At 67.5% G+C, this 226,814-nt stretch carries 213 protein-coding genes, 4 tRNA genes and 1 pseudogene (1 of these 218 running past the window's edge); 107 read left to right on the top strand and 111 right to left on the bottom strand.

The annotated features are described in order from the left end of the window. Both CV103_RS19130 and greB read left to right on the top strand, forming a co-directional pair. Positions 1–1,790: the 3' portion of a lytic transglycosylase domain-containing protein gene (locus CV103_RS19130; protein ID WP_107395819.1), read on the top strand. Its footprint begins 220 nt before the window's first position; only the last 1,790 of its 2,010 coding nucleotides appear in the window; its start codon lies off the left edge, out of view; it ends in the stop codon at positions 1,788–1,790. A 13-nt stretch (positions 1,791–1,803) separates the two neighbouring features. Then, the gene (gene greB / locus CV103_RS19125) at positions 1,804–2,292 is read left to right on the top strand and encodes a transcription elongation factor GreB (RefSeq protein WP_107395818.1); all 489 of its coding nucleotides are present in this window, start codon (positions 1,804–1,806) and stop codon (positions 2,290–2,292) included. Between the two features lie 19 nt (positions 2,293–2,311). Here greB and CV103_RS19120 read toward each other — a convergent pair whose 3' ends face one another. Both CV103_RS19120 and aspS read right to left on the bottom strand, forming a co-directional pair. After that, positions 2,312–3,100, bottom strand: coding sequence for a polyphosphate kinase 2 family protein (locus CV103_RS19120; protein ID WP_107395817.1), 789 nt, complete (start codon positions 3,098–3,100; stop codon positions 2,312–2,314). Positions 3,101–3,200: 100 nt separating this feature from the next. After that, positions 3,201–4,991, bottom strand: coding sequence for an aspartate--tRNA ligase (gene aspS / locus CV103_RS19115; RefSeq protein WP_107395816.1), 1,791 nt, complete (start codon positions 4,989–4,991; stop codon positions 3,201–3,203). 96 nt (positions 4,992–5,087) lie between these two features. On the opposite strand from aspS, the gene rnd reads away from it, so the two are divergent. The 3 genes from rnd to CV103_RS19100 all read left to right on the top strand — a co-directional run bounded on the left by rnd (position 5,088) and on the right by CV103_RS19100 (position 7,578). Next, positions 5,088–6,263: a ribonuclease D gene (rnd, locus tag CV103_RS19110; RefSeq protein WP_107395815.1), complete on the top strand. Its 1,176-nt coding sequence runs from the start codon at positions 5,088–5,090 to the stop codon at positions 6,261–6,263. A 126-nt stretch (positions 6,264–6,389) separates the two neighbouring features. Continuing rightward, entirely contained in the window at positions 6,390–7,250 is an 861-nt protein-coding gene (locus tag CV103_RS19105; protein WP_107395814.1) for a Coq4 family protein, read from the top strand. A gap of 16 nt (positions 7,251–7,266) precedes the next feature. Beyond that, positions 7,267–7,578, top strand: coding sequence for an I78 family peptidase inhibitor (locus tag CV103_RS19100; RefSeq protein ID WP_015460282.1), 312 nt, complete (start codon positions 7,267–7,269; stop codon positions 7,576–7,578). A gap of 30 nt (positions 7,579–7,608) precedes the next feature. On the opposite strand, the gene CV103_RS19095 is transcribed toward CV103_RS19100, so the two are convergent. The 4 genes from CV103_RS19095 to CV103_RS19080 all read right to left on the bottom strand — a co-directional run bounded on the left by CV103_RS19095 (position 7,609) and on the right by CV103_RS19080 (position 13,242). After that, positions 7,609–9,075, bottom strand: a complete 1,467-nt coding sequence (locus CV103_RS19095; RefSeq protein ID WP_107395909.1) for a Ppx/GppA family phosphatase — start codon at positions 9,073–9,075, stop codon at positions 7,609–7,611. A 108-nt stretch (positions 9,076–9,183) separates the two neighbouring features. Then, positions 9,184–11,349 (bottom strand): RNA degradosome polyphosphate kinase, encoded by a 2,166-nt coding sequence (locus CV103_RS19090; RefSeq protein WP_015460280.1) that lies wholly within the window; start codon positions 11,347–11,349, stop codon positions 9,184–9,186. A 22-nt stretch (positions 11,350–11,371) separates the two neighbouring features. Next, positions 11,372–11,980 carry an HdaA/DnaA family protein gene (locus CV103_RS19085; protein ID WP_107395812.1) on the bottom strand — a complete coding sequence of 203 codons (609 nt, stop codon included), beginning with the start codon at positions 11,978–11,980 and terminating at the stop codon, positions 11,372–11,374. Then, positions 11,977–13,242 carry a hypothetical protein gene (locus CV103_RS19080; protein WP_107395811.1) on the bottom strand — a complete coding sequence of 422 codons (1,266 nt, stop codon included), beginning with the start codon at positions 13,240–13,242 and terminating at the stop codon, positions 11,977–11,979. The genes CV103_RS19085 and CV103_RS19080 overlap by 4 nt, the downstream gene beginning before the upstream one ends. A 59-nt stretch (positions 13,243–13,301) precedes the next feature. On the opposite strand from CV103_RS19080, the gene purM reads away from it, so the two are divergent. From purM to CV103_RS19065, 3 genes are read left to right on the top strand one after another with little or no spacing between them, the layout of a single operon-like run. Beyond that, a complete protein-coding gene (purM, locus tag CV103_RS19075; protein ID WP_107395810.1) occupies positions 13,302–14,396 on the top strand; it encodes a phosphoribosylformylglycinamidine cyclo-ligase in 1,095 nt (364 codons plus the stop codon). After that, positions 14,386–14,967, top strand: coding sequence for a phosphoribosylglycinamide formyltransferase (gene purN, locus CV103_RS19070; RefSeq protein WP_107395809.1), 582 nt, complete (start codon positions 14,386–14,388; stop codon positions 14,965–14,967). Before purM ends, purN begins: the two co-directional genes overlap by 11 nt. After that, the gene (locus CV103_RS19065) at positions 14,964–15,332 is read left to right on the top strand and encodes an MmcQ/YjbR family DNA-binding protein (protein WP_107395808.1); all 369 of its coding nucleotides are present in this window, start codon (positions 14,964–14,966) and stop codon (positions 15,330–15,332) included. The genes purN and CV103_RS19065 overlap by 4 nt, the downstream gene beginning before the upstream one ends. Here the strand turns inward: CV103_RS19065 and thiS are convergent. Beyond that, a complete protein-coding gene (gene thiS, locus CV103_RS19060) occupies positions 15,329–16,333 on the bottom strand; it encodes a sulfur carrier protein ThiS (RefSeq protein WP_015460274.1) in 1,005 nt (334 codons plus the stop codon). The genes CV103_RS19065 and thiS overlap by 4 nt on opposite strands. A gap of 115 nt (positions 16,334–16,448) precedes the next feature. On the opposite strand from thiS, the gene aroQ reads away from it, so the two are divergent. From aroQ to aat, 6 genes are all read left to right on the top strand, one after another. After that, a complete protein-coding gene (gene aroQ, locus CV103_RS19055; protein WP_015460273.1) occupies positions 16,449–16,883 on the top strand; it encodes a type II 3-dehydroquinate dehydratase in 435 nt (144 codons plus the stop codon). A gap of 52 nt (positions 16,884–16,935) precedes the next feature. Further along, positions 16,936–17,415, top strand: coding sequence for an acetyl-CoA carboxylase biotin carboxyl carrier protein (gene accB, locus CV103_RS19050; RefSeq protein WP_070933651.1), 480 nt, complete (start codon positions 16,936–16,938; stop codon positions 17,413–17,415). 6 nt (positions 17,416–17,421) lie between these two features. After that, a complete protein-coding gene (gene accC, locus CV103_RS19045) occupies positions 17,422–18,777 on the top strand; it encodes an acetyl-CoA carboxylase biotin carboxylase subunit (RefSeq protein WP_015460271.1) in 1,356 nt (451 codons plus the stop codon). Further along, the gene (gene arsC / locus CV103_RS19040) at positions 18,774–19,115 is read left to right on the top strand and encodes an arsenate reductase (glutaredoxin) (protein WP_107395807.1); all 342 of its coding nucleotides are present in this window, start codon (positions 18,774–18,776) and stop codon (positions 19,113–19,115) included. Before accC ends, arsC begins: the two co-directional genes overlap by 4 nt. A gap of 42 nt (positions 19,116–19,157) precedes the next feature. Further along, a complete protein-coding gene (locus CV103_RS19035) occupies positions 19,158–19,937 on the top strand; it encodes a ParA family protein (protein ID WP_015460269.1) in 780 nt (259 codons plus the stop codon). Positions 19,938–20,009: 72 nt separating this feature from the next. Further along, positions 20,010–20,759, top strand: a complete 750-nt coding sequence (aat, locus tag CV103_RS19030; protein WP_015460268.1) for a leucyl/phenylalanyl-tRNA--protein transferase — start codon at positions 20,010–20,012, stop codon at positions 20,757–20,759. 35 nt (positions 20,760–20,794) lie between these two features. Here the strand turns inward: aat and CV103_RS22970 are convergent. The 6 genes and pseudogenes from CV103_RS22970 to CV103_RS19000 form a co-directional block, all read right to left on the bottom strand. Further along, a pseudogene (locus CV103_RS22970) lies at positions 20,795–20,962 on the bottom strand (DUF2155 domain-containing protein); the annotation flags it as partial. 287 nt (positions 20,963–21,249) lie between these two features. Next, complete coding sequence (mlaD, locus tag CV103_RS19020; protein WP_015460266.1) at positions 21,250–21,762, bottom strand: outer membrane lipid asymmetry maintenance protein MlaD; 513 nt, start codon at positions 21,760–21,762, stop codon at positions 21,250–21,252. A 2-nt stretch (positions 21,763–21,764) separates the two neighbouring features. Further along, a complete protein-coding gene (locus CV103_RS19015; protein WP_070933649.1) occupies positions 21,765–22,154 on the bottom strand; it encodes an NADH:ubiquinone oxidoreductase subunit NDUFA12 in 390 nt (129 codons plus the stop codon). A gap of 58 nt (positions 22,155–22,212) precedes the next feature. Continuing rightward, positions 22,213–22,716: a DUF192 domain-containing protein gene (locus CV103_RS19010; RefSeq protein WP_107395806.1), complete on the bottom strand. Its 504-nt coding sequence runs from the start codon at positions 22,714–22,716 to the stop codon at positions 22,213–22,215. Between the two features lie 29 nt (positions 22,717–22,745). Next, positions 22,746–23,348, bottom strand: coding sequence for a cold-shock protein (locus CV103_RS19005; RefSeq protein WP_245896947.1), 603 nt, complete (start codon positions 23,346–23,348; stop codon positions 22,746–22,748). 80 nt (positions 23,349–23,428) lie between these two features. After that, positions 23,429–23,962 (bottom strand): regulatory protein RecX, encoded by a 534-nt coding sequence (locus CV103_RS19000; RefSeq protein ID WP_107395805.1) that lies wholly within the window; start codon positions 23,960–23,962, stop codon positions 23,429–23,431. Between the two features lie 183 nt (positions 23,963–24,145). On the opposite strand from CV103_RS19000, the gene CV103_RS18995 reads away from it, so the two are divergent. From CV103_RS18995 to mepK, 10 genes are all read left to right on the top strand, one after another. Continuing rightward, positions 24,146–25,906 (top strand): fatty acyl-AMP ligase, encoded by a 1,761-nt coding sequence (locus tag CV103_RS18995; protein ID WP_107395906.1) that lies wholly within the window; start codon positions 24,146–24,148, stop codon positions 25,904–25,906. A gap of 168 nt (positions 25,907–26,074) precedes the next feature. Then, positions 26,075–28,369: a putative bifunctional diguanylate cyclase/phosphodiesterase gene (locus CV103_RS18990; protein WP_245896946.1), complete on the top strand. Its 2,295-nt coding sequence runs from the start codon at positions 26,075–26,077 to the stop codon at positions 28,367–28,369. A 101-nt stretch (positions 28,370–28,470) separates the two neighbouring features. After that, positions 28,471–28,546: transfer RNA gene (locus tag CV103_RS18985), tRNA-Trp, on the top strand. Between the two features lie 167 nt (positions 28,547–28,713). Next, a complete protein-coding gene (secE, locus tag CV103_RS18980) occupies positions 28,714–28,917 on the top strand; it encodes a preprotein translocase subunit SecE (protein WP_015460259.1) in 204 nt (67 codons plus the stop codon). A gap of 20 nt (positions 28,918–28,937) precedes the next feature. Continuing rightward, positions 28,938–29,477 carry a transcription termination/antitermination protein NusG gene (gene nusG, locus CV103_RS18975; RefSeq protein WP_015460258.1) on the top strand — a complete coding sequence of 180 codons (540 nt, stop codon included), beginning with the start codon at positions 28,938–28,940 and terminating at the stop codon, positions 29,475–29,477. An 86-nt stretch (positions 29,478–29,563) separates the two neighbouring features. Next, on the top strand, positions 29,564–29,995 hold the full coding sequence (gene rplK / locus CV103_RS18970; protein ID WP_015460257.1) for a 50S ribosomal protein L11: 432 nt from the start codon (positions 29,564–29,566) through the stop codon (positions 29,993–29,995). Between the two features lie 3 nt (positions 29,996–29,998). Then, positions 29,999–30,706: a 50S ribosomal protein L1 gene (gene rplA / locus CV103_RS18965; RefSeq protein WP_107395804.1), complete on the top strand. Its 708-nt coding sequence runs from the start codon at positions 29,999–30,001 to the stop codon at positions 30,704–30,706. Between the two features lie 386 nt (positions 30,707–31,092). Beyond that, entirely contained in the window at positions 31,093–31,608 is a 516-nt protein-coding gene (gene rplJ, locus CV103_RS18960; RefSeq protein WP_015460255.1) for a 50S ribosomal protein L10, read from the top strand. Between the two features lie 59 nt (positions 31,609–31,667). Then, positions 31,668–32,048 carry a 50S ribosomal protein L7/L12 gene (gene rplL / locus CV103_RS18955; protein WP_015460254.1) on the top strand — a complete coding sequence of 127 codons (381 nt, stop codon included), beginning with the start codon at positions 31,668–31,670 and terminating at the stop codon, positions 32,046–32,048. A 204-nt stretch (positions 32,049–32,252) separates the two neighbouring features. Continuing rightward, on the top strand, positions 32,253–32,807 hold the full coding sequence (gene mepK, locus CV103_RS18950; protein WP_107395904.1) for a peptidoglycan L,D-endopeptidase MepK: 555 nt from the start codon (positions 32,253–32,255) through the stop codon (positions 32,805–32,807). A 20-nt stretch (positions 32,808–32,827) separates the two neighbouring features. On the opposite strand, the gene thiE is transcribed toward mepK, so the two are convergent. The 8 genes from thiE to tkt form a co-directional block, all read right to left on the bottom strand. Continuing rightward, positions 32,828–33,529 carry a thiamine phosphate synthase gene (thiE, locus tag CV103_RS18945; RefSeq protein ID WP_107395803.1) on the bottom strand — a complete coding sequence of 234 codons (702 nt, stop codon included), beginning with the start codon at positions 33,527–33,529 and terminating at the stop codon, positions 32,828–32,830. Next, positions 33,526–33,912 carry an antibiotic biosynthesis monooxygenase family protein gene (locus tag CV103_RS18940; RefSeq protein WP_107395802.1) on the bottom strand — a complete coding sequence of 129 codons (387 nt, stop codon included), beginning with the start codon at positions 33,910–33,912 and terminating at the stop codon, positions 33,526–33,528. The genes thiE and CV103_RS18940 overlap by 4 nt, the downstream gene beginning before the upstream one ends. Positions 33,913–33,931: 19 nt before the next feature. Continuing rightward, the gene (locus tag CV103_RS18935; RefSeq protein WP_015460250.1) at positions 33,932–34,846 is read right to left on the bottom strand and encodes a class I fructose-bisphosphate aldolase; all 915 of its coding nucleotides are present in this window, start codon (positions 34,844–34,846) and stop codon (positions 33,932–33,934) included. Positions 34,847–34,914: 68 nt separating this feature from the next. Further along, on the bottom strand, positions 34,915–35,343 hold the full coding sequence (locus CV103_RS18930; protein WP_107395801.1) for a VOC family protein: 429 nt from the start codon (positions 35,341–35,343) through the stop codon (positions 34,915–34,917). Between the two features lie 623 nt (positions 35,344–35,966). Continuing rightward, positions 35,967–37,145, bottom strand: coding sequence for a phosphoglycerate kinase (locus CV103_RS18925; RefSeq protein WP_015460248.1), 1,179 nt, complete (start codon positions 37,143–37,145; stop codon positions 35,967–35,969). After that, positions 37,142–37,609, bottom strand: a complete 468-nt coding sequence (locus tag CV103_RS18920) for an MOSC domain-containing protein (protein ID WP_107395800.1) — start codon at positions 37,607–37,609, stop codon at positions 37,142–37,144. Before CV103_RS18920 ends, CV103_RS18925 begins: the two co-directional genes overlap by 4 nt. Positions 37,610–37,621: 12 nt before the next feature. After that, positions 37,622–38,632, bottom strand: a complete 1,011-nt coding sequence (gene gap, locus CV103_RS18915) for a type I glyceraldehyde-3-phosphate dehydrogenase (protein WP_015460246.1) — start codon at positions 38,630–38,632, stop codon at positions 37,622–37,624. Positions 38,633–38,644: 12 nt separating this feature from the next. Further along, positions 38,645–40,612: a transketolase gene (tkt, locus tag CV103_RS18910; protein ID WP_015460245.1), complete on the bottom strand. Its 1,968-nt coding sequence runs from the start codon at positions 40,610–40,612 to the stop codon at positions 38,645–38,647. A gap of 170 nt (positions 40,613–40,782) precedes the next feature. Here tkt and CV103_RS18905 point away from each other — a divergent pair, with 170 nt between their 5' ends. The 4 genes from CV103_RS18905 (at position 40,783) to CV103_RS18890 (ending at position 42,389) form a co-directional block, all read left to right on the top strand. After that, positions 40,783–41,010: a hypothetical protein gene (locus CV103_RS18905; RefSeq protein ID WP_107395903.1), complete on the top strand. Its 228-nt coding sequence runs from the start codon at positions 40,783–40,785 to the stop codon at positions 41,008–41,010. After that, a complete protein-coding gene (locus CV103_RS18900; protein ID WP_107395799.1) occupies positions 41,010–41,354 on the top strand; it encodes a cell division protein ZapA in 345 nt (114 codons plus the stop codon). The genes CV103_RS18905 and CV103_RS18900 overlap by 1 nt, the downstream gene beginning before the upstream one ends. A 175-nt stretch (positions 41,355–41,529) precedes the next feature. After that, the gene (locus tag CV103_RS18895) at positions 41,530–42,180 is read left to right on the top strand and encodes a 5-formyltetrahydrofolate cyclo-ligase (RefSeq protein ID WP_084653032.1); all 651 of its coding nucleotides are present in this window, start codon (positions 41,530–41,532) and stop codon (positions 42,178–42,180) included. Continuing rightward, complete coding sequence (locus tag CV103_RS18890) at positions 42,177–42,389, top strand: DUF2842 domain-containing protein (protein ID WP_015460241.1); 213 nt, start codon at positions 42,177–42,179, stop codon at positions 42,387–42,389. Before CV103_RS18895 ends, CV103_RS18890 begins: the two co-directional genes overlap by 4 nt. A 69-nt stretch (positions 42,390–42,458) precedes the next feature. Here CV103_RS18890 and CV103_RS18885 read toward each other — a convergent pair. The 3 genes from CV103_RS18885 to CV103_RS18875 form a co-directional block, all read right to left on the bottom strand. Then, positions 42,459–42,535: transfer RNA gene (locus tag CV103_RS18885), tRNA-Asp, on the bottom strand. A 49-nt stretch (positions 42,536–42,584) separates the two neighbouring features. After that, positions 42,585–42,661, bottom strand: a tRNA-Asp gene (locus CV103_RS18880). A 63-nt stretch (positions 42,662–42,724) separates the two neighbouring features. Continuing rightward, positions 42,725–43,987 (bottom strand): AI-2E family transporter, encoded by a 1,263-nt coding sequence (locus tag CV103_RS18875; protein WP_211314424.1) that lies wholly within the window; start codon positions 43,985–43,987, stop codon positions 42,725–42,727. Positions 43,988–44,332: 345 nt separating this feature from the next. Here CV103_RS18875 and CV103_RS18870 point away from each other — a divergent pair, with 345 nt between their 5' ends. The 6 genes from CV103_RS18870 (at position 44,333) to CV103_RS18845 (ending at position 48,300) form a co-directional block, all read left to right on the top strand. Then, positions 44,333–44,968: a cell wall hydrolase gene (locus CV103_RS18870; protein WP_015460239.1), complete on the top strand. Its 636-nt coding sequence runs from the start codon at positions 44,333–44,335 to the stop codon at positions 44,966–44,968. Between the two features lie 155 nt (positions 44,969–45,123). Further along, a complete protein-coding gene (gene purC, locus CV103_RS18865) occupies positions 45,124–45,903 on the top strand; it encodes a phosphoribosylaminoimidazolesuccinocarboxamide synthase (RefSeq protein WP_015460238.1) in 780 nt (259 codons plus the stop codon). 103 nt (positions 45,904–46,006) lie between these two features. Further along, positions 46,007–46,243 (top strand): phosphoribosylformylglycinamidine synthase subunit PurS, encoded by a 237-nt coding sequence (gene purS, locus CV103_RS18860; RefSeq protein WP_015460237.1) that lies wholly within the window; start codon positions 46,007–46,009, stop codon positions 46,241–46,243. Beyond that, on the top strand, positions 46,240–46,905 hold the full coding sequence (gene purQ, locus CV103_RS18855; protein WP_015460236.1) for a phosphoribosylformylglycinamidine synthase subunit PurQ: 666 nt from the start codon (positions 46,240–46,242) through the stop codon (positions 46,903–46,905). Before purS ends, purQ begins: the two co-directional genes overlap by 4 nt. Positions 46,906–46,933: 28 nt before the next feature. Further along, positions 46,934–47,347, top strand: coding sequence for a GFA family protein (locus CV103_RS18850; protein WP_041865551.1), 414 nt, complete (start codon positions 46,934–46,936; stop codon positions 47,345–47,347). Positions 47,348–47,400: 53 nt separating this feature from the next. Then, a complete protein-coding gene (locus tag CV103_RS18845) occupies positions 47,401–48,300 on the top strand; it encodes a sugar phosphate isomerase/epimerase family protein (RefSeq protein ID WP_107395798.1) in 900 nt (299 codons plus the stop codon). Here the strand turns inward: CV103_RS18845 and CV103_RS18840 are convergent. Continuing rightward, complete coding sequence (locus tag CV103_RS18840; RefSeq protein WP_107395797.1) at positions 48,244–49,215, bottom strand: SPOR domain-containing protein; 972 nt, start codon at positions 49,213–49,215, stop codon at positions 48,244–48,246. The two genes, CV103_RS18845 and CV103_RS18840, sit on opposite strands and share 57 nt — an antisense overlap. Positions 49,216–49,331: 116 nt before the next feature. Then, on the bottom strand, positions 49,332–50,201 hold the full coding sequence (locus CV103_RS18835; protein ID WP_107395796.1) for a TIGR03619 family F420-dependent LLM class oxidoreductase: 870 nt from the start codon (positions 50,199–50,201) through the stop codon (positions 49,332–49,334). A 303-nt stretch (positions 50,202–50,504) separates the two neighbouring features. On the opposite strand from CV103_RS18835, the gene CV103_RS18830 reads away from it, so the two are divergent. Then, the gene (locus CV103_RS18830) at positions 50,505–52,415 is read left to right on the top strand and encodes a hypothetical protein (RefSeq protein ID WP_146163453.1); all 1,911 of its coding nucleotides are present in this window, start codon (positions 50,505–50,507) and stop codon (positions 52,413–52,415) included. A 45-nt stretch (positions 52,416–52,460) separates the two neighbouring features. Here CV103_RS18830 and CV103_RS18825 read toward each other — a convergent pair whose 3' ends face one another. From CV103_RS18825 to cysD, 3 genes are all read right to left on the bottom strand, one after another. Further along, positions 52,461–53,225, bottom strand: a complete 765-nt coding sequence (locus tag CV103_RS18825) for a 3'(2'),5'-bisphosphate nucleotidase CysQ (protein ID WP_015460230.1) — start codon at positions 53,223–53,225, stop codon at positions 52,461–52,463. Then, positions 53,222–55,129 (bottom strand): sulfate adenylyltransferase subunit CysN, encoded by a 1,908-nt coding sequence (gene cysN / locus CV103_RS18820; RefSeq protein ID WP_070933636.1) that lies wholly within the window; start codon positions 55,127–55,129, stop codon positions 53,222–53,224. The genes CV103_RS18825 and cysN overlap by 4 nt, the downstream gene beginning before the upstream one ends. Positions 55,130–55,240: 111 nt before the next feature. Further along, on the bottom strand, positions 55,241–56,167 hold the full coding sequence (gene cysD / locus CV103_RS18815) for a sulfate adenylyltransferase subunit CysD (protein ID WP_015460228.1): 927 nt from the start codon (positions 56,165–56,167) through the stop codon (positions 55,241–55,243). 218 nt (positions 56,168–56,385) lie between these two features. Here cysD and CV103_RS18810 point away from each other — a divergent pair, with 218 nt between their 5' ends. Beyond that, positions 56,386–56,832 (top strand): nuclear transport factor 2 family protein, encoded by a 447-nt coding sequence (locus tag CV103_RS18810; RefSeq protein ID WP_015460227.1) that lies wholly within the window; start codon positions 56,386–56,388, stop codon positions 56,830–56,832. Between the two features lie 76 nt (positions 56,833–56,908). Here the strand turns inward: CV103_RS18810 and CV103_RS18805 are convergent, their stop codons facing one another. Beyond that, positions 56,909–57,805, bottom strand: coding sequence for an LOG family protein (locus tag CV103_RS18805; RefSeq protein WP_015460226.1), 897 nt, complete (start codon positions 57,803–57,805; stop codon positions 56,909–56,911). A 73-nt stretch (positions 57,806–57,878) separates the two neighbouring features. Next, positions 57,879–58,541, bottom strand: a complete 663-nt coding sequence (locus CV103_RS18800; RefSeq protein ID WP_070935669.1) for an extensin family protein — start codon at positions 58,539–58,541, stop codon at positions 57,879–57,881. A gap of 164 nt (positions 58,542–58,705) precedes the next feature. On the opposite strand from CV103_RS18800, the gene CV103_RS18795 reads away from it, so the two are divergent. Both CV103_RS18795 and CV103_RS18790 read left to right on the top strand, forming a co-directional pair. Further along, entirely contained in the window at positions 58,706–59,020 is a 315-nt protein-coding gene (locus CV103_RS18795; protein WP_107395794.1) for a hypothetical protein, read from the top strand. A gap of 109 nt (positions 59,021–59,129) precedes the next feature. After that, the gene (locus CV103_RS18790; RefSeq protein ID WP_245896945.1) at positions 59,130–60,071 is read left to right on the top strand and encodes a DUF2167 domain-containing protein; all 942 of its coding nucleotides are present in this window, start codon (positions 59,130–59,132) and stop codon (positions 60,069–60,071) included. Between the two features lie 105 nt (positions 60,072–60,176). On the opposite strand, the gene CV103_RS22965 is transcribed toward CV103_RS18790, so the two are convergent. Then, complete coding sequence (locus CV103_RS22965; RefSeq protein ID WP_070933633.1) at positions 60,177–60,839, bottom strand: PEPxxWA-CTERM sorting domain-containing protein; 663 nt, start codon at positions 60,837–60,839, stop codon at positions 60,177–60,179. A 216-nt stretch (positions 60,840–61,055) separates the two neighbouring features. Between CV103_RS22965 and CV103_RS18780 the strand changes: the two genes are divergently transcribed. From CV103_RS18780 to CV103_RS18760, 5 genes are all read left to right on the top strand, one after another. Then, positions 61,056–62,210, top strand: coding sequence for a phosphoserine transaminase (locus CV103_RS18780; RefSeq protein WP_107395793.1), 1,155 nt, complete (start codon positions 61,056–61,058; stop codon positions 62,208–62,210). A 114-nt stretch (positions 62,211–62,324) separates the two neighbouring features. Next, positions 62,325–63,902: a phosphoglycerate dehydrogenase gene (gene serA, locus CV103_RS18775; RefSeq protein ID WP_015460220.1), complete on the top strand. Its 1,578-nt coding sequence runs from the start codon at positions 62,325–62,327 to the stop codon at positions 63,900–63,902. 48 nt (positions 63,903–63,950) lie between these two features. Beyond that, on the top strand, positions 63,951–64,349 hold the full coding sequence (locus CV103_RS18770) for an endonuclease domain-containing protein (RefSeq protein WP_084653475.1): 399 nt from the start codon (positions 63,951–63,953) through the stop codon (positions 64,347–64,349). Beyond that, positions 64,346–65,473 (top strand): ATP phosphoribosyltransferase regulatory subunit, encoded by a 1,128-nt coding sequence (locus CV103_RS18765; protein ID WP_107395792.1) that lies wholly within the window; start codon positions 64,346–64,348, stop codon positions 65,471–65,473. The genes CV103_RS18770 and CV103_RS18765 overlap by 4 nt, the downstream gene beginning before the upstream one ends. A 92-nt stretch (positions 65,474–65,565) precedes the next feature. Continuing rightward, the gene (locus CV103_RS18760; protein ID WP_015460217.1) at positions 65,566–66,855 is read left to right on the top strand and encodes an adenylosuccinate synthase; all 1,290 of its coding nucleotides are present in this window, start codon (positions 65,566–65,568) and stop codon (positions 66,853–66,855) included. A 275-nt stretch (positions 66,856–67,130) separates the two neighbouring features. Here the strand turns inward: CV103_RS18760 and CV103_RS18755 are convergent, their stop codons facing one another. The 7 genes from CV103_RS18755 to CV103_RS23115 all read right to left on the bottom strand — a co-directional run bounded on the left by CV103_RS18755 (position 67,131) and on the right by CV103_RS23115 (position 72,995). After that, positions 67,131–67,442, bottom strand: a complete 312-nt coding sequence (locus CV103_RS18755) for a hypothetical protein (protein WP_015460216.1) — start codon at positions 67,440–67,442, stop codon at positions 67,131–67,133. 18 nt (positions 67,443–67,460) lie between these two features. Then, complete coding sequence (locus tag CV103_RS18750) at positions 67,461–68,876, bottom strand: MBOAT family O-acyltransferase (RefSeq protein ID WP_107395791.1); 1,416 nt, start codon at positions 68,874–68,876, stop codon at positions 67,461–67,463. Beyond that, positions 68,877–70,298, bottom strand: coding sequence for a GDSL-type esterase/lipase family protein (locus CV103_RS18745; protein WP_211314423.1), 1,422 nt, complete (start codon positions 70,296–70,298; stop codon positions 68,877–68,879). It abuts the gene before it with no gap. Beyond that, a complete protein-coding gene (locus tag CV103_RS18740; protein WP_107395900.1) occupies positions 70,295–71,275 on the bottom strand; it encodes an SGNH/GDSL hydrolase family protein in 981 nt (326 codons plus the stop codon). Before CV103_RS18740 ends, CV103_RS18745 begins: the two co-directional genes overlap by 4 nt. A 320-nt stretch (positions 71,276–71,595) precedes the next feature. Further along, positions 71,596–71,976, bottom strand: a complete 381-nt coding sequence (locus tag CV103_RS18735) for a response regulator transcription factor (protein WP_015460212.1) — start codon at positions 71,974–71,976, stop codon at positions 71,596–71,598. Positions 71,977–72,143: 167 nt separating this feature from the next. After that, entirely contained in the window at positions 72,144–72,782 is a 639-nt protein-coding gene (locus CV103_RS18730) for a response regulator transcription factor (RefSeq protein ID WP_015460211.1), read from the bottom strand. 84 nt (positions 72,783–72,866) lie between these two features. After that, positions 72,867–72,995, bottom strand: a complete 129-nt coding sequence (locus CV103_RS23115) for a hypothetical protein (protein WP_269078675.1) — start codon at positions 72,993–72,995, stop codon at positions 72,867–72,869. Between the two features lie 74 nt (positions 72,996–73,069). Here CV103_RS23115 and CV103_RS18725 point away from each other — a divergent pair, with 74 nt between their 5' ends. The 4 genes from CV103_RS18725 (at position 73,070) to CV103_RS18710 (ending at position 79,502) form a co-directional block, all read left to right on the top strand. Continuing rightward, on the top strand, positions 73,070–73,453 hold the full coding sequence (locus CV103_RS18725; RefSeq protein ID WP_015460210.1) for a hypothetical protein: 384 nt from the start codon (positions 73,070–73,072) through the stop codon (positions 73,451–73,453). Next, on the top strand, positions 73,450–74,757 hold the full coding sequence (locus CV103_RS18720; protein WP_107395789.1) for an efflux RND transporter periplasmic adaptor subunit: 1,308 nt from the start codon (positions 73,450–73,452) through the stop codon (positions 74,755–74,757). The genes CV103_RS18725 and CV103_RS18720 overlap by 4 nt, the downstream gene beginning before the upstream one ends. Before the next feature lie 150 nt (positions 74,758–74,907). Continuing rightward, positions 74,908–78,078, top strand: coding sequence for an efflux RND transporter permease subunit (locus tag CV103_RS18715; RefSeq protein ID WP_107395788.1), 3,171 nt, complete (start codon positions 74,908–74,910; stop codon positions 78,076–78,078). 11 nt (positions 78,079–78,089) lie between these two features. Continuing rightward, the gene (locus CV103_RS18710) at positions 78,090–79,502 is read left to right on the top strand and encodes an efflux transporter outer membrane subunit (RefSeq protein WP_015460207.1); all 1,413 of its coding nucleotides are present in this window, start codon (positions 78,090–78,092) and stop codon (positions 79,500–79,502) included. 57 nt (positions 79,503–79,559) lie between these two features. On the opposite strand, the gene putA is transcribed toward CV103_RS18710, so the two are convergent. Beyond that, positions 79,560–83,435, bottom strand: coding sequence for a trifunctional transcriptional regulator/proline dehydrogenase/L-glutamate gamma-semialdehyde dehydrogenase (putA, locus tag CV103_RS18705; RefSeq protein ID WP_107395787.1), 3,876 nt, complete (start codon positions 83,433–83,435; stop codon positions 79,560–79,562). A 158-nt stretch (positions 83,436–83,593) separates the two neighbouring features. Between putA and CV103_RS18700 the strand changes: the two genes are divergently transcribed. After that, a complete protein-coding gene (locus tag CV103_RS18700; protein WP_107395898.1) occupies positions 83,594–85,234 on the top strand; it encodes an AMP-binding protein in 1,641 nt (546 codons plus the stop codon). A 43-nt stretch (positions 85,235–85,277) separates the two neighbouring features. Here CV103_RS18700 and CV103_RS18695 read toward each other — a convergent pair whose 3' ends face one another. Beyond that, complete coding sequence (locus tag CV103_RS18695; protein WP_236626815.1) at positions 85,278–86,546, bottom strand: diguanylate cyclase; 1,269 nt, start codon at positions 86,544–86,546, stop codon at positions 85,278–85,280. A 150-nt stretch (positions 86,547–86,696) separates the two neighbouring features. Here CV103_RS18695 and CV103_RS18690 point away from each other — a divergent pair, with 150 nt between their 5' ends. The 3 genes from CV103_RS18690 (at position 86,697) to CV103_RS18680 (ending at position 89,957) form a co-directional block, all read left to right on the top strand. Continuing rightward, entirely contained in the window at positions 86,697–88,028 is a 1,332-nt protein-coding gene (locus CV103_RS18690; RefSeq protein WP_107395786.1) for a YceI family protein, read from the top strand. A gap of 56 nt (positions 88,029–88,084) precedes the next feature. Further along, a complete protein-coding gene (locus CV103_RS18685; protein ID WP_107395785.1) occupies positions 88,085–88,810 on the top strand; it encodes a glutathione S-transferase N-terminal domain-containing protein in 726 nt (241 codons plus the stop codon). Positions 88,811–88,991: 181 nt separating this feature from the next. Continuing rightward, a complete protein-coding gene (locus CV103_RS18680) occupies positions 88,992–89,957 on the top strand; it encodes an NAD(P)H-dependent flavin oxidoreductase (protein WP_015460201.1) in 966 nt (321 codons plus the stop codon). Between the two features lie 149 nt (positions 89,958–90,106). Here the strand turns inward: CV103_RS18680 and CV103_RS18675 are convergent, their stop codons facing one another. After that, complete coding sequence (locus tag CV103_RS18675; RefSeq protein WP_107395784.1) at positions 90,107–91,816, bottom strand: FAD-dependent oxidoreductase; 1,710 nt, start codon at positions 91,814–91,816, stop codon at positions 90,107–90,109. 262 nt (positions 91,817–92,078) lie between these two features. On the opposite strand from CV103_RS18675, the gene CV103_RS18670 reads away from it, so the two are divergent. The 3 genes from CV103_RS18670 (at position 92,079) to CV103_RS18660 (ending at position 95,084) form a co-directional block, all read left to right on the top strand. Continuing rightward, positions 92,079–93,005, top strand: a complete 927-nt coding sequence (locus CV103_RS18670; protein ID WP_236626814.1) for an AraC family transcriptional regulator — start codon at positions 92,079–92,081, stop codon at positions 93,003–93,005. Positions 93,006–93,160: 155 nt separating this feature from the next. Then, complete coding sequence (locus CV103_RS18665) at positions 93,161–93,832, top strand: glutathione S-transferase family protein (protein WP_015460198.1); 672 nt, start codon at positions 93,161–93,163, stop codon at positions 93,830–93,832. 97 nt (positions 93,833–93,929) lie between these two features. After that, positions 93,930–95,084 (top strand): hypothetical protein, encoded by a 1,155-nt coding sequence (locus tag CV103_RS18660; protein WP_107395783.1) that lies wholly within the window; start codon positions 93,930–93,932, stop codon positions 95,082–95,084. Positions 95,085–95,086: 2 nt separating this feature from the next. On the opposite strand, the gene ubiG is transcribed toward CV103_RS18660, so the two are convergent. Beyond that, the gene (gene ubiG / locus CV103_RS18655) at positions 95,087–95,833 is read right to left on the bottom strand and encodes a bifunctional 2-polyprenyl-6-hydroxyphenol methylase/3-demethylubiquinol 3-O-methyltransferase UbiG (protein ID WP_107395782.1); all 747 of its coding nucleotides are present in this window, start codon (positions 95,831–95,833) and stop codon (positions 95,087–95,089) included. 71 nt (positions 95,834–95,904) lie between these two features. Between ubiG and CV103_RS18650 the strand changes: the two genes are divergently transcribed. Both CV103_RS18650 and CV103_RS18645 read left to right on the top strand, forming a co-directional pair. Next, positions 95,905–97,173: an aspartate kinase gene (locus CV103_RS18650; RefSeq protein ID WP_015460195.1), complete on the top strand. Its 1,269-nt coding sequence runs from the start codon at positions 95,905–95,907 to the stop codon at positions 97,171–97,173. 29 nt (positions 97,174–97,202) lie between these two features. After that, positions 97,203–98,186 (top strand): NAD(P)H-dependent flavin oxidoreductase, encoded by a 984-nt coding sequence (locus tag CV103_RS18645; protein ID WP_107395781.1) that lies wholly within the window; start codon positions 97,203–97,205, stop codon positions 98,184–98,186. Positions 98,187–98,281: 95 nt separating this feature from the next. Here the strand turns inward: CV103_RS18645 and CV103_RS18640 are convergent, their stop codons facing one another. After that, positions 98,282–98,734: a DUF1465 family protein gene (locus tag CV103_RS18640; protein WP_015460193.1), complete on the bottom strand. Its 453-nt coding sequence runs from the start codon at positions 98,732–98,734 to the stop codon at positions 98,282–98,284. 292 nt (positions 98,735–99,026) lie between these two features. Between CV103_RS18640 and CV103_RS18635 the strand changes: the two genes are divergently transcribed. After that, a complete protein-coding gene (locus CV103_RS18635; protein ID WP_107395780.1) occupies positions 99,027–99,497 on the top strand; it encodes an Hsp20 family protein in 471 nt (156 codons plus the stop codon). A gap of 73 nt (positions 99,498–99,570) precedes the next feature. On the opposite strand, the gene CV103_RS18630 is transcribed toward CV103_RS18635, so the two are convergent. Further along, positions 99,571–99,768, bottom strand: a complete 198-nt coding sequence (locus CV103_RS18630) for a YdcH family protein (RefSeq protein ID WP_015460191.1) — start codon at positions 99,766–99,768, stop codon at positions 99,571–99,573. Between the two features lie 199 nt (positions 99,769–99,967). Here CV103_RS18630 and CV103_RS18625 point away from each other — a divergent pair, with 199 nt between their 5' ends. Next, positions 99,968–100,123, top strand: coding sequence for a YdcH family protein (locus CV103_RS18625; protein WP_015460190.1), 156 nt, complete (start codon positions 99,968–99,970; stop codon positions 100,121–100,123). A 183-nt stretch (positions 100,124–100,306) separates the two neighbouring features. On the opposite strand, the gene CV103_RS18620 is transcribed toward CV103_RS18625, so the two are convergent. From CV103_RS18620 to CV103_RS18605, 4 genes are all read right to left on the bottom strand, one after another. Beyond that, positions 100,307–100,708 carry a PilZ domain-containing protein gene (locus CV103_RS18620; protein ID WP_236626813.1) on the bottom strand — a complete coding sequence of 134 codons (402 nt, stop codon included), beginning with the start codon at positions 100,706–100,708 and terminating at the stop codon, positions 100,307–100,309. A gap of 105 nt (positions 100,709–100,813) precedes the next feature. Then, positions 100,814–101,275, bottom strand: a complete 462-nt coding sequence (gene dksA / locus CV103_RS18615; protein WP_015460188.1) for an RNA polymerase-binding protein DksA — start codon at positions 101,273–101,275, stop codon at positions 100,814–100,816. A gap of 273 nt (positions 101,276–101,548) precedes the next feature. Then, positions 101,549–102,106: a hypothetical protein gene (locus tag CV103_RS18610; RefSeq protein WP_107395779.1), complete on the bottom strand. Its 558-nt coding sequence runs from the start codon at positions 102,104–102,106 to the stop codon at positions 101,549–101,551. Positions 102,107–102,218: 112 nt separating this feature from the next. Next, entirely contained in the window at positions 102,219–102,662 is a 444-nt protein-coding gene (locus CV103_RS18605; RefSeq protein ID WP_015460186.1) for a host attachment family protein, read from the bottom strand. Positions 102,663–102,778: 116 nt separating this feature from the next. On the opposite strand from CV103_RS18605, the gene serS reads away from it, so the two are divergent. Continuing rightward, the gene (gene serS, locus CV103_RS18600; RefSeq protein ID WP_107395778.1) at positions 102,779–104,059 is read left to right on the top strand and encodes a serine--tRNA ligase; all 1,281 of its coding nucleotides are present in this window, start codon (positions 102,779–102,781) and stop codon (positions 104,057–104,059) included. Then, the gene (gene surE / locus CV103_RS18595; protein WP_015460184.1) at positions 104,059–104,829 is read left to right on the top strand and encodes a 5'/3'-nucleotidase SurE; all 771 of its coding nucleotides are present in this window, start codon (positions 104,059–104,061) and stop codon (positions 104,827–104,829) included. Before serS ends, surE begins: the two co-directional genes overlap by 1 nt. 67 nt (positions 104,830–104,896) lie before the next feature. Here surE and CV103_RS22215 read toward each other — a convergent pair whose 3' ends face one another. After that, on the bottom strand, positions 104,897–105,529 hold the full coding sequence (locus tag CV103_RS22215; RefSeq protein WP_146163452.1) for an SEL1-like repeat protein: 633 nt from the start codon (positions 105,527–105,529) through the stop codon (positions 104,897–104,899). 447 nt (positions 105,530–105,976) lie between these two features. After that, positions 105,977–106,624, bottom strand: coding sequence for a YoaK family protein (locus CV103_RS18585; RefSeq protein WP_342749177.1), 648 nt, complete (start codon positions 106,622–106,624; stop codon positions 105,977–105,979). 158 nt (positions 106,625–106,782) lie between these two features. On the opposite strand from CV103_RS18585, the gene CV103_RS18580 reads away from it, so the two are divergent. After that, complete coding sequence (locus CV103_RS18580) at positions 106,783–107,805, top strand: M23 family metallopeptidase (protein ID WP_170112672.1); 1,023 nt, start codon at positions 106,783–106,785, stop codon at positions 107,803–107,805. Beyond that, the gene (locus CV103_RS18575) at positions 107,802–108,839 is read left to right on the top strand and encodes a potassium channel family protein (RefSeq protein ID WP_107395774.1); all 1,038 of its coding nucleotides are present in this window, start codon (positions 107,802–107,804) and stop codon (positions 108,837–108,839) included. The genes CV103_RS18580 and CV103_RS18575 overlap by 4 nt, the downstream gene beginning before the upstream one ends. A 24-nt stretch (positions 108,840–108,863) precedes the next feature. Here the strand turns inward: CV103_RS18575 and CV103_RS22560 are convergent, their stop codons facing one another. Beyond that, positions 108,864–109,022, bottom strand: a complete 159-nt coding sequence (locus CV103_RS22560) for a hypothetical protein (protein WP_170112671.1) — start codon at positions 109,020–109,022, stop codon at positions 108,864–108,866. Positions 109,023–109,232: 210 nt separating this feature from the next. Between CV103_RS22560 and rimO the strand changes: the two genes are divergently transcribed. The 5 genes from rimO to argC all read left to right on the top strand — a co-directional run bounded on the left by rimO (position 109,233) and on the right by argC (position 114,383). Beyond that, complete coding sequence (gene rimO / locus CV103_RS18570; RefSeq protein ID WP_107395895.1) at positions 109,233–110,570, top strand: 30S ribosomal protein S12 methylthiotransferase RimO; 1,338 nt, start codon at positions 109,233–109,235, stop codon at positions 110,568–110,570. A gap of 63 nt (positions 110,571–110,633) precedes the next feature. Beyond that, the gene (locus CV103_RS18565) at positions 110,634–112,019 is read left to right on the top strand and encodes a leucyl aminopeptidase family protein (protein ID WP_107395773.1); all 1,386 of its coding nucleotides are present in this window, start codon (positions 110,634–110,636) and stop codon (positions 112,017–112,019) included. A gap of 231 nt (positions 112,020–112,250) precedes the next feature. Next, positions 112,251–112,583: a MarR family transcriptional regulator gene (locus CV103_RS18560; protein ID WP_041864980.1), complete on the top strand. Its 333-nt coding sequence runs from the start codon at positions 112,251–112,253 to the stop codon at positions 112,581–112,583. After that, positions 112,507–113,448: a C40 family peptidase gene (locus tag CV103_RS18555; RefSeq protein WP_245896944.1), complete on the top strand. Its 942-nt coding sequence runs from the start codon at positions 112,507–112,509 to the stop codon at positions 113,446–113,448. Before CV103_RS18560 ends, CV103_RS18555 begins: the two co-directional genes overlap by 77 nt. Next, entirely contained in the window at positions 113,445–114,383 is a 939-nt protein-coding gene (gene argC, locus CV103_RS18550; protein ID WP_015460175.1) for an N-acetyl-gamma-glutamyl-phosphate reductase, read from the top strand. Before CV103_RS18555 ends, argC begins: the two co-directional genes overlap by 4 nt. 327 nt (positions 114,384–114,710) lie before the next feature. Here argC and clpX read toward each other — a convergent pair whose 3' ends face one another. The 6 genes from clpX to CV103_RS18520 all read right to left on the bottom strand — a co-directional run bounded on the left by clpX (position 114,711) and on the right by CV103_RS18520 (position 121,223). Further along, positions 114,711–115,979, bottom strand: coding sequence for an ATP-dependent Clp protease ATP-binding subunit ClpX (clpX, locus tag CV103_RS18545; RefSeq protein ID WP_015460174.1), 1,269 nt, complete (start codon positions 115,977–115,979; stop codon positions 114,711–114,713). A gap of 110 nt (positions 115,980–116,089) precedes the next feature. Further along, positions 116,090–116,764, bottom strand: coding sequence for an ATP-dependent Clp endopeptidase proteolytic subunit ClpP (gene clpP / locus CV103_RS18540; RefSeq protein WP_015460173.1), 675 nt, complete (start codon positions 116,762–116,764; stop codon positions 116,090–116,092). 71 nt (positions 116,765–116,835) lie between these two features. Then, entirely contained in the window at positions 116,836–117,798 is a 963-nt protein-coding gene (locus tag CV103_RS18535; protein ID WP_015460172.1) for a glycosyltransferase family 2 protein, read from the bottom strand. A 67-nt stretch (positions 117,799–117,865) separates the two neighbouring features. Further along, the gene (locus CV103_RS18530) at positions 117,866–118,897 is read right to left on the bottom strand and encodes an acyltransferase family protein (protein ID WP_170112670.1); all 1,032 of its coding nucleotides are present in this window, start codon (positions 118,895–118,897) and stop codon (positions 117,866–117,868) included. 554 nt (positions 118,898–119,451) lie between these two features. Further along, a complete protein-coding gene (gene tig / locus CV103_RS18525; protein WP_015460170.1) occupies positions 119,452–121,071 on the bottom strand; it encodes a trigger factor in 1,620 nt (539 codons plus the stop codon). 67 nt (positions 121,072–121,138) lie between these two features. Beyond that, positions 121,139–121,223: transfer RNA gene (locus tag CV103_RS18520), tRNA-Leu, on the bottom strand. A 417-nt stretch (positions 121,224–121,640) separates the two neighbouring features. Between CV103_RS18520 and CV103_RS18515 the strand changes: the two genes are divergently transcribed. After that, the gene (locus CV103_RS18515; RefSeq protein WP_107395771.1) at positions 121,641–123,125 is read left to right on the top strand and encodes a DUF1254 domain-containing protein; all 1,485 of its coding nucleotides are present in this window, start codon (positions 121,641–121,643) and stop codon (positions 123,123–123,125) included. A gap of 200 nt (positions 123,126–123,325) precedes the next feature. Here CV103_RS18515 and CV103_RS18510 read toward each other — a convergent pair whose 3' ends face one another. After that, positions 123,326–125,581 carry a ribonuclease R family protein gene (locus tag CV103_RS18510; RefSeq protein WP_425443911.1) on the bottom strand — a complete coding sequence of 752 codons (2,256 nt, stop codon included), beginning with the start codon at positions 125,579–125,581 and terminating at the stop codon, positions 123,326–123,328. A gap of 156 nt (positions 125,582–125,737) precedes the next feature. Here CV103_RS18510 and CV103_RS18505 point away from each other — a divergent pair, with 156 nt between their 5' ends. The 5 genes from CV103_RS18505 to CV103_RS18485 all read left to right on the top strand — a co-directional run bounded on the left by CV103_RS18505 (position 125,738) and on the right by CV103_RS18485 (position 130,452). Further along, the gene (locus tag CV103_RS18505) at positions 125,738–126,346 is read left to right on the top strand and encodes an NADPH-dependent FMN reductase (protein WP_015460167.1); all 609 of its coding nucleotides are present in this window, start codon (positions 125,738–125,740) and stop codon (positions 126,344–126,346) included. Continuing rightward, positions 126,343–126,780 (top strand): FKBP-type peptidyl-prolyl cis-trans isomerase, encoded by a 438-nt coding sequence (locus CV103_RS18500; RefSeq protein WP_070933609.1) that lies wholly within the window; start codon positions 126,343–126,345, stop codon positions 126,778–126,780. Before CV103_RS18505 ends, CV103_RS18500 begins: the two co-directional genes overlap by 4 nt. A 20-nt stretch (positions 126,781–126,800) precedes the next feature. After that, positions 126,801–127,094, top strand: a complete 294-nt coding sequence (locus CV103_RS18495) for a putative quinol monooxygenase (protein ID WP_070933608.1) — start codon at positions 126,801–126,803, stop codon at positions 127,092–127,094. Between the two features lie 371 nt (positions 127,095–127,465). Then, positions 127,466–128,602, top strand: a complete 1,137-nt coding sequence (locus CV103_RS18490; RefSeq protein ID WP_107395770.1) for an FAD-dependent oxidoreductase — start codon at positions 127,466–127,468, stop codon at positions 128,600–128,602. 305 nt (positions 128,603–128,907) lie between these two features. Further along, positions 128,908–130,452 carry a 2-isopropylmalate synthase gene (locus tag CV103_RS18485; RefSeq protein WP_070933606.1) on the top strand — a complete coding sequence of 515 codons (1,545 nt, stop codon included), beginning with the start codon at positions 128,908–128,910 and terminating at the stop codon, positions 130,450–130,452. 47 nt (positions 130,453–130,499) lie between these two features. Here CV103_RS18485 and CV103_RS18480 read toward each other — a convergent pair whose 3' ends face one another. Together CV103_RS18480 and CV103_RS23110 are read right to left on the bottom strand one after the other, a co-directional pair. After that, positions 130,500–132,098 (bottom strand): hypothetical protein, encoded by a 1,599-nt coding sequence (locus tag CV103_RS18480; protein WP_107395769.1) that lies wholly within the window; start codon positions 132,096–132,098, stop codon positions 130,500–130,502. 72 nt (positions 132,099–132,170) lie between these two features. Next, positions 132,171–132,743, bottom strand: coding sequence for a serine acetyltransferase (locus tag CV103_RS23110; protein WP_281258513.1), 573 nt, complete (start codon positions 132,741–132,743; stop codon positions 132,171–132,173). Positions 132,744–133,134: 391 nt separating this feature from the next. Here CV103_RS23110 and rpoB point away from each other — a divergent pair, with 391 nt between their 5' ends. The 3 genes from rpoB to ung all read left to right on the top strand — a co-directional run bounded on the left by rpoB (position 133,135) and on the right by ung (position 142,565). Continuing rightward, positions 133,135–137,289: a DNA-directed RNA polymerase subunit beta gene (rpoB, locus tag CV103_RS18470; RefSeq protein WP_015460160.1), complete on the top strand. Its 4,155-nt coding sequence runs from the start codon at positions 133,135–133,137 to the stop codon at positions 137,287–137,289. Positions 137,290–137,374: 85 nt separating this feature from the next. Next, the gene (rpoC, locus tag CV103_RS18465; protein ID WP_015460159.1) at positions 137,375–141,628 is read left to right on the top strand and encodes a DNA-directed RNA polymerase subunit beta'; all 4,254 of its coding nucleotides are present in this window, start codon (positions 137,375–137,377) and stop codon (positions 141,626–141,628) included. Between the two features lie 250 nt (positions 141,629–141,878). Further along, on the top strand, positions 141,879–142,565 hold the full coding sequence (gene ung / locus CV103_RS18460; RefSeq protein WP_107395892.1) for a uracil-DNA glycosylase: 687 nt from the start codon (positions 141,879–141,881) through the stop codon (positions 142,563–142,565). Positions 142,566–142,577: 12 nt separating this feature from the next. Here ung and hisI read toward each other — a convergent pair whose 3' ends face one another. Continuing rightward, entirely contained in the window at positions 142,578–142,937 is a 360-nt protein-coding gene (gene hisI, locus CV103_RS18455) for a phosphoribosyl-AMP cyclohydrolase (protein ID WP_015460157.1), read from the bottom strand. A 124-nt stretch (positions 142,938–143,061) separates the two neighbouring features. On the opposite strand from hisI, the gene purF reads away from it, so the two are divergent. Beyond that, complete coding sequence (purF, locus tag CV103_RS18450; RefSeq protein WP_015460156.1) at positions 143,062–144,522, top strand: amidophosphoribosyltransferase; 1,461 nt, start codon at positions 143,062–143,064, stop codon at positions 144,520–144,522. Further along, positions 144,519–145,256, top strand: a complete 738-nt coding sequence (locus tag CV103_RS18445; RefSeq protein ID WP_070933602.1) for an SDR family NAD(P)-dependent oxidoreductase — start codon at positions 144,519–144,521, stop codon at positions 145,254–145,256. The genes purF and CV103_RS18445 overlap by 4 nt, the downstream gene beginning before the upstream one ends. Positions 145,257–145,280: 24 nt before the next feature. Here CV103_RS18445 and CV103_RS18440 read toward each other — a convergent pair whose 3' ends face one another. From CV103_RS18440 to CV103_RS18415, 6 genes are all read right to left on the bottom strand, one after another. Then, on the bottom strand, positions 145,281–146,030 hold the full coding sequence (locus CV103_RS18440) for a queuosine precursor transporter (protein ID WP_107395767.1): 750 nt from the start codon (positions 146,028–146,030) through the stop codon (positions 145,281–145,283). A gap of 46 nt (positions 146,031–146,076) precedes the next feature. Then, positions 146,077–147,078, bottom strand: a complete 1,002-nt coding sequence (locus tag CV103_RS18435; protein ID WP_211314422.1) for an NADPH:quinone oxidoreductase family protein — start codon at positions 147,076–147,078, stop codon at positions 146,077–146,079. Between the two features lie 44 nt (positions 147,079–147,122). Further along, positions 147,123–147,716 carry a 3-isopropylmalate dehydratase small subunit gene (gene leuD, locus CV103_RS18430; RefSeq protein WP_107395766.1) on the bottom strand — a complete coding sequence of 198 codons (594 nt, stop codon included), beginning with the start codon at positions 147,714–147,716 and terminating at the stop codon, positions 147,123–147,125. After that, positions 147,716–148,564 carry an N-acyl homoserine lactonase family protein gene (locus CV103_RS18425; protein WP_107395765.1) on the bottom strand — a complete coding sequence of 283 codons (849 nt, stop codon included), beginning with the start codon at positions 148,562–148,564 and terminating at the stop codon, positions 147,716–147,718. The genes leuD and CV103_RS18425 overlap by 1 nt, the downstream gene beginning before the upstream one ends. Then, positions 148,561–150,000 carry a 3-isopropylmalate dehydratase large subunit gene (leuC, locus tag CV103_RS18420; RefSeq protein ID WP_107395764.1) on the bottom strand — a complete coding sequence of 480 codons (1,440 nt, stop codon included), beginning with the start codon at positions 149,998–150,000 and terminating at the stop codon, positions 148,561–148,563. Before leuC ends, CV103_RS18425 begins: the two co-directional genes overlap by 4 nt. A gap of 61 nt (positions 150,001–150,061) precedes the next feature. Then, on the bottom strand, positions 150,062–151,393 hold the full coding sequence (locus CV103_RS18415; RefSeq protein ID WP_015460149.1) for a serine hydrolase domain-containing protein: 1,332 nt from the start codon (positions 151,391–151,393) through the stop codon (positions 150,062–150,064). A gap of 251 nt (positions 151,394–151,644) precedes the next feature. Here CV103_RS18415 and rplU point away from each other — a divergent pair, with 251 nt between their 5' ends. The 3 genes from rplU (at position 151,645) to CV103_RS18400 (ending at position 153,044) form a co-directional block, all read left to right on the top strand. Then, entirely contained in the window at positions 151,645–152,010 is a 366-nt protein-coding gene (gene rplU, locus CV103_RS18410; protein WP_015460148.1) for a 50S ribosomal protein L21, read from the top strand. A 25-nt stretch (positions 152,011–152,035) separates the two neighbouring features. Continuing rightward, positions 152,036–152,305, top strand: a complete 270-nt coding sequence (rpmA, locus tag CV103_RS18405) for a 50S ribosomal protein L27 (protein ID WP_015460147.1) — start codon at positions 152,036–152,038, stop codon at positions 152,303–152,305. Between the two features lie 175 nt (positions 152,306–152,480). Next, the gene (locus CV103_RS18400; protein WP_015460146.1) at positions 152,481–153,044 is read left to right on the top strand and encodes a GNAT family N-acetyltransferase; all 564 of its coding nucleotides are present in this window, start codon (positions 152,481–152,483) and stop codon (positions 153,042–153,044) included. An 84-nt stretch (positions 153,045–153,128) separates the two neighbouring features. Here the strand turns inward: CV103_RS18400 and CV103_RS18395 are convergent, their stop codons facing one another. Further along, positions 153,129–153,974 (bottom strand): metal-dependent hydrolase, encoded by an 846-nt coding sequence (locus CV103_RS18395; RefSeq protein ID WP_107395762.1) that lies wholly within the window; start codon positions 153,972–153,974, stop codon positions 153,129–153,131. 44 nt (positions 153,975–154,018) lie between these two features. Between CV103_RS18395 and CV103_RS18390 the strand changes: the two genes are divergently transcribed. The 8 genes from CV103_RS18390 to CV103_RS18355 all read left to right on the top strand — a co-directional run bounded on the left by CV103_RS18390 (position 154,019) and on the right by CV103_RS18355 (position 161,905). Then, positions 154,019–154,612 carry a TetR family transcriptional regulator gene (locus CV103_RS18390; RefSeq protein WP_041864976.1) on the top strand — a complete coding sequence of 198 codons (594 nt, stop codon included), beginning with the start codon at positions 154,019–154,021 and terminating at the stop codon, positions 154,610–154,612. 31 nt (positions 154,613–154,643) lie between these two features. Continuing rightward, complete coding sequence (obgE, locus tag CV103_RS18385) at positions 154,644–155,693, top strand: GTPase ObgE (RefSeq protein ID WP_070933597.1); 1,050 nt, start codon at positions 154,644–154,646, stop codon at positions 155,691–155,693. Further along, positions 155,678–156,820 (top strand): glutamate 5-kinase, encoded by a 1,143-nt coding sequence (proB, locus tag CV103_RS18380; RefSeq protein WP_107395761.1) that lies wholly within the window; start codon positions 155,678–155,680, stop codon positions 156,818–156,820. The genes obgE and proB overlap by 16 nt, the downstream gene beginning before the upstream one ends. Next, positions 156,817–157,737, top strand: coding sequence for an SDR family oxidoreductase (locus CV103_RS18375; protein ID WP_107395760.1), 921 nt, complete (start codon positions 156,817–156,819; stop codon positions 157,735–157,737). Before proB ends, CV103_RS18375 begins: the two co-directional genes overlap by 4 nt. 544 nt (positions 157,738–158,281) lie before the next feature. Next, positions 158,282–158,737, top strand: a complete 456-nt coding sequence (locus CV103_RS18370) for a PDZ domain-containing protein (protein ID WP_146163451.1) — start codon at positions 158,282–158,284, stop codon at positions 158,735–158,737. Beyond that, a complete protein-coding gene (locus CV103_RS18365) occupies positions 158,712–159,398 on the top strand; it encodes a winged helix-turn-helix domain-containing protein (RefSeq protein ID WP_015460138.1) in 687 nt (228 codons plus the stop codon). Before CV103_RS18370 ends, CV103_RS18365 begins: the two co-directional genes overlap by 26 nt. 3 nt (positions 159,399–159,401) lie before the next feature. Beyond that, positions 159,402–160,772, top strand: a complete 1,371-nt coding sequence (locus CV103_RS18360; protein WP_107395758.1) for a sensor histidine kinase — start codon at positions 159,402–159,404, stop codon at positions 160,770–160,772. A 104-nt stretch (positions 160,773–160,876) separates the two neighbouring features. Further along, entirely contained in the window at positions 160,877–161,905 is a 1,029-nt protein-coding gene (locus tag CV103_RS18355; protein WP_245896943.1) for a YfiM family protein, read from the top strand. 144 nt (positions 161,906–162,049) lie between these two features. Here the strand turns inward: CV103_RS18355 and CV103_RS22710 are convergent, their stop codons facing one another. The 4 genes from CV103_RS22710 to CV103_RS18335 all read right to left on the bottom strand — a co-directional run bounded on the left by CV103_RS22710 (position 162,050) and on the right by CV103_RS18335 (position 168,163). Continuing rightward, a complete protein-coding gene (locus CV103_RS22710; protein WP_015460135.1) occupies positions 162,050–162,241 on the bottom strand; it encodes a hypothetical protein in 192 nt (63 codons plus the stop codon). Positions 162,242–162,389: 148 nt separating this feature from the next. Beyond that, the gene (locus tag CV103_RS18345; RefSeq protein ID WP_015460134.1) at positions 162,390–163,796 is read right to left on the bottom strand and encodes an efflux transporter outer membrane subunit; all 1,407 of its coding nucleotides are present in this window, start codon (positions 163,794–163,796) and stop codon (positions 162,390–162,392) included. Next, positions 163,780–164,979, bottom strand: a complete 1,200-nt coding sequence (locus CV103_RS18340; RefSeq protein WP_015460133.1) for an efflux RND transporter periplasmic adaptor subunit — start codon at positions 164,977–164,979, stop codon at positions 163,780–163,782. Before CV103_RS18340 ends, CV103_RS18345 begins: the two co-directional genes overlap by 17 nt. Then, the gene (locus CV103_RS18335) at positions 164,972–168,163 is read right to left on the bottom strand and encodes an efflux RND transporter permease subunit (protein ID WP_107395757.1); all 3,192 of its coding nucleotides are present in this window, start codon (positions 168,161–168,163) and stop codon (positions 164,972–164,974) included. Before CV103_RS18335 ends, CV103_RS18340 begins: the two co-directional genes overlap by 8 nt. Before the next feature lie 233 nt (positions 168,164–168,396). On the opposite strand from CV103_RS18335, the gene CV103_RS18330 reads away from it, so the two are divergent. Further along, positions 168,397–169,290: a LysR substrate-binding domain-containing protein gene (locus tag CV103_RS18330; protein WP_015460131.1), complete on the top strand. Its 894-nt coding sequence runs from the start codon at positions 168,397–168,399 to the stop codon at positions 169,288–169,290. A 58-nt stretch (positions 169,291–169,348) separates the two neighbouring features. On the opposite strand, the gene CV103_RS18325 is transcribed toward CV103_RS18330, so the two are convergent. Continuing rightward, complete coding sequence (locus CV103_RS18325) at positions 169,349–170,431, bottom strand: branched-chain amino acid aminotransferase (protein ID WP_015460130.1); 1,083 nt, start codon at positions 170,429–170,431, stop codon at positions 169,349–169,351. A 214-nt stretch (positions 170,432–170,645) separates the two neighbouring features. On the opposite strand from CV103_RS18325, the gene CV103_RS18320 reads away from it, so the two are divergent. The 5 genes from CV103_RS18320 to CV103_RS18300 all read left to right on the top strand — a co-directional run bounded on the left by CV103_RS18320 (position 170,646) and on the right by CV103_RS18300 (position 178,412). Next, positions 170,646–172,187 (top strand): efflux transporter outer membrane subunit, encoded by a 1,542-nt coding sequence (locus tag CV103_RS18320; protein ID WP_245896942.1) that lies wholly within the window; start codon positions 170,646–170,648, stop codon positions 172,185–172,187. Continuing rightward, positions 172,184–173,257 (top strand): HlyD family secretion protein, encoded by a 1,074-nt coding sequence (locus tag CV103_RS18315; protein ID WP_015460128.1) that lies wholly within the window; start codon positions 172,184–172,186, stop codon positions 173,255–173,257. Before CV103_RS18320 ends, CV103_RS18315 begins: the two co-directional genes overlap by 4 nt. Continuing rightward, positions 173,254–176,007, top strand: a complete 2,754-nt coding sequence (rbbA, locus tag CV103_RS18310; protein ID WP_107395755.1) for a ribosome-associated ATPase/putative transporter RbbA — start codon at positions 173,254–173,256, stop codon at positions 176,005–176,007. Before CV103_RS18315 ends, rbbA begins: the two co-directional genes overlap by 4 nt. A 2-nt stretch (positions 176,008–176,009) precedes the next feature. Next, entirely contained in the window at positions 176,010–177,131 is a 1,122-nt protein-coding gene (locus tag CV103_RS18305) for an ABC transporter permease (RefSeq protein ID WP_015460126.1), read from the top strand. Between the two features lie 96 nt (positions 177,132–177,227). Then, positions 177,228–178,412 carry a phospholipase A gene (locus tag CV103_RS18300; protein ID WP_245896941.1) on the top strand — a complete coding sequence of 395 codons (1,185 nt, stop codon included), beginning with the start codon at positions 177,228–177,230 and terminating at the stop codon, positions 178,410–178,412. Between the two features lie 21 nt (positions 178,413–178,433). On the opposite strand, the gene CV103_RS18295 is transcribed toward CV103_RS18300, so the two are convergent. The 36 genes from CV103_RS18295 to CV103_RS18125 form a co-directional block, all read right to left on the bottom strand. Continuing rightward, on the bottom strand, positions 178,434–179,723 hold the full coding sequence (locus tag CV103_RS18295; RefSeq protein ID WP_107395890.1) for a glycoside hydrolase family 130 protein: 1,290 nt from the start codon (positions 179,721–179,723) through the stop codon (positions 178,434–178,436). A gap of 31 nt (positions 179,724–179,754) precedes the next feature. Then, positions 179,755–180,204, bottom strand: a complete 450-nt coding sequence (locus CV103_RS18290; RefSeq protein ID WP_015460123.1) for a universal stress protein — start codon at positions 180,202–180,204, stop codon at positions 179,755–179,757. A 21-nt stretch (positions 180,205–180,225) separates the two neighbouring features. Beyond that, the gene (locus CV103_RS18285; protein ID WP_139181676.1) at positions 180,226–181,113 is read right to left on the bottom strand and encodes a universal stress protein; all 888 of its coding nucleotides are present in this window, start codon (positions 181,111–181,113) and stop codon (positions 180,226–180,228) included. 51 nt (positions 181,114–181,164) lie between these two features. Continuing rightward, entirely contained in the window at positions 181,165–183,843 is a 2,679-nt protein-coding gene (locus tag CV103_RS18280) for an HAD-IC family P-type ATPase (RefSeq protein ID WP_107395753.1), read from the bottom strand. 131 nt (positions 183,844–183,974) lie between these two features. Beyond that, entirely contained in the window at positions 183,975–185,753 is a 1,779-nt protein-coding gene (locus tag CV103_RS18275; RefSeq protein WP_107395889.1) for an ABC-F family ATP-binding cassette domain-containing protein, read from the bottom strand. Between the two features lie 184 nt (positions 185,754–185,937). Continuing rightward, the gene (locus tag CV103_RS18270; protein ID WP_107395752.1) at positions 185,938–186,282 is read right to left on the bottom strand and encodes an endonuclease domain-containing protein; all 345 of its coding nucleotides are present in this window, start codon (positions 186,280–186,282) and stop codon (positions 185,938–185,940) included. Positions 186,283–186,385: 103 nt separating this feature from the next. After that, entirely contained in the window at positions 186,386–187,888 is a 1,503-nt protein-coding gene (gene glpK / locus CV103_RS18265) for a glycerol kinase GlpK (protein WP_107395751.1), read from the bottom strand. Then, positions 187,881–189,422 carry a glycerol-3-phosphate dehydrogenase gene (gene glpD, locus CV103_RS18260; protein ID WP_107395750.1) on the bottom strand — a complete coding sequence of 514 codons (1,542 nt, stop codon included), beginning with the start codon at positions 189,420–189,422 and terminating at the stop codon, positions 187,881–187,883. Before glpD ends, glpK begins: the two co-directional genes overlap by 8 nt. Before the next feature lie 144 nt (positions 189,423–189,566). After that, complete coding sequence (locus tag CV103_RS18255) at positions 189,567–191,135, bottom strand: peptide chain release factor 3 (RefSeq protein ID WP_070933584.1); 1,569 nt, start codon at positions 191,133–191,135, stop codon at positions 189,567–189,569. Positions 191,136–191,376: 241 nt separating this feature from the next. Continuing rightward, positions 191,377–192,474 (bottom strand): OmpA family protein, encoded by a 1,098-nt coding sequence (locus CV103_RS18250; protein ID WP_015460115.1) that lies wholly within the window; start codon positions 192,472–192,474, stop codon positions 191,377–191,379. Between the two features lie 201 nt (positions 192,475–192,675). After that, on the bottom strand, positions 192,676–193,176 hold the full coding sequence (locus tag CV103_RS18245; protein ID WP_107395749.1) for a DUF2793 domain-containing protein: 501 nt from the start codon (positions 193,174–193,176) through the stop codon (positions 192,676–192,678). 10 nt (positions 193,177–193,186) lie between these two features. Then, positions 193,187–195,370: a phage tail protein gene (locus CV103_RS18240; RefSeq protein ID WP_107395748.1), complete on the bottom strand. Its 2,184-nt coding sequence runs from the start codon at positions 195,368–195,370 to the stop codon at positions 193,187–193,189. 10 nt (positions 195,371–195,380) lie between these two features. Beyond that, the gene (locus CV103_RS18235) at positions 195,381–195,764 is read right to left on the bottom strand and encodes a hypothetical protein (protein ID WP_107395747.1); all 384 of its coding nucleotides are present in this window, start codon (positions 195,762–195,764) and stop codon (positions 195,381–195,383) included. Further along, positions 195,761–196,582 carry a DUF2163 domain-containing protein gene (locus tag CV103_RS18230; RefSeq protein WP_107395746.1) on the bottom strand — a complete coding sequence of 274 codons (822 nt, stop codon included), beginning with the start codon at positions 196,580–196,582 and terminating at the stop codon, positions 195,761–195,763. Before CV103_RS18230 ends, CV103_RS18235 begins: the two co-directional genes overlap by 4 nt. Then, positions 196,579–198,903: a DUF2460 domain-containing protein gene (locus CV103_RS18225; RefSeq protein WP_107395745.1), complete on the bottom strand. Its 2,325-nt coding sequence runs from the start codon at positions 198,901–198,903 to the stop codon at positions 196,579–196,581. The genes CV103_RS18230 and CV103_RS18225 overlap by 4 nt, the downstream gene beginning before the upstream one ends. 10 nt (positions 198,904–198,913) lie before the next feature. Next, a complete protein-coding gene (locus CV103_RS18220; protein ID WP_015460109.1) occupies positions 198,914–199,489 on the bottom strand; it encodes a hypothetical protein in 576 nt (191 codons plus the stop codon). Then, complete coding sequence (locus tag CV103_RS18215) at positions 199,482–199,679, bottom strand: phage tail assembly chaperone (RefSeq protein ID WP_015460108.1); 198 nt, start codon at positions 199,677–199,679, stop codon at positions 199,482–199,484. The genes CV103_RS18220 and CV103_RS18215 overlap by 8 nt, the downstream gene beginning before the upstream one ends. Beyond that, complete coding sequence (locus tag CV103_RS18210; RefSeq protein ID WP_015460107.1) at positions 199,676–199,978, bottom strand: gene transfer agent family protein; 303 nt, start codon at positions 199,976–199,978, stop codon at positions 199,676–199,678. Before CV103_RS18210 ends, CV103_RS18215 begins: the two co-directional genes overlap by 4 nt. Beyond that, positions 199,975–200,382, bottom strand: a complete 408-nt coding sequence (locus tag CV103_RS18205; protein WP_015460106.1) for a phage major tail protein, TP901-1 family — start codon at positions 200,380–200,382, stop codon at positions 199,975–199,977. The genes CV103_RS18210 and CV103_RS18205 overlap by 4 nt, the downstream gene beginning before the upstream one ends. A 72-nt stretch (positions 200,383–200,454) precedes the next feature. Next, positions 200,455–200,835, bottom strand: coding sequence for a DUF3168 domain-containing protein (locus CV103_RS18200; protein WP_015460105.1), 381 nt, complete (start codon positions 200,833–200,835; stop codon positions 200,455–200,457). Further along, positions 200,832–201,050: a hypothetical protein gene (locus tag CV103_RS18195; protein ID WP_015460104.1), complete on the bottom strand. Its 219-nt coding sequence runs from the start codon at positions 201,048–201,050 to the stop codon at positions 200,832–200,834. Before CV103_RS18195 ends, CV103_RS18200 begins: the two co-directional genes overlap by 4 nt. After that, on the bottom strand, positions 201,047–201,379 hold the full coding sequence (locus CV103_RS18190) for a head-tail adaptor protein (RefSeq protein WP_015460103.1): 333 nt from the start codon (positions 201,377–201,379) through the stop codon (positions 201,047–201,049). Before CV103_RS18190 ends, CV103_RS18195 begins: the two co-directional genes overlap by 4 nt. Continuing rightward, positions 201,376–201,912, bottom strand: a complete 537-nt coding sequence (locus tag CV103_RS18185; RefSeq protein WP_107395744.1) for a head-tail connector protein — start codon at positions 201,910–201,912, stop codon at positions 201,376–201,378. Before CV103_RS18185 ends, CV103_RS18190 begins: the two co-directional genes overlap by 4 nt. Then, positions 201,912–202,190: a phage fiber-tail adaptor protein gene (locus CV103_RS18180; protein ID WP_041865534.1), complete on the bottom strand. Its 279-nt coding sequence runs from the start codon at positions 202,188–202,190 to the stop codon at positions 201,912–201,914. Before CV103_RS18180 ends, CV103_RS18185 begins: the two co-directional genes overlap by 1 nt. Before the next feature lie 11 nt (positions 202,191–202,201). Beyond that, positions 202,202–203,653: an SGNH/GDSL hydrolase family protein gene (locus CV103_RS18175; protein ID WP_015460100.1), complete on the bottom strand. Its 1,452-nt coding sequence runs from the start codon at positions 203,651–203,653 to the stop codon at positions 202,202–202,204. Positions 203,654–203,656: 3 nt separating this feature from the next. Then, entirely contained in the window at positions 203,657–203,803 is a 147-nt protein-coding gene (locus tag CV103_RS22555) for a hypothetical protein (RefSeq protein WP_170112669.1), read from the bottom strand. Between the two features lie 14 nt (positions 203,804–203,817). Continuing rightward, positions 203,818–204,084 carry a spike base protein, RCAP_Rcc01079 family gene (locus tag CV103_RS18170; RefSeq protein ID WP_015460099.1) on the bottom strand — a complete coding sequence of 89 codons (267 nt, stop codon included), beginning with the start codon at positions 204,082–204,084 and terminating at the stop codon, positions 203,818–203,820. Positions 204,085–204,164: 80 nt separating this feature from the next. Continuing rightward, positions 204,165–205,328 carry a phage major capsid protein gene (locus CV103_RS18165; RefSeq protein ID WP_245896940.1) on the bottom strand — a complete coding sequence of 388 codons (1,164 nt, stop codon included), beginning with the start codon at positions 205,326–205,328 and terminating at the stop codon, positions 204,165–204,167. Continuing rightward, complete coding sequence (locus tag CV103_RS18160; RefSeq protein WP_107395743.1) at positions 205,325–205,783, bottom strand: HK97 family phage prohead protease; 459 nt, start codon at positions 205,781–205,783, stop codon at positions 205,325–205,327. Before CV103_RS18160 ends, CV103_RS18165 begins: the two co-directional genes overlap by 4 nt. 5 nt (positions 205,784–205,788) lie before the next feature. Continuing rightward, positions 205,789–206,097, bottom strand: a complete 309-nt coding sequence (locus tag CV103_RS18155; protein WP_015460096.1) for a DUF6127 family protein — start codon at positions 206,095–206,097, stop codon at positions 205,789–205,791. Beyond that, positions 206,097–207,218: a phage portal protein gene (locus tag CV103_RS18150; protein ID WP_107395742.1), complete on the bottom strand. Its 1,122-nt coding sequence runs from the start codon at positions 207,216–207,218 to the stop codon at positions 206,097–206,099. The genes CV103_RS18155 and CV103_RS18150 overlap by 1 nt, the downstream gene beginning before the upstream one ends. A 433-nt stretch (positions 207,219–207,651) precedes the next feature. Next, entirely contained in the window at positions 207,652–208,983 is a 1,332-nt protein-coding gene (locus tag CV103_RS18145; protein ID WP_107395741.1) for a DNA-packaging protein, read from the bottom strand. Then, positions 208,980–209,657: a hypothetical protein gene (locus CV103_RS18140; protein WP_170112668.1), complete on the bottom strand. Its 678-nt coding sequence runs from the start codon at positions 209,655–209,657 to the stop codon at positions 208,980–208,982. Before CV103_RS18140 ends, CV103_RS18145 begins: the two co-directional genes overlap by 4 nt. A gap of 128 nt (positions 209,658–209,785) precedes the next feature. Beyond that, positions 209,786–210,445 carry a glutathione S-transferase family protein gene (locus CV103_RS18135; protein ID WP_107395739.1) on the bottom strand — a complete coding sequence of 220 codons (660 nt, stop codon included), beginning with the start codon at positions 210,443–210,445 and terminating at the stop codon, positions 209,786–209,788. A gap of 44 nt (positions 210,446–210,489) precedes the next feature. Continuing rightward, entirely contained in the window at positions 210,490–212,166 is a 1,677-nt protein-coding gene (locus CV103_RS18130; RefSeq protein ID WP_041864974.1) for an MFS transporter, read from the bottom strand. 59 nt (positions 212,167–212,225) lie between these two features. Continuing rightward, positions 212,226–212,750, bottom strand: coding sequence for a GNAT family N-acetyltransferase (locus CV103_RS18125; protein ID WP_015460090.1), 525 nt, complete (start codon positions 212,748–212,750; stop codon positions 212,226–212,228). A gap of 203 nt (positions 212,751–212,953) precedes the next feature. On the opposite strand from CV103_RS18125, the gene CV103_RS18120 reads away from it, so the two are divergent. Together CV103_RS18120 and CV103_RS18115 are read left to right on the top strand one after the other, a co-directional pair. Then, entirely contained in the window at positions 212,954–213,385 is a 432-nt protein-coding gene (locus CV103_RS18120) for a hypothetical protein (RefSeq protein WP_015460089.1), read from the top strand. Positions 213,386–213,401: 16 nt separating this feature from the next. Continuing rightward, positions 213,402–214,166 (top strand): TorF family putative porin, encoded by a 765-nt coding sequence (locus CV103_RS18115; protein WP_107395738.1) that lies wholly within the window; start codon positions 213,402–213,404, stop codon positions 214,164–214,166. Between the two features lie 65 nt (positions 214,167–214,231). On the opposite strand, the gene CV103_RS22955 is transcribed toward CV103_RS18115, so the two are convergent. Next, the gene (locus CV103_RS22955; RefSeq protein WP_245896959.1) at positions 214,232–214,633 is read right to left on the bottom strand and encodes a DUF6456 domain-containing protein; all 402 of its coding nucleotides are present in this window, start codon (positions 214,631–214,633) and stop codon (positions 214,232–214,234) included. A 442-nt stretch (positions 214,634–215,075) separates the two neighbouring features. Between CV103_RS22955 and CV103_RS18105 the strand changes: the two genes are divergently transcribed. From CV103_RS18105 to CV103_RS18060, 10 genes are all read left to right on the top strand, one after another. After that, positions 215,076–215,642 (top strand): helix-turn-helix domain-containing protein, encoded by a 567-nt coding sequence (locus CV103_RS18105; protein ID WP_015460086.1) that lies wholly within the window; start codon positions 215,076–215,078, stop codon positions 215,640–215,642. 354 nt (positions 215,643–215,996) lie between these two features. Further along, positions 215,997–218,297, top strand: coding sequence for a TonB-dependent receptor (locus CV103_RS18100; protein WP_107395736.1), 2,301 nt, complete (start codon positions 215,997–215,999; stop codon positions 218,295–218,297). A 26-nt stretch (positions 218,298–218,323) separates the two neighbouring features. Next, positions 218,324–219,589: an MFS transporter gene (locus CV103_RS18095; RefSeq protein WP_107395735.1), complete on the top strand. Its 1,266-nt coding sequence runs from the start codon at positions 218,324–218,326 to the stop codon at positions 219,587–219,589. A gap of 124 nt (positions 219,590–219,713) precedes the next feature. Beyond that, entirely contained in the window at positions 219,714–220,904 is a 1,191-nt protein-coding gene (locus CV103_RS18090) for an amidohydrolase family protein (RefSeq protein WP_107395734.1), read from the top strand. Continuing rightward, positions 220,894–221,967: a LysR family transcriptional regulator gene (locus CV103_RS18085; RefSeq protein ID WP_245896939.1), complete on the top strand. Its 1,074-nt coding sequence runs from the start codon at positions 220,894–220,896 to the stop codon at positions 221,965–221,967. Before CV103_RS18090 ends, CV103_RS18085 begins: the two co-directional genes overlap by 11 nt. Positions 221,968–222,108: 141 nt before the next feature. Further along, positions 222,109–223,107, top strand: a complete 999-nt coding sequence (locus CV103_RS18080) for a Rieske 2Fe-2S domain-containing protein (protein ID WP_107395733.1) — start codon at positions 222,109–222,111, stop codon at positions 223,105–223,107. A gap of 20 nt (positions 223,108–223,127) precedes the next feature. After that, positions 223,128–223,997 carry an acetoacetate decarboxylase family protein gene (locus CV103_RS18075; RefSeq protein WP_015460080.1) on the top strand — a complete coding sequence of 290 codons (870 nt, stop codon included), beginning with the start codon at positions 223,128–223,130 and terminating at the stop codon, positions 223,995–223,997. Continuing rightward, a complete protein-coding gene (locus CV103_RS18070) occupies positions 223,997–224,863 on the top strand; it encodes an SDR family NAD(P)-dependent oxidoreductase (protein ID WP_015460079.1) in 867 nt (288 codons plus the stop codon). The genes CV103_RS18075 and CV103_RS18070 overlap by 1 nt, the downstream gene beginning before the upstream one ends. Positions 224,864–224,883: 20 nt before the next feature. Then, entirely contained in the window at positions 224,884–226,239 is a 1,356-nt protein-coding gene (locus tag CV103_RS18065; protein ID WP_084653019.1) for an MFS transporter, read from the top strand. A 45-nt stretch (positions 226,240–226,284) separates the two neighbouring features. Beyond that, positions 226,285–226,761: an aldehyde dehydrogenase family protein gene (locus CV103_RS18060; protein WP_245896938.1), complete on the top strand. Its 477-nt coding sequence runs from the start codon at positions 226,285–226,287 to the stop codon at positions 226,759–226,761. The last annotated feature ends 53 nt before the right edge of the window (positions 226,762–226,814 follow it).

The following is a 226,814-nucleotide window of genomic DNA, read 5'->3' as shown; positions in this document are numbered from 1 at the left end:
AATATGCGAGCTTTCTGATCGCCTTCCCCGGCTGGCCCGGCGAATCGGCGATGCGCCGGACGGCCGAACGCCAGCTGGAGACGCTGCCCGGCGCGCCGGCGGACGTCGCGCGATTCTTCGATCGCTTCCCACCCTTGACCAACAGCGGCCGGCTGCGCCAGGCCGAGGCGCTGGCCGCGATCGGCCGGTCGGCCGACGCCGTTGCCGCGGCGCGCGCGGCCTGGACCGGCGGATCGCTGAGCGACGCGGAAGAACAGCGCCTGATCGCCCGCTTCGGCGGACAGCTCACCCAGGCGGACCAGGATCTCCGGATGGAACGGCTGCTGTGGAACCGGCAGACGGCCGCCGCCCAGCGCCAGATGGCCCGCACGTCGCCGGTGCGGCAGGCCCTGTTCGATGCCCGGCTGGCCATGCAGACCAACCGGGCCGACGCCGCCGACAAGGCGATGGTGTTCGCCACGACCGGCAACAGCGATCCCGGTTTCGTCGCCGATCGCGCCCGCTGGCTGCGCGACAACGGCCAGAGCGTGAACGCGCGATCCTGGCTGGCGCAGCGGCGCAGCTTCGCCAGCCCGCCGCTCGATGCCGAAAAATGGCTGGACGTGCTGGTGACGAACGCGCGCGGCGCGGCCAACGACAACCAGACCAGCTACGCGCTGGGCATGGCCCAGCAGGCGGACGGCGCCTTCGCCCCCGGCACCGTGATCCGCGACCGCCCCTTTGGCGAGCGGGACAAATATACCGACCTCGTCTGGCTTGGCGGGATGACCGCGCTCAAGAAGATGAACCGCCCCGCCGACGCCGCGACGCTCTTCAGCCGCTATGCTGCCGCCGCGCAGTCGCCCGGCACGCAGACCAAGGGGCTCTACTGGGCAGGCCGTGCCGCGCTGGCGGCGGGCGATCCCACGGCGGCCAACCGCTACTTCACCGAGGCGGCATCGCATGCGGACCAGTTCTACGGCCAGCTTGCCGCCGAACGGCTGGGCCGGACGGTGGAGACGCCCCATGTCGACCCCATCACCATAACCCCCGCCGAGCGCACGAGCTTCGCGCAACGGCCGATCGTTCGGGCCGCGCGCATATTGGGCGAGTTGGGATCGTGGCGCGACCAGAGCCAGTTCCTGCGCGCGATAGCCCAGGATGCGAAATCCGATGCGGATCACGCCCTTTCGGCCGAATTGTCGCGCGAGATCGGGCGGCCCGACCTGGGGGTGATGGTGGCCCGCAACGCCCGCAACACCGGCGTCAGCGATTTCGTGCCCACCGGCTTCCCCCAGATCGCCGTGCCGCCGACCGAGCGGAACAATTGGGTGATGATCCATGCCATAACCCGGCAGGAGAGCCAGTTCGACCGCGAGGCCGTGAGCCATGCCGGCGCGCGCGGGCTGATGCAGCTGATGCCGGGCACCGCGCGCGAGCAGGCGGGCAAGATGGGCCTGCCCTATGATTATGACCGGCTGGTCAAGGACCCGTCCTACAATATCATGCTGGGCTCCAGCTTCTTCCAACGCTTGCTCGATTATTATGGCGGCAGCCACGTGCTGGCGGTGGCGAGTTACAACGCCGGCCCAGGAAATGTTAATAAGTGGCTGAAAACAAACGGCGATCCCCGGATGAGCGGCATCGATGTCGTCGAATGGATCGAAGCGATCCCGCTCAGCGAAACGCGCGGCTATGTGCAGCGCGTGCTGGAAAACGCCGTCGTCTATTCCGCCATGAACCCGCAATATGCCCGCATGCCGGCGCGCAACAAGCTGTCGGCCTATCTCGGCAAATCGACGCCGGGCTGATATCGGCGGGCACATGAACGACCGCCCGAACTATATCACCCCCGCCGGGCTGAGGGCCCTGCGCGAACGCTACGACCAGCTTTTCGCCATCGAGCGGCCGAAGCTCGTCGAAACCATTTCCTGGGCGGCGGGCAATGGCGACCGGTCCGAGAATGGCGACTATATCTACGGCCGCAAGAAACTGCGCGAGATCGATCGGGAGCTGGGCTTCCTCTCGCGCCGGATGAAGGCGGCCAAGGTGATCGATCCGGCCGCTCAGGCCGATCGGGATCGCGTGTGGTTCGGCGCCACGGTGACGCTGGTGGACGAGGACGACAAGGAACGCATCGTCACCCTGATCGGCGAGGATGAGGCCGATGCCGGCCAGGGCCGGATAAGCTGGCGCTCCCCCTTCGCCCGTGCGCTCAAGGGGGCGGCCGTCGGCGACATGCGCAGCGTCCAGCTCCCCGCCGGTCCCAAGGAATGGGAAGTGCTGGCGATCAGTTATCCGCCGGCGGGCTGAGGCCCCCCGCGGCCTTCCGTCATTCCATCTCGAAATCGACGCCGAATGCCGTGCGGGCGATCGCCACCAGTTCTGGCGGCGGCGGCGGCGGCTTCATCGGCACGGCCTTTTCCAGCTTTTCGGCGATCAGGTTGAGCGCCGCGATGCGGGCCGCCTTCTTGTTGTTGCCGTCGATCACGTGCCACGGCGCCCAGCGCGTGTCGGTATGCTCGAACATCTCGTGCATCGCCGTCAGATATTCCGGCCGGCGTGAACGGTTGCGAAAATCCTCGCGCCCGGTCTTCCACCGTTTCCACGGATGGGCGAGGCGTTCCTTGAGGCGCTCGTCCTGGGTTTCCTGGGTGATGTGGAGGAACAGCTTGATGATGGGCGTGCCATCTTCCTTCTGCTGCGCCTCGAACTCGTTGATCTCGTCATAGGCGCGGCGCCACTGCTTTTCGGTGGCGAAATTCTCGACGCGCTCCACCAGCACCCGGCCATACCAGCTGCGATCGAACACGCCGATCTCGCTCTGGCCCGGCAGACGTTTCCAGAAGCGCCAGAGGAAATGGCGGGCCTTCTCCTCCTCGGTGGGTGCGGAGATCGGCCAGACCTCGAAATGGCGGGGGTCCCATTTGGCGGTGAGGCGCTGGATGATGCCCCCCTTGCCGGCCGCGTCCCACCCTTCGAACATAACGACGCTGCGCCGGCCGTGGATGATATGGGCGACCTGCACGCGCGCAAGCCGCTCCTGCACGCTTTCCAGCGCCTTATCATAGTCGCCGTCGAACTTTTCGCCCTTTTCGTAGTCCGAAAGATCGATCGCCATACGCTTTCCCCTCACGCCTGCGGGAAGGGAAAGGCGTGGGCAAAGGGTGCCGTCAAGTCAAGCCGCTCGGCGGCGCGCCCCTTGCCCCGCTGCGGGACGATCAGCCCTTCGAAGGCTCGACGACGCGGATGTTGAGCTCGCGCAGCTGCTTCATCGTCGCGGGCGCGGGCGCCTGCATCATCAGGTCCTCCGCCTTCTGCGTCATCGGGAAGACGATCACCTCGCGGATGTTCGGCTCGTCCGCCAGCAGCATGACGATGCGGTCCACGCCCGGCGCCGATCCGCCGTGCGGCGGCGCGCCATATTTGAAGGCGTTGATCATGCCGGCAAAGTTGGTGTCCACATCCTCGCGGCTGTAGCCGGCGATCTCGAACGCCTTGTACATGATCTCCGGCTTGTGGTTCCGGATCGCGCCGGACGACAATTCCACGCCGTTGCAGACGATATCATACTGATAAGCGAGGATATCGAGCGGGTCCTTCGTTTCCAGCGCCTCCAGCTCGCCCTGCGGCATCGAGAAGGGGTTGTGGCTGAAATCGATCTTCTTCGCGTCCTCGTCATATTCGAACATCGGGAAATCGACGATCCAGCAGAATTCGAAGCGGCTGGCATCGATCAGGCCCAATTGCTCGCCCACCCGCGTGCGGGCGAGGCCGGCGAGCTTGGCGGCCTGCGCTTCCTTGCCGGCGGCGAAGAACAGGCCGTCGTCCGGGCCGAGGCCCAGCGCGTCGGCCATCACGTTCATGCCTTCCTCGCCATGATTCTTGGCGATCGGACCGCCCCATTCGCCGCCCTTGCGGGTGGCATAGCCAAGGCCGGCAAAGCCTTCCGACTGCGCCCAGGCGTTCATGTCGTCGAAGAATTTGCGGCTCTTGTCCGCCGTATTCGGCGCAGGGATGGCGCGGACGACATCGCCCGCCTCGACGATCGAGGCGAAGCGGCCGAAGCCCGAACCTTCGAAATAGCCGGACACGTCCGAAATCAGGATCGGATTGCGCAGGTCCGGCTTGTCGTTGCCATATTTCAGCATCGATTCCCTGTAGGGAATGCGGCGGAACGGCAGCGGCGAAACGGTGCGGCCCTTGCCTTCGAAATCGGCGAACTCCTCGAACACGCCATGAAGCACGGGTTCGATCGCGGCGAACACATCCTCTTGGGTGACGTAGCTCATCTCGAAATCGAGCTGGTAGAACTCGCCCGGCGAACGATCGGCGCGGGCATCCTCGTCGCGGAAGCAGGGCGCGATCTGGAAATAGCGGTCGAAGCCGGCAACCATCAGCAGCTGCTTGAACATCTGCGGCGCCTGCGGGAGCGCATAGAATTTGCCGGGATGGACGCGGCTGGGGACGAGATAGTCGCGCGCGCCCTCGGGCGACGAGGCCGTCAGGATCGGCGTCTGGAATTCGGTGAAGCCCTGGTCGATCATCCGTCGGCGCAGCGAGGCGATGACGTTGGAGCGCAGGACGATATTCTTGTGCAGGCGATCGCGGCGCAGATCGAGATAGCGATAGCGCAGGCGGATATCCTCCGGATATTCGGCCTCGCCGGCCACCGGCAGCGGCAGTTCCGCCGCGGCCGACTGGACGGTCGCCTCGCGGGCATAGACCTCGATCTCGCCGGTGGCGAGGTTGGGATTGGTGGTGCCTTCGGCGCGCAGCTTCACGTTGCCGGTGATGGTGATCACCGATTCGACGCGCACCGCGTCCAGCGTGGCGAAAGCCGGGGAATCGCCGTCCGCCACGATCTGCGTGAGGCCGTAATGGTCGCGCAGATCGACGAAGAGCACGCCGCCATGGTCGCGCTTGCGGTGGACCCAGCCCGAGAGACGGACCGTGGCGCCTTCATCGGCGGCGCGCAGTTGGGCGCAGTTATGCGAGCGGTAAGCGTGCATCGGGTTCTTTCGACTTTTTGGAATTATTCGCGTGGCCCGCGCTTCGCGCGTGCATGCGCGCCTTGTCAAGCCGCGATACCGGGCTATGCACCACTCATGCAGATTCATCCGCTGATTACAGATAGCGCCACGCTCGCCGCCCTCGTCGCTCGCCTTGCCCAATCGCCGTTCGTGGCGGTCGATACGGAATTCATGCGGGAGAACACCTACTGGCCCGATCTGTGCCTGATCCAGATCGCCGACGACAAGGAAGCCGCCGCCATCGATCCCAAGGCCAAAGGCCTTGATCTGAAACCACTTCTTGATCTTCTGGTCGATAATGAGGACGTGCTGAAGGTCTTCCACGCCGGCGGCCAGGACCTCGAGATCGTCTACAACCTGACGGGCAGGACGCCGCACCCGCTGTTCGATACGCAGGTCGCCGCCATGGCGCTCGGCATGGGGGAACAGGTCGGCTATTCGAACCTCGTCGAATCGATTCTCGGCATCAAGCTCGACAAGGGCGCCCGCTTCACGGACTGGGGGCGCCGCCCGCTCGACAAGCGCCAGATCGATTATGCGATCGGCGATGTGACCCACCTCGTCGAAATCTTCCCGAAGATGCTGAACCGGCTGCGCAAGACCGGCCGTGGCCAGTGGCTGGATCAGGAGATGGAGCGGCTGGGCGATCCCGCCAATTATGAGAATCTGCCCGAGCAGGCCTGGACGCGCATCCGCGTGCCCAGCCGCAAGGCCGATGTGCTGGGCCGGTTGAAGGCGCTGGCGGCGTGGCGCGAGCGCGAGGCGCAGGGCAAGAACCTGCCGCGCGGCCGCATCGCCAAGGACGAGACGCTGGCCGATATCGCCGCCCATCCCCCCAAATCGCAGGCGGACCTCGCCAAGGTGCGCGGCCTTTCGCCAAGCTGGGCCAGCAACGACATTGGCGGCCGGCTGATCGGCGCGATCGAGGCGGCGACGCCGCTGTCCGACGACGAGATGCCCCCGCGCGAGGACCGCAAGCCCGGCCTGGGCAAGGAAGGCGCGCTGGTGGCCGATCTGCTGAAGCTGCTGCTGAAGGTGCGTTCGCGCGAATCCGATGTGGCGCCGCGCCTGATCGCCCGATCGGACGAGCTGGAGGCGATCGCCGCCGGCCAGCGCGAGGGCCTCGCGCTGCTGGAAGGGTGGCGTTACGACCTGTTCGGCAAGGATGCGCTGGCGCTGGTCGAAGGCCGGATGGCGTTCAGCGTGCGCAAGGGCCGCATGGTGATGTCCGAGGTGACGCCGCCGGAATAAGATATCGCGGCGAGTGAACGCCCTTCATTTTGCGCTTGGCGCCCCGCGCGGGCGCGGGCACACTCCGTTTCGACTGCGCACGCCGGCCCCGGCCGCGAGAGATGCGCGCGACAACGGAGACGGACCATGGATGATTTTTCGCGTCTCGGCGTGATCGACATGCCGACGGAAAGCAGCGTTCTCGTCAGTTCCTCGCGCTACCTCAACAATCCCCGGCTGGGCGACGCGATGACCACCGCGATGCTTCGCCGCAATGGCCGCGACCGGCGCGTGGGGTGGGACAGCACCAATATCGTCCGCGCTTATTGGGAGGTGCGCGATACCGGCGAGATCAACCGGCTGCTGGCCGAGGAGCGCAAGCGCAACGCGGAATTCGATGCGTTCATGGAGGAACGCTTCATCTCCACCTTCACCCGCGAGGACCTGGCCGACTATCCCAAAGGCACGCTGGGCCGGATATTCCACGATTATCTCGTGGCGGGCGATCTCGACATCGCGCTCGATCCGCGCCTGCGCGTCGATCCCGACTGGCGGCCGGCCACGGACCTCGAATATTTCGAGCTGCGGTCGGCGCAGACCCATGATTTCGAACATATATTGGGCGGCGTCGGCTTCGATGCCATGGCGGAGGTCGTGCCCTTCTGGATGCGGATCGAGAATTGGAACCGCAACATGTCGCCGGAGTTGGCCAGCGAGATGGTCTCGCTCAACATGCTGCTGATCATGCCGATGTTCACCCGCGTGCAGCTCCATTATCCGGCCGCCTACGCCACCCTTTCGGACTTCGTGGAGCGCGGCATCCAGATCGGCCGGGTCGCCAGGCCGCTGTTCACCGCGAAATATGAGCCGCTGTTCGGGCTGAGCCTGAACGAGGCGCGCGCCGCCATGAACATTCCGCCTGTGGAACATTATGACTCCTCGGAAGTTTCCACCTATTTCGGGGAAGGCGCGCCCGGCACGGTGAAACAACCGAAAGCGGCCGCCTGAAACGCAGGAGGAAAGCATGCGCGTGAAGGGCCTGGCACTCATCGGCGTGGGCGCATTGTTGCTGAGCGGCTGCATGGACGATCATCACGACCGTCCAGGACATTCGCGGCCGCCGCGCCCGCAGGGCGAATGCCGGGCTGACCGCGCACAATATCTCGTCGGCAAGGTGGCCGAAGGCGGCGTGATCGAACGTGCCCGCAAGGCGACGGGCGCGCGAACGGTGCGGATGCTGCGCCCCGGCCAGCCCGTGACGATGGATTATCGCGCGGACCGGCTGAACGTGGAGGTCGATTCGCGGCAGTTCATCCGCTCGATCCGCTGCGGCTGAGGCAAGGGGAGGACCTCCCTCCCCTCCCTCCTATCCGGCGATGGCCAGGCTCGCCTTGAGGCCGAAGGCCGCGGCCAGCGTCTTGTGCCGGCGTTCGACCGATTCGCCGTAGAGCGCGGAATCGGCCGGACGCAGCACGAGCACGAGCGCACTGCCCGATCGCTGCAAGGCGCTGGTTTCCAGGGGCTCGGCCACGCCGCCGCTGAGCCGCTGGCCCAGCCGCATGGCCAGCCCCCAGCGTTCGGCCTGGGCGATCTCTTCCGGCAGCAGCAGCGCCGCGACCACCGGGGCGACGCCTTCGCCGCCGAAGCTGCGGTAGAGCGCATGGGCCATCTTCGCCCGCCCCTGCGCGTCCACCCCCACCCAATTGCCGTGAAGCGCGGTTTCGAGGCCGCGCACCGCGCGGAATTCCGGGTGAGCGCGCCAGCCCACGTCCGCGAGCAGGCAGGCGGCATGGCGCAGACGGGCATCGGCCGGCTCTTCTTCCTTGAAGAGCGGGGCAACCCAACGGTTCAACAGGTCGCCATGCTCGGCGAAGCGCCCCTGGCGCACGCCTTCCTCGCGCGTGGCGCAGAGCAGCGGATCCTGCGCGCGGACATCCTCGGGCAGGCTCTGATGGAGCAGCCCCTCGCGCAGGCCATAGGCGGAGACGACGAGTCCGCTCGAGCCGAGATGCTTCACCAGCGTCGCCAGCAGGGCGGCGGCATTGCCGAGCGTCGGGATACGGGGCTGCGACAGGCCGGGAACGTCGCGCAGCCGGGCCTTGTCGAGATGGGCGAGCGAGCGGACCAGCCGCGCGGGCGCCTCCGCCGGCATGCGATAATGGTGGATGATGGGCAGCGGGAAATCGGAAAGGAACATGTCCAGCCGCGCCAGCGACCGCCAGGAGCCGCCGACGAGATAGAAGGGCAGCCCCTGCCCCCGCCCTTCCCAGCCGGATTTGCCGATCGCGTTGGCCACCACCTTTTCCAGCGCTTTCGGTCCCTTGGCCCGGATGGCGGCGATGCGGAGAACGCCCAGGAGGAAGGAGACGCGCTCGTGGATGCGGCCCCCGCCGACGCGGATCAGCTCCAGGCTGCCGCCGCCGAGATCGCCGACGATCCCGTCCGCGTCCGGTATGCCGGCGAGCACGCCATAGCCCGCCATCTTGGCTTCGTCCTCGCCGGAAAGAAGCTCGACATCGAGGCCCAGCGCCTCGATCTGCCCGATGAAGCCGGGGCCGTTGCTCGCTTCCCGCACGGCGGCGGTGGCGACGGTGCGGATCTGGGTGACGCCCATCTGCGCGGCCAGCCGCTGGAAGCGGGACAGCGCGGTGAGCGCGCGGTCGGTCGCCTCCTCGTCCAGCGCACCGTCCTTCACCAGCCCGCGGCCCAGGCCCGCCATCACCTTTTCGTTGAACAGGATCGAAGGGATGCGGACCGGCCCGTCATAGACGACGAGGCGAATCGAGTTGGACCCGATGTCGATGATGGCCGTGCGGCCTTCAGCGGAGCCCATGGGGGCTTTCCTGCGATAGAACGAAGCGGCGACCATGCGATGCGAAGTTAACCGGATTTCGTTTCCACCGAAAGGAAAAGCGGCGGAACGATCCCGGATTAATCCGCCTTATCCACCCCGCCGAAGGCTGAGCTTGGGCACGGCGCCGCTGCGTTCCAATGCCGCGCCACGGCCGGAAAGCGACGGATTGGTCATGAAATAGCGGTGCAGGTTGAAGGGCCGCTTGCCCGGATCGACCCGCTGATAGCTGCCGTCCGCGCGCAGGTGCCAGCTCTGCTCGCTGTCGATCAGGTTGGCCACCATCACCTGATCGAGGATCTGGGCGTGGACCGTCGGGTTTTCGATCGGCAGCATATATTCCACCCGCCGGTCGAAATTGCGCGGCATCCAGTCCGCCGAGGAAATGAACACCTTCGCATTCTTGTTGGGCAAGGCCGCGCCGTTGCCGAAGCAGATGATGCGGCTATGCTCCAGGAAGCGGCCGACCACCGACTTCACATGGATATTGTCCGACATGCCGGGCACGCCGGGGCGCAGGCAGCATATGCCCCGCACCACCAGATCAATCTGCACGCCGGCGGCGCTGGCGCGGTAGAGCTGCTCGATGATGGCGGGATCGACCAGCGAGTTCATCTTGGCCCAGATCGCCGCCGGCTTGCCCGCCGCGGCATTGTCGATTTCGGCCTGGATCAGCTCGCACAGCCGGTCGCGCATGCCGTGCGGGGACATGACGAGCATTTCGAGATTGGCCGGCTCGACATAGCCGGTGATGTAGTTGAAGAGCTGCGCCGCATCGCGGCCCGCGCGCGGATCGGCGGTGAAGAAGCTGAGGTCCGTGTAGATCTTGGCGGTGACCGGGTGATAGTTGCCCGTGCCGAAATGGCAGTAGGTGCGGAAGCTGCCGCCCTCCCGCCGCACGACCATCGATACCTTGGCGTGCGTCTTCCAGTCGACGAAGCCGTAGACGACCTGCACGCCCGCCCGCTCGAGCTGCGAGGCCCACATGAGGTTCTGTTCCTCGTCGAAACGGGCCTTCAGCTCGACCACGGCTGTCACCGACTTGCCGGCCTCCGCCGCATCGACCAGCGCGCGGATCACCGCCGATTGCTTGCCGGCGCGATAGAGCGTCTGCTTGATGGCGACGACATCGGGATCGCTGGCGGCCTGGCGGAGGAAGGCCAGCACCACGTCGAACGTCTCATAAGGGTGATGGACGACGATATCCTTGGCGCGGATCGCCGCGAAGCAATCCCCGCCATGTTCGCGGATCCGCTCGGGAAAACGCGGCATGAAGGGCGGGAATTTCAGGTCCGGCCGATCTTCCTCGACCAGCTGCTCGAGATCCGAGATGCCGAGGAACCGTTCGGTATCGGTGATGATGGCGTCGGTGCCGACGATCTCGTCCTTCACCAGCCGCTCCAGCGATTCAGGCATGCCGGCCAGCAGCTCCAGCCGGATCACCCGGCCCTTGCGCCGCCGCTTGATGGCCGACCGGAAATAGCGGACGAGATCCTCCGCTTCCTCCTCGATTTCGATATCGCTGTCGCGGATGACGCGGAAGGCGCCATAGGCTTCCACCGCATAGCCCGGAAACAACATCGCCGTGGATCGGCGGATCGCCGCCTCGATCGAGATATAACGCGCCTCCTTGCCGGGCAGGCGGATGAAGCGCGGCAAGGTGGCGGGCACCATCAGCAGCTCGCGGATCGGCTCGCCGTCCGCAAGCCGGCGCAGCTCGAACATCAGGCTGAAGCCCTTGTTCGGGATGAAAGGAAACGGATGGGCGGGATCGAGCGCCTGCGGCGTCAGCACGGGGAAGATCTGGTCCCTGAAATGGGCGTCCAGCCACAGGGCGTCATCCCCCGATATCTCGTCATGCGCGAGCACGACGATGCCCGCGCGCGCGATCTCCGCCCGAAGATCGCGCCAGACGAGCTGCTGCGAATCCATCAGCTGATCGGCCTCGACCTCGATCGCCGCGAGCTGCTGGGCGACCGTCAGCCCATCGGCGGAGCGGGCATCGACATCCTCGGTGAGCTGGCCCTTGAGGCCGGCGACGCGGACCATGAAGAATTCGTCGAGGTTGCTGCCGGATATCGACAGGAAACGGAGGCGTTCCAGCAGCGGATGGGCCGTGTTGCAGGCTTCCTCCAGCACCCGGCGGTTGAAGCCGAGCCAGGATATCTCCCGATTGAAATAGCGCTGGGCCGGTTCGATTTCCGGTGTGACGGGATCGATTTCAACGATCGACTGCAGGGCGACGGCTTCATCCATGCGCGGGACGATATGCCAAATTTCATGAATCGTCGATGACACCCCCCAGCCGCAGCGCCTCGCGCGCAAGCGGCACCGTGATCCGCGACCGGCGCTCGAGCGAAAGCTGGTCCAGCGCATCCACCACCCGCAGGATCGCGACATAGCTGCGCTCGATCCGGGGCAGCAGATAAGCGATCACGTCCGGCCCGGCCGCCAGCCCGCGCTGGCCCAGCAACCGTTCCATCAACGTCGCGGCGAGCCCGTCGTCCGGCTCCGTGATCGCGACATGCGGCGTCGCCGCTATCCGCGATCGCAGATCGGGCAAGGCGATCTGCCACATGGGCGGCGGCGCATCGGCGATCAGCAGCAAGGGCAGCCGCTCCGCCTGGGCGCGGTTCCAGGCGTGGAACAGCTCCTCCTCCGGCCGGCGATCGGCATCGTCGATCAGCCCTCCGCCCGTCTTGGCGGCGAAGATGCGGCCCAGCAGGCTGCGCCCGGACTTGCGCGGTCCGGTAATCAGCGTCGCCATGACCGGCCAGAGCGCGCGATGCTCGAGGTGGCGGAGCACCTGGATATTGGCCTCTCCACGGCAGAAATCCCGCTCATCCTCCACCGCCGGCCACGCGAATGGCAGGGCGATCTGGCTCATTGGTTCGGCGTTCCGCCTGGTGCCGGCGGGGGGGCGGGCGTGGGCGCGGCCCGCCTGATACGGAGCGTGCCCGGCCCCTCATCGACCCGCCAGCCCCGCGCCTGCAAGGCAATGCGGAGCCCCGAAATCTCGCCCTCATAAGCGACGCGCATCACCGATGTGCCACCGAGCGCGAGGCTGGTGGTATCGACCCCGCGCACGCCCGGCACGGCGCGCAGCGACGATTCGGCGACGGTGAGCGCGTTGGCGTCGGCGGTTTCCACCTGCACCGTATAGTTGACGGCGGTAAGCGGGCTTTCTTCCGCCATCGTCTCGCCGGCGAACGCCTCGTCCGAAAGCTCGGCAGGCTCCTCCTCGATCACCAGCGAGGGATCGGGCCGCAGCCGGCCGTCGCGCAGCGCCTGCGAATAGATTTCGTCCATCCGCCGCACGCCTTCGTCCATCAGCGCCGCCATGCCATCGCCATTGGCCGCCCGCAGGGTGAAGCGATCGAGCACGACATCGTCCGGCCCGTGGCGCGCGGTGAAGCGGGCGAGGATCGGCCCGCCCGGCCAGCTCCGTTCGACCGCGACCTCCGCGACGATCACGTCGGCCGCGCCGAACTGATCGAGAATCATCCGCCACCAGCCGCGCCCCGGCCGGCCGGCCTGCGCCTCGTTCAGCAGCAGCGGATCGCTGCCGGTGCCCGTGGGCCGCACATAATCGATCGGGCTGCCGCCGGGGCGGAACCGCGCCCAGGCCCGCTGCCATTCGGTGCGGGTTTCGAAGCTGGTGGGCGTGGCGCCGGACCACATCACCGGGATGAGCAGCATCGGCGGCGATCGCAGCCCCTGCCCGTGCGCGCCGAGGAGCTGGCCGGTGCGGGCGCGGTCGAACAGCACGCCCAGCCGGGCGATGTAGCGGCGCGGGCCGACCTGCTCATCCTCCACGACGATGCCGGCGACGATCGAATCGAGGGTCGAATCGGAAAGGCTTGGCGCCGCCGACACAGGCTGGCCGTTGGTGCGGCTCCACAAAAGCTGCCAGCCCTTGCGCTGGGCGATCCGCCATCCGGCGGTGCGCGCGGCATCGGCGTCGCGTGCGGCGACGTCCACGGCAACGCCGCCGACCTCGTAGCTCGACGTGCTGTCGATGGGGGCTATCCCCCTGTCACTGCCTTCAATCTGGGCGAAGACGACGCCTGCAACGCCCAGCAGCCCGGCCGCCAGCAAGGCGAGCCCGGCACGATTCAGCGGAGGCAAGGAACGAACGGCGGAGATCACCGCCGTCTTTTGGCGACTTGGGCGTGGAAATCCAAGCAGGATATGTCTAGGCGGACGTCATGAGCGACGATACCCCCTATACCTACGCCAAGGCCGGCGTCTCCATCGCGGCCGGAAACGCCCTGGTGAAGGCGATCGCGCCGTTGGCGCGCGCCACCGCGCGGCCGGGCGCCAATGCCGACCTCGGCGGGTTCGGCGGCTTCTTCGACCTGAAGGCCGCGGGCTATACCGATCCGCTGCTGGTGGCCGCCAATGACGGCGTGGGCACCAAGCTGAAGCTTGCCATCGACAGCGGCAAGCATGACGGCGTGGGCATCGATCTGGTCGCCATGTGCGTGAACGACCTGATCGTGCAGGGCGCCGAGCCGCTCTTCTTCCTCGATTATTTCGCGACCGGGAAGCTCGACAACGGCGTGGCCGAACGGGTGATCGCCGGCATCGCCGAAGGCTGCCGCATCGCCGGCTGCGCGCTGATCGGCGGCGAGACGGCCGAGATGCCGGGCATGTATGCCGATGGCGACTATGACCTGGCTGGCTTCTGCGTGGGCGCCGTGGAGCGCGATCAGGCGCTGACGGGTACGCGCGTGGCCGAGGGGGATGTGATCCTGGGCCTCGCCTCCTCGGGGGTTCATTCCAACGGCTTCTCGCTCGTCCGCCGGCTGGCCGCCGACAAGGGCTGGAAGCTCGACCGCCCCGCCCTGTTCGACCAGGACGTGCTGCTGATCGATGCGCTGCTGGCGCCGACCCGCATCTATGTGAAGTCGCTGCTGCCCTTGGTCCGCGCCGGCAAGGTGGCCGCCATGGCCCACATCACCGGCGGCGGGTTGCTGGAGAATATCCCGCGCGTGCTGCCCGATGGCCTGCACGCCCATGTCGATGCCGATGCCTGGCCGCAGCCGCGGTTGATGGCCTTCCTGCAAGCGCAGGGCAATATCGAGCCTGGGGAAATGGCCCGCACCTTCAACTGCGGGATCGGCATGGCCGTGATCGTGCGGCCGGAAGAGGCCGACGGAGTTGCCGCCGCGCTCGAATCGGCGGGCGAGACGGTGTTCCGCATCGGCCGGATCGCGCAGGGCGCCAAGGGCTGCACGGTTTCCGGTTCGGCCGAGGCATGGAGCGCGCGGGCGGCCTGGACGGCCACGCATGAAGGCTGATCCGGTTCGCGTCGGCATACTGATTTCGGGCCGCGGATCGAACATGGCCTCGCTGGTGAAGGCGAGCGAGGCCCCCGACAGCCCCTATCGGGTGGTCCGGGTGCTTTCCAATGTCGAGGATGCGGGCGGGCTGGCGATTGCCGCCGTGGCCGGCATCCCGACCTGGGCGAAAAGCCACAAGGGGATGCCGCGCGCCGAATTCGATGCGCTGCTGGATGCCGAACTGCGCGCCGCCGATGTCGAGCTGATCGCGCTCGCCGGCTATATGCGCCTGCTCTCCCCCGAATTCATCGCCGGCTGGCAGGGGCGCATCCTCAACATCCACCCCTCGCTGCTGCCGCTCTACAAGGGGCTGGATACCCACGCCCGCGCCATCGCCGCCGGCGATGCGGAAGCCGGCTGCTCGGTGCATGTGGTGACGCCCGAGCTGGATGACGGCCCGGTCGTCGCGCAGGCGCGCGTGCCCGTGCTGCCGGGCGATACGCCCGATACGCTGGCCGAACGGGTGCTGGGGCAGGAGCATGCGCTCTACGCCCGCGCGCTCGCCGATTATGCGCGGAGCCTGCGCTGAACGCGGCGGCCCCGCTCGAACGGATAAGCGCGATCTGCCTCGCGCTGCCCGAAGCCGGCACCAGGCTTTCCCACGGCGCCCATGGCTTCCACGTCGCCGGCAAGAAGATGTTCGCTTATTTCGCCGACCACGGCCATCACGGCGCCCCGGTGAGCATCATGGTGAAGACGAGCGGCCGGGAGGAGCAGGAGATGCTGATCGAGGCCGATCCCGGCCTCTATTACTGGCCCGCTTATATCGGCGTTTCCGGCTGGATCGGCATCCGGCTGGACGGCGACGGCGAACCCGACTGGGATCATATCGAGGATCGGGTGCGGCAAAGCTATCGCCTCGCCGCCCCGAAAAGGCTCGCAAGGCTGGTTTAGATCAGCCCCGCCAGCGGGCTCGACGGATCGGCATAGAGCCTGCGGCCCATGCGGCCCGCGCGATAGGCCATGCGCCCCGATTCCACCGCGGCCTTCATCGCCTGGGCCATCAGGATCGGGTCCTTCGCCTCGGCGATCGCGGTGTTCATCAGCACGCCGTCGCAGCCCAGCTCCATCGCGACCGCCGCGTCGGATGCGGTGCCGACGCCGGCATCGACCAGCACCGGCACCCCGGCGCCTTCGACGATCAGCCGGATCGTCACCCGGTTCTGGATGCCCAGCCCCGAACCGATCGGCGCGCCCAGGGGCATGATCGCGACCGCGCCGGCATCCTCCAGTCGCTTCGCCGCGATCGGATCGTCCACGCAATAGACCATCGGCTGGAACCCTTCCCTGGCAAGGATTTCCGTCGCGCGGAGCGTTTCCAGCATGTCGGGATAGAGGGTGCGCGCCTCGCCCAGCACCTCCAGCTTCACCAGGGTCCAGCCGCCCGCCTCGCGGGCGAGGCGGAGGGTACGAATCGCCTCGTCCGCCGTGAAGCAGCCGGCGGTGTTGGGCAGGTAGGTGATCTTCTTCGGATCGATATAGTCGGTCAGCATCGGCGCCTTGGGATCGGCGATGTTCACCCGGCGGACGGCGACGGTGACGATCTCCGCCCCCGATGCCTCCACCGCGGCGGCATTCTGCGCGAAATCCTTATATTTGCCGGTGCCGACGATCAGCCGCGAGCGGAAGGTGCGGCCGGCGACCGTCCAGCTATCCTCCTCCACCTTCGCGGCATGATCGCCGCCGCCGACGAAATGGACGATCTCCAGCTCGTCGCCATCCTCGATCACCACGTCGGTAAGGGTGGAACGGGGCACGACCTCCAGGTTGCGCTCCACGGCGACCTTGGCCGGATCCAGCCCCAGATCGGCCGCGAGCCCGGCGAGCGTGAGCCCCGCCGGCACGCGACGATGCTCGCCATTCACGCGAAGCTGGATGGTGCCGTCGATGGTCATGTTCGAAAAGGCTCCTCGAGGGGGGAATGCAATAAGGATGTCCATGCTTGGACATCGGCTTCGACCCCATATAGAAACCGCCCTACCCCGATCGCAACCGCAAGGCATCCCACGCATGGCCGATACGATTTTCGTCCTGAACGGTCCGAACCTGAATCTGCTCGGCCTGCGCGAGCCGGAGATATACGGATCGGATACGCTGGACGACATCGCCGACCGGCTGGAGGACCAGGCACGCGCGCTCGGCCTCACCATCGACATGCGCCAGTCCAACCATGAGGGGCATCTGATCGACTGGCTGCACGAGGCGAACGCGCTGCCGGCCAGGGCCGTGCTGCTCAACCCCGGCGGCTATACGCACACGTCGGTGGCGCTGCACGATGCGATCAAGGCGATCCGCGTGCCGGTGATCGAGGTGCATCTTTCCAATCCGCACGCGCGCGAAAGCTTCCGTCACAAGAGCTTTGTCGGCATGGCGGCACGGGGCACGGTGGCGGGCTTCGGCGCGCTTTCCTACACGCTCGCGCTGGACGCGGCGGCGAAGCTCTGACAGTAGCGCGCGCAACTTTGAAACAAGCAAGACAAGAGAAGGGTCAGATCCAATGACCGAGAAGCATGAGGGCCCGATCCGGGTCGACGTCGATCTGGTGAAGCAGCTGGCCGAGCTGCTGGACGCCACCAAGCTCACCGAGATCGAGGTCGAGGACGGCGATCGCCGCATCCGCGTAGCCCGCAAGGCGGCGTCGCCCGCCCCGGTGGCCTATGCCGCCGCCCCGGCACCCGCCGCCGGCGCTCCCGCCGCCACGCTGCCGGCCGCGCCGATCGTGGAAGCCGCCCCGGCGGACCATCCGGGCGCCGTGAAATCGCCGATGGTGGGCACGGTCTATCTCGCGCCCGAACCCGGCGCGCCGACGTTCGTCTCCCCCGGCGACAAGGTTGCCGCGGGCCAGACGCTGCTGATCGTCGAGGCGATGAAGGTGATGAACCCGATCACCGCGTCGCGCGGCGGCGTCGTCCGCGATGTGCTGGTCGAAAACGGCCAGCCCGTGGAATTCGATCAGCCGCTGCTGATCATCGAGTAAGCGGCGATGGCGATCCACAAGGTCCTCATCGCCAATCGCGGCGAAATCGCGCTGCGCATCCATCGCGCCTGCCATGAAATGGGCATCCAGACGGTGGCGGTGCATTCCACCGCCGACGCGGACGCGATGCACGTGCGGCTGGCCGATCAGGCGGTGTGCATCGGCCCGCCGCCGGCGGCCGAAAGCTATCTGAACATTCCGAACATCATCGCCGCCGCCGAAATCTCCGGCGCGGACGCGATCCATCCCGGCTACGGCTTCCTTTCGGAAAATGCCCGCTTCGCGGAGATCGTGGAAAGCCACAACATCATCTGGATCGGCCCCAAGCCCGAACATATCCGGACGATGGGCGACAAGATCGAGGCGAAGCTGACGGCCGCCAAGCTGGGCCTGCCGCTGGTGCCGGGGTCGGACGGGCCGCTGACGTCCTTCGATCAGGCCCGGAAGGTCGCCGCCGAGATCGGCTATCCCGTGCTCATCAAGGCCGCGTCCGGCGGCGGCGGGCGCGGCATGAAGGTGGTGCCGAGCGAGGATCAGCTGGAAAGCCTGATGGCGCAGGCGGGGTCGGAGGCGAAGGCCGCCTTCGGGGACGCCACCGTCTACATGGAAAAATATCTCGGCGATCCGCGCCATATCGAGTTCCAGATCTTCGGCGACGGCAAGGGCAACGCCATCCACCTGGGCGAGCGGGACTGCTCGCTCCAGCGTCGCCACCAGAAGGTGCTGGAGGAAGCCCCCTCCCCCGTCATCACCGCCGCCCAGCGCGAGGAGATGGGCGGCATCGTCGCCAAGGCGATGGCGGAGATGGGCTATCGCGGCGCCGGCACGATCGAGTTCCTCTACGAGGACGGCCGCTTCTACTTCATCGAGATGAACACCCGCCTGCAGGTGGAGCATCCGGTGACGGAGGCGATCACCGGGCTCGATCTGGTGCGCGAGCAGATCCGCATCGCCGACGGCCACGGCCTGACGCTGCGGCAGGAGGACGTGCATTTCCGGGGCCACGCCATCGAATGCCGGATCAATGCCGAAGACCCGCGCACCTTCGCGCCCTCGCCGGGGCTGGTGAAGCAGTTCCACGCGCCGGGCGGCATGAACGTGCGCGTCGATAGCGGGCTTTATGCCGGCTATCGCATCCCGCCTTATTACGACAGCATGATCGCCAAGCTGATCGTCTACGGCACCACCCGCGAGGGCGCGTTGCGCCGGCTGCGGCGGGCGCTGGAGGAGTTCGTGATCGACGGCGTGAAGACCACCATCCCGCTGCACCAGGCGCTGCTGGACGATCCCGATTTCCAGAAGGGCAACTACACCATCAAATGGCTGGAGGAGTGGCTGGCCGGGCAGGAGGCCGCGGAATGAAGGCCACCATCTGGCACAACCCCAAATGCGGCACGTCGCGCAAGACGCTCGCGATCCTCGAGGAGGCCGGCGCCGACGTGACGGTGGTGGAATATCTGAAGACGCCGCCCACCCGCGCCAAGCTGGCCGAGCTTTACCGCAAGGCCGGCATCAGCCCGCGCGCGGGGCTGCGCATGAAGGAGGAGGGCGCGAAGGCGCTGGTCGCCGCCAATGCCAGCGACGATGCCATCCTGGATGCGATGCTGGCCGATCCGATCCTGATCGAACGCCCGCTGGTGGAGACCGAGAAGGGCGTGGTGCTGGCCCGCCCGCAGGACAAGGTGCGCGAAATCCTGTAGCATCCGTCCTTTCCGACGGATTCAGCCAATCGAGGAGCTGACATGGCCCTGACGCCCCCGCCGCACCGCAAGCAGGCAAATGGGGGCGCGGGCGCCGCGACCATCGCCGTCTTCAGCCTGAAGGGCGGCGTGGGCAAGACGACGCTGGCCGTGAACCTTGCCTGGTGCGCCGCCGCCCAATCCTCCCGGCGGACCTTGCTCTGGGATCTCGATCCGCAGGCGGCCTCCACATTCCTGCTGGGCGGCGAAACCGGCCGCAACGTGGCGCAGGCCGTGTTCGCCAAGGACGTCGCCCCGGCGAAGCTGCGGACTCCCACCGCCATAGACCGGCTCTGGCTGCTGCCGGCGGACGCATCGCTGCGCGGCCTCGATCATTTCTTCTTCGGGCTCGGCAAGAAGAAGCGGATGGCCAAGCTGATCGACGATATCGGCCGCGATCATGACCGCATCGTCCTCGATTGCCCGCCGGGCCTTACCGAGACCGCCGATCAGGCGATGCGGGCCGCCTCGCTGATCCTCGTGCCGCTGATCCCCTCCCCGCTTTCCCGCCGCGCGCTGGACGAGGTGGTGGCCCATCTGACGCGCGAGCATGGCCGCCATGCGCCGATCCTGCCGGTGTTCACCATGGTCGATCGCCGTCGCGCGCTGCACCTGTCGGCGCTGGCCGAACAGCCGGACTGGCCCGTCGTGCCGATGGCGAGCGCGATCGAGGCGATGGCCGCGCGGCGCGAGCCGGTGGGCGCCTTCGCCCCGAAATCCCCCGCCAGCGAGGCGTTTTCCAGCCTGTGGCGCGGAATAGAGCGCCGCCTGGCCCAGGCGTGAGCGAAGGCAGCGGGGCCGCCCGCGCGTAAATGCTGTTCACTCCCGCCTCGCGGCGGGTTACGATCGTCCCACATGTCGCGCCTCGACCCGGATCTGCTGCTACGCGCTTACTCCGTCGGTGTGTTTCCGATGGCGGACAGCCGTGACGCCCGCGAGATATTCTGGGTGGAACCCAAGCGGCGCGGCATCCTGCCGCTGGACGGGTTCAGGCTTTCGCGGTCGCTGGCCAAGACGATCCGGTCCGATCGCTTCACCGTGACGGTGAACAAGGCCTTCGCCCGCGTGGTTTCCTGCTGCGCGGAACCGCGCCCCGACCGCCCCGATACCTGGATCAACCCGCAGATCGAGGCAGCCTATGGCGACCTGCATCTGCGCGGCCATGCCCATTCGGTGGAATGCTGGATGGGCGAGGAGCTGGTCGGCGGCCTCTACGGCGTGGCGCTGGGCGGCGCCTTCTTCGGCGAGAGCATGTTCAGCCGGCAGCGCGATGCATCGAAGGTCGCGCTCGCCTGGCTGGTGGCGCGGCTTGCGCTCGGCAATTTCCGCCTGCTCGACTGCCAGTTCATCACCGATCATCTCGCCTCGCTGGGCGCGATCGAGATCAGCCGCGACGATTATGTCGCGTTGCTGGATGCGGCGCTGGGCGCGAGGGGCGGCGGCGTGGTGGGCGGGGTTGGAGGGCTTTCCCCTTCACCCGACGGCGTGGGGCCGCCCGACTTCTTCGCGCTGGATCGCGGGGCGCCCTGCGATGATCCGGCGGACACGGTTTCCGGCCCGACATCGGGATGGCGCATCGTGCAGCTCTTGGGCCAGACATCGTAGATCGGATGCTCGACCATGTTGAGCGAGGGCGACTCCTTGTAGAGCCAGCCTGAAAATACCCGCCGCCACACATTGTCGCGACCGCGAATGTCGGTCTGGATGAAGGCCCCGGTCAGCTTCTGCGGTTCCCACGGCGCGGTTTCCTCGCACGCCTTCAGCCGGATGATGACGTCGCCCGCCCGCACCGCCTGGCCGGGATGCATCGAGAAATCGCGGGCAATGCCGTTCCGCTTGTTGAGCAGGCCGATCACCGCGATGCGATCGGCCATCGGCGTGGCGGCGCGGACGGCGGGTTCAGCCGCCCGCCTTTCCGCAGGCGGCCTGGAGGGCGCGTCCGCGTTGGTTGAGGAAGGCTCGCCGGGCACGGCCGGTTTCGGATCGGTATCCACGATGGGCTGCGGCGGCGCGGCCTCGTTCTGCAGGGCTTCCGCCGCCTGCCACGCGCCGAAGCCCAGCAGCGCGGCGAGCGCCGTCGCCGCAACGATCCGTTTCACGGCGTGGCGCCGTCCGCTGCGGCGCCTTCATTCTTGGCGGAACTGTCGGAATCGCGGCCCGTGCCGTTCACGAACTGGCCGATCATGCCCATCAGGTCGGTGGCGCCCTGGGTATCGATGATCGTGTCGCCCGTCTTCAGCGGCGTCTCCGACCCGCCGGGCATCAGCGCGACATAGGTGGCGCCGAGAAAGCCTTCGGAGGTGATGGCGGCGCTGCTGTCCGACGGGATCTTCACGCTGGGATCGATCGCCAGCGTCACCGCCACCTGGAAGCTCTGCGGATCGAGATGCTGTTCGGCCACGGTGCCGACCTTGAGGCCAGCCACCCGCACATCGGTGCCGACGTTGACGCCCGCCGCATTGGGGAAGAGCGCCGTGACCCGCACCGCGCCCGCGCGCGCGCCGCCGCCCGTGCTGTCCCATGCGAACATCACGAACCATGCGGCGAGGAGGACGACCAGAAGGCCGACCAGCGCTTCACCGACATTTTCCCGCAGCAGCGCTTTCATGGTCAGTTCGGGCTCCAGGCCTCGTAATCGCCCGTCGCGGCGGCGCGATGGCCGCCTTTCTCCAACGCGCCGGGCGGGCGATAGGCCAGGGCCGTGCCGGTGGCGTTGGGACGGGACGGCTGCTGCCAGGCGCGGGCCGGCGGCAGTGCCTTGTCCGGCGCCTCCTCGATCGTCTGGTGCAGCCAGCCATGCCATTCGGCGGGCACCCGGCTCGCATCGTTCGAGCCGTTATAGATCACCCAGCGGCGGCGCGGCGACTTGCCCGCGCGGCTTTCGTAATAGACGTTGCCCAGCGCGTCCTCGCCAATCCTGGTGCCGTTGCGGCGGCTCCAGAGCGAGGTGCCGATGGTGGCGCCGTCCCACCAGGTGAAGATGCTTTTCAACAGACCCATGGGTGTGCGCTTAGCCTTTGTGACGGGGTCGGTGCAACGGCAAAGCCGCCGATGCCGTTCAGCGGATGCCCTTGCGCCGCGGATCGTGCCAGCTGACCTTGTCGCCCACGGCGATTCCCAGCGCCGCGGCGCCGCCGCCGGCAATCTCCAGCACGGCGCCGACCGGCTCGCCCGAGGGCACCGGCTGTAGCGATTCGGGAATCGTGTTCTCGGCGATGCGGGCGATCGTGCCGTCGCGCCGTATGAAGATCATATCCAGCGGGATCAGCGTGTTCTTCATCCAGAAGCTGGCCGGCTGGGGCGGATCATAAGGGAAGAGCATGCCGCGATCGGCCGCTAGCTCGGTGCGGAACATGAGCCCGCGCTCCTGCTCCGCCGGGGTTCGCGCCATTTCCACCAGGAAGCTGCGCGCGCCCGAACTCGTCGCGATCGTCAGCGGAACGAGGTCCTCCGCCTGGGCTGCGGCATTCGCGGTCTTGGCGGCGGCGCAGCCGGCCAAGGGAAAGATCGCCAGCATCAGCGCGGCGACCGGAGCAAGAGAGCGTCTGATCATGGCCCCCATTAGGACGATTTCGGCGCCGGTGAAATGATTCAGCTCACCTGCACCATCACGGCAAGCGGCCCCTTCCGGCCGGAAGCCACCCTGGCGAGCAACGCCTGATCGGGCTCCAGATCGCTGAGCCCGGCACGGCGCACCACCTCCATGTGGACGAATATGTCCTGCTCGTCATCCGGACGGACGACGAAGCCATAGCCCTTCAGGCGGTTGAACCATTTGACCACGACGGGCTCGAATTCGCCGGCATCCTCGACCAGCTCGGCGGGATCGACCCGGTCGGCGCTGCGCTGGGCGATCGCGTCGGCATCCGGGCCGGTGGCGGTGGTGAGATCGATATCGATCACCGATCGCGCCTGCAGCCCCCGTTCGCGGCGCACCGCGACGACCGTGGCGCGCGCGCCTTCCGGCAGCGTCCGCCGATCATGTTCGCGCAACACCGAAAAATGGACGAGGATATCCCCGACCCCATCGTCTCCGATCAGGAAACCGAATCCCCTTGTGGCATCGAACCATTTTACGGTGCCGCCGATGGAGAAGCCCTCGTCCACCGGCTCGGAAAGCAGGCTTTCGCCCACCCCGACATCCTCAATGGCCGAATTCTCCGATGCCCGCGACACCTGACTTTCAAACTTCATTAGGCCCACCCCCCCGGTAAGCATCTGACGAAGCTAGCATGGGCCGCAACCGAAACGAAGGTCCAATTACCGTCTTTCGCTCAACTGATCCGATCCGGGACATCATCCGGCGCGCAAGCGATGATTTTCCGGGCAAGCTCCAGCGAATGCCCCGCCCTCAGCATCGCCGCGAGCGCGCGGCGGCGGGCATCGGGATCGAGAGGCTCGGCGGCGAACGGGCCGATCCTGCGGCGACGGGCGAAGGCCAGCGCCGCATCCCACGCCCCGTTTTCGGCAAGATCGCGGGCGGCGGCGGCGTCCTCGCCCTCCACGCCGTCGGCGCGCAGGCGATCGGCCAGGCGGCGCGCGCCATAGCCGCGCCGCACGAATGCGGCCGCGCGCGCCTCCGCGAAGCCGCGATCGTCGATATAGCCCGCCTCGGCGAAGCGCGCGACGATCGCCTCCACGGGCGGGGCGCCCTCGCCCTCCCAGTCGCGCTCGGCGAGCTTGCGGCGGAGATAGCTGGCAAGCTTCACCCGCGTCGTCGCAAAGCGGCCGACATAGGCGATGGCGAGTCGCTCCAACGCCTCGGCATCGAGCGACTTATGGTTGCGATATGATGATGATCGTGCCACGCGCCATGTTTGTGCCACAGTCGGGCCGGATTTAGAACGCGTCCATTGGGGTATTCCGTGCGTAATATGCCGCTTCGTGCGGCTGGAACCCAGCAATCGCGAACGGGGATCGGCTGACGATTACCGTTCGACCAAGAATCTAAGGAGTCGCCGTCGGTGCTGAACAAGACCGCAGCCACGACGATCAAAGCCACCACGCCCGCCAGCGCCGAAGCCAAGGCGACGATCGCCCCGACGCCGACCGAGGATGCCCTTCCGCGCATCTTCTCGGAATTCGCGACGCTGGGCGATGCGCTGGACTATGCCGCCAGCGGCGCGCGCGGGCTCAACTTCCACGACGCGCGCGGCGCGTTGGTGCGCCCCTATGCCTATGCCGATCTGCGCGCGGATGCGATCGCCACCGCCTATCGGCTGATCGCCCACGGCGTGCGGACGGCCGACCGGATCGCGCTCGTCGCCGAGACGGGACCGGAATTCGCCGCGCTCTTCTTCGGCGCGGTCTATGCCGGCGCCTGGCCGGTGCCGCTGCCGCTGCCGACCAGCTTCGGCGGCAAGGAAAGCTATATCGACCAGCTCAAGGTCCAGCTTGGCAGTTCCGACCCGAAGATGCTCTTCTTCCCCGAGGAATTGCGCGAGATGGCCGGCGCCGCCGCGGCCGCCTGCCATGTCGAAGGCATCAGCTACGAGGAATTCGGCCAGCGGGACGCCGATCCCGCGCCGCTGCCGCACGCTGCGCCGCATGACATCGCCTATCTGCAATATTCCAGCGGATCGACGCGCTTCCCGCACGGCGTGGCCGTGACCCACGCGGCCCTGCTCAACAATCTGGCCGCCCACGCTCATGGCATGGCGCTGGAGCCGCAGGATCGCTGCATATCGTGGCTGCCCTGGTATCATGACATGGGGCTGGTCGGCTGCTTCCTGTCGCCGATCGCCAACCAGGTGTCGGTCGACTATCTGAAGACCGAGGATTTCGCCCGGCGCCCGCTCGCCTGGCTCGACCTCATCAGCCGCAATCCCGGCACGACGCTCAGCTATTCGCCGACCTTCGGCTACGATATCTGCGCCCGCCGCATGTCCAGCCAGACCAAGGCTTCCGACCGGTTCGATCTTTCGCGCTGGCGGGTGGCCGGCAACGGCGCGGACATGATCCGGCCGGACGTGATGCAGGCCTTCGTCGATGCCTTCGCCGAAGCCGGCTTCAACGCATCGGCCTTCCTGCCCAGCTACGGCCTGGCCGAAGCGACCCTGGCGGTTTCGATCATGCCGCCCGGCGAAGGCATCGTCGTGGAGCTGGTCGAGGAAACCCAGCTTTCCGGCGGCGACGCCGCGATCGGCCGGCCGCAGCGCTATCGCGCGATCGTGAACTGCGGCAAGCCGGTGAAGGACATGCTGGTCGAGATACGCGACGAGGACGGCAGCCCCCTGCCCGACCGTGCGATCGGCAAGGTCTGGTGCAAGGGCCCGTCGATCATGGACGGATATTTCCGCGATCCCGAATCCACCGCCGCCTGCATGGTGGACGGCTGGCTCGACACCGGCGACATGGGATATCTGAGCGACGGCTACATCTATATCGTCGGCCGCGCCAAGGACATGATCATCATCAACGGCAAGAACCACTGGCCGCAGGATATCGAATGGGCGGTGGAGCAGATTCCCGGCTTCAAGGCCGGCGACATCGCCGCCTTCGCGATCACCACGCCGGGCGGGGAGGAAACGCCGGCGGTGCTCGTCCAGTGCCGCACGTCGGACCTGGCCGAGCGCGCGCGCCTGCGCGACCAGATCCGCGAGAAGGTGCGATCGATCACCGGCATGCATTGCGTGGTCGAACTGGTGCCGCCCCGCACGCTGCCGCGCACCAGCTCCGGCAAGCTCAGCCGGGCGAAAGCGCGAAATCTGTATCTTTCCGGCGAAATCCAGCCCTACGACATCGCCGCCTGACACGGATCGCGGCAAGTTTCGCCCAATTATGCGGAACTGCCGCGATTATCCGCGTCCATGAAATGATCGGCGCGGTTACTTTGCGCTAACCCGCCGCAACTAAGGATCGTCCGCATCATGCGGCAGCGATCCAATCCATCGTCGACGACCGGAGCTGGCTGGCGGGCCATGTCGCGCATGTTGCGCGATCGCCCGGCCGGCTGGGAACAGGTGCGCGCCGCACAGATCGCCGAGCTGGCGCGGCTGTGCGGCGGCGCCGTGCTGGCCCAGATCGGCTGCGCCGCGGTGCTGGCCGCACTGCTATGGGGCGCCGCGCCTTCCTGGCAATTGATCGGCTGGCTCGCCGCCGTCGCTGCCGTCGCGATCGATATCCATCGCCTCGCCCGGCGCGCGCGCCGGGGGACCGGGCCGGCGGCATCCGGAGCACCCGTCCGCCGGGCCGTCGCCCGCGCCATCCTGCTCGGCGCGCTGTGGGCCATTCCGCCGGCCTTCCTTTCAGGCACCGGCACGATCGAGCAGCAGCTTGCGATATGCCTCGTTTCGGCGGCCATCATCGCCAGCGCCGCCATGGTCGCGGCGCCCGTGCCTCCGGCGATGCTGGGCTTCATCCTGATCGGATCGGCCGGGCTCACCGCGATGATGGTCAAGACCGGATCGTGGCTGCTGGCGGCCCTTCCCGTGGGCTATGCTGCCTTCCTCACCGCCGGAGGGCTGCTCAATGCCCGCGCCTTCGTCCGCCGCCAGTGGGCGGAAATCGCGCTGACCGAAAAGCGCGCGGTGGTAAGCCTGCTGCTCCGCGAATCCGGCGATCGCGACGGCGGCTGGCTCTGGCAGACCGATGCCGGGCGCTGCCTCCGTTCCGTCTCGCCCGCATTCGCCCAGGCCGCCGCCGCCACGCCCGAGGCGCTGGAGCATATGCCGATGTTCCGCCTGCTCGCCGGGGAGAATTGGGAGACGGCGGATCATCCCCAGGAATTGCGCGAGCTGCTCAATCGCATGAACGCGCGCGAACGCTTCATCGAGTTCGAGCTTCCCGTGGCAATCCTCGACGAAACCCGCTGGTGGCGCCTTTCGGGTGCCCCGCGCGAGGATGAACGCGGCGGCTTCGCCGGCTATCACGGGGTGGGATCGGATATCACCGAAGCGCGGCGATCGGCCGACAAGATTGACCGGATGGCGCGGTTCGATGCGCTGACCGGCCTCGCCAACCGCACCGCCTTCAATGAGGCCCTTCGCAAGGCGCTGGGGCGGTGCTTCCGCGAAAAGGGCCAGTGCGCGCTGATGCTGATCGATCTCGATCGCTTCAAGGCGGTGAACGACACGCTGGGCCATCCGGTGGGAGACAAGCTGCTGCGCCTCGTGGCCCAGCGCCTGCTGGGCCTGATCGGCCCGGCCGATACCTGCGGCCGGCTGGGGGGCGACGAATTCGCCCTGGTGGTCGCCAACGCCGCCGACATCGCCCGCATCGATGCGCTGGGCGAGGCGATCATCGCCGCGCTTTCCGCCCCCTTCGAGATAGACGAGCAGATCGTCCGCGTCGGCGCCAGCGTGGGCACGGCGATCGGCCCGCGCGATGGGCGATCGGCCGAGATGCTGGTCCGCAACGCCGATCTCGCCCTCTACCGCGCCAAGGAGGACGGCCGGGGCCTCCACCAGCGTTTCGAGCCCAACCTGCTGGCCCGCGCCGAAAAGCGCCGCGCGATCGAAAGCGCGCTGCGCGACGCGATGGACCGGCGGGAATTGCGGCTGAGCTACCAGCCCGTCGTCCGCGCCCGCGACGGCCGCATCAGCGGCTTCGAGGCATTGCTGCGCTGGACGCACGCCGAGCTGGGCGAGGTGGCCCCGGACGAATTCATCCCCATCGCCAGCGAGGCCCGGCTGCTGAGCCAGATCGGCGAATGGGTGATCCGGTCCGCCTGCGCCGAGGCCGCGCGCTGGCCGGATCATGTCCGGCTCCACGTCAACCTCGCCCGCGAACAGATGGTCGATCCGCAGCTGCCGGCAATCATCCTTTCCGCCCTCGCCCAATCCGGCCTGCCGCCGTCGCGGCTGGAGCTGGAGGTGGGCGAAAAGGCCTTCCGCGAGGACAGCGCCGCCGTCAGCGCCGCCGCTGATCGGCTGCGCGCGCTTTCGGTGCGGATCTCGCTCGACGATTTCGGCACCTGCGCCTCCGCGCTCGGCCATATCCGCCAGGGCCGGTTCAGCACCGTGAAGATCGACCGCAGCCTGATCGTCGCGGCGGCCGATCGCGATCCCGACGCGCTGGGCCTGATCCGCGCGATCGTGGCGCTGACCGGCACGCTCGGCATGGATACGACCGCCGAGGGCACCGAGACCGATGCGGAGCAGCGCGTGGCCCGCGATCTCGGCTGCACGCACTTCCAGGGCTTTCTCACCGGAGCCCCGGCAACGCCCGACGATGCCAGGGCGATGATCGCGGGAACGCTGCGCCGCACCGCCTGACGGCCACGCATTTCGCGCCACGGCGAGGGGCAAATCTTTGCGCGTCATGGCTTGCGCTCGCCTTTCGCCGCCGCTATGTCGCCCTCCTCTCCGGACCCCGGAGGAGTGTAGCTCAGTTGGTAGAGCATCGGTCTCCAAAACCGAGGGCCGGGGGTTCGAGTCCCTCCACTCCTGCCAGTCCAGCCGCCTGAAGGTGTCTGGAAAGGCTGGTCCAAGGGTCCGGAAAGGCAGGACGAGGCCGGGCTGCGCCGGGACACCGGATAGCGGCCGTCGGCCTCGTTGTCGCTGTTTGCGTCCGATCGATTCGGATGCGATGAGGCGGAAAACGGATTGCGAGGTTCTTGGTGGCGAAGGTTTCACCCGGCGAATTTATCCGGCAGGTCCGTGCCGAGACGGCGAAGGTCGTCTGGCCGAGCCGTCGTGAGACGATCACGACCGGCATCCTCGTCGCGATCATGACGTCGCTGCTGGCGATCTTCTTCTTCGGCGTCGATTCCTTCTTCGGCGCCGTCGTGAAGTTCCTGATCGGCCTGGCGTCCGGCAACTAATCGGGGAACAGGCAAGGCACATGGCGCGCTGGTACATCATCCATGCCTATTCGGGCTTCGAGAACAAGGTGAAGGAAACCATCCTCGCCGATGCCGCGCGCCTCGGTCTCGAGCAGCTCGTGGAAGCCGTCGAGGTTCCGACCGAGAAGGTGACGGAAGTCCGCCGCGGCAAGAAGATCACCTCCGACCGCAAATTCTTCCCCGGCTATGTGCTGGCGAAGCTCAGCATGAACGACGACGTCTACCACCTGGTGAAGAACACGCCGAAGGTGACGGGCTTCCTCGGTTCGTCGGGCAAGCCGCAGCCGATCAGCGAGGCCGAGGCCGCGCGCATCCTCAACACCAAGGAGGAGGCCGCCGCGTCCGCGCCCAAGACAAAGATCAAGGTCGATTTCGAGATCGGCGACAGCGTCAAGGTGCTGGACGGCCCCTTCGCCAGCTTCAACGGCCTGGTCGAAGAGCTGGATTTCGAAAAGAACAAGGTCAAGGTTTCGGTGTCGATCTTTGGCCGCGCGACGCCCGTCGAGCTCGATTTCGAGCAGGTGGAGCGCGCGAAGTAAGAGATTTCCGGCACCAGCCGGAATGCCCGCGGGAGGCGGCCTCGGCCGTCGCATGAACCGCTAAACTTGGAAGAGAGTGAGTAACCATGGCCAAGAAGATCACTGGCTATATCAAGCTGCAGGTGCCGGCCGGCAAGGCCAATCCCAGCCCGCCGATCGGCCCCGCGCTCGGTCAGCGCGGCGTCAACATCATGGAATTCTGCAAGGCGTTCAACGCGCAGACCCAGGGTGAGGAAGTCGGCACCCCGCTGCCGACCGTCATCACCGTCTATGCCGACCGTTCCTTCTCCTTCGTCACCAAGACGCCGCCGGCGTCCTACCTGCTGAAGAAGGCCGCCAACCTGAAGTCGGGTTCCAAGGAGCCGGGCAAGGCTTCGGCCGGCAAGATCAAGCGCTCGCAGCTCGCCGAGATCGCGACCGCGAAGATGAAGGATCTGAACGCCAACGATATCGAAGCGGCGACCCGCATCATCGAAGGCTCCGCCCGCGCGATGGGCCTCGAAGTGGTGGAGGGCTAAGACATGTTCGCTCCGAAGAAGCTGACCAAGAAGCAGAAGACGCTGGTGAACGCGGTCGACAAGACCAAGCTCTATGGCGTCGACGAAGCGATCGCGCTGGCCAAGACCCACGCCACCGCCAAGTTCGACGAGACGATCGAAGTCACCGTCAACCTGGGCGTCGATCCCCGCCATGCCGACCAGATGGTCCGCGGCGTGGTGACGCTGCCCAAGGGCACCGGCAAGGACGTGCGCGTCGGCGTGTTCGCCCGTGGCGCCAAGGCTGAGGAAGCCAAGGCCGCCGGTGCGGAGGTGGTGGGCGCGGAAGACCTGCTCGAAGCCGTGCAGGCCGGCAACATCGATTTCGATCGCTGCATCGCCACCCCGGACATGATGGGCCTCGTCGGCCGCCTCGGCAAGGTGCTCGGCCCCAAGGGCCTGATGCCGAACCCGAAGCTCGGCACCGTCACCATGAACGTCGGCGAAGCCGTGAAGGCCGCCAAGGGTGGCCAGGTGGAATATCGCGTCGAGAAGGCCGGTATCATCCACTCGGGCATCGGCAAGGCGAGCTTCCCGGCGGAAGACCTGCGCGCCAACTTCGACGCGCTGCTCGATGCGCTGGTGAAGTCCAAGCCGTCGGGCGCCAAGGGCAAGTATGTCAAGAAGATCGCCGTGAGCTCCTCGATGGGCCCGGGCATCAAGGTCGACGTCGCCGACGTGGCGGCCGCCTGAACGAGATCGCTTGCCCTTTCGGGGGCAAGTTTGGGGCTGGCCCTTTCCGCAGAGATGCGCTAAGGGCCGCCCACGAAAACCCGCCGGCCTCGCGTCGGCGGGTCTCTCTTTTCTCCCCGCGGGGCGAATCGAGGGAAGTACCGTCCGAGACTGCAGCTGGGCCCTGGCCCTTAATTCGGCTGCATAGGCGGGGATAGAGTTTCCGGACCGGCCAATGGCCGTCCCTCCGGGTCTGCCAAGGGCTCCATGCCCGGCGTCAGACTACCCTACCCCTTCGGACTTGCCGTGCGGACTGCGTATCCGTCTGCCGGCGCAATCACCCGTATCCGGCATGCCGGCTGCGGGGCCTCGGCGGATGTTCCGTCGGGGCAGTCAAGGAGTAAGGCATGGATCGAGCTCAGAAAGCCGACCTGGTCGCCGAACTGAAGAGCACCTTCGCCGAGAGCGGCGTGGTCGTCGTGACCCGCAACCTCGGCCTTACCGTCGCGCAGTCCACTGCGCTTCGGGTGAAGATGCGCGAAGCCGGCGCCAGCTATCGGGTATCGAAGAATACGCTCGCCCGCATTGCGACCGAAGGCACGCCGTACACAGCGATCAACGATCTGCTGGTGGGGCCGACGGCGCTCTCCACGTCTGCCGATCCGGTGGCGGCCGCCAAGGTCGTCGTCGAATTCGCGAAGACCAACGACAAGTTGGAAATCGTCGGCGGCGCGATGGGTGACACCGTCCTCGACGTGAATGGGGTGAAGGCTCTGGCGACGCTTCCGTCGCTGGACGAACTGCGCGCGAAGATCATCGGGCTCGTCAGCGCGCCCGCGACCAAGATCGCCCAGGTGCTTCAGGCGCCCGGCGGCCAGGTCGCTCGCGTGCTTGGCGCTTACGCCGCCAAGACCGACGCCTGATTTTCGATACCGTTTCACTGACACTGACTGGGGCGCTGCGCCCCGCATGGAGACTTTAAATGGCTGACCTTCAGAAGCTTGTTGACGATCTTTCCGCCCTCACCGTTCTCGAAGCCGCTGAGCTTTCGAAGCTGCTCGAAGAGAAGTGGGGCGTTTCGGCCGCTGCGGCCGTCGCCGTTGCCGCTCCGGCCGCCGGTGGCGCCGCCGGTGGCGCTGCCGCCGAAGAGAAGACCGAGTTCGACGTGATCCTCACCGGCGACGGTGGCAAGAAGATCAACGTCATCAAGGAAGTCCGCGCCATCACCGGCCTGGGCCTGACCGAAGCCAAGGCGCTCGTCGAAGGCGCGCCGAAGGCGATCAAGGAAGGCGTCGGCAAGGACGAGGCCGAGAAGCTCAAGAAGCAGCTTGAAGAAGCCGGCGCGACCGTCGAGCTCAAGTAAGCTTCCTCGCTTCGGCGAAGAACAGGAAGGGCGGCTCCATCCGGGGCCGCCCTTTTTTGCGCCCGGAAACCGGCTTTTCGTTGCCTGGCCTTAACGGAAACAAGACGGACCGTGGCGCTGGCGGGGCCGATTCCCCACATGGTTATTCCTTATCAACCGCACCGGCGTATTTTCTGATCCGGGTTTGAAAAGCGGTTGGGCATCATGACTGTAGCTACGAGACACACGGATCGGCGTGGGCTGCTGGCCGGCGCCCTCGCCCTCGGGGCCGGCGCGCTCCTCACGCCGAAGGCAGCTTTCGCCATGGTGGGCGAAAAGCGGCTGGCCTTCCGCAACGTCCACAACAACGAGCGGATCGACGCGCGCTATTGGGGCGCGAGCGGCTTCGATGCGGACGGGTTGGCGGAGATCAACCACGGCATGCGCGACTGGCGCACCGGCGACGTCACCACGATGGATCGCGATCTGATCGACCTGCTGGTGGCGCTGCGCGACAAGCTCGGCGCCTCGCCGCGATCCTCCTTCGACCTCATCTCCGGCTATCGCTCGCCACAGACCAACGCCTCGCTGCACGCCCGCAGCAACGGCGTCGCCACCAAGAGCCAGCACATGCTGGGCAAGGCGAGCGACATCGCACTGCCCGGCGTGCGGCTGGAGACGCTGCGCACGGCGGCGCTTTCCATCGGCCGGGGCGGCGTCGGCTATTATCCGCGCGACGGCTTCGTCCATGTCGATACGGGGCGCGTCCGCACCTGGTGAAGGCGCCGCCGGCTGGATACTCAGGAAGCGGAGAGCAGCGCCGCGAATTTCCTGACGGCCGCCGCCGGCCCTTCCGGATCGTTCCAGACGGCGCCTGACACGGCGAGGAAATCGGCCCCGGCATCGATCAGGGGCTTGGCATTGTCCGGCGTGATGCCGCCGATCGCGACACAAGGTATGCCCGTCACCGTCGACCACCAGCCCAGGATCGAGGGATCGGGCCGGTGCTTCGTCTCCTTGGTATCGGTGGGATAGAAGGCGCCGAAGGCCACATAATCGGCCCCCGCCTCGCCCGCTTCCATCGCCAGATGCCGGCTGTCGTGGCAGGTGACGCCGATCTGCGCGTCGCGGCCCAGTTGCTCGCGCGCGTCGCGGGGATCGCCGTCATCCTGGCCGAGATGGACGCCATCGGCCTTCAGGCGCTTGGCAAGGCCGATCGAATCGTTGACGATGAAGGCGACCTCGCGATCGGCGCAGACCTTCTGCAGCGGCGGTGCCAGCGCGGCGATGGCATGTTCGTCGATGCCCTTGAGGCGAAGCTGGAAGGCCGCCACGGGGCCGGCATCCAGCGCCTCGGCCAGCCTATCGGCAAAGCCTTCGTCGATCTTCGGCGGCGAGATCAAATAGAGCTGGCAGGCGGGCTTTTCCTCCTGCTCGAAACGGTCCGCGAAATGCGGGTCGAGCGCCAGATCCTCGTCGTCGAAATCGTCCTGATCGTTCATTTCAATCCATGTCCGCCGATCGGCCGGGTCGAATGGCCGTTGTCCATGCCCGCTATCAGCGGGCGCGCCCTGGCGATAGCGGCACGGACCGCGGGAAGCGAGAGCGAAGCCGCATGCGCTTCCCTGCTTTCCCAAACCTCGGTGATCCACAGCGCGTCGGCATTCTCGCCGTCCTCGGCCACGATGTAGCTGAGGCAGCCGGGCATGTCCGAAACGCCACCCAGCAGGATTTCCGCCAGCGCGCCCCGCTGGCCGGGCCGGGCCGTCATCCGGCCGATCAGCCCATACATCGCCGCGTTGGCCGGAGCCCCGGCCTGCGCGGTGCCGGCGAGCGCCGCGACGGCGGTGGACCCGGCGATGAAATCGCGTCTCAACAATTCCATCGCCGGTCCTTTCCCCGGATTATTCCTCGTTCTTGTAGATGCGGACGAGCTTGTCGAGCATCGCCAGCGCCTCGTCGCGCGGGCGCTGGAAGGTGTTGCGGCCGATGATCGATCCGTTGCCGCCGCCATCGCGGATGTCGCGGGCATCCTGATAGACGGCGTCCGCGCCCTTGGCCGCGCCGCCCGAGAAGACGACGATGCGGCGGCCGTTGAAGCAGCTCTTCACCACATGGGCGACGCGCTTGGCCTGGGTGGAGGCGTCGAAGCCCTCATAGGCCTTCTTCGCGTCCTTCTGCTCGATATGGTCGGTCGGCAGCTTCACCTTGATGATGTGCGCGCCGAGCAGCGCCGCCATGTGCGCGGCATAGGCGCCGACGTCGAGCGCCAGCTCGCCATCCTTGGAAAGATTGCCGCCGCGCGGATAGGACCAGATCACGGTGGCGATGCCGACGGCGGCGGCTTCCGCCCGCATCTCGCGGATTTCTTCCATCATCTCGAAGATGTTGTCCGAACCCGGATAGATGGTGAAGCCGATGGCCGAGCAGCCGAGCCGCAGCGCATCGTCGACCGTGCCGGTGACGGCCTGGTCGATGGAGGTGGCCCAGCTGTTCGAGGAATTGACCTTCAGGATCGTCGGGATCTGGCCGGCGAAGGCATCGGCGCCGGCTTCCAGCATGCCGAGCGGGGCCGCATAAGCCGACAGGCCGGCATCGATGGCGAGCTGATAGTGGTAATGCGGGTCATAAGCCGGCTCGTTGACCGAGAAGCTGCGCGCCGGGCCATGTTCGAACCCCTGGTCCACCGGCAGGATGATGAGCTTGCCGGTGCCGCCGAGGCGACCCTGCGTCAGGATGCGGGCGAGATTGGCCTTAACGCCGGGATTGTCGCTTTCATACTTGTCGAGAATGGCTTTGACGGTGGGCGTGAAGGTCATCGTCGGCTCCTGTTGGGACATGTCCCCGCGTCCCTATCCGAATTGTCCCGCAGGACAAGACCTGTCGGTCAAATCCTGTCCTGTTCGGGACCAACAGGCCATGGCGGCCCTTTCAGCTCCAGCATATTGCCTTCCGGGTCGGCGAGGTAGATCGAAGGCCCCTCCCCCTCCGCGCCGTAGCGCGAGGCGATTTCGGCCGCGATGCCATGGCCGGCGAGAAAGGCCAGGATCGCATCGCCATCCCAGGGCGACACGCGGAAGCAGACATGATCGACATTGCGCCCCTCCCTGCCCGGCGGAGCGCCGCCCATCGCGCCGAGCGCGCCCTCCACCGGCACGAGATCGACGAGCGCGGTGCCGAGGCGAAGCTGATAAAGGCCGATCTCCGCCTGCACCTTCTCCAACCGCGCGCCTAGGATGCCGGTGTAGAAACGGATCATGCGATCGAGATCGACCACCCGGAGCACGACATGATCGATGGCCGCGATGGAAATCATGCCGGCGGCACCACCCGCCGGGGTCCGGCGCGGCGCCCGCCGAATCCAACGAAGTTGAGGAAGTTGAGGATTGCCAGCGATATCGGGCGGAAGCCGGGTATGGCCGGCAAGCGGCTAATATTACGTCGATTTCCTTCGATCGTGGCCATGAAGGGACTTTAGCATGATCCAACGGCCGTAGGACAGTTCCAACGAAGATCGGGATCATGCGGGGCATGGGCGACGAGTTTCGGAATTCCCTTCCGTCATTCCCGCGAAGGCGGGAATCCATGGCGTCCCGACGTCGCGGCCCTTCCGGGGTCAGCGCCTATGGATCCCCGCCTGCGCGCGGATGACGAAGAAAGGGGCTGTTGCGGTTCTGGCGATGCACCGTTCCAACGGGGGTCCCCGCTTGCGCGGGATGACGGAGGGGCTGCCAGCGAAGCGGCTGCCATGGCGCCGGCATTTCAGCCGACGGACGGCATGGCTGCCATAAGGCCGGACACCCCGTCCCCCGCTTTTGTCATTCCCGCGAAAGCGGGAATCCATGGTGTCCGACGTCGCGGCCCTTTCGGGGTCGGTGCCTATGGATCCCCGCCTGCGCGGGGATGACGAAGAAGGGGATTGGCGCCCGCCCCCAAGGCTCAGCCGAGCGCCTTCACGCCCGGCAGTTCCTTGCCTTCCATCCATTCGAGGAAGGCGCCGCCGGCGGTGGAGACGAAGCTGAACTGATCGGCCACGCCGGCATGGTTGAGCGCGGCCACCGTATCGCCGCCGCCGGCGACCGATACGAGCTGGCCGGCGGTGGTGAGGGCCGCGGCCGTCCGGGCAAGGGCCACCGTGGCGGCATCGAAGGGCGGAATCTCGAAGGCGCCGAGCGGGCCGTTCCACACCAGGGTGCGGCAGGTCTTGAGCGCATCGCCCAGCGCCTCGACGGCGGCGGGGCCGACATCGAGGATCATCTCGTCCGCCGCCACCTCATGCACGTTGACGGTGCGTGTCGGCGGATTGGCGCGGAATTCCTTGGCCACCACCACGTCATAAGGCAGGTGGACGATGCAATTGGCCTTGTCCGCCGCGTCGAGGATTTCGAGCGCGGTGCCCGTCAGATCGTGCTCGCACAGCGACTTGCCCACATCCACGCCGCGCGCGGCGAGGAAGGTGTTGGCCATGCCGCCGCCGATGATGAGGTGATCGACCTTGGCAACGAGATGCTTGAGCACGTCGAGCTTGGTGGAAACCTTGGCGCCGCCGACCACGGCCGCCACAGGGTGCTCGGGCTTCCCCAGCGCCTTTTCCAGCGCTTCCAGTTCAGCCTGCATCGAGCGGCCCGCATAAGCGGGAAGCACGTGCGCCAGCCCCTCCGTCGAGGCATGGGCGCGGTGCGCGGCGGAGAAGGCGTCGTTGACGTAGATGTCGCCGAGCGCGGCGAAGCGCTGGACGACGGCGGGATCATTCTTCTCCTCGCCGCCGAAGAAGCGCGTATTTTCAAGAACGGCGATGTCCCCCGGCTGGAGCGTCGCCACGGCTTCCTTGTCGCCTTCCCAATCGATGTAGCGGACCTCGCGGCCCAGCACATCGGCCAGCGGGCGAACGATCTGCGCCAGCGACAATTCCGGCGTCGGCGCCTTGGGCCGGCCGAAATGGGCCAGAACCAGCACGATGGCGCCCTTGTCCGACAGTTCGGACAAGGTGGGCGCGGCGGCGCGCAGACGGGTATCGTCCGTCACCTTCGCGCCGTCCATGGGCACGTTCAGATCCTCGCGCACCAGCACGCGCTTGCCGCGGATATCGCCCAGATCGTCCAGCGTCTTGAAGGTCATGATGTCCCGATCCTTACTTCGTCGCCGATGGCAAGCTCGCCCCCGGCCAGCACCCGCGCCGTGATGCCGCCGCGCCAATCGGGCACGAGCGCATCCTGCAGGCCGGGCGCGATTTCATCCATCCGGCGGCACGGGTCGCATTCGCCGGTAATTTCCAGCACCACCCCGCCCGCGAAAAGAAGGCGGGCGCCCGCCTCGCGCGGGAGATCGATGCCATCCACCAGCAGGTTGGCGCGGCGGACCCACCAGTCGAGCGGCTGGACCAGCCCCAGATCCGCCATCGCCGCATCCCAGGCCGCGCGGGCGATCACCGTCACCTGACGGCGCCCCTTGCCGCCCGGTTTCACCGCGCCGCGATGATCGCCATGGATGCCGAGCGACGGGGTGACGATGGCGGCATCGATCGTCTCCATGGGGCCGCGCGGCCGATCATGGCGCGCGATCCCCAGGAGACGGCCGGTCATGCCTGCCTTGCCTTAGAGCAGCTTGCCCATGGCGGCGCCGGTATCGACCATGCGGTTCGAGAAACCCCATTCATTGTCATACCAGGAAACGACGCGCACCAGCTTGCCGTCCAGCACGGCGGTTTCGAGGCTGTCGACCGTCGAGGAAGCCGCGGTGTGCTGGAAGTCGATCGAGACGAGCGGCTCGTCCGTATAATCGAGGATGCCGGCCAGCGGGCCGCTTTCCGACGCCGCCTTGAGGATGGCGTTCACCTCTTCCTTGGTGGTGTCGCGCTTCGGCGTGAAGGTGAGATCGACGAGGCTGACGTCCGGCGTAGGCACGCGGACGGCCGAACCGTCCAGCTTGCCCTTCAGTTCCGGCAGCACCTCGCCCACGGCGCGGGCGGCGCCCGTGGTCGTCGGGATGATCGACATCGCGGCCGCGCGGGCGCGGCGGAGATCCGGGTGGATCTGATCGAGGATCTTCTGATCGTTGGTGTAGGCGTGAATCGTGGTCATCAGGCCACGCTCGATGCCGATGGTGTCGTTCAGCACCTTGGCGACGGGCGCCAGGCAGTTGGTGGTGCACGACGCGTTGGAGACGATGTTGTGCTCCGGCTTCAGCTTGTCGTCGTTGACGCCGAACACGACGGTCAGGTCGACATTCTTGCCGGGGGCCGAGATCAGCACCTTCTTGGCGCCGGCGGCGATATGCTTCTCGGCCGACGCGCGATCGGTGAAGAAGCCGGTGCATTCGAAGGCGATGTCCACGCCGTTGGCGGCGTGCGGCAGGTTGGCGGGATCGCGCTCGGCCGAAACCTTGATGCGCTTGCCATCGATGATCAGATCGTTGCCGTCGACCTCGACCGAGCCCGGCCAGGTGCCGTGCACGGAATCGCGCTTGAAGAGCAGCGCGTTGGACTTGGCATCGGCGAGATCGTTGATCGCGACCAGTTCGAGCCCGCTGTCCGGACGCTCCAGGATCGCCCGCGCGACGAGACGCCCGATACGCCCGAACCCGTTGATCGCTACCTTCACCGCCATGGTCTCGTCTCCTTAGTTGCCAAGCGCCGCAAGAATCTTGGGCGCGATCGCATCGGGCGTGAGCCCGAAATATTCGTAGAGGGCCGGCGCGGGCGCCGACGCGCCGAAGCCGTCGATGCCGAAGCGCAGGCCGTCAAGCCCGACATAACGTTCCCAGCCGATCGTCGTGCCGGCCTCGATCGAAATCTTCAGCACGTCGGCGGGCAGGATTTCCGCCCGATATTCCGGGGTCTGCGCATCGAATCGCGACCAGCAGGGCATGGAGACGACATCGGCGCCGATGCCGGCGGCTTCAAGCCTTTCCGCCACGCCGAGCGCGATTTCCACCTCGGAACCGCTGGCGACGATCACCGCCTTGCGCGCGGCGGTGGCGCCCCGCAGGCGATAGGCGCCCTTCGCCGAAAGATTCTCGTCCGCGCCCGTCCGCACCTGCGGCAGGTTCTGGCGGCTCAGCGCCAGCAGCGACGGGCCGTCCGCCTTCTCCAGCGAAAGCGCCCAGCATTCCGCCGTCTCCACCGCATCGGCGGGGCGATAGACGTCGAGATTGGGCATCACCCTGAGCGACATGAGATGCTCGATCGGCTGATGGGTGGGGCCATCCTCGCCCAGCCCGATCGAATCGTGCGTCATCACATAGACGACGCGGGTCCGCTGCAGCGCCGACAGGCGGATCGCCGGGCGGCAATAATCGGAGAAGACCAGGAAGGTGCCGCCATAGGGGATGACGCCGCCATGCAGCGCCATGCCGTTCATCGCGGCGGCCATGCCGAATTCGCGGATGCCGTAATAGATGTAGCGGCCGGAATAATCCTTGGCGGTCAGCGGCTGCTGGATCTTGGTCTTGGTGTTGTTCGAACCGGTGAGATCGGCCGAACCGCCCACCATCTCCGGGATCGCGGCGGTCAGCGCTTCCAGCGCGTTTTCCGAAGCCTTGCGCGTGGCGACCTTCTGCGGGTTGGCGAGCAGCGCCTGGATATGCTCGGCAGCGGCGGCGTTCACCGGCAGCCGGCCTTCCATGCGGCGCGTGAATTCAGCGCCCTGCGCATGCGCGGCCAGCCGCTTTTCCCATTCGGCGCGGACGGGCGCGCCGCGGGCGCCGGCCTCGGCCCAGGCGGCGGCGATGTCCGCCGGAATCTCGAACGGGGCCGAATCCCAGCCCAGCGCGGCGCGGGCGGCGGCAACCTCGTCCCCGCCCAGCGGCGAACCGTGGGTGGCCGACGTGCCCTGCTTGTTGGGCGCGCCATAGCCGATGACGGTGCGGCAGGCGATCAGCGACGGGCGCGGATCGGCGATGGCGGCATCGATGGCGCGGGCGACATCGGCCGGATCATGGCCGTCGCAGGCGATGGTGTGCCAGCCCGAGGCATCGTAGCGGCCGAGCACATTCTCGCTCGACGAAAGGTCCACCGATCCGTCGATGGTGATGCGGTTGTCGTCCCACAGCACGATCAGGCGGCCGAGGCCGAGATGGCCGGCCAGGCCCACCGCCTCATGGTTGATGCCTTCCATCAGGCAGCCGTCCCCGGCGATCACCCAGGTGCGGTGATCGACAAGGTCGTCGCCGAAGGTGGCATTCAGGTGGCGTTCGGCGATGGCCATGCCCACGGCGGTGGCGAAGCCCGAGCCCAGCGGGCCGGTGGTCGCTTCCACGCCGGCCAGCTCGAAATTCTCGGGATGGCCCGCGCACGGACTGTGGAGCTGACGGAAATTCCGGATATCCGCCATCGTCGGACGGGCGTACCCCGTAAGATGGAGCAGCGAATAGATCAGCATCGATCCATGGCCGGCGGACAGGACGAAGCGGTCGCGATCAGCCCATTTCGGCGCCTGCGGATCGAACTTCAGATATTGGGTGAACAGCACGGTCGCGGCGTCGGCCATTCCCATCGGCATGCCGGGATGCCCGGAATTGGCCGCCTGCACGGCATCCATCGACAGCGCGCGAACGGCGTTGGCGAGTTGCTTGGGAGCGACGGTCATGGGCAAGCCTTGTATATCAAGCGGGATGGAAACCGCAGGGGCTGCGGCGATTCGAATGGGATCGCGGGTCCCTTTGTAGCGCGGAGCACCGATCGTCAACCACGGTGGAATGCACCGGGCGCGCGGTGCGCGATATTGATGCGCGCCCGAGCCGTGCTATGCGTGCGGCGATGACCGACGAGCGCCTGATTTCCGCGATCGATCGCATCGAACGCGCCCTCGCCCGCCTCGAAAGCCGGGGTTCCGGCCGCCCCGGCGGCGATCCCGCCATGGAAGCGCTGGGCCAGCTGCAGCAACGCTACGACCTGCTGGCCGAGCGGGAACGCCGCCTGCGCGAGCGCACCAGCGCGGCGATGGAGCGGCTGACGGCGATCATCGACCAGCGGAAGGCGGGCTGATGGCGGAAGTCGACCTCGATATCGGCGGGCGCCGCTACGCGCTCGCGTGCCGCGACGGCGAGGAGGCGCATTTCCGCCGGCTGGCCGCGATCATCGACGAGCGGATGGCGCGGGCGACGCAGGCGGTGGGCGGCCTGAACGAGGTGCGCCAGTTCCTTTTCGCCTCCCTGCTGCTGGCCGACGAGCTGGACGAGGCCAAGCGCGGCGCGGCGCCCCGCACGGCTGCCACCCCCGCCCCCGCCGCGACGCCGGCGGCGATCGAGCCCGCCGCGCTGACCGCGCTGGAGCGCCTGGCCGACCGGCTGGAAGCGCTGGCCGGCCTGAACGACGCCGATCGCCCTTGAGCCGGGCCGGACGGACGCCTAAATAGGAAGACGGCGGGCACTGCCCGGTACGAGCCTTTGAACATCCCTGAGGCGATTCATCATCCAAGGGAGCTGTCCCTGTGAGGACCCTGGTCCAAAACACACGGCCCCCACCTGACGTTTACGGCGTCAGAGGATATTCCGGAAAACGGCCATGGTGGTCCCGCCAACCCTCCAGCCGCCTTTCCTCCTGCCGCCCACGGCCCGGCTTCGGCATGATCCGGGCGGCATGATCCCGGCCAAGGCCGACCTGCGGCGCGCGCTGCGCGGCCGGCGGCGCGACTTCGCGGCGCTGCTCGATCGCGAGGGGCGGTTGCGCGAGGCGGCCGACGCCCTCGCCGCCCAGGCCCTTCCCCATATCCGGGACGCGCGCGTCATCGCCGGCTATTGGCCGATCGGGTCGGAGGCGGACCCCCGACCCCTCCTCCACGCGCTCCACGATCGCGGCCGCGCCGTCGCCCTGCCCCGCGTCACGACCCCCGAAAGCCCGATGACCTTCCATCGCTGGCGCCCCGGCGACACGCTCGTCGCCGGCGGCCACGGCCTGCTCCAGCCCGCCGACGGCGCGCCCGCGCTCCTGCCGGACCTGATCGTCACGCCGCTGGTCGGCTTCGACCGGCGGCTGATGCGGATGGGCCAGGGCGCCGGCTATTATGACCGGCTGTTCGCGCGCTTTCCCGATATCCGCAGGATCGGCCTTGCATGGTCCGCGCAAGAAGTGGAGGAGGTGCCGGCCGATCCGTGGGACATGCCGCTCCACGCGATCGCCACCGAACGTGAATGGATCGAACCGGAGACCGCATGACCCCGAGCTGGCGCAAACCCGCAGGCATGTTCCTGATATTGGCGCTGATCGGCCTGTGGGCATTCGCCGCCGTGACGATCGTCGAGGCGCTTTCGCCGCCGGAGTGGATCGCGATGGCCCTCTATGTCGTGGCGGGGTTCGCCTGGCTATGGGCGCTGCCGATGAAGCGCCTGCTGCGCTGGATGGAACTGGGCGTCTGGAAGGATTGAAGGCGCGTGGGGAGCGCGAAGCGCGCCCTTCCCGCTGCATGGCTGCGTTGCACGCTGATGCATGGGAAGTGGCGCGAGTGACGGGGCTCGAACCCGCGACCTCCGGCGTGACAGGCCGGCGCTCTAACCAACTGAGCTACACCCGCACAAAATGCGAAGCTCGATCCTTTCGAAAACCACCCCCGTTACAGGGAATGGCGCGAGTGACGGGGCTCGAACCCGCGACCTCCGGCGTGACAGGCCGGCGCTCTAACCAACTGAGCTACACTCGCATCGAAGCGATGAGGCGCGCTCCCTAGAACCGCCCCCGATGGCTGTCAACCGCCATGGAAGGATTATTGTGGAGAACTCCGCCTCGCCTCGCGCTCGGCCTCCATCGCGGCGATCACCTCGTCATGATGGCCGTTGGTGAGCGTGCCTTCCTCGAACAGGAAGCCGGCGATGTCCGGCTTGCCCGCCGCATCCAATATCGTCTTGAGGATGATGAGCAGCGGCACCGCCAGCAGCGCGCCCGTGGTGCCCCACACCCAGCCCCAATAGCTCAGGGCGATCAGGATCAGCAGCGGATTGATCGTCAGCCGCCGCCCCACCAGCGTGGGCGTGAGCACGTTCGCCTCGATCAGGTGGATGGCGACGAAGATCGCCGCCGGCGCCAGGCCCACCCATACGTCGGGATAGGTCATCAGCCCGCCCGCCGCCAGCAGCAGCGCCGCCGCGATCGGCCCGAGATAGGGGATGTAGTTGAGCAGTGCGACGATGCCGCCCCACATCATCGGCGTTTCCATGCCGATCGCCCACAGCGCCACCGCCACCAGCGCGCCCAGCGACATGTTGATGATGGTGATCGTGCCCAGATAGGCGGAGGTGGAATCCACCATCTCCTGGATCACCCGCGCCGTCATCATCGCGTTGGAGAAGCTCGACCGGCTCTGGATGATTCGGCGGCGCATCCGCGTCCAGCCGGACAGGAAGAAGAAGACCACCAATATGCCGAAGAACATCTGGATCGCGGCATAAGGCGCGGAGGAAGCCACGATTTCCAGCAGCGAATTGGGCGTCTGCACCGCGACAGTCGCCGCCGCTGTCGGCTTGCGCGCGAAGGTGTGGACCAGATCGTCGATGAAGCGTTCGAAGCTGGCGTAAAGCTCGATTAGCGGCGAAAGGTTGGCGCGCATCTGGCCGGCGCGTTCCGGAAGGCGGGCGAACCAGTCGCTGGCCGGCACGACGATGAGGGCGACGGCGATATTGGCCGCGCCCAGGAACAGCGACATGCAGGCGAAGGCCGCGAGCGCGGACGGCACGCGCCGCCGCTCCAGCCATTCGAGCAGCGGCACCAGCGCGATCGCGACCACGAGCGCCGCCGTCACCGGAAGGAAGAATTCCGCCCCCGACCGGAGCGCGAAGGGCGTGCCGAGGAACAGGCCCGCCCCGCCCAGCAGCGTCAGCGCCGCGAGCAGCCGATCGCGGCGATAGGCCATCTCCGCATTCTCGGCCCGCGCGCTGTCCAGCGCTTCCTCGACGGCGTGATCGATCACGTCCTCGATCTCGGTGGCGAGATTGCGTTCGTCGTCTTCTTGCCGGGCCGGATACTGGTTCATCGCTCACACTTCATTAAGCTTCGCCTGCTCTACATGCATTCCGCCGTCGGCCACAACGCCGCATCGCGATTCGACGGGGGGCCGCCACCGGCCCGCCAAGCCACCCGTTTTCTCAATGGGTTCCCCGGAACGTGCATCGGGCCGTCCCGTGAGCGTAACGACTCGTCGTGCGACATTTGACTCCTCGCCCCGCCGACCCGATGTGGGTGCCGATCCGGTCGCTGCGGGGGATCGCGACTATCCTGTCCCTACCCTGCTGATCGACAAGACGTGAAAGTTTCGGCCGCGCCCAAGTGTTTGGTTTTGGGGGCACGGACGGCTTTTGCGCATTCGATAGAGCCTTGAATGTCGTTCCGCGCTTCCCGCCGCCAACTCTATATCTCCGCCACCGCCGCGATGGCGATGGCCGTTCCGGCCACCTTCGGTTTCGCTTCCGAAACCTCCCTGGCCGCCACCGTTTCCGCAGCGTTTCCCGCCATCGTCGCCGAAGAGACTGCGCCCGCGATCGTCGCGGATGCTCCGGGCGAAGCGGTCGAGGCCCCTGCGCTTTCCCTGGATATTCCGGCGCGCGACACCCGCGCTGCCACCACAGCCACGGCTTCGGCCGAACGCATCGACGATCCCGAGCTGGAATGCATGGCCAAGGTCGTCCACCACGAAGCCGCGAACCAGTCGCGCGCCGGGCAGCTCGCGGTCGCCCAGCTCATCATGAACCGCCTCGAATCGGGCCGCTTCGCCGATACCGTGTGCGGCGTGGCGCACCAGCCGGGCCAGTTCTTCAACACCAACACCTATAATCCGCGCCGCACCACCGCGCAGTGGCGCACCGCCGTCGAGGTTTCGCGCGAGGCGATGGCCGGCAAGGCCCCGGATGTGATGCCGGGCGCCCTCTTCTACCACGCCTCCTACCAGGCCCCGCCGCGCTTCTTCCGCACCCGCGAACGCGCCGGCGTGCTGGGCGACCATATCTTCTACCGCTGATCGGCCGCGGCCGGCGAAGGCACCGCCCCCGCCGGCCCGGCTTTGTTGCCACATGCCCGGCCTTGAGTTATAGGCCGTCCATCCGCCTCGGCTGCGCGTCGCCCAGACGCCGCGTCCGGGGCGATCTTCTTTTAACGCCCGGGGAGCCCGCGCCCATGTCCCGCCGCCGCCAGATCTACGAAGGCAAGGCCAAGATCCTTTACGAAGGCCCAGAGCCCGGCACGCTGATCCAGTATTTCAAGGACGACGCGACCGCCTTCAACGCGCAGAAGAAGGGCACGATCTCGGGCAAGGGCGTGCTGAACAACCGGATTTCCGAGCATGTCTTCACCCTGCTCGGCCAGATCGGCGTGCCGACGCACTTCATCCGCCGCCTCAACATGCGCGAGCAACTCATTCGCCAGGTTGAAATCGTGCCGATCGAGGTGGTCGTGCGCAACGTCGCCGCCGGATCGCTCAGCAAGCGGCTGGGCATCGAGGAAGGCACGCAGCTGCCACGCACGATCATCGAATATTATTACAAGGACGATGCGCTCGGCGATCCGCTGGTGACGGACGAGCATATCGCCTGCTTCGGCTGGGCGAGCCAGGAGGAGATGCACGACATCGCCGACCTCGCCATCCGCGTGAACGATTTCATGTCCGGCCTGTTCGCGGGCGTCGGCATCCGGCTGGTCGACTTCAAGCTCGAATTCGGCCGCATCTGGGACAATGATTACAGCCGCATCATCCTGGCGGACGAAATCAGCCCCGACGGCTGCCGCCTGTGGGACATGACCTCGGGCGAGAAGCTGGACAAGGACCGTTTCCGCCGCGACCTCGGCGGCGAGGTGGAGGCCTATCAGGAGGTCGCACGCCGCCTCGGCCTGCTGCCGGAGGGCGACACCACGGTGCTCGACCTCGAAAAGCACCGCAAGAATCGCGAGAAAAAGTGACGACTTGCCGTTGGCGCGGGGCGTCCGCGCCAACGGAAGGTTGAAAGCCAGGCCCCCCGGGCGCATAAGCCCGCCAATCCAAATCATCATCGGGCTGAATCGCATGAAGGCGCGCGTCTACGTCACCCTCAAGAACGGCGTTCTGGATCCGCAGGGCCGCGCCATCCACCATGCGCTGGAGGGCCTCGGCTTTTCCGGCGTGGAGGATGTCCGCGCCGGCAAGCTGATCGAACTTTCGCTGGCCGACGGCACCAGCGACGCGGACATCGAGGCGATGTGCCGCAAGCTGCTCGCCAACACGGTCATCGAGAATTTCCGGATCGAGCGGATCGCGGCATGAAGAGCGCCGTCATCGTCTTCCCCGGATCGAACTGCGATCGCGATCTCGCCGTCGCCATCCGGGACGTCACCGGCGAGGCGCCGGCAATGGTGTGGCACCGCGAGACGGAGCTGCCCGAGGGCGTGGGCCTGATCGGCGTTCCGGGCGGCTTCTCCTACGGCGATTACCTCCGCGCCGGCGCGATGGCCGCGCGCAGCCCGGTGATGCGCGCCGTGGCCGATGCCGCCGCCCGCGGCGTGGCTGTGCTCGGCGTGTGCAACGGCTTCCAGGTGCTGACCGAGGCGGGGCTGCTGCCCGGCGCGCTGATGCGCAACGCCGGCCTCAACTTCGTCTGCCGCGACGTGACGCTGACCGTCGGCACCAGCCAGTCGGCCTTCACCTCGCGCTACGAGGTAGGCGAGGAGATCCGCATCCCCGTCGCCCATCATGACGGCAATTACACCGCCGACGCGGAAACGCTGGACCGGCTCGAGGGCGAAGGCCGCGTCGCCTTCCGCTATGGCGAGCAGGTGAACGGCTCCGCGCGCGACATCGCCGGTATCCTCAACGATGCGGGCAACGTGCTGGGCATGATGCCGCACCCCGAACGGATGATGGAGCCGGCGCACGGCCGCACCGACGGCCGCCGCCTGTTCGAAGGCCTGGTCGCGGCCATCGCCTGATGCGGGTTTGCCCGATGCGGGGCCGGCGGTGAGCGTTTCCGGCGGCTGCCTGTGCGGCGCGGTGCGCTTCACGGCCGATGCCGCGCCGCTCGGCGCCAGGGCCTGCTGGTGCCGCCTCTGCCAGTATCTGGGGGCCGGCAGCGCCACCGTGAACGTGACCTTCCCGGCCGATGCCCTGCACGTGGAGGGCGAGGTGCGCTGGCATGAGACGCTGGCCGATTCCGGCAACCACATGCGGCGCGGCTTCTGCCCGCAATGCGGCACGCAATTGTTCAGCAAGGCGGACGAGCGGCCGCACCTCACCATCATCCGGGCCGGCGCGCTGGACGATCCCGGGCTGATCGGGCCGCAGATGACGATCTGGACATCGGCCGCGCCGCGCTGGGCGCATATCGATCCCGATCTGCCGACCGACGACGCGCAGCCACCGCCGATTGCCTGAATCGAGAAGCCTCGATCCTTGCGGGCACCGCAGCGCCGTCGTCTGATAGGAGCATGGAGAGGCGCGAGAACAGGCTGATCGCCTGCCACTGGACGATCGCCGGCAACCAGCATCCGCTGCGATCGGACGGCACCAGCCCGCATTCGCTGCCGGACAGGATCAGGGCGGCCGCAGGCGCCGGGTTCAGCGGCATCGGCTTCCTCCACAGCGACCTCGCCCGCCTGCTGGAACGATACCGCCCGGCCGAGATCGCGCGGATGCTGGGCGACCATGGGCTGACCGACATCGAGGTGGAATGCCTGGGCGACTGGTTCGCCGTAGGAGAGCGGCGCCGGCAATCCGATGCCATGCGGCACATGCTGATCGAATTCGGCGCGGCGGTGGGCGCGCGCCACCTGAAGCTGATGGGGCCGATCGGCGAGGAATGGCCGCTGGAGCATCTGGCCGAATGTTATGCGGGGGTGGCGGGCGACGCCCGGGGATCGGGCGTGAGGCCCGCGATCGAGTTGCTGCCCTTTTCCGGCATCGCCGATCCCGCCACGGGGCTGAAGGTGGTGGGCGGCGCGGATGGCGGCCTCTATCTGGACATCTGGCACGTCCGCCACGGCGGCATCGATGACGACCAGATCCGCGCCATCCCGATCGATCGGATCGTGGGGATCGAGATCAACGATGCGATCCCGAACCCGGCGCGCGACATGATGGACGCCACCATCGGGGACAGGCTGCCACCGGGGCACGGCGCGCTGGACACGGCGGGCTTCGTCCGCACGATGCGGGAGATCGGCTATGCCGGGCCGATCGGCGTGGAGATCATCGCGGACGCCCATCGCGCCCTGCCGCTGGACGAGGCCGTGCGCATTGCCTTTACGAGCGCCACGGCCTGCGCCGCCGGATCAGGAAGCGACGACGGGGAAGCAATCGAAGCCGGCGGCGGCGGCGGCGGCGCATAGCCGGATCGAATCCGCCCGGCTGCCGAGCGGGCCGACCTCCACGCGCACCAGCTTCTTCCCCGGCACGGCTTCGTAGCGCGGCTTGAAGCCGGCGACATCGGCCATCCGCGCGCTGATCTTCCGCCAGGCGCCCTGCGCCGCATCCTCGCCCGAAAAGGCGCCGAGCTGGATGCGCCACGAGGCCGACGACGCGTCCATGGCGGCAGCGCGGGAAGCGACCGCGGCCGCCTGCTTTGCGGCCGGCGATGCCGCCGCCAGCGCCGTCGGCGCGGCGCGCGCGGCCGGAGCGGCGGCCGTCCTGACGCGATCGCCGCGCTCCCACGCCGCGAGCTGGACGCGATAATCGTCATAGGCGCGGTAGAAATCGTCGAACGGCCGCTCCAGCCTGGCCAGCGCGGACATGGCGAAGGCGGGGAAGGCCCCCGTTCCCACGCCGCGCGCCTCGGTCGCGACATCGCGGGCGACGGCGCAGAAGCCGGCCTGGGCAGGCGGCTGCGCGTAGAAATTGTAGAGCTGCGTCATGTGGCGATCGAGGGCGACATTGCCGCCGGACCTGTGCCCCGCCACCTCCGCCGCATAGGCTTTCGCGAACAGGCTTTTCCGCTGCGTGAGCAACGCATTGTAATCGGCGGGGATATTGGTGCCCGAACAGCTCAGCGCGGCGACGTTGAGCGCGGAGCGGAGGTGCCAGACGGCCTCGTCCTGCCCGAGCCCGTCATTGATGGTGCGATAGCCGCCCTGCCCGTCCGCCGGCGGGACGACCAGATTGGTCGCGGCACCGGCCGGGGGCACGGGCCGGGCGGCGGACGGCTGTTCGGGCCGGGCCTGCCGTTTCGAGGCGCAACCGGCCAGAAGCGCGATCCCCGCCACCAGCGCCGCCCCGGCAAAGGCCTTTCCATCAGATCGCGCCTGCATCGCCCCCCTCCCCGCTGATATGCTTGGGAATCTGCCGCAATCGGCGCCCATGGGGAATCGCGCCCGCGCCCGCCCGTGCCGGGAGCGCGGCGGATTCCCGCCGATCGGCCGAAAGCTCAGGCGAAAGCGCGGATATAATCGCGGGCGAAGGCGTCCATCGCGCGCTTCTTCTCGTCGATCGTCGATCGCGGGCCGATGGTGAGCATGAAGGGATAGGCGACGGTGGCATCCATGCCGGCCGCGTGCAGGCGCTTCAGCTCATCGACGCTGGCCGGCCGGGTGAGCGGCAGGATGGTTTCGAACGGCTGGTCCGCCCGGCCGGCCTCCGCGCGCAGGCGCTTCAGGGTGGCGAGCAGTTCGGGCACGTCCTCCGGCGCATCGCCGCCGCCGATCCAGCCATCGCCCAGCCGCGCCGCGCGCTTCCACGCGACCTCGCCCGATCCGCCGATATAGATGGGCAGCGCATAGCCGGGCATCGGCTCCAGCCGGACCGGCCCGAAATCGTAGAATTCGCCATGATGCTCGATCGCGCCGCCGCCCCAGAGCTTGCGGGTGGCGCGGATCGCCTCGTCCAGCCGCGCGCCGCGCCGTTCGAAGGGGATGCCGGCGGCGTCGAACTCCTCCTTCATCCAGCCCGGCGCCACGCCGACGATCGCGCGGTTGCCGGAAAGCAGCGCCAGCGTGCCGGTGGCCTTGGCGGTGACGATCGGGTGCCGGGTCGCCATGGTGTAGATGGCGGCGGCGAAGCGCAGCCGGCTCGTCACCGCCGCCTGCGCCGCCATCGTCACCCAGAGATCGGGATAGGCCCAGTCGGTGGGCATCGGCGCCGCGCCGTCGGGCGACATGGGATAGCGGCTGCGGATGACATCGGGAAAACAGAAATGATCGCCGTGCATGACGCCGTCAAAGCCGACCTCCTCGGCGAAGCGGGCGCATTCGATCTGCTGATCGGTTTCGATCCAGCTCAGATTCTGCCAGAATTTCATGCTCTCAAGGCTCCCTTCCCTGCGGACGATAATGGCGCAAATCGGGAAGGAAGGCTGCCGGCTTCGCTTATGGTTTCGGGCGGAGCGTTCCGGATTTTGCTTCGATGCGGGTTAGAGCGGCCGGCTGGGAAATCCCGGAAAAACAATCCAAACAGATGCAGGTCTCGACCTATCCGCAAGCAGATCACCTCGACCATCGCAGATAAATTTCCCCTTCAGAAAATCTAATCAATTCTATTTTCGAATTGATGATCCATCGAAAATCATAATATCATCGTGGCAGCCTTTGGGGGGAGGCATTCCATGACACGCTTTTCAGCATCTTTATTGATCGCGTCATCGCTGCTGGCCGGCTGCGCAACGATCCGCACCACGCCATATCGGGAACAGACCGTGGAGGCGGGAGATGCCCTGCCGGGTTTGACCTACAGGCTGCCGATGGCGCAATACGAACTGACGATCGTGCGAACTCTTGCCGAATGCCCAGGTGGCATGATCGAAGGCAAACCGACGAGCCTCAAATTCTCCACCGATGTCGCGGCCGAGAAAAGCTATGTCCCCGGCGAGGCCTATATGCTGGACCCGCGGCTAACCGGCTTCCTCAAGACCTCCAGCCTGGAAATGAACTATTATCCCAACGGCACACTGAAATCGATCGGCGTGGCGGCGGAAGATCGCACCGGTCAGGTCGTCGAGAACGCCGCCAAGATCGCCGCCGCCGGCGTCATGCTGGCGGCGGGAGTGCCGCCAGTTGCGGTGGTAGCGGGCGCAGGTGCCGCCGCCATACCGCCGACTTCCGGCGACGCGAACGTGCTGTCCAACAAATCCAGCAATTTCAAATTGCAGCCGATTGGGCCAACGCAGGTAATCTGCACCGATGAGGCGAAGCAGAACCTGAAAACGCTCACCGATGCCGACAAGGCGATCAAGGAAGAGACGAAGGCGCTGATCGGCGCCAACAAGGCCATGGAAGAGCTGACCGAGGAACTCAGGCTCAAGCTGAAGACGCCCCGGCAAGCAAAGGGGCGGTGGCAGGCGATATTGCTGGAACAGCGCCGGGCGAATGCCGCCATCGAAGGCGCCAAGGACAGCAAGGCCAAGGCCTTGGAAGCGCTGAGCGTGAAAGAAATCGCACGCTGGCCGGAGCATTATGGCGAGGCCGGCCGCCAACAGGATTTGCCGCTGGGGAATAGCGCGCGCGAGAAACTGGAAAAGCTGGTGACCATGGGCACCGCCCAGCGTGTCGTCCCGGTGGGCGGGGTGGACATGTCCGCGCTATCCAGCGAGATACGGGCGCTTGCCGGCATGAAAGCCGTATCGCCATTCGGAAACAGCACCACCAAGGCACAATCCACGGATCTCGCCGCTGAGTTGGCGAGCGCCGCCAGGCAATCCACGCCCACGGTCCCGGCCGAATGCCTCGGCAGCAGCACGCTGAAAGCCTGCCTGGAACATCACCTCGAGCTGCACCTGGCCGTCCGCACCGAATGGCCCCTTGCCAAGGACTGCGCGGCAGGAGCCCCCAACGATGCGGAGTGCCTGCACAAACGCCTGACCGACGAAGCGGTCGACGATCTTGATAAGGCCTATCGCATCCGGCACGCCCGCGACACGGCATATGACGAAGGCGTCTTCATTCGCGAGCCCGCGCAGGGGAAGCTGCTCGTCTGCCGCAAGGCACTCGCCACGGACGTCGGCTGCGCCCTCGAAGATGATCTGGCCGAAGTGGAGGCAGCCAATTTCCCGCAGCTCGGCCAGTTGCGCTTCCTGAAGTTCAAGGTCCCCATGTTCCAGGCCAAGGATCTGGGCGTGTTCCTGAGCGCGGACGGACGGCTCGAACGTTATTATCTGAAATCGACCAAGGCCGCACTTGAGACCGCAACAGCCTCGGCCGCCAACGCGGCGACGACCATGGCCGATGCCATGGAAAAACGTGAAACGGAACGCCGATCCGACCTGGAATATGCGCAGAGCGAAAAGAGCAAGGCGCTGACCGCGCAGATCGCGGAGCTGGAAAATGCCGAAAAGCTGCGGAAACTCCAGCAGCCGCCCTCAAGCGATCCTTTGAAGCCACTGCGCGAAGCCGCCGCGGAAAATGAGGCGCATATAGCGCAGCTCCAATCGCAGCTTGCGCGGGAACAACTGGAAGCCGCGCTCAATAGCGGAGACGATGCGGCGGCGCGTGCCTTGCTCGCTATCCTGAAGGAGCAGTAGTCCGAAACCGGGGTAGCCCTGGAAAAGGGCTACCCCGGGCGATCGTCAGGCCGCTTCCAGTTCCCGGATCAGCGCCAGCACCTGATCGGCATAGCTGGGCGGGCAGATCAGGAGATCGGGGAGGTAGACATCCGCCTGGTTGTAGACGAGCGGGCTGCCGTCGATGCGGCTGACGTGGAGGCCCGCCGCCTGCGCCACCGCGACGGGGGCGCAGCTGTCCCATTCATATTGGCCGCCGGAGTGGAGGTAGATCTCCGCCTCGCCGCGCACCACCGCCATCGCCTTGGCGCCGGCCGAACCCATCGGCACCAGCTCCGCGCCCAGCTTCTCGGCGACCGCCACCGCTTCCCGCGCGGGGCGGGTGCGGCTGACGAGCATGCGCGGCTTGCCCCTACCGACGAGCGCGCCGAAGCTGCGTTCGGTGCAGAGCGTGAGCGGGATGCCGGGCAGCGCCACCGCGCCGACCGTGGCCCGGCCGTTGACCGCGAGCGCGACATGGACCGCCCAGTCGGTGCGTTCCTCGCCATATTCGCGGGTGCCGTCGAGGGGATCGACGATCCACACACGCTCGCGCTTCAGGCGCTCGGGGTTGTCCTTCTCCTCCTCCGACAGCACGGCGTCGTCGGGGCGCTGCTGCTTCAGCGCCTCCATGATGAAGGCGTTGGCGACGCGATCGCCCGCCTTGCCCAGCGCCTTGCCTTCGAACAGCCCCGATTTCTGGAGGGTGACGAGGATGTGGCCGGCGGTTTCCGCGATGCGGCGAGCGAGATCGACGTCCGATCCGATGATGCCTTCGAACAGCGTGCTCATTTCAGCAGCTCCTCGACGATCAGGTCGGCGGCTTCCTCGGGCGTCATCTTCGTCGTGTCGATGCGGACCTCGGGATTGGCCGGTGCCTCATAGGGGCTGTCGATGCCGGTGAAGTTGGCGAGCTGGCCGGAGCGCGCCTTCTTGTAGAGGCCCTTCACGTCGCGCGCCTCGGCATCGGCCAGCGGCGTATCGATATGCACCTCGAAGAATTCGCCCGGCGCCATCATGTCGCGCACCATCTGCCGTTCCTGGCGGAAAGGCGAGATGAAGGCGGTGATGACGATCAGGCCCGCATCGGTCATCAGCTTCGCCACCTCGCCGACACGGCGGATATTCTCCACGCGATCGGCATCGGTGAAGCCGAGATCCTTGTTCAGGCCGTGGCGGACATTGTCGCCGTCGAGCAGGAAGGTGTGCCGGTTCATCCGGTGCAGCTTCTTTTCCACCAGGTTGGCGATGGTGGACTTGCCCGCGCCCGAAAGCCCCGTGAACCACAGCACCGCCGGCTTCTGGTTCTTGAGGTTGGCATGCGCCTCGCGGCTGATGTCCAGCGCCTGCCAGTGGACATTCTGCGCGCGCCGGAGCGAGAAGTGCAGCATGCCGGCCGCCACGGTGGCGTTGGTGAGCTTGTCGATCAGGATGAAGCCGCCCAGATCGCGGTTCGCCTCATAGGGTTCGAACACCAGCGGCCGATCGGTCGACAGGTTGGCGACGCCGATGGCGTTCAGATCCAGCGTCTTGGCCGCCAGATGCTCCATCGTGTTGACGTTGACCTGATATTTGGGCGCCTGGATGCTGGCCGTCACCGTCTGGGTGCCGAGCTTCAGCCAATAGGGACGGCCGGGGAGCATCTCCTCATCCGCCATCCAGACGATCGTCGCCTCGAACTGGTCGGCCGCCTGGGGCGGCGTATCGGCGACGGACAGCACGTCCCCGCGCGAGCAATCCACCTCGTCGGCCAGCGTGATGGTGACGGACTGGCCGGCCACCGCCTCGTCGAGATCGCCGTCCATGGTGACGATGCGGGCGACGGTGGAGGTCTTGCCCGAAGGCAGGACGCGCACCGCATCGCCCGGCCGCACCGTGCCGGTGGCGACAAGCCCCGAGAATCCGCGGAAATCCAGGTTCGGGCGGTTCACCCACTGCACCGGCATGCGGAACGGCTTGGCCTGATCGGTGGTGACGTCCAGCTCCACCGTCTCGAGATGCTCGATCAGCGCGGGGCCTTGATACCAGGGCGTGTTGGGCGACGGGCCGGTGATGTTGTCGCCCTTGAAGCCGGAAATCGGCATCGCCACGAAATCGCCGATCCCGATCGAGGTGGCGAAAACGCGATAATCCTCGACGATCGCCTCATATTGTTCCTGATCGTAATCGATCAGGTCCATCTTGTTCACCGCCAGCACGATATTCTTGATGCCGATCAGGTGGGCGAGGTAGCTGTGCCGCCGCGTCTGGGTGAGCACGCCCTTGCGCGCGTCGATCAGGATCACGGCGAGATCGGCGGTGGACGCGCCCGTCACCATGTTGCGGGTATATTGTTCATGCCCCGGCGTGTCGGCGACGATGAACTTGCGCTTTTCCGTCGAGAAGAAGCGGTAGGCGACGTCGATGGTGATGCCCTGCTCGCGCTCGGCGGCGAGGCCGTCGACCAGCAGGGCGAAATCGATATTCTGCCCCTGCGTGCCGACGCGCTTGGAATCCGCCTCCAGCGCGGCGAGCTGATCCTCGAAGATCATCTTGGAATCATAGAGCAGCCGGCCGATCAGCGTGGACTTGCCGTCATCCACCGAACCGCAGGTGATGAAGCGCAGCAGCGACTTGTGCTGGTGCTGCTTCAGATAGGCGTCGATATCCTCGGCGATGAGGTCCTGCGCCTTGTAGGAGCTTTCATTGGTCGTCATGGTTCAATCCCGTCATCCCAGCGCGGGCTGGGATCTCTTGCGGTTGAGAGCATGCTCTCGGGGAGGGAGATCCTGACCTTCGTCAGGATGACGCACGGCCGCCGCCGTCCGTCAGAAATATCCCTCCTGCTTCTTCTTCTCCATGCTGGCGGCCTGATCGTGGTCGATCGCGCGGCCCTGGCGTTCGGACGTGGTGGTGAGGAGCATCTCCTGGATCACCTCCGGCAGCGTCTTCGCCTCGCTCTCCACGGCGCCGGTCAGCGGGTAGCAGCCGAGCGTGCGGAAGCGGATCGACTTCATCTCCGGCACCTCGCCGGGGCGCAGCGGGAAGCGATCGTCGTCCACCATCAGGGTCAGCCCGTCGCGCACCACCGTGGGGCGCGGGGCGGAGAAATAGAGGGGAACGATCGGGATGTTCTCCAGGTGGATATATTGCCAGATATCCAGCTCGGTCCAGTTGGAGATGGGGAAGACGCGGATGCTCTCCCCCTTCGCCTTGCGCGCATTGTAGAGGCGCCACAGCTCCGGCCGCTGGTTCTTCGGGTCCCACCGGTGATTGGCCGAGCGGAAGGAGAAGATGCGTTCCTTGGCGCGGCTCTTCTCCTCGTCGCGGCGCGCGCCGCCGAAGGCCGCGTCGAAGCCGTATTTGTCGAGCGCCTGCTTCAGCCCTTCCGTCTTCCACATGTCGGTGTGGAGCGATCCGTGATCGAACGGGTTGATGCCGCGTTCCATGGCTTCGGGGTTGTGATAGACCAGCAGCTCCATGCCGCTTTCCTTCGCCATCCGGTCGCGAAGCTCATACATCGCCCTGAACTTCCACGTCGTATCGACATGGAGCAGCGGAAAGGGCGGCGGCGAGGGATAGAAGGCCTTGCGCGCCAGATGCAGCATGACCGCCGAATCCTTGCCGACCGAATAGAGCATCACCGGCCGTTCGACCTCGGACACCACCTCGCGCAGGATATGGATGCTTTCCGCCTCGAGACGCTGGAGATGCGTCAGGTTCACGCCGGCGGGCGCGCTGGGATTATCGCTCACTCTCTCTCGCTCTTTTTCTGTCTTCAGCGGCGGGCGCCGGCCCACCGATCCCTGCCGTTCAAGCTAGGTGGAGCGACAGGAAGGCGGCAAGGCCGGCGACTTCATCCTGAATGACGTGCCTTTCGCCCCGGCGCCATAAAGCGATTCTTGGGGCGGATGCGGGCTTTTCCATCAGCCGCCCACCGGACAATCTGGCCACGGACAAAGGAGAGGCACGGATGGACGCGATCGAGAGGCTGCTGGCCATCGAGGAGATAAAGACGCTGAAGGCGCGATATTTCCGCTGCATGGACCTGAAGGACTGGAGCGGCCTGCGCGCCGTGTTCACGGACGACCTGCACGCGGATTTCCGCGAGGGCACCGATCCGCCCAACCCGCAGGCCCTGATCGCGGGCGCGGACGCCTATATCGCGATGCTGGCGCCGATCCTGGCCAACATCACCACCGTGCACCACGGCCACATGCCCGAAATCGCCTTCACATCGCCGAAGCTGGCCACCGGTATCTGGGCGATGGAGGACAAATTATGGGTGGGGCCGGGCGCGACCGTGCCCTACACCTTCCTGCACGGATACGGCCATTATCACGAGACCTACCGGCACGAGGCGGACGGCTGGCGGATCGCCAGCGTGCGGCTGACGCGGCTCAGGATCGATATCTCCTGAGGCATGGGGCCGGAGGGCCCGGAGGAGCCGGCCCACGCCGCCCCGGACCCCGCCGGGGTGGCGGTGGAGCCGGCGGCTATTCCGCCGCCTGCTGCTGCTCGCGCTGCTCCAGCTCGCGCTTCGCCCAATAGGCGTTCACATGATTCCAGGCTTCGTCCGCCGTTTCCACGAAGCGGAACAGCTTGAGATCGTTGGGCGAAACCACGCCTTCCTCGACCAGCGCCTCGAAATCGATCACGCGATCCCAGAATTCGCGGCCGAAGAACAGGATCGGCAGTGGCTTCATCTTGCCGGTCTGGATCAGGGTGAGCAGCTCGAACGTCTCGTCGAAGGTGCCGAAGCCGCCGGGGAACACCGCCACCGCGCGCGCATGGAGCAGGAAATGCATCTTGCGCAGCGCGAAATAGTGGAACTGGAAGCTCAATGACGGCGTGACATATTCGTTGGGCGCCTGCTCATGCGGCAGCACGATGTTGAGCCCGATCGAATCCGCGCCGACATCGGCGGCGCCGCGATTGGCGGCTTCCATGATCGAGGGGCCGCCGCCCGAGCAGACGACGAACTGCCGCCGCCCTTCCGCGTCGAGCGGGGACTGGCTGGCGAGCGCGGCGAGCTTGCGCGCCTCGTCATAATAATGCGCCTTGGCCTTCAGCCGTTCGGCGATGCGGCGCTGCGTATCGGTGACGGCGGCATCGACCAGCATGTCGGCCTTGGCCGGCTCCGGTATGCGGGCCGATCCATACATCACGAAGGTGGAACCGATATTCGCCTCGTTCAGCAGAAGCTGCGGCTTCATCAGCTCGAGCTGGAAGCGCACCGGGCGCAGATCGTCCCGCAGCAGGAAATCCATGTCCTGGAAGGCGAGCCGGTAGGCGGGATCGGTGGTCTGGGGCGCCGGCGTCACATGCCGCGCGGAAGCGGCGTCGTCCTTCGCGGGCGGGAAGACGCGCTTGGGAATCTCTCGGTTACTCATGGAAAGCAAATTAGCCTTGTTCTGTTATCGATTTGGTGCGTTCCGGCACCTTATCGAAATGGGGCCTTTCGGCTCACTTACAATATGGCCCGTCGGCGCCCATGTCGAAGTGGAAATGGTTGTAGTGGGCGGCATCGCCGTCCGGGCCGATGACGATCGCGAAGCGCCGGCAGGCCGCCTTGTGGACCGCGCGCAGGAAGTTGCGGACGTTGGCGTCCGGCCCGCGCCACCCCTTCTCCACCGTGATCCGCCGGCCATCGGCAAGCTGGAAGGCGGCGATATCGACGGCGTTGGCGCGGCCATGCTCCGAAAGCTTGGCGCCCGCCACGCCGTTGCGCGGGCGGCAATTATAGGTGCCGAAACTCTCGATCTTCACCACCCGGCTGTCCAGCCAGGCCATGGCGGCATTCTGCACCGCCTCGTTCGTCCAGGCGGACAGCCGTTCCGCCGTGCGGCATTTCATCGCGCCGAGATTGGTGACGGGGATGCCGATGGCGACGAGCTGCACCGCGCCCGTGGCCGAGCAGCCATTGCCGAACCAGCGATCCGGCAGCACGTTGAACTGGGCGCCATATTTGCCGAGATCGGCTAGGCACTGCTTCAGCTCGCGCGGATCATCCGCCTTGGCCACGGGCGGCGGGCGATGCGCGGGCGGACGGCGGGGCTTTTCCCGCGACGGGCCGACGCAGGCGGCAAGCGCCAGCATCGCCAACAGCCATGCCCCCCGAATACGCATCATGGGAATCTGTGCGTTTTCAAGCCGGTCCGGTCAATCCCGCGTGAGTCGAAGCGAGGCAAAGCGGCGTTGCGCCGTTTGCCTGCCGCCGCTTGCCCTGGCGGATCCGGCCATATTTGCGCCCAGAACCGCAAATAACGTCATGCCGAATATCGGGAGGCGGCATGTTATCGATCGCGATCGCCCTGCAAGCCGCCAATATAGCCCCGCCGATAGACTTCGATCTCGGCAAGATGAAGCCGCCGGAAACCGATTGCCGGGCCGATGCCGCCGGATCGGGCCGCGACATCATCGTCTGCGCCAGCCGCAACAAGCAGGAATATAGCCGCGTCACCGCGGAAGAAGCGCCGCCCGAAGGCATGCCGAAGGCGGAGTTCGGCCTGTTCGGCAAGGTTCGCGGCAAGGTGAATACCGAACAGGTCGGCGTCGGCGGATTTCCGAGCAACCGCGCCAAGGTGACGATTACGGTTCCGTTCTGATCCGCTCCCTGCCCGTCTAAGCATCCGGCATCGGATCATTTTCCATCTGGTCAAGAACGGGGCGTCGTGCGAGCCAGCCCCTCGGGGAATATTCGGGGGGAATTTGACGATGAGAATCAAGATGCTGGCGGCCGCCATCCTGCTGGCCGGCGTTCCGGCGCAGATATTGGCCAGCCCCGCGGCGAACACCACCGCCACGGCGGAGCTTACGGCCGAGCAGAAGGCCTATGTCGCGCGAATGAAGGCATTGCTGGACAGCCTGCATCCCAGGACCGGGGACGTGCCGATCGGAAACGCCAACGCCACGCTCCACCTGGGCGAGGATTATTATTTCCTGCCGGCCGAGGAGGCGAAGAAGGTGCTCGTCGAAGGCTGGGGCAATCCGCCGGATGCGGTGGGCGGGGTGCTGGGCCTCGTCTTTCCCAAGGGCAAGACCTTCCTCGACGATAGCTGGGGGGCGGTCGTCACCTACGAAGCCACCGGCTATGTGAGCGACAGGGACGCGAAGACGGAGGATTACGACGCCCTCCTCCGCGACATCCAGGAAAGCGAGAAAGCGGATAATGAGGAGCGGACCAAGGCCGGCTATGCCGCGCGCCACCTCGTCGGCTGGGCGCAGCAGCCATCCTATGATCCGGCCGATCATTCGCTGATCTGGGCCCGCGACATCCGCTTTTCGGGAAGCGACGTCGATGCGCTCAACTATGACGTGCGGCTGCTCGGCCGCCATGGCGTGCTGAGCCTCAACATGGTGGCGAGCATGCCGCAGCTTGCCGAGGTGCGCACGGCGGCGGCGGCCTTCGGGAAAGCGGCGAGCTTCGATGTCGGATCGCGCTATGCCGATTATGATTCGAGCAAGGACAAGACCGCCGAGTTCGGCCTCGCCGGGCTGGTCGCGGCCGGCGCCGGCGTCGCGGCCGCGAAGAAAGTGGGGCTGCTGGGCGCCATCCTGCTTTTCGGCAAGAAATTCCTGGCCATCTTCATCGCCGCGATCGCCGGCGGCCTTGCCTGGGTGCGCCGCAAATTCTCGCGCAGCGGGGAGGAAGGCTGACGGGCAGGTCGCGCTGCGTCAGCCCTTCCGGCTGCGGGGTTGATCCGCGAAGCGAGTGGCGGGCAGCCGAGGCACGCCCGCCACCGATCCCCGCTCCATCCCCGTTCAGGCGAAGGCGGCTTGCCCGCGTCGGCGGCGCATCGCAGCGCCGACCAAGCCGAAGCCCGTGATCAGCATCGCCCAGGTCGAAGGCTCCGGCACCAACGGTTCGTTCAGCGGCAAGGCCGTCGGCGTGACGCGAACCTGGCGAACGTCGTTTATATTGTCCGCCGTCGTGATCACCACCTTGCTGATCAACGAGCCGTCGGTCCCCTGAGCGGAAAACCAATCCGCGCCGTTGCTCAGCGTGAAACCGGAGAGCGTCGTCGCAACACCGAACTGATCGTAGAAATCGATCGTTGCCGTGGTGTGATAGTTGCCGTTCGGGTCCGTAAGCCTGAATTCCACCTCGCTCATCGCAAGCGCGGGATTGGTGAGGTAGAAGGTGAGCGTGGTCAGGTTGCTGTCGGTGCCGGTGATGCGCGCCTGCCCGCTAGATGGCGTATAGAGCAGCTCGTTCGATTCGAACGTCACCAGCGTGCCGTGATTGGTTTCCGCCTGCAGCGGATTGGCGGGATTCGGATAGCCGTCGTTGAACTGGACGTTGTCCGACGGCGAAACGGCGCCCGGCGAGGTGTAGATCACGATCGCGGCCGAGGCCGGAACGGCAGCCAGAGCGGCCCCCATCACCGCCGCCGAAAGTGCGGCGACACCCCAAAGCTTCCGCATGTTCACCTCTCCCAATGCTACGATTGACGAAGCACCAAGCAAGGCCCGGGCCAAAGCCTTATCGTTATGATTTCGTAACGAATGCAGTTGCGAGCCCTTCGCACGTGCAAAATTTTCCGACACGAAGGGCGATTGACTCCCCTCGCCCAATCTCTAGAAGCGCCGGCGGGCCACGCCGTCCCAACGCGGCGCGCGCTCTCTGTGAGGAGAGACTACATGACTGACGTTGCTCGCCCCGGCACCAAGCCGGCGCGCCCCCATTTTTCGTCCGGTCCCTGCGCCAAGCCTCCGGGCTGGGCCGCCGACCATCTCGCCACCGGATCGCTGGGCCGCTCGCACCGCTCCAAGCTGGGCAAGAGCCGCCTCGTCCACGCGATCGAGCTGACGCGCGAGATACTGGGCGTTCCCGCCACCCACCGCATCGCCATCGTTCCCGGATCGGACACCGGCGCCGTCGAGATGGCGCTCTGGTCGCTGCTGGGCGCGCGCAAGGCCACGATGGTCGCCTGGGAAAGCTTCGGCGAAGGCTGGGTCACCGATGTCGTCAAGCAGCTGAAGATCGACGCGGACGTGGTGAAGGCGCCCTATGGCGAGCTGCCGGACCTCCACGCGCTCGACCAGTCGACCGATATCGTCTTCACCTGGAACGGCACCACATCCGGCGTGCGCGTGCCGAACGGCGACTGGATCAGGGACGACCGCGAGGGTCTGACCATCGCGGACGCCACCTCCGCCTGCTTCGCCATGGACCTGCCGTGGGACAAGCTGGATGTCGTCACCTTCTCCTGGCAGAAGGTGCTGGGCGGCGAAGGCGCGCACGGCATCCTGATCCTCGGCCCCCGCGCCGTGGAACGGCTGGAAAGCTACACGCCGGCCTGGCCGCTGCCCAAGATCTTCCGCATGACGAAAAGCGGCAAGCTGATCGAGGGCATCTTCAAGGGCGAGACGATCAACACGCCCTCGATGCTCGCGGTCGAGGATTATATCTGGTCGCTGGAATGGGCGAAGTCGATCGGCGGGCTGACCGCGCTGATCAAGCGCGCCGACGCCAATGCCGCGGCGCTCGACGCCTGGGTGCAAAAGACGCCGTGGATCGACCATCTGGCCGTGGACGCGGCCTCGCGCTCCAACACCTCCGTCTGCCTGAAGTTCGCGGACGATGCGGTGACGGGCCTGGACGACGAGGGCAAGCTGGCGCTCGTCAAGAAGATCGCCTCGCTGCTCGAGAATGAGGACGCGGCCTACGACATCGCCGGCTATCGCGACGCCCCGCCAGGCCTGCGCGTGTGGTGCGGCGCGACCGTCGAGACCGCCGATATCGAGGCCCTCGGCCCCTGGCTCGACTGGGCCTGGTCGCAGGCGCGCGGCTGACCCCTCCCTTATTCAAGACGTCATCCCGGCGAAAGCCGGGGTCTCGTGAGGGCATTCCCCGCCGACCGAGATCCTGACCTTCGTCAGGATGACGAAAATCCAAGGATTTTCACCATGCCCAAGGTTCTGATTTCCGACAAGATGGACCCGCTTGCCGCCCAGATCTTCCGCAATCGCGGGGTCGAGGTGGACGAGATCACCGGCAAGACCAAGGAAGAGCTGATCGCCATCATCGGCGAGTATGACGGCCTGGCCATCCGTTCCGCCACCAAGGTGACGAAGGAGGTGCTGGAAGCCGCCACCAACCTGAAGGTGGTCGGCCGCGCCGGCATCGGCGTCGACAATGTCGATATTCCCGCCGCCTCCGCCAAGGGCGTGGTGGTGATGAACACGCCGTTCGGCAACTCGATCACCACCGCCGAACATGCCATCGCGCTGATGTTCGCGCTCGCCCGCGATCTGCCGGAGGCCGATCGGTCCACACAGGCCGGCAAGTGGGAGAAGAACCGCTTCATGGGCGTCGAGGTGACGGGCAAGACGCTCGGCCTGATCGGCGCCGGCAATATCGGATCGATCGTCGCGGACCGCGCGCTGGGCCTGAAGATGAAGGTCGTCGCCTACGATCCCTTCCTCACGCCCGAGCGCGCCGTGGACATGGGCGTGGAGAAGGTGACGCTGGACGAGCTTCTCTCCCGCGCGGACTTCATCACCCTCCACACGCCGCTCACCGACAGCACCCGCAACATCCTTTCGGCCGAGAATATCGCCAAGACCAAGAAAGGCGTGCGCATCATCAACTGCGCGCGCGGCGGCCTGGTGGACGAGGAGGCGCTGAAGGCGGCGCTGGACAGCGGCCATGTCGCGGGCGCGGCACTGGACGTGTTCGTGACCGAACCGGCCAAGGAAAGCCCGCTGTTCGGCACGCCGGGCTTCATCTCCACCCCGCACCTCGGCGCCTCGACCAACGAGGCGCAGGTGAACGTGGCGATCCAGGTGGCCGAGCAGATGGCCGATTTCCTGATCTCCGGCGGCGTCACCAACGCGCTCAACATGCCGAGCCTGTCGGCCGAGGAAGCGCCGAAGCTGAAGCCCTACATGGCGCTGGCCGAGCGGCTGGGCGCGCTGGTCGGCCAGCTTGAGGGCGATGCGATCAAGTCCGTCGCCATCGAGGTCGAGGGCGCTGCCGCCGAACTGAATCAGAAGCCGATCACCGGCGCCGTGCTGAAGGGCCTGATGGGTGTCTATTCCGACACGGTGAACATGGTGAACGCCCCCTTCCTGGCGCGCGAGCGCGGGCTGGACGTGCGCGAGGTGCGCCACGACCGCGAGGGCGATTACCACACGCTGATCCGCGTTTCGGTGACGACCGCCAATGGCGAGAAATCGGTGGCGGGCACCCTGTTCGCCAATTCCGAGCCGCGCCTGGTCGAAATCTTCGGCGTGAAGGTGGAGGCCGACCTCGCCGGCACGATGCTCTATGTCGTGAACGAGGACGCCCCCGGCTTCATCGGCCGGCTGGGTTCCAAGCTGGGCGAGGCGGGCGTCAACATCGGCACCTTCCACCTCGGCCGCCGTTCGGCCGGCGGCGAGGCGGTGCTGCTCCTCTCGCTCGACACGCCCGCCGGCGAGCCGGTGATGTGGGACATCTGCCGCCTGCCCGGCGTCAAGACAGTGAAATCGCTGCGGTTTTGATAGAGAAGCCCTCCCCCCTCGGGGGGGAGGGTTTGGGTGGGGGGGACCGTGCGGACGGACGAAACGCTGAAGGCGCGTGCCCGCGAGATGCGGGCGAACCCCACCCCCGCCGAGCGTAAATTGTGGCTGCTTCTCAAGGGCAAGCGCTTCGAAGGCGTAAAATTCACCCGCCAGGCGATCATTGGCCGCTACATCGCAGACTTTGCCGCTCCTTCGGCAAATCTCGCTATCGAAATTGATGGGGATACACATGGCGGCCAAGTCGAGTATGACGCCGCGCGAACGAGCTTCATCGAACGGCAGGGATATCGGGTGATCCGCTTCACCAATTCGGAAGTCCTTGGGGACATCGACGGCGTGCTGGCCGCCATCGCCGATGCGCTTGCCGCACCGTCGCCCCCCCCACCCCATCCCTCCCCCCGAGGGGGGAGGGGGAATTGGGCATGACCAACACACCCGGCCTTTTGCCCGTTGGGCTTCGCGATCGGCTGCCGCCGCAGGCGGAGGCGGCGTCGCGGTTGCTGCATCGGGTGATCGTGGCGATCGGGCGCAACGGATATGAGCGCGTGGCGCCGCCGCTGGCCGAGTTCGAGGACGAGCTGGTCGGCCGGCTGAAATCGGCGCGCGCGCAGGATCTGCTGCGCGTCGTCGATCCCATATCGCAGCGGACGCTGGCGCTGCGGCCCGACATCACCGCGCAGGCCGGCCGCATCGCCGCCACGCGCATGGCCCACCGGCCCCGGCCGCTGCGGCTGGCCTATGGCGGGCCGATCCTGAAGCTGAAGACCACCCAGCTCCGCCCCGAGCGGGAACTGATCCAGACCGGCGCCGAGCTGATCGGCAGCGATTCGGTGACGGCGGCGATCGAGGTGCTGGGCGTCGCGATCGAGGCGCTGGAAACGGCGGGCGTGACCGGCATCACCGTGGATCTGACCCTGCCCGACCTGATCGAGACCCTGGCCGCCGGGCCGATGCCGCTCACCCCCGCCCGGCTGGAACGGGTGCGCGAGCGGCTGGACGCGAAGGATGTGGGCGCGCTCGCGGCGCTCGACGGGCAGGATTATCTGCCGCTGGTCGCCGCCGCCGGGCCCATCGACCGCGCCGTCGCGCGGCTGCGGCTGCTGGACGGCGTGGCGCCGCTGGCCGAGCGGCTGGACGCGGTGGAGCGGATCGCCGCCGCCTTCGCCGGCCGCGTCGGGCTGACGCTGGACCCGACCGAGCGGCACGGCTTCGAATATCAGAGCTGGATCGGCTTTTCGCTGTTCGCCGATGGCCTTTCGGGCGAGATCGGGCGCGGCGGCAGCTACACCATCCTCCACGCCGACGGCCGCGAGGAGCCGGCGATGGGCTTTTCGCTCTATATCGATCCGCTGGTGGACGCCGGGCTGGGACAGGAGCCGAGCCGCCGCGTGTTCGTGCCGGCGGGAAGCGATCCGGCGGCAGCGGCCGCGCTGCGCGCCGAGGGCTGGACCACCATCGCGGCGCTGGGCGAGAGCGACGATCCCGCCGCCGCCAATTGCGCGTTCATCCTGCGGGGCACGACGCCCGAACCACTGCAACCGTCATCCTGACCTTGTTTCAGGGACCATTTCGGCGCTAGGCGCTGCCTGACGCGATGGATGCCGAAGCATGTTCGGCATGACGCTTTAGAAAGAAGAGTAGCATGGCCAACGTCACCGTCATCGGCGCCCAGTGGGGCGATGAAGGCAAGGGCAAGATCGTCGACTGGCTGGCGGAGCGCGCGGATTGCGTCGTCCGGTTCCAGGGCGGGCACAATGCCGGGCATACGCTGGTGGTGGGCGAGAAGGTCTACAAGCTCTCCCTGCTGCCGTCCGGCATCGTGCGCGGCACGCTTTCGGTGATCGGCAACGGCGTGGTGCTGGACCCGTGGCACTTCCGCGACGAGGTGGCCAAGCTGGCCGGACAGGGCGTGGAGATGACGCCCGACAACCTCCAGATCGCCGAAACCTGCCCGCTGATCCTGCCCTTCCACCGCGACCTGGACGGCCTGCGCGAGGATGCGAGCGGCGCGGGCAAGATCGGCACCACCCGGCGCGGCATCGGCCCGGCCTATGAGGACAAGGTGGGCCGCCGCGCGATCCGGGTGTGCGACCTCGCCCATCTCGACGATCTCGACCTGCAGCTCGACCGCGTCTGCGCCCACCATGACGCGCTGCGCGCCGGCTTCGGCGAGCCGCCGATCGACCGCGCCGCGCTGATGGCCGAGCTGGCCGAGATCGCCGGCTTCATCCTGCCTTATGCCAAGCCCGTGTGGCGCACGCTGGACGAAGCCCGCAAGCGCGGCGACCGCATCCTCTTCGAAGGCGCGCAGGGCGTGCTGCTGGACGTCGACCACGGCACCTATCCGTTCGTCACCTCCTCCAACACCATCGCCGGCACGGCCGCCGGCGGTTCCGGCCTCGGGCCTTCGGCGGCGGGCTTCGTGCTCGGCATCGTCAAGGCCTATACGACGCGCGTCGGTTCCGGCCCCTTCCCCACCGAGCTGACCGACGAGACCGGCCAGCGGCTGGGCGAGCGCGGCCATGAATTCGGCACCGTCACCGGCCGCAAGCGCCGCTGCGGCTGGTTCGATGCGGTGCTGGTGCGCCAGTCGGCCGCCGTGTCGGGCATCACCGGCATCGCGCTGACCAAGCTGGACGTGCTGGACGGGTTCGAGGAGCTGAAGATCTGCACCGGCTACATGCTGGACGGCCGGCATTACGACTATCTGCCGCCGCATCCGCAGGATCAGGCCCGCGTCGAGCCGGTCTATGAAGTGTTCGAAGGCTGGAGCCAGTCCACCGCGGGCGCGCGGAGCTGGGCCGACCTGCCGGCGCAGGCGATCAAATATATCCGCCGGGTGGAGGAGCTGATCCAGTGCCCGGTGGCGCTGGTTTCCACCAGCCCCGAGCGCGACGACACCATCCTGGTGCGCGATCCGTTCCAGGATTGAGGGGCGGGCTGGCCCGTCAAATCAGAACTCGTCACCCTGACGAAAGCCAGGGCGCGTCGGCGCCGGGCTCGCTTCTGGCTGCCAATGCTGCGGCCAATGGATGCTGGCTTTCGTCAGCATGACAATAGCGGCCTGGTTGCGGGGTCAGCGGCTTCCGAGCATCTCGTCACCCTGACGAAAATCGGGGTCCATCGACGTCCGGCCTGCATCCGCAGGACCGGCGCTGCGGCCAATGGATGCAGGCTTTCGTCGGCATGGCGGCAGGTGGCGGCTGGCTATTCCGCCTTTTCCTGCCCCTTGAACCGCGCCGTCTGAAGCGCCTTCCAGCGGGCATGGAGCCAGGCGCGCGGCGCGGCGATGCCGATCGCCTCGGTGGTTTCCTCCCACGCTTCCGTCGCCGCCACGATCCGCGCGCTCAGCGGCGTGGGCGCCAGCTCGACCGCCCAGCCGTTGATCGCGGTGGCGTTGAACAGGCCGAGGAACAGCGTGGCGACGGCGATGGCGATCGTCGCCCAGCGCAGCGGCCGGCCGTGGAAATCCGGGCCGCCGGGCAGATCGACCGGGGATGGATGATGGTCTTCGCTCATGCCCTCGCCTCCCCGGCCCTAGAATTGGTAATAGATGAAGGGCGCGACCCCTTCGAACCGCATCGCATCGATCAGCAGGATCACCACGCCGGTGGCAAGCCCCAGCCAGATGGCGGGAACGCCCCGGAGGCGGAGCGCGATCCCCTGTGCCAGCGTCGGCGGGGTGAAGTGGATCGCCATGCCGAACAGGATGAGGCCGATGGCCAGCGGCGTCGCGATCGTCGATCCCCAGTCGCCCCGGCCGATGCCGTCCAGGAAGGCGATCGCGCCGTCGAACGTATCGGCGCGGAAGAATATCCAGCCGAGCGTGACGATATGGAAGGTGGCGACGATCGCCAGCGCCGCCGGCAGATGCGGCCAGCCCGCCGGCCGCAGCTTGCGCCACAGCGTTTCCAGCACCTGGACGATGCCGTGGAGGCCGCCCCAGATCAGGAAGGTCCATTTCGCGCCGTGCCACAGGCCGCCCAGCAGCATCGTTATCATGATGTTGCGGCAGGCCCTGGCCAGCCCGCCCCGGCTGCCGCCGAGCGAGATATAGAGATAGTCGCGCAGCCAGCTCGACAGGCTGATGTGCCAGCGGCGCCAGAAATCCTGGAGCGATCTCGCGCGATAAGGCTGGTTGAAATTATAGGGGAAGCGATAGCCGAGCAGGGCGGCGAGCCCGATCGCCATGTCGCTATAGGCCGAGAAATCGCAGTAGATCTGCACCGCATAGCCATAGGCCGCGATGACGAGATCGAGGCTGGAATGGGCCGACGGATCGAAGAAGACCGGATCGACCAGCCCCACCGAAAGCTCGGACGCGATCACCGCCTTCTTGAACAGGCCCCAGACGATCAGCAGCAGCCCCATCGCCACCATGCCGCGTTCCAGCTTCGGCGTGCGGCGGAACTGGGGGATCAGATCGGACGCGCGCACGATCGGCCCGGCGACGAGGTGCGGGAAGAAGGACATGAGCAGGGTCATGTCCAGCAGGCTGGCCGGCGGCACCTTCCGCCGCGCGACATCGATCAGGTAGGACATGCCCTGGAAGGTGAAGAAGCTGACCCCCACCGGCAGGATGATCTCCAGCAGGGGCATATCCCGCTCGAACCCGAAATGGGCGAGCAGCAGGCCGAGCTGTTCCAGGAAGAAATCATAATATTTGAAGAAGCCGAGGATGCCGAGATTGGCGGCGACCCCGAAGGCGAGCAGCGCCTTGCGCCGGCCGGGTTCATATTCCTCGTCCGTCCGCGCGATCAGCGCCGCCGTGCCCCAGTTGAGGAAGGCGGAGAAGATCAGCAGCGCGACGAAGCGCCAGTCCCAGGCGCCATAGAAGATCCAGCTTGCCAGCAGCAGCAGGATCTTGCGCCATTCGTTCGCGCGGCCGACGCCCCAGATCACCGCATAGGTCGCGAGGAAGAACAGCCCGAAGGTGAGCGTGGGGAACAGCATCTAGCGCGACGCGCTCAGCAGCGTGCGGGCCTGTTCCAGATCGGCGTTCAGCCGCTGGGCGATGTCGCGCCCGCCGGCCGAGTTGAAATGCACATAATCGCCGCGCATGCGGGGCGGATCCCCCTTCACCCATTTGACCGCAGAGCATGCGCCCCCCATCCGCGCTTCCCAATCCCAGAAGGCGATGCCGAGCTGGCCGGCGACGCGGCGCTGGACATCGCGCACGGCGCGCAGGCCCGCGGGCGGGAACAACGGATTGGCGCGGACCGACCAGCTTATCTGAGCCGGCGCGGGCGGCGGGGGAGCGGGCGGAGCCGCCACCGGATCGGCGCCGTCCTGGCCGGCATCGGCGCTGTCGCCCGCGCTGATATCGGCGAGCAGGTTATCGAGCCGGCCGGTGCCGATCCGGGTCTGCCCCGGCGGGATGGAGGCGTTGATCGGCCCCGAAGGTTCCGCGCAGGGGCGCGGCGCGGGGCCGGGCGCGTTGATCAGCATCTCCGGCCGGCGGCTGCTGGCATCGGGCGCGCCGATCAGCAGGATCGGCACGCCGGGCGCGAGCCTGCGCATCCGGCCGATCTGGCTGCGGAGCGTGATCTCATATTCGTTCGGCCGGAAGACCGGCGAGAAGCCCTCGTTGGTGCCGAATTCGATGACGATCAGGTCGGGGCGGTAGGCGCGAAGCTCCTCCGCGACGACGGCATCGTCCGTCCGCGCGAAATGCTGGAGCTGGGAACCGACCACGCCGACATTGGAGAGCGCGATGCCGCCATTGTCGCGGAAGGTGGCCCAGGAGGTGATCGTGACCGGGCGGTCCTCCGCCGTCACGGTGACGGTGAAGGACGGCTGGTCGACGGAGACCATGCGGCATTCCGCGCGTTCCGTGGCCGACGCAAGCTGCATCCGTTCCGTCCGCGCGCCGATGCGGATGGTGAGCGCGCCCGCCCCCGGCGCCGCGACCGCGCAGAGCACGAAGCGATCGAACATCTGCCCCGCATCGGCGGTGAGCGACATCTCCGCCCCCGGCTGCTGCGAGGTGAGGCTGAAGCCGGAAACGCCCATCAGCGGGCGCGGCGGCGCGGAGGCCGAGCCGAAGGTGGAGGATATCCGCCACCCCGAGGACATCTGCGCGGTGATGCCCTGGGTGAGATAGCCCTGATAGGGCCGCCCCGCCGCCAGCACGCCGCGCCCGCCGCCGCCGTAGCGCGCCTGCAGCACCTCCCGCCAGGCGCCGGTGATCGTATCGCCCGCGGTGTGGCTGTCGCCGATCTGGAGGATGTGGACCGGGCGCTTGCCGGCCTGGTTGCGGGGCTGGCGTTCCAGCTTGTCGAAGAAGGGTTCGAGCCCGCGAATGTTGCACAGGCCCTCGGCGCAGTTCGGCCCGGCGGCGGCAGCGGCGGCAAGCGCCAGGATCGGAACCATCATGAAACGCCGGCCTGCCCGGCGGCGGGGACGGCCCCCTCAGCGACGGACCTGCGCGCCGTATCCACATAGTTGCGGATGCGTTCCGCCAGCCCGCGCGTGATGCGGACATAGCCCGTCATCGACATGTGGATGCCGTCATTGGCGCGGATCAGCGTGCGCTTCTTCTCCGGCCCGTCCGGCAGATAGGGGGCGTAGGCGCCGTTTTCGTCCACCGAAAGGGGCGCGGTATCGATGAAGGGCACGTTCAGCGCGCGCATCCGATCCGCATAGAAGGCGTTCATCGCGCTGATATCCGCGTCGAAGCTGTCCTTGCGCATCTTGGGCAGGCCGACCCAGTAGACCATCGCGCCGCGCGCGCGCAGCAGGTTGACGAGGCCGTCGATCCGCTCGCCGATCACCCGCTTCCATTCGGGCGAAAGCAGGCGCGCCGCCTTGCCGCCGGCCCACACGCCCTGCGTATCGTTGGCGCCGAAGGAGATGACGGCGATGTCGACCGGGCCGTCCGCCGCGAGCTGCTGGGCGGTATGCTCCTCGATATTGAGGCTGGCATAGCGGGTGAAGCCCGTGGACTGCTGGCTATATTTGACGACCTGGTAATTGGCCTTGGCGGGAAGCTGGCGATAGAGCGCCGACCAGAGGCCGTCGCCGAAGCTGTCGCCGAACACGCCCACGCGCACCTTGCCGCCGCCGGCCAGCGTATCCAGCAATTGCTGCTGGAAGGGCATGGAGCAGTCGATCGCGGCCGAGGAGGAATGATCGGGCAGCGTGACGGCGGCCGTGGCCGGCCCCCTGCCCCCCGTCGCCGGCAAAGCGGGCTCCGCCCCCGGCCCCTTCGCGGGCGGGACGATGGCGGGCACGCCTTCGTCGATCGCGGCGGTATCCGGCCAGGGGTGCCCGCCATAAGCGAAGGACAGGCCGATCGCGACGCCGGCCGCCACCCCCAGGAAAAGCACGGCGGTGCGATCAGCCAGCACCATCCAAGGCTTCATCGCATTACCCCGCCCGATTCCAAGCCGTTCGCTACACGGATGCACATGCGCATCCGAAATGTCCTTAACGCGGGCCGGACTCGGCTGTCGAGCGGGCAAATCATCGCGGCTGGGCGGAATGCTCCGGCGATGCGGCAGAATTTCTCTTGCAATTAAGAACGAGTCGCAATAATGCTCATCTCACCGGGGCGATCCCCTAGTCGCTCCGCGGGCTACGGCCCCCTCTCCGCCGTGACGCGAAATAACTTGGCCGGGGCGCCTCCCCGCACCCCGGCCAATTTTTTCGAATGACGGATGGACTGGACGGATCAGGGAGCGGCGACGGCCGCTTCGAGCGTGTCGATCAGGTCGCGACAGTCGAAGGGCTTGCGCAGCGTGCGGATGGCGCCGCAGCATGCCGCGCGATCGAGAATATTCTCGTCGGTGCTGGCGGTCATCAGCAGGACGGGCAGCGAGCAGCCCCGCCCCGCCAGCGCATGCTTGAGGTCGATGCCGCTCAGGCCCGGCATGTTGACGTCGGTGATGAGGCAGGCGGCGCGATCGGCATCGCCGGACGCCAGAAAATCCTCGGCATTGCCGTAATCATGGACCTCATAGCCCAGCGAGCGGACGAGGCTGCGCGTCGCGGCACGAAGCGAATCGTCGTCATCGACGATCACGATCATGGGCAGGGACTTCGCACTCGTCACATCGGGCCTCGCATCGGGCGTTCCACAGGGGACGGGCGATCATGCGCCCGCATGAATTGCCGCCCCGTGAATGCCGATATGGGCAAGCCCCGTCCCCCTGTGAATCATACGGAAGTGTGAATCACACTCATTTCCGCGATTCAAGCCCGCAGCAAGGCTGAAAACCGTCAGGCCGGCCGCTCGACGGTGCCGTCCGGCCGGAGCTGGAGCGCCTCGGCCATGCGGACGAGATCGGCCAGCGACCGCGCGCCCATCTTGCGCATGGCGTGGCCGCGATGGATCTTCACCGTGATCTCGCTGAGGTTGAGATCGCCGGCGACCTGCTTGTTCATCTTGCCCGCCGTGACCAGCGCCATCACCTGCCGTTCGCGCGGCGAAAGCGTGCCGAACAGCCCGTGAAGATCGGCGGCGTCGCCTTCCGCCGCGCGGCGCGCCGTATCCCGCTCGATCGCGGTGGCGACCGCATCCAGCATATCCTGATCGCGGAACGGCTTGGTCAGGAAATCGACCGCCCCGGCCTTCATCCCCCTGACGGACATGGGAATATCGCCGAAACCCGTCATCAGGATCACCGGCAGGCGCACGCCCGATTCCTGGAGCTGCGCCTGGAAATCCAGCCCGCTCATCCCCGGCAGGCGGATATCGAGCACGAGGCAGCCGGGCGCGTCGGGCCGATCGGCTTCCATGAAGGCGCGCGCCGATCCGTAGAGCCGCGTCGCCAGCCCGACCGATCGGAACAGGCTGTCGAGCGAGGCGCGCAGCGACTCATCATCCTCGACGATGTGAACGATCGCTGTCTCGCTCATCCGATTGCCCCCACTTTTTCAGAAATTCGTTCCCGTTTTAGTCCAATCCGGCGGCGGATCGCAACCCGTTGTGCACCGGCGAAATCAGCCATGGGAATCAGCCCGGCGGCCTTCAACATAAACCTTCGTATGATGCGCATAAACCAACGCGCCGAAGGACATACCTTCGTCTGAAATGACCTGGCTGCCGCGCTGCAATATGTTGCCTGCCATGGGAAAGCGCCGGTCCCCGCAGGATCGGCAGCGGTGACGAGAGGGTCCACCTCCGCATCGCAGGGAGACAGACAATGGCATTCATGGATTTCGCCGTGGCCGCCGCCACGGGCACGCAGCCTGTTGCCGCCAGCAAGGCGTTCCACCTGTTCGATCGGGCCGAATGGTCGGTGATCGGGCTTGCCGCGCATGACGACACGACAAGCCTGGCGCCGGACGGCTGGTGGGCCAGGCTGCGCCACCGCCTGTTCGGCATCGAGGCCCCCCGCCCGCTTGCCAACGAACGGCTGGAAGCCCTTCGCCGTTTCGCGGTGACCGCCCGGTTGCGGCGCCGCAAGATCGATCATCACGAAATCGCCCGCTTCGTCGCGGCCGGCTTCAGCGCGTTCCAGGCGGACATGCTGCTGGCCATCATCGACGATGCGCGGCCGAGCAGCGCCATGGGGAGCCTCGCATGACCTTCGACAGCCGCAACGAGAATTTCACGGACCGCGCGGAGGTGGTGCCGGTGCCTGCCGACGCGGCGCCGGCGGCCGTGCCGCCCTTCACGCCGCGCCGCTCCCGCGTGCGGCTGGCGGCGCTGGTCGGCCTGCCGGTGGCCGCCCTGCTGGGCGTGGGCCACATGATGATGGGCGGCACCCCCGCCTCCGCCGACGCGCCTTCCGCCCCCACGGTGACGGTGGCGACGCCGGTGGAACGCAGCGTGACCGAGTGGGACGATTATATCGGCCGCTTCGCCGCCAGCCAGGCGGTGGAGATCCGGCCCCGCGTTTCGGGCCAGATCACCGGCATCCACTTCAAGGACGGCGACTTCGTCCGCAAGGGCCAGCTTCTCTTCACCATCGATCCCCGCCCCTTCACCGCCGCGATGGCGGAAGCGCAGGCGCGCGCCGCATCCGCCCGCACGGCCGCCGCGCTGGCCCGCAGCGAGCTGGCCCGCGCCGAACGGCTGATCGCCGACGAAGCCGTTTCCGCCGAGGAGATCGATTCGCTGCGCGCCGCCGTCCGTTCCGCGAACGCCGCCGTCGCGGCGGCCGAGGCGACCGTGCGCACCCGCGCGCTGGACGTGGAGTTCACCCAGGTGCGCGCGCCGATTTCCGGCCGCGTATCCGATCGCCGCGCCGACATCGGCAACCTCGTGGCCGGCGACAATGCCGGATCGGCCACGCTGCTGACGACGGTCTATGCGCTCGATCCGATCTATTTCACCTTCGATGGATCGGAGGCGCTCTACCTGAAGGCGCAGCGCCTGGCGCAGGCGGGCGAGAAGGAAACGACCGTGCAGGTGCGCCTGCAGGACGAGACCGATTATCGCTGGAACGGCCGCATCGACTTCACCGACAACGGCATCGATCCCAATTCGGGGACGATCCGGGGCCGCGCGGTGATCCCCAACCCGGATCATTTCCTGACGCCGGGCATGTTCGGCAACATGCGGCTTTCCGGCGGCCAGGCGCGGCCGGCGCTGCTGGTGCCCGACAGCGCGGTGGTGAGCGACCAGGCCCGCAAGGTGGTGCTGGTGGTGCAGCAGGACGGCACGGTCGTCGCCCGCCCGGTGGAGCTGGGCGCTGTGGTGGACGGCCTCCGCATCATCCGCAGCGGCATCGCCGCCAGGGACCGCGTGGTCATCAGCGGCATGCAGCTCGCCCAGCCCGGCACCACGGTGCAGACGCGGGCCGGCAAGGTCGAGGCCGTGAAGGCGGCGTCGAACGGCAGGCCCATCACCCCCCCGGCATCGCAGGCGACCTTCACCGTCCGCTGAGGGAAACGAACCGAACCGCGCCCGCGCCGGAGGGATATCGCGCCGGGGCCTGACGCCTTCCTGAAGGCCAGGCCCCGGCGATCCCCCGGAACGGGCGGATGACAGGACAAGGGGCGCTTCCCCGAAGCGGCCCAACAGGGAAGACTTGCCATGCGCATATCCCGCATATTCATCGACCGCCCGATCTTCGCGGGCGTGATCGCGGTGATCATCACGATCATCGGCGCGATCGCCTATTTCGCGCTGCCCATATCCCAATATCCCGACGTCGTGCCGCCGACCGTGACGGTGAGCGCCACCTATCCCGGCGCCAATGCCGAGACGGTGGCCGATACCGTCGCCGCCCCGCTGGAGCAGGAGATCAACGGCGTCGACGACATGCTCTACATGTCGAGCCAGTCCACCGGCGACGGCCGCCTGACGATCACCGTCACCTTCCGGCTGGGCACCGACCTCGATCAGGCGCAGGTGCTGGTGCAGAACCGCGTCGCGCTGGCCGAGCCGCGCCTGCCGGAGGAGGTGCGCCGCCAGGGCGTCGTCACCCGCAAGACGTCGCCCGACTTCCTGATGGTGGTGAACCTGATCTCGCCGGACGGGTCGCTCGACCAGGCCTATATGTCCAACTATGCGCTGACCCAGATCCGCGACCGGCTGAGCCGCATCGACGGCGTGGGCGACGTGCGCATCTTCGGCGCGCGCGACTACGGCATGCGCATCTGGATCGATCCCGGCAAGGCGGCCGCCCGCAACATGACGGCGGGCGAGATCGTGGCGGCGCTGCGCGCCCAGAACGTGCAGGTCGCCGCCGGCGCGGTGGGCCAGCCGCCCTATAATATGGGCGCCGCCTTCCAGGTGGGCGTGGAGACGCTGGGCCGCCTCAACCGGCCCGAGCAGTTCGCCGGCATCGTCATCAAGACCGACGCCGAGGGCCGCCAGACGCGCCTTTCGGACGTCGCCCGCGTGGAGCTGGGCGCCGAGGACTATAGCGTCAACGCCTATCTGAGCGGCAAGCCCGCCATCCACATCGGCATCTTCCAGCGGCCGGGCTCCAACGCGCTCGCCGCCGCCGAGGAGGTGCGCGCCGAGATGCGGACCCTGGCCAAGTCCTTCCCCAAGGGGCTGGAATATAAGTCCGTCTACAACCCGACCGAGTTCATCGAGAAATCGATCGAGGCGGTGAACCACACGCTGATCGAGGCGGTGATCCTCGTCGTCCTCGTCATCCTCGTCTTCCTGCAGAGCTGGCGCGCGGCCATCGTGCCCGTGCTGGCCATCCCGGTATCGCTGATCGGCACCTTCGCGGTGCTGGCGGGGCTGGGCTATTCGCTCAACAACCTCTCGCTGTTCGGCATGGTGCTGGCGATCGGCATCGTCGTCGACGACGCGATCGTCGTGGTCGAGAATGTCGAGCGCAACATCGCGCGCGGGCTGAGCCCGCTCGAGGCGTCGCGCCTGTCGATGGACGAGGTTTCGACCGCGCTCGTCGCCATCGTGCTGGTGCTGCTGGCCGTGTTCGTGCCGACCCTGTTCATCACCGGCATTTCGGGCCAGTTCTACCGCCAGTTCGCGGTGACGATCTCCACCGCGACGGTGATCTCGCTGATCCTGTCGCTCACTCTCTCGCCGGCGCTGGCCGCCCGCCTGCTCAAGTCCGGCCATCACCGGCCGACCCACGGCTGGCGGGGCATCGCGGCGCGCGCGGGCGATGCGTTCAACCGCGGGTTCGATCGGATGTCCGCCGCTTATGGCGCGCTGGTCCGCCGGCTGGTGACGGCGCCCAGGAAGATGCTGACCATCTATGCCGGGCTGATCGCGCTCACCGGCGCGCTATTCTGGGCGACGCCCGCCGGCTTCGTGCCGTGGCAGGACCAGGGCTATTATCTCGCCGCCGTGCGCCTGCCTTCCGGCGCCTCGCTGGAGCGCACCGACACGCTGATGCGGCAATTGTCGCAGCGGCTGCTGAAGGTGCCCGGCACCGAGGGCGCGGTGATGTTCGCCGGGTTCGACGCGCCTTCGCAGACGCAGGCGCCCAATTCGGCCGCGTCCTTCATCGTGCTGAAGCCTTTCGACGAGCGCAAGAAGCTGGGCCTGACCGCGCAGGGCATCGCCGATGAGCTGCGCAAGGCGGCCGCCGAGTTCGACGGCGCCACCATCTTCATCGTGCCGCCGCCGCTGATCCGCGGCATCGGCACGGCGGGCGGCTTCTCCATGATGGTGCAGGACCGCAGCGGCCAGGGCTTTACCGAGCTCTACAAGGCCACCGGCGGGGTGATCGGCGAGGGCAACAAGACCCAGGGCCTCGCCATGGTGCACACCAAGATCGATCCGTCATCGCCCCGCATCTATGCCGATATCGATCGCGCCAAGGCCGATATGCTGGGCGTGGCCCCGGCCCGCGTGTTCGAGGCGCTGCAGGTCTATCTCGGCTCCTCCTTCGTCAATGATTTCAACCTTCTGGGCCGCACCTACCGGGTGACGGCGCAGGCGGAGGGAACATCGCGGACGAGCGTGGCGGACATCGCCAACCTCAAGACCCGGTCCAATTCGGGCGCGATGGTGCCGATCGGCGCGGTCGCCAATTTCGAGGACCGGACCGGGCCGTATCGCGTCACCCGCTACAACCTCTATCCCGCGATCGAGGTGGAGGGCGAGAATGCGCCGGGCTATTCATCCGGCCAGGCGCTGGACGGGATGGAGGCCGCCGTCGCCAAGGCGCTGCCCGCCGGTTATGGCTGGGAATGGACCGGCATGGCCTATCAGCAGCGCGCCGCCGGCAATACCGCCGCCGTCGTGTTCGCCCTGGCCGTGGTGTTCGTGTTCCTGGTGCTGGCCGCCCAGTTCGAAAGCCTGGTGCTGCCGCTGGCGATCATCCTGATCGTGCCGATGACGCTGCTGGCGGCATTGGCGGGCGTGAACCTGCGCGGGCTGGACAACAACATCCTGACGCAGATCGGCCTGGTCGTGCTGATCGCGCTGGCCGCCAAGAACGCCATCCTGATCGTGGAATTCGCCAAGCAGGCGGAGGAAGCGGGCCGGAGCGTGGTGGACGCGGCGGTGCAGGCGGCCGAAACCCGGCTGCGGCCGATCCTGATGACCAGCTTCGCCTTCATCCTGGGCGTGCTGCCGCTGGTGATCGCTTCCGGGCCGGGCGCCGAGCTGCGGCAGGCGCTGGGCACGGCGGTGTTCTTCGGGATGCTGGGCGTCACCGGCTTCGGCCTGATCTTCACCCCCGTCTTCTACGTGGCGGCCCGCGCGCTGGGCGATCGGCTTCGCCGTCGCCCGGCGGACGATCCCGCCGCCACCCTGCAACCCGCCGAATGAGGAGGACGACCATGAACCGTCTCCGCAACCTTGCCTTCTCCAGCCTCGCCGCCCTGGCGCTCGCCGGATGCGCCGTCGGCCCCGATTATGTGGCGCCGCTGCCGGCGGCGCCCACCCAGGGCGCCTTCCTGAGCCAGCCCGCCGCCGTGACGGCGGATGCGGCGACGGACGGCCGCTGGTGGCGGCTCTATGACGATCCCGTGCTCGACCGGCTGGTCGAGGATGCGCTCGCCAACAACAAGGACGTCGCCGTCGCCGTCGCCAACATCGCCAAGGCCCGCGCCTCGCTGCGCGGCGTGAAGGGCGATCGGCTGCCGCAGACCAATGCCGGCTTCGGCGCCAATTACGGCCGGCTTCCGGCGATCCAGCGGCCGGCGGGCGTCGACCGCGAGGACTGGCAGGTCGATACCGGGCTCGACATCTCCTACGAGGTCGACCTGTTCGGCCGGATCAGCCGCAACGTCGAGGCCGCCCGCGCGGACGTGGCCGAGGCGGAGGCCGAGCGGGACGCCGTGCGCGTCGCGGTCGCGGCCGAGACGGCGCGGGCCTATGCCGACCTCAACAGCGCGACCGAGCGGCTGGGCGTGGCCGAGCATATCGTCGAGTTGATCGACCAGACCGCCTCCCTCACCGCCAAGCGGCTGGAAGCCGGGCGCGGCACGCGGCTGGACGTATCCCGCGCGCTGGCGCTGCGGGACCAGCAGAAGGCGCTGATCCCGCCGCTGGCGGCCGAGCGCGACGCCGCCCGCTTCCGGCTGGCGACATTGACCGGCCGTGCGCCTTCCGAGCTGCCGGCGGAGGCGCAGGCGCGCGGCACGACGCTGCGGCTGGAAAAGCCGATCCCGGTGGGCGACGGGCGCGCCCTGCTCGCCCGCCGGCCGGACGTGCGGGCGGCCGAGCGGCGGCTGGCCGCGCAAACCGCGCGGATCGGCGTGGCGACGGCGGACCTCTATCCCCGGATCACGCTGGGCGGATCGGTAAGCTCCACCGGCAACAGCTTCGGCAATATCTTCGGCGCCGGGCCGCTCGGCTGGCTGGTGGGCGGATTGGTGAACTGGAACTTCCTGAACCAGGAAGCCACCCGCGCCCGCATCCAGGGGGCCGAGGCCGACGCGCAGGGTGCGCTCGCCACCTTCGACGGGACGGTGCTGCGCGCACTGGAGGAGACCGAGACGGCGCTGTCCGCCTACGGCCACGCGCTCGACCGGCGGACCGCGCTGCAATCCGCCCGCGACCAGGCGGAGATCGCCGCCCGCATCGCGCGTGCCCAGCAGCGCGAAGGCCGTGTCGACTTCCTCGTCGTGCTGGATGCGGAGCGGACCTTCGCCGAGACGCAGGCTGCGCTGGCCGAGGCCGATGCCCGGATCGTGACCACGCAGGTCGATCTGTTCCGCGCGCTGGGCGGCGGCTGGCAGGAAGGATGAGGCCCCTCCCCGCCGCCCGCTTTCCAGACGGAGCGGGCGGCGGAAGGGCGGCGAGGCTCAGCCGATCGCCATCAGCGTGGCGTTGCCGCCCGCCGCAGCGGTGTTGGTGCTGACGGACTTTTCCTCCAGCAGCAGATCGAGATTGTAGGTGGAGCGGCCCGAGGCGAGATCCGCGGGCGTGGCGCCCTGGACGGTGACGATCCGGCCGGGGCGTTCCGCGAGGATGGCGTTGACCTTGATCAGCGCATCGGCATCGCCTTCGAACAGCACGCCCCCCAGATCGGCGCGCGCCGCCCAGTCGCCCGTGCGATGGACCCGCCGGGCAAGATCGGACGGCAGGCATTCGAGGATGGCGAGCACCGGCTGGCCGCTTTCGACGACGACATCGTTCCCGGTCGCCAGCGCCGCGCCGAGCTGCACGAGCAGGCCCAGCGTGGAGGACGGAATGAGCGCGATCGTGCCGCGCGGCTCCAGACGGTAGAGATTGCGCTCGCCCACCGGCCCCGGCAGCTCCGCCAGCGCGCCCAGCGGCACGCCCCGGCTGTGCGCCTGGCAGACGGCCAGCGCCTCGCCATGGCCGGCATCGCGCAGCCAATCGGCATAGGCTTCATAGGGCGCGAGCATCGCCGGATCGGCCGATAGGCCCGGCCGCTCCACCGCCGGCCGGCTGGCGAGCAGGCGCGGCACATAGAGGGGGCCGCCCGCCTTGGGGCCGGTGCCCGAAAGCCCCTGCCCGCCGAACGGCTGCACGCCGACCACCGCGCCGATGATGTTGCGGTTCACATAGATGTTGCCGGCATGGCTGCGATCGGTGAGCCGGGCGATCGTCTCATCGATGCGGGAATGGACGCCGAAGGTGAGGCCGTAGCCGCTGGCATTGACCTGTTCGAGCACGGCATCGCGATCCTCCCGCGCGTAGCGGAGGACATGGAGGACGGGGCCGAACACCTCCTGCTCGACATCGGCGACGGCGTCGATCTCGATCATCGTCGGCGCTACGAAGGTGCCGTTGCGGGTCTCGGCCGGCAGCGGCAGCGATCGGACCTTGTGGCCCCTCGCCGCCATCGCATCGACATGCGCCTGGATGCGATCGCGCGCCTCGGCGGTGATGACCGGGCCGACATCGGTGGAAAGCCGATCGGGATTGTTGACCGAAAGCTCGTTCATCGCCCCCCACAGCATCTCCAGCGTGCGATCGGCGACATCTTCCTGCACGCAGAGAATACGCAGCGCCGAGCAGCGCTGGCCCGCGCTGTCGAAGGCGGAAGCGATGACATCGCCCACCACCTGTTCGGCCAGCGCGGAGCTGTCCACGATCATCGCGTTCATGCCGCCCGTTTCGGCGACCAGCGGCACCGCATGGCCTTCGGGCGTCACGCGCTTCGCCAGCGTCTTCTGGATGAGGCGGGCGACCTCGGTCGATCCGGTGAAGACGACGCCGCGCACCCGGGCGTCGCCCGTCAGCATCCCGCCGACATCACCGGCACCGGTGACGAGCTGGAGCGCATCGGCCGGCACGCCGGCGGCGTGCAGCAGCCGCACGGCTTCGGCCGCGATCAGCGGTGTTTCCTCCGCCGGCTTGGCGAGGACGGTGTTGCCCGCGGCCAGCGCCGCCGAAACCTGGCCGGTGAAGATCGCCAGCGGGAAGTTCCACGGGCTGATGCAGGCGACGGGGCCGAGCGGACGATGCGTATCCGCCGCGAAATCCTGCGCGGCATCGGCATAATAGCGCAGGAAATCCACGGCCTCGCGCACTTCGGCGATGGCATTGGGAAGGGACTTGCCGGCTTCGCGCACGATCAGGCCGAGCAGGATCGGCATCCGCGCTTCCATCAGGTCCGCCGCGTGGCGCAGGCAGGCCGCGCGCTCGGCCGCGGGCGTGGCGCCCCACACCACCTGTTCGCGCACGGCGCGGGCGAGCGCCGCGTCCACCATCACCGGCGTGCAATCCCACACGGTGCCGACGATGTCGCGGCCGTCGGCCGGGTTGTAGACGGGCCGTTCGATCCCGCCTTCATCCGCCGGCTCCGCCCGCCAGGCGGTGGCGGCGCTGGTGAGGAGCGCCGCCGAGAGCGAGGCCAGCCGCTGTTCGTTGACGAGATCGAGGCCGGCCGAATTGGGCCGCGACGGGCCGTAGAGATCGCGCGGCGAGCGGATGGCGGGATGCTGGGACCCGAGCGGCTCGATCTTGCGGGCGACCTCCACCGGATCGACCACGAGCGAGGCGATCGGCACGTCGGCATTGCCGATCTGGTTGACGAAGGAGCTGTTCGCGCCATTTTCCAGCAGGCGGCGGACGAGATAGGCGAGCAGCGTCTCATGCGTGCCGACCGGCGCGTAGATGCGGCACGGGCGGTTCAGCTTGTCCGCGCCGACGACCTCCTCATAAAGCGGCTCGCCCATGCCGTGCAGGCACTGGAACTCATATTGGCCGGCATAATAATTGCCGCCCGCCATCGCCATCACGCTGGCGAGCGTGCGGGCATTGTGCGTGGCGAATTGCGGGAACACCGCATCCGGCGCCGCCAGCAGCTTGCGCGCGCAGGCGAGGTAGGAAACATCGGTGTGCACCTTGCGGGTGAAGACGGGGAAATCCTCCAGCCCGTCCACCTGGGCGCGCTTGATCTCGCTATCCCAATAGGCGCCCTTCACCAGCCGGATCATCAGGCGGTGGCCGGTGCGGCGCGCCAGATCGATGACATGATCGATCACATAGGGGCAGCGCTTGGAATAGGCCTGGATGACGAAGCCGATGCCGTTCCAGCCCTTGAGCTCCGGCGCGGCGCAGAGCCCTTCCAGCAGGTCCAGCGACAGCTCGAGCCGGTCGGCTTCCTCGGCATCGATGTTGACGGCGATGTCATAGCCCCGCGCGAGGATGACGAGCGCTTTCAGCCGGGGATAAAGCTCCGCCATCACCCGATCGGCCTGGGCGCGGGAATAGCGGGCATGGAGCGCGGAGAGCTTCACCGAGATGCCCGGCCCCTCATAGATGCCGCGCCCGCCCGAAGCCTTGCCGATCGCGTGGATCGCGCGTTCGTAATCGGCATAATAGCGATCGGCATCGGCCGCCGTGGTCGCCGCCTCGCCCAGCATGTCGTAGGAATAACGGAAGCCGCGCGCCTCCATCTTGCGGGCGTTGGCCAGCGCCTCGCCGATATCCTGGCCGGTGACGAACTGTTCGCCCATCATCCGCATCGCCATGTCCACGCCCTTGCGGATCACCGGCTCGCCACCGCGCCCGATCAGCTTGGTGAGCGCCGATGACAGGCTCTTCTCGCTGGCGGTGGAGGTGAGCTTGCCGGTGACGACCAGCCCCCATGTCGCGGCATTGACGAACAGCGAGGGGCTGCGGCCGACATGGGACTGCCAGTCGCCGGTGGAAATCTTGTCGCGGATCAGCGCGTCGCGGGTGGCGCGATCGGGGATGCGGAGCAGCGCCTCCGCCAGGCACATCAGCGCCACGCCTTCCTGGCTGGACAGCGAATATTCCTGGATCAGCCCTTCCACTCCGCCGCCCTGGCCCTTGGCGCGGAGCGCGCTGACGAGCCGGGTCGCGGTTTCGGTGGCCTGGCGCTGCTGCTCGGGGCTCAACGTCGCCTCGGCCAGCAGATAGGGCAGGCATTCCCGTTCCGGCAGGCGATAGGCGGATGTGATCCGTGCCCGGAGCGCGCCCTGCGGTTGCACCGTCTGGGCGAACTGGATGAAGGGCGCGGGCGGGCCATCCTGATCGGCGGCGGCGACGGGCTCCACCTCCTCGGCAACGGCGGGGCCTTCCTGGACGATGCCGTGATCGCCCCGCTCGATCGCCTCGATCGCGCCGATCAGCGATTTCTTCGCCAGCCAATGGGGGGTGCGGGCGATTTCGGCCGCCGCCGCCTTGAGGCGCTGGCGAAGCTCCTCGCTAACCTTCACGCCGATCGTCGAATCAACCATAGGTGCAACCTTATTTCGCTGTTCTGGTTTTACCTGTGCCCTAGCATGGCCTTTTCAAAGGTGAAACCTCCAAGAAGGGCGAGTTTCCTATCCATTTGGATATTGCGGCCCCGATTCGCGCGCGCGATGGTGCCAGCCAAAATACAATGGAGCAGAGGATGACCGCGAACCATTATGCGGCGAAGCCATGGTTAAGGCTTTTCCCCGAAGGGCAACCCCATGACCACCAGGCCCGCTTCGGCGACATGCTGGCGGCGTTCCGCGCGGCGGTGGCGGATGCGGCGGACCGGACGGCGATCCGCTTTTCGGGCAGCGGCATCAGCTTCGGCGCGCTGGATGCCAAGAGCGATCGCCTGGCCGGTTGGGCGGCCGCGCACGGGGTCAAGCCTGGGGATCGCATCGCCATCATCCTTCAGAACGTGCCCGCCGCCGCGATCGCGACGGTTGCGGCATGGAAGCTGGGCGCCATCCCGGTGCCGGGCAACCCCATGTATCGCGCGGCCGAGATCGCCCGCCAGTTCGAGGACAGCCGCCCCGCTTTGCTGATCTGCCACGAAGGCCATGCCGCGACGATCGGCGAGGCGCTGGCGATCATCAGCGACGGCGGCCGGCCGGTGCTGACAGTGCCCGAGGACGGCGGGCCGGGCGACGCCGCCCTCCCCGGCAGCCTTGCCGCCGCGATGGCGGAAGAACTGGTGCCGCCACCCTCTCCCGCCATCGCGCCGGACGACCTCGGCCTGCTGCTCTACACCTCCGGCACGACGGGCGTTCCCAAGGCGGCCATGATCCGCCACGAAAGCCTCGCCTGGAACAGCGAGGCGATGTCGCTCTGGTATGGGATAGACGGCGATGCCCGCATCTTGGGCGTGGCGCCGATGTTCCACATCACTGGCTTCGTCATGCACCTCGCTCTGTCGATCGCGGCGCGGGCGACGCTGATCCTGTTCGGCCGCTTCGATCCGGCCAGGGCGCTCGCCACCATCCGCGCGGAACGGCCGACATGGACGGTGGGCGCCATCACCGCCTACAACGCGCTGGCCGGGCTGGGCGAGGTGACGCGCGAGGATTTCGCCAGCTTCCGGCGGATGGATTCCGGCGGCGCGCCGATCGCGCCCGCGCTCCGCGCCACGATCGCCGACACGATCGGCCACGCCGTCTATGCCGCCTACGGCATGACCGAAACGGCCTCCGTCACCCATAGCTGCCCGGTGGGCGTCGAGGTGCCCGTCGATCCCGCATCGGGCGCCTTCTCCGTCGGCATCCCCTTCATCGGCACGGAGGCGATGGTGGCGGACGAGGCCGGCCGGCCCGTGCCCGTCGGCGAGACCGGCGAGATATGGATGCGCGGCCGCCAGATCATGGCCGGTTATTGGAACAAGCCCGAGGAGACGGCGGCCACGCTGACCGATGGCTGGATGCGATCCGGCGATGTCGGCTTCATGGACGAGCAAGGCTGGTTCTACGTCGTCGACCGCAAGAAGGACTGCATCATCGCTTCCGGCTTCAAGGTATGGCCGCGCGAGGTGGAGGATGCGCTCCACACCCATCCGGCGGTGCGCGAGGCGGCCGTGGTGGGCGCCCCGGATGCCTATCGCGGCGAAACGGTGGTGGCGCACGTCTCGCTGCGGCCCGGCGCCGCGGCGGACGAGGCGGCGCTGATCGCCCATTGCCGCGATCAGCTTGCCGCCTACAAGGTGCCCCGCGCCATCCGCATCGCCGCCGAACTGCCCAAGACCGCGACCGGCAAGATCCAGCGCAACGTGCTGCGCGAGGCGGAGCAGAGCGCGGCCGCGGCGTAGGCGGCAGCCCGCAAGCGGCCTCAGCCGTTCCGGCGATCGGGCGTCAGGCCGCGATGCGCCAGCCCGCCCGGCCGCCGCGCTTCGCCTCGTAGAGCGCGGCGTCCGCGCGGACGAGGAGGCCGGCGGCGGCTTCCCCGCCATGGTTGCGCGGGGCGACGCCGATGCTGGCGCTGGCCGCGATCCGCGCGCCATCCACCAGATAGGGCGCCTGCAACGCGGCCAGCAGGCGTTCGGCAAGGGCCGCATGATCGCCTCCTTCGTCCTCGACGAGAAGGACGGCGAACTCGTCCCCGCCCAGCCGGGCGACGATATCCCCGGCGCGGACGGTGGCGCGTATCCGCCGGGCGGCCTCGCACAGCACGGCATCGCCGACGGCATGGCCGTGGCCGTCGTTGACCGCCTTGAAATGATCGAGGTCGATCAGCACCAGCCCGCCCCAGCCGGCCGCAGCCCGCCGATCGAAGCCGCGACGGTTGAGCAGGCCGGTGAGCGGATCGCTTTCCGCTTCCATCTGCAGGCGCGCCTGGCGGCTGCGCTCCTCGTTGATGTCGATGGTGATGCCGACGATGCTTTCCGGCTGGCCGGCGCCGTCGCGCAGCAGCTTCGCGGTGGACCGGACCCAGCGATATTCGTCGTCATGCACGCGGATGCGGAAATGGGCGACGGCCCGGTCCGTCTCATTGGCCAGCAGCGCCATGAAGCTGGCCGCCGGGCGATCGTCCGGATGGATGCGGGCCTGGAAGTCATCGGCATCGATTCCGCCATGGCCGTCGCCGCAGACGAAGCGGGTGAGATAGGAGGACATGGTGAAGACGCCGCCGGCGATGTCATATTGCCAGGGGCCGCCCTCCATCACCTCGAACGCCAGCGCCAGCCGTTCGGCCTCCTCCCGCGCCGCCCGTTCGGCGAGCTTGCGCGCGCCGATATCCTCGATCTGCGAGACGAAAAGCTCCGCATGGCCGCCCGCGTCGCGCACCACCGATACGCTCAGCATGCCGTGGGCCACCTTCCCATCCTTGCGCAGATAGCGCTTTTCCAGCCGGTAATGATCGATATCGCCACGCAGCACCGCCTCGAACTGTTCCGTATCGGCGGCCAGATCATCGGGGTGGGTGACGGCCTGGAAGCGCTGGCCCTCCAGCTCCCCGGCGGGATAGCCGAGCATGTCCGCGAAAGAGGGATTGACCCGGATCAGCCGCCCATCAAGGCCGACCAGCGCCATGCCGATCACCGCCGAATGGAATGCTCCATTGAACATCGCCTCGCTCCGGTTGGGCGGCACGATGTCGGCGAAGGGGTCCGGTCCGGACATGATCGATATCAATCCCACAAAAATCCCGGCACGCCCACCCGTGCGACGCAATCCGCCCCGAATGTCTAACCGTAATCAGGGTTAACAGGCCGTCAGGACATGCGGCTGTGACCGTCGACACAAGCGAAATAACGGGTTAGCCCTGTGCCTATGGAACCAGCCCGCTATTCGCGCATCGCGATCACGCTCCACTGGCTTATCGCCGCGGCCCTCGCCTTCCAGATCGGCCTCGGCTGGCGAATGGGGAATCTGACCGCCGCCACCGGCCAGTTCACCGCCTTCCAGCTCCACAAGTCGATCGGCATCACGATCCTGCTGCTCAGCCTGATCCGCGTGGCGGTGCGCTGGTGGAAGCCCCGGCCGGCGGCGGAACCGGACAGCCCGTGGGCGAAGCGGGCCGCCGGCCTCGTGCATTTCGGCCTCTATGCCTTCATGATCGGCGGGCCGATCACCGGATGGCTGCTGGTATCCACATCGCGCATCCAGGTGCCGACCCTGCTGTTCAACACCATTCCCTGGCCGCACATTCCCGGCCTGCACGGCGCGCTGCGCGGCCCCGTCCACGAATTCAGCGAGGCGGCCCATTCGGCGCTGGCCTGGATCGGCATCGCATTGTTCGTGCTGCACGTCGCCGGCGCGCTCCGCCACCAGTGGCTGCTGCGCCAGCCGCTGATCGAACGGATGCTGCCTGCCGGACCTGAGCGGCTGTCGCGCGGTGGCGGCGCCCTCGCTTATGTCGCGGCGCTGGCGCTGGTGGGCGGCGCCTTCCTGCTGCCCGGCACGATCGGATCGACGCGGGGCAATGTGCCGCCGCCCGCCCCGGCTGCCGCCGAAACCCCGGCCGGCGAGACGGCGGGGGACGATGCGGCGGAAGGGAATGGCGCCATCCAAGCTGCGCCGGCCGAAGCCCCCGATAACGCCGCCACCACCGCCGGAGACAATGCCAGCGTCGCGGCCGTCCCGGCCGAGGAAGCCAAGGCGGAAGCGCCGCGCTGGGCCGTCCAGCCCGGCGGCCGGCTGGGCTTCACCGCCAGCTTCACCGGCACCCCGATCGAGGGGCGCTTCGCCCGCTGGGACGCGGATATCCGCTTCGACGCGGACGCGCTCGACAAGTCGGACATCCGCGTGCGGATCGACATGGCGTCCGCCGATACCGAGGATTCCTCGCGCGACGAGACGCTGCGCGGCGACGCCTTCTTCGATACCGGCGCCCATGCCGCCGCCACCTTCCACGCCACGCGGGTGACGTCGACCGGGCCGGGCCGCTATCGCGCGCAGGGCAGCCTGACCATCAAGGGCGTGAAGCGGCCGATGACCGTGGATTTCACGCTCGCAATCAAGGGCGATCGCGCCGATGTGGCCGGCAAGGGCACGATCACGCGCGGCGATTTCGGCATCGGCACGGGCGAATGGGAGGCGACCGATCGCATCGCCGGGCCTGTCGCGGTGGACTTCCGCTTCTCCGCCATACGAAAGGATTAATTGCGGAGGCGGGCCGGCTCCCTGATACCCGGCCGACACCTTCTGGGAGCGCTGCGATGATCGACCTGCATTACTGGCCCACGCCGAATGGCCACAAGATCACCCTTTTCCTCGAGGAAACGGGCATTCCCTATCGCATCGTGCCGGTGAACATCGGCAAGGGCGAGCAGTTCGACCCCGAATATCTGAAGATCGCGCCCAACAACCGCATGCCGGCGATCGTGGACCAGGCCCCGGCCGACGGCGGCGCACCCATCTCGCTGTTCGAATCGGGCGCGATCCTGCTCTACCTCGCCGAAAAGCACGGCCGCTTCATCCCCGCCGACATTCGCGGCCGGGCGGAGGTGCTGCAATGGCTGTTCTGGCAGATGGGCGGGCTGGGGCCGATGGCCGGCCAGAACCATCATTTCCGCGTCTATGCGCCGGAAAAGCTGCCTTATGCCATCGATCGCTACGTCAACGAGACCAACCGGCTCTACGGCGTGCTGAACAAGCGGCTGGCGGATCGGGAATTCGTGGCCGGCGATTATTCGATCGCCGACATGGCCGCCTATCCCTGGATCGTGCCGCACGAGAATCAGGGGCAGGACCTCAACGATTTCCCGCACCTGAAGCGCTGGTTCGAGGCGATCGCCACGCGGCCGGCGACGGTGCGCGCCTATGCGATCGGCGAACAGTTCCGCACGACGCCGGGCGTCCAGAGCGAGGAGCAGCGCCGCATCCTCTTCGGCCAGACCGCCGCCTCGCTGGATCAGGGCAAGCCCGCCACCGCCGGCAACTGAGGACCAAGCGAAAAAATCCCGTCCCGCCCGCGCGGGGGCATCTCGGCGCCCGAGACGCTACGGCACGGCTTGCCGTTGCCGGATGGGCGCCGCCGGCAGAGCCATTCGCGGGCGGGACGGCGCCGGAATTGGGGCCATTCCCGCACTGGACGCTCATTTTGGTTGCGCTAAGAAACGGGGCATGACCCTGCCAGCCATCTTCGACCGGCTTTCGCTGCCGGCCATCGCTTCGCCCATGTTCATCGTCTCCGGCGTCGATCTGGTGATCGCGCAGTGCAAGGCGGGGATCGTGGGCTCCTTCCCCGCGCTGAACGCCCGCCCGCAGAGCGAGCTGGACGAATGGCTGCACCGCATCACCGAGGAACTGGCCGCCTGGGACCGGGATCATCCCGAAAGCCCGTCCGCCCCGTTCGCGGTGAACCAGATCGTCCACAAGTCCAACGCGCGGCTGGAGGAGGATGTCGCCACCTGCGCCAAGTGGAAGGTGCCGATCGTCATCACCTCGCTGGGCGCGCGCGAGGATCTGAACCATGCCGTGCACGGCTGGGGCGGCATCACGCTGCACGACATCATCGACGATCGCTTCGCCCGCAAGGCGATCGAAAAGGGCGCGGACGGGCTGATCGCGGTGGCGGCGGGTGCCGGCGGCCATGCCGGGCGGCTCTCCCCCTTCGCGCTGATCCAGGAGATTCGGGAATGGTTCGCCGGCCCGCTGATCCTGTCGGGCGCCATCGCCTCCGGCCGCGCGATCCTGGCGGCGCAGGCGATGGGCGCGGACCTCGCTTATATCGGATCGGCCTTCATCGCCACGAAGGAAGGCACCGCGACCGACGCCTACAAGCAGGCGATCGTCGAAGGCCATGCGGCGGACATCGTCTATTCCGATCTCTTCACCGGCGTGCACGGCAATTATCTGCGCGGATCGATCGTCGCGGCGGGGCTGGACCCGGACAATCTGCCCAAGGGCGACATCAAGTCAATGGATTTCGGCGCGACGATCACCGCCAAGGCGTGGCGCGACATCTGGGGTTGCGGCCAGGGCATCGGCACCATCCACGCGGTGGAGCCGGCCGCCGACATGATCGCCCGCTTCAAGGCCGAATATGTCGCCGCCAAGGCGGAGCTGGACGCCAAGTTCCGGGGTTGAAGGGATTTCCCGGCGGATGATCCCATCTGCCGGCCCGGAAATCACGTCGGATAAGGAGCTTTTCGGAGATGCTCCGGCTCTGATCAAACCGGAACATTGCCGAAAAGCGGATTGCGGGGAGGAGGCGATCCCCTCCCCGCTTCCACCGATCAGCCGACCGGCTGGTTCGCGCCCGTAAGGTCGCGCGCGGCGGCGTAGCCGAAGGTCATCGCCGGGCCGATCGTGGCGCCGGCGCCAGGATAGGAACGGCCCATCACCGAGGCCGCGGTATTGCCGATGGCGTAGAGGCCCGGGATGCGCTTGCCCTGCTTGTCCAGCACCGCGCCGTGGCTGTCCGTCGCCAGGCCGCCATTGGTGCCGATGTCGCCGGGATTGACCGGCAGCGCATAGAAAGGCGCCTTTTCCAGCGGCAGCAGATTGGGGTTGGGCTGCACCTTGGGATCGCCATAATAACGATCATAGGGCTGGTGGCCGCGCCCGAAATCCGGGTCCTCGCCGCGCCGGGAATTCTCGTTGAAGCGCTCCACCGTCGCCACCAGTGCGTCCGCGGGCAGGCCCAGTTTCTCCGCGAGTTCGGCGATGCTGTTCGCCTTGGTCACGATCTGCTTCACCTCGCCGCGCATGGTGAAATCCGGGAAGACCGGCATCACCGGCCCCATCGGATATTTGCTTCGGAAGGTGGCGTCGAAGATCACATAAGCGGGCGTGGTCTCGGCGCCGGGCAAATTCTTCTCGAACATCTCCTTGCCGACGATGTGGTAGGAGGCCGCTTCATTGGTGAACCGCTTGCCGGCCTGGTTGACGATGATCGATCCGGGCAGCGACCGTTCGAAAAAAAGCGGCCGGGCGCGATCCTCGCCCGGCACCTTGATCGTCGGCGCCCACCAGGCCGAATCGAGCCGCTCGACCGCAGCACCGGCCCGTTCGGCCGCAAGCAGCGTATCGCCGGTATTGTCCGGCTGGCCGCCACTGACATCGGGATCGGGCGAGCGGCGGAGGTTGGCGCCGCGCAGTTCGGCATTCCGTTCGAACCCGCCGGCGGCCAGGATCACGCCCTTGCGGGCGCGGATGCGCTGGACGCGGCCGTCCTTCACCACCGTGGCGCCGACGACCTTGCCGTCCTCGACGATCAGGTCCGCGAACGGCGCCTTGCGCCAGAGCGGCACATGGCGCTTGTCCAGCGCCAGCTTCAGCCGCGCGACCAGCGCATTGCCGCCGGTGAGGAAGCGCGCGCGATCCGATTTGAGCCGCTGGCCGATATCGGAATAATAGCGCCAGAGCACCTTGAGCAGGCTCTTGAACCAGCCCGGCCAGCGCGTGATCATCGGCGCGGCTTCGGCCGCCGTCCACGATATCTTGCCGAACAGCATCGCGGAGGCGTGGGTCGGCCGCATCCAGCGCAGGTCGTCGCCCAGCAGCCGCCCGTCCAGCGGCACCGGATCGTGGCTGCGCCAGCCGAGCTTCCCGCCCGGCAGCTCCGCATGATAATCGGTATAGGGAATCGAGTTGTAGAGGACGTTCGCCTCGCGCTCGACATATTGCAGCATCGCCGGCGCCATATCGACGAAGGCTTCGATCCGCTTGGGATCGACGTCGCCCGCGAGCGCGGAGATATATTCGATCGCCTCTTCCCGCGAATCCTGCTGGCCCGCCGCCTTGGCGAGGTGGCTGTTGGGAATCCACAGCACGCCGCCGGACGTGGCGCTGGTGCCGCCGAACAGCTCGCCCTTCTCGATCACCAGCACGTCGGCATGGTTGTCCGCCGCCACGATCGCCGCTGTCAGCGCGCCCGCCCCCGATCCCACGACCAGCACGTCCGTCTCATGATCCCAGCCGGTCGTGATCTTGCCCTCCATCATCCGCCTCACCCTTTTATCCGGTCGTGCGCATCATGCGCGGCGACGCAATCGTTGATCACAGTTCCACCACGTCCCGCCGCCCAGGAGAAGCCCGTCCTTCCAAAATCGGGCCAAATTCACGCTCCACGGACGCAAAACGCCCCCTGAATCTTCCCCCTAGGCATCATATGCGCAGCGATGCTATGGTTACTCGAACGCATAGCAAGGCCGTCGAAGGTCAAAAACAATAAAATGCGAACCGGAGATGGAAAAAGGGAAAGGCATGACGAACGTGATCGCAGCCCAGCAAGCCACCCAATCGTCCACCATCCATGTGGATGCCGCCATCGTTGCCCCGAACTGCACGATCCAGATCGTGAGCGCGATCCACCCGACGCCGGTGGAATATACGCATTGCGAACCGCACCATGCGATCGCGATGCAGCGCCAGCGCAAGCAGGCCTTCTCCACCGGCCGCTACCTGATCGAAGGCGCGGAAAAGCGCTTCGAGGATATCGGCCGGGTCCTCGTGCTTCCCGCCAACGTGCCGCTGGAGGTGCGCGCCGAAGGCGGGCCGACCCAGGCGGTGCGCTGCATCTTCAACCAGGATGCCTATGCCCGCATCACCGGGCTGGACGAGCTGGTCCATCCCAATGAGATGGTCGGCTGCCTCGACGTGAAGAGCCCGCGCATCACCGACACGCTCGCCCGCCTTGCCGGCGAGGCGGAGGCGCCGGGCTTCGCCTCGCGCGTGCTGGCCGAAGCGCTCGGCACCTCGCTGATGGTGGAAATCGCGCGCTATGTGAACGATCTGCAGCCGCGTTCCACGATCCAGCGCGGCGGGCTGGCGCGGCGCACCCACCGCCAGATCATCGAATATGTCGAGACGCAGAACGGCACGCCGTCGCTGAGCGACCTCGCCAAGCTGACCGGCCTCAGCCGCCGCCACCTGAGCCGCGCCTTCAAGCAGACCACCGGCCAGACGATCTACGATTATGTCGAGCAGGTGCGCTTCAACCGCGCGGCCAACATGCTGGCGGATACCGATCTGCTCATCAAGGATATCGCCTTCAAGCTGGGCTTCACCTGTTCCAGCAGCTTCTCGGTCGCGTTCCGCCGCGCCTGCGGCGAGACGCCCAAGTCCTTCCGCAAGCGGATGCGCCCCGGCGCGCCGGACGAGATCGCCAGCCCGCTGTCGCTGGCGGCCTGAACCGCATGTCCCTGGCAAGGGCCGGAGAGCGGATCGCCCGCCCCCCGGCCCTTCGCCTTTCCGGCCGGTTCGCGGATTCCGGTGAACGAATATTTACGTTGTGGCCCGCACGCCCCCTTCCGCCCGCGCAATCCCGTGCCTAACAAGGGCCAGTCATGTGGCAATTGTATCAATTCCCGCTCTGTCCCTTCTCGCGCAAGGTGCGCCTGCTGCTCGGTGAAAAGGGCGTGGGCTATGAGCTCGTCCGCGAATCGCCCTGGGTGCAGCGGGACGAGTTCCTGGACATGAACCCCGCCGGCCAGACGCCGGTGATGGCGGACAGCGCCGCCGGCACGGTGCTGATCGATTCCTCCACGATCTGCGAATATTTCGAGGAGACGATCGACAAGGCGTCGATGCTGCCGGGCACCGCCGCCAACCGCGCGGAAATCCGCCGGCTCGTCACCTGGTTCGACGAGCGCATGTATGCCGAGGTGGTGGCGCCGCTGATGCACGAACGCATGCTGAAGCGGATCGTCCACCGCATGACGCCGGATGCCAAGGCCCTGCGCGAGGCGATGAAGGCGGCCAACAGCCACCTCGATTATGTCGATTACCTGCTCGATCATCGCCGCTGGATCGGCGGGCCGGTGCTGAGCCTCGCGGATCTCACCGCAGCCGCCCACCTGTCCGTCGCGGACTATCTGGGCGGAATCGACTGGCGCGGGCATGACCGCACCAAGGAATGGTATGCCGCGCTGAAATCGCGGCCTAGCTTCCGCCCGCTTTTGTCGGAACGCATGGAAATCGTCAGCCCGCCCGATCATTATGACAAGGTCGATTTCTAAGCACCGCTCCGCCGCGGCCGCGACGCCGCCCATGGGCACCGCCGCCCGGCGACCGATGCATATCCGCGCGATCAGCGGAGGACGGTCACGGGCTCCGATGCGTATCCTGTTCCTGTTCGTGGGCGAAAAACACCATGTGTTCCATGCCTTGCCGATCGCGGGCGAGATGGCGGCACGCTATCCCGATCTGGATATCGAGATAGCGATCGCCGGCCCGGAAAATGATGCGCTGGTGCGCGACGTGCTGAATTGCTTTCCCGGCTTCACCCCCACGATCCGCTATCTCGATCTTCCCGGCCCGGCCGATGCCCTGCACAAATGGGGCGTGCTGCGCGGGCAGCAGCGCATTACCCGGCTGATCGCCGCCCTGCCCTACCTTCGCGGCTTCGATGCGATCGTGGTGCCGGAACGGACCACCACCATGATCCGGCATTTCCTGGGGTCCCGCACGAAGCTGATCTTCACGCCGCACGGCGCGGGCGATCGCGCCATCACCTATGACAAGCGGGACCGGCTGTTCGATTTCGCCCTGGTAGCGGGCGAGAAAAGCGAGCGGCGCATGCTGGAGCTGGGCACCATCCGCCCCGGCGCCTATGCCGTCACCGGCTATGTGAAGATGGATTTCATGCAGCGGCTGGCGGCGCATCGCCCGCCGCTGTTCGACAACGGCCGGCCGACGGTGCTCTATGCACCACATTTCCGATCGTCGCTGTCGTCCTGGGACAGGTTCGGCAAGGCGATCATCCGCGCCTTCGCCGCGCAGGATCGCTACAATCTGGTGGTGGCGCCGCATATCCGGCTGTTCGATCATGCCCCCGCCCGCGTGACCGCGCCGATCGAGGCGATGGCCGTGCCCGGCAAGATCATCGTCGATCTCAGCTCCGAACGGCTCGTCGACATGACCTATACGGCCGGCGCGGACATCTATCTCGGCGACGTGAGCAGCCAGGTCTATGAATTCCTCAACCGGCCGCGCCCCTGCGTGTTCCTGAACGCGCACGATGCCGACTGGCCGGACAATCCCGATTATCTGTTCTGGACGCTGGGAGACGTGGTTTCCAGCGTGGCCGATGTGCTGCCGGCGATCGACGCGGCGGCGGAGCGCCACCCCCTCTATGCCGCCCGCCAGTGCCAGATATTGTCCGATTCGATCGGTGGCGACCCCGCCGGCGCCTCGGCCCGCAGCGCGGACGCGATCCTGCATTTCCTGGAGAAAAAGGCCAAGGCCGGCAGGAAGGCCGCCAGCCGCTGATCCTATTCCGCTGCCGCCGCGGGCACGGCCGTCAGCAGATAATCCATCGCCTTGTTGTCCGAGAGGTGGAAGCCCCGGCCCGGCCCGAAGGACAGGCCGGTCACGTCCGCCACCCTTAGCCCCGCCGCCTCGACCAGCTTGGCCAGTTCCTCGGGCGTGAGGAATCTGTGCCAGTCATGCGTGCCCTTCGGGATGCCGCCCACGCTTTCGCCGACGGCGATGAGCGCGAGGCGCGACATCGGCGTCCGGTTGGGCGTGGAAAGCACCATCAGCCCGCCCGGCGCCAGCCGCCGCGCCAGTTCCGCGACGAAAGCGGCGGGATCGGCGACATGCTCGATCACCTCCAGCGAGGTGACGAGATCGAAAGCGGCCGCCTCGTCCATCTCCTCCACGCCGCCGACGCGATAGTCGATGGCGAGGCCCTGCCCTTCGGCATGGGCGCGGGCGACGGCGATATTCTCCGGCGCGGCGTCGATCGCGGTGACGCTGGCGCCCAGCCGCGCCAGCGGCTCGGCCAGCAGCCCCGCCCCGCAGCCGACATCCAGCACCCGCCGGCCGGCCAGCGGCTTCAGCCCGGCCGGGTCGCCGTGCCAGTGCCCGTCCACGGCGTCGCGGATGTAGCGCAGCCGCACCGGATTGAGCCGGTGCAGCATCGCCGACGATCCCTTGGGGTTCCACCAGTCCGCCGCCATCGCGCCGAAATGGGCGGCTTCGGCGGGATCGATCGTATCGGGCGTGCTTGCGTTCATGGCGCCTCCTCCCTATCAGGCCGGCACACCGCGCGCCAAGCCGGTTCCTGATAGAGCTAGAAGACCTGCCCATGGCCCGTATCGTCATGAAGTTCGGCGGCACCTCGATGGCCGGCATCGAACGGATCCGCAATGTCGCCAATCGCGTGAAGCACGAGGTGGACGCCGGCAACCAGGTGGCCGTCGTGGTTTCGGCCATGGCGGGCGAAACCGATCGCCTCGTCAATTTCTGCCGCGAGGCATCGCCCCTTTACGACCCGCGCGAATATGACGTGGTGGTCGCATCGGGCGAGCAGGTGACGAGCGGCCTGCTCGCCATCGTGCTGCAATCCATCGGCGTGAACGCGCGGAGCTGGCTGGGCTGGCAGCTGCCGATCCGCACGTCGGACGCGCATGCCTCCGCCCGCATCGCCGCGATCGATACCGCCGCGCTGGATGCGTCGCTGGCGGCGGGCGAGGTCGCGGTGATCCCCGGTTTCCAGGGCATGGCCGATGGCGATCGGGTGACGACGCTGGGCCGGGGCGGTTCGGATACGTCGGCCGTGGCGGTCGCCGCCGCGATGAAGGCGGATCGCTGCGACATCTATACCGACGTGGACGGCGTCTACACCACGGACCCGCGCATCGTGCCCAGGGCCCGCAAGCTCAGCCGCGTCACCTATGAGGAGATGCTGGAACTGGCCAGCGTTGGCGCCAAGGTGCTGCAAACCCGGTCGGTGGGCCTGGCGATGAAGGAGAAGGTGCGCGTGCGCGTGCTTTCGTCCTTCGACGACAGCCGCGACGATGACGGCCATCGCGGCACGCTGATCGTAGGCGACGACGAGATCGAAGAGGGAAGCATGGAACGTCAGCTCATCACGGGCATCGCCCACGACAAGAACGAAGCCAAGGTGACGCTGGTCGCCGTGCCGGACCGGCCGGGCGCCGTCGCCACCATCTTCACGCCGCTGGCCGATGCCAGCATCAACGTGGACATGATCGTCCAGAACATCGCCCATGAAACGGGCAGCACGGACGTGACCTTCACCGTCCCCAAGGCGGAGCTGGCCCGCGCGCTGGACGTGCTGGAAAAGGCGCGGCCGACCATCGGCTTCGAACGCGTCCTCCACGCCACCAACGTCTGCAAGGTTTCGGTGGTCGGCGTCGGCATGCGCAGCCATGCGGGCGTGGCCGCGACGATGTTCAAGGCGCTGGCCGATCGCGGCATCAACATCCAGGCGATCACCACCTCCGAAATCAAGGTCAGCGTGCTGATCGAGGACGATTATACCGAGCTGGCCGTTCGCGTGCTGCACACCGCCTACGGCCTGGACGCCGAGGAAGAGACGGTGGACGCGTGAGCCTTTCCAGCCCGCGCCTCGACGCGCTGATGGCGCGCGGGGCGAAATTCCTTGGTACGCGCCATGCGATCATGGCCGGCGCCATGTCGTGGGTGTCCGAACGCCATCTCGTCGCGGCGATCTCCAATGCCGGCGGCTTCGGCGTGATCGCCTGCGGGGCGATGACGCCGGCGCTGCTGGATGCCGAGATTGCGGGCACCAAGGGGCTTACGGACAAGCCTTTCGGCGTCAATCTCATAACGATGCACCCCGATCTTGATGAATTGATCGAGGTTTGCGCGCGCCATCAGGTCGGCCATGTCGTGCTGGCCGGCGGCCTTCCGCCGGGCGGCGCGATCGAACGGATCAAGGCATCGGGCGCGAAGGTGCTCTGCTTCGCTCCCGCGCTGGCGCTGGCCAAGAAGCTGATCCGTTCCGGCGTGGACGCGCTGATGATCGAGGGGATGGAAGCCGGCGGCCATATCGGCCCGGTCTCCACCTCCGTCCTGGCGCAGGAAATCCTGCCCGAGGTGGCCGACAAGCTGCCCGTGTTCGTCGCCGGCGGCATCGGCCGGGGCGAGGCGATCGCCGCTTATCTGGAAATGGGCGCGGCCGGCGTGCAGCTCGGCACCCGCTTCGTCTGCGCGGTGGAATCGATTGCGCATCCGAATTTCAAGAAGGCGTTCATCCGCGCTTCCGCCCGCGAGGCGGTGGCCAGCGTCCAGATCGACCCGCGCCTGCCGGTGATCCCGGTGCGCGCGCTGAAGAACGCCTCCACCGAGCTGTTCACGGCAAAGCAGCGCGAAGTGGCGCAGGCGCTGGACGAAGGCCGGGTGGAGATGGCCGAGGCCCAGTTGCAGATCGAGCATTATTGGGCAGGCGCGCTCCGCCGCGCGGTGATCGACGGCGATGTGGAGAACGGATCGCTGATGGCCGGCCAGTCGGTGGGCATGGTGACCAGGGAGGAGCCGGCGGCCGACATCATCACCGCGCTCGTCACCGAAGCCGAAACCGCGCTCACCGCGCGCGGCTGAACGCGGGCCACGGGGCGCCGCCGCGACAGGCGCCCCACCGTCTCCGCTTTCTCGGGAATTACGGATAAGGTCGCGGCATCTGCCTTGCCCAGCGCCTAGAATGCCTGCTGCAGGCGCTCCACGAGGCTGCGGGCCGGGCTGGGGACGGCGCGGAAGCCGCCCATGTCGCGATCTAGCCGGTCGACGCGATCGTAAAGGTCCCGGCTGGCGGCGATCAGGTGGCGCGCCGTCGGCGGAAGATCGGCGACCACCTGCGGATCGCTGTCATGCGCGCCGCCCAGCCGCCGGCCCGGCTCGCGCGCCTGCTCGGGCGTCAGTTCGCCCGCCTCGACCGCCTTGCGCACCAGCAGCCAGGCAATCACGTGCATCAGCCGCGTCGTCACCTTGAGCGATTCGCAGGAGAAGCTGACGCGCGCCAGCGGCGACAGCGCATCCCGCTCGGCTCGGCCGGGTTCGTCGAAATAGGCCCGCACCTCGTCGGCGAGCACCATGGCCTCGAGATAGAGGCTGTCGACCAGCCGGGCGGCCATGCGGCCGTCCACATCCAAGTGCCCATCACCCTGCATCTCCGCATGATGCCACGAAAGCGGCGGCGGCGCAGCCCGGAAAGAAGGTGAATGCCGGCTTTGCCCTGTCCCGCAAGGCCCGTCCGCACCCGCCGGCTCCGGCCGACGCAGCCGCGCGATCCGGCAAGATTTCGATGCACATCCCGCCCCTTGAAGCCCGCTGCCGGCTGCCTATCTCGATCCTGGCGCATCGTCGCCTGATGGGACGATGACGCTACGGCCCGGCGGTTTCCGCGGGCCTGTTCCATCCTCAATGCCAGAAAGGATTGAGACAATGCGTGCAGTGGATTTCGCCCCCCTCCTCCGGTCCTCGATCGGTTTCGAGAACCTCAACCGCCTCGTCGATTTCGCGACACGCGGCGAAGGGGACGCCTACCCCCCCTATAATATCGAAAAGCTGGGCGACGGCGCCTATCGCATTTCGATGGCCGTTGCCGGCTTCAGCCGCGACGAGCTTGACCTCACCGTTCAGGAGAATGTCCTGATCGTGGTCGGCCGCGCCGGCGAAGTGCAGGAAAACGGCACGCGGGAATTCCTCCATCGCGGCATCGCCAAGCGCGCCTTCGAGCGCCGCTTCCAGCTTGCCGACACCATCAAGGTGACGGGCGCGGGCTATGAGAACGGCCTGCTCAACATCGATCTGGTCCGCGAGGTGCCCGAGCACAAGAAGCCGCGCCGGATCGAGATCGACCATGCCGCCCCGCCAGTGCCGGAAGCGATCACCGAGCAGCGCGACGCCGCCTGACGCAGACATCGCGGCATGAAAAAGGGGCCGGCGGATCACCCATCCGCCGGCCCTTTTGCTGTCCCGATCGCTTTCAGGCGATGATGTCGGGGATGAGCTGGTCCTCCAGCAGCGCGATCTCGTCCCTGAGGCGGAGCTTGCGCTTCTTGAGTCGCGCCAGGGCAAGCTGATCGGCGGCCGGCGCATCGCCCATCGCCTCGATCGCGATGTCGAGATCGCGATGTTCTTCCCGCAGAATCTCGATTCGCCGGCCGATGCCGATATCTTCCATCCCGCGCGCTCCCTGCCGGAAATTCCGTGCCATGCCAGCGATATCGGCGATCGGGCCGGCGCTCAAGCACATCCCGCCCCGCCCATCCATCGCATGCCCGATGGCAAATATCGCAACCATGCGAATAGGTGGATTACAAGCGGGCCGATCGGTGATTTACTCCCTCTCCCCATAGCGGGAAACGAAAGGAGGATCCTTCATGGACAACGCCCATTCGTCTGCACTGATCGCCAAGCATGCCGGCCTCGACGCCCGCATCGCCGCCGAGAACAACCGGCCGGCACCCGACGGCATCCTGATCGCCAACCTCAAGAAACAGAAACTGAAAATCAAGGAAGCGCTCCGCCAGGTCTGAGCGCCGCCGCACCGGGTCGCTGCCCAGGAACGGGCAGCGACAGCGGCCTCCTTCCGCTTCATCCCAAAGTCGAATCGACCCGCCTGCCCCTCACGGCTAGGTCTGGAGGGACGAAATTTCCAAGCCGGCGCCGCGCCCGGCCCGCCCTTCCCCCGCCATGCAGATCGATCCGCTCCGGCGGCGCTAGCGCCCCGTGCGGAAGCCCGGACGGCGCATGCGTTCCAGATCGGCGATCGTCATCGTCTGCGGTTTTGGCCCGGCGATCGGCTTGCGAGCGAGATGGGGATCGATCGGCGCGTCGAAGGCGACGCCCACGCGGCCCTGCGCGCACCAGGCGATTCGGCCCGCCACCGGCCCGACTCCCCTCAGTTCCACGATGAGTCGATCCCCGGAACGGCAATCGCGAAGGCAATCGGCCATCAGCCCGCCTTCGGAAAGATTGCGGACGCGCAGCTGCACCGAATCGCCGCGATCCGAAAAGGTCGCCATCGCCTGCAAAAACATACTGTCGCGGGGCGCGCGACCGCCATTTCCTGCGTCCGCGACATCCCCGATCTCGTCATCCGAGACGGTGCTATCCTTCACGACCGGCCCCATATTTTCTTATAGATCGCGCACTTGAACCGCAGCGCGCCATGGGGACAAAAAAGCAGCAAATCATCCAGAAACGGTTAACGGTGCGGTAGCGTATTATTCGTCGCGGGAGATCTTTTCCTGCCGCTCGTGCCGTTCCTGCGCCTCGACGGTCATCGTCGCGATCGGGCGGGCTTCCAGGCGGGCCAGCGAGATCGGTTCCCCCGTCACTTCGCAATAGCCATATTCGCCTTCCTCGATCCGGCGCAGCGCGGCTTCGATCTTGGAGATCAGCTTGCGCTGGCGATCGCGGGTACGCAGCTCGATCGACCAGTCGGTCTCGCTGGAGGCGCGGTCGGTGATGTCGGGTTCGCGCAGCGAGTCGGTCTGCAACTGGGCCAGCGTGCCCTGGGCCTCGCGCAGGATCGACTCCTTCCAATCGATCAGCTTGCGGCGGAAATAGGCCATCTGCCGCGGGTTCATGAACTCTTCGTCGGGAGACGGGCGATAATCCGCGTCGATGATATCGTCCTGATGAGCACCGTTGGAACCGGGAGTCGAATTGAGCGCCGTCGCCATCACGTTCTCCGCTACCACCCGCGTTGGCCGCGGTGGGCTATTTGCCGGGGCGCTATACCGGCCCGCCGAACCGGGCACAAGCGCCGGAATCAGCGACATTTCGATGAAACAACGATCGATCCCGCAACTATGCCGATTAATCCCGGCGCGTTCCCGGATCGATCGCCGCCCGATTGCCGCCGGCCGGCCGAAACAGCGGAAAGCCGCGCCCGGCCTTTCGGCTGGACACGGCTTTCCCCGTTCTTTCGCCTGTCTCTTCCGGCAGGCGCCGCCTTAGCGGCCGCCGCCGCTCGGCGTGTTGGCGCCGGCCTGCGCGTCGAGCTGATCCTTCGTCATGCCGATCACCGGGCCGTCCTCGCCCGCCGCGAAGGCGGTCAGGGGCAGGCGAACCTGCACCTTGCTGGTGTCGACCAGGGCATATTGCGCATCGACCGACTTGATGGTGCCGACGGTGCCGCCGGACGGGTCCTTCACCGTGGCGCCGGCCACGAGCTGCGACGTCTTCTTCGCTTCGGCCTCCTGCGCGGCCTGCGCGTTGGCGGCACCGGCCTGGGCGTCGATCTGGTCGCGTGTCAGGGCCAGGACCGGGCCGTTGGGGCCCTCACCGAACGAGGCGACCGGAATGGAAACCTTGCTCTTTTCCGTTGCCAGAACGGCAAGATCGCCATTCACCGACTCGATCGTGCCGACAGTGCCGCCCGACGTGTCATAGACGGTGGAGCCGACGGCGACCTTGGCCGATGCGCTCGCCGCCGGGGCGGCCGTCTGGGCCAGTGCCGGCGCCGTGGCGAGCGCAAGGGCGGAAACCGCAAAAGCCATCTTCAATCTCATCAGAATCGTCTCCTAGCGATCAAAATCCCGATGAGAAAACGCGAGAAGCCGGCCATCAGGCCATGCCAAGGCGATGAATTGAGACCAAAAGGCGACGGATCGCCCCGATGGATCAATCCATCTCGGCAATGATGCGGCTGATCGCACCCACGGGATGACCGGTCAGGTCCTTGGCGATCTCACCCTTCAGCCGATCGGTGACTTCGCGGTGATAATGCTTGCGCAGTTCGCCAAGCGTGCGCGGCGGCGCCACAACTATCAGCCGATCATATTCGCCTTCCATCGCCATCCGTTCCAGCATGGCGGCGGCATCGGCGGCGAAGCGATCCTCCTCCTGCTGCTGGAAATCGGTCTCCTCCATCGCGCTGCGCGATCCGCCGACGCTGGCGAAGGCCCGGCCGGGGGCGTCGCGCTTCATGTCGCGGTCGTAACGCACCGGCTGCTGGGCGGCGTTCATCACCTCGAGCTGGGGATATTGGGCATCGCCCATGTTGCGCAGCAGCAGCATCTTGCGGCCATCGGCGACGAGGACCACGCTGTTATAGGGCAGGATCATGCTTTGCCTCCTTCCCGCTATCGGAACAGCACCGCAACGCATGAGGCATGACGGAGTTGCGCGGGCGAGGATCGCGCAGGCTTGCGCGGGCCGCGCGGCTTGGCCATAGCCCGGCCATGCACGACATACGCGCCATCCGGGAAAACCCCGCCACCTTCGATGCCGGCCTCGCGCGACGGGGCGTGGAGCCGCATGCGGCCGAGATCATCGCCCTCGACGAGAAGCGCCGCGCGCTCGCCACCGAACTGCAGGGCATGCAGACCCGCCGCAACGAGGCATCGAAGGCGATCGGCCAGGCGAAGGCCCGGAAGGACGAGGCCACCGCCACGGCGCTGATGGCCGAGGTCGCGACGCTCAAGGAACGCATGCCCGCACTGGAAGGCGAGGAGCAGCAGGCCGGCACCGCGCTGGATACGCTGCTGGCGGCGCTCCCCAACCTGCCCGCCGACGAGGTGCCCGAGGGCGCCGACGAGGACGGCAATGTCGAGGTCGGCCGCTGGGGCGAGCCGCCGGCGTTCGATTTCGAGCCGAAGGAACATGCCGATATCGGCCCGGCGCTGGGCCTCGATTTCGAGAGCGCCGCCGCCATCGCCGGCGCGCGTTTCGCCGTGCTGAAGGGCGGCATCGCCCGGCTGAACCGCGCGATCGGCCAGTTCATGCTGGACGTGCAGACCCTGGGCAACGGCTATATGGAGGTCGCGCCCCCGCTGCTGGTGCGCGACGAGGCCGCTTTCGGCACCGGCCAGCTGCCCAAGTTCCGCGAGGACCTGTTCCAGACGACCGACGGCCGCTGGCTGATCTCCACGGCCGAGATCAGCCTGACCAACCTGGTGCGCGAGCAGATCGTGGACGAGGCCGCGCTGCCGCTGCGCTACACCGCGCTCACCCCCTGCTTCCGGTCGGAAGCGGGCGCCGCCGGCCGCGACACGCGCGGCATGATCCGCCAGCACCAGTTCGACAAGGTCGAGATGGTCGCCATCTGCACACCGGAGCAATCCGAGGCGGAGCATGAGCGGATGGTGGATGCGGCCGAGATGATTCTCGAACAGCTCGGCCTGCCCTATCGCCGCATGCTGCTCTGCGCCGGCGACATGGGCTTCACCGCGCGCAAGACCTATGATCTGGAGGTCTGGCTGCCGGGCCAGGGCCGCTATCGGGAAATCAGCAGCGTTTCCAACTGCGGCGATTTCCAGGCGCGGCGGATGAACGCGCGCTACCGCCCCGGCGGCGACGCCAAGGGCACGCGCTTCCTCCACACGCTCAACGGATCGGGGCTGGCGGTGGGCCGCACCCTCGTCGCCATCCTGGAAAATTACCAGGAGGCCGACGGATCGGTCCGCATTCCCGAAAAGCTCCGCCCCTATATGGGCGGGATCGACCGGCTGGTGCCGGCCTGATGCGTATCCTGCTGACCAACGACGACGGCATCCACGCCCCCGGCCTCGCGGTGCTGGAGGCGATCGCGCGGACCATTTCCGACGACATCACCATCGTCGCCCCGGCCGAGGAGATGTCCGGCGCGGGCCATTCGCTCACCCTCACCCGGCCGGTGCGGCTGCGCAAGCATGGCGAGCGCCGCTTCTCCGTCACCGGCACGCCGACCGATGCGGTGATGATGGCGGTGGCCGAGATCATGAAGGACAATCCGCCCGATCTCGTCCTCTCCGGCGTCAATCGCGGCGCCAATCTGGGCGAGGACGTGACCTATTCGGGCACCGTCTCGGCCGCGATGGAAGGCGCGCTGGCCGGTTTCCGGTCGGTCGCGCTCAGCCAGGTCTATGCCCGCGAGGCGATGGGCGATGCCGTTCCCTTCTCCGCCGCCGAAGCCTGGGGCGCCCGCGTGCTCGCGCCGCTGCTGGACGGGCCGTGGACGCCGGGAACGCTTGTGAACATCAACTTCCCGGCCGTGCCCGCCGATCAGGTGCGCGGCGTGCGCGTCGTCGGCCAGGGCATCCGCGATTATGGGCGGCTGCGCATCGTCAAGGGCACCGATCCGCGCGGCTATAATTATTACTGGTTCGGGCTGGGCGGCGCGGTGCCGACCCCCAAGCACGACACCGACCTGGAGGCGATCGCCGACGGCTTCATATCCGTGACGCCGCTACACCTCGATCTCACCCACGGCCCCTCGCTCGACAGCCTGCGCGGCGCTTATCGGGATATCTGAGATAATCGCCGCACGGGAACTGCTGGTAGAGAGAAGGGCCGCATAGTCGGGGGATAGCGGACATAAGCTAGGCTAACCCGTCGCGCTTCTGCTTGGGTCTGGCGCGACCAATTTTCCTGGCAGCTCCATGCCAAAGACGCGTCTCGAAAGAGCGAAGCTGCGTGGCTGCATCGGTGTCGCCTGCCCGTGCCGCGCGTCGAAGCCAGTTGCGATAGCCCACCATGTCACGGCGATTGAAGCAGCTCATCGCGGCGTTCGAAGCAGCGCGGGCATCGCCCGCTCTGTAAGCGCGTCGGTAAAGTCCCGCAGCACTGGAACCATCGGCGGCCGGACCAAAGGACTGCAAGCTGTCCCCTGCTGAAAACCAGTCCGCCAACTCGATCATGGCGCCTGTGTGCCTTCGTAAAGCCAAATGCCACATGATGGGCATCCACGGTCCGCGCTGCCGTTCGTAACGGATTCCGAGGCCCTTCAGATAAAGGCGGTCGAACTTCGTGTGATCGTTGGAGCTTTCCATCGACCGACCTCGCATGAAGGCATTGCGTTCGCTATGTCGCGATGTCCCGACGGCCCAGATTTTTTCCAGCGTCGCCGCAGCTGCGGTAACGACCGAAAAGTTGGGGTTGGTGGAGGTTCGCCTTGACGAGGCCCTACCCGGCTGCGACGCGTCGAAAATGTCATCACGTTCCGTTTGGCTCAAGAGAGGCGGTATCCTCTTCGCCGGAGCTATCGTCCTGCGAGGACTTGCGGAAAGGCGACCTGACAAGCTGGCCATAATCTCGACGGTCGCGGGCTGCTTCGTTGCCGTGGTCCTCATTGGCTGGCTGTTCGCGCTGCGGCGCGAACGCTAAGCGAAGCGTCCGCAAACTCGCCGTGTGCGGATAGTTCGGATTTTCAAGCGTCGCCGGGGCGCAACGGCCGACAAGTCGGGGAAGTGGACGTTTCGCCAGCCTTCCGCTCGTCAATCCTGCGAGGGTGGGAGGCGTAGGTAAGCGCCGCTGGTCCGTGGAGGCGGTTGGCTCGATTGAGCCGATAGCTTCCGACACAATGGATTCCCGTCTTCGCGGGAATGAGGATGGGGAGGAGCTTGTCTTATGTTGAGGGGCCGGACACTCCTCAGGACGGACGCCCCGGCCTCGAAGTCCGCCTATGCGGCGCGGGTCTCCCGTCGCACGGCAAGGGTGATGATCGCGAGGATCGCGGACACGCCCGCCGCGATCCACAGGGCGTGGAGGCCGAGCAGTGGATAGATGGCGGCGCCCGCGCAGGCCCCCAGCGCCAGCCCCGTCCACAGCAGCGCATAAGGCAGCCAGCCCAGCCGGTCCCCGCCAAAGCAGGCGGCCGCGATGCGCTGGCCCATCTTCACCAGCGTGCCGGTCATGTAGGTGAGGCCGATATGGATCTCGCCGTCGCGCTCGAACATCGCATTCTCGCTGCCCATCGCGACCGCCATCAGCACCACGGCGATCCTGTCCGCGCCCGCCATCGCCGCGCCGGCGGCCGTGCCGAGCAGCATGGCCATCAGCGCCAGCAGCGCCGGGCGCCGATCCGGATCGGCCAGCCGGCCGACCAAGGCGCCGAGCACCACGCCCGCCACGAACAGGCCGAGCAGCCCCGCCGCGATCGCCGCATCCCGGCCATGGTTGAACAGCCCCACGCCCAGCCGCGTGGTATTGCCGCTCATGAACGAGACGAAGAAGCCGCCCAGCTTCAGGAAGCCCACGGCATCGACGAAGCCCGCCAGCGCGGAAAGGCAGGCGGCCAGTAGCCAGGTCCGTCGATCATAGCGGGTCACGGGCACGATCCTAGCGAGGCAAAGATATCTTGACGAGATGCCGCTTATATCGGCCACGAAACGGCGCCCGCCTATTCCATCCCACCGCGCGATTGCCTAGACACGGCGACATGCTTGGCCGGCCGACCGTTCGTTCCTCCGGGATATTGCTTGCCCTGATGGCCGTTTCCGGCTGCGTCGCGCCGCGCAGCCGGCCGATGCCTGCCCCGGTGCCGGCGCCCGTGGCCCCGGAAACGCCGGCGCCGGCGCGGCCCGCCGCGCCCACCCCGACCCCGGCTCCCTTCGAGGTGCGGGCCGTGACGCCCAATGTCGTGGAAAGCCGGGGCGGCACCTACACCGTCGTCGCGGGCGATACCCTGCGGCGCGTATCGGACAGGACAGGCGCCGGATCGGAGGCGATCGCCCGCGCCAACGGCCTGCATCCGCCCTTCATCATCCGCGTCGGCCAGAAGCTGAAGATTCCCGCCGGCCGCTGGCATCAGGTGCGCGCCGGCGAAACCGGCATCGCCATCGGGCGGGCCTATGGCGTGGAATGGGTGCGCATCGCGACGATGAACGCGCTGGAGGAACCCTATATCCTGCGCACCGGCCAGCGGCTGCTGCTGCCGTCCACCACCGAGGTGGCGGCGATGTCGCTGGAGGAGCGCGCCGCGGCCTTCGATCTCGATATCGAGGATATCATCACCGGCGGCGAGCCCGCGCTCGCCGAGCGGGAGGCCCCGGCCCGCCCGGTCGCCACCGCGCCCCGCGCCAAGCCGCTGCCGCCGACGGAGGCGATCGCCGCGTCCCGGCCCTTCTCCGGCCGGTTCGACTGGCCGTTGACCGGCACGATCAAGCGCGGCTTCGGCAATTTCGGCAGCGGCCAGCGCAACAACGGCATCAACATCGCCGCCCGCATGGGGCAATCGATCTCGGCGGCGGCCGATGGCGTGGTGGCCTATGCCGGCACCGACCTCAGCGCCTATGGCGGGCTGATCCTGATCCGCCACAGCGACACCTGGACGACGGCCTATGCCCACGCATCGGAATTGCTGGTGACGCGCGGCCAGGCCGTGAAGCGCGGCCAGGTGATCGCCCGTGCCGGCGCCAGCGGACACATTGCGGAGCCGCAGCTCCATTTCGAAATCCGCCAGGGGGCCAAGCCGGTCGATCCCATGGCCTATCTGCCGAAACGCGGTTGAAACCGCGCCGCATCTTCCACGTTCCCCGCTTCGCGCCGCTCCGGCGCAAGTCTCCGCTGCCGATCTGGCTGACGCTGCTGCTGCGCCTGCTGCTGGTGCTGGGGCTGCTCGGCATCGTCCTGGCGGTGCACTGGTTCGATCGCGGCGGCCTCCGCGACAATATGGACGGGCATGTCAGCTTCGTCGACGTGCTCTATTTCACGATGATCACCGTCACGACCGTCGGCTTCGGCGATATCGTTCCCGTCACCGATCGGGCGCGGATGTTCGATACGTTCGTGGTGACGCCGATCAGGCTGTTCGTATGGCTGCTCTTCCTGGGAACCGCCTATGATTTCATGTTCAAGCGCCTGTGGGAGAAGTTCCGGATGAGCATGATCCAGCGCAACCTGAAGGACCATGTCGTCGTCACCGGCTTCGGCACCAGCGGATCGGAAGCCGCGCGCGAGCTGATCGCCCGCGGCACGCCGCCCGACCGCATCGTCGCCATCGACGGCCGCAACGCCGCGCTGGGGGAGGCGGAGGAACTCGGCCTTTCCGTGCTGGAGGGCGATTCGACGCGCGATGCGACGCTGAAGGCGGTCCATATCGAGCACGCCCGCGCAATGATCATATCGGCGGGCCGCGACGACACGTCGATCCTGATCGTGCTGACGGCGCGCAGCCTGGCGCCCGACCTGCCGATCAGCGTGGTGATCCGTTCGGAGGATAACGAGGCCCTCGCGCGGCAGGCGGGCGCCACCACGGTCATCAATCCGGTGAGCTTCGCGGGGCTGCTGCTGGCGGGATCGACTCAAGGGTCGCACATCGCCGAATATATGGCGGATCTTGCCGCGGCGGACGGCAGGGTGGCGCTGAACGAACGGCCCGTCACCGCGGAGGAGATCGGGCGGCCGCTGTCGAGCATCGCCACGGGCCTTGGCCTGCGCATCTATCGCGACGGCAAGCCCCACGGCGCCTGGGACGACGCCGCGTCGGAGCTCAGGGCCGGGGATGTCATCGTCGAGATCAAGCCCCGACGCCCCCGGCCCTGACGGCACCGGTTCATATATTTCCTCTTATCCGACCGATCCGGCCTTGTCCCGGCACTGCTCCAGGCAGCGTTCCAGTTCCTCGGCATAATCGATCAAGATCTTGACAACGCTTTGATTATGAGAGAGCGCCGCTATACGGCGGGCTCGTTCAGCCTCCTTCTTGATGGCCTCGGGCCGTTCCATTTACTAACTCCAAACGCTACACGCCCCATGCGATTGCGCCCTCCTCAATTCGCGGGATACGGGGGTTGAACACCTGTCGCGTCACAAGACGGACTCAACCGGCACAAACCTTGACCATGGTTGAGATTCGATAAATTTTTGCGCCGCAGCACGGCGAAATCGCTCCCCCTCTCGCAAAATGCCTCGCGATCCACTATGTGGCGCGCGCTCATGACAACGACACTCCCCTCCGCGCCGAAGGTCGGCATGGTTTCGCTCGGCTGCCCGAAGGCGCTGGTGGACAGCGAACGCATCCTCACCAAGCTGCGTGCGGACGGCTACGAGATGTCCGGCAATTACGACGATGCCGATGTCGTGCTGGTGAACACCTGCGGCTTCCTCGATTCCGCCAAGGAGGAAAGCCTGGAGGCGATCGGCGAGGCGATCGCGGAAAACGGCCGGGTGATCGTCACCGGCTGCATGGGCAATGAAGCGGAGGTGATCCGCCAGCGTTTCCCCGGCGTGCTCGCCGTCACCGGCCCGCACCAGTATGAAGCGGTGGTCGGCGCCGTGCACGAGGCCGCGCCCGTGCCCCCTTCCCCCTTCCTGAACCTGGTGCCGGAACGCGACCTGAAGCTGACGCCGCGCCACTACAGCTATCTGAAGATTTCCGAAGGCTGCAACCATCGCTGCGCCTTCTGCATCATCCCTTCGATCCGGGGTGATCTCGTCAGCCGCCGGCCCGACGCGATCCTGCGCGAGGCGGAAAAGCTGGTCCAGGCCGGGACGAAGGAACTGCTGGTCATCAGCCAGGACACCTCGGCCTATGGCGTGGACATCCGGCACCAGCCCCGCGCCTGGAAGGGCGGCGAGGTGCGCGCGCACATGACCGATCTCGCCCGCGAGCTGGGCAGGCTGGGCGCCTGGGTGCGGCTCCACTACGTCTACCCCTATCCCCATGTCGATCAGGTCATCCCGCTGATGGCCGAGGGGCTGGTGCTCCCCTATCTCGACATTCCCTTCCAGCATGCGAGCCCCAAGGTGCTGAAGGCGATGAAGCGCCCGGCGAACGAGGCCAAGGTGCTGGAACGGCTGAAGGCGTGGCGGGCGATCTGCCCGGATATCGCGGTCCGATCCTCCTTCGTCGTCGGCTTCCCCGGCGAGACGGAGGAGGACTTCCAGTATCTGCTGGATTGGCTGGACGAAGCCCAGCTCGACCGCGTCGGCGCCTTCCGGTTCGAGCCGGTCGAGGGCGCTGCCGCCAATGCGCTGCCCGATCCGGTGCCGGAAGACGTGAAGGAAGAGCGCTACGCCCGGATCATGGAGAAGACCGCCGCCATCTCCGCCGCCAAGCAGCGCGCGAAGATCGGCCGCACGCTCGACGTCATCATCGATGCGGTCGATGCCGAGGACGGCGGCGCCACCGGCCGGTCCAAGGCCGATGCTCCGGAGATCGACGGCGAGGTCCATCTGCGCGATGCGGGCCACCTGAAGCCCGGCGACATCGTCAGCGTCGTCATCGAGGATGCCGACGATCACGACCTGTTCGGGGCGCTGCCCGGCGCCTGAAGCGTGGGGCAAGGCGTGGAAGCCCGTCTCGCGCGCCGCCATTTTATTGGCTAGGAAGGCGTCATGACGGATTTCGCGCCCCTGCTGCAGCCCGATCGCGGGCAGCCCGCCCACCTCCTCCACACCGTCCGCAAATCGGGCTTCGACGAATGGTTCGCCGGCCAGCCCGAACGCGCGCGCGGCGCGCTGGAAGCCGCCTTGTTCAAGGGCAAGGCCGGCCAGTTCGCGCTGATCCCCGGCGCCAAGCCCGATGACTGGGCCGTCGCGCTGGGCCTGCCCGAGGAAACAGGGCCGTGGGATCTGGCTGGTGCGGCCGCGCGGCTGCCGGCGGGCACCTATCGGCTGGCGGAAGGCGATGCCGGGCCGGCGGCGCTGGGCTGGCTGCTCGCCCATCACCGCTTCGATCGCTATCGCGGCGAGGCGGAGCCCATTCCCGAACGGATATTGCTGACCGCCGATCCCGCGCGCATCGACGATATGGTGCGCATCGCCGGCGCCGTCGCGCTGGTCCGCGATCTGGTCGATACGCCCGCCGCCGACATGGGACCGGCGGAGCTCGCCCATGCGGCGGAGGCGGTGGCCAACGCCAACGGCGCCAACTTCACCGTCACCCAGGGCGACGCGCTGGCCCAGGGTTTCCCGATGATCGCCGCCGTCGGCCGCGCCGCCATCCGCGAGCGCGCGCCGCGGCTGATCGAGCTGGAATGGGGCGATCCCGCCCACCCCCGCATCGCCATCATCGGCAAGGGCGTGTGCTTCGATTCCGGCGGGCTGGATATCAAGCCTTCCTCGGCGATGCTGCTGATGAAGAAGGACATGGGCGGCGCTGCGCATGCGCTGGCGCTCGCCTCGCTCGTCATGCAGGCGCGCCTGCCGGTGCGGCTGCACCTGCTGATCCCGGCCGTCGAGAATGCGGTTTCCGGCGATGCCTTCCGCCCGGGCGACATCCTCAGGAGCCGCAAGGGCCTCTCCGTCGAGATCGGCAATACCGATGCGGAGGGGCGGCTGGTGCTGGCCGATGCGCTGGCGCTGGCGGCGGAGAAGGAACCTGCGGTCATCATCGATTTCGCGACGCTCACCGGCGCGGCGCGGGTGGCGCTCGGCCCCGACCTGCCGGCCTTGTTCGCCAACGAGGACAGGCTGGCGGACGACCTGATCGCCGCCGCCGCCGCCGTTTCCGATCCCATATGGCGGATGCCGCTATGGGCCGGCTATGCCGACATGCTGAAATCCACGATCGCCGACATCAACAATGCCGGCGAAGGCGGCATGGCGGGCTCCGTAACGGCGGCCCTGTTCCTCCAAAAGTTCGTGCCGGCCGCCATCCCCTGGGCGCATTTCGATACCTTCGCCTGGCGCCCGTCCGCCAAGCCCGGCCGCCCGCGCGGCGGCGACGCGCTGGGCCTGCGCGCCGCGTGGGAGATGTTGCGGACCCGTTTCGGCGGATAGGCGGCATCTGCAAATCGGCTTGCCGGCGTTTGCGCCAGAATTCGCCGGGGCGAATTTTCAAACCAACGCTCACGCGGCACGCTGCGTCCCCGCGGCCCGGAATTTTTTTACGCTGCCGTGACGATGGGATGAAACCAGCAGGGCGCTGGCTGGTTGTTGCGGATGTGGGCCGATCCCCGCCCCCGCCTGCAACGAGGAGTCCCGGTGACGGACAGAGCACTCTCCGACTGGATGGACGCCCTGGTGCGTTATGTCCGATCGGGCAGTCCCGATCTCACCAACCGCCAGATGGCGCTGCTGCTGGCGGTTTACCTTGCCCCCGGGCCACATACGGTCCGCGGCCTCGCCCAATTGCTCGGTGTTTCCAAGCCCGTCGTAACGCGCGCCTTGAACACGCTCGGCAGCCTCGGCTATCTGCGCCGCGAACGGGACGAGTCCGACCGGCGCAACATATTCGTCGCGCGCACGGACAAGGGAGCGGAATTCCTTGCAAGCTTCGCAAGCCTCATCGCGGCTCGGCCAGAGCCGCACCAGCATCGGCACGCCGGCGGCTCCGCGGGCTGAACGCTTTCGCCTGACGGGGCCGAGCGTCCGGCTCGATCCGCGCATCTACGCCGTCCGCAAGGACATCGCCGATATCGCGCTGGCCGACCGGGTCTTCGCTCCCCATTATGCCGAGGCCGAGCAGGCGCGCGTCGCCGTGCCGTCCGTGGCGCTCCGCGAAGGCCCTTCGGATGATGCCCGCGCCGTATCCCAATTGCTGTTCGGCGAAGGCTTTGCCGTGATCGACAGCGAGGGCGGCTGGGCCTGGGGCTATGGCCTGCACGATCATTATGTCGGCTATCTGCCCGCCGCCGTCCTGGGCGATATGGGTGCGGAGCCCGATCATGTGGTGCGGGCGGCCTCAGCGCTGGTGTTCGCCGATGCGGACATCAAGTCCCCGGTCGTCGCGACGCTGCCGATGGGCAGCCGCTTCGCCGCCACGGCGGAAGGCGCGTTCCTCAGGGCCGAAAACGGCTTCATCCATTCGCGCCATGCCGGCGCCGTCGCCGCCGCCGAACAGGATGTGGTGGCCGTGGCCGAACGGCTGCTCGGCCAGCCCTATCGCTGGGGCGGGCGCGGCGGCGACGGCGTCGATTGCTCGGGCCTCGTCCAGACGGCCTTCGCGCTGTGCGGGCTGGCCGTGCCCCGTGACACCGATCAGCAGGCCGAAGCGATCGGCGAGGAGATCGCGGACGGCGCGGCGCTGCGACGCGGCGACCTGATATTCTTCCCCGGCCATGTCGGGCTGATGGCGGACGGCGAGACGCTGGTGCATGCCAACGCCCATTGGATGGCCGTCGTCCGCGAGCCGCTGGCCGATGTGGTCGCCCGGCTGCAACCTGAACACGAAAAGCCCGTCCTTTCGCGGCGGAGAGTATTGCCATGACAGTGAAGGTCTTCATCGACGGCGCGGCCGGCACCACCGGCCTGGAAATTCGCGAGCGGCTGGCCGACCGGAGCGACGTGGAACTGCTCCACATCGCCGAGGACCGGCGCAAGGATGCCGATGCGCGCGCCGAGATGCTCAATACCGCCGATGCGGTGGTCCTCTGCCTGCCGGACGATGCCGCGCGCGAGGCGGTGGCCCTGATCGCCAACGATACCACGCGGGTGATCGACGCTTCCACCGCGCACCGCACCGCGCCGGGCTGGACCTACGGCTTCGCCGAGGTGGAGCCCGGCCGCCGGGCGGAACTGGCGACCTCCACGCGCGTGTCCAATCCGGGCTGCTATCCCACGGGCTTCCTGGCCCTGGTGCGCCCCCTCGTCCGCGAAGGGCTGCTGGCGGCGGATGCGCCGCTCTCGGTCAACGCCACGTCCGGCTATTCGGGCGGCGGCAAGTCGATGATCGCCGCGTTCGAGCATGCCCATGTGCCCGACGCCACCGACACCGCCTTCCGCATCTACGGCCTCGGCCTCGGCCACAAGCATGTGCCGGAAATGCAGGGTCATGCGGGTCTTGCCCATCCACCCATCTTCCTGCCGGCGGTGGCGCGCACCTATCGCGGCATGCTGGTGGAGGTGCCGCTGCACCCGCTATGGCTGAAGGGCGGCCTCGCCGACGTGCGCGATGCGCTGGTCGAGGCCTATCGCGGCAGCCCGGTCGTCCATGTCGAAACGGCCGGCGATCAGGCGCTCCTCACGCTCGAACAGGCGGCCGGCACCGATCGGCTGGAACTCTACGTGTTCGGCAACGCCGCCACCGGCCAGCTCCGCCTCGTCGCCGCGCTCGACAATCTCGGCAAGGGCGCGGCCGGCGCCGCCGTCCAGAACCTCAACCTGATGTGCGGCCTGGGCGAAACGGCGGGGCTGCGGCTTTAACGGCCGCCGCCACCGCGGGGGCAAGCCGCCTCCGCAACACACTCGTCATTCCCGCGAAGGCGGGAGCCGTAGGCCAGCGTAGCTAATCCATTGTGTCGGGAGCTATCGGCTAATCAGGCCGGCCGCATCCATGGATCCCCGCGTTCGCGGGGATTACGGGGGGTGTGGGGCGCGCTGCTCCAACTTTCGGAAGTGGCGGCCGAAGCGATAAGCATCGCCCGGACGACCACCCGCCCAAAACGAAACCGCCCGCGAAGCTGCCCCAACCTCTCGGCGGGGCATCCTCGCGGGCGGCAATCGCTTTATCGGGCGCGGAGCCTGCCGGCGTCAGGCCGCCGGGCTGGCTTCCTTGCCCTTCTTGGTGAAGACGCGGACGGGCTCCTTGCGGCCTTCGACCACATCCTTGTCGACCATGATCTCGTCCACCCCGTCCATCGACGGCAGGTCGAACATGGTGTCCAGCAATATGCCTTCCAGGATCGATCGCAGGCCGCGCGCGCCGGTCTTCCGTTCGATCGCCTTGCGGGCGATGGCCGAAAGCGCCTCGTCGGTGAAGCCCAGCTTCACGTCCTCCATCTCGAACAGCTTCTGATACTGCTTCACCAGCGCGTTCTTCGGCTCGGCCAGGATCTTCACCAGCGCCGGCTCGTCCAGGTCCTCCAGCGTCGCGATCACCGGCAGGCGGCCGACGAACTCGGGGATCAGGCCGAACTTCAGCAGGTCCTCCGGCTCGCACTGGCGCAGCACCTCGCCGGTGCGGCGTTCCTCGGGCGCGGCCACATAGGCGCCGAAGCCGATCGACTTGCCCTGCAGGCGATCGCCGATGATCTTCTCCAGGCCGGAGAAGGCGCCGCCGCAGATGAACAGGATGTTCGTCGTGTCCACCTGCAGGAATTCCTGCTGGGGATGCTTGCGGCCGCCCTGCGGGGGCACGGAGGCGGTGGTGCCTTCCATCAGCTTCAGCAGCGCCTGCTGCACGCCCTCGCCCGAAACGTCGCGGGTGATGGAGGGATTGTCCGCCTTGCGGCTGATCTTGTCGATCTCGTCGATATAGACGATGCCGCGCTGCGCGCGTTCGACATTATAGTCGGACGCCTGGAGCAGCTTGAGAATGATGTTCTCCACATCCTCGCCGACATAGCCCGCCTCGGTCAGCGTCGTCGCATCCGCCATGGTGAACGGCACGTCGAACGTCTTGGCCAGCGTCTGCGCGAGCAGCGTCTTGCCGCAGCCGGTGGGGCCGACCAGCAGGATGTTGGACTTGGCAAGCTCCACCTCGGCGCCCTTGGCGCCATGGGCCAGCCGTTTGTAATGATTGTGGACCGCGACGGAGAGCACGCGCTTCGCCTGGCTCTGGCCGATCACATAATCGTCCAGCACCTTGCAGATTTCCTGCGGGCTGGGGACGCCGCCATCCTTCTTGCTGACGAGGGCCGACTTCGTTTCCTCGCGGATGATGTCGTTGCACAGCTCGACGCACTCGTCGCAGATGAACACGGTTGGGCCGGCGATCAGCTTGCGCACCTCATGCTGCGATTTCCCGCAGAACGAGCAATAGAGAGTGCTCTTTGAATCGCCGCCACTCAGCTTGGTCATACTTCTTTCCTTCGGCCGGGAAACGCCAGCCGTTCGCAGCGCGGATATCCTAAACCCGCTTTTTCCCGGCGGGCAATGCCGAATCTGCCACCGCCCGCCGTAGAAACAGTTTAAGCCGCCGCAGCCTCCTCGGCCGGCGTGGGACGCTTGTCGAACACCTCGTCGATCAGGCCGAATTCCTTGGCCTCATCGGCCTCGAGGAACTTGTCGCGGTCCATCGCGGTCTCGATGGCTTCCAGCGACTTGCCCGTATATTTCGCATAGAGCGAGTTCAGGCGATGGCGCATCCGCAGGATTTCCTTGGCCTGGATCTCGATATCGCTGGCCATGCCCTGCGCGCCGCCGGACGGCTGGTGGATCATGATGCGGGAGTTGGTGAGCGCGATGCGCATGCCCGGTTCGCCGGCGGCGAGCAGAAAGCTGCCCATCGAGGCGGCCTGGCCGATGCACACCGTGCCGACGCGCGGGCGGATATATTGCATGGTGTCGTGGATCGCGAGACCCGCCGTCACCACGCCGCCCGGCGAGTTGATGTACATGAAGATGTCCTTCTTCGGATTCTCCGCCTCCAGGAACAGGAGCTGGGCGGTGATGATCGAGGCCATATGGTCCTCCACCGCGCCGGTCACGAAGATGATCCGCTCGCGCAGCAGCCGCGAATAGATGTCGAAGCTGCGCTCGCCGCGGTTGGACTGTTCGATCACGATGGGCACCAGCGCGCCGGTGATCGGGTCGACACGATACCCCGGAGGAGCGAACTGGCCGGTCTCGAACGGATTGTGCATGGGAAAATCTTGGTCCTTGTGCCTCTCTAGCCTTCGCAACATCGGCGTTCGCGGAGCCGAGTTCAAGGGGATTAGGCGCGCGCCCGGGATTCGCCGCCCGCCCCCGGCGCCGGCAGCGCCAGATAGGCCAGCCGCCTCACCTCCCGCCGGCCGCGCACCACCGTATCGAGGATGATGCCGCAAAAGCCGTTCAGGAAGGCGAGAATCATGAGGCCGGTGGAAAGCAGCGCCGTGGGCATGCGGGGGACGAGGCCGGTCTGCGCATAGGTGATCGCCAGCGGGATCGCGAGGATGACCGCAAGCGCCGCAAGCGCCGCGCCCACCACCCCGAAATAGACCACCGGCCGCTCGATCCGGAACAGCGTCAGGATCGTGTTGAGGATGCGCCAGCCGTCGCGATAGGTGGAAAGCTTGGAGGCCGATCCTTCCGGCCGCGCGCCATAAGCGGTGACGACCTCCGCCACCGGCATGCGCAGCTCCAGCGCGTGGACGCTGATCTCGGTCTCGATCTCGAACCCTTCGGAAAGCACCGGGAAGCTCTTGACGAAGCGGCGGGAGAATACGCGGTAGCCGGACAATATATCACTGAAAGTGCGCCCGAAAATGCGTGCGAGGATGCCCGTCAGCAGCCGGTTGCCCAGCCGGTGGCCCCGGCGATAGGCGGCCTCCACCTCGGATTTGCGCGCGCCGACCACCATGTCCAGCCGCTCCTCGACCAGCAGGCGCACCATCTCCGGCGCGGCGGAGGCGTCGTAGGTCGCGTCTCCGTCCGCCATCACATAGACGTCCGCCTCCACGTCGGCGAACATGCGGCGGACGACATGGCCCTTGCCCTGCATCCGCTCCGTGCGGACGATCGCGCCCGCGGCCTCGGCGACGGCGGGCGTCCCGTCCGTGCTGTTATTGTCATACACATAGACGACCGCATCGGGCAGCGCGGCGCGAAATGCCGCGACGGTGCCGGCAATGGCGGCGGCCTCATTATAGCAGGGCAGGATCACCGCGATGCGGGTTGGGGCGGCCTCGAATGTCATGGGCCGCGTCTCTAATGGGCAAAGGTTGAAATGTCTCTAGCCCGGCGATCCCGATTTCCGGCCGGCCTCACCCCCCGCCGCTCAGCGCCAGCGAGGGTTCCGAGCGGGGCCGCCGCCGGGGCTGGCCGATCAGGAAGCCCAGCGCAGGCGCGAATCGCATCATCGCCACCTCGACGAGGATCGGCCCCGCCAGCCCCAGCACGATCCCGATCGCGGTGACGGAAAACAGATCGAAGCCGATGCGGTTCGCCAGCGACAGAAAGACGAAATGATAGAGGTAGATGGTGAAGGAATAGACGCCGATCCGCGCAAGCAGCCCGATCCGGGGGAAGAAGATCAGCAGCCCCCCGCAGGCGAGCAGGCCCAGCGCCAGCGCCGCCAGCGAATCCCGCCCGCTGCTCATGCCCCGCGCCATGAGCGTGAAGTTGATGGCGTAGACGATGATCGTCGCCGCCAGCAGCCACGGCCAGCCCCGCGCCATCCGCGGCGTGATCTCATCCCGAAAGAGGTAGATCGCCGCCCCTCCGAAGAAGAAGGGCGCCAGATAGAAGGCGTTGCCGATGGCATAAGCCTGGATCTGCCGCAGCGGACTGAAGAAAAGCAGGCACGCCGCCGCCAGCGCGATCAGCGTCGCGCGGCGGCGCTGCTGGGGGAACAACACGTCCAGCGCGGCCGCCGCCACGAACACGCAGAATATCGCCGGCAGGAACCAGAGATGCTCATAGGGCAGGACCAGATGGCCCAGCATGCAATCGGTGTCGCACGGGGCGCGCCGCCCCAGCATGTTCTTGGCCAGGATCAGGATGATCGTGGTGAAAATGCAGGGGACGAGGATGCGCCAGCCCTTCTTCCGCACGAAACGGGCATAGCCGCCCGGCGCCACCGGATGCATGGCGTAGATGCACCCCGCGATCATGCTGAACAGCGGCATGCGGATGGAAAGGAACGCCTGCTCGGCGATCAGCGAAAGCGTCCGATCGCCATGCCCCATTGCCTCGGTCGCGCTCGTCACGCTGTGAAAGGCGACGAGCAGCAGGCAGGCGAGCCCCCGCACCGAATTGATGCGCTCCCTGTCGGAAAGCGATCCTGCCGCGATCATCGCATCCCCGGATTCGGATAAAGCCCGAGTCCAGTCGCCTTCGCCGGCCGGCGCAAAGGCGATAAGGCATATCAGCCATAAGGAAGGCCACCCTATCCTTATGGGCATCATATCGGGTGGGATCGGCATGGCCGCACGCCACCCGAACCCGAAGCTCCGTCACCCCGGATCTGATCCGGGTCGATCTGCGCCAGGCGCTGGCGTATCGAGGAGCGGCAACCTCGAACCAGCCCCTCAGCACCTCCCCCAAGCGTCATGCCAGCGCAGGCTGGCATCGTCTCGACATTTATGCCGCGTCTGCCGCGCACATGGAAACGGACCGAGCAGCTCCGAAGGGAAGGAGCCACTTGAACCGCTCGCGATGCCAGCCTTCGCTGGCATGACGTTTCGGGTTCGCCGTTTCACTTGGCGTTGCGGGCATGGGCTTGCGCACCCACCCAAGCCGCCGAACACAGGTCGCCATCCTCGCGCGCTCCAGTCCAACCCGCCCCATCGGAAAACAAAAAAGGGGGACGTTTCCGCCCCCCTTCTTCGTTCATCTGACCGGCAAGGCCTTATTCGGCGGCCTTCTTCTTGGCCGGAGCCTTCTTCGGCTTGGCCGGAGCCTCGGCGGTTTCCTCCGCCGGAGCGTCCGCCTTCTTGGCGGCGGCTTTCTTTGCCGGGGCCTTCTTGGCGGACTTTTCCTCGGTCACGGCTTCGGCCGGGGCCTCATCTTCCTTGGTGGCTGCCTTCTTGGTCGCAGCCTTCTTGGCCTTGGGCTTCTCGGCATGGTCGTGATCATGGTCATGATCGTGGTGATCATGGCCGCAGCCGGGGCCGTGGACATGGCCACTGCCGATGCTGTCGTCATCCGCCTCGATCGCGGCTTCCAGCTCCTCGCGGGTCACGGCGCGGTCGCTGATCTCGGCCTTGTCGAACAGGAAGTCGACGACCTTGTCCTCATAGAGGGGAGCGCGGAGCTGCGCGGCCGCCATCGGGTCCTGCTGGACATATTGGATGAAGCGCTCGCGATCCTTGGGGCCATACTGCTGGGCGGCCTGGATGATCAGGCGCTGCATTTCCTGCTGGCTCACCTCGACGCCGTTCTGTTGGCCGATTTCCGACAGCAGCAGGCCCAGGCGCACGCGGCGCTCGGCGATCGCCTGATAATCGGCGCGATCCTTCTCCATCTCCGCGCGGGCGGCTTCCGGGTCGGCCTCGTGGCTCGCTTCATGCTCGAGCTGCGCCCAGATCTGGCCGAATTCGGCCTCGACCATCGACGGCGGCACCGGGAAGTCGTGGCTCGCGGCGAGCTGGTCGAGCAGCTTGCGCTTCATGTGGGTGCGGGTCAGGCCATTCAGTTCCTGCTCGATCTGGCCCTTCAGGAGATCGCGGAGCTGATCGATGCCCTCCAGGCCCAGGCCCTTGGCGAATTCGTCATCCGCCTTGGTTTCCTTCGGCGTCTTCAGCTCGGTCACCTCGACCTCGAAGATCGCTTCCTTGCCCTTCAGCGAATCGACCGGATAGTCGGCCGGGAAGGTCACGACGACGCTGCGCGCCTCGCCCTGCTTGATGCCGATCAGCTGGTCCTCGAAACCGGGGATCAGGCGGCCGGAGCCGATCTCGATCGACATCGCCTCGCCGGTGCCGCCTTCGAACGGCTTGCCGGCGACCGAACCCGCGAAGTTCATGACGACCAGGTCGCCTTCCACGGCCGGATGGCCTTCGGCGGCCGGGTCATAGCTCTTCTGCTGCGAGGCGATGCGATCGACGGCGGCGGCGATCTCGTCCTCGGTCGGCTCCACCGTCAGGCGCTCGAGCTTCAGGCCCTCGATCGCGGGGGTGGGAACGTCGGGCAGCACTTCCAGGCTGATCTTCACCTCGGCATCCTTGCCGGGGGCATAGCCTTCGTCCAGCTCGACGGCCGGCTGCACGGCCGGACGGAGCTTCTGCTCGACGATCAGCGACTGCACGCCTTCCTGAACCGCCTTGTTCAGCGCTTCCTGCTCCAGCGCGGGGCCGTGCATCTTCTTGACGAGGTTCGCCGGCACCTTGCCCGGCCGGAAGCCCGGCATGCGGATCTGCGGGGCGACCTGCTTCACCTCGGCGTCGACGCGCGCGAGAATGTCCTTGGCCGAAATCGTCAGCGTGTAGGCGCGCTTCAGCCCCTCGTTCAAAGTCTCGACAGTCTGCATCGGGTTTCTTCCAGAGCCTTCCGGGTTGAATTTCGTTTGGCGCACTCCGCGAACATGTCGCGGAATCTGGTGCGGGCGAAGGGACTCGAACCCCCACATCTTGCGATACTGGAACCTAAATCCAGCGCGTCTACCAGTTCCGCCACGCCCGCAGGGACCGCCGGTCGGCGGGGTCTATAGCAGGAGACACGCGCGGAGCAAGCTGGAACGGTGCCGAACCCCGCCCCGACGCGCATCATTGCGTCAATATTGTTTCGGGACCGTGCGAGAATGGGGCCACGCCCATCCGGAGGGCGCCGACCCTTCCCGCAGCGTTGGCGGCATGGCAAATTCCGAAAGCGGAAGACCCTCGAGGTTCTGAAGGTGCCCAACGAGCTCCGAATGGCCGAAAAAAGCCACAGGCCGCGGCCCTCAGCGCTTCCCTCCCTCCCCTGCAAGGAGGGAGGGAAGCTTCTCACCTTATCGCGCGCGCCAACGCGAATTTCCTGAGCTTCGTTTGCGGGTATGTCCCGATGGTCAGTCCATCGAGGGCAATCTAGCCTCGCCCCGGAAGATCGAGGTGAGCTGCCATGACGGACATCCCCTATGTCACACGCCAGTTCATGCCGGCGCATCCCGATCTGAAGAACGGAGCCGGCATCCCCGCCAGCCTCGGCTACCAGGCCTATGTCGAATCGCTCGCCCGGATCATCTATTATTGGGGCTATCCCGCAGTGGATGGCTTCGGGCGAACAAGCTCCTGGGACGTCATGAAGGAGGCCGGTCCGGGCGCGACGATGGGCCTCTTCCCCGGCGCCCCCAAAAACCGCATGGGCTATCTCGACGATTATATGTCCCCGGCCCAGCGCAAGGTCGTCACCCCTAATGCGGATACCATCTACGGCGTCAGCTTTGCCGACCTCAGCGTCGAGCCGCTGGTGATCCAGACGCCCGTCGATGTGCCGCCCGGACATTACTGGACGATACAGATCGTCGACATCTTCACCACCGTGACGCATCAACTCGGCTCGGCCTCATACACACCCGGCGGCAAGCTTCTGCTGGTAGGGCCCGGCTGGCAGGACGAGAAGCCGGATGGCTTCATCGATGTGCTGCATTCGGCAACCGCCGTGGCCGGGCTGTTCGGACGCAGCTTCACCGCCCATTCGCCAGAGGACAAAGCCAGGGCGCGTCGCGTGCTCAACCAGATCGGCGTCTATCCGTTGAGTGAGGACGCACCCGAACGCAAAACCTTCGATTGCGAGGCCAGCGCGCGCAACAAGGTCTATCCGGCGGGCGTCACCGCAGAAATGCTGGAACGAGATCCCGATCTGCTGCGCATTCGCCCGGTCGATGCGCGAAAGTTCTGGGACGATCTGGAAAAAATGCTCGATGCCAACCCGGTTGTCGGGCCGGACGATGCGCCCATGGCGGAACAGGCGCGCGCATTGCTCGCCCTGCGTAAGTCATCCGATCAATGGCGGACGCTGCTCGACCGCGTGGCGCTCGCCGCCGATGCCGAACTGCACGCCGCCGCTCGCTATGATCAGGTCGGCGTCGACGCCGGAAACGGCTGGCAGCGGCAGGAAAATAGCGGCGTCTGGGGTAGCGACTGGTTCGGTCGCGCACTCGCCGCGGTGATCTATATCTACGTCAACGATTATCACGAGGCGATCTACTTCATCCGCGGCACGGACGCTGATGGCGCGTTGCTGCAAGGCCGCTATCGCTATGCGATCCGGTTCGAGAAGGGCCAGCTTCCACCGGTCGATCCAGCCCGCGGCGGTTTCTGGTCGCTCACCATGTATGACCGGGATTATTATATGCTGGCATGGAGCCCGAACGGCCGAAACAATATCGGCCGGGTCAATCTCGACGCGAACGAGCTTAAATTCGCCGATGATGGCTCGCTGACACTGATCCTCTCGCACGAGGAGCCCACGGACACCGAGGGCAAGGCGAACTGGCTCCCCGCCCCTGACGACCAGTTCGCCCTGCTGATGCGAACTTACGTGCCGACCGAACCGATCCTCAACGGCAATTACAAATTGCCCGATGTGAAGCGGGTCGGCTGAAATACTCGCCTGCCCACAGAGCGAGTCACATCCTCAACGCCTGTTCCCCCGCTCGACCTTCCGGATGAAGGGCGACAATCGGCCCACACGCTCCCAAAGCGGCCGTGGTCCGCATTCGTCCACGCCGCCCGCATCGTTCGAAAATCCGCGAAGGCCGGCGCCCAGACAAAATGCGCCCTTCCGCGTCTTCAAGCGATCTTTCAGCGCCGCCGCCCCTGATGGCGGATATTGCCGGGTCGCCCGCGCCGTCCCATCACGCGCCTGTCCTTGCCGCCCCGGCGCACGGGCATGTGGCTGGCGCCTTCGGCCAGCTCGAAACGCAGGCTGCCGCTGATCGGATTGGCCTCCACCAGCCGCAGCTTCAGCTTCATGCCGGGCGTATAGCGATCGCCGGATTCCTCGCCCTCCAGCGCCTGCGCGGCCTCGTCGTAACGGAAGCGCTCGGCCCCCAGCGTGGACACCGGCACCAGCCCGTCGCCTCCCAGCCCTTCCACCGTGGCGAAGAAGCCGAAGCTCTGCACCCCGGTGATCCGCGTATCCATGAGGTCGCCGACATGGGCGGCGAGATAGGCCGCGACATAGCGGTCGATCGTCTCGCGCTCCGCCTCCATGGCGCGGCGCTCGGCCTGGCTGATCGCGGTGCCCAGCCGCTCCATCGCGGCGGCGTCCTCCGCCGTCAGCCGCGTCGCCTTCGCATCGGGATCGAGGCCATAGGCGCCCACCAGCGATCGGTGGACGATCAGGTCGGCATAACGGCGGATCGGGCTGGTGAAATGGGCGTAGCTGCCCAGCGCCAGCCCGAAATGGCCGGCATTGCGGGGCGCGTAATAAGCCTGCGTCTGGCTGCGCAGCACCTGTTCCATCACCTGCGGGCGGAAATCCACATCCTCGCCGATACGGGCCAGAAGCTGGTTGAAGGTGGCCGGGCGGATCACCTGCCCCAGCGCGAACTCGACCCCGAAGGTCTTGAGATAATCCTTCAGCGCGACCAGCTTTTCGCGGCTCGGCGGCTCGTGGACGCGATACATCACCTCCGCCTTCTTCGCCTCCAGCGCCTTGGCGGCGGCGACATTGGCGGCGATCATATAATCCTCGATCAGGCGGTGAGCATCCAGCCGCTCGCGCGGGGCGACCGAAAGGATGCGCCCCTTCTCGTCCAGCACCACGCGCCGCTCGGGCAGGTCGAGGTCCAGCGGCTCACGCGCGTCGCGGGCGCGGGCCAGGGCCGCCCAGCACGCCCAGAGCGGGCGGAGCGCGCCTTCCACAAGCTCCCTCGGGAAGGGATCGCCCGCCAGATCGCCGTCGATCGCCGCCTGCGCATCCTCATAGGCGATGTTGGCCGCGATGCGGACGAGCGCGCGGGTGAAGCGCCAGGCGACCAGCTTGCCGTCCTTCGATATGGTCAGGTGGCAGGCCATGGCCGCGCGATCCTGCCCGGCCTTCAGCGAGCACATGTCCGCGCTCAGCGTCTCGGGCAGCATCGGCACCACGCGGTCGGGGAAATAGACGCTGTTGCCGCGCTTGCGGGCCTCCTTGTCCAGCCGGCCGCCGGGGCGGACGTAGAAGCTGACGTCGGCGATGGCGACGATCGCGCGGAAGCCGCCGGGGTTGGCGGGGTCGTCGTCGGGCGCGGCCCACACCGCATCGTCATGGTCGCGCGCGTCGGCGGGATCGATGGCGACGATCGGCAGCGCGCGCAGGTCCTCGCGCCCATCGCCCAGCGGCAGCGCGGCGACGCGCTCGGCCTCCTCGATCGTTTCAACCGCGAAGGCGTTGGGAATGCCGTGCTTGTGGATCGCGATCAGGCTGAAGCTGCGCGGCGCGAAAGGATCGCCCAGCCGCTCGCTCACCTTCACCGTCATCCGCGGCGGGCGGCCGGTCTTTTCGGCCAGCACCAGATCGCCCGGCTCAGCCTCGCCGGCATCCGAAACCGGCCAGTCGCGCTTCTCCCGCTTGTCGACCGGCTTCAGCCACAGCCGATCGCCCTCGGCATGGAGCACGCCCAGCACCAGCTCCTCGCCGCGTGCCAGCTTCTTCATCGGGTGGGCGATCCAGCCGGCGCCCTTCTCCTCGGTGCGGGCGAGGATGCGATCGCCCGGCCCCAGCGCGGAACGGCGGCCGCGTTCCTGCACCCGGAGGCGCGGCGGCGGGGTTTCCGCCTGCCAGCTTTCGGGAACCGCGATCGGCTGGTCCCCATCCACGTCGACGATGCGCAGCACCGTGACCTTGGGCACCCCGCCCATCCTGTGGAAGGCGCGGCCGGGGGCGCTGTCGATCAACCCCTCGTCGGCCATGTCCTTCAACAGGGCCTTGAGCGCGATCTTGTCCTGCGCGGAAAGGCCGAAGGCGCGCGCGATCTCCCGCTTGCCGGCGGGTTGATCGGACTGGGCGATGAAATCCAGTATCTGCTGGCGGCTCGGCAGGCCGGGGCTTTGGCGACGGGGCATCGCCGTCATGTAGGCCGAAGCCCGGCCGCCGTCACCCCGGCCCGGGCTCTTTTGCCGGAAGGCCATCGCCATGGCGGGATGGCCACGCCGCACGCCCTGTCCGTTCGAACGTTGCGAAGGCCGGGGGCGCATGGCAATCGCATCGCCACCATAAGGGAGACAATGATGCCGGATTCGACCGCCACCAAGCCGTTCATCGTCGGAATCGGGGGCACTGCCAGCGCCAATTCCTCGACCGAGCAGGCGCTGGCGATCGCGCTCGCCTCGGCCGAGCGGGCCGGCGCGGAAGTCAAGCTGTTCGGCGCGGCGACGCTCGCCGCCCTGCCGCATTACATGACCGAGGCCAGCCCCGCATCCAGCGAGGGCCGCGAGCTGGTGGAGGCGGTGCGCCGCGCGGACGGCGTGATCATCGCAAGCCCCGGCTATCACGGCTCGATCTCCGGCCTGGTGAAGAACGCCATCGATTATCTGGAGGAAACCGCGAAGGACGCGCGCGTCTATCTGGATGGCGTGCCGGTGGGGCTGATCGCCACGGCCTATGGCTGGCAGGCGACCGGCAGCACGCTCGCCACGCTGCGTTCGATCGTGCACGCGCTGCGCGGCTGGCCGACCCCGCTGGGCGCCGCGATCAACAGCTCGGGCGGCATCTTCAAGGCGGGCGTGTGCAGCGATGCCGGCGCCAATAACCAGCTCGAGCTGGTGGGCAAGCAGGTGTTCGAATTCGCCCGGCTGCGCCGCGCCGATCCCAGCGTGACGGAGACGACGGCGGGATGAGGCCGCTTGCCGCGCTGATCGCGCCCGCCATTGCCATCGCCCTTCCCCTGCCCGCCACCGCCGCGCCGACGGCCCAGCCGGCGATGCAGAAGACGGCATCCGGCATCCAGTATCAGGTGCTGCGCCCGGCCAGGACGAAGGGCAAAGGCCCTCACCCGGCCGCCACCGATCGCGTGCAGGTGAATTATCGCGGCATGCTGGCGGACGGCACCACTTTCGACGCGAGCCGTTATGACGAGCCGGCCACCTTCGCGCTGGACGAGGTGATCCCCGGCTGGACGGAGGGCGTGCAACTGATGGAGCCGGGGGCGAAATATCGCTTCATCATCCCGCCGGAACTGGCTTACGGTGAGGGCGGCGCCGGCGGTGTGATCCCGCCCAACGCCACGCTGACTTTCGATATCGAGCTTCTTGCCATCAACCCGCCGGAATGACGGCAGACAGGAGGAAGGCCATGACAGTCGCCAGGCACTATATCATGAATGCCGTGGAAGGCAGGGACGCCACGCTGGAAACCGCGCTGCGCGACCTGGCGGACAAGGTGCGCGCCATATCCGGCTGCCAGGGCGTGGAATTGCTGCGCGACATCGGCAACGAACGCCGCTTCATCTTCATCGAGAAGTGGGATTCGGTGGACGCGCACAAGGCGGCGGGCCCGCAGCTCGGCAAGGATGCGCTGGCGCCGATCCTCGCGGTGCTCGATGGCCCGCCGGACGGCGATTATCTCGATTATCTGAAAGTGGTCTGATCCACGCGCGCCCCGGCCGGCCAGCGGCTCCGGGGCGCTTTTTTTTCAAGCCCGGCCCACGCGGACGATTGCGGCCATCGCGGTGCGATCGGCTGCCTTCGGGCGTGGCAGAGGCAGCATCTTTCGAAAATTGGCACGTCGCGCCTCGGCGGGGCGTTGTCCGACACGGCGGACTGGTCTAGCATCGGCGCCGTCGCGAAAAACGACCGCCGGGTCAGAGCATCAAATGCTTGCCGGGCCGTCGAATATACGTCGGCCATGCGATCGGCATGGTCCGGCCAGCGTCTCCGTAAGCAACCGCCTGACGACCTGTCGGGTCGATGGCAGCCGCCAGCGTCGATCGACGCTGGCGCGACAATTGGAGCGCTGAAATGCGAAACGAGATTGCGATCGTCGGTGCCGGGCTGGGCGGCCTCATGCTGGCCCGCGTCCTGCACGTGAACGGCATCCCCGCGACGATCTACGAAGCCGAGGCCACGGCCAGCGCGAGGGCGCAAGGCGGCCTGCTCGACATCCACGAACATAATGGCCAGCGCGCATTGCGGGATGCGGGCCTGCTCGATGCATTTCAGGGCCTCGTCCGCCCCGGCGAGGATGCCAAACGCGTCGTCGACCAGAACGGCAACATCCTGTTCGACAACCCCGGCGATCGCGCCTCCGCCCGTCCCGAAGTGGACCGGGGCGAGCTGCGAGACATGCTGATCGGGTCGCTTCCGGCCGGAACGATCCGGTGGGGTCGCAAGGTCACCTCCATCGCGACGGATCGCGGCCGCCACATGATAATCTTTGCCGATGGCGCGACAGTCGCGGCCGATATGGTCGTGGGCGCGGACGGCGCCTGGTCGAAGGTCCGGCCGCTCCTCTCCGATGCCAGGCCCGTCTATGCCGGCACCTGCTTCATCGAGATAGCGCTGCTCGACGGCAGCGCGCGCCATCGGGCATCCATCGACGCGATTGGCAGCGGCACGCTCATTGCGGCCGCTCCGGGCAAAGGCATCATGGCCCACCGCTACGCGGACGGGACCGGGCGCGGCTATGCGGCGCTGGACAAGCCCGAGGATTGGATCCGCACCATCGACTTCGGCGATGCGCGGGCCGGCCTGGCACATGTCGCGGGCCATTTCGAAGGATGGGCACCGCATCTGACCGCGTTCATCATCGACAGCCAGATCGAGCCGCTCCTTCGCCCGATCTACGCGCTGCCGGCCGCGCATCGCTGGAATCGGGTGCCGGGACTCACGCTGGTCGGCGATGCGGCGCATCTCATGTCCCCTTTTGCCGGCGAAGGGGCCAATCTGGCCATGCATGACGGCGCGGAACTGGCCAAAGCGATCATCCGCCACCGCGACCACATCGAAGCCGCGCTCGCGGCGTATGAACATGATCTGTTTCCCCGCAGCCGCGAAGCCGCCGAAGCATCCGCCCGGAACCTGGCGCGCTTTTTTGGCGATGACGCGCCGTGGAGCGTGGTCGAGCTGTTCCAGCAGACCGCGCATGCGGTCGCCTGAAGCAGCTTGCCCTAACGGCCTGTGCCGGGGGCGAGGCGCCGTCCGCCGGTTGCGGGACCGCGGGCTCGATCGCGACCGCCGCCCGCCTCAACGCAATAATATTACGCAGAATCGCGCTGGACTTTGTTAACCGATCCACGTTAAGGCCCATGACATGTTGTCGTGCCGCGGCCTTCTCCTGCTTCGACTTACGCGCCCTTAGGCGCGCGATTTCGCTTGGCCCCATCCATGGGGCTTCAGGCCACGGCGTCTAAGGGCAAGGCAAACCACCCCGAACGACAACCCTGCGACAGGAGCAGGCCCCCGTGACTACCAACGACACCATTCTGATTTTCGATACCACGCTGCGTGATGGCGAGCAGTCGCCCGGCTGCTCGATGAACCTCGAGGAAAAGCTCCAGGTCGCGGCCCAGCTCGAAACCATGGGCGTGGACATCATCGAAGCCGGCTTCGCCATCGCCAGCCAGGGCGATTTCGAGGCGGTGAGCGAGGTCGCCCGCCAGTGCCGGAAGGCGACCGTGGCCAGCCTCGCCCGCGCGGCGATCGCCGATATCGATCGCGCCTGGGAAGCCGTGCGCCATGCGGCGAAGCCGCGCATCCACACCTTCATCGCCACCTCCCCGCTCCACATGCGCGTCAAGCTCAACAAGAGCCCGGAGGAGGTGCTGGAAGCGATCCAGCGCACCGTCTCCCACGCCAGCGGGCTCTGCCCTGACGTGGAATGGTCCGCCGAGGACGCGACCCGATCGGAGCCCGATTTCCTCGCCCGCGCCATCGAGACCGCGATCGCCGCCGGCGCCCGCACGATCAACCTGCCCGATACGGTGGGCTATGCGACGCCGGAAACCTATGGCGCGATGTTCCGCGACATGATCAACCGGGTGCCGAACGCGGACCTCGCCGTCTTCTCCACCCATTGCCACAATGATCTGGGCCTCGCCGTGGCTAACACGCTTTCGGCGGTGATGGCGGGCGCCCGCCAGGTGGAATCGACCATCAACGGCATCGGCGAGCGCGCCGGCAACGCCGCGGTGGAGGAAATCGCCATGGCGCTGAAGGTACGGCACGATGTGATGCCGGTGCGCACCAACATCGTATCGACCGAGATCACCCGCGCCAGCCGCATGGTTTCGGGCATCACCGGCTTCCAGGTGCAGCCGAACAAGGCGATCGTGGGCGCCAACGCCTTCGCGCACGAAAGCGGCATCCACCAGGACGGCATGCTGAAGGATGCCTCCACCTACGAGATCATGACCCCGGAAAGCGTGGGCGTATCCACCTCCAACCTCGTGATGGGCAAGCATTCCGGCCGGGCGGCCTTCCGTTCCAAGCTGGAGGAGCTGGGCTATTCGCTGGGCGACAATGCCTTCCAGGATGCCTTCGTCCGCTTCAAGGCGCTGGCCGATGCCAAGAAGGCCGTGTTCGACGAGGATATCGTAGCCCTCGTCGACGACGAGGTGCTGCGCGGGCATGACCGCATCCAGGTGAAGGAGGTGGAGATCCACTGCGGCACCGGCCCGGCCCGCGCCATCCTGACCCTGGAGATAGATGGCGAGGAAAAGACCGCCGCCACCCGCGGCAGCGGCCCGGTGGACGCGCTGTTCGCCGCGATCGGCGAACTCGTGCCCCACGATCGCGGATCGCTGGAACGCTATGAGGTCCATGCCGTCACCGGCGGCACCGATGCGCAGGCCGAGGTTTCGGTGCTGCTTTCGGAGGATGGCCGCACCACGCGCGGGCGCGGCGCGCACCATGACACGCTCGTCGCCTCGGCGCGGGCCTATGTGAACGCGCTCAACAAGCTGATGGTGAAGCGCGGCCGCGCGCCGGTGGACGTCGCCGCCGGCTGAGGCCCGGAAGGAGGGCGGCGGACAACCGGCATCGCCCCCGCCCTCCCTTATTTGCCGGCGAGGAAATCCTCCGCCGCGCGGCGCTTGGGCGTCTGGTCCATCGGCTGGCCGCCATATTCGCGCAGGCCCCAGGCCCCGAACGGGCCATAGGGGCCGGTGGCGGCATAGAGCGTCATCGTATCGCCGACCCGGCTTTTCCACGCCGCCAGATATTTGCGATAGACGTCATACATCCGGGGATCGCGGTTGAGCTGCGCCACTTCGGCGGCGTGCGGCGGATAGACCAGATGCTGCCCCGCCTCATAGGCGATGTAGCGCTTGCCGTAACGGGTCGCGACCGCCTTGTTCGCCAGCGCCTTGCCGATGGCGGCGTCGACGTCCTTGTCGAGATAGGCGAAGATGTTGGCCGGATCGAGGATCGTCGCGCGCTCGCCCCGGAAGGTCGAGTTGCCGAAATAGGGCGCCGTCGCCACCGCATCCACGAATTTGGCGGTGTCGCGGAAGCCAAGCACCGCCTCCGTCCCCTGCGGCCCGGCATTCTGGGTGGCGACGACGCGGACCAGCCGGCCGGGATCGGCCTTGAACACGTCGGTCCAGATCCTGTTCATCCACGTCGCCTTTTCGGCATAGCGGAGCACGATCACCCGATACTGGTCGCTGTCCAGCCCCTCCTTCAGCCCTTCCGCCTGCGCCTGCTTGGTCACGGGAAAGGCCAGGTTCCAGACCTCGTTGGACATTTCGACATAGGCCTTGCGGCCGGGCGCCAGATTGTCCCGCACATATTCGGCGAAGCGGCGGACATAATCCTCGTCCGCATTCCAGTGCATGTGGAACCAGGGATCGACCTTCGCCTCGTTGGCGAGCGCCACCATATATTCCACGGCAGGCCCCGCCGGCCCGTTCTGCTCGAGGCTCCCGGTCGTGGCGCGGGTGGCCCAGCTCACCTCGGCATTCCCGTTCACCTTCTGCCAGTCGAGGAAGCGGACGAGGCTGAAGCCCGAAAGCGACTGGAGGAAAGCCGGCGCGAAAAGGGCCGTCGGCGAGGCCGATTTCTCCCGGCAATCGATCCCGCGCGCCGGATCGGCCGCGTCGATCCGGCTCAGCGATATCCAGGCGCCCTTGGGCTTGCCGCCGTTGCTGCCCGGCCAGTCGAAATCGAAGGCATTGCCCGATTGCGAGGCGTTGCGCGCGCCGCCGCCGGGGGCAAGGCTGCCCTTCCCCTGCCAGGTGCAGCGGATGCGGACGGCGTTGGCGCCATAGACGCCCTCGGGTATCGCCAGCGATCGGTGCATGACCTCACCGTCCTGAAGCGAAATAGGCATGCCCGCGGCATTGAGGCGCGTCGCATCGATTTTCTTCCAGCCGCGCTGCCCCTTGATCTCGCTGGCCCAGCCTCCGCCGATCGCGAGGTTCATGAAGGTGCGCTCGCCGCCCCAGGTGCTGAGGCCGGCCAGATTGAGGCCGAGCGTGGTGGGCGGCACCGGGCCGGGCGCGACGGGCGCGGCCGGCGCATCCCCGCCGCCGCCGATCAGCAGCGCCGCGCCGAGCCCGCCCGCCGCCAGCGCCGCCGTCGCAATGCCGACCAGGATGCCGGCGCGGGCCTGGCGCCTACCGCCCCCGGAAGCCGTGTTCAGCCGCAGCGCCATCCTCTCATCCCCATTCCACGCCCGCCAGCGGGCCGCCTGATCCTTATGACGGGCAAAGCCGCCGGACGCGACCTAAAGCGTCTCCTGCTCGCGACCGCGCAGTTCCGCCTCGTCCCTCACGCCCACCGGCCGCGCCGGCGCGCCGACCATGATCGTGCGCGGCGGCACGTCCGAAAGCACCACGGCGTTGGCACCGATCAGCGCGTGATCGCCGATCGTGACGCCGCCCAATATCCGGGCGCCGGCGCCGGCCTCCACCCAGCAGCCCAGCTTGGGCGCACCGCCCGGCCCGCGCTTGCCGATCGTCACCTGCTGGAACAGGCAGCAATTGGGGCCGATCTCCGCCTCGGGATGAATGACCACGCCGTTCGGATGCGGCAGCAGCATTCCCCCGCCGACGGAGACGTTGAGCGGAATATCCGCCCCTGTCACGACGCTCCAGAAGCGATGGCGCAGGATGGCCGATCGCCGCGCGATCGCCGCGAACGGCCCGCGCCGGGCGGCCGCCCGCTGATAATCACGAATGCTGCCGATCAGGGCGCGCGAGGGCGTCCAGGACCAGCGCCGGCGCCGCTCGCGCGACCAGTCCGGCCGCCAGCCGGCTTCGTCCCGCGCCAGATCGCCACTCCTGATATCGCCCTTCACCCGCCTCACCTTCATCCGACCGGCCACTTGCCTTCGCGACCATGGCTATCCAAATGAAGCGCGGGGCGAAACCGCTAATCGGCCATGCCGGCAAACGGGTGCGGTGAAACCCCTTGGCGAAATCCAACAGCCGCCCTATATAGCCCCCATACGGATTTCACGGCCTTTTCGACCCGCCTTGGGAGGGGAAGGCCGCTTCGTCCGCTTCCGGGACACGGCCTGCTTTGCGCACAGGCCGCGACGAATGGGGAGTTTGGCGAGGTTCTACCAGACGCAGGCAGTGCGGTTCCGACGGCCCGGACCCGCACTTTTTTTCGTGGGACCTACCCCGCGAATCGGCTGCGATCCGCTGCGAGGCGGGTGAATTTTTGATCGGACGCGAGGACAAAATATGGCGACCCAGGCGGCATCCGGCCAGGCCCTCATCAACACCGCGAAGAAGCGCATCCGCAAGGTTTTCGGCAACATCCACGAAGTGGTGCAGATGCCGAACCTGATCGAGGTGCAGCGCGAAAGCTACGAACAGTTCCTACGCTCCCGCCCCGAGGACGCTTATGTCTCCGGCCTGGAAAAGACGCTGCGCTCCGTCTTCCCGATCCGCGATTTCGCCGGCACCGCCGAGCTCGACTTCGTGAACTACGAACTCGAGCCGCCGAAATATGACGTGGACGAGTGCCGCCAGCGCGGCATCACCTATGCGGCGCCGATGCGCGTCACGCTGCGCCTGATCGTGTTCGAGGTGGACCCCGATACGGAAACCCGCTCCGTGCTCGATATCAAGGAGCAGGACGTCTACATGGGCGACATGCCGCTGATGACGGAGAACGGCACGTTCTTCGTCAACGGCACCGAGCGCGTGATCGTTTCGCAGATGCACCGTTCGCCGGGCGTGCTGTTCGATCATGATCGCGGCAAGACGCACGCTTCGGGCAAGTATCTCTTCGCCGCCCGCGTCATCCCCTATCGTGGCTCGTGGCTCGATTTCGAGTTCGATGCCAAGGACATCGTCAACGTCCGCATCGACCGCAAGCGCAAGCTGCCGGTCACGACCCTGCTCTATGCGCTGGGCCTGAACGGCGAGGAAATCCTCAACCATTTCTACGGCCGCCTCACCTGGGTCCGTGGCGAGGGCGGCTGGAAGGTGCCCTACACCCCGGAGAACTGGCGCGGCCAGAAGCCGAATTTCGACGTGGTGAACGCCGATACCGGCGAGGTCGTGTTCACGGCCGGCACCAAGATCAGCCCCCGCGCCGCCAACAAGGCCGGCAAGGACGGCCTGACCATGCTGCTGATCCCGACCGACGAGATCTATGGCAAATATTCGGCCTATGACCTGATCGACGAGCGGACCGGCCGCATCTGGATCGAGGCCGGCGACGAAGTGACGCCGGAAAATCTGGAGCTGCTCGACCAGGCCGGGCTCGAGAAGCTCGAGCTTCTCGACATCGACCATGTCTCGACCGGTCCGTGGATCCGCAACACGCTGAAGGCCGACAAGGTCGAGGACCGCGATCACGCGCTGTCCGAAATCTACCGCGTCATGCGCCCCGGCGAACCGCCGACGAAGGAAACCGCCGAAGCGCTCTTCGCCGGCCTGTTCTTCGATCCCGAGCGCTATGATCTCTCGGCCGTGGGCCGCGTGAAGCTCAACATGCGCCTCGACCTCGACGCCGAGGATACGGTGACGACGCTGCGCAGCGAGGACATCCTCGCCGTGGTGAAGACGCTTGTCGACCTGAAGGACGGCAAGGGCGAGATCGACGACATCGACAATCTCGGCAACCGCCGCGTGCGTTCGGTGGGCGAGCTGCTGGAGAACCAGTATCGCGTCGGCCTGCTCCGCATGGAGCGCGCCGTGAAGGAGCGCATGTCCTCGGTCGACGTGTCGACCGTCATGCCGAACGACCTGATCAACGCGAAGCCGGCGGTCGCCGCCGTGCGCGAGTTCTTCGGCTCCTCGCAGCTCTCGCAGTTCATGGACCAGACCAACCCGCTGTCGGAAGTGACGCACAAGCGCCGCGTCTCCGCCCTCGGGCCGGGCGGTCTCACCCGTGAGCGCGCGGGCTTCGAGGTGCGCGACGTGCACCCGACGCACTATGGCCGCATCTGCCCGATCGAAACGCCGGAAGGCCCGAACATCGGCCTGATCAACTCGCTGGCCTCGTTCAGCCGCGTCAACAAGTACGGCTTCATCGAGACGCCGTATCGCAAGGTCGTGGACAACAAGGTCACCAACGAGGTGGTCTACCTCTCCGCCATGGAAGAGGCCAAGCACACGATCGCCCAGGCGAACGCGGAGCTGGATGCCGAGGGCCGCTTCGTCGAGGAACTCGTCTCCTCCCGCCAGGCCGGCGAGTTCCTGATCGCCCCGCGCGACCAGATCACGCTGATGGACGTGAGCCCGAAGCAGCTCGTGTCGGTCGCCGCCTCGCTGATTCCGTTCCTGGAAAATGACGACGCCAACCGCGCGCTCATGGGATCGAACATGCAGCGCCAGGCCGTGCCGCTCGTCCGCGCCGAGGCGCCGTTCGTCGGCACCGGCATGGAAGAGACGGTGGCGCGGGATTCGGGTGCCGCCATCGGCGCCCGCCGCTCCGGCATCGTCGACCAGGTGGACGCGACCCGCATCGTCATCCGCGCGACCGAGGAGGTCGAGGCCGGCAAGTCGGGCGTCGACATCTACACGCTGATGAAGTTCCAGCGCTCCAACCAGTCGACCTGCATCAACCAGCGCCCGCTGGTGAAGGTGGGCGATGTCGTCCGCAAGGGCGATGTGATCGCCGACGGCCCGTCGACCGAGTTCGGCGAGCTGGCGCTGGGCCGCAACGCGCTCGTCGCGTTCATGCCCTGGAACGGCTACAACTACGAGGACTCGATCCTCATCAGCGAACGGATCGTGAAGGACGACGTGTTCACGTCGATCCACATCGACGAGTTCGAGGTGATGGCCCGCGACACCAAGCTGGGGCCGGAGGACATCACCCGCGACATCCCGAACGTCGGTGAAGAAGCGCTGCGCAACCTCGACGAGGCCGGCATCGTCTACATCGGCGCCGAGGTGGAGCCGGGCGACATCCTGGTCGGCAAGATCACGCCGAAGGGCGAAAGCCCGATGACGCCAGAGGAAAAGCTGCTGCGCGCCATCTTCGGCGAAAAGGCCAGCGACGTGCGCGACACCTCGCTCCGCCTGCCGCCGGGCGTGGCCGGCACGATCGTCGACGTCCGCGTGTTCAACCGCCACGGCATCGACAAGGACGAGCGCGCGATGGCGATCGAGCGCGAGGAGATCGACCGCCTGCGCAAGGACGCCGAGGACGAACGCGGCATCCTGAACCGCGCGACCTTCGCGCGGCTTCGCGAAATGCTGCTGGGCCAGGTGGCCACGGCGGCGCCCAAGGGCGTGAAGAAGGGCGTGGAGATCGACGCCGAGGTGCTGGATTCGGTCGAGCGCCACGAATGGTGGAAGTTCGCCGTGCAGGACGACGCCCGCCAGGCCGATCTGGAAGCCGTGAAGGCGCAGTATGACGACGCCGCCGGCGTCATCAAGGCGCGCTTCGAGGACCGGGTCGAGAAGCTGCAGCGCGGCGACGAGCTGCCGCCGGGCGTGCTGAAGATGGTCAAGGTGTTCGTCGCGGTGAAGCGCAAGCTGCAGCCGGGCGACAAGATGGCCGGCCGCCACGGCAACAAGGGCGTCATCAGCCGCATCCTGCCGGTCGAGGACATGCCGTTCCTGGAGGACGGCACCCCGGTCGATCTCGTGCTCAACCCGCTGGGCGTGCCTTCGCGCATGAACGTCGGCCAGATCTTCGAGACCCATCTCGGCTGGGCCGCGCGCGGCCTGGGCAAGCAGGTGACCGAGGCGCTGGAAGCGTGGCGCGAAGCCAATCCCAATCCGGAGGCGGCGGCCCCGCCGGCCGCGGTGGTGGAGCGGCTGAAGACGATCTACGGCAATCAATATCATGCCGAGATCGACGCCCGCAGCCCCGACCAGATCGTCGAGATGGCGAAGGTGCTGAAGAATGGCGTGCCGATGGCGACGCCGGTGTTCGACGGCGCCCGCGAGGCGGACGTGTCGGCGATGCTGACCATGGCGGGTTACGACACGTCGGGTCAGGTGGAGCTGTATGACGGCCGCACCGGCGAGGCGTTCGATCGCCGCGTCACCGTGGGCTACATCTACATGCTGAAGCTCCACCACCTGGTCGACGACAAGATCCACGCGCGTTCGATCGGGCCGTACAGCCTCGTCACCCAGCAGCCGCTGGGCGGCAAGGCCCAGTTCGGCGGCCAGCGCTTCGGTGAAATGGAAGTGTGGGCGCTCCAGGCCTATGGCGCCGCCTACACGCTCCAGGAAATGCTGACGGTGAAGTCCGACGACGTGGTCGGCCGCACCAAGGTCTATGAAGCGATCGTCAAGGGCGACGATACCTTCGAGGCCGGCATCCCGGAGAGCTTCAACGTGCTCGTCAAGGAAATGCGGTCGCTGGGCCTCAACGTCGAACTCAAGAGCATCGAGGACGACGGCCTGGCCGAGGCGGCGGAATAAGGGGTTCCGGGCGCGGCCTTTCGAAGGCCGCGCCCGCATCCTCCCCCCAGCCGTCCGTAGATTTGCCCTCTAGAGGGAAGAGAAAATGAACGAACTCACCAATTTCGCCAATCCGATCGCGAAGCCCGAGACCTTCGACCAGATCCGCATCGGCATCGCCTCGCCGGAACGCATTCGTTCCTGGTCGTTCGGCGAGATCAAGAAGCCCGAGACGATCAACTACCGCACGTTCAAGCCCGAGCGTGACGGCCTGTTCTGCGCGCGCATCTTCGGTCCGATCAAGGATTACGAATGCTTGTGCGGCAAGTACAAGCGCATGAAATACAAGGGCATCGTCTGCGAAAAGTGCGGCGTCGAAGTCACCGTCTCGAAGGTCCGCCGCGAACGCATGGGCCATATCGAGCTGGCGGCGCCGGTTGCGCACATCTGGTTCCTGAAGTCGCTGCCGTCGCGCATCGGCCTGCTGCTCGACATGCAGCTCAAGCAGCTCGAGCGCGTGCTCTACTTCGAAGCCTATATCGTCATCGAGCCGGGCCTGACCCCGCTTGAGAAGTATCAGCTCCTCACCGAGGACGAGCTTCTCGAGGCGCAGGACGAATATGGCGAGGACGCCTTCACCGCCGGCATCGGCGCCGAAGCCGTGCGCAAGATGCTCGAGAGCCTCGATCTCGAGGGCGAGCGCGTCGATCTTCTCAAGGAACTGGCCGAGACCAAGTCGGAGCTGAAGCCCAAGAAGATCATCAAGCGCCTGAAGGTCGTCGAAAGCTTCATCGAATCCGGCAACCGCCCGGAATGGATGATCCTGGAAGTGATCCCGGTCATTCCGCCGGAACTGCGCCCGCTGGTGCCGCTGGATGGCGGCCGCTTCGCGACGTCGGACCTGAACGACCTCTATCGCCGCGTCATCAACCGCAACAACCGCCTGAAGCGGCTTATGGAGCTGCGCGCGCCGGACATCATCGTCCGCAACGAAAAGCGCATGCTGCAGGAAGCCGTCGACGCGCTGTTCGATAACGGCCGCCGCGGCCGCACCATCACGGGCGCCAACAAGCGTCCGCTGAAGTCGCTGTCCGACATGCTCAAGGGCAAGCAGGGCCGCTTCCGCCAGAACCTGCTCGGCAAGCGCGTCGACTATTCCGGCCGTTCGGTGATCGTGACCGGTCCGGAGCTGAAGCTCCACCAGTGCGGCCTGCCCAAGAAGATGGCGCTCGAGCTGTTCAAGCCGTTCATCTACGCCCGCCTGGACGCCAAGGGTCTCTCCATGACCCTGAAGCAGGCCAAGAAGTGGGTCGAGAAGGAACGCAAGGAAGTCTGGGACATCCTGGACGAGGTGATCCGCGAGCATCCGGTGCTGCTGAACCGCGCGCCGACGCTCCACCGCCTCGGCATCCAGGCGTTCGAGCCGGTGCTGATCGAAGGCAAGGCGATCCAGCTTCACCCGCTGGTCTGCTCGGCCTTCAACGCCGACTTCGACGGCGACCAGATGGCCGTGCACGTCCCGCTCTCGCTTGAGGCGCAGCTGGAAGCGCGCGTCCTCATGATGTCGACCAACAACATCCTGTCGCCCGCCAACGGCAAGCCGATCATCGTGCCGTCGCAGGACATGGTGCTCGGTCTCTACTATCTCTCGATGGAGAAGCAGGGCGAGCCGGGCGAAGGCATGCTGCTGGCGGACATGATCGAGGTCCACCAGGCGCTCAACACCGGTGCCGTGACGCTCCATACCAAGATCGTCAGCCGCGTCCCGCAGACGGACGAGGCCGGCAACCAGTATATGAAGCGCTACGAGACCACGCCGGGCCGCATGCTGCTGGGCGAATGCCTCCCCAAGAGCCACAAGGTGCCCTTCGAGACGGTCAACCGCCTGCTCACCAAGAAGGACATCGGCGACGTGATCGACGAGGTCTATCGCCACACCGGCCAGAAGGAGACGGTGCTGTTCGCCGACGCGATCATGGCGCTGGGCTTCCGCCACGCCTTCAAGGCCGGCATCTCGTTCGGCAAGGACGACATGGTGATCCCGGCGGCGAAGGACCCGCTGGTCGAGGAGACGCGCACGCTCGTGAAGGATTACGAGCAGCAGTACCAGGACGGCCTGATCACCCAGCAGGAAAAGTATAACAAGGTGATCGACGCCTGGTCGCGCTGCGGCGACCGCGTGGCGGCCGAGATGATGAAGGAGATCCAGGCGGTCAAGACGGACCCGGAGACCGGCCGCGAGAAGCCGATCAACGCCATCTACATGATGGCGCATTCCGGTGCCCGTGGCTCGGCCGCCCAGATCAAGCAGCTTGCCGGCATGCGCGGCCTGATGGCCAAGCCTTCGGGCGAGATCATCGAGACGCCGATCATCTCCAACTTCAAGGAAGGCCTGACCGTCCTTGAGTACTTCAACTCCACGCACGGCGCCCGCAAGGGTCTCGCGGATACGGCGTTGAAGACCGCGAACTCGGGTTATCTCACCCGTCGTCTGGTCGACGTGTCGCAGGATTGCGTCGTCGTCGAGCTGGATTGCGGCACCGAGCGCGCGCTGGAGATGAAGGCGATCGTGCAGGGCGGCGCCACCATCGCCTCGCTGGGCGAGCGTATCCTGGGCCGCACCACGGCCGAGGACATCGTCGACAGCAAGACGAACGAGGTGGTGATCCCCGAGGGCACGCTGCTCGACGAGGCGCACATCGTGCAGATCGAGGCGATCAGCCTCCAGTCGGTCAAGATCCGCAGCCCGCTGGTCTGCGAATCGAAGAACGGCGTCTGCGCGGCCTGCTACGGGCGCGATCTCGCCCGCGGCACGCCGGTGAACATCGGCGAGGCCGTCGGCGTCATCGCGGCGCAGTCGATCGGCGAGCCGGGCACGCAGCTGACGATGCGGACCTTCCACATCGGCGGCGCCGCCCAGCTCAACCAGGAATCGAACCTGGAAGCCGTGGCGGACGGCACGCTCGTCTATCGCGACGTGCCGACGATCATCGACCCGCGCGGCCGTCGTCTGACGCTGGCCCGCAACGGCGAGATCGCGATCCTCGACATGGATGGCCGCGAACGCGCCACCCATCGCCTGCCCTACGGCGCCACCCTGCTGGTGGAAGACGGGGCGATCGTCTCCAAGGGCGATCGCATCGCGGAATGGGACCCCTCGTTCAGCCCGGTCATCACCGAAAAGGGCGGTATCGTCCGCTTTCAGGACATGATCGAGAACCGCACGGTTCGCGAGGAAACCGACGAAGCGACCGGCATTTCGCAGCGTGTGATCGTGGAAGATCATCTCAAGTCGAAGAAGGACGACTTCCGTCCGCGTATCACCCTGCTCGACGAGAGCAGCGGCGAGACCGGCGTGTCGCGCCTGATCCCGGGATCGATCGTCGCGGTCGAGGACGGCCAGACCGTGCAGGCCGGCGACGTGCTTGCCCGCGTGCCGCGCGAAGCCGCCAAGACCCGCGACATCACGGGCGGTCTGCCGCGCGTGGCCGAGCTGTTCGAAGCGCGCAAGCCGAAGGAAAATGCGATCATCGCCAAGGTCTCCGGCCGTGTCGAATTCGGCAAGGACTATAAGGCGAAGCGCAAGATCCTGATCCGTCCGGAAGATGGCTCGGAAGCGATCGAATATCTGATCCCGAAGTCGAAGGTGATCGACGTTCAGGAAGGCGACTACGTGAAGCGTGGCGACAACCTGATCGGCGGCAGCCCGGATCCGCACGATATTCTGGAAGTGCTCGGCATCGAGCCGCTTGCCGAATATCTCGTGTCGGAAATCCAGGAAGTCTATCGACTGCAGGGCGTGAAGATCAACGACAAGCACATCGAGACGATCGTCCGTCAGATGCTGCAGAAGGTTGAGATCACGGCAGCCGGCGATTCGACGCTGCTTCCGGGCGAACAGCTCGACCGGATCGAGATGGACGAGGTGAACGAGAAGCTGGTCGCCGAGGGCAAGCTGCCCGCGGAAGGCAAGCCGGTGCTGCTCGGCATCACCAAGGCCTCGCTCCAGACCCGCAGCTTCATCTCGGCCGCGTCGTTCCAGGAAACGACCCGCGTGCTGACCGAGGCTTCGGTGCAGGGCAAGATCGACACGCTCGATGGCCTGAAGGAGAATGTGATCGTCGGCCGTCTGATCCCGGCCGGCACCGGCGCGGGCATGAACCGCCTGCGCGTCACCGCCTCCAGCCGCGACGCGGCGCTCCGCGCCTCGCAGAAGGCGTGGCAGGCCTCCCTCGTCGCGCCGGAAACGGCCGCCGAGGAGCATGCCGCGGAACTCCGCCGCCCGGTGGAGGACGATACGGGTGACGATCCCCTGGGCGCGGTGGTCGGCGAGGACTTCACCACCGAAGACCTCGAATAGGACCAGCCCGTCCGGGCAGGAATGAACGACCCCGCCGGAGCGATCCGGCGGGGTTTTTCACGGCCGGCAGGGGCCGCCGCCCGAAGGGGCTGGCATCCGCCACCGCCGCGCCCTATCCTCCCGCCATGATCGCCAAAGTCATCATAATCGCGCTTCTGGCGGTGTTGCTGCTGCCGATGCTCGCGGGCATCCGCGCCTTCCGCCGGCTCCCCCGCGATCAGCAACCGCCCGAGGAATGAACGCCACCGCGATGTCCGATACGATCAAGCTGCACCAAAGCTGGAAAGGCCCGCTGGCGCCCGAATTCCAGGCTCCCCACATGGCCGCGCTCAAGCAGTTCCTGCTCGACGAGAAGGCGCGCGGGCGGCGCATCTTCCCCAAGGGCAGCGAATATTTCCGCGCGCTGGACCTGACGCCGCTGGAGGATGTGCGCGTCGTCATCCTCGGCCAGGACCCCTATCATGGCGAAGGGCAGGCGCATGGCCTCTGCTTCAGCGTGCAGCCGGGCGTGCGGACGCCGCCGTCGCTGGTGAACATCTACAAGGAAATGCAGGCCGATCTCGGCATCGCCCCCGCCCGTCACGGCTTCCTGGAACATTGGGCCAAGCAGGGCGTGCTGCTGCTCAACAGCGTGCTGACCGTAGAGATGGGCCGCGCCGCATCCCACCAGGGCAAGGGCTGGGAACGCTTCACGGACGCGGTGATCCGCCTCGTCAACGAACGGGCCGAGCCCACCGTGTTCATGCTCTGGGGCGCCTATGCGCAGCGCAAGGCGGCCTTCGTGGACGACAGCCGCCATCTGGTGCTGAAGGCGCCCCACCCCTCCCCGCTATCGGCGCATAACGGCTTCTTCGGCTGCCGCCATTTCTCGAAGGCCAACGCCTTCCTCACCGCCAAGGGGCGGGAACCGATCGACTGGGCGCTGCCGGACGTGTGAGGGCGGGGTGGATCACACCCGCACCAGCACCCCGCCTTCGATCCGGCGATAGAAGCAGTTCGGCGCCCCCGTATGGCAGGCGGGGCCGGCCGGCTCGGCCTTGATCCAGATCGCGTCCTGATCGCAATCGACGCGCATCTCCGCGACCCGCAGCACATGGCCGCTGGTTTCGCCCTTGCGCCACAGGCTGCCGCGCGAACGCGACCAGAAATGCGCCTCGCCGGTTGCGATCGTCCGCTCGATCGCTTCTGCATTCATATGCGCCACCATCAGGACGTCCCCGTTGCGGACATCGGTGACGACGGCGGTAACAAGCCCCGCCGCATCGAATTTCGGTTGGAATTCCGTGCCGGTTTCGCGATCCTGATCCATGAATCGGGGCCTATCGCGGCGGATGGAATCCTACAAGCTGCAACGACACGGTTACAAAGGGGCGACAAATGGGAAAGGCATCCCTATATGCCGCGCCAACAGGATCACCCGACGGGCGCACGCGATGATCACGACTAATCCTTTCGACGACGACAAGCTCCGCGAGGAGTGCGGCATTTTCGGCATCTGGGGCGCGGAGACCGCGTCCGCCATGGTGGCCTTGGGCCTCCATGCCCTCCAGCATCGCGGCCAGGAAGCCGCGGGCATCGTAAGCTGGGACGGCCGCGCCTTCCACGCGCACCGCGCGATGGGCCACGTCGCCGGCAATTTCGACCGCGACGACGTGATTCGCGGCCTGCCGGGCAATGTCGCCTGCGGCCACGTCCGCTATTCGACGACCGGCGAGACGGCGCTGCGCAACGTGCAGCCCCTGTTCGCCGAGCTTTCGTCCGGTGGTTTCGCGGTCGCGCATAACGGCAACCTCTCCAACGCGATGAAGCTGCGTCGCGAACTGGTGCGCCGCGGCGCGATCTTCCAGTCGACCAGCGACACAGAAACGATCATCCATCTGGTGGCCACCTCCACCTATCGCACGCTGCTCGATCGTTTCATCGATGCGCTGAAGCGGGTGGAAGGCGCTTATTCGCTGATCTGCATGACGCCCGAGGGCATGATCGCCTGCCGCGATCCGCTGGGCATCCGGCCGCTGGTGATGGGCCGTATCGGCGATGCCTATATCTTCGCGTCCGAAACCGTGGCGCTGGACGTGGTTGGCGCCACCTTCCTGCGCCAGGTGGAGCCGGGCGAGATCGTGATCGTCTCCGAACAGGGGATCAAGTCGCACCGGCCGTTCGCGCCGGTCAGCCCGCGCCCCTGCATCTTCGAGCATGTCTATTTCTCGCGCCCCGATTCGATCGTGGACGGTTCCTCCGTCTACGGCGTGCGCAAGCGGATCGGCGCGCAGCTCGCCATGGAAAATCCGGTCGAGGCCGATCTGGTCGTCCCCGTGCCGGATTCGGGCGTGCCGGCGGCGATCGGCTATGCCCAGCAATCGGGCATCCCGTTCGAGCTCGGCATCATCCGGTCGCATTATGTGGGCCGCACCTTCATCCAGCCGGGCGATCAGGTCCGCCATCTCGGCGTGAAGCTGAAGCATAACGCCAACAAGGAATTGCTGGACGGCAAGCGCATCGTGCTGATCGACGATTCGATCGTGCGCGGCACCACCAGCGTGAAGATCCTGCAGATGCTGCGCGATGCGGGCGCGGCCGAGGTGCACCTGCGCATCGCCAGCCCGCCGACGCGGCATAGCTGCTTCTACGGCGTCGACACGCCGGAACGCGCCAAGCTGCTCGCCGCGCAGATGACGGTGGCGGAAATGGCGACCTATATCGGCGCCGACAGCCTTGCCTTCGTCTCGGTCGACGGCCTCTACCGCGCGCTGGGCGAGGACATGCGCGAGGAAGGCACCCCGCAATATTGCGACGCCTGCTTCACCGGCGATTATCCGACCCACCTGACCGATCAGGACGAAGTGGCCCCCGCCGATCAGCTTTCGCTGCTCGCCGAACGGGTGGTCGCATGACGGCGAGGCCGCTGGAAGGCCGCACCGCACTCGTCACCGGCGCTTCGCGCGGGATCGGCGCGGCCACGGCCGAGGCGCTGGCCGCGGCCGGCGCCCATGTGATCCTGACGGCGCGCACCGCCGGCGGGCTCGAGGAAGTGGAAGGCCGCATCCACGCGGCCGGCGGCACCGCCACCATCGCCCCTCTGGACCTGACCGATGGGGAGAGCATCTCCCGCCTCGCCACCGCCATCGCCGGCCGCTGGCCGAAGCTCGACATCCTCGTCCTCAACGCCGCCACCCTCGGCACGCTGGCGCCCGTGCCCGCGATCGACGGCAAGGAATTCGCCAAGGTGCTGGCGCTGAACGTGGTAGCGCAGCAGGCGCTGATCGCGGCGTTCGATCCGCTGCTGAAGGCGGCGGATGCCGCGCGCGTCATCGGCATCACCTCCAGCGTCGGCGGGTCTCCCAGGGCCTATTGGGGGGCCTATGGCGCCTCCAAGGCGGCGCTGGAAACGCTGCTGCTGGCCTATGCGGACGAAGTGGCCAATCTGGGTGACGTCCGCGTGGCGATCGTCGATCCGGGTGCCACCGCGACGAAGATGCGCGCGCGCGCCTTTCCCGGCGAGGACGCAGCCACCCTCAAACCCGCATCCGTGGTGGGTAACGCGATCGTGGAGCTGCTGGCCCGCGATTTCCCGACCGGTCACCGCGTGCGGGTGGAAAGCGCGCCGGCGGCCCAAGCGGCGGAATAACCGGCCGCCGCCGCCGCCCGGCGGCTACAAACGTGTTCGGAAGGGCGTGAAATTGGTGTCCTCATCGAAGATGTCGACACCTTCGCGGCGCTTGAGGAAGCCGACGACGACATAGGTGACGGGGGTCAACAGCGCCTCCCAGCTCACCTTCAATATCCACTGCGTTATCAGCACCTTGAAAACGAGGGCATGGGTCCATTCCGCGGCGCCCCAGAAGGCCAGCGGATAGAAGATCAGGCTGTCCACGCCCTGCCCGACGACCGTGGAACCGAGCGTGCGGGTCCAGAGATGCCGGCCCTGCGTCCACACCTTCATCCGGGCCAGAACGTAGGAATTGGCGAACTCGCCGGCCCAGAAGGCGGTGATGGACGCGAAGACGATGCGCGGCACCTGGCCGAACACCTGTTCATAGGCGGCCTGCCCGCCCCAGCTTTCGGCCGGCGGCAGCAGCACCACCACCCACGACATCAGCGCCATGAACAGGAGGGCGACGGTGCCCACCCAGATGCAGCGCCGGGCGCGGGCATAGCCATAGACCTCGGTCAGGACATCGCCGATCACATAGCCCAGCGGGAAGAAGAGAATGCCTGCACCGAACGGCCAGAGGCCGATGCCCGGCAGGTCGATCACCGCCACCTTGCCCGCGCCCAGCACGTTCGACAGCAGCATGATCGCGACGAAGGCCGCCATCACGAAATCGAAATAGCGCAGCGGACGCGCGCCCAGCGCCCCCGCCTCGACCGCGATCGGCCGCCCCTGCTCTGCCCCGTCCATGGCGGTGGAGACTAGAGCCGGGCGCGCCTGATGCAAGTGCCCGCGGTCACTCCGAAATCTTCACGACCAGTTTGCCGATCGCGCCGCGCGAGCCCATTTTCGCAATGGCATCCCCCCCTCGGGCGAAGGGGAACACCTCCGACACCACCGGCGCGATCCGCCCCTGTTCCCACAGGTCGAAAAGCTGGGCGATCCGCGCCCGGTTCGCCTTGGGGTCACGCGCCGCCCAGGCGCCCCAGAACACGCCGCAGACGTCGCAGCTCTTGAGCAAAGTGAGGTTGAGCGCGAGCTTGGGGATGCCGGCCGGGAAGCCGACCACCAGATAACGCCCTTCCCAGGCGATCGAACGCAGCGCCGGCTCGGCATAATCGCCGCCGACCGGATCGTAGATCACATTGGCGCCGTCCGGGCCGACCGCCGCCTTGAACTGTTCGGCCAGCGCCTTCGACTGATCCTTGTCGAACGGCGCGCGACCGTAGATCACCACCTCGTCCGCGCCGGCCTTGCGCACGGCCTCGGCCTTTTCCTCGCTGGAGACGGCGGCGACCACGCGCGCGCCGAACGCCTTGCCCAGCTCCACCGCCGCCAGGCCGACACCGCCGGCCGCGCCCAGCACCAGCAGGGTTTCACCCGCCTTCAGATGCCCGCGATCGAGCAGGGCGTGGATGGTGGTGGCATAAGTGAGGAGCAGCGCCGATGCTTCGACGAAATCGCGACCTTCGGGCAGACGGTAGCATTTGACCGCATCGACGGCGACCTTCTCCACCATCCCGCCATGGCCGGTGGTCGCGACCACGCGATCGCCGATGGCCCAGCCCTCCACGCCTTCGCCCACCGCCGCGACGATGCCGGACACCTCGGCGCCCGGCGCGAAGGGGCGCTGCGGCTTGAACTGATATTTGTCCTCGATGATCAGCACGTCGGGATAGTTGATCGCGCAGGCCTTTACCGCGATCAGCAGTTGTCCGGGGCCGGCAACCGGATCGGCAAGGTCGAGCAGCTCGAGCGTTTCGGGGCCACCGGGAGTGGTGGACAGCAGGGCCTTCATGCGCGTCTCCTCATATCAATTCTGTTTTTCGCCTGTTCCGGCGATCAGCCGGCCTTGGCGGCCAGCCAGGGCCGCTCGCCCGCGATCCTCGCCTCATAAGCGGAAATCGCTGCGTCCCGCGCCAGCGTGAGGCCGATCTCGTCCAGCCCCTGCATCAGGCAGTCGCGGCGAAAGGGGTCGATCTCGAAGACGAAGCGGTCCTGGAACGGTGTCGTCACGGTGCGGCTTTCGAGGTCGACCGTGATGGGGTGATCCTTCGCCACCTCCAGCAGCCGGTCCACCGCTTCCTGCGGCAGGACGACGGTGACGATGCCGTTCTTGAAGGCGTTGCCGGAGAAGATATCCGAGAAGCTGGGCGCGATCACCGCCTTCACGCCCATGTCGCCGAGCGCCCAGGCGGCATGCTCGCGGCTGGAGCCGCAGCCGAAATTGTCGCCGGCGATCAGGATCGGCGCGCCGGCATAGTCCGGATCGTCGAAGACGTTGCCCGGTTCGGCACGGATCGTCTCGAACGCGCCCCGGCCCAGGCCCGCGCGCGTGATCGTCTTCAGATAATGCGCCGGGATGATGACGTCGGTATCGACGTTCTTGCGGCCGAGCGGATAGGCCCGGCCCTCGACGGTGGTGATGGGGTCCATCAGTCTGCGGCCTCCGGAAATGCGGGGAGCCGGGCGACGTCGGCCGGCTCATGTTCGATGATGACGGTGGGCTTCAGCGCGGCGACGATCGCGTCGAAGCGCTGCTGGCTGGAAAGCGTGGCCACCCGATCCATGTTGAAGCGCGCGACGCCGTGGACGGGTATCTGGTCAGAGACATGGTAGAGATCGCCGGTGATCAGCACTGGCCTCTTGTTGGAAAGCCGGACCAGGAGGCCGTGATGGCCATTGGTGTGGCCGGGCAAGGCGAGCATGACGACGCTGCCGTCGCCGAACACGTCCTTGTCGCCCACCACGCCCTCGCTGGGGGCGCCGCCCTTGAGCCACGGATCGAGCCGGGCGGCATCGACCAGCGGATTGCGGGTGCCGGACTGGAGCTCGGCCAGGTCCGCCGCGCCGATCAGCAGCTTCGCCTTCGGGAAGCTGGCCGCCTGGCTGGCGTGATCATAATGCATGTGGCTGATGCCGAGGATCGACACGTCCTGCGGCCGGACGCCGATATCGCCGAGCTGATCGACCAGGGTGCGGGCCAGGCTGACGCGGACGCCGGGCACGGGTTCCTCCTCCCGCCCCGCCAGCTCCGCGCCGAAGCCGGCATCCCACAGCATATAATCCTGGCCGTGACGGATCAGGTAGCAGCTTATCACCATGTCCTTGCGCTTGCCGGCAAGGGCATAGCTGTCTGCGAACATGTCCAGATCCGCGTTCTTCACCCGCCCGCAATCGAGCCGCCAGAGCTTGACGCCGGCTGCGGGGGCGGGCGGCGCGGACGGGGCGGGAGCGGCCGCGACGAGCGCGAGGCCCGCCGCCAGGGCCGCCCGCAGCCTCAAGCCGATCCTCCGACGAGATCGCGCACGTCGGTGAGCCGGCCGGTGACCGCCGCCGCCGCCGCCATGGCGGGCGAAAGCAGATGGGTGCGCGCGCCCGGCCCCTGCCGGCCGACGAAGTTGCGGTTGCTGGTGGACGCGCAGCGTTCGCCCGACGGCACCTTGTCCGGGTTCATCGCCAGGCACATCGAGCAGCCCGGTTCCCGCCACTGGAAGCCGGCCTCGATGAAGATGCGGTCGAGCCCCTCGGCCTCGGCCTGCCGCTTCACCAGCCCCGATCCCGGCACGATCAGCGCCTGGCGGACATTGGATGCCACGCGTCGCCCGCGGGCGACGGCGGCGGCGGCGCGCAGATCCTCGATCCGGCTGTTGGTGCAGGAACCGATGAAGATATTCTCCACCGCCACGTCCTGCATGCGGGTGCCGGGCGTGAGGCCCATATAAGCGAGCGACTTGCGCGCGGCTTCCTGCTTGGACGGATCGGCGAAGCTTTCCGGATCGGGCACGACGCCGGTGATCGGCACGACATCCTCGGGGCTGGTGCCCCAGGTGAGGCTGGGGGCGATATCCGCCGCATCCAGCACCACCACCTTGTCGTAACGCGCGCCGGGATCGGTGGCGAGCGTGCGCCACCAGGCGACGGCCGCATCCCAATCCTGCCCGGCGGGCGCCATCGGCCGGCCCTTCAGATAGGCGAAGGTCGTCTCGTCCGGCGCGACCAGGCCGGCACGCGCGCCGCCTTCGATCGACATGTTGGAGACGGTGAGCCGCCCTTCGACGGACATGTCGCGGAACACGCTGCCGGTATATTCGATGACATGGCCGGTGCCGCCCGCAGCGCCGATGCGGCCGATGATCGCCAGCACCACATCCTTGGGGCTGACGCCGAAGCCCAGCGTGCCATCGACGCGGACCTCCATCGTCTTCGACGGCGACAGCAGCAGCGTCTGGGTGGCGAGCACATGCTCCACCTCCGACGTGCCGATGCCGAAGGCCAGCGCGCCCAGCCCGCCATGGCAGGAGGTATGGCTGTCGCCGCAGACGATGGTGGCGCCGGGCAGCGAGAAGCCCTGTTCCGGCCCGACGACATGGACGATGCCCTGTTCCGGCGCAGTGGCATCGATATAGCGGATGCCGAATTCCGGCGCGTTGCGTTCCAGCGCGGCAAGCTGCTGCGCCGATTCCGCATCCGCGATGGGCAGGCGGTGGCCCGCCGCATCCACGCGCGGCGTGGTCGGCAGGTTATGATCCGGCACCGCAAGCGTAAGATCCGGCCGCCGCACCCTGCGCCCCGCCACGCGAAGGCCTTCGAAAGCCTGCGGGCTGGTGACTTCGTGAACCAGATGGCGGTCGATGAAGATCAGGCAGGTGCCATCGTCGCGGCGTTCCACGACGTGCGCGTCCCAGATCTTCTCATAGAGGGTGCGAGGTGCGTTCATAATGCCCCCGCTTTATGCCCTCCCCCGCCATTTTCAAGCGGCCGGCCGCGCAGACTTTATATCAGCGTCCCTGCTTGCGCTTCTTGTCCAGTTCCAGCCAGTCCTCGAAGGGGCGGCCGTAAAAGGCGTCGAACACCTCGTTCTGGACGCCCAGCGGCTTGCCGCTCTGCGAGTTCCAGAGCATCGCCACGCCGTTCTTCGTTTCGGGATCGAAGAAGACGAGCGAGCGATAGCCCGCCACCGCGCCGCGATGGCCGACGATATGGTGGCCGGCATATTTCATGTCGCGCCAGCCCATGGCGTAGCGCTGGTCAGTCACGTCGCGATCGTAGCGCGAGCGGGCGTGGCGGCGCTCCACATCCACGCGCGGCTCGTGGATCACCTGGATCAGCGCAGGATCGAGCACCTGCGGCTCGCCGCCCATCTGCGCGCGCAGCCACAAGCCCAGATCGAAGATGGAGGAATTGACCCCGCCGGCCGCCGGCACATGATAATAAGCGTCCGACACCTTGAGCGTGCGGTGGCCGACATGCGGCCGCGCCCAGCTTGGCGAGGCTTCCAGGCCGGCGCGCGTCACCGTCGCGCTGGTCATGCCCAGCGGCACGAACAGCTTGCGCGCCACCATTTCGGCATAAGGCCGCTTGGTCGCATTGACGACCGCCTCGCTCGCCGCGTCATAGGCGACATTCTGATAGGTATGGCAGGTGCCCGGCTTGCAATAGGCCTGCAGCGCGCCAAGCTCGGTGCGGATCTGATGCGGGTCCTCGCCCGCCTCCAGCTTGTCGTCATAGGCATTGTGGACGATGCCGGTGCGGTGGGCGAGCAGATCGGCGACCGCCACCACATCCTGCCCGTTGCCCGGCAGCTTCAGCGAGGGTGCCCAGCGCGAGATCGGATCGGCCAGCGAAAGCCTGCCCTCCTCCGCCAGCTTGGCGACGAGGGTGGCGGCGACGCCCTTGGAGAGCGAGGCCCAGCGGAAGACGGTGCCGGTCGTCACCCTGTCGTCCCCGCCCGCCTGGGTGACGCCATAGCCCTTCACGAAGCTGATCTGGCCCTTCTCGACCACGGCGATGGCGAGGCCGACCATATCGTCCTCACCCACCAGCCGGGTCAGCCGCTCATCCAGGCGCTTATAATCCACTAGGTGCGGGCCGGCGGTGGGCACGCCCGGCTTGATCGCGATCCGCCCCGGAGAGACCGGGCGAACGGCGCGTTCGGGAACCCACTTGTCGGCATCGAAGGTGGCATAGCCATAGCCGACGGCGACCGCGAACAGGCCGGTGCCGATCAGCGCCGCCCGCTTCCAGGAGCGCCGCGCCCGCGATACGCCCGAATCGGCCGGACCGGGCCTGGTATCGTGGAGGATATCCCGCTTGGGATCGGCATCAGCCACGATGGGGGTTCCGGAGCGGATTCCCGCCGCGTTCGAATGGATTCAGGCTCATGAACCCTTCCCTTAACGACGGGATTCCGGCAGTCAAACACCGATCGGCGCACATTTTGCTCGATCCGGCGCTGCATTCGCGACGCTAGGAAGTTGACAGCGCGCCGGGGTTCAAGTAGCAGCGCGGCCTTCCCGTGCGGGGGTTTAGGCCGCAGCCTTTATCTATGCGCGGGTCCAGCTTTTGAAAAGTGATGAGGGCCATGTTCGCTATCGTGCGCACGGGCGGCAAGCAGTATCGCGTTGCCGCAGGAGACAAGATCGTCGTCGAGAAGATCGCGGGTGACGCGGGCTCGACCGTGCAGCTCAGCGACGTGCTGCTCGCCGGCGAAGGTTCGGAACTGAAGGACGTGAACGGCCTGACCGTCGCGGCCGAGATCATCGCCCAGGCTAAGGGCGAAAAGGTGATCGTGTTCAAGAAGCGCCGCCGCCACAATTATCGCCGCCGCAACGGCCACCGCCAGCAGCACACGATCCTGAAGATCCTGTCGATCGGTGGCGAGCAGCCCAAGGCCAAGAAGGCGTCGAAGAAGGCCGAGGCCGAAGCGCCCGCGGCTGCCGAAGCCTGAGCCCCAGCGGAAGGAGTAAGAGAAAATGGCACATAAGAAAGCAGGCGGCTCCTCGCGCAACGGTCGCGATTCGGCTGGCCGTCGTCTCGGCGTGAAGAAGTTCGGCGGCCAGGAAGTGGTCGGCGGCAACATTATCATCCGCCAGCGCGGGACGAAGGTCTATCCCGGCCGCAATGTCGGCATGGGCAAGGATCACACCCTTTTCGCGCTCGTCGACGGCCGCGTGGCCTTCCACGAAGGCAAGCTTGGCCGGAAATACGTAAGCGTGGACGCGGTGGCGCAGGCCGCCGAATAATCGGACGAACCGGTTTTCGGGTCGTCCAGTGGGCGACCCGGAAGGTCCTGTAGACGGACCGTGAGGGAGACGGGTCGCACCGCCTCCCTTTTTGCTGTCTCCCTCAGAAAACTGTCGTCGCCTTGTAACCCTTTGCGGGCAGAGGCGTTGCACAAGCCGAGGGAGAGGCTTCTCTATGTTTGCACGTACCGAACGGCTGCTGTTGCGGCCAGCCTGGGATGAGGATGCCGATGCGCTGCACGCGGCGATCGGCGACGAGACCGTCGTCCGCAACCTCGCCAAGGCGCCCTGGCCCTACCGGCTGGAGGATGCGCGGAGCTTCGTGGGCGCCGCCCGCGACGCGGCCCTGCCCGATTATCTGATCTTCGCGCGCACCCATGGCACGCCGCGCCTGATCGGCGGGATCGGCCTGGCCCGGGAAGATCATGGCGACGAGACCGGCACGATCGAGCTCGGCTACTGGATCGCGCGGCCTTATTGGGGACTCGGCTTCGCGACCGAGGCGGCACGCGCCGTGGTCGCCACCGCCGATCACACCCTGCGCATCCCGCGCCTGACGGCCAGCCACTTCCTGGACAATCCGGCATCCCGCAACGTCCTCTACAAGCTGGGATTCCGGCCGACAGGCGAGGTGTTCATGCGCCGCAGCGTCGCCCGGCGGCGCGAGGTCGCCTGCGCGCGGTTCGTCCGCGAGGCCGGCGCCGAGGGCGAAAGCTCCAACCCGGCGCTTGCCGCCTGATCCAGATGCCCGGAAGAAAGGGGCGCGCGACCTGAGTCGCCCGCCCCTTTTTCATGCGCCGGCCATGCCGGCTTCCGGGATGGATCAGCTCGCCAGAACGGCGTCCCCTGCCCCCGCTTTCGATTCGCCGCGATCGATCAGCGCGCGATCATCATGCCTCCACGGATGGAAGCCGGGCAGGAAGAAAGCGAGCCAGGACGCGAAGATGCGCCGCATCATGCCGGGCCGGACGAAGGCGAACCAGAACATCCGCGCCCAGATGCGCGGGCCGGACAGCCCGTCCTGACGCAGCAGATCGATCATGCCGCGCGTGCGATCGACCGTGAAGTTGCGGGTGACGAGCATCATCACCTTAGCCTTCACCGACCAGCGCCTGAAGCGGGGCCAGTTGCGCGTCGCATGCAGCCAGGTATCGTAGGCGACACCCTTATGCTCGATCTCCTCCATCGCGTGCCAGCGCCACATCGCCGCGGCATCGGGATCGGCCCCGGCCAGGTGGCGCGGATCGGCGAGCAGCTCATGCGCCAGGATCGCGGTGAAATGTTCCAGCGCCATCGTCGCGGCAAGGCTGGCGATCGGCGGCTTGGAACGGACCAGCGCCAGCCGGCGATCCACCGCCGCCTCCAGCCGGGTCACATCGTAGCCGGCATCGGCGACGCGGCGGTTGAAGGCGACATGCTCGCGCGTGTGCATCACCTCCTGCCTGGTGAAGGCGGCGATTTCGCCGGCCAGCCGGGGCGGTGTCCCTTCGCGGAACTGGCGCACGCTATCGATGAAGAAACCCTCCCCCTTGGGAAAGGTGGCCGAAAGGCAATTGTAGAATGCGGTTGCAACCGGATCGCCGGCCAGCCACCAGCGATCCATGGAGAGACCGCGACCGAAGCGGCGGTCGCGGGGGGTGATGGTAAGGTCCGTCGGCGTTCTGGTCATCCGCGCCTCCCTGATCCGGGTGCAGGATAAGGCTACTAACATCAATGTCAATAATACGACCCAGATTGAGCGCCGAAGACAGCCGCCTTGCCGCGCTGGAGGCGGCCCGCCTGCTGCTGATCGAACAAGGCCCCCAGGCGGTGACGCTGAAAGCGGTGGGCGCCAGGATCGGCCGCACCCACGCCAATCTGCTGCATCATTTCGGATCGGCCGCCGGGCTGCAGCAGGCGCTGGCCGCCAGCATGGCGGACCGGATAACGGCGCAGATCGGCGCCGTGGTGCTGCGCGCCCGCGCCGGCGAGGCGGACCCGCGCGAGATCGTGGACCTCACCTTCGACGCCTTCGACAAGGAAGGGGCCGGCGCGCTCGCATCCTGGATGATCCTCTCCGGGGATCGCGCCGCGCTGGACCCGATCGTCGGCGCCATCCACCGGCTGGTGGACGAACTCGGCCCGCATGAGGACCGCCCCGTCCACGCCATAACGCTTGCGCTCACGCTTTCGGCGCTCGGCGACGCCCTGATGGGGGAGGCCATGGCCGAGGCGCTGGGCCTGCCGCGCGGCACGGCGCGCGAAATGGCGCTGGCCCAGATCCTCTCCTTCGCCGGCAAGGACAAGGAAACGACTCAGCCGGGGTGACGTTTTCCGCTTATTCGCTATATGCGCGACCATGCATTTCCTTGACCAAGCCAAGATCTACGTCCGCTCAGGCGCCGGCGGCCCCGGTGCCGTGAGCTTCCGGCGCGAGAAGTTCATCGAATATGGCGGCCCCGACGGCGGAAACGGCGGCAAGGGCGGCGATATCGTGTTCGAAGCGGTGGCCGGCCTGAACACGCTGATCGACTTCCGCTACACCCAGCATTTCCGCGCGCCCCGCGGCAAGGGCGGCGCCGGATCGAATCGCACGGGCGCGGGCGGCGAGGACCTCGTCATCAAGGTGCCGGTGGGAACGCAGGTGCTTTCCGAGGACAAGGAGACGGTGCTGCTGGACTTCACCGCCCCCGGCCAGCGCCACGTGTTCCTGCGCGGCGGCGACGGCGGGCGCGGCAACGCCAGCTACAAGACCTCCACCAACCGCGCGCCGCGCCAGCACGGCACCGGCTGGCCCTATGAGGAAGCCTGGGTGTGGCTGCGGCTGAAGCTGCTGGCCGATGCCGGCCTGGTCGGCCTGCCCAATGCCGGCAAGTCCACCTTCATCAACGCCGTGACCAACGCCAAGGCCAAGGTGGGGGATTATCCCTTCACCACCGTGCGCCCGCAGCTCGGCGTCGTCACCCGCCACGCCCGCGAATTCGTGATCGCCGACATTCCCGGCCTGATCGAGGGCGCGGCCGACGGCGCGGGCATCGGCGATCGCTTCCTGGGCCATATCGAACGCTGCCGCGTGCTGCTGCACCTGATCGACGCCAGCGGCGAGGACCCGGTGGAGGCCTATCACATCGTCCGCGAGGAGCTGGACGCCTATGGCGCCGGCCTTGCGGACAAGCCGCAGGTGCTGGCGCTGAACAAGATCGACGCGGTCGATGAAAAGACGCTGACGAAGCTCCGCAAGAAGCTGGAGAAGGCGGCGGACGGGGAGGACGTGCTGCTGCTTTCGGGCGCGGCCGGAACCGGCGTGGAGGCGGTGCTGGACCGGCTGGTCGAGGCGATCGGCCCGCTGGAGGAGGCTAGCCCCGCCGGCGAGGACGGGGGAGAAGCATCCGAATGGTCGCCGATCTGACGGGCGCGGCCGCGCGCTTCGCGCCCGATGCGTGCCCCCGGCTGGTGGTGAAGATCGGATCGGCCCTGCTGGTCGATCCGTCCGGCGAAGTGCGGCGGCCGTGGATGGCGGGCGTCGTGGCCGACATCGCCGACAGGATCGCCGCCGGGCAGCGCGTGGCGGTGGTATCATCCGGCGCGATCGCGCTCGGCGCGCGGCGGCTGGGGCTTCCCAAGGGCGGGCGCGCCAGCCTGGAGGACGCGCAGGCAGCCGCGGCAACGGGCCAGATCGCGCTTTCGCACTGCTGGGCCGAGCTGCTCGGCGAACGGGGCCTCACGGCGGCGCAGATGCTGGTGACGCTGGACGATCTGGAAGATCGCCGCCGTTACCTCAACGCATCCGCCACGCTCGACCGGCTGATGGCGCTGGGCGTGGTGCCCGTCATCAACGAGAATGATTCGGTGGCGACCGAGGAGATCCGGTTCGGCGACAATGACCGGCTTGCGGCGCGGATCGGCCAGGCGGCGGCCGCGCGCGGCGTGATCCTGCTTTCGGATATCGACGGGCTCTATACCGCCAATCCCCACCGCCACGCCGATGCCGAGCTGGTGGCCGAGGTGACGCGCATCGACGCGCGCATCCGGGCGATGGCGGATGGCGGATCGGCTTCGGGCATGGGTTCCGGCGGCATGATATCCAAGCTGGAGGCCGCCCGGATCGCGATGAGCGCCGGCGCGCATCTGGCGATCATATCGGGCAAGGTGGAACGCCCCCTCTCCGCCTTCGCGGCGGGCGGGCGCGGCACCGTCTTCGTCGCGGAGCGCGGCGCATCGGCCCGCAAGGCCTGGCTGGCCGGCCGCCTGACGGCCAGGGGCTCCATCCACGTCGATGCCGGCGCGGCCGAAGCGCTCGGCAACGGCCGCAGCCTGCTGCCGGCGGGCGCCGTTTCCGTGGAAGGCCGGTTCGAACGCGGCGACGTGGTGGACATTATCGGCCCGGATTCCGCCCCCGTCGCACGCGGCCTTGCCGAATATGACGCCACCGACGCGGCCCGCATCGTCGGCCGCCGATCGGACGCGCTGGAGGCACTGCTCGGCTACGCGCCGCGCGCCGCTTTGGTCCATCGCACCCATATGGTCCTGCTATGAGCGACGCGAGGGCGCCGATCGCCATCACCGGCGGCACCGGCTTCGTCGGCGGGCACGTGCTGCGGATCGCGGCCGAACGGAGCGTGGCCGTGCGGGCGCTGACCCGCAGGGCGCAACCGCCCGCGCCCGGCGTGGAATGGGTGGCCGGCACGCTGGGCGACCGCGACGCGCTCGCGCGACTTTGCGACGGCGCCCGCGCGGTGATCCACATCGCCGGCGTCATCAACGCGCCCGATCGGGCCGCCTTCGCCGCCGGCAATATCGCGGGAACCGAAGCGATGCTGGCGGCCGCGCAAGCGGCGGGCGCGGCGCGCTTCATCCATGTCTCCTCCCTCGCCGCGCGGGAACCGGACCTGTCCGATTATGGCTGGTCCAAGGCCGAATCGGAAAAGCCGGTCGCCGCCTCCGCACTGGCATGGACGATCGTCCGCCCGCCGGCCGTCTATGGCCCCGGCGATCGCGAGATGCTGGAAATGTTCAGGATGGCGGCCAGGGGCTTCGTCGCGCTGCCCCCCGCCGGCTGCCTTTCGGTGATCGAGGCGAGCGACCTTGCCCGCCTTCTCTTCGATCTGGTCGACGCGCCCGAGGCCGCGGGCCATATATATGAACCGGATGACGGCGTGGCCGGCGGCTGGAGCCATCGCGATTTCGCGCTGGCGCTGGGGAATGCGGTGGGCCGTCCGGTAAGGACTATCGCCCTGCCCGCCTCCCTGCTGCGCCTCGGCGCCTTGGCCGACGGCCTCGTGCGCGGCAAGGCCGCCAAGCTGACACCCGATCGCGTGCGCTATTTCTGCCACCCCGATTGGGTGTGCGGCCCCCACGCCCGCCCGCCGGCAACGATCTGGCGGCCGCTGGTGGAAACGCCGGCAGGCCTGAAGGCAACCGCCCAGAGCTATCGCGCGGCAGGCTGGCTTTAGATTGGGCCACTTCACGCCTGCGCCCTGAATGGCCGTGACAGACCCTGTTTGCTGGGGGCGGACAGTTGGGAGGTTCCGGCATAGCGGCCTTCTCCCGCGTTCGCGGGAGAAGGCCGCTATGCCGCAGCAGGCGGTGGGTGGATGAGGGTCTTCTTCCTGTTTCAGATGGTTGAAGGAAGAAGCCCCTCACCCAACCCTCTCCCGCGAAAGCGGGAGTAGGCTCAGATTGCCGTCCGCTTCCTTCGAGAGCCATCATTGAAAGCCGCCGCATTTCCCACGTTCAACTTGCTGATGCCTGACCGGCAGCTTTCCGGAGATTCGGCCGAAATCCTGCCTGTCAGCGTGCGATGACATTGCGGACCTTCCTCTCCTCCCTGAAAGGGAGGGGAGGAAAAAGCAGGCGCGGAGGGCAACCGAACGGAGCGAACAGGTAGGGTTGCGAATTTGCCGGCGGCGCCCCTGGGTTAGGGCGCGAGCCTGCCGGCCGTCACATGACCGATCTGTCATTTGCGCATCATCTGGCCGCCATTTGGGGGCGGCTAGCGTGGCGGGCATGCTTGGCTCCTCCTTATCAGGCCCGATACGGGATCGGCTGATCATCGTGGCTGCGGCGGCGATGCTCGCCCTCGCGGCGGCGGCATTGATCGGCCACTGGATGACGGCACCTGCCGCCGGCGCCTGCCAGGACGACGCGCAGCCTTATGCCGCCGCCGCGCCGCTGCCGGGCCTGACGCTGGAGCCGATCGCCGCCCTCCACGCCCTGGCCGTCACCAGCCTGCGTTCCGGCGGGCAGGCCCAGCGGATGGGGGTGCGCGTGGGCGATCTGGTGGAAAGCATCGACGGCCGGCATGTCGAGACGCTCAGCGCCCTGACGCGCATGGCCGGCGCGCAATTTCCGGGAATAGTATCGTTGCGTATGCGTCGTGGTATGCAATTCTACGATATCAGGCTGGTTCGACTGGGGCATGGCTGCGGTGACACACAAGATCCTCGTCATTGAAGACGATCAGGCGGCCGCATCCTATATCGTGAAGGGGCTGGTGGAGGCCGGCTTCACCGTCGACCAGGCGGATAATGGCCGCGACGGCCTGTTCCACGCCACCGACGGCCGTTACGACGCCATCATCCTCGATCGCATGCTGCCGGGCATGGACGGCATGGCGGTGCTGGGCGCGATGCGCGCCGCCGGCATCGAGACGCCGGTGCTGATCCTTTCCGCGCTGGCATCGGTGGACGACAGGGTCGCGGGGCTGACGGCGGGATCGGACGACTATCTCACCAAACCCTTCGCCTTCGCCGAGCTGCACGCCCGCCTGAACCTGCTGCTGCGCCGGCGCGGAAGCGGAACCGCGCCCGAAACGCGGCTCGCCTGCGACGATCTGGAAATGGACCTCCTGTCCCGCAAGGTGCGGCGCGGCGGAACCGGCATCGACCTGCAGCCGCGCGAGTTCCGCCTGCTGGAATATATGCTGCGCCATCGCGGCCAGGTGGTGACGCGCACCATGCTGCTGGAAGGCGTGTGGGATTATCATTTCGATCCGGGCACCAACGTGATCGACGTGCATATCAGCCGGCTGCGCAAGAAGATCGACGAGGGATTCGATCGTCCGCTGCTGCATACGGTGCGGGGCGCCGGCTATCGCCTGGGCGCGGACGGCTGAGGGGTGCGGCCGCGCAACTTCCTGCGATCCTCCACCATACGCTTCGTCGCGCTGGTATTCGCACTCCAGATCGGTTCTTCGGTGCTGCTGCTGCTGGCCGTCCAGCATATCGCGGCGGGCGAGCTGCGCCAGCTATCCGTGGATATCGCCGATGAGCTGCGCGGCGATCTTGCCGCCAGCTTCGACGAAGGCGGGCTGCCTGCCCTGAAGGCACGCGCGCAGGCCCGCATCGCCCGTTCGCCGGGGGATGACGTGGTGGTGCTGGTGGCCGATGGCGGGGGCCGGGAGCTGGCCGGCAACCTGGGCGCATGGCCGCCGGGGGTGAAGCCGGATGGGGAATGGCGGGCGATAACACTCTATCGCGTCGATTCGGACCGGCCGGAACGGATGATCGTATCCGCATCGCGGATGGCGGACGGATCGCTGCTGCTGGCCGGCCATGTCGTGGAGGGAAGCCTGCAGTTGCGGGCCACGGTGGAGGAGGCGATGGCCAGCGTGCTGCTGCTGGCCCTTCCCATCGCGCTGCTGGGGGCGATGCTAGCCGCGCGGGTGGTCGACGGGCGGATCGCTCGCATCGCCACGACCGTGCAGGCGGTGCGGACGGGGGATCTTTCGCGGCGCATCCCGCTCGACGGATCAGGCGATGCGTTCGAGACGCTGGCCGCCGGCATCAACGCCATGCTCGACCGGATCGAAACGCTCGTCACCGAATTGCGGATCGTGACGGACGGGCTGGCGCACGACCTGCGATCGCCGCTGACCCGCCTGAAGGCCGGCCTGGAACGCGCGATCGCGGAGACCGGCGACGACACGCAGGCGACGGCGCTGCAATCCGTGGCCAACGAGGCCGAAACGCTGCTGGCGATGCTGGGCACGGCGCTGCAGATCAGCCGGGCCGAGGCCGGCATCGGCCGGGACCGCTTCACCGATGTCGACGTCGCGGCGATGCTTTCGGATATCGCGGAGGTCTACGGCCCCGTGGCCGAGGATCATGGCTTCAGGCTGGAATGGGATGCCCAGGGCGACATGGCGATCCGCGCCCATCGGGAATTGCTGGGACAGGCACTTGCCAACCTCGTCGACAATGCGATGAAATATGCGCGGCCCGGCCCCATCCGGCTGCGCGCGCGACGCACGCCGGACGGCATCGCGATCGGCGTGGCGGACAGCGGCCCCGGCATCCCGCCGGAACATCGCGCGGAGGCGCTCCGCCGGTTCGGCCGGCTCGACCCCGCCCGTCATATCGGTGGCGCCGGACTGGGGCTGTCGCTGGTCTCGGCCGTCGCGCGCCTGCACGGGGGGGAAATACGGCTGGAAAGCGACCCGGACGGATTGGCCGGCGGCTTCGAGGTGGAGATTCGTCTCCCCGGCTGAACATATCGCCGCACGGAAGGCACCGCATGAGCCGCCGATCATTCCACGGATCAAACAAAGCGGCCATATGTTCAGTGGTTTGCAGCAATGAATCGGAGGGGTGTTTGGCGCAAACGAGACGCTGGCTGGATGCCCGGTTGAAAAGTCGCGCCAACCGCCTGCCTTCCGATATCCTGTTGCTGGGGTTGGCGGCATTCGCCTGCCCCACCCCGGCGCAGGCCGAAGATATCGTCGACATCGACTACAGGCTGGAGGGGCCGGCCCCGCTTGCCGGCGGCGACGGCCAGCCGGCGGGGGATGCGCCGCCCCCGCAACCGGTGGCGGTCTATGGCCCCACCCCTTCCGGGGAATCGGCCGCGCCGGTGCGGAACAGCCGCTACGACAGCTTCGGCGAGCAGGTGGGCGCGGTGAAATGGGAAGTCGCGGGCATCGCCGCCTACATGACGATCACCCAGATCGCCGTCACCCATGAAACCACGTCCTTCCACTTCCAGGACGAAGGCTGGTTCGGCAAATCGACCACCAACCTGGGCGTCGACAAGCTGACCCACGCCTATAATTCCTACCTGCTGGCGGAGCTGCTCAATGCCCGGATAGGGCGGAAGAGCGGCGATCGATCCAGCGGGGCGCTGACTGCCGCCGTGCTGGCATCGGGCCTGATGATCTATAGCGAGCTATATGACGCGCATAAGGTGAGCAGCGGATTTTCCATCCAGGACGTGCTGTTCAACACTGGCGGCGCGGCCTTTTCGGTGCTGCGCAACACCGTTCCGGGATTGAAGGACAAGCTGGATTTCCGCCTGCTGCTGATGCCCAATTCGGACATCTACACCTTCAAGGGCAAGGAGCATTACGAGCAGCAGCGCTTCATGCTGGCGCTGACGCTGGCGGGCTTCGATCAGTTCCGCGAGACGCCCTGGCGCTTCGTGGAGCTGCATGTCGGCTATCACGCCTCGGGCTTCACCGCCAAGGACAAGGCCAAGGGCGAGGACCCGAGGCGCAGGATATTCTTCGGCGTGGGCCTCAATTTGAAGGAGCTTTTCTTCAAGTCACCGCAATCGCGCGTGGGTCGCGCGGCGGGCAGCGTGCTGGATTATATCCAGATCCCCTACACGGCCATCCACGTGGAGTAAGGAAAAAGGCCCGGTCGACGCTGGTTCTGGGCAAGAGGACGTCGACCGGGCATATCCGGCCCCAGGACAAGGGGGAAATTCGGGGCCGGAGGCGGGGCGGATCGGCGCGACGATCGCTGGCAGCGCGGACCCGCCGTCCGCGATTCAGTTCGCCTTCTTCGGTTTCGCGGCATTCGCCTTGGCTGCGGGCTTGGCGGCCTTGTGCTGCACGGTTTTGGCGGCGGCGGCAGGCTTCGCGGCGGTGGCAGTGGTTGCGGCGCTGGCCGGGCCGGCGATGATCGCGACGGCAAATCCGGCCAGCAGCGGCGCGGCAAGGAGACGCTTGGTAATCTGCATGGGGGCAACTCCAACATCCACCCAGGCCCATTGTCCGATCGAGCCGGGCCGGGTGATGCCCCCTATGTGCCAGCCATCATCCCGCCGGGGCGTGGCGGGCACATGAAACTTCGGTAAGGCCCGGAACGGGCTTAGGACCAATCGCCATTCAGGCCGGATAGCCGCCGCCGGTGGCGCGAACCACCGCCACGGCCGCCCGCATCCGCAGGGTCTGCACGGAAATCGCCGCGCGTTCGGCATCGAGCGCCGCCGTCTGCGCCGTCACCACCTCCAGATAATCGGATGCGCCCTCGCGATAGCGGATCAGCGCCAGATCGCGCGTGCGGGCCGCCGCCACGGCGGCCGCCTGCTGATCCCCGGCCTGGGTGGCGAGCGTCCGCACGGCCGCCAGCCCATCCTCCACCTCGCGGAAGGCGGCCAGAACCGTGGCCCGGTAATCGGCGGCGACCTCATCATATTGGGCGCGGCTGATCCGCACCTCTGCCCTGCGGCGGCCGCCATCGAAGATGGACAGCACGGCGGACAGCGGCCCCAGCGCCCAATAGCTGGCCGGCGAGCTGAGCAGCGAGCCGTGCGCGGCCTCGAACCCGGCGCCGGCGCCCAGCGTGATCGACGGGAACAGCGCCGCGCGCGCCACGCCGATCCGCGCATTGGCGGCGGCGACGCGCCGTTCGGCCGCGGCGATATCGGGCCGGCGCTGCAACAGATCGGACGGCGCGCCGGATGCGATGGCCGGCGGCTCGCGCGGGGGATCGGCGGGCGCGATGGAGAAGCCGGAGGCCACTTCGCCGACCAGCGCGGCGATCTCATGCTCGGTCGCCGCCCGTTCGTTGGCGATGGCGGATATCTGCGCCCTGGCATCGGAGAGGACCGTGCGCGCGCGGCTGACGTCGAGCCCCGAGGCGATGCCGCCATCGTGGCGCGTATTCGTCAGCTCCAGGGCGCGGCCGAAAGCCTCGACCGTATCCTTGAGCAACGCGGCTTCGGCATCGAGCCCGCGCAGGCGGAAATAGGCGTCCGCCAGCGCCGCCTGGAGGCTGAGCCGCGCCGAGGCGAGATCGGCGGCGCTCGCCTCCGCATCCGCCTTGCCCGCGCGCACGGAGTTGCGCACGCGGCCCCAGAGATCGAGCTCGTAATCGAGCGCCGCGCCGACCGAAAAATCGTTGTAGATCGCCTTGTCGCTGGCGAGCGGACGGCGCGCGGAGACGCGCTGGCGCGAGGCATCGCCGCCGACGCTGAGTTCGGGAAAGCGATCCGCGCCCGCCGCCCGCGCCGCCGCCTGCGCCTGATCGTAGCGCGCGACGGCCGCCGCCAGCGTGGGGCTGGCCTCGTTCAACCGGCCCTGCAATCCATCGAGCACCGGATCGCCGAAGACCGCCCACCAATCGCCGCGCGGCGCCGCATCCTGCGGGCTGGCCTCGGTCCAGCCGGCGGGCAGTTCCTTATAGGCGACCGGGGCCACGGTGGCCGGCCGTTCATAATCCGGCGCGAGCGAGCAGCCGCCGAGCAGCGCCAGCGCGGCGAGCGCCGCCACGCGATCAGCCACGGCGCGCATCCGCCTTGGCCGGCGCCTTGGCCTTGCCGGCATCCTTCCCCGGCGCGGCCTCTGCATTGACGCGGACATGATCGCCGTTCTGCACGGCATCGGGCGGCGTATCGATGATGCGCTCCGTTCCGGCGAGGCCGGACGTCACCTCCACCTCGCGCCCTTCGTCGCGGCCGACGACGACGGGCCGGATGGTGACCTTGTTCGACGCATCGACGATCGCGACCGTCGGCCCCTTTTCGCCGAAGATCAGCGTGCTGGCGGGCAGGCGGAAGCTGCCGGCGATCGCGCGGACCGGGAAGCTGACCTGCGCATAGGCGCCGGGCTTCAGCGCGCGATCGGGATTGTCGGCCTGAAGTTCGACAAGGACGGTGCCCGATTGCGTATCCACCGCATCGGCGGTGCGCTGGAGAACCGCGTCGAAGGTGCGGCCCGGATATTCGGGCAACGTCATCGACGCGTGCATGCCCGGCCTGATCTGCGCCGAAAGCCCCTGCGGCACGCGGACATAGACGCGCATGCGATGCACGTCGGAAACGGTGAACAATGGCTGGGCGGCGGCGTTGCCCGACACCACCAGCGCGCCGATCTGGGCGGACCGGCTGCTGACGATGCCGGCGAACGGCGCCGTCAGCCGGGTGAAGCCCTGCAATGCGCGCAGGCGGTTCACATTGGCGCGCGCGGCGTTGGCGAGCGCCGTCTTGGCGGCATAATCGCCGGCCTTCTCGTCCGCCTCCTGCCGCGACACCGCATCCTGCCCGACCAGCGCCGCCCAGCGGGTGGAGGTGGTGCGGGCAAGCGCCTGGTTGGCCAGCGCCGTCTGATAATCGGCCTCGGCCTGCGCGAGCTGCTGATCGACCTCCGGCGCGTCGAGGATCGCCAAGGTCTGCCCGGCGGCGACATTATCGCCGATATCGGCCGTCCAGCGGCGGACATAGCCGTTGGTGCGGGCATAGATCGCCGCGCTGTTGAAGGCCTGGATGCTGCCCGGCAGCACCACCCCGGTGCCGTCTCCCGACGGCGTGGGGCGCACGACATCGACGGAAGGGATCGCGGCCTCGGCGGCCACCTCCTTCAGGCGGCTATCCGTGATGGTGCGCGCGGAGATGCCGATGGCGACCACGGCCAGCGCCGCGACGGCCGCGCCGATACCGACGCGCTTCAGCTTCCGGCTCTCGATTTCCTCAGACATGCGCGGGTTCTAGCTCCTTGGACCGGTCCTGCACGCGGCCATGCCGGTGGACGAAACTGAAGACAGTGGGGACGAAGAACAATGTGGCGATGGTGGCGACGACGAGACCGCCGATCACCGCGCGGCCGAGCGGGGCGTTCTGCTCGCCCCCCTCGCCCAGGCCCAGCGCCATCGGCAGCATGCCGATGATCATGGCCAGCGCCGTCATCAGCACGGGGCGGAAGCGGACGAGGCCCGCCTCCATCGCGGCGGCGGTGGAATCGCCCAGCTCCGCCAGCCGCTCGCGCGCGAAGCTCACCACCAGGATCGAGTTCGCCGTCGCCACGCCCATGCACATGATCGCGCCGGTGAGCGCCGGCACCGAAAGCGTGGTGCCGGTGGCGAACAGGGTCCAGATGATGCCGGCCAGCGCGCCCGGCAGCGCCATGATGATGACGAAGGGGTCGAGCCAGCTCTGGAAGTTGACGACGATCAGCAGGTAGATCAGCAGGATCGCGCCGACGAGGCCGAAGCCGAGGCCGGAGAAGGCCGCGTTCATCGTGGCATATTGGCCGCGGATCGTGACCGTGACGCCCTGGGGCTTTTCCTTCTCCAGCTTCTGGATCGCACGCTCCACATCGGCGGCGACGGCGCCCAGATCGCGGCCCTGCGGGGCGGCGAAGATGTTGACCATCGGCTGGATGTTGTAGTGGCTGACCACCGGCGTCGTGTTCGAACGCCGCACCGTGGCGATGCCGCCCAGGGTCTGCGGCACCGTGGCGTTCGGGCCGGTGACGGGGATGCTCTGGAGATCGGCGATCGATCCCACCCGATATTCCGGCGTCTGGGCGACGACGGCGTAGGAGACGCCGTTTTCCGGGTTCAGGAAGAAGACCGGGGCCGTCTGCGACGTGCCGGCGAGCGAGCTTGCCAGGCTGGTCGTCACGTCGCGCTCCGTCAGGCCATATTGGCCGATCCGCGTGCGATCGACATCGACGTTGAGCTGCGGATAGCGCGCCGATTGCTGGATGCGCGCATCGGCCAGCCCCGGAATGGTGCGGATCGCCCGCAGCAGCCTGGCGGCATAAGCGGCATTGTCCGCCTGGTTGCGGCCCGTGACCTGGATATCGATCGGCGCCGGCGCGCCGAAGTTCAGGATCTGGCTGGTGATGTCCGCCGGCAGGAAGGCGAAGGTCGTGCCCGGGAAGCTGCGGGCGAGTTCGCGCCGCAGCGTCGCCACATGCTGTTCGGTGGGGCGATGATGCTCCTCCAGCGCGATCAATATGTCGCCGTCCTGCGGGCCGATCGTTCCCGAATTGCTGTAGACGGTGTTGATGGCGCTGACCGGCAGGCCGATATTGTCGACCACGGAGCGCAGCTCCGAAGCCGGGATCAGTTGGCGGATGCGGTGCTGGATCCGCTCGAACTGGGCGGCGCTGTCCTCGATCCGCGATCCCACGGGCGCGCGGACGTGGATCATGATCTGGCCCGAATCCACGCTGGGGAAGAAGTTGCTGCCCAGGAACGGCAGCAGCAGGCCGGACAGCAGGACCACCGCCATGAAGCCGATCATGAAGGGCTTGCGCGAACGCATCGCCCGTTCCAGCAGCCCGCCATAGCCGGCGCGGACCTTTTCGAACCGCGCCTCGAACCCGCGCTGGAAGCGGACCAGCGGATTGCGCGAGGTCGGAGAACCGGCGGCATGCGTATCCTCGCCGGGCGCGTGCGGCTTCAGCAGATACATCGCCATCGTCGGCACCAGCGTGCGCGAGAGGATGAAGGACGCGATCATCGCGAACACCACGGCGAGCGCCATCGGCACGAACAGGAAGCCCGCGACGCCCGGCAGGAAGAACATCGGCACGAAGACGATGCAGATGCACAGCAGCGAGACGAAGGCGGGCGTCACGATCTGGGCGGCGCCGTCCAGGATCGCCTGGATCACGCCCTTGCCCTGTTCCAAGTGCCAGTTGATATTCTCGATCGTCACGGTCGCGTCGTCGACGAGGATGCCGACGGCGAGCGCCAGCCCGCCCAGCGTCATCACGTTGAGCGTCTGCCCCGTGGCGGAAAGCAGGGCCACCGCCGCCAGCACCGCCAGCGGGATCGAGATGGCGATGATGACGGTCGAACGCCACGATCCCAGGAACAGCAGGATCATCAGCGAGGTAAGCGCGGCCGCGATCGCGCCTTCCTTCACCACGCCCGAAACCGCCGCCTTCACGAACAGGGACTGATCGCCGATCGGCTGGATCTTCAGCGTATCGGGCAGGCCGGCCGCGATGGCGGGAAGCCGATCCTTCACGCCCTGGACGATGGCGAGCGTGGAGGTGGCGCCGTTCTTCAGCACCGTCATCAGCACCGAGCGCCGGCCTTCGACATGGACGACGTTGGTCTGCGGCGAATTGCCGTCGCGCACATAGGCGACGTCGCGCATATAGACGGTGGCGCCGTTCACCACCTTCACCGGCAGGTTGTTGAGCTCCTCGATCGTGCCCGGCGCGTTGTTGAGCTTCACCGCATATTGATAGCTGCCGATCTTCACGAAGCCGGCGGGGTTGATCTGGTTCTGCGCGGCGATGGCATTGCCCACGTCCTGCGCGGAAAGGCCCTTGGACTGAAGCGCCTGCGGATCGATATCGACCTGCACCTGGCGCTGCTTGCCGCCCGACGGGAACGGCATGGCGGCGCCCGGCACGGTCACGATCTGCGGGCGGATCTGGTTCTGCGCGAGGTCGAACAGCTGCTGCTCGCTCATCCCCTTGCCCGACATGGCGAGCTGGATGATCGGCACGGTGGAGGCGTTGTAGTTCAGGATCAGCGGCGGCGTGATGCCCGGCGGCATCTGGCGCAGCACCGTCTGCGAGATGGAGGTGACCTGCGCGGTCGCGGTGCGGATGTCCGCCCCCGGCTGGAAGAAGATCTTCACGATGCCGATGCCCTGCATCGACTGGCTTTCGATATGCTCGATATCGTTCACCGTGGTCGTCAGCACGCGCTCATAGGGCGTGATGATGCGGCCGGACATCTCGTCCGGCGAAAGGCCGGCATATTGCCAGGCGACCGCGATCACCGGCACGCGGATGTTCGGAAAGATATCCACGGGCGTGCGCAGCGCCGCGAGGATGCCGATGATCGCTATCAGGAGCGCCATGACGATGAACGTCAGCGGCCTTCCCAGCGCGACCCGGACAATGCCTATCATCCAGTTTCTCCGAACGGACGAACGCCGCGAACGGCGCGCCCTGCACCTGCTTTGAGCCCGATTGGGCGGACGGATCATGGGCGCGCTTCACTGTCGAACGGGTCTAAACCGTTGAACCAACAGGGCTGGTCGCCGCCTCCCCAAGGCGGTCACGCATCCGATGACGCGATGCACCATTGCAATTTTCGCGTCTAATATCAAATTCGGCATGATTGATATCAAAGGCGAATGAATTGGACCTCCGCCATCTCCGCTATTTCGTCCGCGTGGCGGAGGAACTGCATTTCGGCCGCGCGGCAACCCAGCTCGGCATATCCCAGCCCCCGTTGAGCCAGCAGATCCGCGCGCTCGAGGACGAGCTGGGCGTGGCCCTGTTCGAACGCACCAGCCGCCGCGTGCGGCTGACGGAGGCGGGCGAGATATTCCTTCCCGAAGCGCGCAAGGCGCTGCAGCAGGCGGACCATGCCGCCGAGGTGGCCCGCCGCGCCGCGCGCGGCGAGATCGGCGAGCTGGCGCTCGGCCTGCTCAGCTCCGTGCTTTTCGTGCCGGCGGTCGCCAGCGCGCTCTTCCGTTTCCGCCAGGCCTATCCGGCGATCCGGCTCGACCTGCGCGAATTGTCGCTGGAGGCGCAGCTGGAAGCGCTGGCGGAGGGCGACCTCGACATGGGCTTCGTCCGCAGCCCGGAGCCGCCCGAGCTTTCGCACGGGCTGATGGCGACATTGATGCTGGAGGAGGAGATGGTGGTGGCGATGCGGCGCGATCATCCGCTGGCCGATCGCGCCACCGTGGCGGTGGCCGACCTCGCCGAGGAATCCTTCGTGCTCTACGAACGGCGGCTGGGCGCGGGGTTCAACGAGCAGCTGATCCGCATGTGCCGCGCCGCCGGCTTCGAGCCGCGCGTGATCCAGGAAAGCGGCGGCATCGCCACGCTGCTGGGCCTGGTTTCCGCCGGTTTCGGGATCACCTTCCTCGCCCGGTCGCTGAGCGTGATCCACCTCGACAGCCTGGTCTATCGCCCCCTGGCGGGGAACGACACGCTGAGCCGGCTATGGATGATCCGGCCGGTCCGCCCGTCGCTGGCCTGCCGGCAACTGCAGGCGATGTTCGTGCCGGCGCTGGCCGGATAGCGATCGGGGACAGGGGTGGCGCCGGCTGCGGGCGCCCTCCCCGTCCGCAAGCGGCCCCTCAGGCCCGGCGAAGCCAGCCGCGCGTATCGGCCAGGGTGCCGCGCTGGATGCCCACAAGCTCCTCGCGCAGCCGCGTGGTGAGGGGGCCGGTCCCGCCGTCGCCGATCAGGAAGGAGCCGCCGGCATGCCGCACCTCGCCGATCGCGGCGACCACGGCGGCGGTGCCGCAGGCGAACGCTTCCCGCAGGCGGCCGGATGCCGCATCCGCCTGCCACTGATCGAAGGAATAAGGCTGTTCCTGCACGACGATGCCGGCATCGCGGGCAAGCGTGATCAGCGACTTGCGGGTGATCCCCGGCAGGATGGTGCCGAGCGGCGGCGTCACCAGGCTGCCGTCGTCCATCGCGAAGAAGATGTTCATGCCACCCAGCTCCTCGACCCAGCGATGCTCGGCCGCGTCGAGGAAAACCACCTGGTCGCAGCCATGGCGCGAGGCTTCCGCCTGCGCGACGAGGCTGGCCGCATAATTGCCGCCGCACTTGGCCGCGCCGGTGCCGCCGGGGGCCGCGCGGGTATAATCGTCCGACACCCAGAGCGTCACCGGCTTGGCGCCGCCCTTGAAATAGGCGCCGACCGGGCAGGCGATGACGCAGAAGATATATTCGGAGGCCGGCCGCACGCCCAGGAACGGCTCGCTCGCGAACATGAAGGGGCGCAGGTAGAGGCTGCCCTCGCCGCCCGGAATCCAGCCCCGGTCGATTTCCACGAGGCTTTCGATCGCCGCCAGGAACAGCTCCTCGGGCACGTCCGGCATCGCCATGCGCGCCGCCGATTCATTGAAGCGGCGGGCATTTTCGTCCGGCCGGAACAGCGTGACCGATCCGTCCGCCAGCCGATAGGCCTTCATGCCCTCGAAGATTTCCTGGGCATAATGCAGCACCGCCGCCGCGGGATCGAGCTGGAAGGGCCGGCGCGCGCCTACCTGCGCGTCGTGCCAGCCCTTGTCGGACGTCCATTTCACCGTGACCATATGATCGGTGAACACGCGGCCGAAGCCGGGATTCTCCAGCAGCACGGCCCGCTCGTCCGCCGCGACGGGCGACGGGTGGGGGGTGATGGTGAAGCGGGTTTCCTGTCCCATATTCGCTCTTCCGTGAATCGAGTCCGCGCCGACCTAGCCCAGCGGATCGCGCGATGCCATGCCGATCGCCGTCTTTTTGGCGGCCGCCCCTCCATCACGACGGCCGCCGGCCCTGCCCGCGATTGGACATGCGCCGCCGATGAGATATGGTGCGCAACACAAACTATCGTCTCCAAGTCGTTGAAAGCCAAACTCCTGTGGGGACCTGGCAGGCATGGCGCGAGCTGTATCGGTTGCGGACGGACTGACGATCGACCATGCGCCCGGCCCCCGCCGGGGCACATCTGCATCGCCCGCCGGGCGGATGGGCAGGTTCGCGCCGCTCGGCTTGCTGCTGCTGGCCGGATGCTCCTTTGCCCCGCCTTATGTGCAGCCGCCGCTGCCGGTGCCGGACAGTTTCTCGACAACCTCCGCGTCCGACGGGAGCATCGCCCGGATCGGCTGGCGCGATTTCTTCCGCGATCCCGAATTGCAGGGGCTGATCGGCGAGGCGCTGGTCCATAATCGCGATATCCGCATCGCCGCCGGCCGGGTGGAGGAAGCGCGCGCCAATTACCGCATCCAGGGCAGCGCGCTCTACCCGCAGGTCGATGCGGTGGCCGCCGGCAATCGCGGACGCACGCCGGCCGGCCTCTCGCTGATCGGCCGGCCCGTCACCGCCAGCCAATATCAGGCGCTGCTGAGCGCGGGCTGGGAGATCGATTTCTGGGGGCGGCTGCGCAACCTGAAGGAAGCGGCCGTGCAGCAATTCCTCTCCACCGAGGAATCGCGCCGCGCCGTGGCGACGAGCCTGATCGCGCAGGTGGCGACCGGCTATCTGCTGGAACGGGAATATGAGGAACGGATCGCGCTTGCCCGCGATACGGTGACGACGCGCGACAAATCGCTGTGGATCATGCGCCGCCGCTACGAGGTCGGCTCCGGATCGAAGCTGGAGATGACGCAGGCGCAGCTGCTGCTGGCCCAGGCGAAGACCGCGCTCGAAGCGTTGATCCAGGACCAGGCGGTCAACCGCAACGCGCTGGCGCTGCTGGTCGGCCATCCCGTGGAATTCCGCCCCGGCCCGCTGCGGCTGGCGGAAACGGACAGCAACCGCGAGCTGCCGGCGGGATTGCCGTCCGACCTCCTGATCAACCGCCCCGATATCGTGGCGGCGGAACACCGCCTGCGCGCCGCCAACGCCAATATCGGCGCGGCGCGGGCCGCCTTCTTCCCCAACATCAACCTTACCGGCACGTTCGGCACCGCCAGCAACGAGCTGGACGGCCTGTTCGGCGACGGCAGCCTATCCTGGAATTTCAGCCCGACGATCACGCTGCCCATCTTCAACGCGGGCCGCAACGCCGCCAGCCTCGATGCCGCCGAAGCCCGGCGCAACGTTGCCGTCGCCGAATATGAGCAGGTGATCCAGCAGGCCTTCCGCGACGTTTCCGACGCGCTGGTCCAGCGCCGCCAGCTCATCGCCCAGATCGCCAGCACGCGCGACATGGTGGCGGCGCTCCGCGAGCGCGCGCGGCTGGCGCAGCTGCGCTTCGACAACGGCCGGTCCGCCTATCTGGAGGTGCTCGACGCCCAGCGCGACCTGTTCGACACCCAGCAATCGCTGATCCAGCTTCGCCGCGGCTATTATGCCAGCGGCGTCGCGCTCTATGCCGCGCTGGGCGGCGGCTTCGCGGACGATGCGACCTTCGCGCCGCCGTCCCCCGCGCCCTCGCCTTCCCCATCGCCTTCCGTCGAGGAGGATCAGCCCCGATGAAAATGCCCGATCGACGCTGGCTCATCCGCGGCGGCATCGCTGCCATCATCCTGCTGGCCGCCTGGCTGCTGTGGAAGCTGGCGGCCCCCGGCGGCCTTCCCGAAGGGATCGTCGGCGGCAACGGCCGCATCGAGGCGACCGAGATCGACATTTCCGCCAAGACGCCGGGCCGCGTGGCGGAGATCGCGGTCGACGAGGGCGATTATGTGAAGGCCGGCCAGATCGTCGCCCGGATCGATACCGATGTCCTGCAGGCGCAGAAGGCGGAAGCGGAAGCGCAGTTGCAGCAGGCCCTGAACGGGATCGACGTCGCGCAGACGCAGGTGGCCCAGCGCCAGGGCGATCGCGCCTCCGCCTTCGCGGTAGTCCGCCAGCGCGAGGCGGAGCTGAACGCCGCGCGCAAGCGGCTCGCCCGATCGACCACGCTGGCGCGCGAAGGCGCCACCGCCGTGCAGGAACGCGACGACGATCAGGCCCAGGTGGAAGGCGCCCATGCCGCCGTGGAGGCGGCGCGCGCGCAGCTTGCGGCGGTCGACGCCGCGATCCTGACGGCCAAGTCGCAGGTCATCGGCGCGCGATCCAATGTCGACGCCGCCCGCGCCACCATCCGCCGGCTGGAAGCCGACATCACGGACAGCGACCTCAAGGCCCCGACGGACGGGCGCGTGCAATATCGCGTCGCCCAGCCGGGCGAGGTGGTGGCCGGCGGCGGCCGCGTGCTGAACGTCGTCAACCTGACGGACGTCTACATGACCTTCTTCCTGCCCGAAACGGTGGCGGGCCGCGTGGGCGTGGGCAGCGAGGCGCGGATCGTGCTGGACGCCGCATCCCAATATGTGATCCCCGCCCGCGTCTCCTTCGTCGCCGATGTCGCCCAGTTCACGCCCAAGACGGTCGAGACGGAAAGCGAGCGGCAGAAGCTGATGTTCAGGGTGAAGGCCCGGATCGATCCCGCCTTGCTGAGGAAGCATATCAACCAGGTGAAGACCGGCCTTCCCGGCATGGCCTATGTGCGGATCGACCCCAAGGCGGAATGGCCGGCCGATCTCGCGGTCAATGTCGGCCGATGACGGCGCCCGCGACCGCGCCTGACCCGCCGGTCGCAAGCCTGGCCGGGGTGAGCCTGCGCTTCGGCGACACGAAAGCGCTCGACGGCATCGACCTGGACATTCCGACGGGGCGCATGGTCGCGCTGATCGGGCCGGACGGGGTCGGCAAGTCCAGCCTCTTCTCGCTGATCGCCGGATCGCGCATCATCCAGGCCGGCACCGTCACCGTGCTGGGCGGCGACATGGCCGATGGCCGCCACCGCAACGCCATATGCCCGCGCATCGCCTATATGCCGCAGGGGCTGGGCAAGAATCTCTACCCCACGCTTTCGGTGGCGGAGAATCTGGAATTCTTCGGCCGGCTGTTCGGCCAGGATGCGGCGGAGCGGGGGGAACGGATCGTCGATCTGCTCGCCAGCACCGGCATGTCGCGGTTCCGCGATCGCCCGGCGGGCAAGCTTTCCGGCGGCATGAAGCAGAAACTGGGCCTGTGCTGCGCACTGATCCACGATCCCGATTTCCTGCTGCTGGACGAACCCACCACGGGCGTGGACCCGCTTTCCCGTGCGCAATTCTGGGACCTGATCGATCGCATCCGGCTCGACCGGCCGGGCATGAGCGTGCTGATCGCCACCGCCTATATGGAGGAGGCCGCCCGTTTCGACTGGCTGGTGGCGATGGATGCCGGCCGCGTGCTGGCCACCGGCACTGCGGCCGAGCTTTACGAACGCACCGGCAAGGACAATCTGGAACAGGCCTTCATCGAACTGCTGCCGGAGGAGCAGCGCCGGGGCCATCATGCCGTCACCATCCCGCCGCGCACCGGCGAGGGGCTGGACGAGGTGGCGATCGAGGCCAAGGGCCTCACCAAGCGCTTCGGCGATTTCACCGCCGTCGATCATGTGAACTTCCGCATCGAGCGCGGCGAGATCTTCGGCTTCCTGGGATCGAACGGCTGCGGCAAATCGACGACGATGAAGATGCTGACCGGCCTCCTGCCCGCGACCGAGGGCCAGGCCTGGCTGTTCGGGCAGGAGGTGGACAGCCAGGATATCGGCACCCGCCGCCGCGTCGGCTATATGAGCCAGGCTTTCTCGCTCTACAGCGAGCTTACCCTGCGGCAGAATCTGGTGCTGCACGCCCAGCTCTTCAGCGTTCCGGCAAGCGAGATTCCGGCGCGGGTGGACGAGATGGCGAGCCGGTTCGGGCTGAGCGACATACTGGACGCCCTGCCCGATGCCCTGCCGCTCGGCCAGCGGCAGCGGCTGTCGCTGGCGGTGGCGCTGATCCACCGGCCGGAGATGCTGATCCTGGACGAGCCGACATCCGGCGTCGATCCCATCGCGCGGGACCAGTTCTGGCAGAGCCTGATCGACCTGTCCCGGCAGGACAGGGTGACGATCTTCATCTCCACCCACTTCATGAACGAGGCGGAGCGCTGCGACCGCATATCGCTGATGCATGCCGGCAAGGTGCTGGTGAGCGATACGCCCAGGGGCATCGTGGAAAGCCGGCACGCGGCGACGCTGGAGGAAGCCTTCATCGGTTATCTGGAGGAAGCGGAAGCCGCCGCGGCCGTGCCGGAGGAGGCCATCCCCCAATCCGCCCCGCCCGCCGCCCACGCGCCCGAGGACAGGATCGGCGGCTTCAGCATCCGGCGGATGCTGAGCTACTCGCAGCGCGAAAGCCTGGAGCTGCGCCGCGATCCCATCCGGGCGACGCTGGCGCTGGTGGGCAGCGTGATCCTGATGTTCATCATGGGATATGGCATCAGCATGGACGTGGAGGACCTGTCCTTCGCCGTGCTGGATCGCGACGGCACGGTCACCAGCCAGAATTACGCGCTGAACCTCGCCGGATCGCGCTATTTCGTCGAACGGCCGCCCGTCACCGATTACGACCAGCTCGACCGGCGGATGCGCGCCGGCGAGCTGAGCGTCGCGATCGAGATTCCGCCCGGCTTCGCCCGCGATCTGCGCCGGGGCGACAGGGTGGCCATAGCCGCGTGGATCGACGGATCGATGCCGCAGCGCGCGGAAACGGTGCAGGGCTACATGCAGGCGATGCACGCCCAATGGCTGGGCGACATGGCGTTGCAGGAACTGGGCGAGCGGCCAAGCGCCGGGCTGATCGATATCGAGACCCGCTATCGCTACAACCCGGACGTGAAGAGCCTGGTGGCGATCGCGCCCGCCGTGATCCCCGTCCTCCTCCTCCTCCTGCCGGCGATGCTGACGGCGCTCAGCGTGGTGCGCGAGAAGGAGCTGGGATCGATCATCAACTTCTACGTCACCCCGATCACCCGGATCGAATTCCTGATCGGCAAGCAGCTTCCCTATGTCGCGCTGGCGATGCTCAACTATGCGCTGCTGGTGATCCTGGCGGTGGCGATCTTCCGCGTGCCCATCACCGGCAACATATTGGCGATGACGGCCGCGGCCTTCCTCTACACCATATCGGCCACCGCGATCGGCCTGCTGTTCTCGGTGTTCATGCGCAGCCAGATCGCCGCGATCTTCGCCACCGCCATCGGCACGATGCTGCCGGCCATACAGTTTTCCGGCCTGATCAACCCGGTATCCTCGCTGGAGGGCGCCGGCGCCCTGATCGGCCGCATCTTCCCGACCGCCCATTTCGTAACCGTGTGCCGGGGCGTCTTTTCCAAGGGGCTGGGCTTCGGCGATCTGCATACGCAGATGCTGGGGCTGGCGCTGGCGATCCCGGTCCTGATGACCGCCTGCGTGGTGCTGCTGCGCAAGCAGGAACGCTAGGCATGGCGGCCGCCAACATATTCCGGCTGGGCGTCAAGGAACTGCGCAGCCTCTGGCGCGATCCGATGATGCTCGCGCTGATCGCCTGGGCCTTTTCCTTCAGCATCTACGTGGCGGCCACCGCCATGCCGGAAACGCTGCACAAGGCGCCGATCGCGATCGTCGACGAGGATCAGTCCCCCTTGTCGCAGCGGATCGTCGCCGCTTTCTATCCCCCGCATTTCACCCAGCCCTTCATCATCTCGCAGAACGAGATCGATCCGGGGATGGATGCGGGCCTCTATACCTTCGCGCTCAACATCCCGCCCGGCTTCCAGCGCGATCTGCTCGCCAACCGCCAGCCGGCGGTGCAGCTGAACGTCGATGCGACGCGGATGAGCCAGGCCTTCACCGGCAACGGCTATGTCCAGCAGATCGTGAACGACGAGGTGAACGAATTCATCCAGCGCTACCGCGCCAATCCGCAGCCGCCGGTGGCGCTGGAGCTGCGCGCGCGCTTCAACCCCACGCTGGCGCAAAGCTGGTTCGGATCGGTGATGGAGGTGATCAACAACGTCACCATGCTTTCCATCGTGCTGACGGGCGCGGCGCTGATCCGCGAGCGGGAACATGGCACGATCGAGCATCTGCTGGTGATGCCCGTCACCCCGTTCGAGATCATGGCCGGCAAGGTCTGGGCCATGGGGCTCGTCGTGCTGCTGGCCTGCGCCTTCTCGCTCACGGTGGTCGTGCGGGGGCTGCTCCATGTGCCGATCGAAGGTTCGGTCGCGCTGTTCCTGCTGGCCACCGCGTTCCACCTGTTCGCCACCACATCGATGGGCATCTTCATGGCCACGGTCGCGCGATCGATGCCGCAATTCGGGCTGCTGCTGATCCTGGTGATGCTGCCGCTCCAGATGCTGTCCGGCGGCACCACCCCGCGCGAAAGCATGCCCGAATTCGTGCAGAACGTGATGCTGGCCGCCCCCACCACCCATTTCGTGAAGCTGGCCCAGGCCATCCTCTATCGCGGTGCCGGCCTTGCTGTCGTATGGCCACAATTCCTTGCGATCATGGTGATAGGCGGGCTGTTCTTCGGCATCGCGCTGGCCCGTTTCCGCAAGACGATCGTTACCATGGCCTAGGAACCGACACGCCCGATGCCCCCTTCCCGCCCATCATGCCACCGCCCGCGCTTGCGCCCATGGCTCTGCGCCGCCGCGATTTTCGCCGCGCCTGCCATGGCCCAGGCGGAGCCGCGCGATCTCGTCGGGGCGATCACGCCCGCGCCCGACGGCGATGGCCTGATCGTCGGCATCGTCACGCTCAACCCGGACGCGGCACCCGCGCGCGTGGCCCGGCCGGAAAGGCTGGAGGCGGAGCTGAAGGTCGCCGGTCGCACCATTCCGGTGGTTCTCGACCGGATCGATCCCGTCGCGGAACAGGAGGTGCCGGCACGCGGCTTCGCCGAGGCGCGCTATGCGCTGCGCCTTCCCGTGGGAACGCCCCGCCGCGATGCCGTGCTGACGCTGCGCCCCGGCCCGGACGCCGAAGGATATGCCTTCCGGCTTCCGCCGCGCGATGCCGGGGAACGGCGCGAGGCGCTGGCGCAAAACGACGATCCGGGCGTCCCGGCCCCCCGCCCGCCCCGCCCCGTGCCGGCCTCGCCCGTGGAGGCCCCGCCATCGGCCAAGCCCGATCAGGGCAATGCCTTCCTCGGCAATCTCTCCAGCTATGCGCCGATCTATGCGGCCTATGGCCCCGGCACCAACAGCGACGGGCGCCTGCAGATCAGCTTCAAATATCAGCTTTTCGGGGAACCGGGCGCCGTGGGCAAGGGCGAGCCCGCGATCAACGGCGTCCATTTCGCCTATACCCAGCGCATGTTCTGGGATCTGGATGCCAAATCCTCGCCCTTCCACAATATCGATTTCATGCCGGAGCTTTTCTACCTCGTCCCGGCCACGCCCGTGGGCAAGGGCTTCGCGCTGGGCGGCCAGGCGGGCTACCGCCATGAATCGAATGGCCGCGACGGGCTCGATTCCCGCAGCATCAACATGCTCTACGTCCAGCCGGTCGCGACCATGTATGCCGGCCGCTACACGATATCGGTGGGGCCGCGGCTGTGGGTCTATATCGCCAGCCTGGAGGACAATCCCGATATCAAGCGCTATCGCGGCAATACCGGCCTGTTCGCGGAAATCGGCGAGGATGAGGGCTTCCGCCTCACCACCAACAGCCGCTTCAACTTCGGATCGGGCAAGGGCGCGATCGATGCGGAGCTAAGCTACCCGCTGGACCGCATCTTCGAATCCAGCCTCAACATCTATCTCTTCGGTCAGGCTTTCGCCGGCTATGGCGAAAATCTGCTCGATTACCGCAAGAGCATGACGCGCCTCCGCTTCGGCATCGCCATCGTCCGATAGAAGGCTGTCCGATAGAGGGCTTCACGACATCGCGGCCAGCACCGCATCCACCGATCCGGTCGCGAAGGTCGTGTAGGTATCCGCCACGCCATAAGGCAGCAGCAGCATGCGATTGTGGACCAGCGCGCCGCAGCTATAGACGACATTGGGCACATAGCCGCCCCGCTCCGCCGGATCGGGATAGACGATCGGCCGATCCGTCCTGCCCAGCACGCGCGACGGATCGGCCTTGTCCAGCAGGCAGGCGCCGATGCAATAGCCCCGCATCATGCCCACGCCGTGGGTCAGCACCAGCCAGCCCTCCTCGATCTCGATCGGGGAGCCGCAATTGCCAAGCTGCACGAATTCCCAGGAATATCTGGGCGTGACGATCTTCTGCCCGCCATCCCAGCGATAGAGATCGTCCGAGGCAAGCAGCCAGATATTCTCATTATCCTGCCGCCCGAGCATCATGTAGTGGCCGTCGATCCGGCGCGGAAACAGCGCCATGCCCTTGTTCCGCACGACATCGCCTTCCAGCGGGCGCAGCTCGTAGGTCCTGAAGTCCAGGGCGCGCAGCATCTCGGATCGAACCTCGGCGCCGCTGAAGGCGGTGTAGGTGCCCAGCAGGTTGCGCGATCCATCCTCCTCGACGAACAGCACCATGCGCAGATCCTCCACGCCCTGGCGCTGGCTGGGCGTAACGGGGAAGACCACGGATTCGCTGATATTGGTGCTTTCCGGGCAGGAAAGGCGGATCGTGCGCCCGTCTTCCTCCACCTCCTCGATGCGCGGCGGCACGCCATGCGCGCTGGCCGGGTCCACCGTCACCTGGTTTGCCACCGTGTCCCAGGTGCCGGTGCGGAAGGTGACGGACGATATATGCCCTTCGCCGATCCCGCGGAGCGACATCACGAAGCGCAGGCAACCGAGCCGCGCGGCATCCTCCAGCGGATGGGCGACGATGCTGGGATTGAACAAAGCGGCGGATTCGAAGGCATATTCCTGGCTGAAATAGGCGCCGATAAGCAGCGCCTGTTCCCGGCTCACCGGTCCTTCGCTCAGTTCGCCGCGCACTTCCTCAAATCGCCGCAGGAAGAATTTTTCGGCATTGGGATGGCGGCTCGCCATGGCGGGAACCATCATATCCACCATCATGCGCGCCCGGTCCGCCGGAAGGTTCAGCACGCGATCGACGATCCGCTGCGGCCGGGGGCACCCGTCGATCGCGAACTGGGCAGGGTCTTCGGCGTAGAAGGGGCGGATCACCGTGCGCGACGGGTCCGGCTGCAGCATCGTCGGCAAATGCGTGAGAATGGTGTTGATCGCCATCACGCCCTCCTCCGCTTCCGCCACACCGGCTCTAGGCCGTTTCGCGCTGATCCTGCCGCCGTGTCACCAGCACGCTGATCTTGGCGTCGCGGATGATGGAGGAGGCGTTCGATCCCAGCAGCCGCGTCGACATCGAAGGCTGGCGCGATCCGATGATGATGAGGTCGGCCTCCCGCTGCGCCGCTTCGTCCAGCACCTCCGCCGGCACCGGTCCGCGCCGCAGGGTGATCGTAACGCGGTCCTCCGGCAGGCCCAGGCTCGCCTTCCACGCCCGCAACTGCTCCATGCAGCTCTCCTTTTCCTCCTGGTCGAAGCTGGAAGGGAGGAAATCGACGTAGGACAGCGGCAGATAGAGCCGGACGTGCAGCAGGTGCACCGTCGCGCCGGCTGCTTCGGCCAGAAAGCGGGCATCCTGAAGCGCGCGATCCGCGTTGGCCAGATCGTTCACGTCCAGCGGCAGCAATATGTTGCGGAATGCCATGTCTTTTCCTCCGTGGAAGGTTCAGCGCGTCCGGGGCCTGCGGACGACCAGCGTGTCGCCCTGCGCGGATTCCAGCAACCGCTTGGTCATGCTGCCGATCAGCACGTCGAAGAATGCGCTGCGCCCATGGCTGCCGATCACGGTGAGGTCGGCCTCCTGATCGGTGACATAATCCCACAGCAGCCGTTCGGGATTGCCATGTTCAATCAACAGGTGGACGCGCTCCCGCACGGCATCGTCCAGCGGCGTCTTGGCGAGGAAATCGGCCTTGCACCGCTCCTCCATCGCCGCGAGCTGCCGGCCGAATTCATCCTTGTCCAGCAGGTCGTCGAACGGGATGTCATATCCGTGGAACAGCACATATTCGGCGGTGGGAAACCATTTGGCCGCCGTCGTCAGCGCGCGGGCCGAGCTGTCCGAAAAATCCGTGCCGACCACGATCTTGCCGTAGGGCCGGTTCACCCGGTTCCGCACGATCAGCACCGGCACCTCGGCATGGCGGACCAGCTTGTTCACGGTCGTGCCCAGCACCATCGGCCCCAATATGCCGTCGCGCGCCACGCCGGTGACGATGAGGTCGCATCTCTCCTCGGCCGCCACGGCGAGAAGCTGCTCCGCCGCCTCGCCCTCCACCACCCGCACGTCGACATCGGCCATGTCGCCGGCAAGGTCGCGCCAAATCTGGTGCCGCATCTTCGTCGCCGGATCGCCGGTGCGGCGCCATGACGGCACGTCCGGCTCCGTCCGGATTCGATCGGCGAGGCCCGGCTCCATCACATGGACGAGAACCAGCGTCGCCTTCCAGTCGCGGGCGAGCCGCCTGGCGCGATCGAGCGCGCGATCGCAGCGGCAGCTCAGATCGGTGGCGAGCATGATGCGCTTCGGCGCGGCGACCACTGGTTCGTCCAAGGTTCTACTCCCTGTCGTTCAGGATGAGGATGCGTCGTGGCGGCGCGCCGGTCATGCCCGCAATTCCTCGAACCAGCCGAGGCGGCGCATCAGCAGCTTCTCGCCTTCCAGCACCAGCATCAAGCCGAATCCCGCCGCGATGATGGCGATGCCGTCGCGAACCGGCAGCGGCCGGCTGTGGAACAGCCCGTGCATGAAGGGCGCGTAGGTGAAGGCGATCTGGGCGATCACCACCACCGCGATCGCGCCCAGCACTGCCGGCGTCCCCAGCGCGCCCCGCCAGGTCAGCGATCGCATGTGCAGGTAACGCACGTTGAAGAGGTAGAATATCTCGGCCACGATCATGAAGTTGACCACGATCGTCCGGGCCGTCTCCAGGTCCCGTCCCTGGCCCAGGGCGTGGAAATAGAAGCCGAGGGAAGCCGCCGCCAGCAAGATCGATACGATCAGCACCCGCCACAGCAGGAACGGCGTCAGCAGCGGCGCGCCGGACGGCCTGGGCGGGCGCCGCATCACGCCGGGCTCCGATGGCTCGAAGGCAAGCACCAGCCCCAGCGTGCCCGCCAGCACCAGGTTGATCCACAATATCTGCGTCGCCGAAAGCGGCATGGCGAACCCGGCCAGGATCGCCAGCACCACCGTCAGCGTCTCGCCGCCATTGGTGGGAATCGTCCACGAAATCACCTTGCGGATATTGTCATAGACCGTGCGCCCTTCATGCACGGCGGCGACGATCGAGGCGAAATTGTCGTCCAGCAGCACCATCTGCGCCGCCTCCTTGGCGGCCTCCGTGCCCTTGCGGCCCATCGCCGTGCCGACGTCGGCCTGCTTGAGCGAGGGCGCATCGTTCACGCCGTCGCCCGTCATCGCCACGATCGCGCCGTCGGACTGGAGCGCGCGGACGATGCGCAGCTTATGTTCCGGGCTGGTGCGGGCGAAGACGGATATGTCCCCGACGATCGCCGCCAGATCCGCATCGGACAGGCCGTCCAGCTCGGCGCCGGTCATCGCCCTGGGATCGTCGGCCAGCGCGATCTGCCGCGCGATGGCGAGCGCGGTCGCGGCATGGTCGCCGGTGATCATCTTCACCGCGATCCCGGCGGACCGGCATTCCGCGATCGCCGCCACCGCTTCCTCGCGCGGTGGATCGATGAAGCCCATCAGGCCGAGAAATTCCACGCCGCCCTCGAGGTCGCCGAAACCCAGCCGGTCGGGCGGCGTCGAAAAGCGCTTGAGGGCGAAGCCCAGCACGCGTTCGCCGAGATCGGCGGCGGCCGCCATCCGGCCGTCCCAGCCGGCCTCCCGGATGCCGGCCTTCGTCATCACCGCCTCCGGCGCGCCCTTTATGAACGCCACTACCTCGCCCGTGGGCGCGCGATGCAGGGTCGCCATGAAGCGATAGGCGGCGTCGAACGGTATCTCGTCCAGCCGGGGCCATTGGCCGCGCAGATTGTCGGGGCTCAACCCCGCTTTCATCGCCAGCGCGACCAGCGCGCCTTCCATGGGATCGCCTTCGACCCGCCATTCGCCGTCACGAAGATCGAGCGCGGCATCGTTGCACAGCAGGCCGCATTCGATGATCCGGCTGGCGGCCGCGACGGCGGCGGCATCGTCATCGCCGCCATCGGCGGTCAGGCTGCCTTCGGGCGCATAGCCGGCGCCGCTCACATGCAGGGAATGCCCGTCGATCAGCAGGTGCCGCACCGTCATCTCGTTGCGGGTCAGGGTGCCGGTCTTGTCGGTGCAGATCACCGATGTGGCGCCCAGCGTCTCCACCGCCGGCAGCTTGCGGATCACGGCGTTGCGCGCGGCCATGCGCTGCACGCCGATGGCGAGCGTGATGGTGATCACCGCGGGCAGCCCTTCCGGGACGATGCCCACCGCCAGCGCCACCACGGCGATCAAGGCATCGGCCCAGTCGAAATTGCGGACCAGCACCGCAAAGGCGAACAGCAGCGCCGCGCCCGCCATCACAACCCAGGTAAAGCGCCGGCCGAAATCGTTGATCTGCCGCAGCAGCGGCGTCGTCATCGGCTCCACGTCCTGGAGAAGCTGGCTGATCCGCCCGATCTGCGTGCCCTGCCCCGTCGCCGTCACAACGCCCGTCGCCTGCCCGGTGGCGACCAGCGTGCCCGAAAAGGCCATGTCCGCCCGATCGCCGATCGCCGCATCCGGCGCCACGGGCGCCTCATGCTTGTCCGCCGTCACGGATTCGCCGGTCAGCAGCGCCTCGTCGATGGTGAGGCCGCGCACGCGCAGCAGCCGCATGTCGGCCGGCACCCTGTCTCCCGGCTCCAGCAGCACGATATCGCCCGGCACGATGCTGGCCGCGTCCACCGACCGCCGATGCCCGCTTCGCAGCACGGTCGCATGGGGCGTGATGAGGTCGCGGATCGCGCCCAGCGCCTGCTCCGCCTTGCCCTCCTGCATGAAGCCGACGATCGCGTTGACCAGCACCACCACGATGATGACGAAGGCATCCACCAGATGCCCCAGCGCGGCCGCCGCCGCCGCTCCGGCCAGCAGGAAATAGATGAGCGCGCTGCGGAACTGGGCGACGAAGCGGGTAATGGCGGAAGCGCGCGCCGGTTCCAGCAGGCGATTGGGGCCATGGCTTTCCAGCCGCCGCCGGGCCTCATCCTCGTCGAGCCCGGCGCCATCGGCGGCGAGCCTGGCGAGCACGTCATTCCCTTCCAGGCCGTGCCACGGAGCATCGCTGTCGATCCGCACACGCTACTCCCGCCGTGGAACCCCGTGCCGCTCGACCGAGCCTAGCACGAGATGCCCTCAAGGGAAGAAGATATGTGCCCCAGATACTTCCAGCGCGGTCTGCGCGATGCGCGCGAACCCGGCCGCCGCGATCAGCCCAGCGCCTCGGCCATCTCGGCCAGTTCCAGCCAGCGCAGCTCCGCTTCCTCCTTGCGCTGGCGGGCCGCCTCGATCGCCCTGGTCAGCTCCGCGAAGCGCGCGGGGTTCCTGGCATAGAGATCGGGATCGGCCAGCGTCGCCTCGTCCCGCGCGATCGCCGCCTCGATCTTCTCGATCTCGGCCGGCAGATTGTCGTAATCGCGCTGGTCCTTGTAGCTGAGCTTGGTGCGCGTCTTTTCACGCGGCGGCAGCGCATCCGCTTTGGGAGCAGAGGGTCGCCGCGCCTCTACCCTGGGCGCCCGCTGCCGTTCCCAATCCTCATAGCCGCCGGCAACGATATCCACCTTGCCCGATCCGTCGAGGCCCAGCGTCACCGTCACCGTGCGATCGAGGAAGTCGCGATCGTGGCTGACGATCAGCACCGTGCCTTCATAATCGGCGATCACCTCCTGCAGCAGGTCCAGCGTCTCGAGGTCGAGGTCGTTGGTCGGCTCGTCCAGCACCAGCAGGTTGGAATGGCGGGCGAATTCCCGCGCCAGCAGCAGGCGCGAACGCTCGCCGCCGGAAAGCGTGCCGATCCGGGCATCCGCCAGCGAGGGATCGAACAGGAATTCCTTCAGATATCCGTGGACGTGCTTCTTCTCGCCCAGCACCGTCACCCAGTCGCCGCCGTCGGCCAGCACGTCGCGCACGCGCTTGTCGGGCGCCATCAGGCTGCGCTGCTGGTCGATGACGATGCCGTCCAGCGTCTTCGCCAGCTTCACCGTGCCCTCGTCCGGCGCCAGCTCGCCGGTCAGCAGCTTCAGCAGCGTCGTCTTGCCGGCGCCATTGGCGCCCACCACGCCGATCCGGTCGCGGCGCGTGATGCGGAAGCTCAGATCCTTGATGACCTCGCGATCGCCGAAACGCTTGGTGACATGCTCGGCGTCGATCACCACCTTGGTCTTGCTGTCGTCGCTGGCGACGGCAAGGTTGGCGGCGCCCTGCGGGCCGATCATCGCCGCCCGCTGCGCGCGCATCTCCTTCAACTGGGCCAGCCGCCCCTGGTTGCGCCGCCGCCGCCCGGTGACGCCGCGCTGCAGCCAATGCTCCTCGATCTTCAGCCGCGCATCCAGCCGCTGGGCGTTGCGCGCCTCCTCCTCATAGACCTTCTCGGTCCACGCCTCGAACCCGCCGAAGCCGATCTCGGCCCGGCGGATCGCCCCCCTGTCCAGCCACAATGTCTGGCGGGTCAGCCGGGTCAGGAAGGTCCGGTCGTGGCTGATCGCGACGAACGCGCCATTATAACGGCCCAGCCATTGCTCCAGCCAGTCGATCGCGGCGATGTCCAGATGGTTGGTCGGCTCGTCCAGCAGCAGCACGTCCGGCTCCTGCGCCAGCGCGCGGGCGATGGCCGCCCGCCGCCGCTCGCCGCCCGATGCGGTGGCCGCCTCGCGCGAAAGATCGATGCCGATCTGGTCGGCGATCGCCTCCACCTCATGCGCGGCGGCACTGTTGCCGGCCAGCGCGAAGTCGCGCAGCGTCGCATGGCCCGCCATGGAAGGCTCCTGCTCCAGCAGGATCACGCGGGTGCCGGGCACCACCGTCCGCCGCCCCTCATCGGGCTCGATCGCGCCGGCCAGAAGCTTCAGCAGGGTCGTCTTGCCCGCGCCGTTGCGCCCGATCAGCGCAAGCCGGTCGCGCTGCTGGATATAGATGTCGAGATGGCGGAACAGCCACCCCGAACCCTGGACGAGGCCGAGATCTTCGAAAGCGAGGACAGGTGCGGACATGGCCCGCGACATAGGGACGATCCGCCGCCGGGTAAAGTTGCCGGCGCGTTCGGGGTCGCGGGATGGGTGGCGGAGCGCGTGGACAAATCCATCGGCCCGTGCAGGCTCACAGATGTGGCGGTATCCTTAAGCCCTCTCCCGCCTTCGCGGGAGAGGGTTGGGTGAGGGTCTTCTTCCTTGGTGCTCAACGGCTGGCCAGCGCGTGGCCGATACGTTCCAGAACGCCGTCGAAACTTTCGATGACATCATTGTTCCAGAACCGAAGGACACGGAATCCCCGCGCTTCAAGATAAGCGGTGCGGGGTGCATCGGCTGCTTCTCCATGCTGTCCGCCATCGAGTTCGACGATAAGCCACGCTTCGATGCACAAAAAATCGACGATGAAGGGGCCGACCGTCGCCTGTCGGCGAAACTTGAACCCGTTCAGCCGGCGATTCCGCACGGCCAGCCAAAGCTTGCGTTCGACGTCGGTCATGTCGCGGCGAAGGCGCGCGGCATGGGGGCTGATCTGGCGCCTGACCGGATACATGCGCGCAGATTAGAAGAAGGAAGACCCTCACCCAACCCTCTCCCGCGAAAGCGGGAGAGGGCTCAAAGCAACGCCCCTTCCAGCCTTCCGGCCCTCCCGGCCATCATTCTGAAACCTGTCTCCCCAACGCCCGCGCCAGCGCCTGCCGCCAGCCCGCCAACAGGGCGGCGCGCGTATCGGGATCGCCGGCGGGCTCGAACCGCGCCGCCTGTCGGGTCAGCGCCGCCACGCCGGCCCGGCCATCCCACAGCCCCACCGCCATGCCCGCCAGGAATGCCGCGCCCAGCGCCGTCGTTTCCAGATTGGCCGGCCGTTCGACCGGCAGCTCCAGGATGTCGGCCAGGAACTGGCACAGCCAGTCATTCGCGGACATCCCACCGTCCACGCGCAGCAAGGCGGGCTTGGCGGCGCCGTCGTCGATCATGGCAGTGATGAGGTCCGCCGTCTGATAACCCACCGATTCCAGCGCCGCCCGCGCGACATGGGCGGCGGACGTGCCAAGCGTCAGCCCGCAGATCAGGCCGCGTGCATGCGCGTCCCAATGCGGCGCGCCCAGCCCCACGAAGGCCGGCACCATATAGACGCCGCCATTATCCTCCACCCGCGTCGCCATGTCGTCCGTCTGCGAAGCATGCGTGATCAGGCCCAATCCGTCGCGCAGCCATTTGATCGCGGCACCCGCGACGAAGATCGAACCCTCGACGGCATAGCTCGTCTCGCCATTGATGCGGTAGGCCGTGGTCGTCAGCAGCCTGTTGACCGAGGCGACCGGCCGCTCGCCCGTATTCAGCAGCATGAAGCAGCCCGTGCCATAGGTCGCCTTGGCGCTGCCCGGATCGCAGCATCCCTGCCCCACCAGCGCGGCCTGCTGGTCCCCCGCCATGCCCGCGATCGGGATCGGCGCGCCGAACAGCCCGGCATCGCAATGGCCCACTATCTCGCTGCTGTCCCGCACCTCGGGCAGCAGCGATGCGGGAATGGCGAACAGCGCGATCAGTTCGCGGCTCCATTCCTGCCGGTGGATGTCGAACAGCATGGTCCGGCTGGCATTGGTGGCATCGGTCGCATGCACCCGCCCGCCCGTCATCCGCCACAGCAGGAAACTGTCGACCGTGCCGAAGGCCAGTTCCCCGCGCTCCGCCCGTTCCCGTGCGCCTTCCACATGGTCCAGCAGCCAGGCGAGCTTGGTCGCCGAAAAATAGGGATCGATCAGCAATCCCGTCCGCGCCCGCACCAGCGCCTCATGGCCCGCTTTCTTCAGCCGCTCGCAGGCATCCGCCGTCCGCCGGTCCTGCCACACGATGGCGCGGTGCAGCGGCTCGCCCGTCGCCCGGTCCCACAGCAGCGTCGTCTCGCGCTGGTTGGTGATGCCGATCGCCGCAATCCCGGCCGCCGTCAGCCCGGCATCGGCAATCGCCTCCCGCGCCGTGGCCAGCACGTCGCGCCAGATATCCTCGGGCTCATGCTCCACCCAGCCCTGCGCCGGATAATGCTGCGCGAACTCGTGCTGGGCGGTCGCCACCACGCGGGCCTCGGCATCGAAGACGATGCTGCGCGTCGATGTCGTTCCCTGGTCGATCGCCAGGATATGGCGCGGCTCAGCCACGGGCGGCCTCCATCTTCCCTTGCGCCAGCCGCCCCGCGATCCGGGCGATATCCCCCTCGGTCATCCGCAGTCCCAGCTTGGACCGGCGCCACGCTATGTCCTCTGCCGTCCGCGCGAATTCATGGTCGATCAAATAGGCAAGCTCGCTTTCGCTCAGCCCCCCGCCGAACGCCTCCCCCAGATCGTCCAGCGATCGGGCATCTCCCAGGATCATCGCCATCCGCGTGCCATATGCCCCGGCCATGCGCTCGGCCGTCTCCGGCGGCAGGAAAGGCCAGCGGCGGCGCGCCTCCGCCACGAAGGCGGCAAAATCTCCATCGGGCAGGTCGCCGCCGGGCAAGGCCTCGCCATCGGTCCAGGCGCCGCGCCGCATCGGCAGGAACGGCGCCAGCTTCTCCAGCGCATGCTCGGCCAGCCGGCGATAGGTGGTCAGCTTGCCTCCGAATACCGACAGCAATTGCGGTCCCTCCGCCATGCCCAGCTTCAGCACATAATCGCGCGTCACCGCCGATGCGCTGGCCGATCCGTCGTCATAGAGCGGCCGCACGCCGCTATATCGCCAGATCACGTCCGCAGGCCCGATCCCCTTCGCGAACCAGCGGTTCACGCCCTCGCAAAGATAAGCCACCTCCTCCGCCTCGATCCGCGCGGCGGCGGGATCGCCCGATACCGCGGCGTCGGTCGTGCCGATCAGCGTGAAATCCCGCTCATAGGGAATGGCGAACATGATCCGCCCGTCCGGATTCTGCAGGATATAGGCATGGTCGCCCGCGAACAGGCGCGGCACCACGATATGGCTGCCCTTCACCAGCCGGGGCGGCCGCTCGGCGCGGGCCCCCTCGATCGCGCCCAGCACACCGCCGACCCACGGCCCGGCGGCGTTGGCGATATTGGCCGCGCGCACCTCGCTCCGCCGTCCACTCGGCCCATCCTCGATGGATACCGTCCAGGCATCGCCGTCGCGCTTGGCCCCGATAAAGCGCGTCCGCGTGCGGATATCCGCGCCGCGCGCGACGGCATCCATCGCGTTCAGCACCGTCAGCCTGGAGTCATCCACCCGGCAATCGGAATAAGCGAAGCCGCGCGTCACGCCCGGCCTCAGCCCCGCGCCCAGCCCATCGCCGGCCAGGCCATCGCCGGCCAGGCCATCGCCGGCCAGCCTCACCGCCGCCGATCCGGGCAATATCCCGCGCCCGCCCAGATGATCGTAGAGGAACAGGCCCAGCCGCACCATCCAGCCCGGCCGGCCGCTCTGTCCCATGGGCATCACGAACCGCAGCGGATGGATGATATGCGGCGCGATCCGCAGCAATTTCTCCCGCTCGATCAACGACTCCCGGACGAGCCGGAATTCGAGATATTCCAGATAGCGCAGGCCGCCATGGATCAGCTTGGTGCTGGCGGACGAGGTATGCGCCGCCAGGTCGTCCTGCTCGACCAGCAGGGTCTTCACGCCCCTGCCGGCGGCATCGCGGGCGATGCCCACGCCGTTGATCCCGCCGCCGACGATCAGCAGGTCGAACCGCATGGTCATGCGTGGGCGCCAGCCCGAGGCGCATCGTCCGTCGGGCTTCGCCCGTCCATCGCCCTCTCCCGCCTCATCCTCTCCGACTCCTGTCTAGAGCGGTTTCCCGGCGGGCGGAAGAAGAGGGGGAAGCAAGCCTCCCCGGCGCGAGCGTCAGGCACGCTCCTTCGTGGCGGAAAAGCGCAGCGTGGGATGGCGCTGCATCACATAGTTCAGCTCCCACGCATCCTTGGCCATGAACACGGGCTGCCCGTCGCGGTCGCTGGCCATGGCGTTGCGATGGTTGGCCGCGAAATCCTTGATGTCGCCCTCATTGTCCGCGCTCAGCCAGCGGGCCGTATCCCAGGGCGAGGCATCGAGCTTCGCATCCACCTTATATTCGTGCTGCAGCCGCGATATCAGCACCTCGAGCTGCAGTTGCCCCACCACGCCCACGATCATCTGCGATCCGATCGCCGGGTGGAACACCTGGATCACGCCTTCCTCCGAAAGGTCGTCCAGCGCCTTGCGGAGCTGCTTGGTCTTGGTCGGATCGGCCAGCTGCACGCGGCGCAATATTTCCGGCGCGAAATTGGGCAGGCCGGTGAAGCTCGCCGCGCCCGCCACCTCGGTCAGCGTATCGCCCACGCGCAGAGTGCCGTGGTTGGGGATGCCGATGATGTCGCCCGGCCAGGCTTCGTCCGCCACCTCGCGGTTCTGCGCGAAGAACAGGATCGGGCTGTGGACCGCGATCGCCTTGCCCGTGCCCGACTGGTTCAGCTTCATGCCGCGCCGGAACCGGCCGGAACATAGCCGCATGAAGGCCACGCGGTCGCGATGCTGCGGGTTCATGTTCGCCTGCACCTTGAAGATGAAGCCCGCCACGGCGGGATCGTCCGGGTCCACCGGCGCGGGCGCGGCCGGTTGCGGGCGCGGGCTCGGCGCCAGATCGCGCAGCGCATCGATCAGCTCCGGCACGCCGAAATCGCGCAGCGCCGATCCGAAATAGACCGGCGTCAGATCGCCGTGCCGATAGGCCGCGAGGTCGAAGTCGGCATAGCCCGCCCCCGCCAGCTCCGCTTCCTCGCGCAGCTTCGCCAGGGCGTCCGCGGAGACAAGCTCATCCAGCCTGGGATCGTCGAGCCCCGCCACCTGCACGCTCCCGCCCGCCGCCGGCAGCAGGCGATGCCCGGCGAGATCATACAGGCCCTCGAACGTGCCCCCCATGCCCACCGGCCAGATCATCGGGCAGACGTCCAGCGCCAGCTGGTCGGCGATCTCGTCCAGCAGGGCAAAGGGCTCCCGTCCCTCGCGATCCACCTTGTTGACGAAGGTGATGATCGGCACGGAGCGCAGCCGGCACACCTCGAACAGCTTGCGCGTCTGCGCCTCGATGCCCTTGGCGGCGTCGATCACCATCACCGCGCTGTCGACGGCCGTCAGCGTCCGATAGGTGTCCTCGGAAAAATCCTCGTGGCCCGGCGTGTCGAGCAGGTTGAAGGTCAGCCCGTCATATTCGAACGTCATGACCGAGCTGGTGACGGAAATGCCGCGCTGCTGCTCGATCTTCATCCAGTCCGAACGCGCGCGCCGCGTCGCCCCGCGCGCCTTCACCTCGCCCGCCAGATGGATCGCGCCACCGGTCATCAGCAGCTTTTCGGTCAACGTGGTCTTGCCGGCGTCGGGGTGCGAGATGATCGCGAAGGTGCGCCGGTCGGGGCGGCCGGTGGGGCGGTCGTTCATGATAGCGGGAAATCCGAAGGATTGTCGTTCGCGGCTCCGTTAGCAGGCGCAGCGGCGCTTGGCGAATCCCCCACGCGCTTCACCCGGCGCCCAACCGCAATGGACGACGGGATCGCCGGCGCCGGTGACGGCCATCTCGTTCCGGCCAAGAAAAGATATCACCGGAAAAGAAAAAGGAGCCGACCCGAAGGCCGGCTCCCAATTTCCGCAGCGATCGCTCCCGAGGGAGCGATCCGCCACCTTACATGCCCGAACCCGGACCGAAGGTGATTTCCACGCGGCGGTTCTGCGGCTCGCGCACACCGTCGGCGGTTTCGACCAGCGGACGGCTTTCGCCGAAGGCCTCGGTCGACATGGCCGTGTCGGGCACGCCCTTGCCGGCCAGGTAGGACTTAACCGCATCGGCGCGACGCTGCGACAGACCGACGTTGTACTGGGCCGAGCCCGACTTGTCGGCGTGACCGGCGAGGACGACCGAAGCCGTTCCGCCCTGCGCATAGGCAGCGGCCGCATTGTCCAGAATGCCAGCGGCTTCCGGCGTGATGTCCGACTTATCCCAGTCGAAGAACACGATGAACGGTCCCGGGATCGCAGCCGGCGGAGGCGGCGGAGCCGGTTCCGGCGGCGGGGGCGGCGGGGGCGGCGGAGGCGGCGGAGGCGGCGGAGCCGCCGGTTCGCCGAAGTTGAAGATCACGCTGGCGAGCAGGCTGTGCGACTGCCACTTGGTCTTCACATCGTCGCCGGCCGCAGAGACGAGCTTGATGTCGTCCACGCGGAAGTAACGATACTTCAGGCCCAGATCGATATTCTGGGTGATCGGCGCGCGAATGCCGGCCAGGATCTGCCAAGCGAACTTGGAGTCGCTGTCGTCCAGAAGCGTCGGGCCACCGTCGAAACGATAGTCGTTCAGCTTGACGCGGGCGATACCGACACCGCCGCCGACGAAGCCGTTGATGCCGTCATCGTCGCCGAAGTCCAGCAAACCGTTCAGCATGAAGCTGAGGGCCGAGGAATTACCGGAATACTTGCTGTCATAGGTGCCAGCATCGTAATCTTCGAGCGGCACGTTCAGCGTGTGGCCATCGACCTCGGCACGCTTGTAGCCGACTTCGCCCTCGACGCGGAACACACCGAAATCATAACCGATGATACCATCGACATCGAAGCCATACTTCTGGTCGGAGGAAATGACGTTCTTCACGTCATCCACCTTCAGCTTGATGTCTTCGATGATCATCGCGCCGCCCTCGACGCCGACATACCACGCACCGTCACGCGCCATCGCGGGCGATGCCAGCGCGGTGGTTGCGAGCGCGGCCATGATGGCGAGCTTACGCATATCATTCCCCTTTCAAAGCAGTTCCTCGCGGAAGCACTGCTACCTAACCAAACTGGACTATCCGCGCAAGCGCGCATCTTCCACATCTGTTGCGGAAATGTCTCACAGAACAAGCGAAACACGCCGCTGCGGCCACCCCATTACAGACGTCGCCTAAACTCTTATTGCCTGCCCCGGTTTCGTTTCGCGTAAAAAAAAGTTTCAGTTCGCGATCAGTCCGTGCGCCTCGAGCGCGGAAAGAATCGCATCCAGCGCCGTCCGCGCCTGCTGGTCGACGGTGGCGCCCCCCGCCGGACGGGCGATCGCCGGCTGGCGGCCGCCCACGACCTGCTCGCCCCCCACGGCCACGCCGAAGGTCGGCGCGGGCGTCGCCCGCCAGCCGTTGCCATCGTGCCACACCCATGCCGAGGCCGGGGTCAGCCAGGCCGTCATTCCCGCGACGGGCCTGATGAATCGCCACCCGCCTTCGGTCCGGATCGCCAGATCGCCGGCATGGCCGGCCCATTCTCCCGTCGGCATAGGCCCTGCGATCCACGCCTTCCCCGGCTCGGGGACGGCCGGCGGCCCATTCTGATCGAGCGCCTCCACCACGGGATGCAGCAGGCCGTCGATCCGGGCGAGCGCCTCATTGTGGAACAATTCCTTCTGCGCCTGCCCGGGCTGGAGATTGGGCAAGGCGAAGCGCGCGGTGCTGTCTGCCATGATGTGCCTTTCAGAAAGTCATGCTGGCGGTTGCCGGATCGGAGAGGCCGCCCGCACCGATCTGGTGGACGGCGATGTCGATGGCGGGCGTGCCCGCCGCCCCGTCCGCCGCCATCCGGGCCGCGTCATAGGCATAAGCAGGCTCGCTCGTTTCCGCCGTCCGCACCGATCCGATCGCGGGCGTGATGACGATTCGATAGCGCTCCGCCTCCTCGGCCAGCGGTGCGTCGGCCCCGTCGATCCAGGGCCATCCCGTCCGGCTTCGCCGTGTCCAGCCTATGAGGACGCCGCCGTCGGCGCCCCGCTCCAGGCGCAGGTGCGCGGGCGACGGCGGTCTCAGGGCGCGGCCCAGGAACGCGGCCTGCGCGGTCGCGGGCGCGCCGTCGCCCACGCCCCGCGCCATCAGCCCGATATGGCCGCCGATCGAGGATGCGGGCAATTCGATGGGAAGAAGGCTGGGCGTCTCGATCAGGACGAAGCGCTCGCCCGCCGCGTGCCCCGCCATCGCCGCCTCGGTGCCGCGCCGCCCGCGCATCAGGCGGGAAAGCCGATAGCGCCCGCCTCCCAGCGGCGCGGCGCCGCCGAACTGAATCAACTCGTCGCCGATCATCGCGACATTGGCCCCATTCACCAGCGCCTCGTCATCGCGCCCGATCAGCACCATCCCGTCATGCAGCAGCGCCACATCCACAAAGGATGTCCGGTCCATCAGCACGCTGCTGCCCGGCGGCAATATCGTCTCGGCAACACCCATCACCGCCGGCATCGCGGTCTGCCCGGCATCCTGCCACGTCGCGCCGCCATCGATGCTCCAGCCCAGCTCCGCCCGCCGCCAGCCCGGCAGGGGGCCGGCCGCGGCCGCCCAGATGCGGGGCACGCTTGCCGCCGTGGCGTCGAGAGGCGGCAGATCCAGCAGGGCGACAACGGTCGGCCCATGCGGCGCATCGGGTTCGCGCACGCCATCGCCGGCAACCGCGCTCCGGCCCGCCCCCGCCAGCGGCAGGCCCGCCAGCTTCAGCTCAAGCATCATCCGGTCCAGCGTCCATCCGCCGATCCGCATCGGTGCCATGCCGTCGATCCGCACCGCCTGCCCCGGCCGCAGCCTCATATGCCGCCAGGGCAATGCCAGCGCCGCCTTCTTCCGGTCGGCCCAGGCGCGCGCCAGCCGCAGCTCGGCGACGGCCTTTGCCTGCCCGGCCAGCAGCGCCGCCGGCAACTCGATCCGCTCGGCCCGCCTCCCCGGCCCGCCGCCGTTACGCGCCCGCTGCAATCCGGCCTGGTAATCGCGCCCTGGCTCATAATAAGCCACGGCGATCTCGTCCGGGATCGCGGCAGCGGCCGCCCGATCGATGGCGATCCGGTCCCGCCGCTTCTCGTCGGCGCGCGCGCCGGCCTCCCCGGCCGATATGGTAACGGGCGAAGGGGCGCCGTCGCCGATCAGCAGCCGCTCGCCATCGTCGCGCACCGAAAGCGGAATGGCCCGGGCGATCACCTCCATCACGCCCCGCGCGCTGTCTCCCGTCGCCGCAAAGCCATGCACGGTCGCATCCGTGTTTCCGCCGATCGCGCGGCCGGCAAGGTCGGCGGCGATGTCCGCGATGCTCACCTCGTCCGCATCCGCCTCCACCTCGAAGGTCAGGGAAGGGATGCGGTTGCCATAGTCGGCAAGCTGGAACTGCTCGAACACGGCGTAAGCCAGCCCGCGATGCGCCGGGGCCTTGCCCAATCCGACATCCGAAGCGATCAGCGGATCGGGCTCCTGCCCCTCATCTCCCTTGTAGAGCCGGTATCCGGTCTCGCTCTTCCAGTCGCCCGCCGCGCCGCGCAGCAGCTTGCCGTCCGCCCAGATGCGGTGAACGGCGCGGATCGGCCGGGCGGAAAGCGCCACCGCGAAATTCGCGGAATAGCTGTAGGTCGTCGTCTTGGGCGCGCCCTTGCCGCCGCCGGAACGATGGCGGTCCTCGCGCAGGTCCGTCGCCCAGATCACCGTTCCGGCCACCCGCATCCGGCCGTAAAGGCGCGGGATCGCCTGGCCATAGCTCGATGTCTGCACGCCCAGCTCGCCCAGCCTCGGCCCGGTCCGCCGCGGCGCGAACAGGCGCTGGTCGACCTGCTGGCCGATCACGGCACCGATCATCCCGCCGATCGGCCCGCCCACCAGCGATCCCACCGTTGTCAGCACCAACGTCGCCATGTTTCCGCTCCTATGTCCCGCGCCAGGCCCCCAGCACCGGCCAGGGCGGCCGCCCCGGCGTCTCGACCACGCGCCGCAAGCCGGCATCGGCATGGACGAACCCCACATCCGTCAGCACCAGCAGATGCGCCTGCGCCGGCCCGGCCTCCACCAGCAGCACATCCCCCGGCAGCGCCTCCGGCCATGGCACGGGGATCAGCCCCGCCGCCGCCAGCCCGGCCGCGATCCGATCGCCGTCCCCGCCGCGCAGGGCATAATCCCGCGCGGGCGCCGGCACGTCGCAGGCGATCGCCGCCAGCCCCACGCAATCCAGCCCCTCGGCGATGTTCCTGCCCTGCGGGCGGAAACGCGCGCCGATGCAGGCCCGCGCCCGCGCCACGATCGCCGCGCTCATGCGCCGGGATAGCGCGTCAATATGTCGTTGCCCGGCAGCCAGGGCTCGCCCCGGAAATTCGCGGCATTGCCGAACCGGCCCGCGCAGGTGGCCAGGCTCTTGTCGCAGCCTTCCGCTATCTCGACGATCAGCCCGGCCGCGATCGGATAGGGCGGCGGCTCGCGCAGGGTCAGCCAGTCGCCGGCGGAAGAAAGGATCGCGCTGGAAAGCCCCGCATTAGCGCCGTCGATCCAGCGCAGCCGGCCATAGCCATGGGCATTGGGCGCCCCCGTTCCCGCCGCCGCCACGCGGAGCCGGCCGTCCGCGTCCACATCGGCCAGCCGGGTCAGCCGCCGCCGGACGGCCATGTCGATCCGGCATCGCCGGTCGCCCAGCTCCGCCCGGCATTCGGGCGAGGTATATTCCACCACCGGCCGGTCCAGCATCGCGGTCGGGCCGGCCAGTTCGGCGGTGAAGGCGCCGTCGCGGATGGAAATCTCGCCCAGCTCGCCGCGCGTCAGGTGCAATGGCATGCCCTCGGGATCGGCCCAGTCCACCGCGAACAGGCGGACGCGCGCGCCGTCCCACCGCCCGGCCGCCAGATCCTCGTCGCGGATCGCATCGCTGGTCAGCGCGCCGGCTATGTCCAGCGTATCCACCTCGAACCCGTCGGAAAGGCTGATGGACGAAGGCAGCATCCCCGGCGCGGATCGATAGGCGAGCCCGCCTATCTCCAGGTCCCGGTCATGCGTGGTGAAGCCCAGCGCCACCCCGTCGCGCCGGTCCAGCCGCCAGCAGAAGGCGATGGTGGTGAGGTCGCGGCCGATCCAGTCCGTCACGCCTCCCCCTCCCTGATCTCGATCAGCGGCACGGACGCCGCCTCGCCCGCCGCGAAGCCGGCCAGCCCCGCCTCCAGCCGATCCTCGGCGAAGCGCACCGGCACGTCGAAGCGGAAGCCGGCGGTGATCGCAGCGCCCGTGGCCGGCGCCTCGTCGAACGCGATCACCCCGCCCTCGGCCAGCGACCAGCCGTTCGCCCGCGCGACGCCATCCACCCCCACCCGCACGCTGCCGGCCGCCGGCCGCGTTATGCGGCGCACCTGATCGCCATAATGCTTCGCCAGCGGGAAGCGGGTGGCGATGCCGTCGCCGGTGCCGATCGGCTGGTCGGCGAAGCCCGGCTCGTCCGTCATCCCCCGGCTGCTATCGTCCGTGGGATCGCGGAAACGGAATCCCCGCGCCGCGCCGTATCGCGCCCGGAAGAAGGCGATCAGCGCCTCCAGGTCGCCGCGGGAAAGCACGCCCGGCCCCACATCATATCGCATCCGCGCGTCCGCCCAGTCGGCGTTGCGCTGCTCGCGTCCGGCGGACGTCGTCACGATCGCGGTGGAAAAGCCCGGCTCCACCGTCGCCCGCGCGCCGATGGCGACGGGAAAGTCCACATCGTCGAATGCCTGCACCGCCGCCTCCTCGTCACCGATCACGAACAGGGTGAAGCCGTCGCGCTGCACCTGCGGCAGCGCCCAGACGAACACGTCCGCCGTCCCCCGCGCCTTGGCCGCGAAGGCCGCGTCGTGGATCCGCCGCCACTGCCGCCGATCCTCCGGCCGCAGCACGAAGCCCGCGAAATAATGCTGCTCCTCCACCGGGTAATCGAGCCGGGCCGAGGCCTCGGCGATCCCCCGCGCGGTCGATCCGGCGTCGCCCGCCGTCACCCAGTCATAATCCTCGAGCTGCAGCCGGTCGAAGGCCGGCCGCGCCCAGCCGAGGGGCACGTTGGCGCGCTTCAGCTCGGGCGCGGCGCGGTCCAGCACCGTCGGCAGATAGATCAGGATCAGCACCTCCGCGCCCGGCGCCCGCGCCTTCACCGCATCGCGCAGCGCCGCCGTCGACGCCGCGAGCAGCGCGCCCGCCTGGTCGAGCAGGGCGCGCTGCCCCGCATCCAGCGCCCCGCGCACGTCGGGGATGGACGGCGGATCGCCCCCCAGCGCCGCCCGCGCCGCCGGATCGTAAAGGCATATCCGCCCGTCGCCCGGCATCACCCACCACCACGGCTCGCCGATCTGGAAGCGCACGGGCATGCCCGCATCCGCCGCGATATCGACAAAGGCTTCGGCAACCGCGCGCAGATAGGCCATCGCCCCGCCATGCGCCGGGGAGAGCAGCGTGGACGGCGGGTCCCACCCCGTCCGCGCCGGATCGCTATTCTCCGCCCTTTGCTTCCACGCATCGGGGCAATTCTGGTCGAGCAGCTCGTAGGAGAGCGACCAGATGACGTCCTGCCCCTGCGCCCACGCCCGCGCCGCGAAGTCGCGATGCCATGCCGCGCACGGCGCCGCGATCGCGCCGCCCGCCGGCCCCGCCAGATAGGCGCCCGCCGCGCCGTCCCAGCCGAGCCGCATGTAATGGCTCATGCCGACATAATGGTTGATGGCGCCGCGATAGCCCAGGTGCCGGATGCTGCGCAGCACGCGCGCCGGGGTCAGGTGGTAGAGGTCGTCATATCCGGTCGCGATCCGCATGCCGTGGCCGGGGATCAGCCCTTCGCCGATCGCCAGCACGGAACCCGGCCCGTCGCAGGCGATCGCGGATATCTCGGCCCAGCCCTCGGCGGGCGCGGGCAGCGGCGCATCGCTGGCGGGGTCGTATCCCGGCGGCACCAGCGAAAGGAACAGCCGGTCGATATCGCCCGCCCACACCGCCTCGCCCGGCAGGGCGAACCCGCTCTCCAGCCCGGCGAAATCCAGCGTGACGACGGCATCGTCCGGCCCGCCCTCGGCATAGTTCCACAGCCTGACATACCAGGCCCGCGCATGGCCGGCGGCGTCGCGCCCCTCGATCGTCATCACCGGCCCGTGCACGGCGTCGAGCGGCGCCACCCCCGCCGATCGCCAGCGGAAGCGCAGCCGGCACCCGCGGAAATCGCGCGCCGTCTCATAGGCCAGCAGCGGGTGGCTGCCGTCGTCCGCCGCCGCCCAGATGATCCCTGCCAGGTCGTTCCGGCGCAGGAAGGTGGCGTCGATCCGCAGCGCGTCCGGCGCCGGGTTGGTCACCGCCGCCAGCATCGGCCGGGGGAAGTTCACCGTCCAATATTGCGGGTCGAACCGCTTGATGAAGCCGGTTTCCAGCGCATCGCCGGTCGCGGCCAGCCGCCAGCCCATAAGCCCCTCCTCACCCCTCGGCCGCTTCGATCGCCGCCCGCACGGCGCGCGCCACCTGCCGGCCGGATCGCGCCAGCGCGCGCGGCTCGCCGCCCTCACCCGCCTGGATGCTGATGGCGACGCGCACGTCGCGCCCGCCGCGCGCGCCTCGCATCGGCTCGATCCGCCCGCTCGCGGTCGGCACGAACAGCTCCGGCCCGCGCTCGCCCACCAGATAGGCGGCACCCGGCGCCACCGGCCCGCCCGTCGCCCGGCCGGGCAGGCCCAGCGCGCCCAGCAGCTGTGCGCCGATCGCCATCAGGCCTCCGGCACCGCCGCCCGATCCGCCGATCTGCCCCATCCCCGCCTGGATCGCGGACGATGCGATCGCCGCCATGGTGGAAAGCGCCACCCGCCGCAGATCATCGAACCCCAGCTTGCCGGTGCGCACCGCCCGGCCCAGCGCGGCCTCGATCATGCCGCCGGCCCGCTCCGCGCCGGCAGCCAGCGGCCCTTCCAGCTCGCCGCGCATCTCGGCCACGTCGCGCTCGAAGCCGCGCGTGTCGGCCCGCACGCTCACGATCAGCCGCTCGATCTCCTCATCCATCGGGATACATCTCCTTCAGCCGGGCGATGTCGCCGGCATCGGCGGCGCGATCGCCGGAACCGCCGGCCAGCGCCTCCAGCACCGCCGCCAGCTCGGCGGGCGTCGCGCGCCAGAAATCGTCGGGGCGCCAGCCGGCGATCGCGCCGGCCATGCCCGCCAGTCGCGCCGCCTTTTCCGCGAAGCGCATCATCGCCCCTGCAATATCTGGCCGATCAGCACCTTCAGCGCCGGCGTCGCGCGGATCAGCCCGCCTTCCAGCACCGCCTCGTTGAAATGATCGCGGCCCACCCCCTCGGGCAGGTCCGCCGCGCAATGCCAGAACAAGGCGGCCAGCTCGCCCAGCGCCAGCCGTCCCTCGGCCGCCCGCTCCACCATGGCGAACAACGGGCCGATCTCGCCCTCGGCCGCCACCAGCGCGGCAAAGCTCGGCCGCAGCGTCACCGCATGGCCGGCGATGCGGATCGCCGCCTCGCCCCGCGCCGGGTTCACAGCGACACCACCGGGCCGGAACTTTCCAGGGCCAGCGTATAGGTGCGCTCGCCGTTATAATCGCCGCTATAATCCAGGCGGGTCAGCAGGAAGCGCCCCTGCATCTGCTCGCCGCCCTCGAAGCTCAGGCGATAATCGTCGATCATCCCGGCCAGCGCATTGGCCTTCAGCCGGCTTTCCGCCGCCGATCCGGTAAAGACGCCGCTGCCCGCCACCGAAACCGATCGCACGCCCGCACCCGAAAGCAGCTCGCGCCAGCCGCCCGAATCCTTGGTGGTGATCGCCACCGCCTCGCCGTTGATCGACATCTGCGTCGTGCGCAGCCCCGCCACCGTCGCGAAGGCCGGCGTCGCCGCGCCATCGCCGATCTTCAGCAGGAACGCGCTGCCCTTCTCCACCGCCATATGGGTCTCCTTCTTCCGCCCCGTGGGCTCCGCACCCCAGGGCCGCCTGTCCGTCCCGCCGGCCGGCGGCGGTCATCCCGCCACCCGCACCCGATATTCGATGATCCCCGCCCACGGCCCGTCGGCGTCGCGGATGATGCGGGATCGGACGAAGGCGATGCTCGCCAGCTCGGCGCCCGCAATCTCCCCGATCCCCTCGATCGCCGCCTCGGCCTCGGCCATCAGCCCGTGCAGCCGTCCCGGCCGGCCGCCATCGTCCCAGATCGTCACCGCCAGCCGGTGCTCGCGGCCCCGCCCCGTCTTGTGGCTCCAGTCGCCGCTCGCCCAGCCGCCGATCGAAACATAGGGAAAGGCCGCCCGCACCGGCGGCCCGTCGAATATGCCGCTCACCATCGTGCCTAGCCGGGCGGAAAGCGCCGTCACCAGCGCCGCCTGCAATGCCATGGCGCTCATCCCCGTCTCCTCATGCCCCGCATGGCGAAGGCGAGCCCGCGCAAGCTGCCGTCATAGGCCAGCCGCCGCGCCAGTCCCGGCCCGGAAATGGCGATGCCGTCGTCGCGGCCTTCCACCGCCAGCCCGGCCGGCAGCTCCGCCTCCGCCGTTTCGCGCAACGCCGCGATCAGCATCGCCACCCGCTGCCGGGCGGCGGCGTCGATCCGCCGGTTCATGGCTCCTCCTCCGCTTCGGCCAGGATGCGATCGGGCAGGCGCGGATCGGCGGTCGCCTGCCGCACGCGCAGCACGGCGCCGCGCCAGCGGATGCGGTCGCCGGGCATCAGCCCGGCCCCGGCCCGCACCGTCATCCGCCAGCGCGGCCGCGCGCGGATCGCCTCGCCCGCCACCGGCGCGCCGGTGCCCGCCGGCTCGATCGCGGCCCAGGCATCGCCCATCGGGTGCCACCCGCCGTCCGCCCCGCCCAGCGCATCGCGCGCCTCGTCCCGGCGCAGGATGGCGATCCGCTCGCGCAGCCGCCCGCTCAGCTCGCCCGGCCGGCTCACAGCCGCATCCTGCGGAACGGCCGCCACAGCGCGGCCACGGCCGCCGGCGGGCCGGCATCGTCCGGGGCATCGCGATGGGCGTGCAGATGCGCCACCAGCCGCAATATCCCCTGGCGGATCGGCTCGGGCACGCCGTTCCAGTCCGCCGCCATCCCGGCCTCGTAGGTGATGATCGCGCGGCCGGCCGCGCCGGGCCGGTCGATCCGCACCCAGCCGTCGCCGGCCGCGTCGATATCGATGGCATAGGCATCGACCGGCAGGGCGAAGGCCGCCCCTTCCGCCGGCAATCCGGCCACCTCGGCGATGCTGCGCACCGGCCTTTGCGCCAGCCTTTGCCAGTCGCCGCGGGCCGGCACCGTCTCGCTCACCAGCCGGGTCAGCAGCGCCTGGCCGATGAACTGCTCGCACAGGCCGCTCGCCGCCCGGATCAGTCCGGCCAGCGCCGCATCCTCCGCCTCGCCGTCGATCCGCAGCCAGGCCCGCGCTTCCTCCACGCTCACCGCCGTGCGCGGCGTCGCCTGCTCCGCCGGCATCAGCGTTCCTCCACGCGCAGGGTGATCGAACGCTCGTCGATCCGCCCGTCGGAAAGCTCGACCTGGCAGGTCGCGCGATACACATGGCCCGGCACGCCGCCGCTCAGCGTCGCCCGGGTGCGGGTGCCGTCCACCGCATCGTCGGCGATGATGATCCCGCCCGCCTCGGTCGGCACCACCGCCCAGTCGCTCGCGGTCACGCTGCGGCCCTCCAGCCGCTCCCCCCAGTCGATCAGATAATCGACGGTCGCGTCGGGGTCTTTCAGATAGATGCTCATCCGCCCTCCCCTCAGGCCGCCGCCGCGGGGATCGGGTCGATCCGCCGCCATGTCGCGCCGATCAGGTCGATCGATCCGCTCATCGCCACGCCCGCGCGCCAGCGGATCGCCACGGAAAGGCCGCTGTTGGTGCCGGCGGTCGGCTGGGCCATCAGGTCCAGCGCGATCAATCCGTCGATCTGCGGCAACTGGTCCGGCGCCCCCAGCGTGCCGGTCGCGCCCAGAATGTTGTTCACGGTCGGGGTGATGTTGGCCGTGGTCACGCTGATGCCGTGGCAGCCGACCAGCGCGTTGCCGCTCAGCAGCGCCGATCCTGCCAGCAGCATCCCCGCCTGCTGGGCGGAAGCGGTGGTCAGCCTCAGCGTCAGCGACCCTGCCTCGCCCGGCGTGCCGGTGAAGGCGATGCGCACCGCCGTCCAGCCGCTCGATCCGGTATAGGCTTCCAGCGGCGCGCAGGTTGCGGTCGAAAAGGCCACGCCCAGGTCGCCGGTCAGCGTGCCCGTCGCCGTCCAGCCCAGGGGCGGGGTCCCCGCGATGGCGCCGGTGCCCGAATTGACGATGCTGCTGGTGCCGCCCAGTGCCACGCAGCGGGCATTGGCGCCCAGCATGTTGCCGCGCGGCGCCGTCGTCGCGTCGAAGCTGTCGCCCGCGTTCAACGGTATCGGATCGCGCGGGCGGTAGATCGCCCGCAATATCGGCCCCAGGGCGAATTGCTTGCGGTAGCTGCCATAAGCGCTGCCGTGCAGCCCGTCCGCCGCCATGCTGAAGGCGTTGCCCGTGCTGCCCCCGATCGGCGAAAAGGCGGCGTTCGTGGGCGCCGGGTCCAGCCACCAGGGCGCGGTGTCGCAGAAGATCGCGTCCGGCACCGTCATGCAATAATCGGCATAGGCGCGGTTCACGGCCACGATCTGGCGCGCCATCGCCGCGGAAAGCCCCGATCGCGGGTCCACCCCCATCAGGATCAGGAAGCGCCCGCCCGCCGCGCGGAAGGCGTCGTGATATTTGCGGACGTTGGCCAGGATGGTGTCCGCCGCAAGGCCCGATAGCACCACGTCGTTGGTGCCGATGGTCAGCAGCATGTCGACGATCCAGTCGGCCGCCGTCTCGGCCGCCACGCCCGCCGTCATCGCCGCCATGCGGTCGGGGTTGGTCAGCCCCGTGCCGGCCTGCGTGCCCGATGTCGATCCGCCGACGCTGAAGCTCACCGGCATGATCCACACGTTCAGGGGCGTGCGCGCCGCCACCCAGCGGGCGGCGGCCGGCGCCTCGCCGGCCTTGCTGTCGCCGTCCACCATCAGCTTGGCGAACGGCCTCCCGATCAGCGGCGGCGTGCCCGCCAGCGCGTGCCGGCGCAGCATGGCCGGCGTCACCGCAACATTGCCGCCGCCCTGCACGGCGGGCAGCAGCTCGCCCCCGCCGATCGCCCCTGCGATCGGCAGCGCGGATATCTTCGTCGATGGCATGGATCACTCCAGGATGAAGGCGCCGCCGTCTTCCAGGGCCAGGGCAAGCCCGTCCTCGGCCAGCAGCACGGAAAGCGGAGGCTGGCTGCCCCCGCCGGTTGCGTCGCGCCGCCGGAACAGCGCGATCGCGAAGCCAAGGCCCAGGCGCATGGCCGGCCGTCCGCTCAGTAAAGGCCCAGCAGGTCGCCGGCGGTGGTGCCGGTGGCCCGCACATGGCTGGCGCGGATCGGCAGGATCGATCCCGCCGGCACCGCCTTCCACACATGGTCCGCGCCGTCGCGCGCGGCGCGGACGGCCACGTCGCCGCCGGCGCCCACATAGATGGCCTTGGTGATGTCGTTCAGGGGGTTGCTGTCATGCGGCACGATGGCGGCCGCGCGCATCGCGGGCGCATAGGCCGCGTCCGCGCTGGCGGCGAAGGCGTCTGCCATATCTGTCTCCGAACAGGGGGGAAAACAACCGCGCCGCGCGGGCCAGGGGAAGGGGAAACCCGCGCGGCGCGTCTTCGTCCTCAGGCGCTGGCGAACTTCATCAGCTTGATCGCTTCCGAATTGCTCACCGCGCCGCCCACGCGCTTGCTGACGTAGAAGTGGACGAAGGGCTTGTTGGTGTAGGGATCGCGCAGGATCAGCGTCTCGGCGCGTTCCGTCACCAGATATCCGGCGCGGAAATTGCCGAAGGCGATGGCGTGCGCGTTGGCGGCGATGTCGGGCATGTCCTCGGCCTCGACCACCGGATAGCCGAGCAGCGTGTCCGGCCGCCCTTCGGCCAGGCCCGGCTGCCACAGGAAGGCGCCGTCGGCGGTCTTGAACTTGCGGATCGCCGAAAGCGTGGCCGAATTCATCACGAACACCGCGCCCTGGCGATAGGGCGGGCGCAGCGCCTGGATGAGGTCGACCAGCCGGTCTTGCGGGTTGCTGGCGGCGAAGGCGCCCGCCGCCCCGCTCGGCACATATTGCAGCGTGCCGAAGGCGCGCGCGCCGTCCGCCTCGTTGGTGATCGGGCCGGCCAGGAAGCCGCGGGGCTTGTCGGCGCCGTTGCCGGAAACGAAGGCCGCCCCCTCCGCGCGGGCGAATTCGGTGGCGATCTCGCCCGCCAGCCACGCCTCGACGTCGAACCGGGCATCGTCCAGCATCGCCTGGCTGGCGGCGGGATTGGCGTAGAGGTCGCCCATCGGCGGCACGATCTCGGTGAAGCCGGGGGTCGCCGTCGCCGGCCGGGCCGCGCCCTCGGCGGCCCAGCCGGAAGCGAAGCCGCCCGTCGCCACCAGCTTGCGATAGCCGGCCGATCCCACCTTCACCACATTGGCGATGGCGCGGATGGGGGATATCGCCTTCAGCGTGCTGTCGATCACCTCGTCGATCTCGCGCGGCACGGCATAGCCGCCCTCGGCCGGGCTGGTGCCGGCCAGGCTCTTGACGCCGCTGTCCGCCCCCCGGCGCAGATATTCGTCGACGAAGGCGCGCCGCTCGGGCGAGGCATCGCCCTTCACCCCCGTCGCCGCCAGCGCCGGCCGGGTCGCGGCGGCGGCCTGGGCGTCGATCCGCGCCTTCACCGCCGCCAGCTCGCCGCGCAGCGCGGCCAGCTCGTCGGCGCGCGCCGCCGCGTCGAAGCTCGCCTCCAGCGCATCCGCCTTCACGTCGTAAGTGCCGTCCATATCGGTCTCCTCGGTCATATCCGCTCCACCGCGTGCACCCGCGCGCGCGGCTGCATCGGGAATGTCACCAGCGAAACTTCCACCAGGTCGAGGTCGAGAAGTTCCCTGTTTATTCTCTGCGCGCTTCCCCGCACGCGATAGCCGAAGCTCAGGCCCCGCACGCTGCCGTCGCCGATCCGCGCCGCCGCCTCGCGCGCCGCCGGCGACCGGCCGGAAAGCCGCCCGATCACCCGCAGGCCGTGGCCGTCCTCGGCCAGATAGTCGATCCGCCCGATCGGCCGGGCGGGATCGTGCTGCCACAGCAGCGGCACGCCCTTCGGCCCGGCCTCCACCGCGCGCCGGAACGCGCCCGCCCGCACCACGTCCCCGCCCCGGTCCACCCGGTCGAATATCGCCGCATAGCCCGCGAACCTGATCGCCCCCTCACCTTGAGGGGCCGGGGGACAGGAAAGCCCGCCGGAAACCGCGCTCATGCTCCTCACCCCCGCGCCAGCCCGATCAGCCCGGTCTTCACCGCCAGCCCCAGCAGCAGCAACGCCAGCGCGATCCGTATCGCCCATCCGATCACCTCGTTCCTTGCCGTCCGCTTGGCATCGCGCCACGCGCCCAGAAGCTGGCGCAGCTCGCCGATGTCCGCGCGCGCGGCGGCATCGGCCAGCCCCAGCCGCTCCATGGCGCGCTCGGCGCCGATCTCGCTCGCTTCCTCGGCCAGGGCGCGCAGCGTCACCAGGCTCGCGCCCTCCGCCTCGGCCTGCTCCACCAGCCGGGCGATCATGTCGGTCCCCATCATGGCGTCCTCCCGAATCCCAGCATCTCGCGCTTTTCCTCGGCCGTCAGGAAATCGGCCGCCGCCGCCATCCGCCACAGCGGCTCGCGGTCGCCGTGCAGCTCGACGATCCGGTCCATGTCCACCCCGAGGGCGATGCCCGGCCACCAATGGCCCAGCGCCTCGCCGATCCCGTCCAGGATGCGCGCCGCCATCGGCAGCACGGTCAGCCGCCAGAAGGCGCGGTTGGCCTCGGCATAATTGGCGTAGGTATTGTCGCCCGGCTGGCCCAGCATCATCGGCGGCACGCCGAAGGCCAGGGCGATCTCGCGCGCGGCATTGGCCTTCAGCGCCACGAAATCCATGTCGGCGGGCGAAAGGCTCAGCGATTGCCAGCGCAATCCCCCTTCCAGCAGCATCGGCCGCCCGGCGTTGGTGCCGCCGGCAAAGCCCGCCTCCATCTCCGCCTTCAGCCGGTCGAACTGCTCGGGGCTCAGCTCCGCGCCTTTCTCGCCGGGGTCGTATACCAGCGCACCGGATGGGCGGGCGGCATTGTCCAGCAGCGCCTTGTTCCACCGCGTCGCCGCATTGTGGATCGCCACCGCGCCCGCCGCCGCCTCCAGGCAGCCCAGCCCATATTGGTCGTCCAGCGGGTGGAAGGCGCGCAGGTGGATGATGCCCGGCCGGCCCAGCGGATCGGTGACGGGCAGCCGCTCCACCGCCTGCCCCACCTGATAGCGATAGGCCACCGGCCAGCCCCGCGCGTCGGTTTCCGCCGTCATCCGCTCGGGCCGCAGCACGTGCAGGCGCATGGGCTCGTCCGCCGCATCGCAGCCGATGCCGGCATATCCGTCGCCGTGCAGCAGCAGGTGCACCGCCAGCGGCTCCATCGCCGCCCCCGCCAGCGCGGCCGCCTTCTCCGGCCCGCCCGTCACGACCAGGCTCAACGATCGCACGCTGTCGCCCACCAGCCGCATCGCCCGCTGCGCCACGGGGTTGGCGATCACCGCATCGCGCGCCTGCGCGTCATATCCGCGCGGCCAGCCGGCTTCCTGCGGCCATGCCGCCATCGTCCAGCCGCCCGATCGCGCCAGCGCGGGGCGCACGGCCCTGCCGCCGCCCTTCCGTCCGAAAAGCCGCATGATCGTCTCCAGAATTCATGAAAGCCGGGCGGCCCGAAGCCGCCTTCACCCGAACCGGCCAGAACCGGCCAGAACCGGCCAGAACCGGCCAGAACCGGCCAGAACCGGCCAGAACCGGACCGGTCCCCATCCACTTCGCCATCCCGGATTTGATCCGGGGTCCATCTCTCCACAAGCACCGGGCCAGGACCAATCGACATTCAGATGATGGCGCGACGAAAATGGTGGTTTTCTGTGACCCGGAGCGCAGCCTGCCCAAAGTAGGTGAGCACCGGAAGCGCAGGAAACCGCCATTTGCAGGCCGTCAGGGCTGAATATAGATTGGTCCTGGGCCGTCACCCCCGGCGCCCGCCGCACGGTGGCCCCCCGATCACGTCCGGGGGGCGGCCTTTTTAAGGAGCGCGTCGAGCCTCACGGGATGAATGCCCTCCCCCTAAAGCATCCGCATCGCCGGCCGCGGCCCCCGCACCAGCATCAGTTCGGTCAGCGCCCAGACCAGCGCGTCCGCGCGATCCGGCGATCGGCCCGGCCCCTCATATCCGCCGCCCGCAAGCAGCCCGGCCATCTCATCCTCCAGATCGGGGAAGGCCGTCACATGGAAAGCCCGCCCGGCCTCGTATAGCGCCACCACCGGCTCCGCCCGCGCCGTCTTGCCGTGCGCGGCATGGACCAGCTTCACCGGCAGCCGCTCGTCGGCGGCGCGCAGCACGCTTTCCACCATCGCCCCGCCATTGTTCGCCTCGGCCACCACCCGATCCGCGCCGTGCGCGGCCGCCGTGCGCGCCACCGCCCGTGCCCAGCCCTCGGGGCCGACGCCGGAAACGCTGGCGTCGGCCAGCACATAAGCGCGCCGGTCCTCCCCCATTGCCGCCACCACGATGCCGCAGGCGTCGCCCCCGCCCGCGCCGGCCGGCGGATCGACGCCGATCACCACCCGCACCAGCGCGTCGGGGGCCGGGCGCCGGCAGCGCTCGATCAGGTCGCGGCTCCACAGGGCGCCCGCCACATCGTCGATCAGTTCGCCGTCCAGCTCCTGCCGGCCCAGCCGCGTGCCGGCATAATTGGCGGCCATCGCCGCGATGAAATCGCGCGAAAGATGCGCGCGATTGTCGCCCGTCCCGCCCCGCGTCACCAGCACGCGCGCTTCCCTGGCCAGCCGCCGCACCAGCGCCACCGGGCGCGGCGTCGTCGTCGCCACCGCGCGCGGGCGGCGGCCCAGCCGCAGGCCCATCATCAGATTGTCCCACGCCTCCACGCCGGCCGGCCATTTGGCGATCTCGTCCGCCCAGGCGAAATGGTGCTGCGCGCCGCGCAGCCCGTCCGGCTCGGCCGCCGAATAGAGGAAGGCCTGCGCCCCGTTCGGCCAGCGCAGCCGGTGGAGCGAGGGTTCCCAGCGGGGCTGCCGATGCGGCGGGGCGATGCTCAGCAGCCCGCTCTCCCCCTCCACCATCACCGCGCGCGCCTCCGCCATCGTCGCCGCCACCAGCGCGATCCGCGCCTCGGGGCTGCGCTCCGCCTGCGCCCGCACCCATTCCGCCCCGGCCCGCGTCTTGCCGAAGCCACGCCCCGCCAGGATCAGCCAGGTCCGCCAGTCGCCTTCGGGCGCAAGCTGCGCGGGCCGTGCCCAGAAGGGCCAGCTCCACAGCAGCTCCAGCCTTTCGTCGGGCGCCATCGCCTCCAGCATGGCCCGGCGCCGCGCCGCGTCCAGCCCGGCCAGTATCTCCGCGCGCGATCGGTTCGCCACCGGCCTCCTGATCGCGTTCATCGCGGCTCGGCCATGCGCTCGTGCATCTCGGCCAGCTTCTCGTCCAGCCGGGCGAAGGCATCGGTCATGTCGATCGCCGCGCCCGGCGCCGGCACCGCCTCCCTTGCCGTCTCGCGATGCATGCGCAGCAGGAACATCACCATTCTGTTGTCCGGCACCAGCACCTCGCCCTTGGCCTCGCCGCCATGGATGATCGGCGTCAGCGTGCCGCCCAGCGCCCGCTGCAGGGCCACCTGCTCCAGATGCTCCAGCCCTTCCTCCAGCGCCGCCTTCCACGCGGCCCGGAAATCCGCGTCGCGGCGGCGCAGCTTATAGGCTCCCGGCTCGCCCATCCCCACCAGCCGCGCCGATGCGCTCACATTGGCCGTTACCGCCAGATGCGCCAGGAACGTCTCCCGCTTGGCCTCGGTCCAGCCGCCCGTGCGCACCACGCGGCCGATGGCGTTCAGTTCCGGCGCTTCGCGTTTCGCGCGGGATGCGGCCGGCCGGCGTTTCGTTTTCGGCTCCGACGTCGGCGTCGGCGCCGGCTCCGGCTTCGGCTTCGGCTTCGGCTTCGGCTTCGGCTCCGGCTCCGGCTCCGGCTCCGGCTCCGGCTTCGTTTTCAGCTCCGGCGCCGGCTTCGCGCCGGCATCGCCCGCCATCGTGCCCGGCGCGGTTTCTTCCACCTTGCCCATGGCCCTACCTCCAGCAATCGAACAGGCAGAAATGGAACGGGCCGGCGGCGATCCCTCGCCCCGGCCCGAACGCATTAATCCAGCTTGCGGTTCTTCTATCTCAACAGCGTCGCGCTGTCAATCATTTTTTACCTATTTGGTTCGTAACCGACCTTGGCGAAGAACGCCCGTTCCCGTTCGATCCACGGCGCGATCGAAGGCCGCGCCTGTATCCCGGCCACATAGGCCGCCACCCTGGGGTGGCGCGCGGCATCCACGCCCGCGCCCACATGACCGAAATTGGCGAAAGGCTGGACGATTGCGATATCCGCCAGCGTCAACCGGTCCTCCACCAGATATCCCGATTCCGGCACGCGCGGCTCCAGGAAATCCAGCAGCTTGGGCAAATCCTCGCGCTCGGCCCGGTCCGCCTCGGCCAGGTCGCCCTCCTGCTTCAGGAACAGCGGGCAGACGATGCGGTTGAAGAACATCTTGGCCATGCACGGCACGAACTTCGTATCAGCGATCTCGTCCCACCAGATCGTCATCGCCCGCGCCCTGGGCTCGGCAGGGATCAGCGCCGGATCGGGCTTGATGGCCTCCATATAGGTTACGATGGCGGTGGAATCGGACAGGCGAAAATCCCCGTCGCGGAATGCCGGCATCAGCCCGAAGGGGCTCGCCGCGCGGAAATCCGGGTCATCCGCCTGCAAGCCCAGCGATTTCAGCTCGAAATCCAGCCCCTTCTCGGCGGCAAAGGCCAATACCTTGCGCACATAAGGCGACATGGAACTCCCATAAACGATCATCGGCGCGCCTCTCTCTTCTCGTCATCCCACCCTGGCTGGCCACGCTAGCTGGAACGCGTGGGATCGGTCATCGGATCGGCCATCTCGCGGGCGCCCGGCGCGCGGGTCCAGGGCAGCGATCCGGTCTGCCGCTCGATCATGCGGTGGATCACCGGCTTGTCGTCCCCGCGGTGGAGCGCGCGGATGCGCTCGAAATTCTCGGCATCCGCCTGGGTGCGCCGTTCCTGATGGCGGATATAGTCCAGCCAGGTCGGCACATTGTATCGCTCGATCCACAGTCGCGGGTCGCCCAGGTCGCGCAGCAGCGTCCAGTGCCGCGCGCCGTCGCGGATGCGGATGCGCCGCCGCTCGTTCATCGCCGCCAGGAACTCGATCACGTCCACCGGGTCGATATGATATTCGATGCTGATCACGATCGGCCCGCTCGATGGCTGCACCGCCACCGCCGTTTCCGGCACCGTCCATTGGCCCGCCGGGTCCAGGTTCATGAAATCCGCCTGCGGCAGCTTCAGGCGCAGGCCCACGATCAGGCCGATGCCCTGCGCCAGCCCGGCGGCGATCAGCGCCACGCGCACGCCATGGTCGTCGGCCACTTCGCCGAACAGCCAGGCGCCCATCGCCATGCCGCCGAATGCCGCCATCTGGTAAAGCGCCAGCGCGCGCGCCACCACCCAGCGGGGGGCCGCCATCTGCACCGATACGTTGAAGGTGGAAAGCGCCAGCACCCAGCCCGCGCCGGCCAGCGCCAGCGCCGCCACCGTCACCAGCGTGATGTGGCTCATGCCCGCCACGATCGCGCCGATCGTCAGCGCCAGCGTCGCCGCGCGCACGATCGTCTCGGTCGAAAAGCGTTGCCGCAGCCGTCCGCTGCTCAGCGCGCCCGCCACCGCGCCCAGGCCGAACGCGCCCAGCAGCACGCCGTAGACCAGCGGTCCGCCCGTCACCAGGTCGCGCGCCACCAGCGGCATCAGCGCCGGCACCGCGCTCGCGGCGATGCCGAACAGCCCCGCGCGCAGCAGCACCACCCGGATCGTGGGGGACATGGCGACGTAGCGCACCCCCGCCGCCATCGCCGTCCCCAGCGTCTCGCGCGGCAACATGCGCGGCGGCCGCACCGGGTGCCAGCGCGTCAGGACAACGATAAGTCCCAGATAACTAACGGCATTCACCGCAAACGCCGCCGCCGGCCCCGCCGCCGCCACGATCAGCCCGCCGATCGCCGGTCCAACACTCCGCGCGATGTTGAACCCCATGCTGTTATAGGCCACCGCGCTCGGCAGCACCGGCCGCGGCACCATATCGCCCACCGATGCCTGCCACGCCGGCCCGTTCAGCGCCGTCCCGCACCCGATCAGGAAAGTGAAGGTCAGCAGCAGCCAGGGCGTCAGCACGCCCATCCACGCGCAGATCGAAAGCGTCAGCGACACCAGCAGCATGAAGCCCTGGGCGCACAGCATTACGATCCGCCGGTCCAGATTGTCCGCCACCGCCCCCGCCCACAGCGAAAGCAGCATGATCGGTAGGGTGGTGGACGATTGCACCAGCGCCACCAGCGTCGGCGAATGGGCGATGGTGGTCATCAGCCAGGATGCGCCGACGGACTGGATCAACCCGCCGAAATTGGATGCCATGCTGGCGATCCATACCGCGCGGAAGATCGATATGGTCAGCGGCGAAGGCGGTGGCGGGGAATCGGCGGTGGATGCGAAAGGGCCGGCCATGCCCCTTCGATGCGTCAATTCCGCGGTTTGGGCCACCCCCTAACTGGCGATTTTGTCGCTCACTCGCCGTCCAGCGACTTCACCAGCACAGCGAAGCGCAGCGGCGGCTCCACCGCGACCGGAAAGGGCCGCGTCTCGCCCGTCACGCGGTAGCCGCGCCGTTCGTAGAAGGCGATCAGTTCGGCCCGGCTGTCGATCACGGTCATCTCGATCCGCGCGACGCCGAACAAGGCCCGCGCCTGCGCCTCCGCCTCGGCCATCAGCCGCTTGCCCAGCCCACCCGCCTGCCGCAGCGGATCGACACAGAGCAACCCGAGATAGGCGGTGCCGTCGCCCTTGTCGGTGATCTGCACACAACCGAGCATCGCGCCGCCGGCTTCGGCAACCAGCAGCCGCTCGCCCGGCGCCGCAAGGATCGCCTCCAGCGTCGCCCGGTCGGTGCGCTCGCCTTCCAGCAGGTCCGCCTCGTGCGTCCACCCGCCACGCGCGGCATCCCCGCGATAGGCCCGCTCGATCACGGGGTGCAGCATGGCGAGGTCATCGGGGCGGGCGGGCCGGATGGTCAGCAGCGAAAGATCGATCATTCCGCGCCTGATAAAGCGAAGCCGGCGATGGAGGGAAGGCCAACCGCCACAAAAAACCATCCGCCGGAAACAAGCGGGAAATCCTCACCCGCCTAAAGCCTTCTCCATTGCTCGCTCTTCGGAGCCGCCCGGCAACGAGATCCCATCCAAGGGACGGCCAAACAGGGGAGGCGCTCGCTCCGGTCAATGTCTGGAGGCACCACGTGAACATTCTCTGGCTCGCAGTCGCTTATACGATGAGCCTCGACGCTCCCATTACCCATCAGGTCACTGTCGAACATGCCGGCAAGCCGGTTGCCGTCACCTATGATGCTGAGGTCGTCACCCGCATGAAGACGGTGGGCACCACCCCGCCGCCGCGCCCCAGCTCGGAACGCTGCCGCTGGAAGGCCAGCGTCACCGTCATCCGCCAGGTCCATTCGGCCTCCGGCGCCAGCCTCAACCGTACGCTGCCGGAAGTGAAGGAAATCAGCGGCCAGCGCCCCGGCACCTGCATGGCCGGCCGCAAGGCGATCATGGCGGAGCTGGACGGCAAGATCGAACGCGTGCGCGAACATCTGCGCGCCACGGCGGAAGCCGATCGGCCGACCCTGCTTGCGGATATCGACGCCGCCCGCACGCTCGCCCTCAACTGACGCCCTCAACTGAACGATGCTCCATTGCAGGGCCGCGCCGCTGGCGCTCGCGCTGGCCGGCGCGGCTTCGGCCGCTGCCGCCACCTCGCCCGCGCAGGCGCAGGCATTCGCCGGGCCGCAATTCTCGGCTGAAATCGTCACCGATCAGCGCCGCCGCGGCTTGAGCTGGAGCGATGGCAAAGCCGCAGCCGAGGCCACCCTGCGCCTTCCGCTGGGCGACAGGCTGGAAGCCGGCGCCGCGATCGGCACGTTGCGCGGCAGTAACCGTCATGGCGGCGCCGACGCCGGCCTGGATCTCGATCTCGGCTATCGCCACGATGCCGGGCCATGGCGCCTGACCGCCACGGTCATCGGCCATATCTTCCCCGGCGAAGGCCGGCTCGATTATGTCGAGGTCGAAGCCGGGGCCGGCCTGCTGATCGGCCCGGCCCAGTTCGATATGCTCGCCGCTTATGCCCCCTCGCAAGCGGCGATCGGCGGCGACAATCTCCATCTCGCCGCGCGCGGCCTCGTCGCCCTGCCCGGAACCCCCTTCACCCTCACCGCCGGCATCGGCCGGTCGAGCGGAGACGTCACCCGCCCCGATCGCGCCCTCCGCCTGCGCCCCTCCGGCAGCTATTGGGATTATCGCTTCGGCGTGGACCATGTCAGCGGCCCGATCACCCTGGGCCTCGCTTTCACCACCACCTCGATCGACAGGCCGGCCGCAAGCACCCCCACCCGCTATCTCGATCGCCACACCGGCTCCAAGCTGCTCGCCCGCGCGCGGCTCAGCCTGTAAGGGGCAGCGCCCGTTCAAGCATCGCACGCGGGCGCCCAATCCAGCCCGGCCTTCGTGCCCCCGCTTCATCGCACGCCATAGAAATCCGCCACCCGGTCCAGCGCCATCAGCAGCACCAGCTTGCCCGCGCGCCTCGGCCAGCCCAATGCCCGCTCCGCGCCCTCCAGCCCCTCGCCCCCGCACACGACCCGCCAGCAGATATCGGCCAGCCCCGGCCCTGTTGCGGCAATCGCCCCGTCGAACCGGCGTTTCGCCGCGATCTGTGCCAGCGTCGGGTCCAAGGGCGCGTCCGGCCCCCTCGCGCCCCGCGCCACCGGGGTCGCGTCCCAGCGCATCGTCACGCGCGGCGAAAGCCCCGCCATCTCCCAGTCCGCACGCAGCCTCTCTCCAGCGTCGAACTGACGCCGGGTCAGCAGTCCGCGCGACAGCAGCCATCCCAGCGGCGATTCCCCCGCATTCACCGCCACGCTCCGCGCGGGCCGCGCCGGCCCACACTCATTCCCGCCCGCGCCATCGCGTCTCCGCGCTCCGTCAGCTCCACCACCCCGGCCGCCGCTCGATTCCGCCGCAGGCACGGGCCGCTCCACGATCAGCCGGTTGGCGCGATCGGGCCGGGCGATCCTGGCTGTGAATCCCTGCCCCGCCGCCGTCAGCCGTAGCGCCCTGTCTGCCACCGTCACCAGGTCGGCGCGGGCCAGCGTGTCGATCAGGCTGTCAGGCGCGTCCAGCACGCCCACCCGCCAACCATCGCCATGCCGCCTCGCGGGCCGCCCTTCCTCCAGCGCCGCCATGATCCGCCTGCCACGGGCCCCAATCGCCGCCATGCTGTTTCTCCTTGCCTCGACAAGGCAGTTGATTGCCACATAGGTAATGCTGTAGGAAAGCAATGAACCATATGGGTTATACACCATGATCACATGCATCCGCGACGTCCGCCGGGCCAAGGGCCTTACCCTCCAGGATGTGGCCGATCGCTGCGTGCCGCCCACCACGGCGCAGACGATCGGCCGGCTCGAAACCGGAACCCGCACCGTCTCGGTCGGCTGGCTCAACCGCATCGCGGCGGCGCTGGGCGTGGACGCGGCCGATCTGGTCCGCCTGCCCGATCGCATCGACCTGCCGGTGCTGGCGATGATCGGCGCCGATGGCGCGCATGCTCCAGCGCGGCCGCTCAGCCTCACGCCCCCCGCGCCGACGGCAGGCGCGGTCGCGTTGCTCGTCGAAAGCTCGATCGGCGATTATCGCTCCGGCGACGAGATATGGTGCGAGCGCGTTGCGCCGGATGGCTTCGCCCGCGCCCTCAACCGCGACGTGCTGGTTCCCCGCCCGGCCGGCCGCTTCGCCTTCGGCCGGCTCATCGGCGCGGAGGAGGATCGCCTGCTCCTGCTCCCCCCCGGCGCAGGTTCCCGCCAGCAGGTCGTCACCAATCCCGCCTGGATCGCCATCGCCACCCGCCTCGTCAGGATATTGGCTTAGCGGGCGGACGCCGATCGACGGGCGCCGGTCGTTGAGGCTGGCCGACCCGCCCTATACGGGCGGGCGCGCCACCGACAGGGCGGTTGCGGCTTCCCCCCGCAGATCACATTAATTGTTCTCCATCGGAAACAGTCTGGTCATCTTCACGCTCTTGTTGAAGGTCGGCCTATCCGCAAGGATATGCTGGCAACGATTGAAGCAGGCTTCCGGCATTGCGCATTCGATCTGCAAATGACTGCGAAAATCGCAGCATGATGGGGGAGATCGGGCGCCGGAGCATGTCGGTGCGGCGGTTGTCCCCCACTTCATATGAGGGAGGGGAATATGAGGCGCCGCGTCCGACTGATTATACTGATGAACAGTGCCATCGCCATTTCGGCACCGGCGGCCGCCCAGGAAACCCATCAGCCTGTTGAGGACAACAGCGGAATCGCGGACATTGTCGTCACCGCGCAACGCCGCGAAGAACGGCTGATCGACGTGCCGATTTCCGTCTCCGCGCTGCGCGGTGAAGCGCTCGAGCGCGGCGGCGTCACAACCGTCAGCAATATTGAAACGCTCGTTCCCAACATCCAGATCAACCAGACCGTCGGCAACACCTTCGGCCCCCTCATCTCAATCCGCGGGCTTGCTCCGTCGTCCGATACCAGCCTCGGCCGCGATCAGCCCGTCGGTCTCTATATCGACGGCGTGCCGATCGCGAAGTCGACGGGCGCGGCATTCGACACGGTCGATCTCGAGCGGATCGAGGTTCTGCGCGGCCCGCAAGGCACCCTGTACGGCAAGAACACCATAGGCGGCGCGGTGAACCTGGTAACCCGCCGGCCTTCGGGAGAATTTGGCGGGCGCCTCGTGCTGGGCGCGGGCGAATATGATCTCTATACCCAGCGTATCTCCGTCGACCTGCCGACAATGGGCACGCCTGATGACGCGTTGGGCACGCTGAAAGCCAAGTTCGCTTATTCCGGTCGCCAGTTTGACGGTTTCTACAAGAATGACGGCCCATCGGCTGATTTCGGCCGGCAACGGCTCAAGGCGGGACGCGTGGACCTGCTATGGGAGCCTAGCGATCGGCTCTCGCTGGTTTATGGTTTCGACATCAGCGACAGCAACGGCACCGGCGCGATGCTCGCGATCAGCGCGCCGGGCACGATCGCTCCCGGGACACCCCTCTATGGCCTGATCGGCCCGTATATTCACCCCGATCGCCCGGACCGGATTTCCGCCGACAACAATGTCCGCAGCGATTTCAAGGTATGGGGTCATGCGCTGACGACGCAGTTTGACGTCGGATCGACCGGCCTGGGCGATATCACGCTGAAATCCATCACCGCCTGGCGGCAGCTCAAAACCCGGAGCGATAGCGATTTTGACGGCACGCCGAATGATCTGGTCCGCTTCACGCTCAACAATGATTATCAGCAGTTCAGCGAAGAATTTCAGATTATCGGAAGCACCGATCGCATCAAATATACGCTCGGCGCATTTTATATGCGGGATAAATATGGCGTGTATAATCCGCGCTGGAACTTCCAGTTCGGCGGCAACAAATATGATCTGAGCGAGCGAGGGGCCAATAATTATTCCGTTGCGGGCTACGGGCAATTTACGTGGACACCCCCCATTGCCGGCGACCGCCTGGATCTTACCGTCGGCTTGCGCTGGACGCGGGACACCAAGGACGTATGGGAACGTTTCATTTCCTACACCGCCTATGCCGCCGATCCGGCGGCCCCCGGTTCGGGCGTTTTCCAGCGTGGCCCCGATGGGACGCCGATCACGATCAGCGGTGGGCCGCCGTCGGGCGCATTGCCCGGCGCGGATCCGGGGCCTGACGATCTCATTCCTCTCCAGAATGATCGATCCTGGTCGCGGCTGACGCCGGAATTCAACGTCAGCTACAAGCTGCAGGACGACTGGAACGTCTATGGGCGGGTCGCGACCGGCTTCAAAAGCGGCGGCTTCAACGACACGGCGTCCAACAATGCAGCCTTCAACGCGCCTTACAATCCGGAAAAACTGCTGTCTTTCGAACTCGGCACCAAAGGCGCCTTCTTCGATCGCCGGTTGAGCGTGAACGCCGCCGTCTATCACAGCATCTACAAGGATTTTCAGGCCGGCGTGTTCGTGCCGGCGGTGATCACCACCAACATCATCAATGCCGGGAAGGCTGAATTCACCGGCTTCGAGATCGAAGGCCAGATACGCCCGATCGACAGCCTGAGCCTTAATTTCGGCTATGGCTATCTCGACGCGCGATACAAGGATTTCGTGCTGCCATCGGGTGAGGACGTGACGGACCTCTACAAGATTCCGCTGGCGCCAAAGCACAACTTCCTGCTTGGCGGGGAACATCGGCTCGATCTCGGCTCGATGGAGCTCATCACCAGCCTGAACTATTCGTGGCGCAGCGCCCAATGGGGCACGATCACGCCCGACGAGCTCAGCAAGCGCAAGGCCTATGGCGTGCTCGATGGACGGATCTCGCTCGCCGGTATCGCGCTCGGCGGCAACACGGAACTTGAGCTGTCGGTTTGGGGCAAGAATATCACCGACGAGAAATATTGGGTCAGCGGCATCAACCTCAGCCTCTTCACGGTTCGGCAGTGGGCCGATCCCCAGAGCTTCGGGGTCGAGGCCAGCCTCAAGTTCTGAACGCGCTGGTGGCGGGCGCCGGAAGGATGAGGGAAACCGCGATCTCCGGCGCCAACGGCTTGCCGCGGATGGCGTTCGCGGCGCTCTTTGCCACGACGCTGGCGACCGCGATCGGCAATACGGGTCTCATATCGGTGATGCCCGCGGTCGGTCGTCAGCTTGGGATATCGGACTTCCTGATCGCCAGCATCTTCTCGCTTTCGGCGCTGATGTGGGCAATCTTTTCGCCATATTGGGCTGCGCGTTCCGATCGACGGGGACGCAAGCCTTTCATCCTTGTCGGTCTTGGCGGGTTCATATTCTCGATGCTGGGCTGCGGCCTCGTCGTCCTCGCCGCGACGGCCCCGCTTGCCGGGCCGACCGTGATCTTCATGGCCTTTCTCGTGATCCGATCCAGCTACGGCATGTTCGGCTCGGCCTCCGCGGCCGCCGCGCAAGCCTATGTCGCCGATCATAGCGAAGGCGCGCGCCGGGTCAGGGCGATCGCGACCCTGGGCGGCGCGCTCAGCCTGGGGACGATCTTAGGCCCAGCGCTCGCACCATTCCTGATCCTGCCGCCGGTGGGGCTGTCGGCCCCGATGTTCTTCTTCGCCGCGGGCGGCGTCGCCATCCTTTTGCTGGCGGCTATCGCGTTGCCTGCGGATGGCCCGCCGAAACTGTCCAGCCGCCGCGTCGAAAGGACAGGCTCGATATGGGGCGACCAGCGCGTCCGTCCCTTCCTCCTATATGGCTTCACGGTCAGCTCGGCTCAGGCCGCCAACACCTATACCCTTGGTTTTCAGGTCATCGACCGGCTCGGCCTTCCTCCGATGGAGGCACAGGGTGCGATCGGATTGGCCATGGTGACGGGCGCCGCCGCCGGGCTGCTCGCCCAATGGGGGCTGATAGCCATGGCCGGCATGATGCCCCGGGCCTTGCTCCGCTGGGGCGCCGCGCTCGCGCTCGGCGGCAACATGTTGATCGTGATGCTTCCCGGCTATGGCGCCCTCGTTGCCGCCTTCGCGCTGACCAGCCTGGGCTATGGGCTTGCGCGGCCCGGCTTCTCCGCCGGCGCATCGCTTGCCGCGCCGGATGAAGGACAGGGTGCGGTGGCGGGCGCTGTCGGGTCGATCGCCGGCGCCTCGATCGTCATCTCCCCGATCCTGGCCGTCGCGCTTTATGAGATCGCACCAAGCGGTCCCTTCATTGTTCTCGGCGGGCTGATGGCGGCGATGCTCGGCTATTGCTGGACCAGCCCGTCGCTGGCCGAAAACCGGGTGCGATCGGACGCGATCGTTTCCTGTGAGCGATAGTTTGTGCGCGGTGGTTGCCTTGTGGTGGCGCCGTGCGGCGCGATAAATCGGACAGGATCAAATCGCCGGGAAGCCCCGCGCAAGCAGCAGCGAAATCCCGCGCAGCCGTCAGCAGGAGAATGTCATGGACCGCTACCTCGTCATATCGTCCGACGGTCACGCGGGGCTGCCGCCTGAACGTTATCGCGATTATCTCGAGCGCCAATATCATGCGGAGTTCGACGAGCGCCTGGAGCGGGAGATCAAGGCTCGGGAAGAGCATGAAAAGCTGTTCCTGCTCGACGATTTCAACACGAAATGGCGCGCCAAGGTAGGCGACGGGCTGGAAGGCGCATGGGATCCCGTCATCCGCAACCGCGTGCTCGATCAAGATGGCGTGGCCGCCGAAGTGCTGTTTCCCGACGGCATCACCGAACGTAATGCTCCGCCTTTCGGCGCCGATGTCGGCCTGCGCCCGTTTGGCGTGGCCCCGGAACTGCAATGGGCAGGCGCCCGCGCGCATAATCGCTGGATGGCCGATTTCTGCCGCGACGACCCCGTCCGCCGCATCGGCCTCGCCATCATTCCTGCGCTCTATGACGTCGAGGAAAATCTCAAGGAAATCCGGTGGGCGCGCCAAGCCGGGCTGAAGGGCGTTTTCATGCCGGCGATCATGGATGGCTATGCGATGTATAACCATCGGAAATATTATCCGATGTGGGATCTGCTTCAGGAACTGGACATGCCCGTTCATTTCCATTCGGGCGGCGCACCGGCCTATGATACCAGCCAGCCAGGCTGGATCGGCACCTATCTGTCCGAATATGCCTTCTGGCTGACGCGGCCGATGTGGACGATGATCTTCGGCGGCGTGTTCGAACTCTATCCTCGCCTCAAGGTCGCCTTCACCGAAGCGGGCGGGGAATTCTGGTTTCCCTGGGTGCTCGAGCTCATGGATATCCGCGCTTCGGTGAAGCACACCAGCGGCAAGCTCGGGGATTATAATTCCAACCTGACGATGAAGCCGAGCGAGTATTTCGCCCGCAATATCTGGGTGGGATGTTCCGCGCTGCCGGACGAGGAGACGACCGAATCCTATTACAAGATCGGTGTCGACCGGATCATGTGGGGCACGGACTATCCTCACCCCGAGGGAACCTGGCCGGCGACGCTCCAGAAGATGAGCCTGAGCCTGGGCGGCCTGCCCGAGGCGGATATTCAGAAGATGCTCGCCGGCAACGCCCTCGACGTCTACGATGTGGACAAGGCGGCGCTGTGGAAGCTCGCCGCCGAAATCGGTCCGCAAAAGGCGCAGTTCGTCAAGCGTGCCGCATGATCGCGACCGGCCAACAGATTTGGCCCCTATTGTAAACAATCCCGGCCAAACCGGGTTTCCTCCGGTGCTGCACAGGAATAGCGTTCCGCGCAATGCCGCCTTCGAGGCGGCACTGCAGGGGACACGACAGGTGACTTGGCGCGGCATCGAGGAGTTTCTTGCAGTCGTCGAGACCGGCAGCTTCACGGCCGGAGCCGAGGCGCTCGGCGTCTCCAAATCCTTCGTCAGCAAGATGGTGAGCGAACTTGAGACGCGTGTCGGCGCCCGCCTGCTTGTCCGCACGACACGGCGCCTGTCGCTGACCGCCGCTGGCGATCTGTTCCACCAGCGCTGCATGGAAATGCGCTCGTCTCTCATCGATGTGGAACGTCAGATGGCGCAGTTCCAGGAACGCCCCGTAGGGCGTCTCCGCGTGGGGCTTAGCGACATATTCGGCGTCACCTTCATGTCATCGATCGTCGCCGAATTCAGCGCCCGGCATCAGGAAATCTCGCTCGAGGTCGTGGCCTATCTGCGCGAGGCGGATCTCGTGCAGGAACAATTCGATGTCGTTATCCGATACGGCAGGCTGATCGATTCCGGCCTCAAGGCGCGTTTGTTCGGCTATCTCTCATACTGCCTGTGCGCCTCTCCCGAATATATCGCGCGCCACGGCTGGCCCGAAAGCCCTGCCGATCTGGCGGCGCATGCGTGCCTCGCCGATCTGGGCGGTTATTTCTATTTCAACGAAAAGCAGGCGCCCAACAATCGGGTGAAGGTTTCGGGCACGTGGAAGAGCAACAGCGGCATCGCGCTCGCCTCGGCCGTGCGGCATGGATTGGGAATCGCGCAGCTGCCGATCAGCATCATTCGCGATGACCTGATGGATGGCCGTCTCGTTGCGCTCAACCAGGACTGGGCCTTTTACGACAAGGAAGTGTGGGCGGTGTTTTCACCGGGCATGATACCCGCTGCCACCCGCGCATTCATCGATCACCTTGCCGTCAGCTTTGAGCATCGCAAACTACGGCCATGGATGCGGCCGGCGATGACCGCTTTGGGTGAACATATCCACCGGCGATAGGCGCCATTGTCCGCCGACATGGACAGTGCTTCCCCCCCGGCGATCTTCACCCGCTGGAATGAAAGGTTATTCTGCATCTTGAAAAGCGCCAAAGAGCAGCAACCGGACCGCCACAAGGCGGCCGGCGATAGGAGAGGATCGATGCTCCAACGGTTTCCGATGACGATCCCATTTGGCTGGTTCTTTGTCAGCTATAGCGATGAGCTCGCGATCGGCGCGGTCCGCCCGATCCATTATTTCGGCCGCGACCTCGTTCTTTTCCGGGGCGAATCCGGTGCGGTCGGCCTGCTTGACGCCTATTGCCCGCATCTCGGCGCCCATATGGGCCATGGGGGCACCGTGGAGGGAGACTGCCTCCGCTGCCCCTTTCATCATTGGGCCTATCGCCCGGACGGCTTCTGCGCCGACATTCCCTATGCCAGGCTGATGCCGCCCATCACCAGGCGCGAGCCGATCGCACGGCCTTATCCGGTAGTGGAAAAGAACGGGGTGGTGTGGGCCTGGTATCATCCCGATCGCATCGCGCCGACATTCGACGTGATCGAACATGCCCCCTTTACCGATAGCGGCTGGAGTCCCCCTGTCCGCCGTTTCTGGAGCTTCGCGAGCAACCCTCAGGAAATTGCCGAGAACGGCGTCGACTTCGCGCACTTCGAATATGTGCACAAGATGGAAGCGGTCCCCGAAGGCAAGACCACCTATGACGGCCATATCCGGCGAAGCAGCGCACATGGCGAGCGCGTGGCGGTGCTGCCCGATGGAACCACCAGGATCATTCCGTCCAGCGTCAACACCATCCAGAACGGGGCGGGCCAGAAGTTCACGCAACTGCAGGGCGTCGTCACGCTTTCGCTGATGGTTCTGGCAACCCCCGTCGAGGCCGATCAGGTCGAGCTGCGCTTCTGCTTCACCTTCCCCGAAACGGATGAAGGCTCGCCGGAGCATCGGGCGGCGCTCATGGCGATCGAATATACGTGCGGGCAAACGGGTGTCGAAGGCGATATCCCGATCTGGCATCACAAGATCCACCGGGCGCAACCGCTCCTGTGCGATGGTGACGGCCCGATCCTTCGTTTCCGGCATTATTTCCAACAATTCTACGCAAGCGAGGACGCCCCGCAGCAGATGGCGGCCGGCTGACCGACCGATTCAGGATCTGGATGTTCTGCGTGCAGGCCACCGCCTGCGCGATGAGGGCAATTTTGCTCAAGGGAGAAGCGCATATGGCCAAGCTACGCTTTGTACAGGGATCGTCCGGCGCTCCGGCTTCGGCGAGCCTCAACAACACGGTGCGGACGGTCCGGGCCACCTATGAAACGGATGCCGAGATCGTCCGCGCCATGTTGCCGCGGCCTCTCGTTCCGGCAGCGCGGCCCGAGGTTTTCCTCCAGTTCGCCCATGTGGCCATGCACGTCACGCCGGAAACCACCGTCGAGATCGGCGCGCTGACGCTGGGTCTGATGTGCGATTATGAAGGCACACCCGGCGGCTACGTGTTCCATATGGCAATGGAAGGCGAGTCCGTGGTCACGAGTGGCCGGGAACGTTTCGGCGAGCCCAAGAAGATCGCGGAAACCACCTTCGAAAAGGATGGAAATCACGTGCGTGCCACCTGCACGCGACACGGCATCACATATTTCGAGGTCGACGGCACGATCGGCGAGGATCAGGGCAAGCCCGAACCCTTCGAGGAATATTTTTATTGTTACAAGGGTTTGCCATCAATCTCCACGCCGGGTGAATTCGATGGTGACGTGTTTCTCACCCGGCTCAACTGGAAACGGAACTACAGCTTGAAGCGCCGCTTCGACGGGCAGATCCGCTTTCACGAGTCCGCATATGATCCGCTGGTCGATGTGCCCATCCGCCGCATCGTCAGCCTCGATTATGTCGAAGGGGCGACCAATACGAGCGGGCAATTGCTCCGCACCGTGCCCAGCGAGTTCATCGCGCCTTTCTGGGTCCAGCGCAACGACGTGCCATCGAATCCCGGAATAGACGTTCCCCTGATCGGCTCCAAGGCAGCCTGATGCGCGACTTCAGGGATCGCGTCGCCGTCATCACCGGCGGCGCCAGCGGCGTGGGGCGTGCCCTGGGCGCCCAGTTGGCGGCGGAGGGCGCGAAGATCGTCCTCGCCGACATCGACCAGGCGAGGCTCGATGCCACCGCCGCGGAAATAGCGACGGAAACCGGTGGCGACGTGATTGGCCTCCAGGTCGACGTCACCAAGGCGGATTCGGTTGAGGCGCTGGCCGAGGCCGTTTGGGCGCGCCATGAAGCGGTCCACCTGCTTTTCAACAATGCGGGTGTCGGGCTGGGGGAGGCCCAGCGGACGATCTGGTCGCTGCCCACCAGCGATTGGCATTGGGGGTTCGACGTGAACCTCTTCGGCGTGGTTTACGGCATCCGCTCCTTCGTGCCGCGGATGCTCGCATCGGGTGAAGAGGGGGTCGTCATCAACACCTCTTCGTCCAATGGCGGGCTGCGCTCGCTTCCCAACACCCCAATCTATGCCGCGTCGAAGGCGGCGGTGACGAGCATCAGCGAAGTCCTTTACCAGCAGTTGCTGCGCGAGGGCGATCGCGTGCGGGCGGCGGTGTTGTTCCCGGGTCCGCACGTCGTGAACACGTCCATTCTGGCCTCCAAGCGCAACCGCCCCGCCGATTATGGCGACGATGACGGCAACAAGCCCGCATATGAGACGATGGAAGATCTGGTTCGGACAACCGGCCTGAAAATGGCGCTGACCGAACCCGAGGAGGTCGCGGCCTTCGCGCTTGAAGGCATTCGGGCAGGCCGCTTCTGGCTGTTGCCCGAAAGCAGCGAGAATGACGACAAACTGCGGGAGCGGATGACCACGCTGTTGGCCCGGGCCAACCCCGTGTCGGCCTGGTAGCGATAGGAAGGAAAACGCGCGTGGCGAGCAGGGTGTTGGAGCGGCAGCGGCTGGCGCAAGGCGAGCCGAGCACGCCTTACCGTTGGTATGTCGTCGGCGTCCTTTCGCTGGCTTATTGCTTCAGCGCGATCGATGCGCGCGTGCTCACCCTCCTCGTCATCCCCATCAAGCAGGATCTGGGCCTCAGCGATTTCCAGATCAGCCTTCTGCAGGGGTTCGCCTTTGCGCTGCTATACAGCGTTGCCGCGATTCCGATCGGGCGGTTTGTCGATACGAGCCGAAATCGCACGCGGATCATCGTCTGGGGCGTGGCCTTCTGGTCCATAATGACGATGGCATGCGGATTGGCGCGCAACTTCGGCCAGCTCTTCGCGGCGCGTATCGGCGTAGGCGTGGGGGAAGCGACGCTCAGCCCGACGGCATATTCGCTGATCAGCGATTATTTCGATTCAAAGCGCCGCGCGCTCGCGATCAGTTGCTACGCAATCGGCTACCCGATCGGCGGCGGGCTCGCCCTCATCATCGGCGGGGCGCTGCTGCAATATTTCGTAGGCAAGGGCGGCGGCGATCTGCCGATCATCGGGGCGCTCGCGCCATGGCAGATGGTTTTCGTGGTGGTCGGCCTGCCGGGCACCTTCATCGTCGCCCTGCTGCTCACCATCCGTGAACCGATGCGGCGGGAACTCGCCAAGGGATATGAAACGCATCGGATGCCCTTGTCGGTAACCTTCGACTATCTCAAGGCGAACTGGAAACTCTACGCTATGCTGATCAGCTCGATTTCGCTGATAGGCATGCTCGCGATAGGCGTTTCGCTCTGGTATCCGACATTCCTGATCCGAACCTATGGCATGTCCATCAAGGATGTCGGACTATATTACGGAACGGTCATGCTGGTCTGCGGCGCGGCTGGAACCGTTGGCGGGGGCTGGCTTTCCGGGCGCCTGATGAAAGCCGGCCGGGCCGATGCCAATATGCGCATCGTGCTGGCGACGACCCTTATAAAGGCGCTCCCGCTGATCATCGGCCCGCTGATGCCGAACGCGGCCCTTGCGCTCGGCTGCATGGCGGTGGGCACGCTGGTCGGCCAGGCGGCGCAAGGGGTCATGATCTCGGCGATCCAGGATGTGACCCCCAATCAGTTGCGGGGACAGGTGATGGCGCTGACGCTGCTGTGCGTGAACCTCGTGGGATTGGGGCTGGGTGCCAGCTTCATCGCGGCGATCACGGATTTCGGGTTCGGCGACGAGGCGGCGCTCCGCTATTCGATCTCCATCGCGGGCGGAATCCTGTTGCCGGTGATTATCGGGATCCTGCTGATGGGGCTGCCCATCTATCGCGCCAGCCTGAACAACGCCCGGGATCGGATCGTCTGATCTGCGGCGGCCGACTGTGGGATACCGCCACGCTCAGGAGAAGGCATGCGCGAATATACGAAACTCTACATCGACGGAGCTTGGGTGGATCCCGCTGGCGGGGCACAGGTGCTCGACGTCATCAATCCGGCGACCGAGGAAGTCGCCGGACACGTATCGGCCGGAACTGCGGCCGATGTCGATCGCGCAGCGGACGCGGCGCGGCGAGCATTCGCATCATGGGCCGTGACGACGCGCGAGGAGCGGATCGACCTCCTCCAGCGGATCATCGCCGAATATAAACGGCGCGAAATCGAGATCGCGGACGCGATCACCGAGGAAATGGGCGCCCCGCGATCGCTGGCGTTGCGCGCGCAGACGGGAAGCGGCCTCGCCCACCTCGAAGCGGCAGTCGCCGTGCTGCGGAACTATGCCTTCGCGGAGGAGCAGGGAACAACTCGGATCGTCAGGGAGCCGATCGGCGTGTGCGGCCTGATCACGCCCTGGAATTGGCCCCTGATGATGTGGGCGCCCCCGCACTGACCGGCACTGCTATGGTGGTGGTCTCAGCATGTGGGATGAGGAGCGTTCGAGAT

It is taken from the genome of Edaphosphingomonas fennica, from assembly GCF_003034225.1.
In the GTDB taxonomy this organism is placed as follows: domain Bacteria; phylum Pseudomonadota; class Alphaproteobacteria; order Sphingomonadales; family Sphingomonadaceae; genus Sphingomonas_E; species Sphingomonas_E fennica.
This window is presented reverse-complemented; position numbering and strand designations above follow the sequence as displayed.

Excerpts from the sequence above, each read along its gene's own strand:
- CV103_RS19085 (WP_107395812.1), bottom strand. The coding sequence starts at position 11,980 with ATGAGCCAGATCGCCCTGCCATTCGCGTGGCCGGCGGTGGAGGATGAG.
- rplJ (WP_015460255.1), top strand. The coding sequence starts at position 31,093 with ATGGATCGAGCTCAGAAAGCCGACCTGGTCGCCGAACTGAAGAGCACC.
- mepK (WP_107395904.1), top strand. The coding sequence starts at position 32,253 with ATGACTGTAGCTACGAGACACACGGATCGGCGTGGGCTGCTGGCCGGC.
- proB (WP_107395761.1), top strand. The coding sequence starts at position 155,678 with ATGGTCGCCGATCTGACGGGCGCGGCCGCGCGCTTCGCGCCCGATGCG.
- purF (WP_015460156.1), top strand. The coding sequence starts at position 143,062 with ATGATCACGACTAATCCTTTCGACGACGACAAGCTCCGCGAGGAGTGC.
- CV103_RS18930 (WP_107395801.1), bottom strand. The coding sequence starts at position 35,343 with ATGATTTCCATCGCGGCCATCGATCATGTCGTGCTCCGGGTGGTCGAT.
- CV103_RS22560 (WP_170112671.1), bottom strand. The coding sequence starts at position 109,022 with ATGGAACGGCCCGAGGCCATCAAGAAGGAGGCTGAACGAGCCCGCCGT.
- CV103_RS18715 (WP_107395788.1), top strand. The coding sequence starts at position 74,908 with ATGCGCATATCCCGCATATTCATCGACCGCCCGATCTTCGCGGGCGTG.
- CV103_RS18090 (WP_107395734.1), top strand. The coding sequence starts at position 219,714 with ATGGACCGCTACCTCGTCATATCGTCCGACGGTCACGCGGGGCTGCCG.
- thiS (WP_015460274.1), bottom strand. The coding sequence starts at position 16,333 with ATGACCATCGACGGCACCATCCAGCTTCGCGTGAATGGCGAGCATCGT.
- CV103_RS18760 (WP_015460217.1), top strand. The coding sequence starts at position 65,566 with ATGGCCAACGTCACCGTCATCGGCGCCCAGTGGGGCGATGAAGGCAAG.
- CV103_RS18100 (WP_107395736.1), top strand. The coding sequence starts at position 215,997 with ATGAACAGTGCCATCGCCATTTCGGCACCGGCGGCCGCCCAGGAAACC.
- CV103_RS18205 (WP_015460106.1), bottom strand. The coding sequence starts at position 200,382 with ATGGCGGTGGAGAAGGGCAGCGCGTTCCTGCTGAAGATCGGCGATGGC.
- tig (WP_015460170.1), bottom strand. The coding sequence starts at position 121,071 with ATGCAGACTGTCGAGACTTTGAACGAGGGGCTGAAGCGCGCCTACACG.
- CV103_RS18500 (WP_070933609.1), top strand. The coding sequence starts at position 126,343 with ATGAGGCCGCTTGCCGCGCTGATCGCGCCCGCCATTGCCATCGCCCTT.
- purN (WP_107395809.1), top strand. The coding sequence starts at position 14,386 with ATGAAGGCTGATCCGGTTCGCGTCGGCATACTGATTTCGGGCCGCGGA.
- CV103_RS18685 (WP_107395785.1), top strand. The coding sequence starts at position 88,085 with ATGATCGACCTGCATTACTGGCCCACGCCGAATGGCCACAAGATCACC.
- CV103_RS18700 (WP_107395898.1), top strand. The coding sequence starts at position 83,594 with ATGACCGCGAACCATTATGCGGCGAAGCCATGGTTAAGGCTTTTCCCC.
- CV103_RS18345 (WP_015460134.1), bottom strand. The coding sequence starts at position 163,796 with ATGCGCGCCGTGGCTGATCGCGTGGCGGCGCTCGCCGCGCTGGCGCTG.
- CV103_RS18295 (WP_107395890.1), bottom strand. The coding sequence starts at position 179,723 with ATGGCGATCAACACCATTCTCACGCATTTGCCGACGATGCTGCAGCCG.
- CV103_RS18830 (WP_146163453.1), top strand. The coding sequence starts at position 50,505 with ATGACACGCTTTTCAGCATCTTTATTGATCGCGTCATCGCTGCTGGCC.
- CV103_RS18290 (WP_015460123.1), bottom strand. The coding sequence starts at position 180,204 with ATGGCATTCCGCAACATATTGCTGCCGCTGGACGTGAACGATCTGGCC.
- accB (WP_070933651.1), top strand. The coding sequence starts at position 16,936 with ATGACCGAGAAGCATGAGGGCCCGATCCGGGTCGACGTCGATCTGGTG.
- CV103_RS18755 (WP_015460216.1), bottom strand. The coding sequence starts at position 67,442 with ATGAGCGAAGACCATCATCCATCCCCGGTCGATCTGCCCGGCGGCCCG.
- arsC (WP_107395807.1), top strand. The coding sequence starts at position 18,774 with ATGAAGGCCACCATCTGGCACAACCCCAAATGCGGCACGTCGCGCAAG.
- CV103_RS18510 (WP_425443911.1), bottom strand. The coding sequence starts at position 125,581 with ATGACGGCGATGCCCCGTCGCCAAAGCCCCGGCCTGCCGAGCCGCCAG.
- CV103_RS19005 (WP_245896947.1), bottom strand. The coding sequence starts at position 23,348 with ATGAAGTTTGAAAGTCAGGTGTCGCGGGCATCGGAGAATTCGGCCATT.
- CV103_RS18845 (WP_107395798.1), top strand. The coding sequence starts at position 47,401 with ATGGAGAGGCGCGAGAACAGGCTGATCGCCTGCCACTGGACGATCGCC.
- CV103_RS18625 (WP_015460190.1), top strand. The coding sequence starts at position 99,968 with ATGGACAACGCCCATTCGTCTGCACTGATCGCCAAGCATGCCGGCCTC.
- rbbA (WP_107395755.1), top strand. The coding sequence starts at position 173,254 with ATGACGGCGCCCGCGACCGCGCCTGACCCGCCGGTCGCAAGCCTGGCC.
- CV103_RS18920 (WP_107395800.1), bottom strand. The coding sequence starts at position 37,609 with ATGACCGGCCGTCTCCTGGGGATCGCGCGCCATGATCGGCCGCGCGGC.
- CV103_RS18560 (WP_041864980.1), top strand. The coding sequence starts at position 112,251 with ATGGACGCCCTGGTGCGTTATGTCCGATCGGGCAGTCCCGATCTCACC.
- CV103_RS18740 (WP_107395900.1), bottom strand. The coding sequence starts at position 71,275 with ATGGTGCTGGCTGATCGCACCGCCGTGCTTTTCCTGGGGGTGGCGGCC.
- CV103_RS18305 (WP_015460126.1), top strand. The coding sequence starts at position 176,010 with ATGGCGGCCGCCAACATATTCCGGCTGGGCGTCAAGGAACTGCGCAGC.
- CV103_RS18650 (WP_015460195.1), top strand. The coding sequence starts at position 95,905 with ATGGCCCGTATCGTCATGAAGTTCGGCGGCACCTCGATGGCCGGCATC.
- CV103_RS18400 (WP_015460146.1), top strand. The coding sequence starts at position 152,481 with ATGTTTGCACGTACCGAACGGCTGCTGTTGCGGCCAGCCTGGGATGAG.
- CV103_RS18900 (WP_107395799.1), top strand. The coding sequence starts at position 41,010 with ATGGCGGAAGTCGACCTCGATATCGGCGGGCGCCGCTACGCGCTCGCG.
- CV103_RS18535 (WP_015460172.1), bottom strand. The coding sequence starts at position 117,798 with ATGACATTCGAGGCCGCCCCAACCCGCATCGCGGTGATCCTGCCCTGC.
- dksA (WP_015460188.1), bottom strand. The coding sequence starts at position 101,275 with ATGGCGACGGCGCTCAATTCGACTCCCGGTTCCAACGGTGCTCATCAG.
- CV103_RS22965 (WP_070933633.1), bottom strand. The coding sequence starts at position 60,839 with ATGCGGAAGCTTTGGGGTGTCGCCGCACTTTCGGCGGCGGTGATGGGG.
- leuD (WP_107395766.1), bottom strand. The coding sequence starts at position 147,716 with ATGGACCCCATCACCACCGTCGAGGGCCGGGCCTATCCGCTCGGCCGC.
- clpP (WP_015460173.1), bottom strand. The coding sequence starts at position 116,764 with ATGCACAATCCGTTCGAGACCGGCCAGTTCGCTCCTCCGGGGTATCGT.
- CV103_RS18150 (WP_107395742.1), bottom strand. The coding sequence starts at position 207,218 with ATGCGGCTTTTCGGACGGAAGGGCGGCGGCAGGGCCGTGCGCCCCGCG.
- CV103_RS18565 (WP_107395773.1), top strand. The coding sequence starts at position 110,634 with ATGACGGATTTCGCGCCCCTGCTGCAGCCCGATCGCGGGCAGCCCGCC.
- CV103_RS18675 (WP_107395784.1), bottom strand. The coding sequence starts at position 91,816 with ATGATGGAGGGCAAGATCACGACCGGCTGGGATCATGAGACGGACGTG.
- CV103_RS18835 (WP_107395796.1), bottom strand. The coding sequence starts at position 50,201 with ATGAAATTCTGGCAGAATCTGAGCTGGATCGAAACCGATCAGCAGATC.
- CV103_RS18840 (WP_107395797.1), bottom strand. The coding sequence starts at position 49,215 with ATGCAGGCGCGATCTGATGGAAAGGCCTTTGCCGGGGCGGCGCTGGTG.
- nusG (WP_015460258.1), top strand. The coding sequence starts at position 28,938 with ATGGCGCGCTGGTACATCATCCATGCCTATTCGGGCTTCGAGAACAAG.
- CV103_RS18875 (WP_211314424.1), bottom strand. The coding sequence starts at position 43,987 with ATGAACCAGTATCCGGCCCGGCAAGAAGACGACGAACGCAATCTCGCC.
- CV103_RS19105 (WP_107395814.1), top strand. The coding sequence starts at position 6,390 with ATGGATGATTTTTCGCGTCTCGGCGTGATCGACATGCCGACGGAAAGC.
- leuC (WP_107395764.1), bottom strand. The coding sequence starts at position 150,000 with ATGAACGCACCTCGCACCCTCTATGAGAAGATCTGGGACGCGCACGTC.
- CV103_RS18235 (WP_107395747.1), bottom strand. The coding sequence starts at position 195,764 with ATGAGCGCGGCGATCGTGGCGCGGGCGCGGGCCTGCATCGGCGCGCGT.
- CV103_RS18605 (WP_015460186.1), bottom strand. The coding sequence starts at position 102,662 with ATGATCCTGCCCTATAACAGCGTGGTCCTCGTCGCCGATGGCCGCAAG.
- CV103_RS18315 (WP_015460128.1), top strand. The coding sequence starts at position 172,184 with ATGAAAATGCCCGATCGACGCTGGCTCATCCGCGGCGGCATCGCTGCC.
- CV103_RS19120 (WP_107395817.1), bottom strand. The coding sequence starts at position 3,100 with ATGGCGATCGATCTTTCGGACTACGAAAAGGGCGAAAAGTTCGACGGC.
- CV103_RS19010 (WP_107395806.1), bottom strand. The coding sequence starts at position 22,716 with ATGGGGGCCATGATCAGACGCTCTCTTGCTCCGGTCGCCGCGCTGATG.
- CV103_RS19015 (WP_070933649.1), bottom strand. The coding sequence starts at position 22,154 with ATGGGTCTGTTGAAAAGCATCTTCACCTGGTGGGACGGCGCCACCATC.
- CV103_RS18870 (WP_015460239.1), top strand. The coding sequence starts at position 44,333 with ATGTCGTTCCGCGCTTCCCGCCGCCAACTCTATATCTCCGCCACCGCC.
- CV103_RS18220 (WP_015460109.1), bottom strand. The coding sequence starts at position 199,489 with ATGGATGAGGAGATCGAGCGGCTGATCGTGAGCGTGCGGGCCGACACG.
- CV103_RS18935 (WP_015460250.1), bottom strand. The coding sequence starts at position 34,846 with ATGACCTTCACGCCCACCGTCAAAGCCATTCTCGACAAGTATGAAAGC.
- CV103_RS18395 (WP_107395762.1), bottom strand. The coding sequence starts at position 153,974 with ATGACCAGAACGCCGACGGACCTTACCATCACCCCCCGCGACCGCCGC.
- CV103_RS18695 (WP_236626815.1), bottom strand. The coding sequence starts at position 86,546 with ATGTCCGGACCGGACCCCTTCGCCGACATCGTGCCGCCCAACCGGAGC.
- CV103_RS18710 (WP_015460207.1), top strand. The coding sequence starts at position 78,090 with ATGAACCGTCTCCGCAACCTTGCCTTCTCCAGCCTCGCCGCCCTGGCG.
- rimO (WP_107395895.1), top strand. The coding sequence starts at position 109,233 with ATGACAACGACACTCCCCTCCGCGCCGAAGGTCGGCATGGTTTCGCTC.
- CV103_RS18335 (WP_107395757.1), bottom strand. The coding sequence starts at position 168,163 with ATGATAGGCATTGTCCGGGTCGCGCTGGGAAGGCCGCTGACGTTCATC.
- putA (WP_107395787.1), bottom strand. The coding sequence starts at position 83,435 with ATGGTTGATTCGACGATCGGCGTGAAGGTTAGCGAGGAGCTTCGCCAG.
- rplL (WP_015460254.1), top strand. The coding sequence starts at position 31,668 with ATGGCTGACCTTCAGAAGCTTGTTGACGATCTTTCCGCCCTCACCGTT.
- CV103_RS18495 (WP_070933608.1), top strand. The coding sequence starts at position 126,801 with ATGACAGTCGCCAGGCACTATATCATGAATGCCGTGGAAGGCAGGGAC.
- serS (WP_107395778.1), top strand. The coding sequence starts at position 102,779 with ATGCACGACATACGCGCCATCCGGGAAAACCCCGCCACCTTCGATGCC.
- cysN (WP_070933636.1), bottom strand. The coding sequence starts at position 55,129 with ATGACGACCAATGAAAGCTCCTACAAGGCGCAGGACCTCATCGCCGAG.
- CV103_RS18060 (WP_245896938.1), top strand. The coding sequence starts at position 226,285 with ATGCGCGAATATACGAAACTCTACATCGACGGAGCTTGGGTGGATCCC.
- CV103_RS22555 (WP_170112669.1), bottom strand. The coding sequence starts at position 203,803 with ATGCGCCTGGGCCTTGGCTTCGCGATCGCGCTGTTCCGGCGGCGCGAC.
- CV103_RS18270 (WP_107395752.1), bottom strand. The coding sequence starts at position 186,282 with ATGTATCCGGTCAGGCGCCAGATCAGCCCCCATGCCGCGCGCCTTCGC.
- CV103_RS18180 (WP_041865534.1), bottom strand. The coding sequence starts at position 202,190 with ATGAGCATCTATCTGAAAGACCCCGACGCGACCGTCGATTATCTGATC.
- CV103_RS18435 (WP_211314422.1), bottom strand. The coding sequence starts at position 147,078 with ATGAAGGCCCTGCTGTCCACCACTCCCGGTGGCCCCGAAACGCTCGAG.
- CV103_RS18635 (WP_107395780.1), top strand. The coding sequence starts at position 99,027 with ATGCGTGCAGTGGATTTCGCCCCCCTCCTCCGGTCCTCGATCGGTTTC.
- obgE (WP_070933597.1), top strand. The coding sequence starts at position 154,644 with ATGCATTTCCTTGACCAAGCCAAGATCTACGTCCGCTCAGGCGCCGGC.
- CV103_RS19090 (WP_015460280.1), bottom strand. The coding sequence starts at position 11,349 with ATGGATGAAGCCGTCGCCCTGCAGTCGATCGTTGAAATCGATCCCGTC.
- CV103_RS18515 (WP_107395771.1), top strand. The coding sequence starts at position 121,641 with ATGACGGACATCCCCTATGTCACACGCCAGTTCATGCCGGCGCATCCC.
- CV103_RS18170 (WP_015460099.1), bottom strand. The coding sequence starts at position 204,084 with ATGGCAGACGCCTTCGCCGCCAGCGCGGACGCGGCCTATGCGCCCGCG.
- purS (WP_015460237.1), top strand. The coding sequence starts at position 46,007 with ATGAAGGCGCGCGTCTACGTCACCCTCAAGAACGGCGTTCTGGATCCG.
- CV103_RS18725 (WP_015460210.1), top strand. The coding sequence starts at position 73,070 with ATGGCATTCATGGATTTCGCCGTGGCCGCCGCCACGGGCACGCAGCCT.
- CV103_RS18145 (WP_107395741.1), bottom strand. The coding sequence starts at position 208,983 with ATGAACGCGATCAGGAGGCCGGTGGCGAACCGATCGCGCGCGGAGATA.
- CV103_RS18895 (WP_084653032.1), top strand. The coding sequence starts at position 41,530 with ATGGTGGTCCCGCCAACCCTCCAGCCGCCTTTCCTCCTGCCGCCCACG.
- CV103_RS18245 (WP_107395749.1), bottom strand. The coding sequence starts at position 193,176 with ATGGCAGACAGCACCGCGCGCTTCGCCTTGCCCAATCTCCAGCCCGGG.
- CV103_RS18665 (WP_015460198.1), top strand. The coding sequence starts at position 93,161 with ATGTGGCAATTGTATCAATTCCCGCTCTGTCCCTTCTCGCGCAAGGTG.
- CV103_RS18075 (WP_015460080.1), top strand. The coding sequence starts at position 223,128 with ATGTTCTGCGTGCAGGCCACCGCCTGCGCGATGAGGGCAATTTTGCTC.
- CV103_RS18175 (WP_015460100.1), bottom strand. The coding sequence starts at position 203,653 with ATGCCATCGACGAAGATATCCGCGCTGCCGATCGCAGGGGCGATCGGC.
- CV103_RS18185 (WP_107395744.1), bottom strand. The coding sequence starts at position 201,912 with ATGCCGGCGGAGCAGGCGACGCCGCGCACGGCGGTGAGCGTGGAGGAA.
- CV103_RS18750 (WP_107395791.1), bottom strand. The coding sequence starts at position 68,876 with ATGCTGTTCCCCACGCTCACCTTCGGGCTGTTCTTCCTCGCGACCTAT.
- rpoB (WP_015460160.1), top strand. The coding sequence starts at position 133,135 with ATGGCGACCCAGGCGGCATCCGGCCAGGCCCTCATCAACACCGCGAAG.
- CV103_RS18800 (WP_070935669.1), bottom strand. The coding sequence starts at position 58,541 with ATGCGTATTCGGGGGGCATGGCTGTTGGCGATGCTGGCGCTTGCCGCC.
- CV103_RS18095 (WP_107395735.1), top strand. The coding sequence starts at position 218,324 with ATGAGGGAAACCGCGATCTCCGGCGCCAACGGCTTGCCGCGGATGGCG.
- CV103_RS18300 (WP_245896941.1), top strand. The coding sequence starts at position 177,228 with ATGGCCCAGGCGGAGCCGCGCGATCTCGTCGGGGCGATCACGCCCGCG.
- CV103_RS18115 (WP_107395738.1), top strand. The coding sequence starts at position 213,402 with ATGCTCCATTGCAGGGCCGCGCCGCTGGCGCTCGCGCTGGCCGGCGCG.
- CV103_RS18745 (WP_211314423.1), bottom strand. The coding sequence starts at position 70,298 with ATGATGGTTCCGATCCTGGCGCTTGCCGCCGCTGCCGCCGCCGGGCCG.
- CV103_RS18325 (WP_015460130.1), bottom strand. The coding sequence starts at position 170,431 with ATGGGACAGGAAACCCGCTTCACCATCACCCCCCACCCGTCGCCCGTC.
- CV103_RS18105 (WP_015460086.1), top strand. The coding sequence starts at position 215,076 with ATGATCACATGCATCCGCGACGTCCGCCGGGCCAAGGGCCTTACCCTC.
- thiE (WP_107395803.1), bottom strand. The coding sequence starts at position 33,529 with ATGAACGATCAGGACGATTTCGACGACGAGGATCTGGCGCTCGACCCG.
- aat (WP_015460268.1), top strand. The coding sequence starts at position 20,010 with ATGTCGCGCCTCGACCCGGATCTGCTGCTACGCGCTTACTCCGTCGGT.
- CV103_RS18165 (WP_245896940.1), bottom strand. The coding sequence starts at position 205,328 with ATGACCGAGGAGACCGATATGGACGGCACTTACGACGTGAAGGCGGAT.
- CV103_RS18340 (WP_015460133.1), bottom strand. The coding sequence starts at position 164,979 with ATGTCTGAGGAAATCGAGAGCCGGAAGCTGAAGCGCGTCGGTATCGGC.
- CV103_RS18440 (WP_107395767.1), bottom strand. The coding sequence starts at position 146,030 with ATGGACGGGGCAGAGCAGGGGCGGCCGATCGCGGTCGAGGCGGGGGCG.
- CV103_RS18445 (WP_070933602.1), top strand. The coding sequence starts at position 144,519 with ATGACGGCGAGGCCGCTGGAAGGCCGCACCGCACTCGTCACCGGCGCT.
- argC (WP_015460175.1), top strand. The coding sequence starts at position 113,445 with ATGACAGTGAAGGTCTTCATCGACGGCGCGGCCGGCACCACCGGCCTG.
- CV103_RS18130 (WP_041864974.1), bottom strand. The coding sequence starts at position 212,166 with ATGGCCGGCCCTTTCGCATCCACCGCCGATTCCCCGCCACCGCCTTCG.
- CV103_RS18160 (WP_107395743.1), bottom strand. The coding sequence starts at position 205,783 with ATGAGCGCGGTTTCCGGCGGGCTTTCCTGTCCCCCGGCCCCTCAAGGT.
- rplK (WP_015460257.1), top strand. The coding sequence starts at position 29,564 with ATGGCCAAGAAGATCACTGGCTATATCAAGCTGCAGGTGCCGGCCGGC.
- CV103_RS18690 (WP_107395786.1), top strand. The coding sequence starts at position 86,697 with ATGGAACCAGCCCGCTATTCGCGCATCGCGATCACGCTCCACTGGCTT.
- CV103_RS18720 (WP_107395789.1), top strand. The coding sequence starts at position 73,450 with ATGACCTTCGACAGCCGCAACGAGAATTTCACGGACCGCGCGGAGGTG.
- gap (WP_015460246.1), bottom strand. The coding sequence starts at position 38,632 with ATGGCGGTGAAGGTAGCGATCAACGGGTTCGGGCGTATCGGGCGTCTC.
- CV103_RS18070 (WP_015460079.1), top strand. The coding sequence starts at position 223,997 with ATGCGCGACTTCAGGGATCGCGTCGCCGTCATCACCGGCGGCGCCAGC.
- rplU (WP_015460148.1), top strand. The coding sequence starts at position 151,645 with ATGTTCGCTATCGTGCGCACGGGCGGCAAGCAGTATCGCGTTGCCGCA.
- CV103_RS18490 (WP_107395770.1), top strand. The coding sequence starts at position 127,466 with ATGCGAAACGAGATTGCGATCGTCGGTGCCGGGCTGGGCGGCCTCATG.
- CV103_RS18200 (WP_015460105.1), bottom strand. The coding sequence starts at position 200,835 with ATGAGCGCCATGGCATTGCAGGCGGCGCTGGTGACGGCGCTTTCCGCC.
- CV103_RS18780 (WP_107395793.1), top strand. The coding sequence starts at position 61,056 with ATGACTGACGTTGCTCGCCCCGGCACCAAGCCGGCGCGCCCCCATTTT.
- CV103_RS19100 (WP_015460282.1), top strand. The coding sequence starts at position 7,267 with ATGCGCGTGAAGGGCCTGGCACTCATCGGCGTGGGCGCATTGTTGCTG.
- CV103_RS18825 (WP_015460230.1), bottom strand. The coding sequence starts at position 53,225 with ATGAGCACGCTGTTCGAAGGCATCATCGGATCGGACGTCGATCTCGCT.
- CV103_RS18660 (WP_107395783.1), top strand. The coding sequence starts at position 93,930 with ATGCGTATCCTGTTCCTGTTCGTGGGCGAAAAACACCATGTGTTCCAT.
- CV103_RS23115 (WP_269078675.1), bottom strand. The coding sequence starts at position 72,995 with ATGGCAGGCAACATATTGCAGCGCGGCAGCCAGGTCATTTCAGACGAA.
- CV103_RS18795 (WP_107395794.1), top strand. The coding sequence starts at position 58,706 with ATGTTATCGATCGCGATCGCCCTGCAAGCCGCCAATATAGCCCCGCCG.
- clpX (WP_015460174.1), bottom strand. The coding sequence starts at position 115,979 with ATGACCAAGCTGAGTGGCGGCGATTCAAAGAGCACTCTCTATTGCTCG.
- CV103_RS18375 (WP_107395760.1), top strand. The coding sequence starts at position 156,817 with ATGAGCGACGCGAGGGCGCCGATCGCCATCACCGGCGGCACCGGCTTC.
- rpmA (WP_015460147.1), top strand. The coding sequence starts at position 152,036 with ATGGCACATAAGAAAGCAGGCGGCTCCTCGCGCAACGGTCGCGATTCG.
- CV103_RS19095 (WP_107395909.1), bottom strand. The coding sequence starts at position 9,075 with ATGGGCTCCGCTGAAGGCCGCACGGCCATCATCGACATCGGGTCCAAC.
- CV103_RS18215 (WP_015460108.1), bottom strand. The coding sequence starts at position 199,679 with ATGATGCGCTTCGCGGAAAAGGCGGCGCGACTGGCGGGCATGGCCGGC.
- mlaD (WP_015460266.1), bottom strand. The coding sequence starts at position 21,762 with ATGAAAGCGCTGCTGCGGGAAAATGTCGGTGAAGCGCTGGTCGGCCTT.
- surE (WP_015460184.1), top strand. The coding sequence starts at position 104,059 with ATGCGTATCCTGCTGACCAACGACGACGGCATCCACGCCCCCGGCCTC.
- CV103_RS18135 (WP_107395739.1), bottom strand. The coding sequence starts at position 210,445 with ATGATCGTTTATGGGAGTTCCATGTCGCCTTATGTGCGCAAGGTATTG.
- CV103_RS18320 (WP_245896942.1), top strand. The coding sequence starts at position 170,646 with ATGGCGCGAGCTGTATCGGTTGCGGACGGACTGACGATCGACCATGCG.
- CV103_RS18990 (WP_245896946.1), top strand. The coding sequence starts at position 26,075 with ATGTCGCGCATGTTGCGCGATCGCCCGGCCGGCTGGGAACAGGTGCGC.
- CV103_RS19035 (WP_015460269.1), top strand. The coding sequence starts at position 19,158 with ATGGCCCTGACGCCCCCGCCGCACCGCAAGCAGGCAAATGGGGGCGCG.
- CV103_RS18390 (WP_041864976.1), top strand. The coding sequence starts at position 154,019 with ATGTCAATAATACGACCCAGATTGAGCGCCGAAGACAGCCGCCTTGCC.
- aroQ (WP_015460273.1), top strand. The coding sequence starts at position 16,449 with ATGGCCGATACGATTTTCGTCCTGAACGGTCCGAACCTGAATCTGCTC.
- purQ (WP_015460236.1), top strand. The coding sequence starts at position 46,240 with ATGAAGAGCGCCGTCATCGTCTTCCCCGGATCGAACTGCGATCGCGAT.
- CV103_RS18765 (WP_107395792.1), top strand. The coding sequence starts at position 64,346 with ATGACCAACACACCCGGCCTTTTGCCCGTTGGGCTTCGCGATCGGCTG.
- CV103_RS18530 (WP_170112670.1), bottom strand. The coding sequence starts at position 118,897 with ATGATCGCGGCAGGATCGCTTTCCGACAGGGAGCGCATCAATTCGGTG.
- CV103_RS18080 (WP_107395733.1), top strand. The coding sequence starts at position 222,109 with ATGCTCCAACGGTTTCCGATGACGATCCCATTTGGCTGGTTCTTTGTC.
- CV103_RS18155 (WP_015460096.1), bottom strand. The coding sequence starts at position 206,097 with ATGGGGACCGACATGATCGCCCGGCTGGTGGAGCAGGCCGAGGCGGAG.
- purM (WP_107395810.1), top strand. The coding sequence starts at position 13,302 with ATGAGCGACGATACCCCCTATACCTACGCCAAGGCCGGCGTCTCCATC.
- CV103_RS18610 (WP_107395779.1), bottom strand. The coding sequence starts at position 102,106 with ATGAGATTGAAGATGGCTTTTGCGGTTTCCGCCCTTGCGCTCGCCACG.
- CV103_RS18275 (WP_107395889.1), bottom strand. The coding sequence starts at position 185,753 with ATGTCCGCACCTGTCCTCGCTTTCGAAGATCTCGGCCTCGTCCAGGGT.
- purC (WP_015460238.1), top strand. The coding sequence starts at position 45,124 with ATGTCCCGCCGCCGCCAGATCTACGAAGGCAAGGCCAAGATCCTTTAC.
- CV103_RS18580 (WP_170112672.1), top strand. The coding sequence starts at position 106,783 with ATGGCCGTTTCCGGCTGCGTCGCGCCGCGCAGCCGGCCGATGCCTGCC.
- rpoC (WP_015460159.1), top strand. The coding sequence starts at position 137,375 with ATGAACGAACTCACCAATTTCGCCAATCCGATCGCGAAGCCCGAGACC.
- CV103_RS18225 (WP_107395745.1), bottom strand. The coding sequence starts at position 198,903 with ATGGGCTGGCGGCTGGCCGCGACCGGCGATGCGCTGGAAACCGGCTTC.
- CV103_RS18925 (WP_015460248.1), bottom strand. The coding sequence starts at position 37,145 with ATGACCTTCAAGACGCTGGACGATCTGGGCGATATCCGCGGCAAGCGC.
- CV103_RS18805 (WP_015460226.1), bottom strand. The coding sequence starts at position 57,805 with ATGAGTAACCGAGAGATTCCCAAGCGCGTCTTCCCGCCCGCGAAGGAC.
- CV103_RS18195 (WP_015460104.1), bottom strand. The coding sequence starts at position 201,050 with ATGAACCGGCGGATCGACGCCGCCGCCCGGCAGCGGGTGGCGATGCTG.
- CV103_RS18645 (WP_107395781.1), top strand. The coding sequence starts at position 97,203 with ATGGCGCGCGGGGCGAAATTCCTTGGTACGCGCCATGCGATCATGGCC.
- CV103_RS18505 (WP_015460167.1), top strand. The coding sequence starts at position 125,738 with ATGCCGGATTCGACCGCCACCAAGCCGTTCATCGTCGGAATCGGGGGC.
- tkt (WP_015460245.1), bottom strand. The coding sequence starts at position 40,612 with ATGACCGTCGCTCCCAAGCAACTCGCCAACGCCGTTCGCGCGCTGTCG.
- rplA (WP_107395804.1), top strand. The coding sequence starts at position 29,999 with ATGTTCGCTCCGAAGAAGCTGACCAAGAAGCAGAAGACGCTGGTGAAC.
- accC (WP_015460271.1), top strand. The coding sequence starts at position 17,422 with ATGGCGATCCACAAGGTCCTCATCGCCAATCGCGGCGAAATCGCGCTG.
- CV103_RS18890 (WP_015460241.1), top strand. The coding sequence starts at position 42,177 with ATGACCCCGAGCTGGCGCAAACCCGCAGGCATGTTCCTGATATTGGCG.
- CV103_RS18730 (WP_015460211.1), bottom strand. The coding sequence starts at position 72,782 with ATGAGCGAGACAGCGATCGTTCACATCGTCGAGGATGATGAGTCGCTG.
- CV103_RS18790 (WP_245896945.1), top strand. The coding sequence starts at position 59,130 with ATGAGAATCAAGATGCTGGCGGCCGCCATCCTGCTGGCCGGCGTTCCG.
- CV103_RS18140 (WP_170112668.1), bottom strand. The coding sequence starts at position 209,657 with ATGGGCAAGGTGGAAGAAACCGCGCCGGGCACGATGGCGGGCGATGCC.
- ubiG (WP_107395782.1), bottom strand. The coding sequence starts at position 95,833 with ATGAACGCAAGCACGCCCGATACGATCGATCCCGCCGAAGCCGCCCAT.
- glpD (WP_107395750.1), bottom strand. The coding sequence starts at position 189,422 with ATGACCATGCGGTTCGACCTGCTGATCGTCGGCGGCGGGATCAACGGC.
- ung (WP_107395892.1), top strand. The coding sequence starts at position 141,879 with ATGTCCGATACGATCAAGCTGCACCAAAGCTGGAAAGGCCCGCTGGCG.
- CV103_RS18480 (WP_107395769.1), bottom strand. The coding sequence starts at position 132,098 with ATGGCGCTGCGGCTGAACACGGCTTCCGGGGGCGGTAGGCGCCAGGCC.
- CV103_RS18670 (WP_236626814.1), top strand. The coding sequence starts at position 92,079 with ATGACGAACGTGATCGCAGCCCAGCAAGCCACCCAATCGTCCACCATC.
- CV103_RS22710 (WP_015460135.1), bottom strand. The coding sequence starts at position 162,241 with ATGCAGATTACCAAGCGTCTCCTTGCCGCGCCGCTGCTGGCCGGATTT.
- CV103_RS18680 (WP_015460201.1), top strand. The coding sequence starts at position 88,992 with ATGACCCTGCCAGCCATCTTCGACCGGCTTTCGCTGCCGGCCATCGCT.
- CV103_RS18250 (WP_015460115.1), bottom strand. The coding sequence starts at position 192,474 with ATGCGTAAGCTCGCCATCATGGCCGCGCTCGCAACCACCGCGCTGGCA.
- CV103_RS18810 (WP_015460227.1), top strand. The coding sequence starts at position 56,386 with ATGGACGCGATCGAGAGGCTGCTGGCCATCGAGGAGATAAAGACGCTG.
- hisI (WP_015460157.1), bottom strand. The coding sequence starts at position 142,937 with ATGGATCAGGATCGCGAAACCGGCACGGAATTCCAACCGAAATTCGAT.
- CV103_RS18125 (WP_015460090.1), bottom strand. The coding sequence starts at position 212,750 with ATGATCGATCTTTCGCTGCTGACCATCCGGCCCGCCCGCCCCGATGAC.
- CV103_RS18255 (WP_070933584.1), bottom strand. The coding sequence starts at position 191,135 with ATGAACGACCGCCCCACCGGCCGCCCCGACCGGCGCACCTTCGCGATC.
- serA (WP_015460220.1), top strand. The coding sequence starts at position 62,325 with ATGCCCAAGGTTCTGATTTCCGACAAGATGGACCCGCTTGCCGCCCAG.
- CV103_RS18630 (WP_015460191.1), bottom strand. The coding sequence starts at position 99,768 with ATGGAAGATATCGGCATCGGCCGGCGAATCGAGATTCTGCGGGAAGAA.
- CV103_RS18940 (WP_107395802.1), bottom strand. The coding sequence starts at position 33,912 with ATGGAATTGTTGAGACGCGATTTCATCGCCGGGTCCACCGCCGTCGCG.
- greB (WP_107395818.1), top strand. The coding sequence starts at position 1,804 with ATGAACGACCGCCCGAACTATATCACCCCCGCCGGGCTGAGGGCCCTG.
- aspS (WP_107395816.1), bottom strand. The coding sequence starts at position 4,991 with ATGCACGCTTACCGCTCGCATAACTGCGCCCAACTGCGCGCCGCCGAT.
- CV103_RS18905 (WP_107395903.1), top strand. The coding sequence starts at position 40,783 with ATGACCGACGAGCGCCTGATTTCCGCGATCGATCGCATCGAACGCGCC.
- rnd (WP_107395815.1), top strand. The coding sequence starts at position 5,088 with ATGCAGATTCATCCGCTGATTACAGATAGCGCCACGCTCGCCGCCCTC.
- CV103_RS18240 (WP_107395748.1), bottom strand. The coding sequence starts at position 195,370 with ATGGCGACGTTGGTGCTGACAACGGTGGGATCGCTGGTGGGCGGGCCG.